The 192,756-nt window shown below is 56.2% G+C and carries 170 protein-coding genes, 6 tRNA genes and 2 other RNA genes (1 of these 178 cut by a window edge); 124 read left to right on the forward strand and 54 right to left on the reverse strand.

Annotated features, from left to right (window positions below; translation table 11 throughout):
* Positions 1-478: the 5' end (the start) of a xylose isomerase gene (gene xylA, locus AC1RKG_RS17435; protein ID WP_020824691.1), read on the reverse strand. It extends 842 nt beyond the left edge of the window; 478 of the gene's 1,320 nt are visible here — the first part of the coding sequence; its start codon is at positions 476-478; its stop codon lies off the left edge, out of view.
* A 366-nt stretch (positions 479-844) separates the two neighbouring features.
* On the opposite strand from xylA, the gene xylF reads away from it, so the two are divergent.
* The 6 genes from xylF to AC1RKG_RS17465 all read left to right on the forward strand — a co-directional run bounded on the left by xylF (position 845) and on the right by AC1RKG_RS17465 (position 7,150).
* Entirely contained in the window at positions 845-1,840 is a 996-nt protein-coding gene (xylF, locus tag AC1RKG_RS17440; protein WP_128864805.1) for a D-xylose ABC transporter substrate-binding protein, read from the forward strand.
* 29 nt (positions 1,841-1,869) lie between these two features.
* Positions 1,870-3,411 (forward strand): xylose ABC transporter ATP-binding protein, encoded by a 1,542-nt coding sequence (locus tag AC1RKG_RS17445; RefSeq protein WP_493183527.1) that lies wholly within the window; start codon positions 1,870-1,872, stop codon positions 3,409-3,411.
* A complete protein-coding gene (xylH, locus tag AC1RKG_RS17450) occupies positions 3,389-4,573 on the forward strand; it encodes a xylose ABC transporter permease XylH (RefSeq protein WP_493183528.1) in 1,185 nt (394 codons plus the stop codon). Before AC1RKG_RS17445 ends, xylH begins: the two co-directional genes overlap by 23 nt.
* Before the next feature lie 319 nt (positions 4,574-4,892).
* Entirely contained in the window at positions 4,893-6,071 is a 1,179-nt protein-coding gene (xylR, locus tag AC1RKG_RS17455; RefSeq protein ID WP_115057929.1) for a D-xylose utilization transcriptional activator XylR, read from the forward strand.
* Between the two features lie 67 nt (positions 6,072-6,138).
* Positions 6,139-6,759, forward strand: a complete 621-nt coding sequence (locus AC1RKG_RS17460; RefSeq protein WP_122080524.1) for a nucleotidyltransferase domain-containing protein — start codon at positions 6,139-6,141, stop codon at positions 6,757-6,759.
* A complete protein-coding gene (locus AC1RKG_RS17465) occupies positions 6,710-7,150 on the forward strand; it encodes a hypothetical protein (RefSeq protein ID WP_020824697.1) in 441 nt (146 codons plus the stop codon). The genes AC1RKG_RS17460 and AC1RKG_RS17465 overlap by 50 nt, the downstream gene beginning before the upstream one ends.
* A 5-nt stretch (positions 7,151-7,155) precedes the next feature.
* On the opposite strand, the gene AC1RKG_RS17470 is transcribed toward AC1RKG_RS17465, so the two are convergent.
* Positions 7,156-8,010, reverse strand: coding sequence for a LysR family transcriptional regulator (locus tag AC1RKG_RS17470; RefSeq protein WP_020824698.1), 855 nt, complete (start codon positions 8,008-8,010; stop codon positions 7,156-7,158).
* Between the two features lie 126 nt (positions 8,011-8,136).
* Between AC1RKG_RS17470 and AC1RKG_RS17475 the strand changes: the two genes are divergently transcribed.
* The 4 genes from AC1RKG_RS17475 to AC1RKG_RS17490 all read left to right on the forward strand — a co-directional run bounded on the left by AC1RKG_RS17475 (position 8,137) and on the right by AC1RKG_RS17490 (position 11,743).
* Entirely contained in the window at positions 8,137-9,336 is a 1,200-nt protein-coding gene (locus tag AC1RKG_RS17475; RefSeq protein ID WP_493183529.1) for a cyanate transporter, read from the forward strand.
* A 76-nt stretch (positions 9,337-9,412) separates the two neighbouring features.
* Positions 9,413-10,759 carry an esterase-like activity of phytase family protein gene (locus tag AC1RKG_RS17480; protein ID WP_128864807.1) on the forward strand — a complete coding sequence of 449 codons (1,347 nt, stop codon included), beginning with the start codon at positions 9,413-9,415 and terminating at the stop codon, positions 10,757-10,759.
* A 102-nt stretch (positions 10,760-10,861) separates the two neighbouring features.
* Positions 10,862-10,956 (forward strand) — tRNA-Sec (locus tag AC1RKG_RS17485).
* A gap of 31 nt (positions 10,957-10,987) precedes the next feature.
* Positions 10,988-11,743, forward strand: coding sequence for a nucleotidyltransferase domain-containing protein (locus AC1RKG_RS17490; RefSeq protein ID WP_115057931.1), 756 nt, complete (start codon positions 10,988-10,990; stop codon positions 11,741-11,743).
* A 34-nt stretch (positions 11,744-11,777) separates the two neighbouring features.
* On the opposite strand, the gene AC1RKG_RS17495 is transcribed toward AC1RKG_RS17490, so the two are convergent.
* Positions 11,778-11,951 carry a hypothetical protein gene (locus AC1RKG_RS17495; RefSeq protein ID WP_493183530.1) on the reverse strand — a complete coding sequence of 58 codons (174 nt, stop codon included), beginning with the start codon at positions 11,949-11,951 and terminating at the stop codon, positions 11,778-11,780.
* Between the two features lie 673 nt (positions 11,952-12,624).
* Between AC1RKG_RS17495 and AC1RKG_RS17500 the strand changes: the two genes are divergently transcribed.
* A complete protein-coding gene (locus AC1RKG_RS17500; RefSeq protein WP_046374784.1) occupies positions 12,625-13,374 on the forward strand; it encodes a LuxR family transcriptional regulator in 750 nt (249 codons plus the stop codon).
* On the opposite strand, the gene AC1RKG_RS17505 is transcribed toward AC1RKG_RS17500, so the two are convergent.
* Entirely contained in the window at positions 13,343-13,978 is a 636-nt protein-coding gene (locus AC1RKG_RS17505; RefSeq protein ID WP_046374783.1) for an acyl-homoserine-lactone synthase, read from the reverse strand. The genes AC1RKG_RS17500 and AC1RKG_RS17505 overlap by 32 nt on opposite strands.
* A 384-nt stretch (positions 13,979-14,362) precedes the next feature.
* Positions 14,363-14,950, reverse strand: a complete 588-nt coding sequence (locus tag AC1RKG_RS17510; protein WP_020824703.1) for a histidine phosphatase family protein — start codon at positions 14,948-14,950, stop codon at positions 14,363-14,365.
* 144 nt (positions 14,951-15,094) lie between these two features.
* On the opposite strand from AC1RKG_RS17510, the gene AC1RKG_RS17515 reads away from it, so the two are divergent.
* Positions 15,095-15,331 carry a DUF4282 domain-containing protein gene (locus tag AC1RKG_RS17515; protein WP_020824704.1) on the forward strand — a complete coding sequence of 79 codons (237 nt, stop codon included), beginning with the start codon at positions 15,095-15,097 and terminating at the stop codon, positions 15,329-15,331.
* A 36-nt stretch (positions 15,332-15,367) separates the two neighbouring features.
* Here AC1RKG_RS17515 and AC1RKG_RS17520 read toward each other — a convergent pair whose 3' ends face one another.
* The 5 genes from AC1RKG_RS17520 to AC1RKG_RS17540 all read right to left on the reverse strand — a co-directional run bounded on the left by AC1RKG_RS17520 (position 15,368) and on the right by AC1RKG_RS17540 (position 20,695).
* Positions 15,368-15,790: an HIT family protein gene (locus tag AC1RKG_RS17520; RefSeq protein ID WP_020824705.1), complete on the reverse strand. Its 423-nt coding sequence runs from the start codon at positions 15,788-15,790 to the stop codon at positions 15,368-15,370.
* Positions 15,791-15,894: 104 nt separating this feature from the next.
* Complete coding sequence (locus AC1RKG_RS17525; protein WP_020824706.1) at positions 15,895-16,932, reverse strand: LacI family DNA-binding transcriptional regulator; 1,038 nt, start codon at positions 16,930-16,932, stop codon at positions 15,895-15,897.
* A 68-nt stretch (positions 16,933-17,000) separates the two neighbouring features.
* Entirely contained in the window at positions 17,001-17,762 is a 762-nt protein-coding gene (locus tag AC1RKG_RS17530; RefSeq protein ID WP_020824707.1) for an SDR family NAD(P)-dependent oxidoreductase, read from the reverse strand.
* 24 nt (positions 17,763-17,786) lie between these two features.
* Positions 17,787-19,658 carry a TRAP transporter large permease gene (locus tag AC1RKG_RS17535; protein WP_493183531.1) on the reverse strand — a complete coding sequence of 624 codons (1,872 nt, stop codon included), beginning with the start codon at positions 19,656-19,658 and terminating at the stop codon, positions 17,787-17,789.
* Between the two features lie 23 nt (positions 19,659-19,681).
* Positions 19,682-20,695, reverse strand: coding sequence for a TRAP transporter substrate-binding protein (locus AC1RKG_RS17540; protein WP_493183532.1), 1,014 nt, complete (start codon positions 20,693-20,695; stop codon positions 19,682-19,684).
* Positions 20,696-21,016: 321 nt separating this feature from the next.
* Between AC1RKG_RS17540 and AC1RKG_RS17545 the strand changes: the two genes are divergently transcribed.
* Positions 21,017-22,465 (forward strand): alpha/beta hydrolase, encoded by a 1,449-nt coding sequence (locus AC1RKG_RS17545; RefSeq protein ID WP_020824711.1) that lies wholly within the window; start codon positions 21,017-21,019, stop codon positions 22,463-22,465.
* On the opposite strand, the gene AC1RKG_RS17550 is transcribed toward AC1RKG_RS17545, so the two are convergent.
* Both AC1RKG_RS17550 and AC1RKG_RS17555 read right to left on the reverse strand, forming a co-directional pair.
* Positions 22,462-23,211: an NAD-dependent epimerase/dehydratase family protein gene (locus AC1RKG_RS17550; RefSeq protein ID WP_122080534.1), complete on the reverse strand. Its 750-nt coding sequence runs from the start codon at positions 23,209-23,211 to the stop codon at positions 22,462-22,464. The two genes, AC1RKG_RS17545 and AC1RKG_RS17550, sit on opposite strands and share 4 nt — an antisense overlap.
* Before the next feature lie 91 nt (positions 23,212-23,302).
* Complete coding sequence (locus AC1RKG_RS17555; protein ID WP_493183533.1) at positions 23,303-24,166, reverse strand: LysR family transcriptional regulator; 864 nt, start codon at positions 24,164-24,166, stop codon at positions 23,303-23,305.
* A gap of 114 nt (positions 24,167-24,280) precedes the next feature.
* Between AC1RKG_RS17555 and AC1RKG_RS17560 the strand changes: the two genes are divergently transcribed.
* The 4 genes from AC1RKG_RS17560 to AC1RKG_RS17575 all read left to right on the forward strand — a co-directional run bounded on the left by AC1RKG_RS17560 (position 24,281) and on the right by AC1RKG_RS17575 (position 30,105).
* Complete coding sequence (locus AC1RKG_RS17560) at positions 24,281-25,039, forward strand: SDR family NAD(P)-dependent oxidoreductase (protein ID WP_046374774.1); 759 nt, start codon at positions 24,281-24,283, stop codon at positions 25,037-25,039.
* A gap of 262 nt (positions 25,040-25,301) precedes the next feature.
* Positions 25,302-27,164, forward strand: coding sequence for a PTS beta-glucoside transporter subunit IIABC (gene bglF, locus AC1RKG_RS17565; RefSeq protein WP_493183534.1), 1,863 nt, complete (start codon positions 25,302-25,304; stop codon positions 27,162-27,164).
* A gap of 14 nt (positions 27,165-27,178) precedes the next feature.
* Positions 27,179-28,582, forward strand: a complete 1,404-nt coding sequence (locus tag AC1RKG_RS17570; protein ID WP_115057938.1) for a glycoside hydrolase family 1 protein — start codon at positions 27,179-27,181, stop codon at positions 28,580-28,582.
* A 128-nt stretch (positions 28,583-28,710) separates the two neighbouring features.
* The gene (locus tag AC1RKG_RS17575; protein WP_198639905.1) at positions 28,711-30,105 is read left to right on the forward strand and encodes a carbohydrate porin; all 1,395 of its coding nucleotides are present in this window, start codon (positions 28,711-28,713) and stop codon (positions 30,103-30,105) included.
* 3 nt (positions 30,106-30,108) lie between these two features.
* On the opposite strand, the gene AC1RKG_RS17580 is transcribed toward AC1RKG_RS17575, so the two are convergent.
* Positions 30,109-30,708 carry an HD domain-containing protein gene (locus tag AC1RKG_RS17580; RefSeq protein ID WP_041415142.1) on the reverse strand — a complete coding sequence of 200 codons (600 nt, stop codon included), beginning with the start codon at positions 30,706-30,708 and terminating at the stop codon, positions 30,109-30,111.
* 112 nt (positions 30,709-30,820) lie between these two features.
* Here AC1RKG_RS17580 and AC1RKG_RS17585 point away from each other — a divergent pair, with 112 nt between their 5' ends.
* The 8 genes from AC1RKG_RS17585 to AC1RKG_RS17620 all read left to right on the forward strand — a co-directional run bounded on the left by AC1RKG_RS17585 (position 30,821) and on the right by AC1RKG_RS17620 (position 38,067).
* A complete protein-coding gene (locus AC1RKG_RS17585; RefSeq protein WP_020824719.1) occupies positions 30,821-31,285 on the forward strand; it encodes a MarR family winged helix-turn-helix transcriptional regulator in 465 nt (154 codons plus the stop codon).
* Between the two features lie 157 nt (positions 31,286-31,442).
* Positions 31,443-31,868, forward strand: a complete 426-nt coding sequence (locus AC1RKG_RS17590; RefSeq protein WP_004934114.1) for an organic hydroperoxide resistance protein — start codon at positions 31,443-31,445, stop codon at positions 31,866-31,868.
* Positions 31,869-32,091: 223 nt separating this feature from the next.
* On the forward strand, positions 32,092-33,786 hold the full coding sequence (gene eptB, locus AC1RKG_RS17595) for a kdo(2)-lipid A phosphoethanolamine 7''-transferase (protein WP_493183535.1): 1,695 nt from the start codon (positions 32,092-32,094) through the stop codon (positions 33,784-33,786).
* Between the two features lie 365 nt (positions 33,787-34,151).
* Positions 34,152-34,742 carry a response regulator transcription factor UhpA gene (gene uhpA / locus AC1RKG_RS17600; RefSeq protein ID WP_046374769.1) on the forward strand — a complete coding sequence of 197 codons (591 nt, stop codon included), beginning with the start codon at positions 34,152-34,154 and terminating at the stop codon, positions 34,740-34,742.
* The gene (gene uhpB / locus AC1RKG_RS17605; RefSeq protein WP_046374768.1) at positions 34,742-36,277 is read left to right on the forward strand and encodes a signal transduction histidine-protein kinase/phosphatase UhpB; all 1,536 of its coding nucleotides are present in this window, start codon (positions 34,742-34,744) and stop codon (positions 36,275-36,277) included. Before uhpA ends, uhpB begins: the two co-directional genes overlap by 1 nt.
* Before the next feature lie 100 nt (positions 36,278-36,377).
* Complete coding sequence (locus AC1RKG_RS17610) at positions 36,378-37,709, forward strand: MFS transporter (RefSeq protein WP_020824723.1); 1,332 nt, start codon at positions 36,378-36,380, stop codon at positions 37,707-37,709.
* 120 nt (positions 37,710-37,829) lie between these two features.
* Positions 37,830-37,906, forward strand: a tRNA-Pro gene (locus AC1RKG_RS17615).
* Positions 37,907-37,937: 31 nt separating this feature from the next.
* A non-coding RNA gene (locus AC1RKG_RS17620) (RtT sRNA) lies at positions 37,938-38,067 on the forward strand.
* A 53-nt stretch (positions 38,068-38,120) separates the two neighbouring features.
* Here AC1RKG_RS17620 and AC1RKG_RS17625 read toward each other — a convergent pair.
* Together AC1RKG_RS17625 and AC1RKG_RS17630 are read right to left on the reverse strand one after the other, a co-directional pair.
* The gene (locus AC1RKG_RS17625) at positions 38,121-38,468 is read right to left on the reverse strand and encodes an HVO_A0114 family putative DNA-binding protein (RefSeq protein WP_046374767.1); all 348 of its coding nucleotides are present in this window, start codon (positions 38,466-38,468) and stop codon (positions 38,121-38,123) included.
* Complete coding sequence (locus AC1RKG_RS17630; RefSeq protein WP_046375102.1) at positions 38,465-38,755, reverse strand: toxin-antitoxin system TumE family protein; 291 nt, start codon at positions 38,753-38,755, stop codon at positions 38,465-38,467. The genes AC1RKG_RS17625 and AC1RKG_RS17630 overlap by 4 nt, the downstream gene beginning before the upstream one ends.
* Positions 38,756-39,136: 381 nt before the next feature.
* Here AC1RKG_RS17630 and chiA point away from each other — a divergent pair, with 381 nt between their 5' ends.
* The 6 genes from chiA (at position 39,137) to dppF (ending at position 47,123) form a co-directional block, all read left to right on the forward strand.
* Positions 39,137-40,828, forward strand: coding sequence for a chitinase ChiA (chiA, locus tag AC1RKG_RS17635; protein ID WP_130016586.1), 1,692 nt, complete (start codon positions 39,137-39,139; stop codon positions 40,826-40,828).
* Positions 40,829-41,429: 601 nt separating this feature from the next.
* On the forward strand, positions 41,430-43,037 hold the full coding sequence (gene dppA, locus AC1RKG_RS17640; protein ID WP_122080540.1) for a dipeptide ABC transporter periplasmic-binding protein DppA: 1,608 nt from the start codon (positions 41,430-41,432) through the stop codon (positions 43,035-43,037).
* Positions 43,038-43,207: 170 nt separating this feature from the next.
* Positions 43,208-44,227 carry a dipeptide ABC transporter permease DppB gene (gene dppB / locus AC1RKG_RS17645; RefSeq protein WP_020824728.1) on the forward strand — a complete coding sequence of 340 codons (1,020 nt, stop codon included), beginning with the start codon at positions 43,208-43,210 and terminating at the stop codon, positions 44,225-44,227.
* 11 nt (positions 44,228-44,238) lie between these two features.
* Positions 44,239-45,141, forward strand: coding sequence for a dipeptide ABC transporter permease DppC (gene dppC / locus AC1RKG_RS17650; protein WP_041414095.1), 903 nt, complete (start codon positions 44,239-44,241; stop codon positions 45,139-45,141).
* A gap of 15 nt (positions 45,142-45,156) precedes the next feature.
* Positions 45,157-46,137, forward strand: coding sequence for a dipeptide ABC transporter ATP-binding protein (gene dppD / locus AC1RKG_RS17655; RefSeq protein ID WP_020824730.1), 981 nt, complete (start codon positions 45,157-45,159; stop codon positions 46,135-46,137).
* Entirely contained in the window at positions 46,134-47,123 is a 990-nt protein-coding gene (dppF, locus tag AC1RKG_RS17660; RefSeq protein ID WP_020824731.1) for a dipeptide ABC transporter ATP-binding subunit DppF, read from the forward strand. Before dppD ends, dppF begins: the two co-directional genes overlap by 4 nt.
* A 484-nt stretch (positions 47,124-47,607) precedes the next feature.
* Here dppF and bcsG read toward each other — a convergent pair whose 3' ends face one another.
* From bcsG to bcsE, 3 genes are read right to left on the reverse strand one after another with little or no spacing between them, the layout of a single operon-like run.
* On the reverse strand, positions 47,608-49,260 hold the full coding sequence (bcsG, locus tag AC1RKG_RS17665; protein ID WP_337048048.1) for a cellulose biosynthesis protein BcsG: 1,653 nt from the start codon (positions 49,258-49,260) through the stop codon (positions 47,608-47,610).
* Positions 49,257-49,460 carry a cellulose biosynthesis protein BcsF gene (gene bcsF / locus AC1RKG_RS17670; RefSeq protein WP_020824733.1) on the reverse strand — a complete coding sequence of 68 codons (204 nt, stop codon included), beginning with the start codon at positions 49,458-49,460 and terminating at the stop codon, positions 49,257-49,259. The genes bcsG and bcsF overlap by 4 nt, the downstream gene beginning before the upstream one ends.
* Positions 49,447-51,015, reverse strand: a complete 1,569-nt coding sequence (gene bcsE, locus AC1RKG_RS17675) for a cellulose biosynthesis protein BcsE (RefSeq protein ID WP_493183536.1) — start codon at positions 51,013-51,015, stop codon at positions 49,447-49,449. The genes bcsF and bcsE overlap by 14 nt, the downstream gene beginning before the upstream one ends.
* 201 nt (positions 51,016-51,216) lie before the next feature.
* Here bcsE and bcsR point away from each other — a divergent pair, with 201 nt between their 5' ends.
* The 9 genes from bcsR (at position 51,217) to AC1RKG_RS17720 (ending at position 67,294) form a co-directional block, all read left to right on the forward strand.
* A complete protein-coding gene (gene bcsR / locus AC1RKG_RS17680; RefSeq protein ID WP_046374762.1) occupies positions 51,217-51,408 on the forward strand; it encodes a cellulose biosynthesis protein BcsR in 192 nt (63 codons plus the stop codon).
* A 3-nt stretch (positions 51,409-51,411) separates the two neighbouring features.
* The gene (bcsQ, locus tag AC1RKG_RS17685) at positions 51,412-52,149 is read left to right on the forward strand and encodes a cellulose biosynthesis protein BcsQ (protein ID WP_493183537.1); all 738 of its coding nucleotides are present in this window, start codon (positions 51,412-51,414) and stop codon (positions 52,147-52,149) included.
* Positions 52,146-54,749 (forward strand): UDP-forming cellulose synthase catalytic subunit, encoded by a 2,604-nt coding sequence (gene bcsA, locus AC1RKG_RS17690; RefSeq protein WP_262034154.1) that lies wholly within the window; start codon positions 52,146-52,148, stop codon positions 54,747-54,749. Before bcsQ ends, bcsA begins: the two co-directional genes overlap by 4 nt.
* A gap of 55 nt (positions 54,750-54,804) precedes the next feature.
* Positions 54,805-57,108: a cellulose biosynthesis cyclic di-GMP-binding regulatory protein BcsB gene (gene bcsB, locus AC1RKG_RS17695; RefSeq protein ID WP_493183538.1), complete on the forward strand. Its 2,304-nt coding sequence runs from the start codon at positions 54,805-54,807 to the stop codon at positions 57,106-57,108.
* A gap of 5 nt (positions 57,109-57,113) precedes the next feature.
* Positions 57,114-58,226 carry a cellulose synthase complex periplasmic endoglucanase BcsZ gene (gene bcsZ / locus AC1RKG_RS17700; protein ID WP_048762510.1) on the forward strand — a complete coding sequence of 371 codons (1,113 nt, stop codon included), beginning with the start codon at positions 57,114-57,116 and terminating at the stop codon, positions 58,224-58,226.
* Positions 58,208-61,681 (forward strand): cellulose synthase complex outer membrane protein BcsC, encoded by a 3,474-nt coding sequence (gene bcsC / locus AC1RKG_RS17705; RefSeq protein WP_187962118.1) that lies wholly within the window; start codon positions 58,208-58,210, stop codon positions 61,679-61,681. The genes bcsZ and bcsC overlap by 19 nt, the downstream gene beginning before the upstream one ends.
* Before the next feature lie 247 nt (positions 61,682-61,928).
* Positions 61,929-63,935, forward strand: a complete 2,007-nt coding sequence (gene hmsP, locus AC1RKG_RS17710) for a biofilm formation regulator HmsP (RefSeq protein WP_142816129.1) — start codon at positions 61,929-61,931, stop codon at positions 63,933-63,935.
* Positions 63,936-64,231: 296 nt separating this feature from the next.
* Positions 64,232-65,521: a dicarboxylate/amino acid:cation symporter gene (locus AC1RKG_RS17715; RefSeq protein WP_046374756.1), complete on the forward strand. Its 1,290-nt coding sequence runs from the start codon at positions 64,232-64,234 to the stop codon at positions 65,519-65,521.
* Positions 65,522-65,800: 279 nt separating this feature from the next.
* A complete protein-coding gene (locus tag AC1RKG_RS17720) occupies positions 65,801-67,294 on the forward strand; it encodes a M16 family metallopeptidase (RefSeq protein WP_020824743.1) in 1,494 nt (497 codons plus the stop codon).
* A 27-nt stretch (positions 67,295-67,321) separates the two neighbouring features.
* Here the strand turns inward: AC1RKG_RS17720 and ppiC are convergent, their stop codons facing one another.
* Positions 67,322-67,603: a peptidylprolyl isomerase PpiC gene (gene ppiC / locus AC1RKG_RS17725; protein WP_493183539.1), complete on the reverse strand. Its 282-nt coding sequence runs from the start codon at positions 67,601-67,603 to the stop codon at positions 67,322-67,324.
* Positions 67,604-67,712: 109 nt separating this feature from the next.
* Here ppiC and rep point away from each other — a divergent pair, with 109 nt between their 5' ends.
* On the forward strand, positions 67,713-69,737 hold the full coding sequence (gene rep / locus AC1RKG_RS17730) for a DNA helicase Rep (RefSeq protein ID WP_046374755.1): 2,025 nt from the start codon (positions 67,713-67,715) through the stop codon (positions 69,735-69,737).
* 179 nt (positions 69,738-69,916) lie between these two features.
* On the opposite strand, the gene ppx is transcribed toward rep, so the two are convergent.
* Together ppx and rhlB are read right to left on the reverse strand one after the other, a co-directional pair.
* Positions 69,917-71,413 (reverse strand): exopolyphosphatase, encoded by a 1,497-nt coding sequence (gene ppx / locus AC1RKG_RS17735; RefSeq protein WP_020824746.1) that lies wholly within the window; start codon positions 71,411-71,413, stop codon positions 69,917-69,919.
* 6 nt (positions 71,414-71,419) lie between these two features.
* A complete protein-coding gene (gene rhlB / locus AC1RKG_RS17740) occupies positions 71,420-72,706 on the reverse strand; it encodes an ATP-dependent RNA helicase RhlB (RefSeq protein ID WP_020824747.1) in 1,287 nt (428 codons plus the stop codon).
* A gap of 117 nt (positions 72,707-72,823) precedes the next feature.
* Between rhlB and trxA the strand changes: the two genes are divergently transcribed.
* From trxA to AC1RKG_RS17840, 20 genes are all read left to right on the forward strand, one after another.
* On the forward strand, positions 72,824-73,150 hold the full coding sequence (gene trxA / locus AC1RKG_RS17745) for a thioredoxin TrxA (protein WP_020824748.1): 327 nt from the start codon (positions 72,824-72,826) through the stop codon (positions 73,148-73,150).
* Positions 73,151-73,727: 577 nt separating this feature from the next.
* On the forward strand, positions 73,728-74,987 hold the full coding sequence (gene rho / locus AC1RKG_RS17750) for a transcription termination factor Rho (protein WP_004950874.1): 1,260 nt from the start codon (positions 73,728-73,730) through the stop codon (positions 74,985-74,987).
* 315 nt (positions 74,988-75,302) lie between these two features.
* Positions 75,303-76,400, forward strand: coding sequence for a UDP-N-acetylglucosamine--undecaprenyl-phosphate N-acetylglucosaminephosphotransferase (gene wecA / locus AC1RKG_RS17755; protein WP_115057947.1), 1,098 nt, complete (start codon positions 75,303-75,305; stop codon positions 76,398-76,400).
* 20 nt (positions 76,401-76,420) lie between these two features.
* Positions 76,421-77,473 (forward strand): ECA polysaccharide chain length modulation protein, encoded by a 1,053-nt coding sequence (gene wzzE, locus AC1RKG_RS17760; protein ID WP_041414104.1) that lies wholly within the window; start codon positions 76,421-76,423, stop codon positions 77,471-77,473.
* Positions 77,474-77,557: 84 nt separating this feature from the next.
* Entirely contained in the window at positions 77,558-78,691 is a 1,134-nt protein-coding gene (gene wecB / locus AC1RKG_RS17765) for a non-hydrolyzing UDP-N-acetylglucosamine 2-epimerase (protein ID WP_122080551.1), read from the forward strand.
* Complete coding sequence (gene wecC / locus AC1RKG_RS17770; RefSeq protein WP_409325431.1) at positions 78,688-79,950, forward strand: UDP-N-acetyl-D-mannosamine dehydrogenase; 1,263 nt, start codon at positions 78,688-78,690, stop codon at positions 79,948-79,950. The genes wecB and wecC overlap by 4 nt, the downstream gene beginning before the upstream one ends.
* Positions 79,941-81,014 (forward strand): dTDP-glucose 4,6-dehydratase, encoded by a 1,074-nt coding sequence (gene rffG, locus AC1RKG_RS17775; protein WP_185959358.1) that lies wholly within the window; start codon positions 79,941-79,943, stop codon positions 81,012-81,014. Before wecC ends, rffG begins: the two co-directional genes overlap by 10 nt.
* 48 nt (positions 81,015-81,062) lie before the next feature.
* Positions 81,063-81,944 (forward strand): glucose-1-phosphate thymidylyltransferase RfbA, encoded by an 882-nt coding sequence (gene rfbA / locus AC1RKG_RS17780; protein WP_020824754.1) that lies wholly within the window; start codon positions 81,063-81,065, stop codon positions 81,942-81,944.
* On the forward strand, positions 81,922-82,653 hold the full coding sequence (gene rffC / locus AC1RKG_RS17785; RefSeq protein ID WP_493183540.1) for a dTDP-4-amino-4,6-dideoxy-D-galactose acyltransferase: 732 nt from the start codon (positions 81,922-81,924) through the stop codon (positions 82,651-82,653). Before rfbA ends, rffC begins: the two co-directional genes overlap by 23 nt.
* Positions 82,640-83,770 (forward strand): dTDP-4-amino-4,6-dideoxygalactose transaminase, encoded by a 1,131-nt coding sequence (gene rffA, locus AC1RKG_RS17790; RefSeq protein WP_122080554.1) that lies wholly within the window; start codon positions 82,640-82,642, stop codon positions 83,768-83,770. Before rffC ends, rffA begins: the two co-directional genes overlap by 14 nt.
* A gap of 1 nt (position 83,771) precedes the next feature.
* Positions 83,772-85,022 carry a lipid III flippase WzxE gene (gene wzxE / locus AC1RKG_RS17795; protein WP_130016597.1) on the forward strand — a complete coding sequence of 417 codons (1,251 nt, stop codon included), beginning with the start codon at positions 83,772-83,774 and terminating at the stop codon, positions 85,020-85,022.
* Positions 85,019-86,104 (forward strand): TDP-N-acetylfucosamine:lipid II N-acetylfucosaminyltransferase, encoded by a 1,086-nt coding sequence (locus tag AC1RKG_RS17800; RefSeq protein WP_493183541.1) that lies wholly within the window; start codon positions 85,019-85,021, stop codon positions 86,102-86,104. Before wzxE ends, AC1RKG_RS17800 begins: the two co-directional genes overlap by 4 nt.
* Positions 86,101-87,477 (forward strand): ECA oligosaccharide polymerase, encoded by a 1,377-nt coding sequence (wzyE, locus tag AC1RKG_RS17805; protein ID WP_020824759.1) that lies wholly within the window; start codon positions 86,101-86,103, stop codon positions 87,475-87,477. Before AC1RKG_RS17800 ends, wzyE begins: the two co-directional genes overlap by 4 nt.
* Positions 87,478-87,491: 14 nt before the next feature.
* Positions 87,492-88,232: a lipopolysaccharide N-acetylmannosaminouronosyltransferase gene (gene wecG, locus AC1RKG_RS17810; RefSeq protein WP_128864831.1), complete on the forward strand. Its 741-nt coding sequence runs from the start codon at positions 87,492-87,494 to the stop codon at positions 88,230-88,232.
* Between the two features lie 367 nt (positions 88,233-88,599).
* The gene (gene thrP, locus AC1RKG_RS17815) at positions 88,600-90,003 is read left to right on the forward strand and encodes a bifunctional threonine/serine APC transporter ThrP (protein ID WP_020824761.1); all 1,404 of its coding nucleotides are present in this window, start codon (positions 88,600-88,602) and stop codon (positions 90,001-90,003) included.
* Positions 90,004-90,138: 135 nt separating this feature from the next.
* Positions 90,139-90,215, forward strand: a tRNA-Arg gene (locus AC1RKG_RS17820).
* Between the two features lie 62 nt (positions 90,216-90,277).
* Positions 90,278-90,353: transfer RNA gene (locus AC1RKG_RS17825), tRNA-His, on the forward strand.
* Between the two features lie 43 nt (positions 90,354-90,396).
* Positions 90,397-90,483, forward strand: a tRNA-Leu gene (locus tag AC1RKG_RS17830).
* A 74-nt stretch (positions 90,484-90,557) separates the two neighbouring features.
* Positions 90,558-90,634, forward strand: a tRNA-Pro gene (locus AC1RKG_RS17835).
* Between the two features lie 31 nt (positions 90,635-90,665).
* Positions 90,666-90,794, forward strand: a non-coding RNA gene (locus AC1RKG_RS17840) — RtT sRNA.
* 812 nt (positions 90,795-91,606) lie between these two features.
* Here the strand turns inward: AC1RKG_RS17840 and hemY are convergent.
* Genes hemY through hemC form a run of 4 tightly spaced genes read right to left on the reverse strand, consistent with a single transcriptional unit; the run spans position 91,607 to position 95,630 of the window.
* Entirely contained in the window at positions 91,607-92,800 is a 1,194-nt protein-coding gene (hemY, locus tag AC1RKG_RS17845) for a protoheme IX biogenesis protein HemY (protein ID WP_116691461.1), read from the reverse strand.
* 3 nt (positions 92,801-92,803) lie between these two features.
* The gene (hemX, locus tag AC1RKG_RS17850; RefSeq protein ID WP_046374744.1) at positions 92,804-93,928 is read right to left on the reverse strand and encodes a uroporphyrinogen-III C-methyltransferase; all 1,125 of its coding nucleotides are present in this window, start codon (positions 93,926-93,928) and stop codon (positions 92,804-92,806) included.
* Positions 93,929-93,945: 17 nt separating this feature from the next.
* Positions 93,946-94,692 (reverse strand): uroporphyrinogen-III synthase, encoded by a 747-nt coding sequence (gene hemD / locus AC1RKG_RS17855; protein WP_115057956.1) that lies wholly within the window; start codon positions 94,690-94,692, stop codon positions 93,946-93,948.
* A complete protein-coding gene (gene hemC, locus AC1RKG_RS17860) occupies positions 94,689-95,630 on the reverse strand; it encodes a hydroxymethylbilane synthase (RefSeq protein WP_130016601.1) in 942 nt (313 codons plus the stop codon). The genes hemD and hemC overlap by 4 nt, the downstream gene beginning before the upstream one ends.
* Positions 95,631-95,946: 316 nt before the next feature.
* Here hemC and AC1RKG_RS17865 point away from each other — a divergent pair, with 316 nt between their 5' ends.
* Positions 95,947-98,499: a class I adenylate cyclase gene (locus AC1RKG_RS17865; RefSeq protein WP_493183542.1), complete on the forward strand. Its 2,553-nt coding sequence runs from the start codon at positions 95,947-95,949 to the stop codon at positions 98,497-98,499.
* Between the two features lie 49 nt (positions 98,500-98,548).
* On the opposite strand, the gene cyaY is transcribed toward AC1RKG_RS17865, so the two are convergent.
* Positions 98,549-98,869, reverse strand: coding sequence for an iron donor protein CyaY (cyaY, locus tag AC1RKG_RS17870; RefSeq protein ID WP_044554409.1), 321 nt, complete (start codon positions 98,867-98,869; stop codon positions 98,549-98,551).
* A gap of 78 nt (positions 98,870-98,947) precedes the next feature.
* Here cyaY and lptM point away from each other — a divergent pair, with 78 nt between their 5' ends.
* The 6 genes from lptM to uvrD all read left to right on the forward strand — a co-directional run bounded on the left by lptM (position 98,948) and on the right by uvrD (position 104,602).
* Positions 98,948-99,154, forward strand: coding sequence for an LPS translocon maturation chaperone LptM (gene lptM / locus AC1RKG_RS17875; RefSeq protein WP_020824768.1), 207 nt, complete (start codon positions 98,948-98,950; stop codon positions 99,152-99,154).
* A gap of 58 nt (positions 99,155-99,212) precedes the next feature.
* Positions 99,213-100,037: a diaminopimelate epimerase gene (dapF, locus tag AC1RKG_RS17880; protein WP_020824769.1), complete on the forward strand. Its 825-nt coding sequence runs from the start codon at positions 99,213-99,215 to the stop codon at positions 100,035-100,037.
* Positions 100,034-100,738 carry a DUF484 domain-containing protein gene (locus AC1RKG_RS17885; RefSeq protein ID WP_020824770.1) on the forward strand — a complete coding sequence of 235 codons (705 nt, stop codon included), beginning with the start codon at positions 100,034-100,036 and terminating at the stop codon, positions 100,736-100,738. The genes dapF and AC1RKG_RS17885 overlap by 4 nt, the downstream gene beginning before the upstream one ends.
* Positions 100,735-101,646 carry a tyrosine recombinase XerC gene (gene xerC, locus AC1RKG_RS17890; RefSeq protein ID WP_020824771.1) on the forward strand — a complete coding sequence of 304 codons (912 nt, stop codon included), beginning with the start codon at positions 100,735-100,737 and terminating at the stop codon, positions 101,644-101,646. The genes AC1RKG_RS17885 and xerC overlap by 4 nt, the downstream gene beginning before the upstream one ends.
* Entirely contained in the window at positions 101,646-102,362 is a 717-nt protein-coding gene (yigB, locus tag AC1RKG_RS17895; RefSeq protein ID WP_493183543.1) for a 5-amino-6-(5-phospho-D-ribitylamino)uracil phosphatase YigB, read from the forward strand. The genes xerC and yigB overlap by 1 nt, the downstream gene beginning before the upstream one ends.
* A gap of 77 nt (positions 102,363-102,439) precedes the next feature.
* The gene (gene uvrD / locus AC1RKG_RS17900) at positions 102,440-104,602 is read left to right on the forward strand and encodes a DNA helicase II (RefSeq protein ID WP_046375101.1); all 2,163 of its coding nucleotides are present in this window, start codon (positions 102,440-102,442) and stop codon (positions 104,600-104,602) included.
* A 56-nt stretch (positions 104,603-104,658) separates the two neighbouring features.
* Here the strand turns inward: uvrD and AC1RKG_RS17905 are convergent, their stop codons facing one another.
* Complete coding sequence (locus tag AC1RKG_RS17905; RefSeq protein ID WP_401661637.1) at positions 104,659-105,138, reverse strand: WbuC family cupin fold metalloprotein; 480 nt, start codon at positions 105,136-105,138, stop codon at positions 104,659-104,661.
* A gap of 445 nt (positions 105,139-105,583) precedes the next feature.
* Between AC1RKG_RS17905 and corA the strand changes: the two genes are divergently transcribed.
* On the forward strand, positions 105,584-106,534 hold the full coding sequence (gene corA / locus AC1RKG_RS17910; protein WP_020824775.1) for a magnesium/cobalt transporter CorA: 951 nt from the start codon (positions 105,584-105,586) through the stop codon (positions 106,532-106,534).
* A gap of 111 nt (positions 106,535-106,645) precedes the next feature.
* Positions 106,646-107,704, forward strand: coding sequence for an AbrB family transcriptional regulator (locus AC1RKG_RS17915; RefSeq protein ID WP_046374739.1), 1,059 nt, complete (start codon positions 106,646-106,648; stop codon positions 107,702-107,704).
* A 7-nt stretch (positions 107,705-107,711) separates the two neighbouring features.
* Here the strand turns inward: AC1RKG_RS17915 and rarD are convergent, their stop codons facing one another.
* Both rarD and AC1RKG_RS17925 read right to left on the reverse strand, forming a co-directional pair.
* On the reverse strand, positions 107,712-108,599 hold the full coding sequence (rarD, locus tag AC1RKG_RS17920) for an EamA family transporter RarD (protein WP_020824777.1): 888 nt from the start codon (positions 108,597-108,599) through the stop codon (positions 107,712-107,714).
* Between the two features lie 64 nt (positions 108,600-108,663).
* The gene (locus AC1RKG_RS17925) at positions 108,664-109,134 is read right to left on the reverse strand and encodes a thioesterase family protein (RefSeq protein WP_020824778.1); all 471 of its coding nucleotides are present in this window, start codon (positions 109,132-109,134) and stop codon (positions 108,664-108,666) included.
* Between the two features lie 201 nt (positions 109,135-109,335).
* Here AC1RKG_RS17925 and pldA point away from each other — a divergent pair, with 201 nt between their 5' ends.
* From pldA to rhtC, 3 genes are read left to right on the forward strand one after another with little or no spacing between them, the layout of a single operon-like run.
* On the forward strand, positions 109,336-110,214 hold the full coding sequence (gene pldA / locus AC1RKG_RS17930; protein ID WP_020824779.1) for a phospholipase A: 879 nt from the start codon (positions 109,336-109,338) through the stop codon (positions 110,212-110,214).
* Positions 110,215-110,262: 48 nt separating this feature from the next.
* Positions 110,263-112,095: an ATP-dependent DNA helicase RecQ gene (gene recQ, locus AC1RKG_RS17935; RefSeq protein WP_020824780.1), complete on the forward strand. Its 1,833-nt coding sequence runs from the start codon at positions 110,263-110,265 to the stop codon at positions 112,093-112,095.
* A gap of 12 nt (positions 112,096-112,107) precedes the next feature.
* On the forward strand, positions 112,108-112,734 hold the full coding sequence (gene rhtC / locus AC1RKG_RS17940) for a threonine export protein RhtC (protein WP_020824781.1): 627 nt from the start codon (positions 112,108-112,110) through the stop codon (positions 112,732-112,734).
* 51 nt (positions 112,735-112,785) lie between these two features.
* Here rhtC and rhtB read toward each other — a convergent pair whose 3' ends face one another.
* Positions 112,786-113,406 carry a homoserine/homoserine lactone efflux protein gene (rhtB, locus tag AC1RKG_RS17945; RefSeq protein ID WP_020824782.1) on the reverse strand — a complete coding sequence of 207 codons (621 nt, stop codon included), beginning with the start codon at positions 113,404-113,406 and terminating at the stop codon, positions 112,786-112,788.
* Positions 113,407-113,541: 135 nt separating this feature from the next.
* On the opposite strand from rhtB, the gene pldB reads away from it, so the two are divergent.
* Both pldB and yigL read left to right on the forward strand, forming a co-directional pair.
* Positions 113,542-114,579, forward strand: coding sequence for a lysophospholipase L2 (gene pldB / locus AC1RKG_RS17950; RefSeq protein ID WP_046374738.1), 1,038 nt, complete (start codon positions 113,542-113,544; stop codon positions 114,577-114,579).
* Between the two features lie 11 nt (positions 114,580-114,590).
* Positions 114,591-115,391, forward strand: coding sequence for a sugar/pyridoxal phosphate phosphatase YigL (gene yigL / locus AC1RKG_RS17955; RefSeq protein ID WP_020824784.1), 801 nt, complete (start codon positions 114,591-114,593; stop codon positions 115,389-115,391).
* Positions 115,392-115,426: 35 nt separating this feature from the next.
* On the opposite strand, the gene glpQ is transcribed toward yigL, so the two are convergent.
* Together glpQ and glpT are read right to left on the reverse strand one after the other, a co-directional pair.
* Complete coding sequence (gene glpQ / locus AC1RKG_RS17960) at positions 115,427-116,506, reverse strand: glycerophosphodiester phosphodiesterase (protein ID WP_020824785.1); 1,080 nt, start codon at positions 116,504-116,506, stop codon at positions 115,427-115,429.
* Positions 116,507-116,589: 83 nt separating this feature from the next.
* Complete coding sequence (gene glpT / locus AC1RKG_RS17965) at positions 116,590-117,945, reverse strand: glycerol-3-phosphate transporter (protein ID WP_020824786.1); 1,356 nt, start codon at positions 117,943-117,945, stop codon at positions 116,590-116,592.
* Between the two features lie 365 nt (positions 117,946-118,310).
* On the opposite strand from glpT, the gene glpA reads away from it, so the two are divergent.
* The 3 genes from glpA to glpC are packed head-to-tail and all read left to right on the forward strand — an operon-like array spanning position 118,311 to position 122,411.
* Entirely contained in the window at positions 118,311-119,954 is a 1,644-nt protein-coding gene (glpA, locus tag AC1RKG_RS17970) for an anaerobic glycerol-3-phosphate dehydrogenase subunit A (RefSeq protein WP_020824787.1), read from the forward strand.
* Entirely contained in the window at positions 119,944-121,215 is a 1,272-nt protein-coding gene (glpB, locus tag AC1RKG_RS17975; RefSeq protein WP_493183557.1) for a glycerol-3-phosphate dehydrogenase subunit GlpB, read from the forward strand. Before glpA ends, glpB begins: the two co-directional genes overlap by 11 nt.
* Positions 121,212-122,411 carry an anaerobic glycerol-3-phosphate dehydrogenase subunit GlpC gene (gene glpC / locus AC1RKG_RS17980; RefSeq protein WP_493183544.1) on the forward strand — a complete coding sequence of 400 codons (1,200 nt, stop codon included), beginning with the start codon at positions 121,212-121,214 and terminating at the stop codon, positions 122,409-122,411. The genes glpB and glpC overlap by 4 nt, the downstream gene beginning before the upstream one ends.
* Positions 122,412-122,457: 46 nt before the next feature.
* On the opposite strand, the gene AC1RKG_RS17985 is transcribed toward glpC, so the two are convergent.
* The 3 genes from AC1RKG_RS17985 to AC1RKG_RS17995 form a co-directional block, all read right to left on the reverse strand.
* Positions 122,458-123,021 carry a DcrB family lipoprotein gene (locus AC1RKG_RS17985; RefSeq protein ID WP_048762234.1) on the reverse strand — a complete coding sequence of 188 codons (564 nt, stop codon included), beginning with the start codon at positions 123,019-123,021 and terminating at the stop codon, positions 122,458-122,460.
* A gap of 80 nt (positions 123,022-123,101) precedes the next feature.
* Entirely contained in the window at positions 123,102-123,536 is a 435-nt protein-coding gene (locus AC1RKG_RS17990) for a GNAT family N-acetyltransferase (RefSeq protein ID WP_122076526.1), read from the reverse strand.
* A 40-nt stretch (positions 123,537-123,576) separates the two neighbouring features.
* On the reverse strand, positions 123,577-124,242 hold the full coding sequence (locus tag AC1RKG_RS17995; protein ID WP_020824792.1) for a 7-cyano-7-deazaguanine/7-aminomethyl-7-deazaguanine transporter: 666 nt from the start codon (positions 124,240-124,242) through the stop codon (positions 123,577-123,579).
* A 220-nt stretch (positions 124,243-124,462) separates the two neighbouring features.
* Between AC1RKG_RS17995 and tusA the strand changes: the two genes are divergently transcribed.
* Positions 124,463-124,714: a sulfurtransferase TusA gene (gene tusA / locus AC1RKG_RS18000; RefSeq protein WP_020824793.1), complete on the forward strand. Its 252-nt coding sequence runs from the start codon at positions 124,463-124,465 to the stop codon at positions 124,712-124,714.
* Positions 124,715-124,727: 13 nt separating this feature from the next.
* Here tusA and AC1RKG_RS18005 read toward each other — a convergent pair whose 3' ends face one another.
* The 4 genes from AC1RKG_RS18005 to AC1RKG_RS18020 form a co-directional block, all read right to left on the reverse strand.
* Positions 124,728-125,849 (reverse strand): DUF4056 domain-containing protein, encoded by a 1,122-nt coding sequence (locus AC1RKG_RS18005; protein WP_493183545.1) that lies wholly within the window; start codon positions 125,847-125,849, stop codon positions 124,728-124,730.
* Positions 125,849-126,985, reverse strand: coding sequence for a BamA/TamA family outer membrane protein (locus tag AC1RKG_RS18010; protein WP_493183546.1), 1,137 nt, complete (start codon positions 126,983-126,985; stop codon positions 125,849-125,851). The genes AC1RKG_RS18005 and AC1RKG_RS18010 overlap by 1 nt, the downstream gene beginning before the upstream one ends.
* The gene (locus AC1RKG_RS18015) at positions 126,985-128,049 is read right to left on the reverse strand and encodes a hypothetical protein (RefSeq protein WP_493183547.1); all 1,065 of its coding nucleotides are present in this window, start codon (positions 128,047-128,049) and stop codon (positions 126,985-126,987) included. The genes AC1RKG_RS18010 and AC1RKG_RS18015 overlap by 1 nt, the downstream gene beginning before the upstream one ends.
* A 174-nt stretch (positions 128,050-128,223) precedes the next feature.
* Positions 128,224-130,539 carry a zinc/cadmium/mercury/lead-transporting ATPase gene (locus AC1RKG_RS18020; protein WP_262034159.1) on the reverse strand — a complete coding sequence of 772 codons (2,316 nt, stop codon included), beginning with the start codon at positions 130,537-130,539 and terminating at the stop codon, positions 128,224-128,226.
* A 662-nt stretch (positions 130,540-131,201) separates the two neighbouring features.
* Here AC1RKG_RS18020 and AC1RKG_RS18025 point away from each other — a divergent pair.
* Positions 131,202-132,665, forward strand: coding sequence for a serralysin family metalloprotease (locus tag AC1RKG_RS18025; protein ID WP_020824798.1), 1,464 nt, complete (start codon positions 131,202-131,204; stop codon positions 132,663-132,665).
* Between the two features lie 55 nt (positions 132,666-132,720).
* Positions 132,721-133,098: an AprI/Inh family metalloprotease inhibitor gene (locus AC1RKG_RS18030; RefSeq protein ID WP_020824799.1), complete on the forward strand. Its 378-nt coding sequence runs from the start codon at positions 132,721-132,723 to the stop codon at positions 133,096-133,098.
* Positions 133,099-133,137: 39 nt separating this feature from the next.
* Here AC1RKG_RS18030 and AC1RKG_RS18035 read toward each other — a convergent pair whose 3' ends face one another.
* Positions 133,138-133,764 carry a lysoplasmalogenase gene (locus AC1RKG_RS18035; RefSeq protein WP_493183548.1) on the reverse strand — a complete coding sequence of 209 codons (627 nt, stop codon included), beginning with the start codon at positions 133,762-133,764 and terminating at the stop codon, positions 133,138-133,140.
* Between the two features lie 399 nt (positions 133,765-134,163).
* On the opposite strand from AC1RKG_RS18035, the gene AC1RKG_RS18040 reads away from it, so the two are divergent.
* Positions 134,164-134,721, forward strand: coding sequence for a tyrosine-type DNA invertase (locus tag AC1RKG_RS18040; protein WP_369982314.1), 558 nt, complete (start codon positions 134,164-134,166; stop codon positions 134,719-134,721).
* 94 nt (positions 134,722-134,815) lie between these two features.
* Here AC1RKG_RS18040 and AC1RKG_RS18045 read toward each other — a convergent pair whose 3' ends face one another.
* From AC1RKG_RS18045 to AC1RKG_RS18055, 3 genes are all read right to left on the reverse strand, one after another.
* On the reverse strand, positions 134,816-135,571 hold the full coding sequence (locus tag AC1RKG_RS18045) for a hypothetical protein (protein WP_493183549.1): 756 nt from the start codon (positions 135,569-135,571) through the stop codon (positions 134,816-134,818).
* A gap of 292 nt (positions 135,572-135,863) precedes the next feature.
* On the reverse strand, positions 135,864-136,244 hold the full coding sequence (locus AC1RKG_RS18050) for a CaiF/GrlA family transcriptional regulator (protein WP_122076538.1): 381 nt from the start codon (positions 136,242-136,244) through the stop codon (positions 135,864-135,866).
* 638 nt (positions 136,245-136,882) lie between these two features.
* The gene (locus tag AC1RKG_RS18055) at positions 136,883-137,440 is read right to left on the reverse strand and encodes a tyrosine-type DNA invertase (RefSeq protein WP_122076541.1); all 558 of its coding nucleotides are present in this window, start codon (positions 137,438-137,440) and stop codon (positions 136,883-136,885) included.
* A gap of 146 nt (positions 137,441-137,586) precedes the next feature.
* Here AC1RKG_RS18055 and AC1RKG_RS18060 point away from each other — a divergent pair, with 146 nt between their 5' ends.
* From AC1RKG_RS18060 to AC1RKG_RS18075, 4 genes are all read left to right on the forward strand, one after another.
* Positions 137,587-137,892, forward strand: a complete 306-nt coding sequence (locus tag AC1RKG_RS18060; RefSeq protein ID WP_122076544.1) for a hypothetical protein — start codon at positions 137,587-137,589, stop codon at positions 137,890-137,892.
* Positions 137,893-137,914: 22 nt separating this feature from the next.
* The gene (locus AC1RKG_RS18065) at positions 137,915-138,601 is read left to right on the forward strand and encodes a hypothetical protein (protein WP_122076547.1); all 687 of its coding nucleotides are present in this window, start codon (positions 137,915-137,917) and stop codon (positions 138,599-138,601) included.
* Positions 138,602-139,199: 598 nt separating this feature from the next.
* Positions 139,200-139,880, forward strand: a complete 681-nt coding sequence (locus AC1RKG_RS18070) for a helix-turn-helix transcriptional regulator (RefSeq protein ID WP_130016609.1) — start codon at positions 139,200-139,202, stop codon at positions 139,878-139,880.
* A gap of 127 nt (positions 139,881-140,007) precedes the next feature.
* The gene (locus AC1RKG_RS18075) at positions 140,008-140,364 is read left to right on the forward strand and encodes a DUF2500 domain-containing protein (protein ID WP_261110188.1); all 357 of its coding nucleotides are present in this window, start codon (positions 140,008-140,010) and stop codon (positions 140,362-140,364) included.
* Between the two features lie 27 nt (positions 140,365-140,391).
* On the opposite strand, the gene AC1RKG_RS18080 is transcribed toward AC1RKG_RS18075, so the two are convergent.
* Positions 140,392-140,664: a DUF1145 family protein gene (locus tag AC1RKG_RS18080; protein WP_006317223.1), complete on the reverse strand. Its 273-nt coding sequence runs from the start codon at positions 140,662-140,664 to the stop codon at positions 140,392-140,394.
* A complete protein-coding gene (rsmD, locus tag AC1RKG_RS18085; RefSeq protein WP_308529893.1) occupies positions 140,654-141,274 on the reverse strand; it encodes a 16S rRNA (guanine(966)-N(2))-methyltransferase in 621 nt (206 codons plus the stop codon). The genes AC1RKG_RS18080 and rsmD overlap by 11 nt, the downstream gene beginning before the upstream one ends.
* Positions 141,275-141,494: 220 nt before the next feature.
* Between rsmD and ftsY the strand changes: the two genes are divergently transcribed.
* The 4 genes from ftsY to rpoH all read left to right on the forward strand — a co-directional run bounded on the left by ftsY (position 141,495) and on the right by rpoH (position 145,928).
* Positions 141,495-143,135: a signal recognition particle-docking protein FtsY gene (gene ftsY / locus AC1RKG_RS18090; RefSeq protein WP_493183550.1), complete on the forward strand. Its 1,641-nt coding sequence runs from the start codon at positions 141,495-141,497 to the stop codon at positions 143,133-143,135.
* Between the two features lie 5 nt (positions 143,136-143,140).
* Positions 143,141-143,812: a cell division ATP-binding protein FtsE gene (gene ftsE, locus AC1RKG_RS18095; protein ID WP_020824813.1), complete on the forward strand. Its 672-nt coding sequence runs from the start codon at positions 143,141-143,143 to the stop codon at positions 143,810-143,812.
* The gene (gene ftsX, locus AC1RKG_RS18100) at positions 143,802-144,755 is read left to right on the forward strand and encodes a permease-like cell division protein FtsX (RefSeq protein WP_020824814.1); all 954 of its coding nucleotides are present in this window, start codon (positions 143,802-143,804) and stop codon (positions 144,753-144,755) included. The genes ftsE and ftsX overlap by 11 nt, the downstream gene beginning before the upstream one ends.
* 315 nt (positions 144,756-145,070) lie before the next feature.
* A complete protein-coding gene (gene rpoH / locus AC1RKG_RS18105; RefSeq protein WP_020824815.1) occupies positions 145,071-145,928 on the forward strand; it encodes an RNA polymerase sigma factor RpoH in 858 nt (285 codons plus the stop codon).
* A 59-nt stretch (positions 145,929-145,987) separates the two neighbouring features.
* On the opposite strand, the gene AC1RKG_RS18110 is transcribed toward rpoH, so the two are convergent.
* From AC1RKG_RS18110 to panM, 3 genes are all read right to left on the reverse strand, one after another.
* Positions 145,988-147,985 (reverse strand): hypothetical protein, encoded by a 1,998-nt coding sequence (locus tag AC1RKG_RS18110; protein WP_493183558.1) that lies wholly within the window; start codon positions 147,983-147,985, stop codon positions 145,988-145,990.
* A gap of 70 nt (positions 147,986-148,055) precedes the next feature.
* A complete protein-coding gene (locus AC1RKG_RS18115; RefSeq protein ID WP_142816112.1) occupies positions 148,056-149,273 on the reverse strand; it encodes a DUF3142 domain-containing protein in 1,218 nt (405 codons plus the stop codon).
* Entirely contained in the window at positions 149,270-149,662 is a 393-nt protein-coding gene (panM, locus tag AC1RKG_RS18120) for an aspartate 1-decarboxylase autocleavage activator PanM (RefSeq protein WP_048762262.1), read from the reverse strand. Before panM ends, AC1RKG_RS18115 begins: the two co-directional genes overlap by 4 nt.
* Before the next feature lie 406 nt (positions 149,663-150,068).
* Here panM and AC1RKG_RS18125 point away from each other — a divergent pair, with 406 nt between their 5' ends.
* The 12 genes from AC1RKG_RS18125 to AC1RKG_RS18180 all read left to right on the forward strand — a co-directional run bounded on the left by AC1RKG_RS18125 (position 150,069) and on the right by AC1RKG_RS18180 (position 162,859).
* Positions 150,069-151,184: a branched-chain amino acid ABC transporter substrate-binding protein gene (locus AC1RKG_RS18125; RefSeq protein ID WP_046374714.1), complete on the forward strand. Its 1,116-nt coding sequence runs from the start codon at positions 150,069-150,071 to the stop codon at positions 151,182-151,184.
* A 283-nt stretch (positions 151,185-151,467) separates the two neighbouring features.
* Positions 151,468-152,394, forward strand: coding sequence for a high-affinity branched-chain amino acid ABC transporter permease LivH (gene livH, locus AC1RKG_RS18130; RefSeq protein ID WP_020824820.1), 927 nt, complete (start codon positions 151,468-151,470; stop codon positions 152,392-152,394).
* Positions 152,391-153,674 (forward strand): high-affinity branched-chain amino acid ABC transporter permease LivM, encoded by a 1,284-nt coding sequence (locus tag AC1RKG_RS18135; RefSeq protein WP_020824821.1) that lies wholly within the window; start codon positions 152,391-152,393, stop codon positions 153,672-153,674. Before livH ends, AC1RKG_RS18135 begins: the two co-directional genes overlap by 4 nt.
* Positions 153,671-154,438, forward strand: coding sequence for a high-affinity branched-chain amino acid ABC transporter ATP-binding protein LivG (gene livG, locus AC1RKG_RS18140; RefSeq protein WP_493183551.1), 768 nt, complete (start codon positions 153,671-153,673; stop codon positions 154,436-154,438). Before AC1RKG_RS18135 ends, livG begins: the two co-directional genes overlap by 4 nt.
* Positions 154,439-154,441: 3 nt before the next feature.
* Positions 154,442-155,143, forward strand: coding sequence for a high-affinity branched-chain amino acid ABC transporter ATP-binding protein LivF (gene livF / locus AC1RKG_RS18145; protein ID WP_020824823.1), 702 nt, complete (start codon positions 154,442-154,444; stop codon positions 155,141-155,143).
* A gap of 105 nt (positions 155,144-155,248) precedes the next feature.
* Entirely contained in the window at positions 155,249-156,436 is a 1,188-nt protein-coding gene (locus AC1RKG_RS18150) for an aminotransferase-like domain-containing protein (RefSeq protein WP_493183552.1), read from the forward strand.
* A gap of 313 nt (positions 156,437-156,749) precedes the next feature.
* Complete coding sequence (ugpB, locus tag AC1RKG_RS18155) at positions 156,750-158,069, forward strand: sn-glycerol-3-phosphate ABC transporter substrate-binding protein UgpB (protein WP_020824825.1); 1,320 nt, start codon at positions 156,750-156,752, stop codon at positions 158,067-158,069.
* A gap of 162 nt (positions 158,070-158,231) precedes the next feature.
* The gene (gene ugpA, locus AC1RKG_RS18160; RefSeq protein ID WP_041415156.1) at positions 158,232-159,119 is read left to right on the forward strand and encodes a sn-glycerol-3-phosphate ABC transporter permease UgpA; all 888 of its coding nucleotides are present in this window, start codon (positions 158,232-158,234) and stop codon (positions 159,117-159,119) included.
* Positions 159,116-159,961 carry a sn-glycerol-3-phosphate ABC transporter permease UgpE gene (gene ugpE / locus AC1RKG_RS18165; protein ID WP_020824827.1) on the forward strand — a complete coding sequence of 282 codons (846 nt, stop codon included), beginning with the start codon at positions 159,116-159,118 and terminating at the stop codon, positions 159,959-159,961. Before ugpA ends, ugpE begins: the two co-directional genes overlap by 4 nt.
* A gap of 16 nt (positions 159,962-159,977) precedes the next feature.
* On the forward strand, positions 159,978-161,054 hold the full coding sequence (locus tag AC1RKG_RS18170) for a sn-glycerol-3-phosphate import ATP-binding protein UgpC (RefSeq protein ID WP_046374713.1): 1,077 nt from the start codon (positions 159,978-159,980) through the stop codon (positions 161,052-161,054).
* Positions 161,051-161,797, forward strand: a complete 747-nt coding sequence (gene ugpQ / locus AC1RKG_RS18175; protein WP_048762269.1) for a glycerophosphodiester phosphodiesterase — start codon at positions 161,051-161,053, stop codon at positions 161,795-161,797. The genes AC1RKG_RS18170 and ugpQ overlap by 4 nt, the downstream gene beginning before the upstream one ends.
* 105 nt (positions 161,798-161,902) lie before the next feature.
* Positions 161,903-162,859 (forward strand): AEC family transporter, encoded by a 957-nt coding sequence (locus AC1RKG_RS18180; RefSeq protein ID WP_020824829.1) that lies wholly within the window; start codon positions 161,903-161,905, stop codon positions 162,857-162,859.
* Here the strand turns inward: AC1RKG_RS18180 and AC1RKG_RS18185 are convergent.
* Entirely contained in the window at positions 162,840-163,169 is a 330-nt protein-coding gene (locus AC1RKG_RS18185; protein ID WP_122076576.1) for a hypothetical protein, read from the reverse strand. The genes AC1RKG_RS18180 and AC1RKG_RS18185 overlap by 20 nt on opposite strands.
* 150 nt (positions 163,170-163,319) lie before the next feature.
* On the opposite strand from AC1RKG_RS18185, the gene AC1RKG_RS18190 reads away from it, so the two are divergent.
* Positions 163,320-164,183: a carboxylate/amino acid/amine transporter gene (locus tag AC1RKG_RS18190; RefSeq protein WP_020824831.1), complete on the forward strand. Its 864-nt coding sequence runs from the start codon at positions 163,320-163,322 to the stop codon at positions 164,181-164,183.
* Positions 164,184-164,215: 32 nt separating this feature from the next.
* Here AC1RKG_RS18190 and metR read toward each other — a convergent pair whose 3' ends face one another.
* Positions 164,216-165,166 (reverse strand): HTH-type transcriptional regulator MetR, encoded by a 951-nt coding sequence (gene metR / locus AC1RKG_RS18195; RefSeq protein ID WP_020824832.1) that lies wholly within the window; start codon positions 165,164-165,166, stop codon positions 164,216-164,218.
* A 90-nt stretch (positions 165,167-165,256) separates the two neighbouring features.
* On the opposite strand from metR, the gene metE reads away from it, so the two are divergent.
* A complete protein-coding gene (gene metE / locus AC1RKG_RS18200) occupies positions 165,257-167,548 on the forward strand; it encodes a 5-methyltetrahydropteroyltriglutamate--homocysteine S-methyltransferase (RefSeq protein WP_493183553.1) in 2,292 nt (763 codons plus the stop codon).
* 92 nt (positions 167,549-167,640) lie between these two features.
* On the opposite strand, the gene AC1RKG_RS18205 is transcribed toward metE, so the two are convergent.
* Positions 167,641-168,477 carry a dienelactone hydrolase family protein gene (locus AC1RKG_RS18205; RefSeq protein WP_020824834.1) on the reverse strand — a complete coding sequence of 279 codons (837 nt, stop codon included), beginning with the start codon at positions 168,475-168,477 and terminating at the stop codon, positions 167,641-167,643.
* A gap of 512 nt (positions 168,478-168,989) precedes the next feature.
* On the opposite strand from AC1RKG_RS18205, the gene udp reads away from it, so the two are divergent.
* From udp to hemB, 12 genes are all read left to right on the forward strand, one after another.
* Complete coding sequence (udp, locus tag AC1RKG_RS18210) at positions 168,990-169,751, forward strand: uridine phosphorylase (protein WP_020824835.1); 762 nt, start codon at positions 168,990-168,992, stop codon at positions 169,749-169,751.
* 171 nt (positions 169,752-169,922) lie between these two features.
* Positions 169,923-170,705: a tyrosine-protein phosphatase gene (locus AC1RKG_RS18215; protein ID WP_409325416.1), complete on the forward strand. Its 783-nt coding sequence runs from the start codon at positions 169,923-169,925 to the stop codon at positions 170,703-170,705.
* A gap of 87 nt (positions 170,706-170,792) precedes the next feature.
* Positions 170,793-171,323, forward strand: a complete 531-nt coding sequence (locus AC1RKG_RS18220; RefSeq protein WP_020824837.1) for a DedA family protein — start codon at positions 170,793-170,795, stop codon at positions 171,321-171,323.
* 140 nt (positions 171,324-171,463) lie between these two features.
* A complete protein-coding gene (gene rmuC / locus AC1RKG_RS18225) occupies positions 171,464-173,011 on the forward strand; it encodes a DNA recombination protein RmuC (protein WP_197821531.1) in 1,548 nt (515 codons plus the stop codon).
* Positions 173,012-173,090: 79 nt separating this feature from the next.
* Complete coding sequence (gene ubiE / locus AC1RKG_RS18230; protein ID WP_020824839.1) at positions 173,091-173,846, forward strand: bifunctional demethylmenaquinone methyltransferase/2-methoxy-6-polyprenyl-1,4-benzoquinol methylase UbiE; 756 nt, start codon at positions 173,091-173,093, stop codon at positions 173,844-173,846.
* A gap of 13 nt (positions 173,847-173,859) precedes the next feature.
* Complete coding sequence (ubiJ, locus tag AC1RKG_RS18235; RefSeq protein WP_020824840.1) at positions 173,860-174,468, forward strand: ubiquinone biosynthesis protein UbiJ; 609 nt, start codon at positions 173,860-173,862, stop codon at positions 174,466-174,468.
* Positions 174,465-176,096 (forward strand): ubiquinone biosynthesis regulatory protein kinase UbiB, encoded by a 1,632-nt coding sequence (ubiB, locus tag AC1RKG_RS18240; RefSeq protein ID WP_201895833.1) that lies wholly within the window; start codon positions 174,465-174,467, stop codon positions 176,094-176,096. The genes ubiJ and ubiB overlap by 4 nt, the downstream gene beginning before the upstream one ends.
* Before the next feature lie 80 nt (positions 176,097-176,176).
* The gene (gene tatA, locus AC1RKG_RS18245) at positions 176,177-176,440 is read left to right on the forward strand and encodes a Sec-independent protein translocase subunit TatA (protein ID WP_020824842.1); all 264 of its coding nucleotides are present in this window, start codon (positions 176,177-176,179) and stop codon (positions 176,438-176,440) included.
* A 3-nt stretch (positions 176,441-176,443) separates the two neighbouring features.
* Positions 176,444-177,010 (forward strand): Sec-independent protein translocase protein TatB, encoded by a 567-nt coding sequence (gene tatB / locus AC1RKG_RS18250; RefSeq protein WP_493183554.1) that lies wholly within the window; start codon positions 176,444-176,446, stop codon positions 177,008-177,010.
* Between the two features lie 3 nt (positions 177,011-177,013).
* On the forward strand, positions 177,014-177,784 hold the full coding sequence (gene tatC / locus AC1RKG_RS18255; protein ID WP_128864858.1) for a Sec-independent protein translocase subunit TatC: 771 nt from the start codon (positions 177,014-177,016) through the stop codon (positions 177,782-177,784).
* A gap of 51 nt (positions 177,785-177,835) precedes the next feature.
* Positions 177,836-178,618 carry a 3'-5' ssDNA/RNA exonuclease TatD gene (tatD, locus tag AC1RKG_RS18260; RefSeq protein WP_493183555.1) on the forward strand — a complete coding sequence of 261 codons (783 nt, stop codon included), beginning with the start codon at positions 177,836-177,838 and terminating at the stop codon, positions 178,616-178,618.
* A 14-nt stretch (positions 178,619-178,632) separates the two neighbouring features.
* The gene (gene hemB, locus AC1RKG_RS18265; RefSeq protein WP_020824846.1) at positions 178,633-179,655 is read left to right on the forward strand and encodes a porphobilinogen synthase; all 1,023 of its coding nucleotides are present in this window, start codon (positions 178,633-178,635) and stop codon (positions 179,653-179,655) included.
* 45 nt (positions 179,656-179,700) lie between these two features.
* Here the strand turns inward: hemB and rfaH are convergent, their stop codons facing one another.
* Positions 179,701-180,189 (reverse strand): transcription/translation regulatory transformer protein RfaH, encoded by a 489-nt coding sequence (gene rfaH / locus AC1RKG_RS18270; protein ID WP_020824847.1) that lies wholly within the window; start codon positions 180,187-180,189, stop codon positions 179,701-179,703.
* A 244-nt stretch (positions 180,190-180,433) separates the two neighbouring features.
* Between rfaH and pepE the strand changes: the two genes are divergently transcribed.
* The 3 genes from pepE (at position 180,434) to fre (ending at position 183,619) form a co-directional block, all read left to right on the forward strand.
* Positions 180,434-181,159: a dipeptidase PepE gene (pepE, locus tag AC1RKG_RS18275; RefSeq protein WP_115057978.1), complete on the forward strand. Its 726-nt coding sequence runs from the start codon at positions 180,434-180,436 to the stop codon at positions 181,157-181,159.
* Positions 181,160-181,222: 63 nt separating this feature from the next.
* Positions 181,223-182,743 (forward strand): 4-hydroxy-3-polyprenylbenzoate decarboxylase, encoded by a 1,521-nt coding sequence (gene ubiD, locus AC1RKG_RS18280; RefSeq protein ID WP_020824849.1) that lies wholly within the window; start codon positions 181,223-181,225, stop codon positions 182,741-182,743.
* Between the two features lie 174 nt (positions 182,744-182,917).
* The gene (gene fre, locus AC1RKG_RS18285) at positions 182,918-183,619 is read left to right on the forward strand and encodes an NAD(P)H-flavin reductase (protein WP_020824850.1); all 702 of its coding nucleotides are present in this window, start codon (positions 182,918-182,920) and stop codon (positions 183,617-183,619) included.
* A gap of 168 nt (positions 183,620-183,787) precedes the next feature.
* Here the strand turns inward: fre and fadA are convergent, their stop codons facing one another.
* Both fadA and fadB read right to left on the reverse strand, forming a co-directional pair.
* Positions 183,788-184,951 (reverse strand): acetyl-CoA C-acyltransferase FadA, encoded by a 1,164-nt coding sequence (fadA, locus tag AC1RKG_RS18290; RefSeq protein WP_020824851.1) that lies wholly within the window; start codon positions 184,949-184,951, stop codon positions 183,788-183,790.
* A 10-nt stretch (positions 184,952-184,961) separates the two neighbouring features.
* Positions 184,962-187,151 carry a fatty acid oxidation complex subunit alpha FadB gene (gene fadB / locus AC1RKG_RS18295; RefSeq protein WP_122076595.1) on the reverse strand — a complete coding sequence of 730 codons (2,190 nt, stop codon included), beginning with the start codon at positions 187,149-187,151 and terminating at the stop codon, positions 184,962-184,964.
* Between the two features lie 233 nt (positions 187,152-187,384).
* Between fadB and AC1RKG_RS18300 the strand changes: the two genes are divergently transcribed.
* From AC1RKG_RS18300 to hemG, 5 genes are all read left to right on the forward strand, one after another.
* Entirely contained in the window at positions 187,385-188,581 is a 1,197-nt protein-coding gene (locus tag AC1RKG_RS18300) for an MFS transporter (RefSeq protein WP_493183556.1), read from the forward strand.
* A 117-nt stretch (positions 188,582-188,698) separates the two neighbouring features.
* Positions 188,699-190,030, forward strand: a complete 1,332-nt coding sequence (gene pepQ / locus AC1RKG_RS18305) for a Xaa-Pro dipeptidase (protein ID WP_020824854.1) — start codon at positions 188,699-188,701, stop codon at positions 190,028-190,030.
* Complete coding sequence (locus AC1RKG_RS18310; protein ID WP_142816103.1) at positions 190,030-190,644, forward strand: IMPACT family protein; 615 nt, start codon at positions 190,030-190,032, stop codon at positions 190,642-190,644. The genes pepQ and AC1RKG_RS18310 overlap by 1 nt, the downstream gene beginning before the upstream one ends.
* A gap of 35 nt (positions 190,645-190,679) precedes the next feature.
* Positions 190,680-192,131 carry a Trk system potassium transporter TrkH gene (gene trkH, locus AC1RKG_RS18315; RefSeq protein WP_020824856.1) on the forward strand — a complete coding sequence of 484 codons (1,452 nt, stop codon included), beginning with the start codon at positions 190,680-190,682 and terminating at the stop codon, positions 192,129-192,131.
* Between the two features lie 22 nt (positions 192,132-192,153).
* Positions 192,154-192,687, forward strand: coding sequence for a menaquinone-dependent protoporphyrinogen IX dehydrogenase (gene hemG / locus AC1RKG_RS18320; protein ID WP_020824857.1), 534 nt, complete (start codon positions 192,154-192,156; stop codon positions 192,685-192,687).
* Positions 192,688-192,756: the final 69 nt, after the last annotated feature.

Consider the following 192,756-nt stretch of genomic DNA (forward strand, 5'->3'; position numbering starts at 1 on the left):
GATCCGGGTTGGTGGCGGCCCCGGCGCCATAACGCGGATGGGTAAAACAGTTGGCGGTGCCCCACAGCAGTTTCACGCCGCTGCTGTGCTGCTTTTCTTCCAGCACGTCGGTCATTACCGCAAAGTTGTGCAGATACTCTTTCAGCGAGGCACCTTCCGGTGAGACGTCTACGTCATGGAAGCAGTAGTAAGGTACGTTCAGCTTGTGGAAGAACTCGAACGCCACGTCGGCTTTGCGTTTGGCCAGCGCCAGCGCGTCGCCCGGCTGCTGCCAGGGACGATCGAAGGCACCGACGCCGAACATGTCCGCGCCGTTCCAACAGAAGGTATGCCAGTAACAGGCGGCGAAACGCAGATGTTCCGCCATGCGCTTGCCAAGCACCAGTTCATCCGGATTGTAGTGATGAAAGGCCAGGGGGTTATTGCTGGCTGGGCCTTCGTAGCGCACTTGCTCAAGCTGATCAAAATAAGGTTGCATTATCGACTCCTGGGTAGCAATGCCCGAGTTACGGGATGGCTTTATCTTCGGAGTTTGCGGCAGACGGCTCAATTACGTTATTTCACACTTAAATTCACAGAATTATTAAATGTGCGGCAGATCCCATAATAAGGGTTTAACCGTGCTTTATTTAAGGCTTCTTTCATTTTTATTTGTCGATGAGCTGTTTTACAGCGTGAAAGCATGACCGCCATCATAAAAATAACATTAAACCAAAAATCGTAATTGGCCGGTAAAAATCAGTAATTGCCGAAGTATAAATAAGCGACAACAATCTGCTCGAAGCTGTGTAATCGGCCTATTTCAATTACCTTCCTTATGCTTTAAATAACAAAGGTATATAAGATGAAATTTAAACCTGTGTTCCTTTCTGTCTGCGCGCTGCTGGCGCTGGCCAGCCAACCGGCGCTCAGCAAAGAAGTCAAAATCGGCATGGCGATCGATGACCTGCGCCTGGAGCGCTGGCAAAAAGACCGCGATATCTTCGTCAGCAAAGCCAAGTCGCTGGGGGCAGACGTGTTTGTCCAATCCGCTAACGGCAATGAAGAAACCCAAATGGCGCAGATCGAAAATATGATCAACCGCGGCGTCGACGTGCTGGTGATTATTCCTTATAACGGCCAGGTGCTGAGCAACGTCATCAGCGAAGCCAAACGGGAAGGCATTAAGGTCCTGGCTTACGACCGCATGATCAATAACGCGGACATCGATTTCTACATCTCCTTTGATAATGAAAAGGTCGGCGAATTGCAGGCACAAAGCCTGGTGCAGCGGGTACCGCAGGGCAATTATTTCCTGATGGGCGGCTCGCCGGTGGATAACAACGCCAAGCTGTTCCGCCAGGGCCAGATGAAGGTGCTGCAACCGCTGATCGACGGCGGGAAAATCAAGGTTGTGGGCGATCAGTGGGTTGATGGATGGCTGCCGGAAAACGCATTGAAAATCATGGAAAATGCGCTGACCGCCAACAATAACAAGATTGACGCGGTGGTGGCTTCTAACGATGCCACCGCCGGCGGCGCAATTCAGGCGCTTGCCGCACAAGGCCTGGCGGGCAAAGTGGCCATTTCCGGCCAGGACGCCGATCTGGCGGCGGTGAAGCGTATCGTCGCCGGCACCCAGACCATGACGGTCTATAAGCCAATCAGCAAACTGGCCGATGAGGCTGCGGGCATTGCCGTGCAGCTGGGCAAGGGCGAACAGCCGAAAACCAACGCCAGCTTAAATAACGGCAGCAAAGAAGTGCCCTCCTGGTTATTAACGCCGATCCCGGTGGATAAAGCGAATATCGACAGCACCATTATTGCCGACGGTTTCCACAAAAAAGCCGACATTCAATAATTCCGAAAGCCGGTAATGTGGAGGGAATAATGCCCAACCTATTAGAAATGAAAAGTATCACCATGCAGTTCGGTGCGGTTAAGGCGGTGGATAATGTCAGTCTGAAACTGGAAGCTGGCCAGGTATTATCGCTGTGTGGTGAGAACGGTTCGGGAAAATCCACCCTGATGAAAGTGCTGTGCGGAATATATCCACACGGCAGTTATCAGGGAGATATTTATTTCTCTGACGATTTATTGACGGCGAAAAATATTCGCGACACCGAGCAGAAAGGTATTGCCATCATTCACCAGGAGCTGGCGCTGGTAAAGCAGATGACGGTGCTGGAAAACATGTTTCTCGGTAATGAATGGCGCCGCTACGGGGTGATGGATTATGACGCCATGTACCTGCGCTGCCGACGTATGCTGGCGCAGGTCAAACTGGAGGTGGATCCCAATACGCCGATTGGCGAACTCGGGTTGGGGCAGCAGCAACTGGTGGAGATCGCCAAGGCGCTGAACAAACAGGTTCGGCTACTGGTATTGGATGAACCTACGGCTTCGCTGACGGAAAGTGAAACCGCCACGCTGCTGGCGATCATCGGGGATCTGCGCGATCACGGTATTGCCTGTATCTACATTTCGCACAAGTTGAACGAGGTGAAGGCGATCTCGGATCTGATCTGCGTGATCCGCGATGGCAAGCACATCGGCACCGGTCCGGCGGCGGAAATGAGTGAGGACGACATTATCGCCATGATGGTGGGGCGAGAGCTGACCGAGCTGTATCCGCAACAACAGCATGAGATAGGCGAGGTGATCCTGCAGGTGGATAACCTGACCGCCTGGCATCCGGTTAACCGTCAGGTTCGCCGGGTAGACGATGTCTCTTTCAGCCTGCGGCGCGGCGAAATACTCGGCGTTGCCGGGCTGGTCGGTTCAGGGCGTACCGAAACCATGCAGTGCCTGTTCGGCGTCTACCCTGGTCGTTGGCAGGGCAGTATTACCCTCAATGGTCAGCCGGCCACCATCAACAACTGCCGTCAGGCGATGCGCTACGGCATAGCCATGGTACCGGAAGACCGCAAGCGTGATGGCATCGTCCCCGTGATGGGCGTCGGGGCCAATATGACGCTGGCGGCGCTGAGTGATTTCAGCGGCATGCTGACGGTGATCGACGACGCCCATGAACAGGCAACCATCCGCCAGTCGCTGGCGCAGCTGAGGGTGAAAACCTCCTCGCCAGAACTGGCTATCGCCCGCTTGAGCGGGGGCAATCAACAGAAGGCGATTCTGGCCAAGTGTCTGCTGTTGAAGCCGAAAATCCTGATTCTGGATGAGCCGACGCGCGGCATCGACATCGGTGCAAAACAAGAAATCTATAAATTAATCAATCAACTGGTACAGCAGGGGATTGCGGTGATCGTGGTTTCTTCCGAGTTGCCGGAAGTGCTGGGATTAAGCGATCGGGTGTTGGTGATGCACCAGGGGCGCATCAAGGCTTCGTTGATCAACCGCGGTTTGACTCAGGAACAGGTGATGGAAGCCGCTTTGAGGAGTGAAACAGATGTCGAAAAACACGCAGTCTGAAGCGTTGGTAGCGGCAAGGGTGGAGAAAAAAACGACGGTGAAGCTGAAATCCATCAATTTGCAGGTGTTTGTAATGTTGGCGGCGATAGTCGTCATTATGCTGTTCTTTACCTTTACCACCGAAGGGGCCTATCTCAGCGCGCGTAATATCTCCAACCTGCTGCGCCAGACGGCGATCACCGGCATTTTGGCAGTCGGAATGGTGTTCGTGATCGTTTCGGCGGAAATCGATCTGTCGGTCGGTTCGATGATGGGGCTGCTGGGCGGCGCGGCGGCGATTTTTGACGTCTGGTTCGGTTGGCCGTTGCCGCTGACCATCGTGGTGACGCTGGTGGCCGGTCTGCTGTTGGGGGCCTGGAACGGCTGGTGGGTTGCCTATCGCAAAGTCCCTTCGTTTATCGTCACTCTGGCGGGGATGTTGGCCTTTCGCGGCATCCTGATCGGTATCACCAATGGCACCACGGTGGCACCGACCAGCAGCGCCATGTCGCAAATCGGTCAGAGCTATTTACCGGGTGGGCTGGGTTTCGGTATCGGCGCGGTGGGGCTGATGCTGTTTGTGGCCTGGCAATGGCGGCGGCGCAGTCGACGCGTACAGCTGGGGTTGCCGGTAGCCACGCCGACCGGTGACGTAACCCGGCAGAGCATTTTGGCGCTGCTGGTACTCGGCGCAATCTATTTGCTCAACGACTATCGCGGGGTGCCTACGCCGGTGCTGATCCTGACCGCGCTGATGCTGGCGGGGATATTTTTGGCCACCCGCACCGCCTTTGGCCGTCGGATTTACGCCATCGGCGGCAATATTGACGCTGCGCGCCTGTCGGGCGTCAACGTCGAGCGCACCAAACTGGCGGTGTTTGCCATCAACGGTCTGATGGTGGCGATTGCCGGTCTGATCCTCAGTTCGCGGCTGGGCGCCGGTTCGCCTTCTGCGGGCAATATTGCCGAGCTGGACGCCATCGCTGCCTGCGTGATTGGCGGCACCAGCCTGGCCGGAGGCATAGGCAGCGTGGCCGGGGCGGTGATGGGGGCGTTTATCATGGCCTCGCTGGATAACGGCATGAGCATGTTGGACGTACCGACTTTCTGGCAGTACATCGTCAAGGGGGCCATTTTGCTGCTGGCGGTGTGGATGGATTCCGCCACCAAGCGCCGGGCATAAGAATATATCCTTCATACTTGAAGCTGCATCTGTGTTGGCTACACTCACTCACCCGGATCACTTACTTTAGTAAGCTCATCGGAATGAGTTCCTTTGCCGCCTTGATACGACTCCAATTATTTTGGATATAGCGCCCGCGGTCACAGTTATGAGGTGATGCTTGCTGCTCTCGCAGAGAATACCCTGTAGCTTTCAAGTTGCAGCCAGGCGACTCACTCGCCATCCCCAGACAGGGTAGGGGCGCTGCATGCTGCGCCCGCCTTAATCGGGGCGAATTTATTCGCCCCCTACCTTCACTGGGGGTTACTGGGGATACCGCATGTTCGAAAAGCGCTTTCGCATTACGTTGCTGTTCAACGCCAATAAAGTGTATGACCGCCAGGTGGTTGAGGGCGTTGGTGAGTATTTACAGGCTTCACAGTGCGATTGGGACATCTTTATTGAAGAAGATTTTCGCTGCCGTATCGACAACATCAAGGATTGGTTGGGCGATGGGGTGATTGCCGATTTCGACGACCGTGAAATCGAACATTTGCTGCATAACGTCAGGGTGCCGATCGTCGGTGTGGGCGGCTCTTATCATCGTGATGAGGATTACCCGCCGGTGCATTACATCGCCACGGATAATCAGGCGTTGGTTGAGGCGGCGTTCAGCCACCTCAAGGACAAGGGCATTAATCGCTTTGCCTTCTACGGCTTGCCGAGCGAAGGCGGTAAACGTTGGGCGCAAGAGCGTGAACATGCTTTCCGTCAGCGGGTGGCGCTGGAGCAGTATCAGGGCGTGGTCTATCAGGGCATGGCCACTGCGCCGGAGAATTGGCAATACGCCCAGAACCGGCTGGCGGACTGGGTACAGACGCTGCCGCAGCAGACCGGCATCATCGCCGTGACTGATGCCCGGGCACGCCATCTGCTGCAGGTTTGCGAACATCTGGATATTGCGGTGCCCGAAAAGCTGTGCGTCATCGGCATCGACAATGAAGAGCTGACGCGCTACCTGTCGCGGGTGGCGCTGTCTTCCGTGGCGCAGGGCACCCGCCAGATGGGCTACCGTGCCGCCAAGCTGCTGCATCAGTTGCTCGATCGTCGTGAGCTGCCGCTGCAACGTATTCTGGTGCCGCCGGTGAAGGTGATCGAGCGCCGTTCCACCGACTTTCGTTCGCTGCGTGATCCGGCGGTGATCCAGGCCATGCATTATATTCGCCATCACGCCTGTAAGGGTATCAAGGTCGAACAGGTGCTCGATGCGGTAGGGCTGTCGCGTTCCAATCTTGAAAAACGCTTCAGAGATGAAACCGGCGAAACCATCCACCATGTAATCCATCAGGAAAAGCTGGATCGGGCCTGTAACCTGTTAAAGGCAACTTCATTGACCATCAACGAGATTTCGCAGATGTGCGGCTACCCCTCACTGCAGTATTTTTACTCGGTATTCAAGAAGGGTTACGACATGACGCCGAAAGATTACCGCGAGCGTTACGGTGAGGTCGGGTATTAGTGCTTGCTTGTTTAATGTAGCTTTGTTGGCTACAATTGTAGCTAATAAGGCTACATAGAGAAGCACCATGTACGACTCTTTGCTCGATCTTTTATTCAGTGAATATCGACGAAAAGTGCTAAATCTGCTGCTAATGCAGCCGGAGCAGGCATTTCATGTGCGCGAAATTGCGCGTCGGACCGCAACTCAGGCCGGTACTCTACATAAAGAGTTGAGCAAGTTGGCGCTGGGCGGCATTCTGCTAAGACTGCCCCAAGGAAAGCAGATTTATTATCGCGCTAACCCCGACTGCCTGATTTTTGCAGAGTTGGTAGCGATTTTCCGCAAAACCTCTGGGGTGGCCGCACGTTTGCGGCAGGTATTATCCGAGCTTAATGCTGAGCTTGAGCTGGCGTTTATTTTTGGTTCGATCGCCAGTGGTAAAGCGACGGCAGACAGTGACATAGACGTCCTGATCGTCGGTCACTTGTCTTTTTCTGAGGTGATCAACGCGTTTTACCCGTTACAGCAGGAACTGGGTCGAGAAATTAACCCCAAGCTGTACTCGCCGGCAGAGTGGCAAATGGCTTTGGCGGAAAACTCAGCCTTTATTCAGGATATTATGAGTAAGCCCCAGCTAAGGATTTTGGGAGGCAAGGATGACGTTAGACAACCTGATAGGTCTTGGCCTGGAGGCGATACAACCTGACGCGGGCGCCATCAGAAAATTACTCTCCGCCGCTGCGCGTAACCAGCATGATGCCAGCATCACTTTGCTTAGCAATGAAACACGTTTTGATGCGGCCTATAAAGCGGTTATGCAAATTGCCAATGCTGCTCTGCAGGCGGAAGGTTTTCGGACTTCGACAAATAAACCTGGTCATCATCAGCTAATGATTCAATCGTTGCCGCTTACCCTGGGTATCTCGCGTGAAGCAATGATCTGTCTGGATGCTTTGCGAAAACAACGCAATATCGCTGATTACTCAGGTGATTTAGTGACGGATGCAGCAGTGTACACTTGCCTGGAACAAGCCGAGGCACTGTGGTTGGCGATTAATGATTGGTTGTCACTCAAACATCCGCATCTTTTGGAATAGCCTGTTCACACTAATCCGCAAAACGCCTTCAGCCGTTCGGCCAGTGCCGGGGTGGCGGCGGGGGCACCGTCGCGGTAATACAGCGCCAGTTCGATGCTGTCGATCGGCGGTAACCCTTCGGCGATGCCGAGCACCCGGTGGCTGGGCAAGCGACAGCTCGCTGGCAACAGCGTGACGCCCAACCCGGCGGCGGATGCGGCGGTGAGAGCCGCCAGACTGGCACTGCTGTAGCCGATGCGCCAGCGCTTGCCAAGGTTATCCAGCGCCTGGCACAGGTCATCGCGGTACAGGCCATTGAGCGGGAACACCGCCAGCGGTACCGGGGATTGTTCGATGGCCGGAAAGGCCAGGCTATCCAGCCACAGTAGCGGCTCCGGCCTGGCGGCGCGCGGAGGTTGACTACGACGCTGTTTCACCAGGATCAGGTCCAGTTCTTCACGGGCATAGGCGCTGTGCAGATCGGCGCTCAGGCCGCTGGTGACGTCCAGCCGCAGGTGCGGGTGCGCCCGGCTGAATTCCGCCAGCAGTTCAGTAGTCGGTGCCGCGAAATCCTCCGGCATCCCCAACCGCAGTACGCCGTCGCGCCAGATACCGGTCAGGGCGTCGTGTGCCTCTTCATTCAGCGCGATGATCCGCCGCGCATAGCTCAACAGTTTGACGCCTTCCTCGGTCAGCAACACCTGATGAGAGGAGCGCTCAAACAGCGGTTTACCGAGCATCTCTTCCAATCGGCGCACCTGCTGGCTGACCGTAGACTGCGATAAAAATACCCGGTCCGCGGCGCGGGTGAAGCTACCGCTGTCGCACACGGCGACAAAGCTGAGCAATAACTGCGGATTGAACATCGGGTAGCGATTCATTTTCCCACTGCTGGCTATTTTATTATTTAATTTCCCAATACTAGCGGCGTTGCCTAGAGTAATGCAACGCTGCGGCGTACAGGTTGTGACGTCGCACTCTTCACCCCGGAAGTTCAGGAATAGACCGTGTTAAATCATTTTATTGCTCCCCCTTTCTTACGCCGCTGGTTCAATCCCCTGCTGTGGGTACTGGTGCTGATTGGCTTGAATATGCGGCCGTTGCTGACGTCTATTGGCCCGCTGCTGCCGACGCTGCGCCAGGCTACCGGGCTGAGTTTTGGCGGCGCGGCCCTGCTGACCACCTTGCCGGTGTTGATGATGGGGCTGATGGCGTTAGCTGGCGGTACCATCAACCGTTTGTTCAGTGAACGCACCAGCGTTGTCCTGAGTTTGCTGGCCATTGGCCTGGGTGCTGCCTGGCGCGAGCTGGCACCGGGCAGCACGCAGTTGATGTTGAGTGCAGTGCTGGGCGGGCTGGGGATTGGCGTTATCCAGGCGGTGATGCCCGGTATTATCAAGCATCATTTTCTCAAGCAGATGGCGTTGGTGGCCGGGCTGTGGTCGGCGGCGCTGATGGGCGGCGGTGGGCTGGGGGCGGCGATTACCCCCTGGCTGATGAGTGTGGGCCATGACTGGCATAGCGCGCTGGCCTGGTGGGCAGCGCCGGCGCTGGTGGCGTTGATCGCCTGGTGGCCCGTCAGCCGAGGCTTGGCACGCCTGACGCCGTCCGGTACTGCTCGCGGACCGAGTTTATGGTTCAGCCGTCGCGCCTGGTTGCTCGGTGCCTATTTCGGTTTGATTAATGGCGGCTACACCAGCCTGATCGCCTGGCTCCCCCCTTATTACATGCAGCTCGGCTGGCAGCCGCAGGCCAGTGGATCGCTATTGGCGCTGATGACCTTCGGCCAGGTCGTGGGGGCGCTGCTGTTGCCCGCCTTGGCGCGCGCTACGGACCGCCGTCCGCTATTGTTGCTGGCGCTGATCATGCAGTTGGCAGGTTTCATCGGCCTTATCTACCTGCCGCAAACGCTGCCTTGGCTGTGGGTACTGCTTTCCGGCCTGGGGCTGGGCGGTGCATTCCCGCTGTGTCTGGTGCTGGCACTCGACCATATTCCGCACCCGGCGGCGGCGGGGCGACTGGTGGCGTTTATGCAGGGTATCGGCTTCCTGCTGGCGGGTACGACGCCGTACATTTCCGGCCTGTTGCGTGATTACAGCGGTGGCTTTGTGCTCGATTGGCAAATTCACGCACTGCTGGTGGTGGTGCTTATCGCCATCACCTGGTGCTTCCATCCGCACAGCTACCGGCGAGCGTTCGCCGAATAATATTTCTGTCATTGCGGCTCCCTATAGTGACGTTGCTTTTACTTCTGGGCGATAACAACAAAAAGGGAACCATGACATGCACATCACCAAAACTCGTCTGGCGCTGTTGGCTGGCTGTATGGCGCTGAGCGGTAACCTGTGGGCTGACGCCCAACCGGTGTCTGCGACGCTGGCCGGGCATGCGATACTGGCGGTAAAATCCAGTATTGCGGCGCCACAGGATGCTCCCACCGATTTGCAACAAAGCGGTAAGTACACCAGCGGCAAACGCGTGACGGAACTGGGCAGCGTGGCGGGAAAATCCGCCGATCGCATGACCGGTATCGGCCTGCCGATCGCGGGCCAACCCCTTCAGGGCCATTCCGGTATCAAGCACATGCCTGACGGCACCTACTGGGTGTTGACCGACAACGGCTTCGGCAGCAAAGCCAACTCACCGGATGCGATGCTGTACCTCAATCACTACAAAATCGACTTTGACAACGGCACGGTGACGCCGCTGAAAACGGTATTCCTGCACGATCCTGACCAGAAAGTGCCGTTCCATATCGTCAATGAGAGCACCGACCAGCGTTACCTGACCGGCAGTGACTTCGACCCGGAAAGCTTCCAGTTCGCCGACAATGCCCTGTGGATCGGCGATGAATTCGGCCCTTACCTGATCAAGGCCGATCTGGACGGTAAGGTTTTGGCGGTGTTCGACACCAAGGTGGACGGCAAGGTAGTCAAATCGCCGGATAACCCGACGCTGACCCTACCGGGTGCACCGGATGGCAAACAGAACTTCCAGGTGGCGCGTTCCAAGGGTTTTGAGGGCATGGCGGCATCGCCGGACGGCAGCAAGCTGTACCCGTTGCTTGAGGGCGCGCTGTGGGATGGCGAAAAGTTTGAAAACCGCGATGGAAAACGTTACCTGCGGGTGCTGGAATTTGACGTGAAACAGCAGGCCTGGACTGGCCGCAGCTGGCAGTACGTGCTGGAAGACAACCAGAACGCCATCGGCGATTTCAATATGATCGACGCTACCCATGGCCTGGTGATTGAGCGTGATAATGGCGAAGGTACGCCGGACAAAGCTTGTGCGGCGGGTGCGCCAACCGACAACTGCTTCAGCCAGGTGGCGAAGTTCAAGCGGGTATATAAAATCGCTTTTTCTGATGCCAACGTCGGCAAACCGGTCGATAAACTGGCTTATATCGACCTGTTGAACATTCAGGACCCGAACAAGTTGGCGCGCAAACCGCTGAACAACGGTGTGCTGACCTTCCCGTTCTTCACCATTGAAAACGTCGACGTGGTGGACGGCAGTCATATTATTGTCGGTAACGACAATAACTTCCCGTTCTCCTCCAGCCGCCAGCCGAACATGGCGGATGACAATGAATTTATCCTGCTGGACGTCAAAGATCTGTTGAAGCCGTAATTCTGCCGGCCTCCGGTATTTTTGCCGGGGGCCGCCGCTATTTCCCTCTTAGCGCTAAGGATAAACTGCGCTATAATCAGGCTCTTGCTTCTGACTCCCGAAGGAAGATCCTCGTCCCCGGTGGGGCGGCCGGACTTCAAATCCGGTTGGGGCCGCCAGCGGTCCTGGGCAGGTTCGACTCCTGTGATCTTCCGCCACTCTCCAGCGTAAACCCCTTCGGAGCAGCCAATGACCTTCTGCCGCGATGGCTTTATCCCCACGGTAACCGACTTCTCATTGCAGGATGCGTTCACGCCTGTGCTGACAGCGTTGGTCGCAGGCTTGCCGAGCCATTTCCCCGACTTGATCCACTGTATTTATCTCTATGGCAGTGTGGCACGCGGGCAAGCGACACCGGGGGAGTCCGATTTGGATATCACCTTGTTGCTGAGTCGGCGGGCTACTGACGCTGAATTGGCGCTTATTGAGCAATGGCGTGAGGATTTCCAGCAACATCAGACGATAGTCAGTAAGGTGGATTTTGATATTGGCACCCTCGATGAAGCGCTAAATCCCGCCAATCGCTATAGCTGGGGCTATTGGTTGAAACACCATTGCCGCTGTCTTTGGGGAAATGACGTAAGCAACGCATTGCCACTGTTCCGGCCAGATCGTCGCATTGCGCGGGCGGTAAATGCCGATCTGCGCACCGTGCTGGAAGATTATGGAGTGAAAATCTCGGGCGGGTCTCGGGTTGCTGAGCTGCAACGACTCAAACGCGAAGCGGCCAGAAAGCTGATCAGAGCAACTAATATGCTGCGTGATCCTGATAGCCTGTTTTGGCCGATAGCGCTTGATGATTATGCCGAGCAATTATTAGCGCGGCATCCTGATAAGGCTACAGAAATAGATTATCTGCTGGCACATGCTATCAATAATGCTAATGACGCTGAGTCTACCGAGCGAATGATGGACTTTCTTTGTTGGCTTGAACGTCAGCAATAAAGCCGCCCCGAAGTGGCGGCTTATAACTTAAGGCTTAGGCGTACTGGGTTAACTTCCAGGTAGCCGCCTTATTATTGTAGGGCGGCATGGTATTACCTTTCGCGATGGGGGCGGTGGTTGATGGTGTGCCCACGACCTTCCAAACGCCGCTTTCCGGGCATTTTTTCCCTGTTGAAGCAGTAGTACCAAGGGGGGATCTGGTCATCATGATCTTTCCTTAATCAGTGCGGCGCTACCCTAGCACCGCTAATAAAGATATTTACAGGTTCCTGTAGATATTCAATCCCATAAGTGAAATACAAGACATTAGTTTGATATTAGTGAATGCTGGAGTTGATTTTCTAAATTTAAAGATATTTAGCCATTGTTTGTTTCGATATATAAATAATTTATATCATTTCCATTGCACTATTTTATTTATATATATTTTGATGAGTAATCTTAATTGATTATTATTAAATGGTTGGGGTGTTTATAAAATAGTCCAATATATAATAAATTAAAATAGCGCAGTGGACTCGGCTCAAAGACGTTATCTCTGGCGAACACCATTCTTTGCACTGACGCTAGATCGTCTAGTCAAACAGGGGCTGGTCAACAGCGTCAGCGCAGATGAATTTGAAAGGATAAATTAGCAGTGTTAAAGTAAGGATCCCGGTCAGCAGTGATTTTTCGTATACCCTGTCTGACCGGAAATTTTTCCCTGGTGTTGGCTGTGTTGGCTACCTGACCGTACAGGTCAGGTTTTTTTTCCAGTGCCTAACGAGACTCATTATATGTTGCGGTTCCAAATCCGTAAGTTGTACTTAAGTCCCATCTATACCTAAACTTAAGTTCAGGTTCGATCACCAAAGGGAAAGTCTGACCGCCACGGAGCCTGTATGTTTTCTATCTTCAATGAAAATCAAACAATAACGGAAACGCTCCGGGATCATATCGACAGAAAGCTGTCTCCACTCGGTAGCCCGGAATACGCTTATACTGTTGTTAGAAAAAAAAATCCGTCAGATGTGCTTATTATTTCCAGTTATCCTGACGAATGGGTAGACCTCTACCGCACCAATAATTTCCAACTCACTGACCCGGTGATACTGACAGCATTCAAACGCACTTCGCCCTTTGCATGGGACGAAAATATCACTCTCATGTCAGATTTGAAGTTCACCAAAATTTTTTCCCTTTCCAAGCGGTACAACATCGTTAACGGATTTACCTTTGTGCTGCATGACCATATGAACAACCTGGCGTTGTTGTCTGTCATTATTGCCACCAACGGACAAGGGGAGCTGGAAAAAAGACTCTCATCTGATCGTGGGGCCATGCAGATGTTGCTGATCGACATTAATGAACAGATGTATCGTCTCGCCGGCTCCGCTTCATCTACTGGCCATAAGCATCAGGCAGACACGGATAAACCCATTTTTACTCCACGGGAAAATGAGGTGCTGTATTGGGCCAGTATGGGAAAAACATACGGAGAGATTGCCGCCATAGCGACTATTTCGGTTAGTACGGTGAAGTTTCATATGGGTAATATTGTGGTCAAGTTAGGTGTTAGTAACGCCCGGCAGGCTATCCGACTGGGCGTTGAGCTGGAACTTATAACTCCGGCAGCGACAGCGGCCAGGTAATAACGGTAACCGCTGGACAATTAAGCCCGGAGATAATTCCTGACGCCATTTGGTTCTGGTCCTCTGGCCCAGTTGGGAGTACCACCAGGTAAATACGCTCGTGTTCGCTGAGGAAGGCTTCTTTGAGTACACGGATTTGCCATCCGGAGCGCTTAAGGATCCTAAGCATCGCTCGGCTTACGATGGTATGAATAGCATTGTACTTATGGTGCAAAGCCCAATTAATCATGGCCAGAAACAGGGCTTGACTGACTGGGTACCGCTCGCCTAGCAACCGCCGAGCATGAGCTTTGTCGACAAAAAAACGGCTTGATTCGACCCCTTCTACAGGGAGCTTAACGCTGTCAAAACAGGCGCGGAATGTGTGGGTTATCATGTTGGGCTGGCTCAGTGCGGTGAAACGCACGCTGCAGACCAATTGTCCGTTGCACAAGCCGAGAATATAGCGCGTGCCGGAGTTATCAAACTCATCGAACTCCATATCAAGGTTACATGCTACGTCCCAACCTAGTCGGTCACTGAAGGTTTTTTTTCTCAGCCGGTAAAGCTCGCTCGAGTGTGTCGTTTTCAGCTCTTCGTAGCTGACATCAAATAATTCAAGCATTCCATGACCCTTTTATTATTGGCGTAAATATATTACGTATTTCAAACAGTCTGCGAGTATTCTACAAAAATTTTAAGCTAGCTGATGAAAACAAGGTCATATCGGGAGATAAAAAACAACTTTGGTGATGAAATTTTTGCCTTTCACAATGACGTTACTCCCAAGTAAATCATAAGGCACTGTTTATGGATTTGGCAGACATGGGGTAAATCTTGGAACATAGGGCACAGGCTAATAATTATTGAGCTATGCCAAATCAATAAATCACCCGTCCTTAAGTAGTTAAAAATGATCCTAAACGGGTAATAACTCATTATTTCCAAATGGGCATAATTATAATAAGCCTCGCGATCAAGCCTTCAAAGAGTCTGCTTGCCATCTTAGTTACCCCGCGAAAGGGCAGCTCTCCGCCAACTGAGTCAACCCCTCACGTTCTTGTCGGAACGAAACCTTGCCTTGATCCAGCGTGACCACAAAAATGCTGTCGAAGTCGCTGCCTGGCCATTCGGGCACCAAACTGGCGTCGCCGCCGCGCGCGGCAACGATGTTCTTCACTGCCTTATCGAGATTCTTGTGCTCCCAGGCGATGAAGATGCGCGAGTTTTGGTACTTATCGCTGAGCAGCTCCTGCTGCAGCCCGGCGATGTCATCGGCGTGGAATTGAATGCCGATCGGCAGTCCGACACGTACCGCGGTGGGCATAATGGTCGACAGCGCTCGCAGCGAACTGCCGGTCTTATTCTCTTTGGGCCCGGCGGCAAAGATAAAATCAGGTTTGCCATAGCGGTCCAGTAGCACGTCCGGCAGTGCCAGCGCGCGATTGAGCCCTTTGCAGGTTAACTGCCCGCTGTCGTTGGCGGGTTTCTCCCCGTGCCGCACGAAGATCAGCGTTTCCTGTGCCAGTGCGCTTTGGCTGAGCAGCAGCAACGCCGCTAAACCGCCCAGGATTTTGTTGCCGATTTTGTTAAACATCCTCAACCCTTATGTAATGGCCTGCTGATTTCTGAGCGCTTTTCGTCACGTTACTCGCTATCATAACTGGCGTGACAACAAGGCATGCCGCGCTGATGCGGTGCCTCTGGGATAATTAAATACTGACCTAAGGAAGGATTTACAATGAAAAACATTTTCTTTTTTGATGCGATGCTGACGCCGAAAATCATCACCGGCGTGTACTGGCTGTGCCTGCTGGGCATCATTGTTGGCGGGATTGGGTCGATGTTCTACGGTGAGTTCTTCCGCGGCCTGTTTGCGATCATTATCGGCGGCGTGTTCACCCGCGTTTGCTTCGAAATGATCATCATTGCGTTTAAAAATAATGAGTACCTGCGCAAGATTGCCGAAAAGCCTTAATTAAGTAGTAAACGCCGGGCCATGCCCGGCGTTTTGTTATTCCCCCAGCGTTATCGCCAGCCGTTCCCTCATTAATTCAATAAAATTCTCCGGCACGGTTCTCGCCGTTGGCGAGCGTAGCGCCTGGCTCCAGACCGGCTCCGGGAAATGTGAGTCGTCGAGGTAGCGCGGGATGATATGCCAATGCAAATGGGGCAGTGCGGTGCCCAGGCTGGCGATATTGATCTTCGCCGGCGTCAGCAATTGCCGTAGTTGCGCTTCAACCTGAGCGACCACGGTCATGATGCTGTTGCGCTGATCGTCACGCAAATCGCTCAGTTCGGCGATATGCTCATGCCAGACCACCCGACACCAGCCGGGGAAAGGGCTGTCGGCAATGAAAATGGCCCGGCACAGCGGGTTTTGCCACAGCAGGATTTCATTGGTTGGATGGCAGTAAACGCAGGATTCATTGTTCATTTTTATTCTCCCGCCGCGGTTTTGGGCGCAGCGAAGCTCCCGCCGCGCATTAGCGCAGCATGGATTCAGTATGGAAGAGAGCGGAGCCGTAGCCCCGCAGGAGGTTACGTGTTAATGACCGACTGGCGGCGCACCAGGCTAGGCGCGAATAAAAATTCCTCCACCGGCAATTCAGGGTTTTCCAGCCGACCAATCAGCCGATCGACGATTTTCACCGCCATCTCGCGCAGCGGCGGCGCCACTGAGCTAAGCGCCGGGTTAAACAGCTCGGACAGGAACATGTTATCGATGCCGACAACTGAAATATCCTCGGGCACCCGCACACCAAGCCGCTGGAAGGCAGAAATCATGCCGATGGCCAACATGTCGTTCAGCGCTACAATGCCGTCCGGCCGGGGGTCACTCTGGCAAATTTGTTCGGCCAGCGTCTTGCCCAACTCGGCCATTTCAGCATCGCCGTAGGCGAACTGCGCCTTGCCTTCGATCACCCAGGCCGGCAGCCCTGCGTTTTCCAGTGCCTGCCGGTAACCGGCAATTTTGTTGGCGCGGCTGCTGGTCATGCCGGAAGCGGTAGCGAAGGCGATACGGCGGCAGCCTTGGGCGATCAGATGCTGTGCCGCCATGCTGCCGGCGGCGCAATTATCCATCGACACGCTGTCGATCGGCAGCGCCGCCTCGCCAGTGGCGGCCAGGGTGCGCTCGTCGTAGTTAATCATCACCAGGCCGCGTTTCAGGGCATCGCGAAAATGGGGGCGATCGTAAAACGTGGAGGCCACCACCACGCCGCGAATGCCTAACGCCAGCAGATCGTCGAGAAAACGGATCTCTTCTTCCTGTTGGCGATGGGTATCGCCCAGCAACACCTGATAACCATAGTTTTGCTTGGCCGCCAGCTCAATTTCGCGCACCAGCGCAGCGAAGCTGGGGTTGACGATGGACGGTACCAGCAGGCCCAGCATTTTGACCTGCCCGGTTTTAAGCTGCTGCGCGGCGCGGTTTGGCTGGTATTGCAGCGCCGCCATCGCCTGTTCAATACGGGCCAGCGTATCCTTGCGCATCTGATCGACTCGGCCGTTCAGCACGTTGGATACCGTACTGACCGACACCCCGGCATGACGTGCCACATCACGTATATTCGCCATCACATTCCCGTTTTGCATTAACCCATTACCCCGACTTTATCACGCGGCCGAAAGTGAGTCACAGACCCTTAGGGCGCGAGTTGACCGCCGTTGACGTCGATAATTTGCCCGGTGATATATCCGCTACAGTTATGCGAGGCCAGGAACAGGTAGGTGGGCGCCACCTCTTCGCTGCGGCCAAAGCGGCCCATCGGAATGGAAGCGCGCATTTTACCCAGCACTTCGTCGCTCTTGCCGTGATGGAAGGCGGTGTCGATGCTGCCTGGCGACACGATATTGAAACGGATATTGTCCTGGGTGAACTCCTTCACCCAGTTGCGGTGGATATTGTGCAACCAGGCTTTGGCGCTGGCATACAGCCCGGCGCCGATCCCGCCGCCTTCGCGTGCAGCAATGGAGCCGGTGCTGATGACGCTGGCGGTCGTCCCGTTCTCGCGAGCCGAAGCGCGCAGGTGAGGGATAGCGAATTTGGTCACCATCAGCGCCGAGCGGCAGTTCAAATCCATCACTCGATCAAAAAACTCGTCGTCTATCGCTTCCAGCCCGTTGCGACCGCCCAATCCACCGGCGTTGTTGATCAAAATATCGATGCCGCCAAAGCGGGCGACAAAGGCTTCCACCAATGCCTCGCAGCCGGCGGATCGAGACAGATCGGCCGAGAAGAATGCGCATTCACCGGGGAAGGTGGCGATCTCTGCCGGTGGCTCACTGCGCAGGCCGTTAATGCCGACCTTGGCGCCGTGCCGGGCGAACAGGGCGGCGGTCGCCAGCCCGATACCGGCGGTGGAACCGGTGATCAATACGCGTTTGTCGGTTAAATCAGAGAACATGGTGTGACTCCTTGCTTGAGAAAATCAGTAGCCCAGCCGCGTCGGCAACCAGGTGGAGAGCGCCGGGAATAGCGCGATAACGATGATGCCAAACAGCACGATCAGCAGGTATTTGGCCATAGGTTTAATCACGTCCTGCATCGGGACGCCGCAGATGGCGCAGGTGGTGTACAACCCCAGGCCGATCGGCGGGGAAAACAGGCCGAAACCCATCGCCAGAATCATCACAATGGCGTAGTGCAACGGGTTGAAGCCGAGCTGGGTGGCGATGGGCACCAGGATCGGCGCAAAGATAATCAGCGCCGGAGCGCCCTCCAGCACTGCGCCGAAAATAATCAGGATGACAATCGACAGTAGCAGGAACAGCCACGGACCGTAGTCTGCGCCGATGGCGACCAGCAGCTGTGCGCACTGCTGCGGGATCATTTCGATGGTCAGAGCGAAGGACAAACTGGTGGCGCAGGCGACGATAAACAGCAGCATGCCGGACAGCGCGGCGGTGTCGACAAACAGCTTCAGGGTAGCTTTCAGCGTCAGCTCACCAAAGGCCAACCGCCCGACCACGATGGCGTAGACCACCGCGAAGGCGGAGATCTCCGTGGAGGTGGCGATGCCGGCCACCACCCCCTTGCCGATCATCAAAATCATGACCAGACCGACGGCGGCGCCGATCAACAGTTGGCGCGTCGGCATCCGTACCGGGTAGGCGTCATCGACGTTGATGCGTTTGCCGAATATCACGGCGGCAATCAGCAGCAATACCAGCAGGCACAGGGCGGGGATCAGCCCGGCGATAAACAGCGCGCCAATCGAAATGTTGGCGATAAAGCCCATTACGATCAGGTTTACACAGGGGGGAATGGTCTCCGCCATAATGGCTGAAGCGGCGAATACCCCGGCAGATTCTTCGGCAGGTTGGCGAGCCCGACGTACCGCCGGCATCAGTACGCCGCCGACCGTGGCGACGTCCGCCAGCTTGGAACCGGAAATGCCGGAGAAAAACGCCATCGACAAAATCGTCGTCATGTTCAGGCCGCCGCGATAGCGCCCCATGCCGCGCACGATCAGCTCAACCAGCCGTGACGACATGCCGTTGACTTCCATCACCGCGCCGGCCAACAGAAAGAACGGGATCGCCAGCAGCACGAAATGGTCGACGCCGGCGGTGACCTGTTGGGCAAAGAAGACGAACGGCAGCGACGGATCGCTGAGGAAAAACACCATCGCCGACATTCCGAGGGTAAAGGCGATCGGCACGCCGGAGATAATGCCAAGAATAAAGCAGGCCAGCATCAATGCGGCGGGCAGCGAGCTGAGCCCGGTGGCAGTATGCAAGCTAAGGTAGCCCGCGGCACCCAACAGCGCGACAACGGCGGCGCTGGTTAACACCACTTTCAGCGGCGCCTGGCAGGCCTGGTCGAGCGCGCTGACCAACATCACCGCGGCACCGATAAATACCGGCACCACGAAAATTGCCTGCGGCAGGCCGTGCTCGGTGGTCTGCGGCAGCGAAATGCCGACCAGGCTGAAGCTGGATACCGTCAGCCCCAATGCCACCAACACCAAAACCCAGCGGCTGGCATGCACCACATACGGCCGGGTGGCTTCCGGTAGCCAGCGCAGAAACAGATCGACACCAATGTGTCTGCCGCGCCCGGTGGAGGTGGCGACGCCGAAGAACACCAGCGTCACCATCAGCGCTCGCGCCACCTCTTCAGCCCATTCGATCGGGCTGTGCAGCGCGTAGCGCCAGACGACTGAAGCGAATACCACCACTACGTTCACCAGCAGTGCCAGTGCGCCGCCCCAGGCGGTAAAGCGGGTCAGGCCGCGGCTTAACTGCGTCAGAATAGCCACTTTTTTCACGCTCATTTCAAGGGTTACAGGAAGGGTCATAGCAAATCCTCCGCCGGGGCGCGTTACGGCTGCGCTGCGGCATGAATGGCGTCCAGCACCGCTTTGGCCTGTGGATACTTAGCGGTAAATGCCGCCTGCAGCGGCAGGGTTTGCTGGCGGAAATAGCCGCGGTCGGTTTCGCTGAAAATCACGCCGGCGGCTTTCAGTTTTTCCATGGCCTGAATTTCTTTTTCCGCCGCAATTTTGCGTTCATAAAGGGTGGCTTCGTTGGCCGCGGCCAGCACCTCGTCACGCAGGTCTTGCGGAATGCGCTGGAAAGCCGCCTGGCTGATGGTGGCTACTATCGGGTTATAGATATGACGGGTCAGCGTGGCGTTTTTGGCGATCTCGTAATACTTGCTGGTGTACACCGTGGCGGCATCGTGTTCTACGCCGTCGATCACTCCCATTTGCAGTGCGGAGTAAACCTCACCGCCGGGCATTGGGATTGCCGTAGCGCCCATGCTTTTCAGCGTGGCGATGAAATTGGGGGCCGGCAGCACCCGCACCTTCATCCGATTAAGATCCTGCGGCGACTGCAGCGGTTTTTTACTGTAAATGTTGCGCGCCCCCAGGCTGAAACCGTAACCCAGCACCTTGATATTGCTCTGTTTGGCCAACATGGCGCTCAGCAGTTGGCCTGCCTGGCCGTCGAGCGCCCGGCCCAGTTGTTGGTTGTCATTAAACAGATAACCCAGATCCAACACGCCGATCTCCGGCACCAGCGTGGCCCAGATGGAAGTCCCGGAGATCATCATGTCGATCGCGCCGATGCGCACCTGCTGCACCGCATCGGCTTCTTTTCCGAGCATGCCGTTCGGGAAATAGTTGAGGGCAATTTTACCCGGCAGACGCTGCTCCAAATTCTGTTTGAAACGGTTGAACCAGATAGCGTGTGCGGAGTAGCCATCGTCGGGTAACGATGAATAAACCCGCAGGTTGACTTCGGTGGCGTTGGCGCGCAACGGCAGGGTAAACAGCATAAATAACAACGTGATAAACAGGCGCAGCGTTAAGCGGCATGTCATTGATTTCATGAGCCTGGCTCCCGATCGCAGACAGCCTGCGATGCTGGTGGTGAAGATGATTCCCCTGCTGGGCAATGCGGTAGGGACAGGGGGAACGGGACGATACTTTGTGTCTTAATCTTTAACTGTAACGTTTTAGTGTATCGTTACAGAAAACCTACAAACATTCGGTTGGCAGATCAATTTTTATCCGTGAAAAAGGCCGGGAAATGCGCGTTCTGTGAGCAGGCTCTAAAAATAGGCGGGTAGAAGTTGGCGGTCAGTGAGCTGCCCCTGCGGGCGTTTAGCTTCTATAATCGCTGCTGGATAACCGTGAATTCAGGAGTGAGCATGCCTTCCAGGGCGATCATTAAATGGACCAAACGACTGACGATAGTGGGCGTCACCGTCTTGCTCACGCTGTTTGCGGTGCGGGTTTACGATACTCAGCGCGGCCCTGCGTTGGAGCCTTGGCATACTTTTGTGCCGCACGAGTTGTCGGCCGCCGAGCTGGATAAAACCAACTGGCAAGGTTATCTGGCCGCAGAGAGCCGGGTGTTTGACGAGGTGAAAGTTAACGTCACGGACAAACTCTCCGCCAGCGAACGCATTCCGCTCAACCGCTATTTTGACGGCAGCCCGGTCTACCCGGAACATTTTGCCCACGACTGGAACCGCTCCTACGAATTGCTGCCGCAGGGCGAACCCCGTGGTGCGGTGGTGCTGCTGCACGGCCTGACAGATTCGCCTTATAGCCTGCGGCATATCGCTGAGAACTACCGGCAGCAGGGGTATGTGGCGGTAGGTATTCGCCTGCCGGCGCACGGTACGGTGCCGGGGGCACTGACCGATATTGAATGGCGCGACTGGCTGGCGGCAACGCGTTTAGCCGTGCGCGAGGCGCGCAGCAAGGCCGGAGGCGACAAGCCGCTGCATATCGTGGGCTTTTCCAACGGTGGTGCGCTGGCGATGAAGTATGCGTTGGATGCGCTGGACGATCCGCAGTTGGCGGCGCCGCAGCGGTTGGTGTTGATCTCACCGATGATTGGCGTGACCAGTTTTGCCCGTTTCGCCGGTATTGCCGGCTGGCCGGCGGTGTTTCCGGCGTTTGCCAAAGCGGCCTGGCTCGGCGTCCTGCCGGAGTTTAACCCCTTCAAATACAATTCATTTCCGGTGAACGGCGCGCGTCAGTCTTATCTGCTCAGCAACGGTCTGCAACAGCAAATCGCTCGGGCAGCGCGTGACGGCAAGCTGGACAAGTTGGCGCCGGTGCTGACCTTCCAGTCGGTAATGGATTCGACCGTCAGTACGCGGGCGGTGATCCGCGCGTTATATAATGAATTGCCGGCTAACGGCAGCGAACTGGTGCTGTTTGACGTCAATCGTACGGTAAACTTTGGGCCCTTGCTGCGACCCAATGCGGCGGCGGCGGTCAGCCAGCTGTTGCCTGCGCCGCCGCGCCGTTATCAAACCACGGTGATTGCCAACGCCTCGCCCGAGAGTAGCGAAGCCATTGCCAGTGTGACAGCGGCCGGAGAAACGACGCAAAGCGTACAGCCACTGGGTATGACCTATCCGGCGGACATCTATTCGCTGTCGCACGTGGCGCTGCCATTCCCGGTGAGCGATTCGCTTTATGGCCGCTTCCCGGCTCAGCGCGGCGAGTTCGGTATCAGCCTGGGTACGCTGGCAGCGCGTGGCGAACGTTCGGTGCTGGTGGTCGATCTGGATTCGCTGATGCGCATTGCCTCTAACCCGTTTTTCCCTTACCTGCTGCAGCGCATCGATAGCAAGCTTTAGTCGAAACCGAGGATGCTGAAGGCATCGTCCTGCGGGTAGTAGCCGAGCAGGCGGGTGGTTTCCTCCAGCGACAGGCGCTTATAGCGGTTGTTGGAAACGCCGTGCACCACCGCATGGTGCACGCCTTCAATGCGCAGGCAGCGTTCGAGCAGATCGGCGGCGTCGCGATGGCTGAGGAAGGCGCTCATATCACGGGCGCTGAGTTGTTCACCGCGTTCCAACGTGGTGAAGTTGGCGATGCGTACCGACAGCGAAGACAGCCCCTCCTGATGGGCAAAGTAGGCGGCGATGCCCTCGCCAAACGCTTTGCTGACCCCGTACAGATTTTTCGGCTTGGGTGCGTCCTGCGGTCGAATTTGGTAATCCAACGGATAGCCCTCGACCGCCTGCGCGCTGCTGGCGAACACCACGCGTTTGCAACCGGCGTCCTTCGCCGCACGGAAGATATTGAAGGTGCCGAGGATATTGTTGTCCATCAGTGAATTGCAAAAATCGGCATCGGGGGAAGGATCGGCCGCCAGGTGCAGTACGGTATCGATATTGGCGCAGGCCGCCCGGCAAGCTTCGATATCGGCGATATCAAAACTGATGATCTCGTCGTCCGGCTGCAGATTGTGCAACAGGCTGACGTCTCTTTCCGCCAGCCGCAGCTGATAGCGATTGCCAACGGACTGACGGAATGCCGTAGCGACCCGGCCGCCCGCGCCGGTAATCAGAATTCGTCCAAACTCAGTACGCAAAGTCATGATCTCAGCTGTCCCTAAAGTGAATTACGCGGTGATCAGTAATAATCCCCTGCGTGACTTTTGTCCAGCATCAATTAGCCTTGCTGATGTTTTATGTCGCCAATGGGCATTTTTTTTCGATGGTATCCGCCAGAAAAGTCATCACTGCGCGTACGGCAACGGACCGCGCCAGATCGGGATAAGTGACCAGCCACAGCTCGCGAGTTGGCGCGGCGATGGGGGTGGGTAAAACCACCAGATCTGGGTCGCTATCGGCGACAAACGTCGGCAATACCACGGCACCTAGCCCAGAACGCGCGGCTTCTTGCAGCGAGAAAAGATCGCTGGCCTCAAAAACCACCGGGCGGCCCTGCAACAGCTGCTGCAGCCACTGCTGGTGGGGCTGGTGTTGGTAGTGGTGGTCATAGGCGATAAAGGCCCGTGCGGCTTCCGGCAGGGCTGCGTGCTGCGGCGTGGCGTACAGCGCGTAGCGCATCATGCCGATGCGCTGAACCAGCAGATCCGGTTGTTGCGGACGTACCATCCGCACCGCCACTTCGGCATCGCCACGGTCCAGTTCGGCGATGGCCGACTCGCCGGAGAGTATCAACGTAATATGCGGAAAAGCCTGATGAAATCTCGCAATCTCCGGTGCGATAACCCGTGCGGCTATCGACGGCGGTGCACTGATGCGCACCTGGGTTTGCGGTGTTTCGCCGGCGCTGCGCGCATGACGGACAATGGCATAGCTTTGGTTTTCAATCTCGGCAGCCAGCCCGGCAATCATTTTGCCATCCTGTGTCAGCGGTGTGCTGCGCGGCAGGCGGAGGATCAGCCGCAGACCGAGCGCTTTCTCCAGTGCCGCGACTCGGCGGCCCACGGTGGCGTGATCACAGCCCATTTCTCGCGCCGCTGCCGACAATGAACCGGTACGCGCCAGCACCACAAAGTGTTTTAAATCCTGCCAATCGAACATCAGTGAATTCCTGCACAGTATCGTTGCAAATTTATGAAATATTCACACAGAGCGGGGTGTGATTCAATGCCGTTATGTTTGAAACCAAATTGAATTATTCAATAAGGTAATCTTATGAATTTGCAACTGCAGGATCGCGTCGCGTTGGTGACCGGCGCCAGTGAAGGAATCGGTGCGGGTATGGTCAGGGTATTTGCAGCGCAGGGCGTTACCGTGGTGGCTACCGCCCGTCGTGAAGATCGCCTGCTGGCCCTGGCAGATGAGATCGCGAAAAGCGGTGGCATACGGCCTTACGTGATTGCGGCGGATATCACCGATGCAGGAGCACTCGACAGCCTGCTTGCTCAGGTGCAGCAACGCTTCGGCACGATAGACATTGTGATTAATGCCGTCGGCGGGGCTCGTCCAACCGCACTGAACGAAGGCGACGCGGGTTGGGAAGAGGCTTTTGCCCTGAATTTCACGCCGGCGCGTCGGGTCACCCACGCACTGCTGCCCGGCATGCAGGCGCAGGGATGGGGCCGGATCATCAACATCAGTGGCTCGATGGAGCCGCGTAGTTTAAACGCCGCCACTGCCGCTAAAGGCGCATTGCATCTGTGGGCCAAGGGGCTGGCGGGAGAGGTGGCGGCGCAGGGCATTACCGTCAATACGCTGCAGCCCGGGCGGATTAATAGCGAACAGGTGCGTGAAAAACTGCACCCGACCGACGCCGCGCGCCTGGCATTTATCGAACAGAATATCCCGATCGGCTATTTTGGCGAGCCGGAAGACATGGCTTATCTGGCCGCGTTTCTTTGTTCCCCGCTCGCGCGATATATCACCGGTGCGGTGATCCCGGTAGACGGCGGCATGCACTATTTCGCTCACTGACGCCGTTTTGTACGGCGGATCACAGTTCGGTAATTTGCCGCCGCAAGCTCTTGCCTCGACAAAAAGTCGGGTGGTAACGTCATAACTCAGCCGATTTAGGGTTGTCACTGCTCAGGCAGGCAAAACCTAAACCTCGTGCTTCTGTTCCCTTCGTGGGTGCAGAGGCCATGAGGTTTAGGTTTTTTTTTGCGCTGAATTCTGTGGCGGCGATTGGCCACCGCTGAGTGGGATTTGGCAGAACGCAGGATTGAAGGATATCGCGATGAAATATGAAGCATTAGCCAGTGAGATTTTGGCCGGCGTCGGTGGCCGCGACAACGTAAAAAGCCTGGTGCACTGCGCCACTCGCCTGCGCTTCAAGCTGCGCGACAGCCGCCGTGCCGACGCCGCCGCCCTGAAAAAAAATCCGGGTGTGATCATGGTGGTGGAAAGCGGCGGGCAGTTTCAGGTGGTGGTAGGCAACCATGTGGCCGACGTCTACAACGCGCTCAATCAGGTGGGCGGCCTGAGCGAGCGTGAGGCGGTGGCGGAAGATGGTGACAAAAAAGACAATCTGTTCAGCCGCTTTATCGACGTGGTCTCCGGCATTTTTACTCCGCTGTTGGGGGTGATGGCCGCTTCGGGGATCTTGAAAGGCTTCCTGGCATTGAGCCTGGCCTGCGGCTGGCTGCTGGAGAGCAGCGGCACCTTTAAAATGCTGTTTGCTGCCAGTGATGCGCTGTTTTACTTTTTGCCCATCATGCTCGGTTACACCGCTGGGAAAAAATTTGGCGGTAACCCCTTCATCAGCATGGCGATCGGCGGTGCTTTGACCCACCCCCTGATGATGGCGGCGTTTGAAGCCGCCCAGCAGCCCGATGCGGTGCGGGAGTATTTCTTCGGTATCCCACTGACCTTTATCAACTACAGCTCGTCGGTCATTCCGATCATATTTGCCGCCTGGATTTCGTGCCGCCTGGAGCCGCTGTTTAACCGGGTGATCAACAGCGCGGTCCGCAACTTTATTACGCCGCTGTTGTGCCTGGTGATCACCGTCCCGCTGACTTTCCTGCTGATCGGCCCGGCGGCCACCTGGCTCAGCCATCTGCTGGCCAATGGCTATCAGAGTATTTACGCCTTTAACCCGATTATTGCCGGGGCGTTTATGGGCGCGATGTGGCAAGTGTGCGTGATCTTTGGCCTGCACTGGGGACTGGTTCCCTTGATGATCAATAACCTGAGCGTGTTTGGTCGCGACACCATGGTGCCGCTGCTGCTGCCGGCCGTGATGGGGCAGGTGGGGGCTACGCTGGGCGTGATGTTACGTACCCGTGACGCCAAACTTCGGGCGCTGGCAGGTTCTGCTATCGGCGCAGGGATTTTTGGTATCACCGAGCCCGCCGTTTATGGCGTGACCCTGCCGAACAAGCGGCCGTTTATTTTCGGCTGTATCGGGGGGGCGCTGGGCGGAGCGGTGATCGGTTATTTCCACACTGCCACCTATTCCTTTGGTCTGGTGAACGTTTTCACCTTTGCGCAGATTATTCCCGCCGGTGGCTTTGACGCCACGGTGTGGGGTGCGATTGCCGGTACCTTGCTGTCGTTCTGCTTTGCGGCGGTGGCCAGCTATCTGTTCGGCGTGGTCCCCGTTGAAGCGGTCGCCGAGCAGGCGCCTGCAGCCCCGCTTAACCGCAAACAGTCCGTCGTCAGCCCGATTGCCGGTGACGTATTGCCGCTGGAGCAGGTGAACGACGCGACTTTCGCCAGCGGTTTATTGGGCAAGGGGGTAGCGATTGTCCCATTGCAGGGCCGGGTGGTGTCACCGGTCGCCGGGCACGTGGCCTCATTGTTTAAAACCCGGCATGCCATCGGCATTGAATCGGACGACGGTGCGGAGATCTTGATTCACGTCGGTATAGATACCGTCAAGCTCGACGGGCTGCATTTCAGCGCCTATGTGCGAGAGGGGGATCGGGTTAAGCCAGGCGATCTGCTGATTGAGTTTGACCAGGCAGCGATCCGCGCCGCCGGTTTTGACACCACTACGCCGATCATCATCAGCAACAGCGATGACTACGTCGAGGTGTTGGCCAGTGGCGAGAGCAGGGTGCGGGAGCAGGCGCCGCTGCTGACTTTATTACGTTAACCGAGGAGAAAACCATGAGCAGCAAATTTCCAGACCATTTTCTGTGGGGCGGTGCGGTAGCGGCCAATCAGGTGGAAGGAGCTTATCAGACCGACGGCAAAGGCCTATCGACCTCTGATTTGCAGCCGCAGGGCATTTTCGGCGCGATTGTCCCACGGGTTGACGGCGACAGCGGCATCAAGGACGTGGCGATCGATTTTTATCATCGTTACCCGCAGGACATCGCGTTGTTCGCTGAAATGGGCTTCAAGTGCCTGCGAACCTCCATCGCCTGGACGCGGATTTTCCCGCAGGGCGATGAGGACACCCCGAACGAGGCGGGGTTGGCGTTCTATGACCGGTTGTTCGACGAAATGGCGAAGTACGGCATTCAACCGCTGATCACGCTGTCGCACTACGAGATGCCGTATGGGCTGGTGAAACGCTACGGCGGCTGGGGCAGCCGCAAGACCATCGGCTTTTTTGAACGCTACGCACGCACGGTGTTCGAGCGCTATAAGCACAAGGTGAAGCACTGGCTGACCTTTAACGAGATCAATATGTCGCTGCATGCGCCCTTTACCGGCGTTGGCCTGGCAGAGGACAGCAGCAAGAGCGAGATTTACCAGGCCATTCATCATCAACTGGTGGCCAGCGCCAGGGCGGTCAAAGCCTGCCACGAAATCGTGCCGGACGGCAAAATCGGCAATATGCTGCTGGGCGGTATTGTTTACCCGCTGAGCTGCCGACCGGAGGACGTGCTGGAGACTCAGCGCCAGAATCGCGACTGGCTGTTCTTTGGTGACGTGCAGGCCCGCGGTGACTATCCGGCCTATATGCAGCGCTACTTCCGCGAAAACGGCATTCAGATTGAGATCACCGCCGAAGACCGGCTGGCGCTGCGCGAGACCATCGATTTTATCTCCTTCAGCTATTACATGAGCGGCTGCGTCACCACCGACGAACAGCAGAACAACGCCGCCCGCGCCAACATTCTCAATATGGTGCCTAACCCGCATTTGGCCAGTTCGGAGTGGGGCTGGCAGATCGACCCCGTTGGCCTGCGTTATTTGCTGAACGTCTTGTACGATCGCTATCAGAAGCCGTTGTTTATCGTCGAGAACGGGTTGGGGGCCAAGGACCGTATCGAAGCCGACGGCAGTATCAACGACGACTACCGCATCGATTATCTCAACGATCATCTGGTGCAGGTGGCGGAAGCGATCGACGACGGCGTGGAAGTGATGGGCTACACCAGTTGGGGGCCAATCGATCTGGTCAGCGCTTCTAAAGCCGAAATGTCCAAGCGCTACGGCTTTATTTATGTCGACCGCGACGATGCCGGTAACGGTAGCCTGGAGCGCCATCGCAAAAAGAGTTTTTACTGGTATCGCGACGTGATTCAAAGCAACGGTAACTCACTGAAAGAAAAAGCCTAGGTTTTACCCATTAACCCGGTGGCAATCACCGGGTCATGACCTTTATCTACTGCTGCCAATGTTTGGGGAATTCTCGCCCAGGGAATGCTGTTGCCCGCAGTCAGCGTAATATGCGGAGAAATATAATAATGAAATACCCATTACCTCACTCAATAACCTGCGCAGGATTACTGTGGGTCAGCGTTGGCGCACAGGCGGAAACTTTGCAAACCGCCAAAGACGTGGAGGCGCCAACGGCCCAGTGGCAAGGCGTCGCGCTCGGGTTCGAACCGCCACAACCTGGGTTGTTGGGCGACATGCTGGGGATCAGACCGATCCTGGAAGATCATGGCTTTCACTATAATCTGGGTTATCTCAGCCAGCTTTCCTATAACGCCGGCGGTGGATATAACCACGACAGGCAGGCGTCCTATATCGATCAGTTCTCGCTGACCTTCAGCCAGGACCTGCAGGCGCTGACCGGAATTCCGGATGCGGCGCTTGAAGGCAATATCGTTAACCGCAACCATGATAACAACCTGACGCGCGACCGCCTGCAGGATCCGCGCGTTAATCCGACCGATTTGTCCCAGGAAAGTTACGGCGGCCAGTCGATCACCCGGCTGGGCTGGCTGACCTTTAGCCGCAGTTTTCTGGAGCGTCGGCTGCAATGGCGTATCGGCATGATGAACAAGGTGCAGGATTTCGATCAGATCATTCCCTGTGACTTCCAGACGCTGACGCTGTGCGGCGGCAAGTCCGCCAACTCATTGACCTGGTATAACTGGAACGTCCACTACTGGGGTACCACGCTGCAATACAAACTGACCGACGGATTGACCTTCAAAACCGGCCTGATGGAGCAGAACCCAAGCGCCCCAAGCCGCAGCCACGCCTGGAGCTGGTCGACCAAAGGCAGTAAAGGCCTGTTGCTGCCGATGGAGCTGGAACTGAAAACCCATGCGGTCAATCAGTTGCCGGGGGTTTATAACCTGGGAGTGTTGTTCACCAATGCCCGGCAACAAGATTTGTATGAGGGGGTCTCCGGCGGCCCGGGAGCGAGCGATCCAAACGGCTATCGCAGCCATGACCGCACCTGGTTCCTGTACAGTGGTTTTAACCAACAGCTAACGCGTCATCCGGATGATGCCAATCGGGGTCTGAGCCTGTTCTACAGCCTGGGATTGGCCGATCCGCGTTCCAACTATATGCATTACTCCACCTCTACCGGTATTCGCTATCGCGGATTGTTTGACGCGCGGCCGGACGATTGGCTGGGCCTGGGCGTTTCAATGGTCAAGTTGAGCGACCATTACCGGGATAATCAGCGTTACCTGAATCAACTCAACAACGCCACCGCGTATAACGATCCCAATTTCCGCCCGGTGCCAGGACATTCCGTGACGGCAGAACTCTACTATCGCTTCAACGTCACCCCCTGGCTGCAGCTGCAGCCGGGCCTACAATACTGGCATCATCCGGGGGGCGTAAGTGAAACGCAGGATGCCTGGGTGACGGCGTTGAAAACCGTAGTGACCTTCTGAGGATTACGCCGCATCGCTTTCCCGGTAACGCTGGCGTGCATGTTCGAACCAGCTTGCCGGGACGTTATGCGGCGGCAACAGCAGCTTTTCCAGACCCTGCTCGACGATATGGTTGGCCTGGCGCCACAGCGTCGGGTCGCCTTCGGTCAGCACTTCCAGCAGACGCTGTTTTTCTATCAAATAAGTGCGCGCAAAATGGCTGTCGAATTCCAGCAGTGAACGGGTGTTGTCGATCAGATCGGCCAGTTTGATGGTTTTGGCCTGGGGTGAAGCGTTGGCGCTGTGCCGTCGATCGCGGTTTTTACGTTCGAAGCGGTTACCGCCGCCGGTGCCGCTGACGTTGGTCAGCATTGCCACCAGTTCTGCCACCTTTGGCCCAAAATGGCTCTCGATATCGCCGAGGGTGGTGGGCGTGTCTTCCACCGTGTCGTGCAGCCAGGCGGCAGCCAGCATTTCCTCGCTGTGCGGCACGCTGCTGACGATTTCCATTACCGCCTGCGGATGAACGATGTAGGGGTCATTGGTGTATTTGCGGCGCTGATCGATAGCCGCATGCGCCTTGGTGGCGTAGCGGCGTGCGCGTTCTACCAGTGTGGTTGTCATATCCTTTTCCTCCGGCACAGCACCCTGCTGTGGCATCCCCTGCATTAAAAAAGGTAGCATACCGATTAAAAAATAGCTTGCGATTACATCGTGCGCTATCTATATTCAAAACATGAAAAGTAAAAACCCCGAACACCCCGTAGCGAAAAACCTGCTGCTGCTCGATCAGCAGATGTGTTTTGCCCTGTACTCCGCCAATCTGGCGTTGCACAAGGTGTATCGCAAACTGCTGAGCCAGCTTGATCTCACCTATCCGCAATATTTGGTGATGCTGGTGCTATGGGAGCGTGACGAAATCACGGTTTCGGACATCGGCGAGCGGCTGTTTCTTGATTCCGCCACGCTGACGCCGCTGTTGAAGCGGCTCGAGACGGCAGGGCTGTTGTTGCGTTACCGCGCCACGACCGACGAGCGACAGGTGATTATCGCGTTAACCGACGCCGGGCGCGCGCTGCGTGAAAAAGCGCAGGCGGTGCCGGAAGCCGTGATGTGCGCTACCGATTGCAGCCTCGATGAAATCGTTAATATCAAGCAGCAGCTCGAAAAGCTGCGCGGCAAGCTGATAGATCAGATTTGAAGAACGGCTGCCAGACGCAGGATCGGCGATCCTGCGCTACACTGAAATAAGTGGGTAATTTAAGTAGTGCGCGATTTAATCGTGAAATATAGACCTGTGATCGGGTTCAGCCAACTGGATCCGATATGATGCCTCCAACCAAAAGAAGGAATGATTTATGTCGATTGAAAAAGTTGTTTACCGCGCTCATGCCACAGCAACCGGTGGCCGCGATGGCCGTGCGACCTCATCCGACGGCGTGTTGGATGTCAAACTGGGCGTGCCGAAAGAAATGGGTGGTGCGGGCGGTGAAGTCACTAACCCGGAGCAGCTGTTTGCTGCCGGTTACTCGGCCTGTTTCCTCGGCGCGCTGAAGTTTGTTGCGGCGAAAGAAAAGGTGAAAATTCCTGCCGAAGCCAAAATTGATGGCACCGTCGGCATCGGTGAAATCCCCAACGGTTTCGGTATCGAAGTGCAACTGGATATCAGCCTGCCGGGTATCGAGCGCAGCGTGGCGGAAGACCTGGTGAAAAAAGCCCACGTGGTCTGCCCTTATTCCAATGCTACCCGCGGCAATATTGATGTAACGCTTAACGTTAAGTAAGACTTTCGCCAACGTCACGGAAAAAGGGGAGGGTTATTATCCCTCCCTTTCTCGTTCTGCCCCGCCTGTACACTTCACACAAAAATAAAAAAAATATCCGTTTCTTGAGAATTCTCTTGATTATTACCCCCGAAATAGCGCTTATTGCCGATCGGCTGAACCTGAAGCCGCATTGAATGTCTGACTGATTCAGAACCGTTACCGTCCGGAGCCACCGCGTTACATGAACAAAGTTAAATCGCTTTCACAGCAGAATTTATCGTTATTGTTAGCGATTTATATCGGCATCTTTTTAAACCTTTCCGTTTTCTATCGTCGCTTTGATTCGTTTTCGCACGGCATCCAGGGGATTAAGGTTATTTCTGCGGTAACCGAGGTTATCGCTATCGTGCTGTTTACCTTCTTTATCATGCGGCTGGTCTCGCTTGGTGGCCGGCTGTTTTACCGTATCGTTGCTTCACTACTGGTGCTGATTTCCGTTGCCGCCAGCTATTACATGACGTTCTTCAACGTGGTGATTGGCTACGGCATTGTGGTTTCGGTCATGACCACGGATATCGACCTGTCAAAAGAAGTGGTCGGCTTGCACTTTGTATTGTGGATGCTGGTGCTCAGCGCCTTGCCGCTGTTGTGCATTTGGAAAAACAACCTGCGCTACACGCTGATCGAACAGCTGAAAACCCCAGGGCACCGGGTGAAACCGCTGGTGGTGTTGGTGGCGGTGGTGGCGCTGGTGTGGTTGCCGCTGCGTATGTTGGACAGCGAACAGAGCGCGCAGGAAAAAATCACCAATGTGGATTTGCCGAGCTACGGTGGCGTAGTGGCGCACTCCTATTTGCCATCCAACTGGCTGTCTGCGCTGGGGCTGTTTGCTTATACCCGGTATGACGAAAGCCAGGATCAGGCCAATTTGTTCGACCCGGCCAAGAACTTTACCTATGTGCCGCCGGCCGATATCGATGATACCTACGTGGTGTTTATTATCGGTGAAACCACGCGCTGGGATCACATGGGGATACTGGGTTACGACCGTGACACCACGCCACGCCTGTCCAAAGAGAAAAACCTGGTGGCGTTCCGCGGTGAATCCTGCGATACCTCGACCAAACTTTCTCTGCGCTGCATGTTCGTGCGCGAAGGCGGTACCTCGGACAACCCACAGCGTACGTTGAAAGAGCAGAACGTGTTTGCAGTGCTGAAGGATCTGGGCTTCACCTCGGAGCTGTTCGCCATGCAGAGCGAGGTCTGGTTCTATAACAATACCGAAGTGAACAACTATTCGTTCCGCGAAATGATCGCCTCCGAGAAACGCAATGACGGTAAATCGGTTGACGACATGCTGTTGGTGGACGAAATGAAAGAGTCGCTGGCCCGCTATCCGCAGGGCAAGCACATGGTGATCCTGCACACCAAAGGTTCGCATTACCTCTATTCACAGCGTTATCCGCGCAGCTACGCGCGCTATCAACCGGAGTGTACCGGCGTCGACAATTTCTGTTCTAAAGAGCAGCTGGTTAACGCCTTCGATAACTCTGTGTTGTATACCGACAGCTTTATCGCCAACGTGATTGATCAGGTGCGTGAGAAGAAGGCAATTGTGTTCTATTCGTCCGATCACGGCGAATCTATCGGCGAGAATTCGCACCTGCACGGTACGCCGCGTGAAATGGCACCGCCGGAGCAGTTCCGCGTACCGATGATGGTATGGGCATCCGATAAATTCCTGGAAGATCCTCAGCATCGCGGGGCGTTTGAACAACTTCAGGCCCAACAGCGCGTGGGTAAAACCCACCGTCATGTAGAGCTGTTCGATACCATTCTCGGCTGCCTCGGATATACCTCGCCGAACGGCGGCATCGTGGCGAAAAACAACTGGTGTAGTATTCCGCAGGAAAAATTGCCGGCGGCACAGTTGTAACCTCTGCAATACCGGGCGCACTGCGCCCGGTAAAATCCGTTAATACCTTCCCTTCATCAATTAATCCGGCTCAGGCTTGCGGTATATACCCGTCATCTTTCAACTTGCAGCGTTGTTACCTGCTTACAAGACCCGTCCGTGGGTCTTGCCCCTTCGGGGCTGCTGCAAGCAGCGTTCAAATCTGTTCCCGACAGATTTGTCGTTCACCCCAGTTACTGTAGGGGCGAATAGATTCGCCCCGATTAATGTGGGCGCAGCATGCGGCGCCCCTACAGTACCTGGAGATGAACGAGCTGGGCACCTAGCTGCAACTTGAAAGCTATAGGGTATACTTGGGCACTTTCCCCCTCGAACCGGAGATTTCCATGACCTTGCGCGTGGCGTTTATTGACGATCATGACATTGTGCGATCGGGCTTTGTGCAACTGCTGTCGCTTGAGGCGGATATTCAGGTGGTGGGGGAGTTCAGCAGTGCTGCTCAGGCGCGCGCTGGGTTACCAGGTCTGGAGGCGGAAATCTGCATCTGCGATATTTCGATGCCGGATGGCAGCGGGTTGGATTTGCTGGCGGACATTCCCTCGGGCATTCGGGTGGTGATGTTGTCGATGCATGACAACCCGGCGCTGGTGGAAATGGCGCTGGAGCGTGGCGCCTGTGGCTTCTTGTCCAAACGCTGCAAGCCGGAAGATTTGATCACCGCGGTGCGCACCGTCGCCAGCGGCGGCGTGTACCTGATGCCTGAAATCGCCCAACAGCTGGCACGGGTGAAGGTGGATCCCCTCACGCGTCGCGAACGCGAAATCGCGCTGTTACTCGCCCAGGGGCTGGAGGTACGGGAGATTGCCGTCGCCCTGGGGCTATCGCCGAAAACGGTCCACGTGCATCGCGCCAATCTGTTCGCCAAGCTGGGCATTAACAATAACGTCGAACTGGCGAAGCGGATGCTGAATCTGTGATGCAACGCCTGATCACCCAACTGGCGCTGTTTTTCATTTATGCCACCAGTGCGTTTTGCCTGTGGGGCATCGGCACCGCGCTGATCGACCCGCCCTGGCAGGCGCTGCTGCTGTTCCCGTTTGGCCTGCGCCTGGGCATTCTGCTGCAAAGCCCTTATCGCTTCTGGCCGGGGATCTTGCTGGCCGATCTGCTGCTGATGGTATTGCTGGCGGATCAGTTCGGTTACGGGCCGGCGCTGTGGGCTTCGGTGGTGGTGCTGGTGTTGACGGTGTTGCTTAGCCTGGTCGCGTCCCCGTGGCTGCTGCGCCATCAACAAAACGACAGCGAATGGCAATGGCCGCTGATGCAGGGCGCGGTGGTGGCGGTCGCCGCACTGCTGCAGGCGCTGGTGTGGCAGGTGGTGAACGGCGAGGGCGCACGGGCGCTGTTGCTTGGGCTGGCGGGTGGCTTCACCATCGCCCCGACCTGCCTGCTGCTATGGCACTATCTGGCGCGGCAAATCTGGGTACCGCTCGAACCGGGCCTGATCCATAAACCGGTGACGCTGCGGTTACGGCATCTGGCTACCTATCTGCTGCTGTTTGCGCTCAGTATCTGGCTGCAACAGCAGGTGAATGCCGCCGAGTTGCGCCGCTTTGCGCCGTTTTGTCTGGCCATCCCGATCGTCTTCATGTCGTACCGTTACGGTTGGCAGGGGGCGCTGTTGGCGACGCTGCTCAACGGCGTGGTATTGGTCGCCAACGAGCCACCGCAGCCCGAGTCGCATCGCGACCTGCTGCTGTCGCTGCTGGCCCAGAGCCTGACCGGGCTGCTGCTTGGGGCCGGCATTCAACGCCAGCGTGAGTTGAACCAGCAGCTACGGCTGCGATTGACGGAAAACCGCCAGCTGGCGCGCGCGCTGGTGACGGCCGAAGAGCAAACCCGGCGGGAGGTCGCGCGTGAGCTGCACGACGAAGTCGGCCAGACCATCACCGTTATCCGTACCCAGGCCAGTATTATCAAGCGTCTGGCACCACAGCCGCCGGTGATCGGCTGTGCAGAAGCGATAGATACGCTGGCGCTGCGGGTGTATGACGGCGTTCACGACGTGCTGACTCAGCTGTGGCCCGCCGCCCTGAATAACCTGCCGCTGTCGGCGGCGGTGGCGGCGATGTTGCGTGAGTCGCTACCGCAGGATACGTCGCTGGTGAGCACGATGCAGTGGCAGGTGCCGGATGAACTGCTGGATGAAACGCTGAAAATTACCCTGTACCGGGTCTGTCAGGAAGGGGTGACCAACGTCTGCCGCCACGCTGCTGCCAGCCGCATTGAGCTGGACGCGCGTCTTCGTCACCGTAAAGGGCGACCACCGCAAATCCTGCTGACCATTCGCGATAACGGCATCGGCATCGATTTGGCTGACCATGAGCCGGGTTACGGCCTGCGCGGCATGCAAGAGCGCATTAGCGCACTGGGGGGCCAACTGCGGCTGACGTCGGAGCATGGCACCTGTTTGAATGTGATCTTACCCACAGTTTCAACGGCAGAAGCGTAAAACTAGGAAATACTCCTAACTGCGTCGGGAATCCGGCGTAAGCCATTCGCGCGCGCGCGCAGCATGATAGCGGCACTTTTCCTATTCTCTGAGGTTTCACATGTGGTCTTTCCTTAAAAGCCGCCAGGATGTGCCGCCGGTTACCGATCAAAAACAGATCGATGCCAGCTATAAATACTGGCGTATCCAGCTGATGTGGACGATGTACATCGGCTATGCCGCGTTTTACTTTACGCGCAAAAGCTTCAACTTCATCATGCCGGCTATGCTGAGCGATCTTGGCCTGACGATGTCCGATGTCGGCATCCTGGGGACGCTGTTCTACATCACCTACGGCTGCTCGAAATTTATCTCAGGCATGATCAGCGATCGTTCCAATCCGCGCTATTTTATGGGCCTGGGTCTGATCATGACCGGCGTGCTCAATATCTTCTTCGGGCTTAGCTCTTCGTTGTTGATGCTGGGTACGCTGTGGATCCTCAACGCCTTCTTCCAGGGCTGGGGCTGGCCACCTTGTTCAAAAATCCTCACCAGTTGGTATTCCCGCTCCGAACGCGGCAGTTGGTGGGCTATCTGGAACACTTCGCACAACTTCGGTGGTGCGCTGATCCCGCTGCTGGTCGGCTTTATCTCGCTGCACTTCAGCTGGCGCTACGGCATGATCATTCCGGGCATTATCGGTGTGTTATTGGGCCTGCTGATGTGTTGGCGTCTGCGTGACAAGCCGTCATCCATGGGGTTGCCTAGCGTCGGTAAATGGCGCAACGACGCCATGGAACTGGTGCAGGAATCGGAAGGCCAGGGCCTGACCAATCGGGAAATCATCAAGCGTTACGTGCTGACCAACAAGTACATCTGGCTGCTGGCAGTGTCTTACGTGCTGGTATACATCGTACGTACGGCGATCAACGACTGGGGCAACCTGTACCTGACGCAGGAAAAAGGCTATTCGCTGATGACCGCCAACTCGGCGATTTCTCTGTTCGAAGTGGGTGGCTTTATCGGCTCGCTGGTGGCTGGTTGGGGCTCCGACAAGCTGTTCCGCGGTAACCGTGGGCCAATGAACCTGATCTTCGCCATCGGTATCTTCCTGTCGGTGGCGGCGCTGTGGCTCATGCCTGGCGTGACCTTCCTGCTGCAGGCTGCCTGCTTCTTTGCTATCGGCTTCTTTATCTTTGGCCCGCAGATGCTGATCGGCATGGCGGCGGCGGAATGTTCGCACAAGGATGCCGCCGGAGCGGCGACCGGTTTCGTCGGTCTGTTTGCCTATCTCGGGGCGGCACTGTCCGGCTACCCGATTGCCCGCATCATGGAAATCTGGCACTGGAACGGTTTCTTCGTGGTGATCTCTATCGCCGCCTGCCTGTCCGCGCTGTTCCTGCTGCCGTTCTTGCGTGCGCAATCACCGGCGCTGAAAACCGCCAAGGCATGATGCAAAAGCGCGGTACAGGGCATTGTACCGCGCTTTATGACGCTTTTATCGCCACTTGGCGGGCTGGGTTGAAAAAGTGATTGACGCGTATTATCCCCAGCAGTAAGATGCGCCCCGCATCGGCGAGTAGCGCAGCTTGGTAGCGCAACTGGTTTGGGACCAGTGGGTCGGAGGTTCGAATCCTCTCTCGCCGACCACATTCGAAAACCTGCTTTATAAGCAGGTTTTTTTTCGCCTGTTATATATAGGATGAGAACCTCCGAAGGAGGTTTGAGCCGAGCGCAGCGAGACCACGTTGCTTTAGCAACGGCCCGCAGGGCAAGCATCAAAGATGCGCGTAATCCTCTCTCGCCGACCACATTCGAAAAACCTGCTTTATAAGCAGGTTTTTTTTCGCCTGTTATTTGCCCTTCAGGCTGCTTTTCCGACCACGAAGTCAAAATGGATTTCGTCATAGGGAAAAATAATCCCCTGTTCGCTTTTATCAACAATGCCGCACCTCAGCAGTGCCTGAAGATCGGTATGCACCGCTTTCACATCCCTTTTGACGCGGCGTGCCACTTCCCGGATAGAAAGTTCACCACCGCCGGTCATGGTGTGCAGGATTTGCATTTTCTTGGGCGACAGGGTTTTCCACAGGCTCTCCCAATCTAAAAAAGTGATATAGCTTCCCTGTTGCTGTTTATTGCCCTGTAGGGCTTCTTCCATGTTGCATTGAAGCTCATCAAGAGAAGCAACACGGATGGTGACTCTGTTCATTCTCTTTCTCCTCTTAGTTGAGCAACTTCACTGAAGAAACTGCGTTTCAGCTCGATGAGATGGGTAAAAACAATAGGCTGCTCAGTGTTGCCAACATGTTTGTGATCGCCTTTACCTGCCTCGTTGTCATAACGCAAACGGCAAATACCCTCTTTCACATAGGCAAATCGGTACTTATAGTGATGAGTGCTGCCGTGAACCGGTGGCTCGACATGCCAAATAACCAATTGTATAAATTCAGTGTTTGTCAGTGGGATCCTGTCCTGATAGATCAGTTGAGAAGGCACTTCCATCTCCTTCATATTGTTTAAAATAACAGCATGTTTTAAGTGTTGTCAATGATGACAACACTGTGTGACATGACAAATATTGATCCTTGCCCAGAAATTAATTCACACTCCTTATTCCTATTGGCAGCAGTGATTCATTATTAAATAAATTCATCGCTGCTCAATAAAACCCGCTTGATAGCCATCTTGTTTTAATGATTATTTTATCTATAGTCTGAATACACGAAATGGGAATGATAGATTTCCGTTGCGTGGAAAGACGAATGCTTATTTATTGACTTTAATCGGCCAGGATTATTGCGGGATTATTTTGTTCCGACAATGGGTGGCCATGATTAATTATTTTATGTTTATCCTCTCGGAATAAAGGAATCAGTTATGCGCAAATTTAATAAACCGCTGTTGGCGTTGCTGATCGGCAGCACGCTGTGCTCTGCGGCGCAGGCCGCTGCACCGGGCAAACCTACGTTGGCCTGGGGCAATACCAAATTCGCCATTGTCGAAGTCGATCAAGCGGCGACGGCTTATAATAATCTGGTGAAAGTAAAAAGTGCCGCCGACGTTTCTGTTTCATGGAATTTATGGAATGGCGATACCGGTACCACGGCAAAAGTATTATTAAATGGCAAAGAAGTTTGGAGTGGTGCCTCAACCGGTAGTTCGGGAACCGCAAACTTTAAGGTGAATAAAGGCGGCCGTTATCAAATGCAGGTGGCGTTATGCAACGCCGACGGCTGTACCGCCAGCGATGCAACCGAAATTGTGGTGGCAGATACCGACGGTAGCCATTTGGCACCTTTAAAAGAACCTTTGTTGGAAAAGAATAAGCCTTATAAACAAGACTCCGGCAAAGTGGTTGGCTCTTATTTCGTTGAATGGGGCGTTTACGGCCGTAATTTCACCGTCGATAAACTTCCGGCTCAGAACCTGACGCACCTGCTGTACGGCTTTATTCCTATCTGTGGCGGTGACGGCATCAACGACAGCCTGAAAGAGATCGAAGGCAGCTTCCAGGCGTTACAGCGTTCCTGTCAGGGGCGTGAAGACTTTAAGGTATCGATCCACGATCCGTTCGCTGCGCTGCAGAAAGGTCAGAAGGGCGTGACCGCCTGGGACGACCCCTACAAAGGCAACTTCGGCCAACTGATGGCGTTGAAACAGGCGCGCCCGGACCTGAAAATCCTGCCGTCGATCGGTGGCTGGACGTTATCCGATCCGTTCTTCTTTATGGGCGATAAGGTGAAGCGCGATCGCTTCGTTGGCTCGGTGAAGGAGTTCCTGCAAACCTGGAAGTTCTTTGATGGCGTAGATATCGACTGGGAATTCCCGGGCGGGCAGGGTGCTAACCCGAAACTGGGCAGTACGCAGGATGGGGCAACCTATGTGCAGCTGATGAAAGAGCTGCGCGCCATGCTGGATCAGCTTTCGGCGGAAACGGGCCGTAAGTATGAACTGACCTCTGCGATCAGCGCCGGCAAGGATAAAATCGATAAGGTGGATTACAACACCGCACAAAACTCGATGGATCACATTTTCCTGATGAGTTACGACTTCTATGGGGCATTCGATCTGAAAAATCTGGGCCACCAGACTGCGCTGAAAGCGCCGGCCTGGAAACCGGATACGGCGTATACCACGGTGAATGGCGTTAATGCACTGCTCACGCAGGGCGTGAAGCCGGGCAAAATCGTGGTGGGCACCGCCATGTACGGTCGCGGTTGGACCGGGGTGAACGGTTACCAGAACAACATTCCGTTTACCGGCACCGCCACTGGCCCGGTGAAAGGCACCTGGGAAAATGGCATCGTGGATTACCGCCAGATCGCCAATGAGTTTATGAGCGGCGAATGGCAGTACAGCTACGATGCTACCGCTGAAGCACCCTATGTCTTCAAACCTTCCACTGGCGATCTGATCACCTTCGACGATGCGCGCTCGGTGCAGGCGAAGGGCAAATATGTGCTGGATAAGCAGCTGGGCGGGTTGTTCTCATGGGAAATTGACGCCGACAACGGCGATATTCTGAATAACATGAACAGCAGCCTGGGCAACAGCGTCGGTACGCCTTAAATCGGTTGTAGTACGTTGCCGGGGGATATCTTTTCGCCCCCGGCTTTTTACAGACGAAAGTTTTTTAACGGCGCATAGATTGTGGAGTCGTCTCGATCAAAAAGGGCTTCAGTGCCTCACTCTTTCGGGTAGGGGATCAGCATTTCATCCTGTATTTAACGCAGATCACAAAAATAACCGTTCAGATATTCATCATTCAGCAACAAACTTTTTTAGTTTTTTATCGGAGTTAAACACCAGTAACTTTCTTCAGTGCAGGCTAACGAACTAAAAATGACCGTGTAGCATAATTTTTAATGCTGCAACTGTTAAAGAAAGGTTTTTTTTATGTTTGTTTGCTGTTTCTCACAGTCTGTGTAAATCCCTACTGGTTATATTGACGACACCCCAAACAGTTGGCAATTTGGTAGCCTCAGGGGTAAGAGCGAGAGTTGTTTGAGTGAATTCCACGCGCTCAGACGCCCCCACCGGGACGCGTTCCACCCGGCTCTCTCGCGCAATTATCCCTCCCAGCCTTCGGGCACACTGCACAGGCCGCGCAATAAAAAATACAGGCTCTGGCGGTAAAACACACATCACATCACATAATGGAGCACTAGCGATGACAAGTTCCTTGGGAAAAACAGGGATTCTGAAATTCGGTATTGGGCTGATTGCGTTGACCGTTGCGGCCAGCGTGCAAGCCAAGACTCTGGTTTACTGTTCTGAAGGTTCCCCGGAAGGGTTCAACCCGCAGTTGTTTACCTCGGGTACCACTTATGACGCCAGCTCGGTGCCGATTTACAACCGTCTGGTCGAATTCAAAATCGGCACCACCGAACTGCAGCCGGGCCTGGCTGAAAAATGGGACGTTAGCGAAGACGGCAAAGTCTACACCTTCCACCTGCGTAAAGGCGTGAAGTGGCAGAGCAGCAAAGATTTCAAACCGACCCGTGACTTCAACGCCGACGACGTGGTGTTCTCCTTCGAACGCCAGCTGGACGCGAATAATGCCTATCACAAAGTCTCCGGCGGCAGCTATGAGTACTTTGAAGGCATGGACATGCCGAAACTGATCGCCAAAATCGAGAAGGTGGACGATTCCACAGTCCGTTTCGTGCTGAACCGTCCGGAAGCCCCGTTTGTGGCTGACCTGGGTATGGACTTCGCATCCATTCTGTCTGCCGAATACGCCGACGCGATGATGAAAGCCGGTACTCCGGAAAAAGTTGACCTGAACCCCATCGGTACCGGTCCGTTCCAACTGCTGCAATACCAGAAAGACTCCAAAATCCTTTATAAGGCATTCGACGGTTTCTGGGGCACCAAGCCGAAGATCGACCGTTTAGTGTTCTCTATCACGCCAGACGCTTCAGTGCGTTACGCCAAGCTGCAGAAAAACGAATGTCAGGTGATGCCGTTCCCGAACCCGGCTGACATCGCCCGCATGAAGCAGGACAAAACCATCAACCTGATGGAACAACCGGGGCTGAACGTTGGCTACCTGTCGTTCAACGTTGAGAAAAAACCGCTGGATAACCTGAAGGTGCGTCAGGCGTTGACCCTGGCGGTCAACAAGCAGGCGATCATCGACGCGGTGTACCAGGGCGCAGGCCAGGCGGCTAAAAACCTGATCCCGCCAACCATGTGGGGCTATAACGACGCGGTGAAGGATTACACCTACGATCCGGTCAAGGCCAAAGAGCTGCTGAAAGAAGCGGGCATGGCAGACGGCTTCGCCATCGATCTGTGGGCTATGCCGGTACAGCGTCCGTACAACCCGAACGCGCGCCGCATGGCGGAAATGATCCAGTCTGACTGGGCGAAAATCGGCGTGAAAGCCAAAATCGTGACCTATGAGTGGGGTGAGTACCTCAAGCGCGCCAAAGCGGGCGAGCATCAGACGGTGATGATGGGCTGGACCGGCGACAACGGGGATCCGGACAACTTCTTCGCCACGCTGTTTAGCTGTGCGGCGGCGAAAGATGGTTCCAACTACTCTCGTTGGTGCTACAAGCCGTTTGAAGATCTGATCCAACCGGCACGCGCTGAATCGAACCACGACAAACGCATCGAACTGTACAAACAGGCTCAGGTAGTGATGCACGATCAGGCTCCGGCACTGATTGTCGCCCACTCCACCGTTTACGAGCCAGTGCGTAAAGAAGTGAAGGGCTATGTTGTGGATCCGCTTGGTAAGCATCACTTTGAGAATGTCTCTCTAGATTAATTCTGGCCGTTAAGCCGGCGACACACGAATGGACTTGGCAGGGGCGCAACAGGTTGCGCTTCTGCTGACCAGTCTCCGGCGTATGGCATCAGGATTGTTCAAAGTGTGTGAGCTTTAATAAGCCTGGCGGACGATGAGCTGCCGGGCACTTTATACAGAGAGTTCGGGATATGTTGCAGTTCATACTCCGACGTTTGGGGTTAGTTATCCCAACGTTTATCGGCATAACTTTGCTGACTTTTGCATTCGTCCATATGATCCCCGGTGACCCGGTGACCATCATGGCCGGGGAACGCGGGATCTCCGCAGAACGCCATGCGCAGTTGATGGCGGAAATGGGGCTGGATAAACCGCTCTATCAACAATATTTCTCTTACGTATCCAACGTGTTGCAGGGTGATTTGGGTACGTCCCTCAAAAGCCGCATCTCCGTTTGGGATGAGTTTGTTCCACGCTTCAAGGCCACGCTGGAATTAGGGTTCTGCGCGATGATTTTTGCCGTGCTGGTGGGTATCCCGGTCGGGGTGCTGGCGGCAGTCAGGCGAGGCTCAATATTCGATCATACCGCGGTGGGCATCTCGCTGACCGGCTACTCGATGCCGATTTTCTGGTGGGGCATGATGCTGATCATGCTGGTCTCGGTGCAGCTAAACCTGACGCCGGTATCGGGGCGGGTCAGCGACACGGTGTTCCTCGACGATACCTTGCCGTTAACCGGTTTTATGCTGATTGATACCCTGATTTGGGGCGAACCGGGCGACTTCGCTGATGCCGTGATGCATATGATCCTGCCTGCTATCGTACTCGGCACCATTCCGCTGGCGGTGATCGTGCGTATGACGCGCTCCTCAATGCTGGAAGTGTTGGGCGAAGATTACATCCGTACCGCGCGCGCCAAAGGCGTGAGCCGCATGCGGGTGATCGTGGTGCATGCTTTGCGCAATGCCTTGCTGCCGGTGGTAACGGTGATTGGCCTGCAGGTCGGCACCATGCTGGCCGGTGCCATCCTGACCGAAACCATCTTCTCCTGGCCGGGCCTGGGGCGCTGGCTGATGGATGCGTTGCAGCGTCGCGACTATCCGGTTGTTCAGGGCGGCGTATTGCTGGTCGCCTGTATGATTATTCTGGTTAACCTGCTGGTAGACGTGCTCTACGGCGTGGTCAACCCGCGTATTCGCCACAAGAAATAAGGGGCGCTCTAATGTCTCAAGTCACTGAGTCTGTAGTTAAAGGTGCGCCGAAGCCCATGACCCCGTTTCAGGAGTTCTGGCACTATTTCAAGCGCAATAAAGGGGCCGTTGTCGGCCTGGTCTATATCATTGTGATGTTCGTTATCGCCATCGGTGCCGGGGTGCTGGCACCGCATGCGCCGGCGGATCAGTTCCGCGACGCGCTGCTCAAACCGCCGGTCTGGCAGGAAGGCGGCAGCTGGCAATATATCCTCGGTACTGACGATGTGGGCCGTGATGTACTGTCGCGCCTGATGTACGGCGCGCGGCTGTCGCTGTTGGTCGGCTGTCTGGTGGTGGTGCTTTCGCTGATCATGGGCGTGGTGCTGGGCCTGCTGGCCGGTTATTTCGGCGGCGTGGTAGATGCAATCATCATGCGTATCGTCGACATCATGTTGGCGTTGCCGAGCCTGCTGTTAGCATTGGTGCTGGTGGCTATCTTCGGCCCTTCCATCGTCAACGCTTCGCTGGCGTTAACCTTCGTCGCCTTGCCGCACTACGTGCGACTTACGCGCGCGGCGGTCTTGGTGGAAGTGAACCGCGACTACGTCACCGCTTCACGCGTGGCCGGTGCCGGTGCGCTGCGCCAAATGTTTATCAACATCTTGCCAAACTGCCTGGCGCCGCTGATCGTCCAGGCCTCTCTTGGCTTCTCGAACGCCATTCTGGATATGGCCGCTCTCGGCTTCCTGGGCATGGGTGCGCAACCGCCAACGCCGGAGTGGGGCACCATGCTCTCCGACGTACTGCAGTTCGCTCAAAGCGCCTGGTGGGTCGTGACCTTCCCCGGCGTGGCGATTCTGCTGACGGTGCTTGCATTTAACCTGATGGGGGACGGCTTGCGTGACGCTCTCGACCCCAAACTCAAGCAGTAACAGAGGACGAGAGAGATGGCGTTATTAAATGTAGACAAGCTTTCGGTGCACTTCGGTGACGAAGGCACTCCCTTCCGCGCGGTAGACCGCATCAGTTACAGCGTGGAGCAGGGCCAGGTGGTGGGCATTGTCGGCGAATCCGGCTCCGGCAAGTCCGTCAGCTCGCTGGCGATTATGGGGCTGATCGACTTCCCCGGTAAGGTGATGGCCGAAAAACTGGAGTTTAACGGCCAGGATCTGCGCAAAATTTCCGAAAAAGAGCGTCGCCAACTGGTGGGCTCGGAAGTGGCGATGATTTTCCAGGATCCGATGACCAGCCTTAACCCGTGCTACACCGTCGGCTTCCAGATCATGGAAGCGTTGAAGGTGCATCAGGGCGGCAACCGCCGCACTCGTCGGCAACGGGCTGTTGATTTGCTGACCCAGGTAGGTATCCCCGACCCGGCTTCGCGTCTCGACGTGTATCCGCACCAGCTTTCGGGTGGGATGAGCCAGCGCGTGATGATCGCCATGGCGATCGCCTGCCGACCAAAGCTGCTGATTGCCGATGAACCGACCACCGCGCTCGACGTGACCATTCAGGCGCAAATTATCGAACTGCTGCTGGAACTGCAGCAGCGTGAAAATATGGCCCTGTTGCTGATCACTCACGATCTGGCGCTGGTGTCCGAGGCGGCGCATCACATCATCGTGATGTATGCCGGGCAGGTGGTGGAGTCCGGTAAGGCATCGGAAATCTTCCGCGCACCGCGTCACCCTTATACTCAGGCGCTGCTGCGCGCGTTGCCGGAATTCGCCGCCGATAAAGCGCGCCTGGCTTCGCTGCCTGGCGTGGTACCGGGCAAATATGACCGCCCAAGCGGCTGTTTGCTCAATCCACGCTGCCCGTACGCCAATGAGCGTTGCCGTACTGAAGAGCCGGAACTGCGCAGCATTCCCGGCCGTCAGGTTAAATGTCACACACCGCTGGATGATGCGGGGAGGCCGACCGTATGAGCCAGAACCAACCCTTATTGCAGGCGATTGACCTGAAGAAACACTACCCGGTCAAGAAGGGGCTATTTGCCCCGGAGCGGCTGGTCAAAGCGCTGGATGGCGTTTCCTTTACGCTTGAGCGTGGCAAAACGCTGGCGGTGGTGGGCGAATCCGGCTGCGGTAAATCGACGCTGGGTCGCCTGCTGACGATGATTGAAGTTCCGACCGGCGGCGAGTTGTACTATCAGGGGCAGGATTTGCTGAAGCCGGATGTCACTGCCGAGAAGCTGCGACGCCAGAAGATCCAGATCGTGTTCCAGAATCCTTATGGATCGCTCAACCCACGCAAGAAGGTCGGGCAGATCCTTGAGGAGCCGTTGCAGATCAATACCGCGTTAAGCAGCGCAGAACGTCGTGAGAAAGCGCTGGAGATGATGGCCAAGGTCGGATTGAAAACCGAGCATTACGATCGTTATCCCCATATGTTCTCCGGCGGGCAGCGGCAACGTATCGCTATTGCACGCGGGTTGATGCTTAACCCGGACGTAGTGATTGCCGATGAGCCGGTTTCTGCGCTGGACGTGTCCGTGCGGGCGCAGGTGTTGAACCTGATGATGGATTTGCAGCAGGATTTGGGGCTGTCTTACGTGTTTATCTCCCATGATTTGTCGGTGGTGGAGCACATTGCCGACGAAGTGATGGTGATGTATCTCGGCCGCTGCGTGGAGAAGGGCAGTAAAGACGCCATCTTCAATAATCCGCGTCATCCGTATACCCAGGCATTGCTGTCCGCGACACCGCGCCTGAATCCGGATATGCGTCGCGAGCGCATCAAGCTGACCGGCGAACTGCCCAGCCCGATGAACCCACCGCCAGGTTGTGCATTCAATGCTCGCTGCCGCCGTGCTTTCGGGCCTTGTACCCAACTGCAACCCCAGTTAAAGCAATACGGCGAGCAGATGGTGGCCTGCTTTGCGGTCGATCAGGATGAAAATTCTGCGGCATAACTTTGTTATCCATGACAATTAACTAAAAATGCCGGTTTTTACGCCGGCATTTTTTTTGCTTTTAATTATGATCGTATTAATTAGTTTATTGAGTGGATTTTTTATTTGTATTAATGGCGCTTATTTTTCTTAGCAAAATCCTGACGAAATAATCTGAATTAGGAATCTTCGCAAACCACTGATAATTAATCTCTTGGCTTTTTCTATCCGGATTATTACGCCGATTGGAATGGAATGCCCAAAGCCAATGTTAAGGATTAAGGTTCCGCCGCAGCTTGATGGCTGCAAAAAAAAGCACGCCTGAAGGCGTGCCCAGATGGCTGATAAAGTCCTTTGCAATTAAAAGTTCTGATTTAGGGACTAATAAAAACAAAGGATTATGTTTTCTGATTTACCCCAAACATCCGAAAACCACATTTTTCGGGTGTTTGTCATCAGACTAAGCACGCCCGAAGGCGTGCCCCTGAGTCATCAGGTAATGCAATTACTGGGGATAAGGTACCCAATCGCCGCCGTTTAGCCGGATGTAAGGCTTGCCCTGGTATTGCATCACGATGGCGTTGTCATTCTCGGAAATGACCGCCGTCTGCGGCAGGTTCTGCGTCAGCGCCTGCCAGTCTACGCTCGGTGCGGTGAAGGCCTTGCCGTCTACCAAACGAGAAACCAGCTCGGAAAGCGCCAGGTAGCTGCTTGGCGTTTTGACCTGCAGCGGGCTGCCCTGATGCGGCGCTTTCATACCAATCAGTTTGATACCTACCGGCGTATGGGTAATGTTGGGGCTGGGAATATCGCGCAGGCCGGACATCTGCATTTTGTCTCCCACCAGTGCCGCGCCGTGTTCCGGTACGATCACCACCATCACCTTGCGGCCAGACTTCTCCAATTGATCCAGGAAAGTATTCAACTGGTCGAACAATTTCTGCGCCCGGGGTTGATAGTCCGCGCTCTTGTTCGAACCGACGAAACGGTTACCGTCATGCAGTGGAATGATATTGAAGAAGGTGGCGCTGCGGGTATCACCGGCTTTCTGCTGCTGATCCAGCCAGCGGGTGAGTAGCTCCAGAGCGTTATAAATAGGTTCGCCATCGAACGAGGTCAGCTCATTGCCGATCCCGGCCTGAGACATCAGCGGTGCCTGCATATCACCCTGTTCGCGCAGCTCTTTCAGGAAGTTGCCGAACACGCCGGAGTGATCCAGCATCAGCTGCTCTTTGAAGCCCAGCTTGGCAAGATTATCAAACAGATAGCATTGCTGATTGACCGGCTGATACAAATCGTGATGCGAAGGCTGACCACAGCTGGCGCGTAATAACCTGATTGCCGCCGGGCCGCTGTAGGCGGTGGCCGAATTGAAGTTGTCGAACATAATGTCCATCTTCGACCACAGCGGATGGTTTTCCAGTTTTACCGCGTCCATGTCGGCCCAGGCCAACGAACAGATGTTGATCACCAGCAGGTCAAACGGCTGAGCATCGGCAGGCAGGCTGGCCGGGAAGGCGGTTGCGCGGGTTTTTTCCTTGTCGTAGAACTGATTCAGATAGGCCGTCAGGTTGGCGCTGGTTGGTGGCGCACTGTCCGCCGGTGCGCTGTCGCCCCCGGCAGCCGGCGGCGTCGTTGCCGGGGTGCTACTGGTAGAAGCGTTAGTACTGGCCGGTAACAGGGAGACGGCCGGCCCGGCAATGTTGACCAGGTTCAACCACACCAGTGCGGCAACGGTGAATACGGTAACCCGTACCCATTGGGCCAGGAACAGGTAGGCAATCAGCATCACGAAGGCCGCGCCGATCATCTGCCAATTGATAAAGCGATTTATCAGCTCCAGCAGATACTGGGCGCTAAAGCCGGTCAATTGCGAGCCCTGGCTCATGATGCTGTTGATGCCGGGCAACCAGGTGTCGTGATAGAACAATGCAATCCCAATCGGGATCGCCACGTAATGACGCCAGCGGTGCAGACGCATCGCCGGTATCGGCATCAACAGAAATGCCATGAACACCAGGTTGGGCAAGGCGTGGAAGTTCAGGTAACCGAACCACAGCAGGGCAAATTTGGCCAGGAAGTAGTAGTTCCAGCCACCCAGCCCACGCCAGTAGCGCCACAGGGAGTTGTCGGATTGCGGGTTGTTTGTTGGCTTCATGGCTGTTTCTTACGCTTAATCTGAGATGAAGAACCTTCGCGCACCCATAATCCGATGGATTTTAAATAGCGCGGTGATAACAACAGGTTTTGCCAGTACTGACGCCAGTGCGGGAAACGCCGGTGAAAGGCGTAACCCAGCGGGATGAAAATAATGGCGCACAGAATAATCAGTTGCACAATGTCGTTAAGATTCAACATGCTTATTCTCCTGCGCACCGGTAGTCAGCGTGAAAGCCACCGGTTGACGGCGCTCCTGCGGGCGGTCTGCCTCGGCGGCGACCTGGCGCGGTGTGGCCTGTACGGTCGCTGCAGGCAACGGAATATTGGCGTTGTGCGCCAGCCGTTTAATTTCAGAAATAATATCTACGTCCTGGTGCCACACCACCCGGTTACTGAAGGCTTCATCTACCGGCAGACGAAAAATAAACTTCAGAGCGGTATCCAAATCGTTAATCCGGCAGGTGGAGAGAAACAGGACCAGTCGGCCTTGCACCACGGTCATTACGTCGCCGAAGCGCCGTAGAAAACACAGGGTCATCGCCTGTTCGGCGCGCAACCCGGGCACCGGGCGCAGCGCTACCATCACACCTTTACCGTCTTCCGGCAGCAGCGTGTTGCCCATCAGCGAAATCACCGCCTGACTAAAATCGTCCGGCCGCATATAACCTTTCAGTTGCAGCGGGCGCAGCCCGGCCAGCAGGGCATCAATATCTGCCGGAACGTGGCGCGAGAAGCGTTGCCCCTGGATACCCTCAAGCATGGTCAAAAAGCGCGATAACGGTGCTACGTGCGGCACAATCAGATTGGCGCCGCAGGCCAACAGCAAGCGTTCGTCACTGTAACGCAGGCTGGCGCTCATCTCGCGTACCACGATTTTCAGTCCGTTGCCGCGTTGACGGCGCAGGCTGTGGATTTGATGTGCCAGCGCATCAATTTCATCACTTTGGTACAAGGCGAAGATCAACGTAGCCGAAAGCGTCAACATGCCGTGCTGCGCCAGTTGCGCATTGGTTTGCAGCAGTTGCCAGTTGGCCGATAGCGGCGGCGCGCCTTCAAGAATGCTCTGCTGGGCCAGGTAGCGCCCTTCATCGCTGCGGATGGAGGTCGGAGAAGGTTTATTGCTGTCGTCGTCACCCTGCCAGCCGTGTTCACCGGCATACAGCGTCAGCAATTGGTTGGCGTTGATGCCGTTTTCGGTGCTCCACCAGTTAACCAGATACTGTGCACTGTCCTGCTGCCACTGCAGGCTGGCCAGCCCGTTAAGGATGCGGTGTTGAGTGCTGAGTTGCCCTTTGAGTTTATTTACGCCGCCGCCGTGGCTGAGGATCAGCAGCGTGCAGCCTTGTCGGCGCAGCCAGGCGCCGGTGGCGCGGGTCCAGTCACCCAACTCTTCGCGGGTGAAGGTCTGCCATAAGCTGGCATGGGCCAACAGAATCAATAGGCGATTTTGCGGTTTTAGGGCGCGCATCAGGTCGTCGCTAAAGTGCATCAGCGCCGCTTTTTTCTCGGGTAGCTGGTACAGCGGGATTTTTTTCAATGCGGGGGAGACAAGTTCCGCCAGCAACCCGTCAGGTTTTTCTCCGCTGCATATCAACGCGACCTGGCTGGTTGCAGCCTGGGCAGCCAAGGTTTGCTGGCAGAGCAGGTTGGCATCGGTTTGACGGTCGACATTCACCCAATACAGCCCCGGGGCTTGCATGACAGACAGTTCTTCCCAAATCTGCCGAACACCTAATGAGAAAGATTGCGCCATAGGATATTTTTCTACTTTCGTTGAAAGTGTCGTCGCGGCCAACTGAGTATAGCTATTCGGCCATCCTGTCATTGGGAACAATAATAAAAAGATTAAAACCAGCCATGTACTAATATTTGTTGAGAATCATCTTATTGGCCATGTCTTTTTTTTAGCGTTGCTATAGTAATTAACATTAGCCTATTTTTTTGAGGCGGCAGAATGAATGATCAATTAACGCGCTTTCACGCAGTGGTGCCATCGGAAACTCAGGACGATTTGCTGGCGCTTAGTCAGGCATTTTCGCTGCCAAAATTAAGCTATGTCGATATCGCACGTCAGGAGCGGTTAACGCAAATGATGGCCAACTGGCCGCTGCTGGCCGAATTAGCGCAGACCACGGGGAGCCGTTAGTTTATGCCAGTGATTGCTCTGCAGGGGTTGCGAGGCGGGATGGGGGCGACGTCGGTCACCGCGGCGCTCGCGTGGGCATTACAGCAACTGGGCGAGTCGGTATTGGCGATTGATTTTGCGTCGGATAACCTGCTGCGTCTGCATTTTAATATGCCATTCGAGCTGGCACGGGGTTGGGCCCGGGCCGAGCAGGACGGCGGCGATTGGCAACAGGGCGCGATGCGCTATTGTGAAAACCTCGACTTTCTCCCCTTTGGCCAGCTCACCCTGGCGGAACGGGTGAATGTACAACAATCTTGTCGGCAGCAGCCCGCCCGCTGGCAGGACAATCTGGCGCAGCTAAACGCCGCGGCGCAGTACAACTGGATCCTGTTGGATCTGCCGGCGGATGATGAAGCATTGGCTCAGCAGGCGCTGGCGGTGGCAGATTGCGTCTTTACCCTGATTGCTCCGGACGCAAACTGCCAGGTGCGGCTGCATCAGCAAGCGCTGCCGCAAGGCTGCCGTTTCCTGATTAACCACTATTTCGCCGCCAGCCGACTCCAGCAGGATTTACACCAGCTGTGGCTGCAAACGCTGGGGGGATTGTTGCCGGTGGTTATCCACCGCGATGAGGCGATGGCCGAAGCCCTGGCGGTGAAACAGCCTTTGGGGGAATATCGGCCGGAAAGCCTGGCTGCGGATGAAGTGCTGACGCTGGCTAACTGGTGTCTGATTAACCTGAAGGGGACGCCGACATGAGCCGGGTGATGAACCTGCTGCTGGTGCCGCCGGTCCATCAGGCGGTGCAGACGCGTTACCGTAACTACCGACGGCACGGTTCGTCGGCGTTTACCGCCTTTTTCACCACGCTGCTGGTGGCACTGGGCTGGATTTTCCTGCGTTTCGAATCCCCCGGCTGGCAACGGTTGCGGGCTGCGCGCAGCTATTGGTTCCCCCATCTATCCTCCAGCCGTCCGCGGCCGGCGGACGCGCTGCGCTATCTGGTGCAAGGGTTGTGGCTGCTGGTGTTCCGCACCGATCGTGCACCTGTGGCCCATCATCGTTTCGCCGGCTGGCGGCGGTTGCAATTGCGCTACGCCCAGTGGCTGCAAACCCTGCCACAGCGGCTGGAAAATGCCGGGCTGGAGCAGCGTTCGGTTGAGCGCCTTGGCCGGATGAGCCAGCGCATGCGTCGTCTGCTGTTTATTATTGTCGGCGTATTGGCGGCAATCCTCGCCATACTCTGTATTTCTCAACCGTTCGATCTGCCGGCGCAGTTTGTGTTTGTGGTGCTGTTGTGGGCCATTGCCATGGTGGTGCGCCGGGTACCGGGCCGTCTGCCGGGACTGATGCTGATCGTGCTGTCGCTGACCGTTTCCTGCCGCTACCTGTGGTGGCGCTATACCGCCACCTTGAACTGGGACGATCCGCTCAGCCTGACCTGCGGCCTGCTGCTGCTGATAGCGGAAACCTATGCCTGGGTGGTGCTGGTGTTGGGGTATTTCCAGACCGTCTGGCCGCTGAATCGCCAGCCGGTACCGATGCCTGCCGACAGCGCAACCTGGCCGACGATCGATTTGCTGGTGCCGACCTACAACGAAGATCTGGGGGTGGTGAAGCCGACCATCTACGCCGCGCTGGGCATCGACTGGCCGAAAGAGAAGGTCAGTATTTACATCCTCGATGACGGTAACCGGCCAGAATTCAAAGCGTTCGCCGAAGAGGTGGGGGTTAAGTATATCGCCCGGCCGACTCATGAGCATGCCAAGGCCGGTAACATCAACAACGCGCTGAAACAGGCCACCGGCGAGTTTGTCGCGATTTTTGACTGTGACCACGTACCCACGCGCTCGTTCTTGCAACTGACCATGGGTTGGTTCTTCAAAGACAAAAAGCTGGCGATGCTGCAGACCCCGCATCACTTCTTCTCGCCGGATCCTTTTGAGCGCAACCTGGGGCGTTTTCGTCAGACGCCGAACGAAGGAACGCTGTTCTATGGCCTGGTGCAGGACGGCAACGACATGTGGGACGCGACCTTCTTCTGCGGCTCCTGCGCCATTCTGCGTCGCAGTGCGCTGGATGAAATCGGCGGTATCGCGGTGGAAACCGTCACCGAAGATGCCCATACCTCCTTGCGTTTGCATCGCCGTGGACACACCTCGGCGTATATCCGTATCCCCCAGGCCGCCGGGCTGGCGACCGAGAGCCTGTCGGCGCACATTGGCCAGCGTATTCGCTGGGCACGCGGCATGGTGCAAATCTTCCGGCTGGATAACCCGCTGTTAGGCAAGGGGCTGAAGTTGGCGCAGCGGTTATGTTATGCCAACGCCATGCTGCACTTCTTGTCCGGTATTCCGCGGCTGATCTTCCTGACCGCGCCCTTGGCTTTCCTGTTGCTGCATGCCTACATCATTTTCGCCCCGGCGCTGGCGATCGCGCTGTATGTGTTGCCGCATATGATCCACGCCAGTCTGACCAACTCGCGTATTCAGGGGAAATACCGGCACTCTTTCTGGAGTGAGATCTACGAAACGGTATTGGCCTGGTATATCGCCCGGCCAACGACGGTGGCGCTGTTCAATCCGCACAAGGGCAAATTCAACGTCACCGCCAAAGGCGGGCTGGTGGAAGAAGAGCACGTCGACTGGGTGATCACCCGGCCCTATATGTTCCTGGTGATCCTGAATCTGGCCGGGCTGTTCTTCGGCGTTTGGCGGCTGGGTTACGGCCCGGCCGATGAAGTCATGACGGTGATCATCAGCCTGGTGTGGGTGCTGTACAACATGACCATTCTCGGTGGGGCGGTGGCGGTAGCGGTAGAGGCCAAACAGGTGCGTCAGGCGCACCGGGTAGAGATCGCGATGCCGGCCGCAATCGCTCGTGCCGACGGCCATCTGTTCCCTTGTACGCTGCGCGATTATTCCGATGGAGGGGTGGGTATTGAGATGCGCGTAGCGGATGCGCTGAAAGATGGCGACAAGGTGTCGCTGCTGCTCAAACGCGGGCAGCAGGAATACAGCTTTCCGTGTGTGGTGACCCGAGCCTTCGGCAGCAAGGTGGGGATCCGTATGGTTTCCATGACCACCCGCGAACACATTGATTTTATTCAGTGCACCTTTGCCCGCGCCGATACCTGGGCGTTGTGGCAGGACGGGTTCCCTGAAGATAAACCGATCGAAAGCCTGCGCGACGTTCTGGCGCTGGGCTTCCGGGGTTACGTACGTATGGCGGATTATGCACCGCCGATGGTGCGCCGCCTGCTGGTCGGGTTCACGACGCTGATTGCGTGGGGAGTGTCATTTATCCCACACGGCGTTGGCAGAGCCCCGGCCTTCAGCCAAAAAGAGACAGTGGTATAGGCAAACCGCCCGCTCACTCGCCTGGCCCCCAGGCTATAACATTGATGATGATACGATGACGAGAAAAATAACCTGGTTTACCGCCCTGGCCTTAGGCATCAGCACCTTGTCTCAGGCTGAAACCGCCACCGCGCCGACCGGACAGCCGCCGGTGACGATACCCGCCGATGCGTCGGTCACCACCCCTATGGGATCGGCCGCGCCGGTGGATCCGAATGCGCCGGTTCGTGATGTGCAGTTGCCGTTCGCCACTATTGCTCCGCCGCCGGGGACCTTTACCCTGCGTGGTACCCGGCCGGATGGCCAGGTTGAATTCGGCGTGCGCAGCGATGAGGTGGTGTCGCAGGCGATGCTTGATCTGGAGTTTACGCCGTCACCGTCGCTGATCCCGGTGGAATCGCACGTCAAGGTGTACCTTAATGATGAGCTGATGGGGGTGACGACCCTTGCCAAAGAGCAGCTCGGTAAACCAAATCGCATCCAAATGGCGATAGATCCTCGCTATATCACCGATTTTAACCGCGTACGGCTGGTGTTCGTCGGCCATTACCAAAACATTTGCGAAAACCCGGCCAGCACGACCTTGTGGTTGGAAGTCAGTAAATCCAGCTCGTTGAACCTGCGCTTCCAGACCTTGCCGTTGAAGAACGAACTGTCGCATTTCCCGGAGCCGTTTTTTGACAGCCGCGACAACCGCCCACTGATCTTGCCGATGGTGTTTGCCGGCCAGCCGGATATCACTCAGCAGCGCGCGGCAGGCATTTTGGCTTCGTGGTTCGGCAGCAAAGCACAGTGGCGCGGTCAGTCGTTCCCGACGCTGTACAACAAGCTGCCGGAACAGCACGCAATCGTCTTCGCCACCAACAAGCAGCGTCCGGATTTCCTGCGGGATTATCCGGCGGTCAACGGGCCGACGGTGGAGATGATTAGCCATCCGGATAACCCGTACATCAAACTGCTGCTGGTGCAGGGGCGCGATGACAACGATTTGATCACCGCGGTGAAAGGTATCGCGCAGGGCAATATTCTGTTCCGTGGCCAAAACGTCACGGTGGACAAGGTCGAACAGCTGGCTCCGCGTCAGCCCTATGATGCGCCTAACTGGGTGCGCACCGATCGGCCGATGACCTTCGCCGAGCTGCAGCAGTACGCTGAGCAATTGCAAACCAGCGGTATCGAGCCGGGCCCCATTTCGTTGACCATGAATTTGCCGCCGGACCTGTTCCTGATCCGCAGTACCGGCATCGATATGCACTTGAAATACCGCTATACCGCCCCGCGCATTCAGGACGGTTCGCGGCTGAGCGTCAGCCTGAACAACCAGTTCGTGCAGGCTTACTCGCTGGTGCCGGAGCATGAGCAGGGGGCCCAGTTGCTGCGCTTGCCACTGACCCAGGGGCTGATCGATTCGGACAAGAACGTCAATATTCCGGCGCTGCGTCTGGGGGCGACCAACCAACTGCGTTTCGACTTTGACTACACCACGCTGTTGGCCAGCGGCGCGGAAGGGCGTTGCGAAACCTATTCCTTTACCGCTAACCATGCAGTGATCGACGGCGCATCGACCATTGATTTCTCCGGTTACCGTCACTTTATGGCGATGCCGGACCTGCGGGCCTTTGCCAATGCCGGTTTCCCTTTCAGCCGCCTGGCCGATTTGTCGCAAACGCTGGTGCTGGTAAACAAGCAGCCGCAACCGGCGCAGGTCAGCGCTTTGCTGAACGCGATGGGCATCATTGGCGCGCAAACCGGTTACCCGGCGTTGGCGATGACGCTGAGTGACGACTGGTCGCAGGCCAAGGATCGGGATGCCGATATTTTGATGATCGGCACTATTCCCCCGGAGCTGAAGGACGATAAAAAGATCAGCCTGCTGGTGGACGCCACCCAGAGCTGGGTCAAACAACCGACCCGGCAGTTGCCGCTGCCGACCATGGACGTGCTGGCAGAAGACACCAAGCCGGACAGCAAAACCACCATCAGTTCTGAAGGGGCGATGGCCGCAATTATCGGCGTGCAGTCGCCGTTTAACGCTCAGCGCAGCATTGTGGCATTGCTGGCGGACAGCGCGCGGGGTTACGACCTGTTGAACACGGCGCAGCTGGACAGCGGCAAGCGTGCCGCAGTGTTTGGCTCGGTTGCGGTGATCCGTGAATCAGGCGTGAACAGTCTGCGAGTGGGCGACGTTTATTATGTTGGCCATCTGCCATGGTGGGAGCGTATCTGGCACGCGCTGTCGACCCATCCGGTGTGGCTGGCGGTGATCGCCGTGGTGGTCGTGGTGGTGCTGGCGCTGATGTTATGGCGTGGCCTGAAGGCCTTCAGCCGCCGTCGCCTGTCACCTGAAGACCGGGACTGATTGCCATGCCTGCGAGGTTGAAGCGTCTGACCATCGGCATGCTGCTGCTGTGCGCATTCAGCGCGGCTGCAGCCTGTGAATGGCCGGCCTGGCAACAGTACAAACAGTTTTATATCAGTGAGCAGGGGCGAGTGATCGATCCGAGCAGTCCTAACCGAATCACCACCTCGGAAGGCCAGAGTTACGGACTGTTCTTCGCGCTGGTGGCAAACGATCGGCCTGCTTTCGATCAATTGCTGACATGGACGGAAAACAATCTGGCCGCGGGCGACCTCAGTGCACATTTGCCCGCCTGGTTGTGGGGCGAAAACGAACAAAAACAGTGGACGGTGCTGGACAGCAATTCGGCATCCGATGCCGACCTGTGGATTGCCTACAATTTGCTGGAAGCCGGTCGGTTGTGGAAAAGCCGCCGTTATCAAACCCTTGGCACACTGTTGTTGCAACGTATCGCTCGTGAAGAAGTGGCGGATATCCCGGGTCTGGGGTTGATGCTGTTACCGGGCAAAGTCGGCTTCGTGGCGGAAGATCGCTGGCGCCTCAATCCGAGCTATTTACCCCCGCAACTGCTGGCACGTTTTGCCGTGCTGAATGGCCCATGGCGGAAGATGCAGCAAACCAACCAGCGGTTGTGGTTGGAGACCGCGCCGCACGGCTTTTCGCCGGACTGGGTGGTGTGGCAGGTCGGCAAAGGCTGGCAGCCGGATACCGTCAAACCGAATATCGGCAGTTATGACGCCATCCGGGTTTATTTGTGGGCCGGCATGCTGGCGGACGACGATGAACATAAGGCGGCGTTGCTCAAGCAACTGCAACCTATGGCGCAGCTAACGGCTCAGCAAGGCGTGCCGCCGGAGAAAACCGACACTGCCAGCGGTAAAACCCACGGCGATGGTCCGGTGGGTTTCTCGGCGTCGATGTTGCCGATGTTGGCGCACGAGCCAGAGGCCTTGCAGGTGCAGCGCCAACGTATCAAACAAAACCCGCCTGGCGATCGGGCCTATTTCAGCGCCTCGTTGGCGCTGTTTGGTCAGGGATGGGATCAACAACGTTATCGTTTTAATCGGCAGGGTGAACTTCAACCCTCCTGGGGCGGCCAATGCGTAACTTCCGAATAAACTGGCTGGGCCTGGTGCCTTTAAGCCTGGCGATGCTGCCACAGGCGCAGGGAGCAGAAACCGTTGCGCCGGAACAATGGCTGCTGGAGCAGGTGCGGGTTGGCGAGGCCGGCAACAAAGATGAGTTGGTTCGCCAGTCGCTCTACCGGCTTGAACTGATGGATCCGAATAACCCGGAGGTGATTTCCGCGCGTATGCGTTTGGCATTGCGACAGGGCAATTTGGCATTGGCACAGCAGCAGTTGGATAAGCTGAAACAGATTGCGCCGCAGTCAAGTAGCTATCGGCAGGCGGAAATGAACATGCTGCTTACCCAGCCGGAAACCCGCCAAAAGCTGCAGCAGGCGCGGCTGATGGCGACCGCCGGGCGTTTGCCGGAGGCGAAAACGCAGTATGACGAGCTGTTCCACGGCGATCCGCCGACGTTGGAGTTGGCGGTGGAATACTGGCGTTTGGTCGCGCGGTTGCCGGGGCAGGAAGCCGCGGCGCTGAAACAGTTGCAGACGCTGGATCAGCAATATTCCGGCAACGTGCCGCTGCGCATGTCGCTGGTGCGGATGCTATTTAGCCAGGACCGCGACGCGCAAGCCTATGATCTTTTGCAGAAAGTGGCTGCCGATCCCGCCGGACGCGGAGATGCCGCCGATCTGTGGCTGGAGAAAGTCAAAGCGATGCCGGTCAGTCCGCAGAGCGTTGCTGCCCTTAACCGTTTTCTTGGCGTTTTTGAAACCGGCGATCAGGCGGTCAGCGCCCGACAAGAACTGGCCCGGCAGCAGGCGCTGCTGTCGGATCCTGCCTACCAGGCGCGGGTGCGCGGGCTGGCGCAGGTGGACAAGGGCGGCAGTCGTGCCGCCATTCCAGAGTTGAAAAAAGCGTTGGCGGCTTCACCCAACGACGCCGACGTGCTGGGCGCGCTTGGGCAAGCCTATTCCCGCGTCGGTAATCGTCCACAGGCGCTGAGCCTGTTTCGTCAGGCCCTGCAGGCCGATAAAAGCGGCTACGGCAGCAGTAAATGGCAGAGCCTGATCAAGAGCAACAGTTACTGGCTGGCGGTGGATGAGGGTGACAAGGCGCTGAAAGCTGGTAATTTGGCGCTGGCACAGCAAAAATACCAACAGGCGCGACAGATAGACAACGGTGACAGCAGCGCGGTAATTGGCTTGGGCGACGTTGCGGTGGCGCGTAAAGATGATGCTGCCGCCGAACGTTTCTACCAGCAGGCGCTGCGGTTGGATCCCGGCAGCGGCAGTGCGGTACGCGGTCTGGTGAATATTTATCAGCGCCAGTCGCCGGAAAAGGCGCTGGCCTATCTCAACAGCCTGCCACGCGGCCAGCAAAACAAGCTGCGCAGCACGCTGGAGGGTTTGCAGCTCGATATGCTCAAGCAGCAGGCCGACCAGCTCGTACAGCAAAAGCAGTGGCATCAGGCGGCGGAGAAATACCGTCGTGCCCAGCAGATGGATCCTGATGACGTCTGGCTGACTTACCACTATGCGCAGACGCTGCGTCAGGCTGGGCAGCCGGAACAGGCAGATGCTCTGTTCAGTCGACTGGCGCAAAAACAGCGTGCGAATCCGCAGTTGGCATACGCCTATGCGCTGTATCTCTCCGGCAGCGACCGCGATACTCAGGCGTTGTCACAGCTGAATACCCTGCCCGCCGCGCAGTGGAATGACAATATGCGCGAACTGGCGCAGCGCTTGAAGATGCAGGCGACGCTGGAACATGCCGATCGGTTACGTACTGCGGGCGATGAGCCGGGGGCGGTGGCTTATCTGCGCCGCCAGCCGGCGGATACCCGCATTGATCTCCAGTTGGCCGACTGGGCGCTGGCGCGCGGTGAATATGACGCCGCACTGGCTGACTATCAGCGCGTACGGACGCGTGAGCCGAACAACCCAGATGCCAGGTTGGGTGAAATAGAAGCCTATGTAGCGCAGGGCAAGCTGAGTGAAGCACGCCAGCGGCTGCAAACCGCCGCGCCGGACCCGAGCGAATCAGACAACAGCGGGCGGCGGGTGGCTAACGCCTGGTATGCCGTTGGCGAGCCGCAAAAAGCGACCGAGATTTTTACCCGGCTGAAAACGACGGCGCAGCTAGCGCCACCCAGCCAGGCGAAGGCGCTGATTTACCGCGACGCGGCACGGCTCGAACGTGATCAACAGCAGCCGGTGCTGGCCCAGCAGGATTATAAACAGGCGATGGTCGCCAGCGGTATTGCCCCGAGTGTGCCGCAGGATAACGACAGTTACACCTACCTGACGCGCAACAATCCGACAGATGACTGGCTTAAACGGGGCATTCGTTCGGACGCGGCGGATCTGTATCGCCAGCAAGACGTGAATGTCACCCTCGACCATGATTATTGGAGCTCCAGCGGCACGGGTGGCATCTCCGATTACAAAGCGCATGACACCATGTTACAGGTCGATATGCCGTGGTATGACGGGCGGGCGTTTTTCCGTTCCGATACCGTACAGTTGGATGCCGGCAGCTTCTCCACCGACGGCAGCGGCAAATATTACGAAACCTTCGGTACCTGCAATACTCAGGGGTGCAGCGGCGATGAGCGTCAGAAAACCACCGGCACCAGCGTGGCCGTGGGGTGGAAAAACGATCGCTGGGCGGGGGATATCGGCACCACACCAATGGGCTTTGAGGTGGTTGACTGGGTCGGTGGACTGGCCTACAGCAATGACTGGAACCACATTGGTTGGACGTTGGCGGCCTCGCGACGTCCCATTTCCAGCTCATTGCTGGCGTTTGGCGGTACCAAAGACCCAAATACCGGTACCACCTGGGGCGGCGTGCGCGCGACTGGGGTCAGCCTTAGCGCCAGTTACGACCGCGGCGAAGCGCACGGTGTCTGGGCCGACCTCAGCGCACATCAGTTAACCGGCAAAAACGTTGAAGACAATCAGCGTGAGCGCTTTATGGCCGGCTATTACTATAAGTTGATCAACGAAGATAATCGCCGTGTCACCGTCGGGCTGAACACCATGCTGTGGCACTACCAGAAGGATTTGAGCGGTTATTCTCTCGGTCAGGGGGGCTATTACAGCCCGCAGCAATATATGTCGCTGGCGATACCGGTAAACTATCGCCAACGTACTGATAATTGGTCCTGGGAGCTGGGCGGTTCGGTGTCGTTGTCCCATTCGAAAACCAACAGCCAGCGGCGTTACCCGCTGCAGGGGCTGATCCCGGATTCGCTGCCGGACAAGTTTGCCGTCGAGGATGGCAGCTCTTCTTCCGGCGTCGGCTATACCCTGCGGGCGATTGTCGAACGGCGTCTCAGTTCGCACTGGACACTCGGTGCCGGCATCGACATCCAGCAGGCAAAAGACTATACCCCGAGCCACGCTTTGATTTACCTGCGCTATTCGCTGGCCGGTTGGCAGGGTGACCTGGATTTACCGCCGCAACCGCTGACGCCTTACGCCGACTTCAAGTAACCCCGCTGAGGGAGATTCGGAGTGTCGGCACAGAGGAGTTTTGCTACCCTGTGTACAGGCTGTGTCCCACAATTGGCTGTGGCGCGCAGCCTTTCATTAGGAAAAGACTGAAACCCTCGTTTTTCTTGGTTTTGCCCTGGGCATGAAGAGATAAAAACAGTCAACAATCGAGTATACTCAGACCGGTTCAAGGGATGGGTATTATTCATCCCTTTTTTATTTCAGCCCGAATTAGCGGAGAGCAGGTTTGCGGGTCAGGCGCTCATTAACGATTAAACAGATGGCAACGGTGTCCGGTGTGGCGCTGGTGACGATCTGTATCTTTATCGTGATCCAGTTATTCCATTTTGTGCAGCAGCGCAGGGATGACTATGCCCAGCAACTGGAAAATATCGCTCATTCGGTACGCCAGCCGCTGGCGGAAGCCGTGTTACGCATGGACGTGCCGGAAACGAAGAAGGTGCTGAATACGCTGTTGCCGGTGGGCATCCTGACGCGCGCGGATATCGTGCTGCCGAACGAATTTCAGGCACTGCACGCCAACTTCCCGCCGGAACGTCCGGTACCGACAATGATTGCCCGCCTGTTCGAGTTGCCGATCCAGATTTCCGTTCCCCTCTATTCGCTGGAACGCGTGCCGGCCAACCCACAGCCATTGGCTTATCTGGTGCTGCAGGCTGATTCGTTCCGCATGTATCAATTTATTCTCAGCATGCTGTCGACCATGTTGTCGACCTATTTGCTGCTGGCCTTGATTTTGTCGGTCGCCATTAGCTGGTGTATGAACCGGCTGATGGTGCATCCGCTACGCGCGATGGCCAAAGAGCTGGAAAACATTTCCCAGGAAGAAGCGCCTTATCATCAACTGATGTTGCCGGCGCTGCACCAGGACGATGAGCTGGGCTTGCTGGTGCGCAACTACAACCGCAATCAGCAGCGGCTGGCCAAAGCCTATGCCGAACTGAGCCGCATGAGCACTCGCCATCCGGTCACTGAGTTGCCAAATCAGGCGCTGTTCACCGCGCTGCTGGAACAACACATTGCTTCCAGCCTGCGGCCCGAGCGTTTCAATCTGCTGGTAATCGGCATTGAAACGTTGCACGAGGCCTCTGGCGTACTTAATCCGACGATGCGTGAAGCGCTGTTGTTGACGCTGGCGAAGAAATTACGTGAATGCATTGATGAAAACGGCGTGCTGGCGCAGTTAAGCAATACCGAATTCGCCATTCTGGCTAAAGGCGTTGAACGGCCGTTCCACGCCATGCAGTTGGCCCGTCGCATCATGGCGCAGATCAATGCGCCGCTGAGCCTGCAGGAAATGCCGCTGCGGCCCAGCGCCAGTATCGGTATCGCCCATTACCTGAACGCAGGGGAGAGCGCGGAGCAGCTGTTGCGTAGCGCCACCTCGGCGATGATGTCGGCTCATCGCGAAGGTAAAAATCAGGTGTTGTTCTTCGAACCGAGCCTGACGGAACGCACCCAAAAGCGTCTGACGCAGGAAAGTGAGATCTTGCATGCCATTGATCAGCGTCGTTTCACCCTGTTCCTGCAGCCGCAGATAGATATGCAGTCCAACGCGGTGATCGGCGCGGAAGCATTACTTCGTTGGCAGCAGTACGACGGCAGCTTTACCTTGCCGGCAGACGTCATTCCATTGGCTGAAGAGCTCGGGGTGATTGTGCCGCTGGGTAACTGGGTACTGGAAGAGGCTTGCCGCATCCTGGCGGATTGGCAGACTCGGGGGATCACCCTGCCGCTGGCGGTAAACGTGTCGCCAATCCAGATGCAGCATGAGAATTTTGTCCCGCATCTGAAAAACCTGCTGGCCCAGCATCGAATTGACCCGCGCAAGCTGCTGCTGGAAATTACCGAAACGGTGCGCATTGACGACCTCGATCGTGCGCTGGCGCTGCTGCGGGAACTGCACGATCTGGGGCTTTCCATCGCGTTGGACGATTTCGGCATGGGCTATTCCAGCCTCAATTACCTCAATCGATTGAAATGCCTGCCGATAGATTTGATTAAAATCGACAAGAGCTTTATTCAGGGGCTGCCGATGGACGACGCGATGGTGCGCATCGTCAGTTCGATTTCCGAGGTGCTGGCGCTGCCGGTGATGGCCGAAGGCGTCGAGAATGCCGAACAACGCGATTGGCTGCTGCAGCATGGTATTCATAGCGGTCAGGGGTTTTTGTTTGCCCGCCCGTTGCCGCGCAGCGAATTTGAAGCCGAGTTCTGCCCGCCGCCAGCCTGATTTCCATCTTGAGCCTTTTGCGGCGGGCGGCATCCACGTTGCCTGCTGGCCTTCTGGCTTGAAATACCCCCGCTTTATCTACCCCTTTTGCGTTAGTGCAAAGAAAGGGTTACATCCTTTACAGCCTTGCATTCGGGCTGGCGCGTTTCAGCTCTTAAATTCGTATCAACATGTATCTATTGGTGCAACAAATTATTTCCATGTTGTTAGGCGGGTGTTATTTTCCGCGCAAGCGATGAACAGGCGAGATAACCATAACACCGCCTGGTGCGTGTCTTCCCCCAAAGGATGTCCATATGAAACTCACTATCTTTAAAAGCCTCTATTTTCAGGTGCTGACGGCGATTACGCTGGGTGTCCTGCTTGGCCATTTCTATCCTGACATTGGCGCACAGATGAAACCTCTGGGCGACGGATTCGTTAAGCTGATTAAAATGATCATCGCTCCGGTGATCTTCTGTACCGTGGTGACCGGCATCGCGGGCATGGAAAGCATGAAGGCCGTTGGCCGTACCGGTGCGATCGCACTGCTTTATTTTGAAATCGTCAGTACCATTGCGCTGCTGATCGGTTTGCTGATTGTCAACCTGGTACAGCCGGGTGCCGGGATGAACATCGATCCGGGTACGCTGGATGCCAAAGCGGTGGCGGTCTACGCCGAGCAGGCTCAGCAGCAGGGCATCATTCCATTCTTGCTGGATATCATTCCGGGTAGCGTCATCGGCGCCTTCGCCAGCGGTAACATCTTGCAGGTGTTGCTGTTTGCCGTGCTGTTCGGCTTCGCCCTGCACCGCCTGGGTGAGAAAGGCCAGTTAATCTTCAACGTGATCGACAGTTTCTCCCGCGTGATTTTCGGCATTATCAATATGATTATGCGTCTGGCGCCGCTGGGGGCCTTCGGGGCGATGGCATTCACCATCGGTAAATATGGCGTGGGCACGCTGCTGCAGCTTGGCCAGTTGATCGCCTGCTTCTATATCACCTGCGTTCTGTTCGTGGTGGTGGTGCTGGGCTCCATTGCTCGTGCTAACGGCTTCAGCATTTTCAAATTCGTTCGCTATATAAAAGAAGAGCTGCTGATCGTGCTCGGGACCTCTTCTTCCGAGTCGGTGCTGCCGCGCATGCTCGACAAAATGGAGAAGCTGGGTTGTAAGAAATCGGTGGTGGGTCTGGTTATTCCTACCGGCTACTCTTTTAACCTGGACGGCACATCGATTTACCTGACCATGGCGGCGGTGTTTATCGCGCAGGCGACCAACACCCATATGGATATCGTGCATCAGGTGACGCTGCTGGTGGTGCTGTTGCTGTCCTCGAAAGGGGCTGCGGGCGTGACCGGCAGCGGCTTTATCGTGCTGGCGGCGACCATTTCTGCCGTGGGCCACCTGCCGCTGGCCGGTCTGGCGCTGATTCTGGGCATTGACCGCTTCATGTCTGAAGCCCGCGCCCTGACCAACCTGGTCGGTAACGGTGTGGCTACGGTGGTGGTGGCCAAATGGTGTAAACAGCTGGACGAAAAACAGCTGCAAGACACCCTGTCCAACAGGCCGGGTGCAGGTGCCGACAAAACGCTGCCTTCAGCCTGATTTAATCCTCAAATCACCGGTTGCAGCCGCAGCCGGTGACGTTTTATCCCCCCGCGTAATGATTTCTTGCATTTAAAAACCGGTTATCCATTATTTTTCACCCTAATGAGTGACATCCGCAAAGGCGCGCGGTCTAACTCGATGGTACACTTTCTGCTTTCCGCCCCACCGTGAAACTCAGGGCGTTTTTATAGGCTGTGCGTTATGGCCTAATATTCCGGCGAATGGAATATCCGCATTTGCATAAAGAAATTGGATAGTCATTAAGTAGGGGTTCACATGCAGGGCACCAGAATTCATCTCATCGTAGGTGGGCTGCTGTTGGCTGCAGCCAACAGCAGCGTGCAGGCCGAAGCACTGCAACCCGATCCTGCCTGGCAGCAGGGGGCACTGGCCAACGGGTTTTCATGGCAGATACTGGATACACCGCAGCGGCCGAGCGACCGTGTAGAGCTGCGGTTAATGGTTAATACCGGCTCGCTGGTCGAGTCCTCACAGCAGATCGGCTTTGCCCATCTGCTGCCGCGCCTGTCTTTAGCGCGCAGCGAAAGCTTTACGCCACCGCAGTTGCGTTCGCTGTGGCAGCAGAGCGTGGATCCTGAGCGGCCTTTGCCGCCGGCCATCAGTTCTTACGATTTCACCATGTATAATCTCAGCTTGCCGAATAACCGCCCAGACTTGCTGAAAGAAGCGCTGGCGTGGCTTTCCGACACCACCGGCAAACTGGCGATCGACGAGCATACCGTGCATGCGGTAATAAACTCCAATGTCGATCCGGTGGGCACTTTCCCGCCGAATCCGAAAGATGCCTGGTGGCGATACCGCCTGAAAGGCTCGACGCTGTTGGCGCACGATCCGGCCCAGCCACCGAAGCGACCGGTGAATGTCGATCAACTGAAAAAATTCTACCAGCAGTGGTATACCCCGGACGCCATGACGCTGTACGTGGTGGGCAAGGTAGACAGCCGCAGCCTGGGCGAACAAATCAACAAGGCCTTCTCGCCGTTGAAGGGCAAGCGTGAAACGCCGGCCACCATGCCGACGCTGACGCCGCTACCACCGCAGCCGGTCAGCCTGATCAGCGAGCAGGTCAAGCAGGATACGCTGTCGATCATGTGGGATGCGCCATGGCACCCGATCCGCGATTCGCAGAATTTGAGCCGCTACTGGCGTGGTGATATGGCCCGCGAGGCGCTGTTCTGGCATCTCCAGCAGGTGCTGGAAAAGAGTGACCAGAAAAACCTGCATCTGGGCTTTGATTGCCGCGTGCAATACCAGCGTGCCCAATGCGCAATTCATCTCGACACGCCGAATAACAACCTGAACAACAGCCTGGGCTTTATCGCTCGCGAATTGGCTAATGTGCGTAACAACGGGCTGTCGCAGGATGAGTTTAACGCCCTGCTGGCGCAGAAAACCGATCAGTTGAGCAAGTTGTTCGCAACCTATGCCCGCACCGATACGGACGTGCTGATGAGTCAACGCCTGCGTTCACAGCAGAGCGGCGTCGTAGATATCGCACCGGAGCAGTATCAGAAACTGCGCCAGGAGTTCTTGAGCGGATTGACGCTGGAAGCGCTGAATCAGGAGCTGAAACTTCAGCTTTCTCAGGATGCGACGCTGGTGTTGATGCAGCCGAAGGGCGAACCGGAAATGAGCATGAAGCAGTTACAGGAAACCTATAACGGCATTATGTCTCCGGCTCCGGCCGTGGTATCGGAGGAGGTCAAACCGGCCGATACCGCACCGGCCCCGGAAACCAGCGCACAATAACGGCTGAGGGGGCGTTTGCCCCCTCACTCAGTTGCGGTACAGCACCTTGATGATGTGGTAGCCAAACTGGGTTTTCACCGGGCCGTAGGGCTTCAGCAGCGGAATGCTGAACACCGCTTTATCGAAGGCCGCCACCATGGTGCCCTTGTTGAATTCGCCCAGCGAGCCGCCGTTGCGCTTTGACGGGCAAGTTGAGTATTTGCGCGCCAGCGTGTCAAAACTGACGCCGCGTTTAAGCTTGGTCAGCAGTTCTTCAGCCAGTTTTTCGTTATCTACCAGAATGTGCAGGGCGCACGCCGTCTTTGCCATGGTATTGCCTTTATCGATACAGAAATTGCGCTGATTATACCCGTTAAATCTCATCGGCGCTTTCTGCTACAATCCCCTTCCACGTTATAAAGTCGAGCAATAAAGCGCCATGCGATTAAACCCCAGCCAACAACAAGCCGTCGAATTCGTTACCGGGCCCTGCCTGGTGCTGGCCGGTGCAGGTTCCGGCAAGACGCGCGTCATCACCAACAAGATTGCTCACCTGATCCATAATTGTGGCTATCAGGCGCGGCACATCGCCGCCGTGACCTTTACCAATAAGGCCGCGCGTGAGATGAAAGAACGTGTGGCGCAAACCATGGGGCGCAAAGAGGCGCGCGGTTTGATGATTTCTACGTTCCACACCCTGGGGCTGGAAATCATCAAGCGGGAATATGCCGCGCTGGAGATGAAATCCAACTTCTCGCTGTTCGACGATCAGGACCAGTTGGCGCTGCTGAAAGAGCTGACCGAAAAATGGCTGGAGAATGACAAGACGCTGGTGGCGCAGCTGATTTCCACCATCTCCAATTGGAAGAATGATCTGGTCGATCCCAGGAAGGCGATGGAGCTGGCGCGCTCTGAACGCGACAAGCTGTTCGCGCATTGCTACGGTCTGTATCACGCGCATATGCGTGCCTGTAACGTATTGGATTTCGACGATTTAATTCTGTTACCGACCCTGCTGTTGCAGCGCAATGAAGAGGTGCGCGAGCGTTGGCAGAACCGAATCCGCTACCTGTTGGTGGACGAATATCAGGACACCAACACCAGCCAATACGAGCTGGTAAAACTGTTGGTGGGTAACCGTGCGCGTTTCACCGTGGTGGGGGATGACGATCAGTCAATCTACTCCTGGCGCGGTGCGCGCCCGCAAAACCTGGTGCTGTTGAAGGAAGACTTCCCGGCGCTGCAGGTGATCAAGCTGGAGCAGAACTACCGTTCGAGCGAGCGAATTCTGAAGGCGGCGAACATTCTGATCGCCAATAACCCGCACGTGTTTGAAAAACGGCTGTTTTCCGAACTGGGTTACGGCGAGGAACTGAAGGTGGTGACCGCCAATAATGAGGATCACGAGGCCGAGCGCGTAGTGGGTGAACTGATAGCTCACCATTTCGTGAAGAAAACAAACTACGGCGATTATGCGATCCTCTACCGTGGCAACCATCAGTCGCGGCTGTTTGAAAAAATGCTGATGCAGAACCGCATTCCCTACAAGATCTCCGGCGGCACCTCGTTTTTCTCGCGGCCGGAAATCAAGGATCTGCTGGCCTACTTGCGCGTCCTGACCAATCAGGATGATGACAGCGCCTTCCTGCGTATCGTCAATACGCCAAAACGCGAGATTGGCCCGGCGACGTTGCAAAAGCTGGGTGAATGGGCAAACCAACGCAATAAAAGCCTGTTCCGTGCCAGTTTTGATCTTGGATTGAGCCAGCACCTGACCGGACGCGGGCTTGAGTCTTTGCAACGCTTCACTCACTGGCTGGACGGCATCGCCCAACTGGCGGAGCGCGAGCCGGTGGCTGCGGTGCGTGACCTGATCCACGGTGTAGATTACGAGAGCTGGCTGTTCGAAACCTCTCCCAGCCCGAAAGCCGCCGAAATGCGCATGAAAAACGTCAATACGCTGTTCGGCTGGATGACGGAAATGCTGGAAGGCAGCGAGCTGGATGAGCCGATGACGCTGACCCAGGTGGTGACGCGCTTTACCCTGCGCGACATGATGGAACGCGGTGAAAGCGATGAAGAGCTGGATCAGGTGCAACTGATGACGCTGCATGCCTCCAAAGGATTGGAGTTCCCCTATGTGTTTCTGGTGGGGATGGAGGAAGGGTTATTGCCGCATCAAAGCAGCATTGACGAAGATAACGTTGATGAAGAGCGACGCCTGGCCTACGTAGGCATCACTCGCGCCCAAAAGGAGCTGATTTTCACTCTGTGCCGCGAGCGTCGTCAATATGGCGAGTTGGTTCGCCCGGAGCCGAGCCGTTTCTTGTTGGAACTGCCGCAGGATGACCTGGCGTGGGAAAGTGAGCGCAAAGTGGTCAGTCCGCAGGAAAGGATGCAAAAAGGGCAGAGCCATCTGGCCAATATTCGTGCTCAGTTGGCCAAGGCCAAGGGCGGCAACTAGAAGAAAGGGCGCGGTTAGCGCCCTCAGATGGCTGACAAAGTCCTTTGCAGTTAAACGTCCTGACCTTGGGCTAATAAAAACAAAGGATTATGTCTTCTGATTTACCCCCAAACATCCGAAAACCACGTTTTTCGGGTGTTTGTCATCAGACTAAGGGCGCGGTTAGCGCCCTTGTCATTTTAACGTTGCTCTTCCAGTATCAGCGGCCAGTGAACGTAACTTTGCCAATGGCTTTCCTGCTCCAGCGCTTCTGCCCGTAACGGGTGCTGCTCCAGCCAGCCAGGCGGCAGGATCACCGTCAGCTCGTCATCATGATTGGCGCGCAGACGCACCGCAGGCAGCGTGTCGTCGCGGCGACGGCTGGCAAAGATGATCGCCAGGCGTAAAATCCGGCATAAACGTTGTGCCGTACGTGGCGGCAGGGCGTTTTGCTGGCTCAGCAGTGGCAAGTCGAGGGTGTTGCTCTGGTTTTGTAGCAGGGTGGCTAACAGTTTTTTCTGTGCCGGAGTGAAACCGGGTAAATCCAGATGGCGGATCAGGTAGGCGGCGTGTTGCGGCGCCTGCTTGAAATCAACGCTGAGGCCGATTTCGTGGATCAGACAGGCGCTGTGCAATAACTCGCGACATCGAGCGTCCAACTGCCATTCATTGCTCACCTGCTGCGAGAAATTGGCGGCCAGTTGGCTGACGCGCTCGGCCTGCTCGGTATCCAACAGATAACGCCGTTGCAGGTTGCGAATGGTGCGGCTGCGGATATCCTGTTCGACCGGCAAATGCAGCATGCCGTAAACCAGACCTTCGCGTAGCGCACCGCCGGCCAACATCATGCTTTCAATGCCCAACTCCTGGAAGATCGCCAGCAGAATGGACAGCCCGCTTGGGAATACCAAGGCGCGCTCCAGCGTTAGCCCTTCAATTTCCAGCTCTTCCAGCTTGCCGCACTGAATGGCGCGCTGTTTCAATTGGCGCAGTTTGGACAGGGTGATGCGTTCATCCATGCCCTGCGCCACCATGATTTCCTGCAGCGCCTGGACGGTGCCGGAAGCGCCGACGCAGATTTGCCAGCCGTGCTGACGCAGCTGCGGTGCTATCGGGCGCACCATTTCACGCGCAGCCTGTTCGGCCCGCTCGAAGTTTTCCTGCCCCAGATTACGATCGGTGAAGAACCGCTCCAGCCAGGTGACACAGCCCATCGACAGGCTATACAACTGAGCGGCCTGCGCACCGGTCCCCGTGACCAGCTCTGTGCTGCCGCCGCCGATATCGACCACCAAACGTTGGTCCGGACCGCCGGTGGTATGGGCTACACCGTGGTAAATCAGGCGCGCTTCTTCCTCGCCGCTGATCACCTGGATCGGGCATCCGAGAATCTGCTCGGCGGTCTGCAGGAATTCATCGGCATTGGACGCCAGCCGCAGCGTGGCCGTGGCGACCACGCGAATTTGCTCGCGAGGGATGTCCTGCAGGCGTTCGGCGAACAGCTTCAGGCATTGCCATCCGCGTTGCATGGCCTCATGCGACAGAAGGTTGTTCTGATCCAGTCCGGCCGCCAGACGCACTTTGCGCTTGATGCGCGCCAGGGTCTGAATACTGCCGGCCACCTCGCGCACCACCAACATGTGGAAGCTGTTGGAGCCGAGATCGATAGCGGCATAAAGTGCGCTGGAACTGAGCATTGTCTATCAGCCTGAACGTTTACGGTTGTTGCGCGGCGCACCGCCACGACGTGGCGCTGAGTTACGACGTGGACCGTTGCCGCCGCGTGGGCGAGCCAGGCGTTTCGGCGCAGGCAGGTCAGTCAGTAACGCATCGCTGTTGTACTTGCTCACCGGAATGCTGTGGCCGGTATAGGTTTCGATCGCCGGCAGGTTGAGCGCGTACTCTTCGCAGGCCAGGCTGATGGAATGGCCACTTTCGCCAGCACGGCCGGTACGACCGATACGGTGGACGTAGTCTTCGCAGTCGTCAGGCAAGTCGTAGTTGAATACGTGCGTCACCAACGGGATGTGCAGACCGCGAGCGGCGACGTCGGTGGCGACCAGAATATCCAGGTTGCCCTTGGTGAAATCGTCGAGAATGCGCAGGCGTTTTTTCTGCGCCACATCGCCGGTCAGCAGGCCTACGCGGTGACCATCGGCGGCCAGGTGGCCCCAGACGTCTTCACAGCGGTGCTTGGTGTTGGCGAAGATGATGCAGCGGTCTGGCCACTCTTCTTCGATCAACGTCTGCAGCAGACGCATCTTTTCTTCGTTAGAAGGGTAGAACAGCTCTTCTTTAATGCGGTGGCCGGTTTTTTGTTCCGGTTCCACTTCGACATATTCAGCGTTGTTCATCTGCTCGAAAGCCAGTTCGCGTACGCGATAGGACAGGGTGGCAGAGAACAGCATGTTCAGGCGTTGATCGACCGCAGGCATGCGGCGGAACAACCAGCGAATGTCTTTGATAAAGCCCAGATCGTACATACGGTCGGCTTCATCCAGTACCACGACCTGAATTGCGCCCAGATCGATATAGTTCTGTTTGGCGTAATCGATCAAACGACCGGTAGTACCGACCAGGATATCCACGCCGCTTTCCAGCACTTTCAGCTGTTTGTCGTAGCCGTCGCCGCCATACGCCAGGCCAAGTTTCAGGCCGGTGGATTGGGACAGGGCTTCCGCGTCGGAGTGGATCTGTACCGCCAGTTCACGCGTTGGCGCCATGATCAAGGCGCGCGGCTGGTTGGTCTGGCGATCCTGTTTCGCCGGGTGAGAAAGCAAATAGTGAAAAGTAGACGCTAAAAATGCCAGCGTCTTTCCGGTACCGGTTTGCGCCTGACCTGCAACGTCACGCCCGGAGAGCGTGAGCGGCAATGCTAACGCCTGGATAGGCGTGCAATGTTGAAACCCTTTCTTTTCAAGGGCTTCAAGGACTAACGGGTGCAGGGCGAAGTCGGAAAACTTCTGTTCGGTCAAGTGTGTTTTGCTCATAGTGTGGTAGAATATCAGCTAACTATTGCTTTACGAAAGCGTATCCGGTGAAATAAAGTCACCTTAGGTTGGTTAATGCTACACCAACAAGGTAGACACAATCCTTTGGAGTAGAACATGAGCGATAAAATTATTCACCTGACTGACGGCAGCTTCGAAAACGACGTGCTGAAAGCTGAAGGGCCAATCCTGGTCGATTTCTGGGCTGAATGGTGTGGACCGTGCAAGATGATTGCTCCGATTCTGGATGAGATTGCCGAGGAGTTCGAAGGCAAGCTGACCATCACCAAGCTGAATATCGACCAAAACCCGGCAACCGCACCTAAGTACGGTATCCGTGGTATCCCTACGCTGTTGCTGTTCAAGAACGGTGAAGTGGCCGCGACCAAGGTTGGTGCGCTGTCCAAAGGCCAGCTCAAAGATTTCCTTAACGCGAATCTGTAATCGGGCGGGATGCCCTATGCCCAAGGGGTCTGACGTCGCGGTAAAAAAGCCGCGAAGTGAGAGACTGCGGGGATATACAGGCGTCTAGCGGGGATGTTCAATTCACCGCTAGACGCCTGCCAAGAAGCGTGTTAAGTTTAACCATACTGCATATAGAACTTGCCCGAAGTTTTAAATCTAAAGAGTCTAAATCTAAAGCTTTACTCTGTGTTGAACCGCTGGCGTTGAAAGAAAAAATGAACTCAGCCCGTGTTTTAACAATCAAACGGTTTTGCAAAATCAATTTTAAGGTACCTTCGATCTTAAACCGTCAATGCGCGCGTCCTCTGTAAGCCATTTCTTACCGTGACGGCTCAGCGCCCGGCGATCGAACGTCCAGTAAACAGGCACGAATATCCAAAGGATTTCAAGGTGTGGCCCGTCGGCAACCGAACGAATCTCTGCAGCTTAGTCCGCTAAGTGGCGGGGTAAGCAAGGAAGGCCAAGGCAACCACCAGAAAGACGAAAGATATATCCCGCTGCCATACCATTCACGATACAAGTTCGAGACATACCCCGAGTTTAAGAACCCACCACTATGAATCTTACCGAATTAAAGAATACGCCGGTTTCTGAGCTGATTACTCTCGGCGAAAATATGGGGCTGGAAAACCTTGCCCGCATGCGCAAGCAGGACATTATCTTCTCTATCCTTAAGCAGCATGCGAAAAGTGGAGAAGATATCTTCGGCGATGGCGTGTTGGAGATATTGCAGGATGGATTTGGTTTCCTCCGCTCTGGAGACAGCTCCTACCTTGCAGGCCCCGACGACATCTACGTATCCCCCAGCCAAATCCGCCGTTTTAACCTCCGTACAGGTGACTCCGTTTCCGGTAAGATTCGTCCGCCAAAAGAAGGCGAGCGCTACTTTGCCCTGTTGAAAGTTAACGAAGTTAACTACGACAAACCGGAAAACGCCCGCAGCAAGATCCTGTTCGAGAACTTAACCCCACTGCATGCCAACTCCCGTCTGCGGATGGAACGCGGTAACGGTTCAACCGAAGACCTGACGGCTCGCGTGCTGGATCTGGCCTCGCCGATTGGCCGTGGTCAGCGTGGTCTGATTGTTGCTCCGCCGAAAGCCGGTAAAACCATGCTGCTGCAGAACATTGCACAAAGCATCGCTTACAACCATCCAGACTGCGTGTTGATGGTTCTGCTGATTGACGAACGCCCGGAAGAAGTTACCGAGATGCAGCGTCTGGTGAAGGGCGAAGTTATCGCTTCTACCTTTGACGAGCCGGCTTCCCGCCACGTCCAGGTTGCAGAAATGGTGATCGAGAAGGCCAAGCGCCTGGTTGAGCACAAGAAAGACGTTATCATCCTGCTCGACTCCATCACTCGTCTGGCGCGTGCCTACAACACCGTGGTACCGGCTTCCGGTAAAGTGTTGACCGGTGGTGTGGATGCCAACGCCCTGCATCGTCCCAAGCGTTTCTTCGGTGCGGCACGTAACGTTGAGGAAGGCGGCAGCCTGACCATCATCGCTACCGCGCTGGTCGACACCGGGTCGAAAATGGACGAGGTTATCTACGAAGAGTTTAAAGGTACCGGCAACATGGAATTGCATCTGGCGCGTAAAATCGCCGAGAAGCGCGTATTCCCTGCGATTGACTACAACCGCTCCGGTACCCGTAAAGAAGAATTACTCACCACGTCTGAAGAACTGCAGAAAATGTGGATCCTGCGTAAAATTATTCACCCAATGGGCGAAATTGACGCAATGGAATTCCTCATTAACAAGTTGGCCATGACCAAAACCAACGATGAATTCTTCGATATGATGAAGCGCTCATAAATGACGATGCGCTCATAATTGAGTAAAAAATTCAGAGAACGCCACGCCTAGTCGTGGCGTTTTTTGCTTTTGGCAGATACGATAAGTAACAGAAATGGAAACGTAAGTTATTTTCATGGCTTACTGAGAATTCATCTTATTTGCGGTCGGCGTTTCGTCGTTCGCACATTGTTACTGTTTAAACGGCAGACAGAAGCGTTGGAATAAGAATGAATGGCTGTTGTCATAGGAAATGACTGAAAGGTAGCGGGACCTCATGGCGCGACCTGTCGCCCGTGTTAAGCTGCCTTATCTTCTACAGAGATCTTGTTAACTGTGAACTTACTCACTATGAGTACTGAAATTCTATTTGTTTTCCTGTTTTCCTTGGCTTTTCTCTTTGTTGCTCGCAAAGCAGCAAAACGTATTGGACTGGTTGATAAACCTAATTACCGCAAACGTCATCAGGGGTTGATCCCACTTGTCGGAGGTATTTCTGTTTACGCCGGGCTGTGCTTCGCTTTCTTGATCTCTGACCAAACGATTGCGCACGGAAAACTCTACCTCGCCTGTGCGGGGTTATTAGTGTTTGTTGGTGCTCTCGACGATCGTTTCGATATCAGCGTTAAAATTCGTGCGCTGGTCCAGGCATTGGTCGGCATTGCGATGATGGTGTTTGCCGGGCTCTACCTGCGCAGTTTTGGTCATGTGCTTGGCGACTGGGAAATGCAACTGGGGCCGTTCGGCTATCTGGTCACGCTGTTTGCCGTTTGGGCGGCTATCAACGCCTTTAACATGGTAGACGGCATTGATGGCCTGCTGGGCGGGCTTTCGTGCGTTTCTTTCGGTGCGCTGGGCGTGCTGTTGTACCTGAGCGGCCACTCCGATTTGGCCTTCTGGTGCTTCGCGATGATTGCCGCTATCGTTCCTTATATCCTGCTTAACCTCGGCATTCTTGGCCGACGTTACAAGGTGTTTATGGGGGATGCCGGCAGTACGCTGATCGGTTTCACCGCAATTTGGCTGCTGCTGCAAAGTTCACAGGGTAAAGCCCATTCCATCAATCCTGTTACCGCCCTGTGGATTATCGCTATTCCATTGATGGACATGATTGCGATCATGTATCGGCGCTTACGCAAAGGGATGAGCCCCTTCTCTCCAGACCGTCAACACATTCACCATCTGATTATGCGCGCTGGCTTTACGCCACGGCAGGCCTTCGTGCTGATTACCCTGGCGGCGGCGCTGTTGGCGGCCATCGGCGTGATCGGCGAACGTCTTACTTTTATCCCTGAATGGGTAATGTTGGCATTATTTTTGCTTGCCTTCTTCTTGTACGGTTACTGCATTAAGCGCGCCTGGCGTGTTGCACGTTACATTAAGCGTATCAAACGGCGCCTGCGCCGTTCGAACGACAATAAGCAAGAATCCTAACCAGAGGCTTTTGGGCAGTGATGAATCCAGAAACAACGTCTGACAAGACTATCCCGGCAGTGGATAACGAACTCGATATTCGCGGCCTGTGCTGTACCCTGTGGCGCGGTAAGTCATGGATTATCGGTATTGCGGTACTGTTCGCCGTAGTGGCGCTGGTGGTGTCCTACCTGGTGAAACAGGAGTGGAGCGCGGCGGCGATTACCGATCGGCCAACGGTGAATGCGTTGGGGGGGTATTATTCCCAGCAACAGTTCCTGCGTAATCTGGATGTGCGCACTCTGCCGGCGGCGGCTACCGAGCAACCGGGCATCGCTGACGAAGCCTATAATGAATTTATTATGCAGCTGGCGGCTTACGATACGCGCCGAGATTTCTGGCTGCAGAGCGATTATTACAAACAGCGCCAGGAAGGCGACGCGGGCGCCGATGCGGCCTTGCTCGACGAGCTGATTAACAATATCCAGTTTACGCCGCGTGACGACAAAAAAGTGCCGAACGACGGTGTGAAACTGACGGCGGAAACGGCGGTAGATGCCAATCGCCTGCTGCGTCAGTACGTAGCGTTTGCCAGCCACCGCGCGGCTCAGCATTTAAACGAAGAGATCCAGGGTGCCTGGGCGGCTCGTACCACGTCGATGAAGGCGCAGGTCAAGCGCCAGGAAGCGGTGGCAGAGGCCGTGTACAAGCGTGAGCTGAACACCATCCAACAGGCGTTAAAAATTGCCGAGACGCAGGGCATTAGCCGGACTCAGACCGATACCCCGGCAGAACAGCTGCCAGACTCCGATTTGTTCCTGCTGGGCAAGCCTATGCTGCAGGCGCGTCTGGAAGGATTACAGGCTTCGGGCCCAACCTTTGATTTGGACTACGACCAAAATCGCGCGATGCTGGCGACCCTGAACGTTGGCCCAACGCTGGACGAGAAATTTCAGACTTACCGCTATTTGCGGACCCCGGAAGAGCCGGTAAAACGTGACAGCCCACGTCGTGTATTCTGGTTGATCATGTGGGGCGCGATGGGCGCTTTGGTTGGCGCAGGTGTTGCCCTGGTGCGTCGGCCGCGTAAATAAAAATAATATAATAATTCGCTGATGGGCGTGAGAGCGCCCAATTCGCAGGTTCGCCTGCGGTTAACCGACCAAAAGAGATTCGCTGTGAAAGTGTTGACTGTTTTCGGCACCAGACCTGAAGCCATCAAAATGGCACCGCTGGTACATGCCCTGGCTCAGGATGAAGCCTTTGAATCAAGAGTCTGCGTGACGGCACAGCATCGTGAGATGTTGGATCAGGTATTGCGGTTATTTGAGATAGTGCCTGATTACGATCTGAACATCATGAAACCCGGCCAGGGATTAAGTGAGATCACCTGCCGCATCCTTGAAGGCCTGAAAGGCGTTCTTGAGGAATTCAAACCGGATGTGGTGTTGGTTCATGGCGATACCACCACCACGCTGGCCACCAGCCTGGCGGCATTTTATCAGCGTATCCCGGTAGGGCATGTAGAGGCGGGCCTGCGTACCGGCGACCTTTACTCCCCGTGGCCGGAAGAGGCTAACCGCAAGCTGACCGGCCATCTGGCGATGTACCATTTTGCCCCGACGGAAAACTCGCGACAGAACCTGTTGCGCGAACTGTTACCGGACGATCATATCTTCGTCACAGGCAACACGGTAATCGACGCGTTGTTCTGGGTACGCGATCGGGTGATGGGGGATGCGGCCTTGCATGACAGCCTGGCTCAACGCTACCCGTTCCTGGATGCCGACAACAAAAAGTTGATTCTGGTAACTGGGCATCGCCGAGAAAGCTTTGGCGGTGGGTTCGAGCGAATTTGCAGCGCGCTGGCAGAAATTGCCCGTACTCATCCTGAAGTGCAGGTGGTGTATCCGGTGCATCTCAACCCCAACGTCAGCGAGCCGGTCAACCGCATTCTGAAAGGGATTGATAATATCATCCTGATAGATCCCCAGGATTATTTGCCCTTTGTCTATCTGATGGCCAAGTCATATATGATCCTGACCGACTCTGGCGGCATTCAGGAGGAGGCACCATCATTAGGTAAGCCGGTGCTGGTGATGCGTGACACCACCGAGCGGCCGGAGGCGGTAGATTCTGGCACGGTGCGGCTGGTGGGTACCGACGTAGCAAAAATTGTTGATGCGGTTAACCGGCTGCTGACGGACGAAAACGAATATCACGCCATGAGCCGGGCGCATAACCCTTACGGTGACGGGCATGCCTGCCAGCGTATTCTGGAAGCTTTGAAGAATCATCAGGTGACACTATGAGTTTTAACACTATTTCGGTTATCGGCCTGGGTTATATCGGTCTGCCAACGGCGGCGGCGTTTGCCTCCCGCAAGAAAAAAGTGGTGGGCGTAGATGTTAACCAACATGCGGTGGATACCATTAACCGTGGTGCGATCCATATCGTTGAACCCGACCTGGATAGAGTGGTGAAAGACGCGGTCGACGGCGGCTATCTGCAGGCGGTGACCAAACCTCTGGCAGCGGATGCTTTCCTGATTGCGGTACCGACGCCGTTTAAAGGCGACCATGAGCCGGATCTGGCGTATGTCGAGGCCGCCGCCAAATCTTTGGCGCCGGTGCTGAAAAAAGGCGATCTGGTGATCCTGGAGTCCACCTCGCCGGTGGGCGCGACCGAACAGATGGCGCAGTGGCTGACAGAAGCGCGTAGCGATCTCAGTTTCCCGCAGCAGGCCGGTGAGGCCGCTGATGTGAACATTGCCTACTGTCCGGAGCGCGTGCTGCCGGGGCAGGTGATGGTTGAGCTGATTCAAAACGATCGGGTGATTGGCGGTATGACGCCAAAATGCTCGGAGCGCGCCAGCGAGCTGTACAAGATTTTCCTCGAGGGCGAGTGTGTGATTACCAATTCACGCACCGCTGAGATGTGCAAGCTGACCGAAAATAGCTTCCGCGATGTGAATATCGCCTTTGCCAATGAGCTGTCGTTGATTTGTGCCGATCAGGGCATCAATGTCTGGGAGCTTATCCGCCTGGCGAATCGCCATCCGCGGGTCAATATTTTGCAGCCTGGTCCCGGCGTCGGCGGCCACTGTATTGCGGTCGACCCTTGGTTTATTGTCTCGCAAAATCCGCAGCAGGCGCGTTTGATTCATACCGCGCGCCTGGTGAATGACGGAAAACCGCTGTGGGTGGTTGATCGTGTGAAAGCCGCAGTGGCTGATTGTCTGGCTGCCACCGATAAGCGTGCGTCGGAAGTGAAAATTGCCTGCTTCGGCCTGGCATTCAAGCCGAATATCGACGACCTGCGCGAAAGCCCGGCGGTGGAAGTGGCGCATTTAATTGCTGATTGGCACGTGGGTGAAACCCTGGTGGTGGAGCCGAACGTTGAGCAACTGCCGAAATCGCTGGCGGGCCATGTGACGCTGAAAGCGATGGCCGACGCGTTGCAGCAGGCGGACGTGATCGTGATGTTGGTCGATCATAAGCAATTCAAGGCAATCAGGCCGGAAGAGATCACGCAATCCTGGGTAGTAGATACCAAAGGGGTATGGCGTTGAAACGTATTTTAGTCACTGGGGGCGCCGGTTTTATCGGTTCCGCGGTCGTCAGGCATATTATTGAAGCCACGCGGGACAGCGTGGTGGTGGTGGATAAGCTGACTTACGCCGGCAACCTGGAATCGCTTGCGGTGATTGCTGATAGCGAACGCTATTCGTTCGAGCAGGTGGATATCTGCGATCGCGCGGCATTGGATCGGGTGTTTGCCCAATATCAGCCGGATGTGGTCATGCACCTGGCGGCGGAAAGCCATGTCGATCGTTCGATTGATGGCCCGGCGGCCTTTATCGAGACTAACGTGGTGGGGACCTATACCCTGCTGGAGGCGGCCCGTCATTATTGGCATCCGCTGGAGGCGGAGAAGAAGCAGAGCTTCCGTTTCCACCATATCTCCACCGACGAAGTGTATGGCGACTTGCACGGTACGGATGACTTGTTCACCGAAACCACGCCTTACTCGCCAAGCAGCCCGTATTCGGCCTCCAAGGCGTCCAGCGACCATCTGGTCCGCGCCTGGCTGCGGACCTATGGCTTGCCGACGTTGGTCACCAACTGTTCCAACAACTACGGCCCGTACCACTTCCCGGAAAAACTTATCCCGCTGGTGATCCTCAATGCCGTTGCCGGCAAACCGTTGCCGGTGTATGGCAACGGTGCGCAGGTGCGTGACTGGCTGTATGTCGAAGACCATGCGCGCGCGTTGTATCAGGTCGTTACCGAAGGTGTGGTAGGGGAAACCTACAATATCGGTGGTCACAACGAGCGCAAGAATATTGAAGTAGTGCATACCATTTGCGATCTGCTGGAAGAACTGGCGCCGAACAAACCGCAGGGCGTGGCGCAATACCGCGATCTGATCACTTACGTCAAGGATCGCCCGGGCCATGATATGCGCTATGCGATCGACGCCGGGAAAATTGACCGGGAGCTGGGCTGGCACCCGCAAGAAACCTTTGAAAGCGGCATTCGCAAAACGGTTTCCTGGTACCTGAACAATGAAACCTGGTGGCGTCGCGTTCAGGATGGTTCCTATGCGGGTGAGCGTTTAGGTTTATCCGACTAAGTTTACCCGGGCTGCCTGAGTGGTGGCCCAGTGGATTCTGGAGTGAGTATGAAAGGTATTATTCTGGCGGGTGGATCCGGTACACGTTTGCATCCAATTACTCGCGGCGTATCCAAGCAGTTGCTCCCGATCTACGACAAGCCGATGATTTACTATCCGCTGTCGGTGCTGATGTTAGCCGGGATCCGCGACATTCTGATTATTTCCACACCGGAAGACCTCCCTTCATTCAGACGTCTGTTGGGTAACGGCGAAGAGTTTGGCATTAATCTCAGCTATGCCGAACAACCCAGCCCCGATGGTCTGGCTCAGGCGTTTCTGATCGGTGAAGAGTTCCTGGCCGGCGAGCCGAGCTGTCTGGTGTTAGGTGACAATATCTATTTTGGTCAAGGGTTTAGCCCGAAACTAAAAACGGTCGCTGCACGTACCCAGGGCGCTACCGTGTTCGGCTACCAGGTGATGGATCCCGAACGTTTTGGGGTGGTGGAGTTTGACGATAACTTCCGCGCTTTATCGATCGAAGAAAAGCCTGCCGAGCCCAAGTCCAACTGGGCGGTGACCGGCCTGTACTTCTACGACAGTCAGGTGGTGGAGTTTGCCAAACAGGTCAAGCCTTCCTCCCGTGGCGAGCTGGAAATTACCAGCATTAACCAGATGTATCTGGAGCGTGGCGAACTGACCGTTGAACTGCTGGGCCGCGGTTTCGCCTGGCTGGATACCGGTACTCATGACAGCCTGCTGGAAGCCAGCAGCTTCGTGCAGACGGTGGAAAAACGCCAGGGCTTTAAAATTGCCTGCCTGGAAGAGATCGCCTGGCGCAACGGTTGGCTGGATGATGACGGTGTGAAGCGTGCCGCACAGGCGCTGGTCAAAACCGGCTACGGCAAGTATCTGCTGGATTTATTGCATGCGCGTCCACGCCAATATTGAGCCCTTAGCCTGGGAAAGCGAATTTTTCGCTCTTGGCAGCGCCAGGCTCAACTTTTCCACCACGGCCCCGGCGTTGACCGAGGCCGGTCTGGCAGCCTACGCCTTGGTGCAAGCTAAAATCCCGGCGCACCAAACCGCCTGGGCGGACGCATTGTCGGGTCTGGGTTTCCAACTGGTTGAGGCTGAGGTCGATCTGTTGCTGAATATCGGCACGGAATGTGCATCGTCGCAGAGTGCGCTACCGCCAGCGATTCGCCTGGCAGTGCCGGAGGATATTCCGGTATTGCGTGCGGCAGCGGCCAATGTGTTCACCGCCAGCCGTTTTCGGGCCCCTTGGTACGACGTTCAGGATAGCGGGCGTTTCTATGCCGCCTGGATCGAAAAAGCGATACTGGGAACCTTCGATCACCAATGCCTGTTGGCACTGGACGAAGCCGGTCAGCCGGAGGGCTTTGTCAGCCTGCGTGATATCGGCGGCCAAGAGGTTAGAATCGGCCTGCTGGCAGCTTTCCCCGGCGCGTCAGGTAAAGGTATTGGTGCGCGATTAATGGCGGCGGCCATTGCAGAGTGTCGGAAAGACTCGCGGATGCGTCTGCGGGTGGCGACACAGCTCGGCAATATCGCCGCACTACGGCTCTATCAACGACAGGGTGCTGTTATTGAAAGCACCTCGTATTGGTTATACAGAGGAAAACATGATCCCATTTAACGCTCCGCCGGTTGTTGGCACTGAACTTGACTATATGCAGGCTGCGATGGACAGCGGCAAGCTGTGCGGAGATGGTGGTTTTACTCGCCGTTGCCAACAGTGGATGGAACAGCGTTTTGGCAGCCCGAAGGTGCTGTTGACGCCGTCCTGTACCGCGTCGCTGGAGATGGCGGCTATCCTGCTGGATATTCAGCCGGGTGATGAAGTGATCATGCCGAGCTTCACCTTTGTTTCAACCGCCAATGCCTTCGTGCTGCGCGGGGCCACCGTGGTGTTTGTCGATCTGCGTCCGGATACCATGAACATCGATGAGACTAAAATCGAAGCGGCTATCACCGATAAGACACGCGCTATCGTGCCGGTGCATTACGCCGGGGTGGCCTGCGAGATGGACACCATCATGGCGCTGGCGAAAAAATATAACCTGCGGGTGGTAGAAGACGCCGCGCAGGGTGTGATGTCCACTTACAAGGGCAAAGCGCTCGGTACCATTGGTCATATTGGCTGTTTTAGCTTCCACGAAACCAAAAACTACACTGCCGGCGGTGAGGGCGGCGCAACGCTGATCAACGATCCGGCGCTGATCGACCGGGCAGAAGTCATTCGTGAGAAAGGCACCAACCGCAGCCAGTTCTTCCGTGGGCAGGTGGACAAGTATACCTGGCGCGATATCGGTTCCAGCTATCTGATGTCAGATTTGCAGGCTGCCTATCTCTGGGGCCAGCTCGAAGCGGCTGACCGCATCAACCAGCGTCGTCTGGCACTGTGGCAGACCTATTATGACAGCCTGCTGCCGTTGGCAAACGCCGGCCGTATTGTGCTGCCGACCATCCCGGCGGACTGCGTGCATAATGCGCACATGTTCTATATCAAACTGCGTGATATTGAAGATCGCACGGCCTTTATCGATTATCTGAAAGAAGCGGAAATCATGGCGGTGTTCCATTACATCGCGCTGCACGACTGCCCGGCGGGCGATCGTTTTGGCCGTTTTTCCGGCGAAGACCGCTTCACCAGCCAGGAAAGTGCGCGTCTGGTGCGTCTGCCGTTGTTCTACAATATGTCTGATGTCACTCAACGTACGGTGATCAATACCATTCTTAGCTTCTGCGCCTGATATGTCGTTGGCAAAAGCATCAATTTGGACCGCGGGCTCCACGCTGATCAAGATTGGCGTGGGGCTGTTGGTGGTGAAACTGCTGGCGGTGGCCTTTGGCCCCAGCGGGGTTGGGCAGGCGGGCAACTTCCGTCAGCTGATTACCGTGCTGGGCGTGCTGTCCGGTGCCGGGATTTTTAACGGCATCACCAAGTACGTAGCTGAATATCATCAGGATCCGCAGCGGTTACGGCTGGCTGTTGGAACGGCGTCAAGCATCGTGCTGGGCTTTTCCACGCTGTTGGCGCTGGTTTTTCTGTTTGCGGCGGAGCCTATCAGTATCGGGTTGTTCGGCCATGCTGACTATGTCGGCGTGGTGCGGGCGGTAGCCTTTATTCAGATGGGTATCGCCTATGCCAACCTGTTTATGGCGGTGCTGAAAGGCTACCGCGATGCGATGGGCAACGCGCTGGCGGTGATTGGCGGTAGCCTGATTGGCGTGGTGGCTTACTACCTGTGCTTTAAGCTGGGCGGCTACGAAGGCGCGCTGGCGGGGTTGGCACTGGTGCCGGCCTTGGTGGTGTTGCCCGCAGGTTTTATCCTTTGGCGGCGCAAAACCTTGCCGCTGCGCTATTTGGCATTGGCATGGGACAAGGCGTTAGCCAGCCATCTTGGCAAGTTCACCATCATGGCATTGATCACATCAGTGACGCTGCCGGTGGCCTATGTGATGATGCGTAACCTGCTGGCCAGCCATTACAGTTGGGATGAGGTCGGGATTTGGCAGGGCGTCAGCAGTATTTCCGACGCTTACCTGCAGTTTATCACCGCCTCGTTTACCGTTTATCTGCTGCCAACGCTGTCGCGGCTGAAGGAAAAAAGCGCCATCTCTCAAGAGATTGTGCGCTCATTAAAATTTGTACTGCCTGCAGTAGCGGCGGCGAGTTTCACGGTCTGGTTACTGCGCGACTTCGCCATCTGGTTGCTGTTCACGGACAAATTCGTCGCGATGCGCGATCTGTTTGCCTGGCAACTGGTAGGGGACGTACTGAAAGTGGGCGCCTATGTGTTCGGCTATCTGGTGATTGCCAAGGCGTCGCTGCGTTTTTATATCCTGACCGAAGTCAGTCAGTTCCTGCTGTTAACGCTGTTCTCGCATTGGTTGATACCGCTGCATGGTGCGCTGGGAGCGGCACAGGCCTACATGGCAACCTACATCGTGTACTTCACGCTCTGTAGCTGCGTATTTATTCTTTACCGTAGACGAGTATGACGACACTGATTCACGTATTGGGATCTGACATCCCGCATCACAATCAGACGGTGCTGCGTTTCTTCAACGATGTGTTGGCGAAACGCCTGCCGTCCGAACAGACGCGTCATTTTATGGTGGCTGCCAAAGATGCCGCTGCGTTAGGGGGGTTCCCCGAGCTGAGCATTGAATGCCATCCGAACAAGAAAAGTCTGGCGATGGCGGTCATTGCCCGCGCGCAGGCCGATCGCAATCAACGTTTCTTCCTGCACGGCCAGTTTAACCCTACGCTGTGGTTGGCGTTGCTGAGCGGTAAAATCAAGGCCGATCAGGTGAGTTGGCATATCTGGGGCGCTGATTTGTATGAAAACGCCACCAGTTGGAAATTCCGTCTGTTCTATTTGCTGCGCCGTATTGCGCAGGGCAGAGTGAGACACGTGTTCGCGACCCGCGGTGATATTATTCATTACCAGCAGCGCCATGCCCGCGTACCGGCCTCTCTGTTGTATTTCCCGACGCGGATGGATCCGGCGTTAACCGGCATTGAGGTAGAGAAAAACCTGGCCGGGCCGATGACCATTCTGGTGGGGAACTCTGGCGATCGTACCAACCGTCATATTGAGGCGTTGAAAGCGATTCATCAGCAGTTTGGCGCCGAGGTGCGGGTGATCCTGCCGATGGGCTACCCGGCCAATAACGACGCCTATATTGAACAGGTGCGCAGCGCCGGGCTAAAGCTGTTCAGCGCCAGGAACCTGCAGGTGCTGACGCAGCAGGTGGCGTTCGACGATTATCTGAATATCCTGCGCGAGTGCGATCTCGGTTACTTTATTTTTAACCGCCAGCAGGGCATAGGCACGCTGTGTCTTCTGATCCAGTTTGGCGTGCCCTTTGTGCTGAGCCGGCAGAACCCGTTCTGGCAGGATCTGGCGGAGCAACATCTGCCGGTGCTGTTCTATGGCGATTCGCTGGATGAGGCGGTAGTGCGTGAAGCGCAACGCCAACTGGCATCCGTCGATAAACAGGCCATCGCTTTCTTCAACCCTAATTACGTTGATGGCTGGCAGCAGGCATTAACCCTGGCGGCAGGGGACAACGTATGACGCTGGCGCAATTTGGCGGGTTGTTTATCGTTTATCTGGTGAGCGTGCTGTTTATTCTGACGCTGGCTTACCAGGAGTTTAGGCGCGTCCGTTTCAATTTTAACGTCTTCTTTACGCTACTGTATTTGCTGACGTTTTACTTCGGTTTCCCGCTGACCTGTCTGCTGGTGTTTCAGTTTGACGTCGAGGTGGTACCGGTAGAGTTTTTACTCTATGCGATCCTCTCCGCTACTGCGTTTTATGCGATTTATTACGTCAGCTATAAAACCCGGCTGCGAAAGCGCAGCGTGCAACCGCGTAAGCCGGTGTTCACCATGAACCGGGTGGAAACCCATCTGACCTGGATGCTGCTGGCGCTGGTGGCGATGGCGACCGTCGGCATTTTCTTCATGCAAAACGGTTTCCTGCTGTTCAAGCTCAACTCTTACAGCCAAATTTTCTCCAGCGATGTCTCCGGGGTGGCGCTCAAGCGGTTCTTCTATTTCTTCATCCCGGCGATGCTGGTGGTGTATTTCCTGAAGCAAGATCTGCGCGCCTGGTTCTTTTTCCTGGCGGCGACGGTGGCCTTTGGCATCCTGACTTACGTGATAGTTGGCGGTACCCGCGCCAATATCATTATTGCCTTCTCGCTGTTTCTGTTTATCGGCATCGTGCGCGGCTGGATCTCGTTGTGGATGCTGGTGGCCGCCGGCGTGTTTGGTATCGTCGGCATGTTCTGGCTGGCGTTAAAGCGCTACAGCCTGGACGTCAGCGGTCCCGAAGCGTTCTATACCTTCCTTTACCTGACGCGCGATACCTTCTCGCCATGGGAAAACCTGGCGCTGTTGCTGCAAAACTACGACAAGATTGACTTCCAGGGCCTGGCACCGATAGTGCGCGATTTCTACGTGTTCATTCCGGCCTGGCTGTGGCCGGGGCGACCGGACACGGTGCTCAATAGCGCCAACTATTTCACCTGGGAAGTGTTGAATAACCATTCCGGCCTGGCGATATCACCCACGCTTATCGGCTCACTGGTGGTGATGGGCGGTGCGGTGTTTATTCCCGTTGGCGCGGTACTGGTCGGGATGATCATCAAGTGGTTCGACTGGCTGTATGAGATGGGCAAAAGCGAACCTAACCGGTATAAGGCCGCGATATTGCAAAGTTTCTGCTTCGGTGCGGTTTTCAACATCATCGTGTTGGCGCGCGAAGGGGTAGATTCCTTTGTCTCGCGAGTGGTGTTCTTCTGCCTTATTTTTGGCGCCTGCCTGCTGATGGCTAAGTTGTTGTACTGGCTGTTTGACACTGCCGGGTTGATTAAGGCACGGGTGCGGCGTACGCGTACGCTGGCATCGACGCCATCATCCGTTCGGGTCGACGGCCTTCTGTAAGGGTAATAATAACGATGGAAGCAAAGATTTCGGTTCCCCAATATGAGCTGCGCGGTTTCAGCCTGTGGGGATTTCGCGATATGGCGCAATGCCTGGATTTTCTGTTTGACGGCGGCCGGGTAAAGCAGGGCACGCTGGTCGCGATGAATGCCGAAAAGATCCTCAAGGCGGAAGAAGATACTGCGCTGCACGCCTTGCTGGATGAAGCCGAATACAAGTATGCGGACGGGATCAGCATGGTACGTTCGATCCGCCGTAAATACCCGCGGGCAGAGGTATCGCGCGTCGCGGGAGCCGACCTGTGGGAAGCGTTGATGCAGCGCGCCGGACGCGAGGGTACGCCGGTCTTCCTGATTGGCGGCAAACCCTCGGTGCTGGCGGAAACCGAACAGAAGCTGCGTAGCCAGTGGAATGTAAACCTGGTGGGCAGCCAGGACGGTTATTTCAAGCCTGAACAGCGAGATGCGCTGTTCGAACGCATTCGCGGCAGCGGTGCCGCCATTGTGACGGTGGCCATGGGATCGCCGAAACAGGAAATCCTGATGCGTGACTGCCGTAAAGTGCATCCGCAGGCGCTCTATATGGGCGTAGGCGGTACTTACGACGTGTTCACCGGGCACGTGAAGCGTGCGCCAAAGATTTGGCAGAACCTCGGTCTGGAGTGGTTGTATCGGCTGCTAAGCCAACCGAGCCGCCTGGGGCGCCAACTTAAACTGCTGAAGTTTGTCGGCTACTATTACCGCGGTAAGATGTGATCTCTGCGTTGGGGCGGAGGATCCCGCCCCGATGCAACCAATTGTTCAAATAACCTGCTTTATGGCGTATTCGTCAGCACCCCTATAACCTCAGCCCATAAACTCACCTGTATTTATTCCATAAAGTTTTAAATTGCGGTTTGCTTATAGCGGCAAAATGCGAAACGATACCGCCCGGAAATTATCCCTGAGCGTTGGCGCAAAACGTGATAGCGCTTAACGACGTTTTTCTCACCGTAAGATCGTCCCATCACAAGCTGGTGTCCGCCAACGCGGCGGGAGAGGTTTTACGCTATTTTCATTAAAACAATAACGACCGGTAACGGCCGGCATGCAAACACAATCAAAAAAATAATATTGAGGATTTATGGCACACAAAGAAAAACCGCAAGGCCTACACCGGGGGCTGGAAGCCCGGCATATCGAGCTGATTGCTCTGGGAGGCACCATCGGGGTGGGCCTGTTTATGGGCTCGGCCAGTACGCTGAAATGGGCGGGGCCTTCGGTGTTGCTGGCTTATATTATTGCCGGCCTGTTCGTGTTCTTCATTATGCGTTCGATGGGCGAGATGCTGTTCCTTGAACCGGTCGCGGGCTCCTTTGCCGTTTATGCCCATAAATACATGAATCCCTATTTTGGCTACCTGACCGCCTGGGGCTATTGGTTTATGTGGATTGCCGTAGGCATCTCGGAAATCACCGCCGTTGGGGTCTACGTGCAGTTTTGGTTCCCGGAAATCCCGCAGTGGATACCGGCGTTGATCGCCGTGGCGATGGTAGCGCTGGCCAACCTGGCCGCCGTGCGTCTCTACGGCGAGCTGGAGTTCTGGTTTGCCATGATCAAGGTTACCACCATCATTGTGATGATTTTGGTGGGGTTGGGGGTGATCTTCTTTGGCTTCGGGAATGGCGGGCAGCCGATTGGCTTTGCCAACCTGACCGAGCACGGCGGTTTCTTTGCCGGCGGCTGGAAGGGCTTCCTGTTCGCGCTTTGTATTGTTGTGGCGTCCTATCAGGGCGTTGAACTGGTGGGGATCACCGCCGGTGAAGCCAAAAACCCGCAGGTGACTCTGAAGCGTGCGATTAACAATATCCTGTGGCGTATCCTGATCTTCTACGTCGGTGCCATTTTTGTCATCGTCACCATTTTCCCCTGGAACGGCATTGGCACCGCAGGTAGCCCCTTCGTGCTGACCTTTGCCAAGATCGGTATTGTCGCTGCCGCCGGTATCATTAACTTTGTGGTGCTCACGGCTGCGCTTTCAGGCTGTAACAGCGGGATGTATAGCGGTGGCCGTATGCTGTACGCACTGGCTAAAAACCGGCAGTTGCCGGCGTCGTTGACCAAGCTGTCCGCCAACGGCGTGCCGGTTAACTGTATCGCCGTGACCATTGCCTGTCTGTTAGTCGGTTCCGGATTGAATTACCTCATTCCCAATCCGCAGGCGGTGTTTGTCTATGTCTACAGCGCCAGCGTGTTGCCGGGCATGGTGCCGTGGTTCGTGGTGCTGATTAGCCAACTGTATTTCCGCCGTGCCCATAAGGAAGCGATTAAAACCCACAGCTTTAAGTCGATTATGTTCCCCTATGTGAACTATCTGACCATCGCTTTCTTGGTCTGCGTGCTGATCGGCATGGGAATTAACCCGGATACGCGAATTTCTTTGCTGGTCGGGGCGATTTTCTTAGCGGCAGTCAGCCTGTGCTACTTTGCTTTCGGCATGCACAAGAAACATCATCCGGCTGAAAAACGGACAGAAACACAGCAATAACCGGTGAAAAGGGGCTACGGATAGCGCTTTCCTGCGCGGGAGTGAGCAAAGCGTAATCAAACACAACATTTCTGCGAAAAAGCACTAGACAGGATTGGGTTAAATCCGTAGTATCCCCTCCCGCAACGGCGCTATGCGCCCGTAGCTCAGCTGGATAGAGCGCTGCCCTCCGGAGGCAGAGGTCTCAGGTTCGAATCCTGTCGGGCGCACCATTAAGTTTGTGTGCAAGAGCTGCGGTGGTAGTATTACCGCGTGAAGTAGTTAAGAAGTAATGGTGGCTATAGCTCAGTTGGTAGAGCCCTGGATTGTGATTCCAGTTGTCGTGGGTTCGAGTCCCATTAGCCACCCCACTTCCTAAGAGAAGTGAAGAATTTTAAGCTGTTTTGTGACTGTGCGAAGGTGGCGGAATTGGTAGACGCGCTAGCTTCAGGTGTTAGTGTTCTTACGGACGTGAGGGTTCAAGTCCCTCTCTTCGCACCACACAAAATGTCTAATAAATTTAATATTTACATAGACATAAGCGATAAAATTTAGTAGTATCTGCAACAAGAAATCGGCGAGTAGCGCAGCTTGGTAGCGCAACTGGTTTGGGACCAGTGGGTCGGAGGTTCGAATCCTCTCTCGCCGACCACATTCAAGAAAGCCCGCTTTTAGCGGGTTTTTTTACATCTGTAGTTTATAGGATGAGCACCTCCGAAGGAGGTTTGAGCCGAGCGCAGCGAGACAACGTTGCTTTAGCAACGGCACGTAGGGCGGCATCGCAGATGCAAGTCATCCTCTCTCGCCGACCACATTCAGAAAAGCTCGTTCAGCAATGAACGGGCTTTTTGCTTTCTGACATTCCGCTTTACGCCCTCCTGCTCTGGTTTTGCCTCTGCCCGCTAGCTATCGTATCCCGCCAGGACGCTTTTGGCTTGGTGTTGGCTTCCGGCGACATCGGCATGCCGCATTGTCGTCAGCTTGAGACATTTAATATATTGATTTTATTTAATAAAAATGACTTTGGCTTAAGTCGTCGTTTTAAGGCGACATATCTGTAGACGTCAGGTGATAGCAGCAGAAAGGGCAATGAGCGGAATGAAACGAAGTGCTGAGATTAAATCTGTTTTAATTCAGCTTATTAGGCTATTCACCTGAAGGATCGATGCATTTTCCCCAAAGTTGGCACGCCAAGTGCAATATCCACTATGTAGATGCTCATTCCACCTCTTATGTTCGCCTTAGGCTTCATAAACCCTGGGAATGACGCAGAGCCGATTTAGGGTGCCTATTGCCCACCAGAACGATGACGGCGTTGCTTGCAATGGCTGACATCACACTCCGGGCAAAACGTTGAGTGAGGCACCGCCCCTGTTGTCCTAGACCTGATTGCTTTTTTATACACTTGCCACCGCGGCAAGTGTTTTTTTTTGCCTAATACCCATCATATTTGAAGCCACAGCTGCGTTGACTGCGCGCTCTCACCCCAGTCACTTGGTTGACCAAGCTCCTGGGGATTCGTGAGCTTGCCGCCTTGCTGTGACTCCAACTATCTTGGGTATAAACAACGTTAGATAAAAAAGGCGCGACCTGTGGGCGCGCCTTGAAGACAGTGCATTGTGCGTTATTCGCCGTTCTGCTTCAACGTTAGCATCAGGCCTTCACGACGCATCTGTGCGGCTTCATCCGAGCGGTGCAGCTTCTCCAGCACGTCAGCCAACCAAGCGTAATCGTAGGCGTCAGGGCGCTGTTTCAGCGCTTCCCGGAATGCATCGGCCGCCGCCTGCCATTCGCCGTGCTTCATCAGCAACTGGCCCAGGGTGCTGTTTAGCAGTGGTGTGGCACCATGCTGCTTCACCTGCTGACGCAACGCTTTCTCCAGCTGTTGCGGGTTGCCGGACTTCAGACGCGGGATCAGCAACACCAGGCGTTCGTCATACTGGCGCTTGAGGCTGTCGAGTACGATCTCTTGCGCCAGTTCATGGTCATTGCATTCGATCAGGTGCTCCACCATCGCGATTTGCAACGGCACCTCATGCCGGATTTTGCGGCTCTGATCTTTCCACCAGCGTTTCAGGCCATCGCTGCCCTCATCCGCCATCGCCTGATTCATCAGGCCAATGTAGGCCTGTTGTTGCAGTGCCTGCAGCTCGGCCTCGCTGTGCAGATTGATCTTGCTCATCGACGGCAGGATCTCCAGCAATGAGGCAAAAGCCCCGGTGCGCAGATAAGCCATTTCCGCCAGTCGCAATACTTCGGGATGACGCGGAGCCTGGTTAAGCAGGCGATCGACACCGTGGCGTGCCGCATGGTTTTCGCCCTGAGCCAGTTGAATGCGCACGCGGGTGATGTCTACCGGCAACTGGTCGGTGTCGGCGGCTTCGGCGGCGCGTTCCAGGTACTGATTGGTACGGAAATCGTCACCCCGTTGCTGTGCGGCCTCAGCGGCCAGCAGGTAGTTCACCACCGGTTGTTCGGCGTGATCGGCATTGCGCGTCAGCAGTTTTTCAACCTGCTTGTAATCACCTTCGGCCAGTTTGATCAGTGCGGCCTTGGTCTGCTTACGCGCACGGCTGCGTTTGCGGCCCAGGAACCAGCCGCGAGTGCGGGCGCTGGTGCTGAAGATGCGGCGCAGGATCCACTCGATCACCAGCAGCACCACAAACAGCAAGATACCCATGATCACCAGGCCGGTGACGCTGGTTTCGATATTGTAGTTATCGGTCTGAATCAGCACATAGCCCTGATGGCCGGCCAACATCGGCCCAACCACCACGCTGGCGATCAGCACCAGGAACAGAAATAGCACGCGTAACATGGCTTATCCCTCCTGATGAGCGGCAGGGGACTGGGCCATCAGATTACGCACCCGGGTCTGCATCAGTTTTTCCAGCAGCGGCTGGCTTTTCAGCTGATCCGGCACGTCCATGGTGATCGACTGCTGGCTCAGGGTATCCAACTCTTCCAGGAACGCTTTCGTGGCCGGGTCGGTGGTATCGAAGTAGGCGCGAACCCAAGTGGAAATGGTCTCCAGCGACTGCTTATACACTTCGTTCTGATGGCGTGGGATGGCCTGTGCGGCAACCAGCAGGCGCGAACGGATATTTTCGCGCAGGTAAATGTCCTGGTTCGGGGCCAGCAGCGGCTCGGCATTGCTATCGCGGCGGCGGACGGTAATAAAGTCGGCCATAAAGTTGTGCCAGCTTTTGGCCAGGTTTTGCCGCCATTCGCCGATCGAGCTCGACAGCTCGCTGCTGTCTTGATCCATCGGCGCTTCGTCGCTGTCGTTATCCGCCAGGCGCAGATTATCCACCTGATTGGACAACTGATTGGTCTTGAGAATGATGCCGTCGAAATCCACCTGAGTCAGCGTGGACAGCGTGCTGACGTCTTCGGTGATGGCGCGACGAACCTCGAGCAGGCTCGGGTCATTCATGTCAGCCAGGCTGGCATCGGCGCTTTTTAACAGCGCGGCGGCGGTGGTGACGTCCTGATCGCTCCACAGCTTACGACCGGCCATTTTCACCAGAAAATCGGCCTGCGCCAGCAACCAGGTTTTGGCGTCGCTGCCAGAAATAATAGCGACTTTCTCTTGCAGTTCATTGAGCTGTCGCGCCAGGGTTGCCTGTTCGCGATCGGCGGCGTCCAGCGTTTTGCCCTGTTGCTGCAGCAGGCCTTCCAGCGCGCTTCTTTCTTGCTGTTGGCTTTGTTTCAGCGTTTCCAGCTGTTGCTGCAGCGTTTGATTGGCGGCGATGAGCTGCTGCGCCTGTCGATGTGTATGGTAATAGCCGCCGGCAGCCAGAGCGATAACCAGCACGATCGCGATCGCGCCCAACACCGGGCCGGTATTTTTACCTTTACGCTTTTCAGCGTCTGGCTGCTGGGGGCTCTCAACCGCAGAGGTTGGTTCTTCAACCGGGGCGGATGGGGTATTTTGTTCCGTCATAGTGGCACATCCCATAGTCAGGTTTGTTGTAGCGCGCGGATCAGCGCGTCATTATCGGCGGTATCAGCTACCCGAATTGTGCTCCAGCCCAGTTCCTGGGCGAGGGTAGCCAGGCGTTCACTCACTACGACCAGGCGGCAACGTAACAGCCACGAAGAACGGTAGTAATCAGGAACTAAAGTATAGAGCTGTTGTAACATTTCACCGCTGGTGACTACCAGCGTATCAACACCGGCACGCTGCCAGTGGGCGCTTTGCTCGCTGCCATCATAGTGCACCGGGCTGCGTTGATAACATTCATAATAGCTGACCGCAGCGCCGCGCTCGCTCAGTGTGTTGCCGAGCAGCTCACGGCCGCCGTTACCGCGCAAGATCAGCGCCTGTTTACCTTCCAGCTTCTGCAGCGCCGGCAGCAGCAGCAATGTTTCGCTGATCTCCTGCTCACGCGGGTATTCTATCGGCAGGCTGCTGATGCGGTGCATTGCCAGCGCCGTGGTACGACCGATAGCGTAATAGGCAAGCCTGGCAGGCCATGACAGCCCGACGCGGCCCATCACAGAATGGGCGTAGCTCACCGAGTGCTGCGACAGGATGAACACCAGATCGCCATCATTAAGCTGCTGTAACGCCTGCGGCAATTTTGGCAAATCGCCGCCGGGGGCGAAGTCGATCAACGGAGCATGATAGGCAACCCGACCGAGCGCACGCAGTCGGCTGACCAGTTCTTCTCCGGAAGGCGAGGGGCGGGTTACCAGAATCGTCATGCAGGGGGATTCCCCTGATAAACGTCCTGCAGAATTTCACGAGCGCCTTGCGCCAGCAGTTCTTCCGCCAGTTCAATGCCCATCTGCTCTGCTTGAGCTGCCGGACCGCGGCGTTCGCCGCGCACCATTTGGCTACCGTCTGGAGAGCCCACCAGGGCTCGCAGCCACAGGCTGTCGCCCTCCAGTTCGGCATAGCTGCCGATCGGTACCTGGCAACCGCCTTCCAGTCGGGTATTCATCGCACGTTCGGCACGTACGCGGGTTTCTGTGGCAACGTGATTGAGCGGTGCCAACAGCGCGCGGGTGGTTTCGTCGTCGAGGCGGCATTCGATACCCACTGCGCCCTGGCCAACGGCCGGCAGGCACTCTTCCGGGCTCAATGGACTGCGGATACGCTGTTCCAACCCCAGGCGCTTAAGCCCGGCGACCGCCAGAATAATGGCGTCGTAATCGCCGTTATCCAATTTTGCCAGCCGGGTACCGACGTTGCCGCGCAGATCGCGCACGATCAGATCCGGACGGCGCTCACGCAGTTGGCACTGACGACGCAGGCTGGAGGTACCGACCACGCTGCCCTGCGGCAGTTGATCGAGCGATGCGAAACGATTGGAAACAAATGCGTCGCGAGGATCGTCACGCTCGCAAATAGTCACTAAACCCAAGCCTTCGGGGAAATCGACCGGGACGTCTTTCATTGAGTGAACGGCGATATCCGCACGGCCGTCCAATAACGCCAGTTCAAGTTCCTTAACAAACAGCCCTTTACCGCCGACTTTCGCCAGCGGCGTATCCAAAATAATGTCGCCTCGCGTGACCATCGGTACCAGTTCGACCTGCAGGCCGGGGTGGCTGGCCATCAGGCGCTGCTGCACATAATGTGCTTGCCAAAGCGCGAGTGGGCTTTGTCGGGTGGCAATTCGAATAATTTTGTCTAACATGCTTGTTACCGTTTTTATAATTCGCCGTTCATCCTACCACTGAGTGTGAAAACTGTCAGTGCAAGAAGCCACAGGCGAAGAAAGGACAACGGAATCAACGGGACGTGTGATGTGTTTTGGGGCAGTTAACACTGCGGGTAAATCGTTTGGAGTGGCGCTACAATAATAGTGAAGCGTTACTTCCTTTACGGTCAATCAGCAAGGTGTTAAATTGATCACGTTTCCAACAATAAGTTGCCAAATATTCTTCCAACACTAACGGCACTTATGGAATACGGGTTTTTTTCTAAACACCGGGATAATCAGGCGAGACGTCTTGTACCTCTACATCGAGACACTGAAGCAGAGACTGGATGCGATCAATCAATTACGAATCGATCGCGCCCTAGCGGCCATGAAGCCCGCGTTTCAACGGGTATACAGTCTGCTGCCTACCTTATTGCACCACCACCACCCACTGATGCCAGGTTACCTGAACGGTAACGTTCCCCATGGCGTTTGCCTCTACACGCCTGATGAAACCCAACAAGATTACCTCAATGATTTAGAAGACAAATGGGGCAGCCCGTTTGACAAAATGGCCAGCGGTGAACTGCCGATTACCGGGGTTTACTCGATGGGCAGCACCTCGTCGATCGGCCAGAGTTGCAGCTCGGATCTCGACATCTGGGTGTGCCACCAATCCTGGCTGGACAACGAAGAGCGTAACCGCCTGCAGCAAAAATGCAGCCTGCTGGAAAAATGGTCGGCGTCGATGGGGGTGGAAGTCAGCTTCTTCCTGATCGATGAAAACCGCTTCCGTCATAACGAAAGCGGCAGCCTGGGGGGCGAAGACTGCGGCTCCACCCAACATATCCTGCTGCTGGACGAATTTTACCGCACCGCGGTGCGCCTGGCCGGCAAACGTATTTTGTGGAACATGGTGCCGGGCGAAGAAGAAGCACATTACGATGAGTATGTGCTGTCGCTGTACTCGCAAGGCGCGTTAACGCCGAACGAATGGCTGGATCTCGGCGGTCTGAGCACGCTGTCGGCGGAAGAATATTTCGGTGCCAGCCTGTGGCAACTGTACAAAAGCATCGACTCGCCTTACAAGGCGGTGCTGAAAACCCTGCTGCTGGAAGCCTATTCCTGGGAATACCCGAATACGCAACTGCTGGCGATGGACATCAAACAGCGCCTGCATCAGGGCGAGATTGTCTGCTTTGGTCTCGACGCCTACTGTATGATGCTCGAACGCGTTACGCATTATCTGAATCAAATCAACGACACTACCCGCCTCGACCTGGTCCGCCGCTGTTTCTACCTGAAAGTCTGTGAAAAACTGTCCCGCGCCAATGCGTGCGTCGGCTGGCGTCGTGAAATTCTCAGCCAATTGGTCAGCGAATGGGGCTGGGACGAAGAGCGTCTGGCGATCCTGGATAATCGCGCCAACTGGAAAATCGAACGGGTACGTGAAGCTCACAACGAACTGTTGGATGCGATGATGCAAAGCTATCGCAACCTGATCCGCTTCGCTCGCCGCAACAACCTTAGCGTCAGCGCCAGCCCGCAGGATATCGGCGTGTTGACACGCAAGCTGTACGCCGCGTTTGAAGCGCTGCCCGGCAAGGTGACGCTGGTGAACCCACAGATTTCGCCGGACCTGTCAGAAGACGACTTGACCTTTATTCACGTGCCGATTGGCCGCGCCAACCGCACCGGCTGGTATCTTTATAACCAGGCACCGGCCATGGACTCGATCGTCAGCCATCAGCCGCTGGAATATAACCGCTACCTCAACAAGCTGGTGGCCTGGGCCTATTTCAACGGGCTGCTGACGCCGAAAACCCGTCTGCACATCAAGAGCGGCAACCTGTGCGATACCGCAAAACTGCAGGAACTGGTGGCCGATGTGTCGCACCACTTCCCGCTGCGCCTGGCGGCCCCCACGCCAAAAGCGCTGTACAGCCCGTGCGAAATTCGTCACCTGGCGATAATCGTCAATCTGGAAAACGATCCGACCGCCGCCTTCCGCAATCAGGTGGTGCATTTCGATTTCCGCAAGCTCGATGTATTCAGCTTTGGTCAGCAACAGCAGTGCCTGGTGGGCAGTATCGATCTGCTGTATCGCAACTCCTGGAACGAAGTGCGTACTTTGCATTTCAGCGGCGAGCAATCGGTGCTTGAAGCGTTGAAGACCATTCTCGGCAAAATGCACCAGGATGCCGCGCCGCCGGAATCGGTCGAGGTGTTCTGCTACAGTCAGCACCTGCGCGGCCTGATCCGTACCCGTATACAGCAGCTGGTGTCGGAGTGTATTGAGCTACGCCTGTCCAGCACCCGACTGGAGCCGGGCCGTTTTAAAGCGGTACGTGTTGCCGGCCAGACCTGGGGCTTGTTCTTCGAACGGCTGAGCGTGTCGGTGCAGAAGCTGGAAAACGCGGTGGAGTTCTACGGCGCCATTTCCAACAACAAATTGCACGGCCTGTCGATCAAAGTGGAAACCGATCAGGTGCATCTGCCGCCGGTGGTGGACGGTTTCGCCAGCGAAGGGATTATTCAGTTCTTCTTCGAAGACACCACGGACGATAAAGGTTTTAACATCTATATTCTGGATGAGTCTAACCGGGTTGAGGTTTATCACCATTGCGAAGGCAGTAAAGAGGAACTGGTGCGTGACGTTAGCCGTTTCTACTCGTCCTCGCACGATCGCTTCACCTACGGCTCCAGCTTCATCAACTTCAACCTACCGCAGTTCTATCAGATAGTGCATCTTGATGGCCGAACTCAGGTGATCCCGTTCCGCAGCAGTGTGCTGTCGAGCCTGTGCGTTCCCCTGACCGACAGCGCCGTCCAACCGCTGAAGCAGCAGTTCCAGCTGCATTGATATCGTCAAGGTTCAGCAGGCTGAGCCTTGACGACGGATGCGGCCATTCTCAGGAAAACTTCACCTCTTCGCCGGCCTGTGCGCTGGCCGCTTCGCTCAGTAAGGGGTAGAAGGCGCGGTCGCTGCGATCGCACAGCCACACGCCGTCACGGTAGTTAAAGTGGTAGCCGCCGGTTTTGGTCGCCAGCCAAATCTGATGCAATGGCTCCTGGCGATTGATCACAATTTTGGTGCCATTTTCGAAGCTTAACGTCATTACGCCGCCGTTAGTTTCGTAATCGATGTCCGCATCGCCGTCAAAATCGTCCAGGGTCTCTTCAATATTCAGCATCAGTTGGTCAGCCAACTGGTGAAACTCACTGTCGTTCATATTCAATTCCTATTGCTTTTCATGATCCACCTGCGATTATAGAGACCTTGGACGCATGAATTACAGGCATTAATGCAAATGAAAAAACAACTACGCTATGCGCTGATGGCAGTTCTGCTTGCCGGGCTCTCCGGCTGCGGCCTGAAGGGCCCGCTGTACTTCCCGCCAGCCGATCCGGCCAGCACTAAGAAACCGGCTACCCAGGTTCAGACCGGCGATCAGGTACAGAAAAATCAGCAGGAACTTTCTGGCTCTCAGCAAAAACCGTCGATGAGCGACCAGTAACACCTTGTTTGCGGCGGCGTGAGTCACCGCAAACCCAAGACGGATAGCGGAGTATGATATGCAGTTCTCCAAAATGCACGGTCTGGGCAACGACTTTATGGTGGTCGATGCCGTTACACAGAATGTCTATTTCTCACCCGAGTTGATCCGCCGTCTGGCCGATCGGCACTTGGGCGTTGGCTTTGACCAGCTGCTGGTGGTAGAACCGCCTTACGATCCGGAACTGGATTTCCATTACCGCATTTTTAACGCCGACGGCAGTGAAGTGGCGCAGTGCGGTAACGGCGCTCGCTGCTTTGCCCGCTTTGTACGGCTGAAAGGCTTGACCAACAAGCGCGATATTCGCGTCAGTACCCAGACCGGGCGCATGGTGTTGAGCGTGACCGACGATGATCTGGTGTGCGTGAATATGGGTGAGCCGAACTTCGATCCCCAGGCAGTGCCGTTTCGCGCAACCAAAGAAGAAAAGACCTACATCATGCGCGCAGCGGAGCATACGGTGCTGTGCGGCGTGGTGTCGATGGGCAATCCGCATTGTGTTTTACAGGTGGATGATGTAAAAACCGCCAAGGTGGAGCTGCTCGGGCCGGTGCTGGAAGGGCATGAGCGCTTCCCGGAACGGGCCAACATCGGTTTTATGCAAATTGTCAGTCGTGAGCACATTAAACTGCGTGTCTATGAGCGCGGTGCTGGCGAAACGCAGGCCTGCGGTAGCGGAGCCTGTGCGGCTGTGGCAGTAGGGATTCAACAGGAATTGCTGTCAGAAGAGGTACATGTAGAACTGCCGGGCGGCAGCCTGCATATTCGCTGGAAAGGGCCGGGCAGCCCGCTGTTTATGACCGGTCCGGCAACCCATGTATATGACGGATTTATTCATCTATGAAGAGCGTTGAGGACCAGGCTGTCGCAGGCATTGAGCTTGATGACGACGCCGTGATGCAGTTTCTGCTGCAAAACCCGGATTTCTTTATGCGCAACGCGCGGTTGGTGGAGCAGATGCGCGTTCCCCATCCCGTTCGTGGCACCGTATCGTTGGTCGAGTGGCATCTGGCTCGCCAGCGCAATCACATCCATCGGCTGGAAGAAGAAATCACGCTGCTGATGGAGCAGGCCAGCGCCAACGAAACGCTGTTTGCCAGCCTGCTGCATTTGCAGGCCAACCTGGCCACCGCCGACAGCCTGCAGGATATGCTTAACCGCCTGCAGCGTTGGGCGCGCGGTTTCGGTTTGGCCGGCGCCAATATCCGCCTGTTTTCCGAAAGCTGGAAAATCGGCGCACCTTCCGATTTCACTCACCTTGCCCTGACGCGTTCTTCGTTTGAACCGTTGCGTATTCAGCGTCTGGGTGACCAACAGCACTTTCTTGGCAGCCTTAATGGCCCCGAGTTGCTGTTGTTGCTGCCGCAGGCCAAACTGGTCGGCTCGGTAGCGCTGTCGATGCTGGGTGATGAGGGCGAGCTGGGTATGGTGATTTTCAGCAGCCGCGATACGCAACATTATCAGCAGGGCATGGGCACGGTGATGCTTAATCAACTGGCGCGCATGCTGCCGGAACTGCTGGAACGCTGGATCGAACGCGCATGACCCCGCTGGCGGCCAGCCTGCAACAGCCGGTCGATGCCTTTCTGCGCTATCTGAAGGTGGAACGCCAGCTCAGCCCCTTGACGCAGTTAAGCTATTCACGCCAATTGCAGGCGCTGATGGCGCTGGCTCAGGATATGGGCATCACTGAGTGGCCGGCGTTGGACGCCGCCAAAGTCCGGATGCTGGCGGCGCGCAGTAAACGCGCCGGCCTGCAGTCTTCCAGCCTCGCGTTACGCTTGTCGGCATTACGCAGTTTTCTCGACTGGCAGGTCAGCCAGGGCATGCTGATAGCCAACCCCGCCAAAGGGATCCGCACGCCACGCAGTGGCCGTCATCTGCCGAAAAACATCGACGTCGATGAAATGAATCAGCTGCTGGATATCGATCTCAACGATCCGCTGGCGGTACGCGATCGCGCTATGCTTGAGGTGATGTACGGGGCAGGGCTGCGTCTTTCTGAACTGGTGGGGCTGGACTGTCGCCACGTCGATCTGGCCGCCGGTGAAATTTGGGTTTTGGGCAAGGGCAGCAAGGAACGCAAGCTGCCGGTCGGCCGCACCGCAGTGACCTGGCTGGAACACTGGCTGGCGATGCGCGACCTGTTCGGGCCGTCAGACGATGCGATGTTCCTGTCCAATCAGGGAAAACGCATCTCGACCCGTAACGTGCAAAAGCGTTTTGCCGAATGGGGCGTCAAGCAGGGCGTTAACAGCCATATCCATCCGCACAAGCTGCGCCACTCCTTTGCTACCCATATGCTGGAGTCCAGCGGCGATCTGCGTGCGGTGCAGGAACTGCTTGGCCATGCCAATCTGACCACCACCCAAATCTATACCCACCTCGACTTTCAACATCTGGCGAACGTGTACGATGCCGCGCATCCACGCGCCAAACGGGGGAAATCCTGATGCACTTTTATCGTCCGCTACGCCCGCTGGCGGCATTGACCTTCGATCTGGACGACACGCTGTACGACAACCGTCCGGTGATCAAACAGACCGAATTGCAGTCGGTGGCTTTCCTGCAGAATTATCATCCCGGGCTGAACCACTTCCAGTCGGCGGATTTTCACCGCCTGCGCCAAGAGTTACGTGAACAGGATCCAGAGATTTACCACGACGTCACCCTGTGGCGTTGGCGTGCCATCCACCTGGCGCTGAGCCGTCAGGGGCTGCGTGATGCCCAGGCCGCTGAAGGGGCTGACGCGGCGATGCAGAATTTTGCGCTGTGGCGCAGCCGCATCGAAGTGCCTGAAGCTACCCACGCTACGTTGAAAGCATTGGGCGAACGTTTCCCACTGGTGGCGATCACCAACGGCAATGCCGATCCTGCAATGTGCGGGCTGGACGGTTACTTTCAGTTTGTGCTGCGCTCCGGGCCGGATGGCCGCGCCAAACCTTATCAGGACATGTATCAACTGGCCGCAGAGCGTTTAGGCATCGCCCCTGAGCATATTCTCCACGTCGGCGATGATTTAACCACCGACGTCGCCGGCGCGTTGCGCTCAGGCCTGCAGGCCTGTTGGATCAACGACCGTCAGCGCAGCCTGATGCAGGCTGCCGATAGCCGGCTGCTGCCACATATTGAGATTTCGCAGTTGGCATCGCTGACAGCATTGTTATAATCCCTGCCAGAACTCTGTATAAATTCCCAGTGGAATCGCGTCGCTGACGCACTTTCCCTTACCAATTAATGGTGCCTATGGACGTTTCCGATCTGCTCGACAGCCTGAATGAAAAACAACGCGAAGCCGTGGCGGCGCCACGTGGCAACCTGTTGGTACTGGCCGGCGCGGGCAGCGGTAAAACCCGGGTGCTGGTGCACCGCATCGCCTGGCTGCTGTCGGTAGAGAACTGTTCGCCGTATTCGATCATGGCGGTGACGTTCACCAACAAAGCCGCGGCGGAAATGCGCCACCGTATCGAACATCTGATTGGCACCAGTCAGGGTGGCATGTGGATCGGCACCTTCCACGGGCTGGCTCACCGGTTGCTGCGCGCACATCACATGGATGCCAATCTGCCGCAGGATTTCCAGATCCTCGACAGCGACGACCAGTTCCGCCTGCTCAAACGCATCGTCAAGGCGTTGAATATCGACGAGAAACAATGGCCCCCGCGTCAGGCGATGTGGTACATCAACGGCAAAAAAGATGAGGGCCTGCGCCCGCAACACGTCGAGACCTATAATAATCCGGTGGAGGCAACCTGGTTGCGTATCTACCAGGCCTATCAGGAAGCCTGCGATCGCGCCGGGCTGGTAGATTTTGCCGAGCTGTTGCTGCGCGCCCATGAGCTGTGGCTGAACAAACCGCATATCCTCAACCATTACCGCGAACGTTTTACCAATGTACTGGTAGATGAGTTTCAGGATACCAACAGCATTCAATATGCCTGGATCCGCCTGCTGGCCGGCAATAACAGCAACGTGATGATCGTGGGTGACGATGACCAGTCGATTTATGGCTGGCGCGGCGCTCAGGTGGAAAATATTCAACGTTTCCTGAAGGACTTCCCCGGTGCGCAGAGCGTCCTTCTGGAACAAAATTACCGTTCGACCAGCAATATTCTAAAGGCAGCCAACACCCTGATCGCCAACAACGGCGGGCGCATGGGTAAAAACCTGTGGACAGAGGGCGGGGATGGCGAACCTATTTCTATCTACTGTGCGTTCAACGAACTCGACGAGTCGCGCTTTGTCGTCGGCCGCATCAAAACCTGGCAGGAAAATGGCGGCGCACTGAATGACTGCGCCATCCTTTATCGCAGCAACGCCCAGTCGCGCGTGCTGGAAGAGGCGCTGCTGCAAACCGCCATGCCTTACCGCATTTACGGCGGGCAACGCTTCTTCGAACGTCAGGAAATCAAGGATGCGCTGGCCTATCTGCGGCTGATAGCCAACCGTAATGACGACGCTGCGTTCGAGCGCGTAGTAAATACCCCGACCCGTGGCATTGGCGACCGGACGTTGGACGAAGTGCGTCGAACGGCGCGCGATCGTCAATTGACCCTGTGGCAGGCCACCCGCGCCCTGCTGCAAGACAAGGTGCTGGCCGGCCGTGCGGCCTCTGCGCTGCAGCGCTTTACCGAACTGGTAGATTCCCTGGCGCATGAAACCGCCGATATGCCCTTGCACGTACAGACCGACCGGGTGATCCGCGATTCGGGGCTGTTCATTATGTATGAGCAGGAAAAGGGCGAGAAAGGCCAGGCGCGTATCGAAAACCTTGAGGAGCTGGTGACGGCAACCCGTCAATACAGCTATCAGGATGAAGATCAGGATCTGATGCCGCTGCAGGCATTTTTGTCGCATGCTGCGCTGGAGGCGGGCGAAGGCCAGGCCGATGCCTATCAGGATGCGGTGCAGTTGATGACCCTGCACTCGGCCAAGGGGCTGGAGTTCCCGCTGGTGTTTATCGTCGGTATGGAAGAGGGGATGTTCCCGAGCCAGATGTCGCTGGATGAAGGCGGGCGGCTGGAAGAAGAACGTCGTCTGGCCTACGTTGGCCTGACGCGTGCCATGCAGAAACTGACGCTGACCTATGCCGAAACGCGTCGTCTGTACGGCAAGGAAGTTTACCATCGGCCTTCGCGTTTTATCGGTGAACTGCCGGAGGAGTGCGTGGAAGAAGTGCGGTTGCGTGCCAGCGTATCGCGACCGGTGAGCCATCGTCGTATGGGCACGCCGATCGGTGAAAACGATACCGGCTACAAGCTGGGGCAGCGAGTGCGTCACCCTAAATTTGGCGAAGGCACCATCGTCAATCTGGAAGGCAGCGGCGAACACAGTCGACTGCAAATTGCGTTCCCAGGGGAAGGCATCAAGTGGCTGGTGGCCGCCTATGCCAGACTGGAAACGGTGTAGCGGGGCAGTAGCCGCCGAACCCAAAGGGGCGAATCTCTTCGCCCCAGCACTCAGGCTTAAAGCGTACGGGTAAAGCGATCGCCAACTTGCGCGGTGGCATACCAGCGCATAACAGCTTCGATGCCTTCACCACCTTCCGGAGGAGCCCAGTGCATGCAGTCCTCTTCCGACAGCGCCTGATAAGGCCCCTGTTTTACTTCGAACACCACGCCGCCGGGATCAACCGACAGCACGGCATGCCAGGTAAACGCCGGCATCTCCAGTACTTTGGTTTCTTCACCCAGCAGCGTGCGTTGGGTGACGACACCTTCCTCATTAAACTGCAATACCACAAAGCGGCCGCGCAGCGGTGTCAACAGTTCCCAGGTTTGTGGATGGCGGTGCGGTCGAATATAGGTGCCAGGTTCCATGGCAATCGCCAGTCGCTGCACCGGCTCGCTCAACTCGTCGTGTAACGTACGGTGCGCGCGCAGGCGAGCCACTTTAGCGGCCTGCTCACTCATGGCGGTCAGGTCGTGGGCGGTAATCTGTTTCATCGTTAAAGTCCGCAAGCTTATCGTGGCTTCATATTAGCAATATTCACGGACGCGGTCAGAGATCCCCGCGACTTTTTCGTTACCCTTTATCACGGATTAAACCGATTTTGTCCCATTGGTTATGGCGATGAATTGTTGCGCAATTATCGGGCCTAACCGGTTGACAGACTTTTTCTTCTCGGCGTAACATGCGCGCACTATTATCAATGAGGACATACGCCTTGGACACACCCAGTAGATACTGGCTCACTGACCTGGACAACAACAGGTACAACTTCTAAGGCTATCCCATCGAGCTGATAGCCTTCGTGGTTGTCGGCGACCTCTTCAGTGTCGCTACGAGTCAGATCCTTCATGGTCTGAAACAAGCTGGTGATGCAACATCCCTCTGTTTCTGTGCTTCCACGCGTTGTTTACCCCTGTCACCCTAAGGGAGTTTTAGCAGATGCTGAGCGCGTTTAAATTAGATAAAAGCCGCCTGTCCCGTCTGGAGTTGGATGACTCCGATGATCTCACCACCTCGCTGTGGGTTGATCTGGTTGAGCCGGAAGAAGGCGAGCGTGAACGCGTGCAAAACGAGCTGGGCCAAAGCCTGGCGACACGTCCGGAGCTGGATGATATCGAAGCTTCCGCGCGTTTCTTCGAAGACGAAGACGGCCTGCATATTCACTCCTTCTTCTACTTTGAAGATGCGGAAGACCATGCCGGTAACTCCACCGTAGCTTTCACCATCCGTGATGGCCGTCTGTATACCTTGCGTGAGCGTGAGCTGCCGGCGTTTCGCCTGTACCGCATGCGCGCACGTAACCTGACGATGGTGGACGGTAACGCTTACGAGCTGTTGCTGGATCTGTTCGAAACCAAAATTGAGCAGTTGGCGGACGAAATTGAAAACGTCTACAGCGATTTGGAAAAGCTCAGCCGGGTAATCATGGAAGGCCATCAGGGCGATGAATACGACGAAGCACTGTCGACGCTGGCCGAACTGGAAGATATCGGCTGGAAAGTGCGACTGTGTTTGATGGATACCCAGCGTGCGCTGAATTTCCTGGTGCGTAAGGCGCGTTTGCCGACCGGTCAGTTGGAGCAGGCGCGTGAAGTGCTGCGCGACATCGAATCTTTGCTGCCACACAACGAATCGTTGTTCCAGAAGGTGAACTTCCTGATGCAGGCGGCGATGGGCTTTATCAATATCGAACAGAACCGCATCATCAAGATCTTCTCGGTGGTGTCGGTGGTGTTCCTGCCACCGACGCTGGTGGCCTCAAGCTACGGGATGAACTTCGAGTTTATGCCGGAGCTGAAGTGGTCGTTCGGCTATCCGGGCGCCATCAGCCTGATGATCCTGGCGGGGCTGGCCCCGTATCTGTACTTCAAACGCAAGAACTGGCTGTAAGCTGACGGGCGAACCTGTTCGCCCGATATTTCTGCTGTCGACCAACGCTTAGCCTGCTAAATAGGGGTAGAATGCCCCTTTGGCTTATCTGTCCGTAAGGCATGCGTTTTGATGGAGAGGTTTCCCCGCTTGATCCAATGGTCGATCCTGCTGCTGGCTTCGCTGGTGCTGGGGTTTGGCCTGCAAAGATTCCATATTCCCGCTGCACTGTTGCTGGGGCCGATGATTGTCGGCGTGGCCATGGGGCTGCTGGGCGCCACTGTTCGCATTCCAGGTTACCTGTTCATCGCCGCACAGGCGGTGCTGGGCTGCATGATCGCGCAAAGTCTCTCTCCTGCTATTCTCACACCGTTACTGGATGACTGGCCGTTGGTGCTGCTGGTGTTGATCGCTACGCTGCTGGCCAGCGGAGTTTCAGGCTGGTGTCTGGTGCGTTATAGCAGTCTGCCAGGGCCAACCGGTGCCTGGGGTTCATCGCCCGGCGGGGCATCGGCGATGGTGGCGATGGCCGGGGATTTCGGTGCCGACGTGCGGCTGGTGGCGTTTATGCAATACCTGCGGGTGCTGTTTGTCGCAACCGCGGCGGCGATGGTGGCGCGCATTGGGTTGGGTGATGAAGCGGGGCATGGCGGCGCGATGCTGGAGTGGTTCCCTTCACTGGATTGGCGTTTCCCGGCGACGCTGGGCATTGCCGTGGTCGGCGCCTGGCTTGGCCCCCGGTTGCGTATTCCCTCCGGCGCGTTGTTGCTGCCGATGATCATCGGCGCGACGCTGCATTCCAGCGGTACCATGGCGTTACAGGTGCCGGAATGGCTGTTGGCCCTGGCTTATACCCTGATTGGCTGGAGCGTCGGGCTGCGCTTCACCCGGCCGATTTTTTTGTTGGCGCTGCGTACCTTGCCGCAGATGGTGGTGTCGATCGTCGCGCTGATGCTGTTTTGCGGTCTGCTGGCATGGATGCTGACGCGTTTCCTGCCGGTGGATTTGATGACCGCCTATCTGGCGACCAGCCCGGGCGGGCTGGATACCGTGGCGATCATCGCCGCCGGCAGTCGGGTCGACATGTCTTTCGTGATGGCGATGCAGACGCTGCGCTTGTTCACCATCTTGCTGACTGGCCCGGCGATGGCACGATTCATTTCTAACCGCGCCACCCCGGCTTCAACTTAGCGCTGCTTCAACGCAGTTTGCGCTGGGTATAGAGCGCGTCGAGGATAAACAACAGCAGTGCGGCCCAGATAAAGCCAAAGGTCACCAGCTTGTCCTGGCCGACAGTTTCGCCATAGAAGGTGACGGCCAGCAGGAACATCAGCGTGGGGCCGAGATACTGGAAGAAGCCGAGTGTCGACAGGCGCAGGCGGGTGGCTGCGGCGGTAAAGAACAGCAGCGGTACGGTGGTGACGATGCCGGCTGCTACCAGCAGCAGGTTCAGCGACCAAGGGTTGGCGCTCAGGTGACTGGTTGGGCTGTCGGCGAACAGGAAAAGATACGCCGCCGCGACCGGCAGCAGCCACAGGGTTTCAATCAGCATGCCGGTTTGCGCGTCGATGGCGATCTTCTTGCGCAGCAGACCGTAGAACGCAAAGCTAAATGCCAGCCCCAGCCCGATAATCGGTAGCGAACCGAATTGCCACAGCTGAATCAACACGCCGGCAAATGCCAGTACCACCGCTATCCACTGCATGCGGCGGAAACGTTCACCCAGGAACAGCATCCCCAGCAGCACGTTCACCAGCGGGTTAATGAAATACCCCAGGCTGGCTTCCAGCATATGGTGGTTATTCACCGCCCAGATAAACAGCAGCCAGTTGCCGCCGATCAACACCGCGGTCACCGCCAACAAGAACAGCCGTTTGCGATTGTGGCAGGCGGCGCGCACCTGCGACCAGTTACGCCCGAGCGTGATCAGCGCCAGCATAAAGAAGAATGACCAAATGACCCTGTGGGTGAGGATCTCATCCGCAGGTACCTGTTGGATCAGTTTGAAATAGGCTGGAGCTATGCCCCAAATAAAATAGGCGGCCAGAGCAAAGAAGATGCCCTGCCGCGTTTGCTGTGCGTCCATGACGTTACTCAGATGGGAAAAACGGAGATGCGGTGAGTGTACTGAAGAGCCTCACCGCATACAATCACCCGACCAGATAGGTCGCGGTAGCGCTGGCGATGTGCAGGCCATCGTGGTTATGCAGTTCAACGCGGGCGACCGCGACTTTGTTGCCGCTGCGCAATACGCTGGCCGCCGCGATAAAGTGCTCGCCACGGCCCGGGCGCAGATAATCAACGCGCAAATCTATGGTGCCCATGCGCGACAGACGGCTAGCGACTTCTTCTTCGATCAGTGGATCCAGGCGCATCAGCACGCTACCGGCGCAGGCTAACCCGGCGGCGACGTCGAGCACCGAGGCGATCACCCCACCGTGCAGGATCTTCTGGGCCGCATTGCCAACCAGCTTGGGCTGATTGGTGAAACTCAGCTCCACGTAGTCGTCGTCAAAGCGGCGCAGCTCGAGACCCAGCTCGCGGTTAAACGGCATGTGATAAACAAAGATTTCGCCAATTTTTTGGCGTGCGGCTTCTAGTGTGAGTGGTGTGGTAGACATAAATACCCATTCTTGTTCTGTGTCGTAGGGAAGTAAACTGGTCAGTCCAGGTTAACCGTTTGTTGATATTATGCCTATATTTTGTTGCTTTCCAGACTAATCCAATAAATACACGCCGTGCTGCTGTAAAATCTCCTTTGTGTGTAAAATGGCCTGTTTTTATTTCAGAGTTTGTCATTTTTTGTTGGGGTGAGGAACGTTATGCGCATTTTGTCAGGGATCGTTTTGGCCACGCTGGCCGCGCCGCTGCTGGTACAGGCGGAAGAAGCCAAAGAGCAGCAAATTCATGATAAACCGGCGGTACGCGGCAGCATTATTGCCAACATGCTGCAGGATCACGACAACCCATTTACGCTGTATCCGTATGAAACCAACTATGTGTTGTATACCGATACCAGCAATATCAATAAAGAAGCCATCCAGTCCTATAACTGGTCCGATAACGCCCGCAAGGACGAGGTGAAGTTCCAGCTTAGTCTGGCATTCCCACTGTGGCGCGGCATTGCCGGCGACAACTCGGTGCTGGGTGCATCTTATACTCAGCGCTCCTGGTGGCAGCTTTCCAACCACGGTGAATCATCGCCGTTTCGCGAAACCAACTACGAACCGCAGGTGTTCCTCGGCTGGGCGACCGATTACCGCTTCGCCGGCTGGACATTGCGCGATGTGGAAGTGGGCCTCAATCACCAGTCCAACGGCCGTTCTGATCCCACCTCACGCAGTTGGAACCGCGGTTACGCGCGCTTTATGGCGCAAAACGGCAACTGGCAGGTGGATCTGAAGCCCTGGTTCCGTTTCTCGGAAAGCAGCAGCAGCGACGATAACCCGGATATCACCAAATACATGGGCTACTACCGCCTGAAAGTCGGTTATGCCTGGGGTGACAGCATCTTCAGCGTCGACAGCCACTATAACTGGAACAGCGGCTACGGCGGCGCGGAAATGGGCTGGAGCTACCCGATCAGCAAGCACGTGCGTTTCTACACGCAAGTCTTCAGCGGTTACGGCGAATCCTTGATTGATTACAACTTCCGGCAGACACGGGTTGGCGTTGGTGTCATGCTTAACGATATTATGTAATCCGGCCGTCATACAGGCGTCGCTACGCAGCAAAAAATGGGGAAGTGTGTGTCAACCGCAGCAGTGATAAACAAAGAGTTGCTGGCAGAGCAGGTATTACGCGATACCTTCGGCTATCAGCAATTCCGACCGGGTCAACAAACGATTATCAACACGGCGATCGGCGGGCAGGATTGCCTGGTTGTTATGCCGACCGGCGGCGGTAAATCGTTGTGCTATCAAATCCCGGCGCTGGTGATGGATGGCCTGACGTTAGTGGTTTCCCCGTTGATTTCGCTGATGAAAGATCAGGTCGATCAGCTGTTGGCCTATGGTGTCTCAGCCGCCTGCTACAACTCGACGCAAACGCGTGAGCAGCAGCTCGAAGTGATGGCGGGGTGCCGCAGCGGCCAGATCAAAATGCTGTACATCGCTCCCGAGCGGCTGATGATGGACAGCTTTCTCGATCTGCTCGACCACTGTCCGCCGGCGTTGCTGGCAGTAGACGAAGCACACTGTATCTCGCAGTGGGGCCACGACTTCCGCCCAGAATACCGTGCCTTGGGGCAGTTGAAGCAACGCTTCCCCGCCATGCCGGTAATTGCCCTGACGGCGACAGCCGATGAATCTACCCGTGGCGACATCGTGCGCCTGCTGGCACTGCAGGACCCTCTGGTACAGGTCAGCAGCTTTGACCGGCCGAACATCCGCTATACGCTGGTGGAGAAGTTTAAACCTCTCGATCAACTGTGGCGTTTTGTACAGGACCAACGCGGCAAAAGCGGCATTATTTACTGCAACAGCCGGGCCAAGGTGGAAGACACCACCGCGCGCTTGCAAAGCCGTGGGCTGAGCGTGGGTGCCTATCACGCCGGGCTGGATAACGATCGCCGCGCCCAGGTGCAGGAAGCGTTCCAGCGTGACGATTTACAGGTGGTGGTGGCCACCGTCGCCTTTGGCATGGGCATCAATAAACCGAACGTGCGCTTTGTGGTGCACTTTGATATTCCGCGCAATATCGAATCTTATTATCAGGAAACCGGCCGTGCCGGGCGCGATGGCCTGCCCGCCGAAGCTATCTTGCTGTATGACCCGGCCGATATGGCCTGGCTGCGCCGCTGCCTGGAAGAAAAGCCTGCCGGACAACAGTTGGACATCGAGCGCCACAAGCTGAACGCCATGGGCGCATTTGCCGAAGCGCAAACCTGCCGCCGCCTGGTGCTGCTTAACTATTTTGGCGAGGGCAAACATCAGAACTGCGGCAACTGCGATATCTGCCTGGATCCGCCCAAGCGTTACGACGGGCTGGAAGATGCGCGCAAAGCACTGTCTTGTGTCTATCGCGTCGGGCAGCGTTTCGGTTTGGGCTACATTGTCGAGGTGTTACGCGGCTCCAATAATCAGCGTATCCGCGAATACGGCCATGAAAAGCTGCCGGTGTACGGCATTGGCCGCGACCAAACCACCGAACACTGGACCAGCGTGCTGCGTCAGTTGATCCACCTGGGGTTTATTACTCAGAACATTGCCATGCATTCGGCATTGCAGCTGACCGAGGCCGCACGCCCGGTGTTGCGCGGCGAGCTGGAGCTGCAACTGGCGGTGCCACGCATTCAAAGCCTGAAATCGCGTGGCAGTGCCAACCAGAAATCCTACGGCGGCAACTACGATCGCAAACTGTTTGCCAAACTGCGCAAGCTGCGTAAATCGATTGCCGATGAAGAAAATATTCCGCCTTACGTGGTGTTTAACGATGCTACGCTGCTGGAAATGGCGGAACAGATGCCAATCAAGGCCGGCGATCTGTTGAGCGTTAACGGCGTTGGCCAGCGTAAGCTGGAGCGTTTTGGCGCCCCGTTTATGGCGATGATCCGCGATCATCTCGATAATGACGAAGACTAAGGGCAGTAAATCATGCTGATGTTATTTCTGACCGTGGCGCTGGTGCACCTGATTGCGCTGATGAGCCCGGGGCCGGACTTCTTTTTTGTTTCGCAAACCGCCGCCAGCCGTTCACGCCGTGAGGCGATGATGGGGGTGGTGGGCATCTCGCTGGGCATCGTTGTCTGGGCGGGCGTGGCGCTGATGGGCCTGCACCTGATCCTGCAAAAAATGGCCTGGCTGCATCAGGTTATTATGGTGGGCGGGGGGATTTACCTGTGCTGGATGGGCTGGCAGCTGCTGCGCTCCGCACGCTCTCAGAATGCGCAATCAACGCCAGCACCGGAAGTGAAAGTGGCCTTGCCTAAGCCGGGACGCAGCTTTATTCGCGGTTTTCTGACCAACCTGTCAAACCCAAAGGCCGTTATCTATTTCGGCAGCGTGTTCTCACTGTTTGTCGGTGACGACGTGGGCGCCGGTGCGCGCTGGGGGCTGTTCCTGTTGATCATCGCCGAGACTTTTGTCTGGTTCAGCCTAGTGGCGGTGGTGTTTGCGCTACCGGCAATGCGCCGGGGCTATCAACGCTTGGCGAAATGGATCGACGGACTGGCGGGGGTGTTGTTCACCGGTTTCGGCTTGCACCTGATCTTTACCCGTTAATTTTGGGGCAGTGAACCAGAGGGCCGAACAGCGATGTTCGGCCCTTTTGCATCAGGCTTTTCGGGCCGTTGCCAGCAGCCCTGCGACCAGGATGAACAGCGAGCCAAAGATGCGGTTCAGCAGTTGCATTTGGCGTGGGGTCTTCAGCCAACCGGCAATACGGGTCGCCAAAGTGGCATAGCCAATCATCACGATGATATCGACCACCACGGTAGTGACGCCGAGTACCAGGTACTGCTCGGCTTGGGGCTGATTGGGCAAAATAAACTGTGGAAACAGCGCCGCCAGAAAAACGATGCTTTTCGGGTTGGTCAGATTCACCAGCACGGCGCGGCGGAACAGACGGCGGCGCGGCATGGTGCCCGCCAGCGTATGCAAGTCCAGCGAACCGGCGGCGCGCCACTGCTGAATACCGAGCCACACCAGATAAGCGGCACCCAGCCATTTCAGCAATTCAAAAGCCATCAGCGACTGCGAGATCAGCGCCCCCAGGCCAATGCCCACCAGCAGGATATGCAGGCTCAGCCCGACCTGCAGCCCGGCGATCGAGGCTGCTGCCCCACGATAACCGTGGCTGATGCCGGTGCTCATGGTGTTGATCGCTCCAGAGCCGGGTGACAGGCTGAGGATAAGGGTTGTCAGCAGGTAGGTTAGCCACCAGTCCAAAGTCATTGCAGTGCTCCCTGAAAGCGCCAATTTGTGCCAAAATGATTCGGTTTTTGTAGGAATTGAATCACAATACGCTAGTATTATTTCTTGTGCCAGCGGTCACATTTTTACCGCTGGCGGCTCAGGGAAAAGCATTTGATGACGTCGTTTACTCTCAGCACCGATGACTGGTTAACGCGTGAAACGCAGTTTGCTGCTTTCGCCACCGGCCCGCTGCTGGACTTTTGGCGGCTGCGTGAGGAGGGCGAGTTCATCGGCGTTGGCGGCGTACCCATCCGCTTCGTACGATTCTGTTCTGCGCGTCATCAGCGGGTGGTGGTGGTAAGCCCCGGCCGCATCGAAAGTTACGTTAAATATCCTGAGGTTGCCTACGATCTGTTCCAGTGTGGCTATGATGTGATGATTTTAGATCACCGTGGGCAAGGCCGTTCCGGCCGTTTGCTGGCGGATACGCACCGTGGTCATGTGATAAACTTCAGCGATTACGTCGACGATTTCACCCAGTTCTATCAGCAGGAAGTGAAGCCGCGCGGTTACCGGCAACGCTTTGCGCTGGCGCACTCAATGGGGGGCGCGATCCTGGCGCAATTCCTGGCTCGTCAGCCGCAGGCCTTTGACGCCGCCGCGTTTTGTGCGCCAATGTTCGGCATTTATTTACCGATGCCGGGTTGGATGGCCAATCGCATTCTTGACTGGGCGGAGAAGCACCCGAAGGTGCGTGAGTACTATGCGATAGGCACCGGCCAGTGGCGGCCACTGCCGTACGTGGTCAACGTGTTGACCCACAGCCGTGAACGTTATCGGCGCTGCTTGCGCTATTACGCCGACTATCCCGAGCTGCAGGTGGGGGGGCCCACTTACCATTGGGTGCGAGAAAGTCTCCAGGCCGGTCGGGATATCATCGCTCAGGCGGCTAACATCACTACGCCGCTATTGTTATTGCAGGCCGGGGAGGATCGGGTGGTCGACAACCGCTCTCACCAGGCTTTTTGTCAGGCATTGTCAGAAGCGGGGCACCCTTGCGAAGGGGAAAAACCGCAGGTTATCGAAGGCGCACGGCATGAGATCCTGTTTGAGCGGGACGCGATGCGCGCCGAAGCACTGAACGCAATCCTGCGTTTCTTTGCTCAACACTTAGGTGGTACCCCTACCGCCGACCACTCCATCAGAGGTTAGAACATACCGCTATGTATCACGTCGTCGCTTCCGATTTAGATGGCACGCTGCTGTCACCTGACCACACCTTGTCCCCGTACGCCAAAGAGACCTTGAAGCTGCTGACCCAGCGTGGGGTACATTTCGTCTTCGCTACCGGGCGTCACCATATCGACGTTGCGCAGATCCGCGATAACCTCGACATCAGCGCCTTTATGATCACGTCCAACGGCGCTCGCGTGCACAACACCGACGGTGAGCTGATTTTCAGCCATAACCTGGCCGAAGACATTGCCCGCGACCTTTACGGCATGCTGCATAACGATGCCGATATCACCACCAACGTCTACCGCAACGACGACTGGTACATCAACCGCGAAAGCCCTGAACAGAAAGAGTTTTTCCAGGAATCCATTTTCCAGTATCAGTTGTTCGAACCGGGCCTGTTGGAAACCGACGGCGTGTGCAAGGTGTACTTCACCTGCGACGATCACGAAAAGCTGCTGCCGCTGGAAGATGCCATCAATGCACGCTGGGGCGATCGGGTTAACGTCAGCTTCTCGTTCCCAACCTGTCTGGAAGTGATGGCGGGTGGCGTGTCAAAAGGGCATGCGCTGGAAGAAGTGGCCAAGATCATCGGTTATACGTTGAAAGAGTGCATCGCCTTCGGCGACGGCATGAACGATCTGGAAATGCTGTCGATGGCCGGTAAAGGCTGCATCATGCGCGACGCGCATCAGCGTTTGAAAGATAAACTGCCTGAGCTGGAAGTCATTGGCTCAAACGTCGACGACGCGGTGCCACATTACCTGCGGAAAATGTTCCTGGGTTGATATGAACAGGGCGCCTTGCGGCGCCCTGATTGGTATTACTTGTGCTGGCCCTGCTTTTGCAGGAATTGCACGCCCTTGTCAGGGAAGTCGGTGAACACGCCGTCCACGCCCGCCTGGTTGTAAATCACGTCATACAGCTGATTCACGTCGGTCACGTAGTCTGGCAGCGCATCGGCGCGGATGGTGAATGGGTGCACCGCCAACTTGTTGGCATGCGCTTCTTTCACCATGTCGGTCAGCACCACCTTGCCCGGCTTGGATTTTTCCGCCACCACCAACATGTGGTAGTCCGGTCCGATGCCGTCGGCATACTGGGCGATTTGCTTCATCGCGCCCGGTTTGAACATCCAGTCATAGTCGTATTCCACCCATTTGCCGTCGGCTTTCTGCTCGTAGGTTTCCTGCCACTTGTTATAGGCGATCAATTGGATCAGCTTCAGATCCATGCCCATTTTCGGTTCCAGCTCGGTTTTAATCCGCTTCAGCTCGTTGGCATCGAAGCATTGCAGATAAACGTTATCGCCCTTGCCGGTGTAGCCGTACTGTTTCAGAACCGCCAGCACCTTGCTGGAAATGTCTTTCCCTTCCTGCTTATGGAACCACGGCGCTTTGATTTCCGGGTAAATACCGATGTTTTTGCCGGTTGAATGATTCAAACCCTGCACAAATTCGATCTCTTCCTGGAAGGTATGGACGCGGAAGTCGGATTTACCCATCGGGAAACGACCCGGGTAACCCTGTACCTTCTTGCCATTTTCGATCTCAAAACCTTCGGTGAACTTCAGCGACTTGATTTCAGGCAGCGTAAAGTCGATGGCGTAATAACGGCCGTCTTTGCGCGCGCGGTCCGGGAAACGCTCTGCTACGTCGGTGACGCGATCGAGGTAGTGGTCATGCAACACCACCAGCTCGTTGTCCTTGGTCATCACCAGATCTTGTTCGAGGAAATCCGCGCCCTGCGCGTAGGCCATGGCCTTCGCCGGCAGCGTGTGTTCCGGCAGATAACCGCTGGCGCCACGGTGGGCGATTACCACCTTGTCGGCGGCTTGTGCGGCGCTGACCATTGAGGTGGCCAGGATAATCCCTGCCAGCAGGGCTTTGACTTGAGTCCGCATATTGTTGTTCTCCATGTTGTAGGTGCAGGGGTATTAAAAAGGCCGCAAGGCGGCCTTTAAATAATGCGAAAGTTGTATGACGCTTAACCGCGTTTGTTGGCAGCGATTTCCGCGTGGTGTTTTTTCTCGCTCATCATGGTCAGCAACAGCAGCACTACCGCGCCGATGCTACCGCCAATCATCACCATAAAGCCGCCGTCCCAACCGAAGTAGTCAACGGTGTAGCCGACGATGGCGCTGGCTGCAACAGAGCCGCCCAGGTAACCGAACAGACCGGTGAAGCCTGCGGCGGTGCCGGCGGCTTTCTTCGGTGCCAGTTCCAGTGCGTGCAGGCCGATCAGCATGACCGGGCCGTAAATCAGGAAGCCGATGGTGATCATACAGGCCATATCGATGCCAGGATTACCGACCGGGTTCAGCCAGTAAACAACGGTGGCAATGGTCACCAGCGTCATGAAGAACACGCCGGTAGCGCCGCGGTTACCCTTGAACACCTTGTCCGACATCCAGCCGCACAGCAGGGTGCCCGGAATACCGGCATACTCGTACAGGAAGTAAGCCCAGGAAGACTTGTCCAGCGCGAAGTGTTTCACTTCTTTCAGGTAGGTCGGTGACCAGTCCAGAATGCCGTAACGCAGCAGATAAACGAACACGTTGGCTACGGCGATGTACCACAGCAGTTTGTTCGGCAGGATGTACTGCATGAAGATCTGCTTGGCCGTCAGCTCTTCTTCCGCTTTGTCGGTGTAGTCGTCCGGATAATCGTTTTTGTATTCTTCAATCGGCGGCAGGCCGCAGGATTGCGGGGTGTCGCGCATCAGGGCAAAGGCGATCAGGGCTACCAGAATGGCACCGAAGGCCGGCATGTACAGCGCCGCGTGCCAGTCGTTGAACCAGGCCATACCCAGCAAGAACAGCAGCGGTGGCAGGCCGCCACCCACGTTATGGGCGCAGTTCCAGACCGAAACGATACCGCCACGCTCTTTCTGCGACCACCAGTGCACCATGGTACGGCCACAAGGCGGCCAGCCCATGCCCTGGAACCAACCGCACAGGAACAGCAGCACGAACATGACCGCGATGCTCGATGTCGCCCATGGAACGAAGCCCATGAACAGCATGACCGCAGCAGCCAAAATCAGGCCTGCGGGCAGGAACACGCGAGGGTTGGAGCGGTCAGAAACCGACCCCATGATAAATTTGGAGAAACCGTAGGCGATGGAAATACCGGACAGCGCGAAACCGAGGTCACCGCGGCTGAAGCCCTGGTCAATCAGGTAAGGCATGGCCAGGGTGAAGTTCTTGCGCACCAGGTAGTAGGCGGCATAACCGAAGAAAATCCCCATAAATATTTGCCAGCGCAATTTACGGTACAGCGGGTCGACTTTGTCGACCGGCACACGTGAAATGTGTGCTGCCGGCTTAAAAATACTCAACATGAGCGCCTCCGATGGCTTTATCTAGTTATCACATCAATATGATCTTTTACGTTCATTTGATGATTGAGCGGATATCGAATGTGGTGTTTTTTTGTTCCATAACGAGCGTCATCCTAGTCAAAACCGCCTGGTGTCGCTGTGATGAATGGCGCAAATGTTACACTTTTATGAAACACCGGCGGATTTTGAGCGATTCGTTAACGTTATGAAATAGAAAAACGCCTAAAAATCGTGATTGTGATCACATTCGTGGTTTTTTGTGGACATTTTACTTTCGTTTTAAGTTCGTTATTGTTCCTTATCAAACAAAGACCCCAATGACTGTGGCCCAATAGGGCAATAACCACGGATCCAGAGGGAGCGTCATGAGCAGCCATTCAGCAGAAAACGAAACGGATGTGATCATCATTGGCGGCGGCGCGACCGGCGCGGGCATTGCTCGTGACTGCGCACGCCGCGGACTGCGTTGCATACTGCTGGAGCGTCATGATATCGCCACCGGCGCGACCGGGCGCAACCACGGTCTGCTGCACAGCGGTGCGCGTTATGCGGTAACCGACGGCGAATCGGCGCGCGAATGCATAGAAGAGAACCGTATCCTCAAACGCATTGCGCATCACTGTATCGAGCGAACCGACGGGCTGTTTATCACCCTGCCGCAGGATTCGCTGGCTTACCAACAGCAGTTTATTGTCTCCTGCCACAGCGCCGGTATCAACGCTGAAGCTATTGATCCGCAGTTGGCGTTGCGGCTGGAGCCGGCGGCTAATCCGGCGCTCATCGGTGCCGTGCGCGTGCCGGACGGCACTGTCGATCCTTTCCGTTTGACCGCCGCCAATATGCTCGATGCCCGTGAGCATGGCGCGCAGATCCTCACTTATCACCAGGTGGTCGGTTTATTACGCACGGGCGATCGCGTTACCGGAGTGCGGGTTTTCGACCATCAATCGTCGCGCCGTTATGATATTCACGCCGAAGTGGTGGTCAACGCCGCCGGTATCTGGGGTCAGCAGATTGCAGAATATGCCGATCTGCGAATTCGCATGTTCCCGGCCAAGGGCGCTCTGCTGATCCTGGGTCATCGCATCAACAACATGGTGATCAACCGCTGCCGCAAGCCGGCGGACGCCGACATTCTGGTGCCTGGCGACACCATCTCGCTGATTGGTACCACCTCCACCCACATTGACTATGACCAGATCGACAACATGCTGGTGACCCCGCAGGAAGTGGACATTTTAATCCGCGAGGGCGCGCTGCTGGCACCTGAATTGGCGCAAACCCGAATTCTGCGTGCTTATGCCGGCGTTCGGCCTTTGGTAGCCAGTGACGACGACCCTAGCGGTCGCAACGTCAGCCGTGGCATCGTGCTGCTCGATCATGCCAGCCGCGACGGCCTGGAAGGCTTTATCACCATCACCGGCGGCAAGCTGATGACCTACCGGCTGATGGCGCAGTGGGCGACCGATAAAGTGTGTGAAAAGCTTCGGGTAGACAGCCCCTGCACTACCGCACAGGAGGCGTTGCCGGGTTCTCGTCAGTCGGCGGAAGAAACGGTGCGTAGCGTGGTGTCTTTGCCTGCCAGTATTCGTGGCTCGGCGGTTTATCGCCACGGCGACCGTGCAAACCGCGTACCGGCGGGGGATCGGTTGGACAACAGCCTGGTGTGCGAATGCGAAGCGGTGACCGCCGGCGAGGTGCGTTATGCGGTTAACTCTCTCACTGTCAATAACCTGGTCGATTTGCGTCGCCGTACCCGCGTTGGCATGGGCACCTGCCAGGGGGAGCTTTGCGCCTGCCGTGCCGCGGGGCTGCTGACACGCTTTAACGTCACCACCCCGCAGCAGTCGATCGACCAGCTATCGCATTTCCTCAACGAGCGTTGGAAAGGCGTCCGGCCTATCGCGTGGGGCGATGCGCTGCGCGAAAGTGAATTTACCAGTTGGGTTTACCAGGGATTGTGCGGGCTCGATGCCCGGGGGGAACAGGAGGCCGATGATGCGATTTGACGTAGTGGTGATTGGCGGTGGCCTGGCGGGTATGACCTGCGCCATCCACCTGGCGGAACAGGACAAGCGCTGTGCGGTGGTCAGTTCTGGCCAGAGTGCACTCTATTTTTCATCCGGCTCGCTTGATCTGCTGGCGCAACTGCCCGACGGCACCCCGGTGACAGAGCCATTGGCGGCGCTGTCCGCACTGGCAACACAGGCACCCCGGCATCCCTATGCGTTGATCGGTGCCGAGCGGGTGGCGGCGCTGTCGGGTGAAGCCGCTTCACTATTGCAGCGCTGTGGGCTTGCTCTGCAGGGTGACAGCGAACGCAATCATCTGCGCATCACGCCGCTGGGCACGCGCCGGGCGACCTGGCTCAGCCCGCAGGCTATCCCCGTTACGCCGTTAGGCGGTGAACTGCCGTGGCGGCACATTGCGGTGATCGGCATTGAAGGCTTTTTGGATTTTCAGCCACAGTTGGCCGCCAGTTCCCTGACGCAGGCCCTGGGCGTTCGGGCTGAGGTGGCAGATATGCACTTGCCGGCGCTGGACCGGCTGCGCAATAACCCCAGTGAGTTCCGAGCGGTAAATATCGCCAGGGTACTGGATCTGCCGGAAAACCTGACGCCAATGGCGGACGAGCTTCGGCGGTTGGCTGCGGACGCCGAGGCGATATTCTTGCCGGCCTGTCTGGGGCTGGAGGATGACGCGCCATTGGCGGCGCTGCAGGCGGCGGTCGGCAAACCGATTCGCCTGCTGCCGACGCTGCCGCCTTCGGTACTGGGGATGCGGTTGCACCAGGCGCTGCGCTCGCGATTACAGCAATTGGGCGGCGTTTTTATGCCGGGGGACAGCGTGCTGCGGGCGGATATTGAAGCCGGGCGAGTCACCGGTGTTTATACCCGCAACCACACCGACATTCCGTTGGTGGCGCAGCAGGTGGTGCTGGCCAGCGGCAGTTTTTTCAGTAATGGGCTGGTGGCGGACTTCGACGGCATACGTGAACCGGTATTTGGACTGGATGTCGACAGTAAGGCGGAGCGTGCAGGCTGGAGTTGTCGCGAGCTGTTTGCTCCGCAACCCTATTTGCAGTTTGGGGTACGCACCGATAACCAACTGCGTGCCCTAAGGCAGGGAGAGCCTTTGAGTAACCTGTATGCCATAGGGGCGGTGACCGGCGGCTACGATCCGCTGCAGCAGGGCTGCGGTGCAGGTGTTTCGTTGGTGGGAGCATTGCATGTCGCGCAACAGATTGCGGCACAGGAGGAGCAACCATGAGCCTGCACAAAGACAACAGTTTTGAGAGCTGCATCAAGTGCACCGTCTGCACCACCTATTGCCCGGTGGCCAAGGTCAATCCGCTTTATCCCGGGCCTAAGCAGGCTGGGCCGGACGGCGAACGCCTACGGTTAAAAGATCCGGCGCTGTACGACGAAGCGCTGAAGTATTGCACCAACTGCAAACGCTGTGAGGTGGCCTGCCCATCCGACGTCAAAATTGGCGATATCATTCAGCGGGCGCGTGCCGACTTTGCCCAGAGCAAGCCGACGCTGCGCGATGCCATCCTCAGTCATACCGATATCATGGGCTCACTGTCGACGCCGTTTGCGCCGATCGTCAACGCTGCCACCGGGTTAAAGCCGGTGCGCGTTCTGCTGGACAAGGCGTTGAAAATTGATCACCGTCGCGAACTGCCCAAATACTCGTTCGGCACCTTCCGCCGCTGGTACCGCCAGCAAGCGCAGGCCCAACAGCGTTACGCCGAGCAGGTGGCTTTTTTCCACGGCTGCTTCGTCAATTACAACCACCCGCAGCTGGGTAAGGATCTGATCAAAGTCTTCAATGCGATGGATATCGGCGTGCAGCTGCTTAAGCGCGAAAAATGCTGCGGTGTGCCGCTGATTGCCAACGGCTTTATCGCCCAGGCCAAGAAACAGGCCAAGGTGAATGCCGAATCGCTGCATGAGGCGGTGTTGGAGCGCGGCATCCCTGTTGTGGCCACATCATCGAGCTGTACTTTTACGCTGCGTGACGAATACCCGCATTTGCTGGAGGTGGATACCTCGGCGGTGCGTGAACGGGTGGAGCTGGCGACGCGCTATCTGTACCGCCTGCTCAATCAGGGGCGCAGCCTGCCGCTAAAGCGCACGCCGTTGCGGGTGGCCTACCATACGCCGTGTCACATGGAGAAAATGGGCTGGACGGCCTATACGCTGGAATTATTGCGGCAGATACCGGGGCTGGAGCTGGTGGTATTGGATTCGCAGTGTTGCGGCATTGCCGGCACCTACGGATTTAAATCCGAGAACTATGCGACTTCGCAAGGGATTGGCGCATCGCTGTTTAGCCAGATTGAGGAGAGTGGGGTCGATTTGGTGGTGACGGACTGCGAAACCTGTAAATGGCAAATCGAGATGTCGACCAGCAAGCGCTGCGAACACCCGATTACCCTGTTGGCACAGGCCCTGGCGTAGGGCGCAGCAGTGTGAACTGCGCCCTATAGGCTGAGTCAGTAAAAGTTTACTTGTTCAGTTTCAGCGTTTTGATGATGCCTTCGGCTTCACTTTGCGCCTGCTGCTGGTTATCCGCTGGCAGCGTCACCTGAATGGTCAGCATGTTGTTATCCAGCGTGCCAATCAGGATGGAGGAGTAGGCCTTCTCGCCGCCGCTGGTAATGATGCTGTCCAACTGACGCAGCGGCACGCCGTTTACGTCGATGGCTTTGTTGGTGACCACCTGCAGGTTCGCATCACGCGCGCGCTGGGTATCTTCCAGACGCTTGCTCAGGGTTTCCAGACTGTCGGCGGTTTTGTCGCCGAGGATCACGATCACTGCGCGTTGGCCGGTACTGTCGGCGTAAACGTGCATGTTGTTCGCCTGATTACCCAGCTTGCCGCTTTGGTCCGCCATACCGACCGGCAGGGTGAACGCCAGCTTACCCTCCAGCAAGCTTACCTGTTGCCCGGCCGGTGCGCTGGCTGCGGCATCGCCCGCCGGCGCTTTGGTGTCTTTGGTTTCGCCGTCGCAGGCCGCGAGGCCAAGCACTAACAGGCTGATACCCATCAATTTTGCTACTTTACGCATTGGGCTTCCTTCTTCCTTTCAGGTAGGGTTTCACTGCCGTATCGCAACCTATTCCAGGGTGAAATGCAAGGCAGATGTTGTCACAAGGTTTTCTCAAGTAATAGCCGATAATCAGCCACTTCGCCTTTCTTTTCCAGTTGAACAATCTGATAGTGATTGTTGATAAGCATCATCAGCATCGCACGGAACTGATTACGGGTTTTCACCCTCAACTGATGATAACCCTGCGCCCGTGCCCAGTTTTCCTGCTCGGCCAATAGCGCCATTGCCACACCATGACGGCGATAAGCCGGCAATACGGCACCCAACCAGCTGTAAAACACCCTGTCTTGTTGCTGATAACCGAGCTTGAAACCGGCAGCCTGGCCGTCGACTTCGGCGATCAGTGCGGCCATCGGGAGTGAGCCGATGCGCTGTTGCAGATCGTTGAGGTTGTGCAGATTGCCGAATTCGGGGATTTGCTGATACAGACGATGAATTTCTTCGAGGGTGGCGTGGCGGGTGGTGACGGTCATGGCGGCCTCCGGATGGGTAGGCCGCCAATGATAACACGGGTCAGCTCGGTTGCAGGCTGCTGTCGCCCTGGCGAGCGGCAATGCGTTTGAGCAGCATATTCAGCAGCACGCCATACATTGGCAGGAAGAACAGCATGCAGATCAGCACTTTGAAGCTGTAATCGACCAGTGCAATCTCGACCCAGTTGTTGGCCATAAAGGCGTCGCTGCTCTTGTAGAATGCAATAAAGAAGAACGACAGCGTGTCGCTGATATTGCCGAGGAACATGGCCGCGGCAGGGGCCACCCACCAGGCGCTGCGCTGGCGTAACCGGTTGAAAACGTGTACGTCGAGGATCTGACCGAGCACGTAAGCCATAAAGCTGGCGACGGCGATACGTGCGACAAACAGGTTAAAGCTACCCAGTGCGGCAAACCCCTGCCATTCCCCCTGATAGGTGACGGTGGAGATGACGTACGAGATAAACAGGGCCGGCACCATCACCGAAAGAATGATGCGTCTCGCCAGCGGGGCGCCAAAAATACGCACCGTCAGGTCGGTTGCCAGAAAGATAAATGGGAAGGTAAACGCACCCCAGGTGGTATGGAAACCGAAAATGGACATCGGCAACTGCACCAGGTAGTTACTGGAGGTAATGATGACAATATGGAACAGCGATAGCCAGACCAACGCGGTAAGGCGCTGTCGAGCGGTAAACGAATACATGTTGTAGCCTTTTTAGCAGTGGGGTGAGGGAACCCAGAATGTCTTGTCTGTGCAGCGAAATAAGCTGCGCGGCCGCATGATACGCGTTTGCGCAACCAATGCAATGGTTAAATTTAACGCAAACGTTAACGCATCTTGCACAGAAAAACTACCGGCGTAAACTAGGCGCTAATGAGATGCGGCGAGCGTACGCCGATCGCTTTTGACCGAGAAAAATTGCATGACTGACTTGTTTGCCCAGGCCGACCAGACGCTTGATGCGCTGGGGCTGCGCTGTCCGGAACCGGTAATGATGGTGCGTAAAACCGTGCGCCATATGGATAACGGTGAAACCCTGCTGATTATTGCTGACGATCCGGCCACCACCCGCGATATTCCGGGTTTTTGCCGTTTTATGGAGCACACGCTGGTGGCGCAGGAAACTGAAAAAACGCCTTACCGCTATTTATTGCGTAAAGGTGTTGAGCGCTAATCGCCGATTTTGCCTAGCGTTTTTGCAGTATTTGCTGTGCGTCCGATGCGCGAGCGTGCATTGCCAGCCCCCTGAAATCCTGCGGGCGGTAATAGTGGGGCGGCACCGGCAGAGAATGCATCGCATCCGTCGGCCAGAGTTGCAGTTCACCCAGCTTTGCCAGCCAGAACCCCTGAACCTGCAGCGGTAACATCAGGCGTTGTGGGGCGGTGTTTTCGAACGGCGGCAGAGCCGGCAGGCGATTGCTGCCGGTCGTGTAATCCCGTTTTAAGACCAGAAACTTCTCCGGTACCCGGCGCTGGCTGTCCCACCAGTCGCCGTCAATCCCGTCAAACTGCCGCTGAGTTGCCCTGATGGAGACGGCGCCAAGCTGGTGCAGGGCCTGGGGGAGCAAATTCTCCATGGCCTGGTTGTAGGCCGTTAGGGAAACCGCCTGCCCCTGCAAGATAGCATCGATCGCCAGCCGTGATCCCAGCAGGTTGGAATACAAATCTTCCGGTGAAAAAGCCGAAACCTCCTCAGAAAACCCCGGTACCGACTGGTAGCCATACCACTGTGCCACTTCATGCCACGCCGCCATTTGAAAGGCGAGTTCTCCTGCCAAATACGCCGCGAGCGTATAGCGCTGCGCAGCATCCTGAGGTGGGGTAAAGGCGTTCAGCTGGATACGGCGTATTGCCAACTCGGGGCTAAGATCGATATTCCATTGCTGGCCCAATCGGGGTAGCAGTTGGCTGAACAGGAAAAGGGTATTGTCGGCGGTGTCGCGTACGTGAGCGATATCGATAAATCCCCCGCGGCGGGTGTACATCACCCCCAATTGCTCGCTGCCAAGTCCCATCAAGTTGCTAACGGCATTGAAAGCGCTGTCGTTATAGTGGTGACGGCCAAGCCGGTCGGCATCCACCAGGTTACCCAACTGATAAAAGGGGACTGGGATACCCCAAACTTGCGCTTTGAGGTTGTAGCCAAAGGCACAGCAGGGGCGCAAACCATCCGGCGGGGACAGCGGCGCAGCCACCGGCCAGGCGATACGGCTTTCGTTGATGGGTTGCGAGGTCACCAACGTTTCCACGGGTTTGGCAGATAGCGCGGAAGTAAACGACAACAAAATCAGCAGTACAACAGAGCGCATTAAAAAGCTTCCCCAACCTGAAAGTAAAATCCACTGCTGCCACGTCCGATGCCAAAATCGAGCCGCACGTTCATTTTCGGTTTGAATTCAAAACGGTAACCCGCTCCCAGCGTGGGTAACCAGGGCCCCTGGCCCAAATCGCCGGCCTTGCTACTTAGCGTTCCCGCACCGGCCCAAAGAACGTAACCGTGGCGCCAGTTCAGCTTGCGACGATACTCGATCTGGCTGCTGAACACATTTCTGTCGCGATAGCGGCCTTGATAATAGCCGCGCATGCGTTTGTCGTCACCCAGGCCGGACAGCCTGTCCCAGGGCACCTCGCCCGTCGTCAGGCGGCTGTAAGCGTCTAACGCCAGCACGCTTTTCGCACTCAAGCTGTGGTAGGCATTGTACTGGCCTTCTACAGTATTGAAACGGCTGTCGCCGCCCAATTCTGGCGCAAAATAGGTGTCGCTCAGGCGAAGATACTGGCCACGGCTGGCATTAGAAACGAAGTCGCGCGTATCGTAACTCAGCGAACCGCTGACTCCTGAACTTAGTGATGAAACGCCGGCTATTTGGGCCCTTAACAGGCTGCTGTTATCCTCATCAGTTTTGCTGGCGTGCGTCGAGGAAAAATCCCAGCCAACCCCCGCGTAGGTGGCATTGGCAATGCGATACAGCAGCTGTGGGGCTATCTGGAATGCCTGCTGCGTGTACTTTTCTTTGTTGCCGTTGTTATGCCCAGCCTGGTAACCGGTGCCCCAGAAATAGGTGGGCATATTATTCAGCGAGCCGTCGGCAAAAAAACGCCATTGGTCGTCAGCGAAAAAACTGTGGTTTTGGAAACCGACGCCGAAGGCACCGGTGGTGCTGAAAAAGCCCTTTAACGCCAGCGTCGAGTTTTGGCTGACTTTATCCTGGCTGTCCGGGCGATATATCCCCACGACGGCGGTACCGATGCCAAGACCGAGTTCTGGCGTATAGAACGGGCCGGGCAAGACTCCCCAATCGATGGCTTTGCTGCTGTCGAATTGGTTGTTAGACCCCAAAGGGGCCAACATTTTATCTATTTGCTGGCGTGACAACAAAGTGGCGTGAGCTCCGGGTAGCAGAACCAACAATACCAGCGGCAAACTGCGGATCGATATTGCCATCAGAAGCGATATTCACCGGAGACCATAAAGCTGTTACGTTCGCTAAAGCCAAATTCGGTCAACAGGTTAAAGTGTCTGGTGATCTCGTATTGCGTGCCAATCAGTACGTTCCACGGCGATTGCAGGTGCTGTTTCACGTCAAAACGGCCTTCACCTTGCTGATTGGCCATCATCATCAGGCTCTGAAGTTCGGTTGGCATTTTTAAATCACTCAGGCTGCCTTTGAACCTCTGCTGGACGTCCTGATACATGGTGCCGACCCACAGGTTGAGATGGGTTTGGCCACTGATACCGGGCAGCAGGAAGCGGTAACCTACCCGAGGCGACACCGTCAGTGCGGAAATCTGGCCATCAAGGATATCGAAATTGGTGCGGGTGTAGTTGGTATCGACCGAGGTGAACCAGTTCTCATATCCCCCAACCAGCGTGAAACCGGCGCCGTAAGTAGTACCTTTAAAATCGAGCTTAAAATCCAGATCGCGCAGTTGCCCGCTTTTGTTCATGCCGTGTACGATTCTGGCGATGACTTTATCCATCCCTTTTTGTTGACTGGGATCGGCGTCTACGGAGACCTGGGACAGCGAGCTGCCTTTGGTATGGCCGATGATGCCGTAAACATTGAGGAATGGCAGTACCCAGGTGTCCAGACGCATGGTTTCCGTTTTGCTTTTCTCGCGAGTTTTGCCCACGTCGATGTTGAACAAATTGGATGGCAAGGGAGTTTTGCCCAGGCTGAGGCCGGAAAATTGGATACTGTCGACATCGATATTTTGCCGCATGTTCATGTAGTTGATGCCGATCCCGAAGGGTTCCGGCAGATCATAACCACGGGCGCGTGCTTCATCCCCCCAAATCGGCAACAGGCGATGCTCAGGCTGGGGTTTTGCCTTGGGCGCATCGTTATGCTGGGCTGCGGGTAAGGCGTTAGGGGTGGTGAAAAGGGGGCGATCGGCGCTATCAATGAGTTGCTCTGTGGCGGCAGAATCAGGCTGCTGCGCCAGAGCCAGTGTAGGGATAAAAGGGACGACGATCAGGTTCAGGATTTTAAAATATAGCGGTTTCATTCATTCGGCCATGACTCTGATAAGTTAGGTAGGCTTATCGGGTTTCAGGAATAGGTGGCGGAAGAATATAGAAAGGCATGCTGGTTTTATGGTTATTACGTGCGACTTGCCGGTGTTATTTTTCAGCTAAGTGAATCAGGATGCCATTGCTGGCATCCTGATATGTGGTTCTTATTACTGACGTTTCTTCAGCAAGCGTAGGGCGTTGGCGGTGACCAGCGCGGTAGCGCCAGAGTCCGCCAGCACTGCCAGCCACAGCCCGGTCAGGCCCATCAGGGTGGTGATCAGGAATATCCCTTTCAGCCCCAACGCAATGGTGATGTTCTGGCGGATATTGGCGTGTGTAGCGCGCGAGATGCGGATCATCTCCGCCACGCCCAGCAGCCGATTGTGCGTCAGCGCCGCGTCGGCGGTTTCCAGCGCCACGTCGGTGCCACTGCCCATGGCAATACCGATGCTGGAGGCTTTCATTGCCGGCGCATCGTTGATGCCGTCGCCGATCATCGCCGTTGGCCGCAGCTCGCTCAGCTCTGTTACCGCCCTCACTTTATCTTCCGGCAGCAAACCGGCACGGTAGTCCAGCCCCAGCTCGGCGGCAATCGCTGCGGCCGCTCGAGGGTTGTCGCCGGTTAACATTACGCCGTTGATCCCCAACGCATTCAGTTCGGCAATCGCCTGCTTGGCATCGCTGCGCAGCGTATCGCGCAGGGCCAGCAGGCCGATCGGCACGCCATCTTCCAGTACCACTACTGCCGTTTTACCGGCATTTTCCAACCGTTCCACCTGGTTAGCACCTTGCTGATTGAGCAAGCCTGCAGCCAGTTTGGCCGGTGTACTGATCAGCACGGTTTTACCGTCGACAATGCCTTCCACACCGACGCCGGCCAACGCACGACGGTTCTGTGCCGGCGGCAAAGGAGCACCATATTGTTCGGCGCGATTGATAATGGCCTGCGCCAACGGGTGATGGGAGCCGGCTTCTACCGCCGCGGCAAGGATCAACAGTGACTGTTCGCTGATGCCGTTGAGCGGCAGCACATCCGTCACCGTCGGTTTGCCTTCCGTCAGGGTACCGGTTTTATCGAAGGCGATGGTTTGCACCTGGCCGAGCTGTTCCAGCGCCGCGCCACCTTTAATCAACGCGCCGCGACGGGTTGCCGCCGCCAGTCCGGAGGTAATGGCTGCCGGAGTGGAAATCACCAGTGCACAAGGACAGCCGATCAGCAACAGGGTCAGGCCGCGATAAATCCAGACATCCCAGGGTTGAGCATACATCAACGGTGGCACCAGAATTACCGCGATGGCCAGCAGCATAATGGCCGGGGTGTAGTAACGGCTGAAACGGTCAAGGAAACGCTCGATCGGCGCACGGCGTTCTTCGGCTTCCTCAATCAGCTGCAGTATACGGTCGATGGCGTTTTTACCCGGCTCGGAAATCACCTTCATCTGCGCGGCCTGATCGACCGACAAACTGCCCGCCGCCACTTTCTGACCTTGCTGACGTTCGACCGGGACCGACTCGCCGGTCAGGGCGCTTTCGTCGAAGCTGGCGAACGGGTTGAGCAGTTCGGCATCGGCCGGAAGGCGACCGCCAGGGGCAATTTCAATCACATCGCCGGGACGCAAGCTGGAGACCGGCACGCGTCTACGCTCGGTACCCTGCAGCAGCAGGGCATCTTCAGGAACCAGCTCCATCAACGCTTTCACGCCACGACGGGCGCGGTTGGCGGCGTAGGATTCGAGCATTTCGCCGACCATAAACAGCAACAGCACCATGGCCGCTTCGGCGGTAGCGCCGATAAACAGCGCGCCGATGGCTGCCACGCTCATCAGCGTTTCGATGGCAAACGGCGTGCCGGAGCGGATCAGACGTATCGCCTTGGTGGCGACCGGTGCCAACCCCACCAGCGTGGTGGCGATAAAGGCGATGCGGCTCAGCTCTGGATTGACCATGCTGAGTGCCCAACTGACGATCATCAGCGCGGTGAGCAGCAGCAACGGGCCGAATTCCCCCAGGCGTGAAGGTTTAGGCGGCTCGGCTTGGTTTGCCTGGGTGCCGAGCAGGGTAAACCCGGCTTGTTGCACTGCGTCCTGGATGCGCAGGCTAAGGTTCGACTGGCCGTCTACCACCAGCTTTTCGGTGGCGAATAACACCCGTGCATTTACGACACCCGGGATGGCAGTAACGGCATTTTCAATCTTTTTAGCGCAGCTGGGGCAGTCCATACCCGTGACTTTCCAACTGTAGCGCTCGCTACCGGAGAGAGGGGCGGCAGCGAGCCTGTCACTTTCCTCGTCCGGATCGCCATGATCGTCAGCGCTGCAACAGCTGGCGCCATGATCGTGAGCATGAGTGTGTTCGCCAGGGTTGACAGCGTTTTGTTTTTCACTGCTGCAACCGTGCTGGGTTTTGCTGTGGCTGTGATTGCACCCGCAGCCACCTTCGGCATGGTTATGTTCCTGATGATTGTGATTTTCATGGTTATGCATAACGTCCCCCCTCAGGGCAGTTAATGAGCTTCTTGAAACCAACTCTACACCCTGGAGTCCACTCCAGAGTCAAGCGACGGATGAGAATTATTGCTAATGGCGCACCGGAGGGAGAATTGGGGTATTTCTTTTTTCCCATGTCGTTTATCAGGGGGCGACGAGCGCGAAAGACCCGAGGTGATTAGTCAAAAAAAGAAAATGTTATTCCTGCGAGAACTAAAAAGTACCGGCGGCTAATAATAAAGAGTTATTAATCTATAACGCTTTAGCAAAATTTAACTTTTAGCCGTCTAAATCCCAGCACGATTCGCTTGGCTCTGCAGGCCGCATTTTTGTTGGAGTTTGTTACCAACTCATGGCATTTAAGTTTCATTAATATTGTAAAGAACGTAAAAAACCAGCATAAATCGCCTTCGAAACGATAATAAATGGCTGATTATTTTATGTGCAGTTTTATACCGCTGCCTATAATTGGAATCGATTACCATTTATGGTGGTAATCTTATTTGCTGATATATATGCATTAATTCTCTCTAACACACTGCCGGCAACGGCGCATAAACTCCTTCCCGTAAGCGTACGGTTCGTTCTCCGTGGCTTCCTGGCAGGTTATGTCTATCTGTCTGATTGAAAACAATCAGCTAATGAGTGGAATCGAACCAATGCAATCTACTAAAAAGGCAATTGAAATTACTGAATCCAGCCTTGCGGCTGCGAGCTCCGCTTACAATGCAGTAGATGATTTGCTGCATTATCATGAGCGAGGCAACGGGATTCAGGTTAATGGCAAGGACTCATTTTCTACCGAACAAGCCGGGCTGTTTATTACCCGCGAGAACCAAACCTGGAACGGTTATAAAGTTTTTGGCCAACCGGTTAAATTAACGTTCTCTTTCCCGGATTATAAATTCTCTTCCACCAACGTCGCCGGCGATACCGGACTGAGCAAATTCAGCGCGGAACAGCAGCAGCAGGCTAAGTTGTCGCTGCAGTCCTGGTCTGACGTGGCCAATATCACCTTTACCGAAGTTGGTGCCGGCCAGAAGGCCAATATCACCTTCGGTAACTACAGCCAGGATCGTCCCGGCCATTATGACTACGATACCCAGGCTTACGCCTTCCTGCCGAACACCATTTATCAGGGCCAAAACCTGGGCGGGCAGACTTGGTACAACGTCAACCAGTCCAACGTGAAACATCCGGCCAGCGAAGACTACGGCCGCCAGACCTTTACCCACGAAATTGGCCATGCGTTGGGCTTGAGCCATCCGGGCGATTACAACGCCGGTGAAGGCAACCCGACCTACAGAGACGCCAGCTACGCCGAAGATACTCGTGAGTTCAGCCTGATGAGTTACTGGAGCGAAACCAACACCGGTGGCGACAACGGCGGGCACTACGCTGCGGCGCCACTGCTGGATGACATTTCCGCTATTCAGCATCTGTATGGTGCCAACCAGACCACCCGTACCGGCGATACCGTGTATGGCTTCAACTCAAATACCGGCCGTGACTTCCTCAGTACCACCAGCAATTCGCAAAAAGTGATTTTTGCGGCCTGGGATGCGGGCGGCAATGACACCTTCGATTTCTCCGGTTACACCGCTAACCAGCGTATTAATCTGAACGAGAAATCTTTCTCCGACGTGGGTGGGCTGAAAGGCAACGTGTCCATTGCCGCAGGTGTGACCATCGAGAACGCGATTGGCGGTTCAGGCAATGACGTGATCGTCGGCAATGCGGCCAACAACGTGCTGAAAGGTGGCGCGGGCAACGACGTGCTATTCGGCGGTGGTGGGGCTGATGAGCTGTGGGGCGGTGCGGGCAAAGACACCTTTGTCTTCTCTGCGGTCAGCGATTCTGCGCCGGGTGCCTCCGACTGGATCAAGGATTTCCAGAAAGGCATCGATAAAATCGACCTGTCATTCTTCAATCAGGGCGCGCAGGGTGGCGATCAGATCCACTTCGTCGATCATTTCAGTGGCGCAGCGGGCGAAGCCTTACTGTCTTACAATGCGTCGAATAACGTCAGCGATCTGGCCCTGAATATCGGCGGCCATCAGGCCCCGGACTTCCTGGTGAAGATCGTCGGCCAGGTTGACGTCGCCACTGACTTTATCGTTTAACAGTGCAGGTGCTAACGCCCGGCGCCGGTTGGCCGGGCGTTATACAGGAGACGATATGAAGGGCAGCTTAGCGCACGCCGCCTTAGTGGCAGGCGGTATGATGGTAACGGGAGCAGTTATGGCCAGCAGTTTGGTTCTTCCCAGCGCGCAATCATTGGCGGGGCAATGGCAGGTCGCCAATGCCGAACAACAATGTCAGATTGAGTTTTTGGCCGGTGAACAGAGTGAAATCAACGGCTACTCATTGGTTGATCGGCAGCACTGTTTGGAAAAGGTGTTAACCGCCGAGGTGGTCGGTTGGCGCCCGGCACCGGACGGCATAGCTTTGCTGCGGGCGGATGGCAGTACGCTGGCGTTCTTCTCGCGCGATGGCGATATTTACCGCAACCAGCTTGGCGCGGATGACGGACTGACGCTGAAAGCGCTGGTATAACAACAGCGGGTTCGGCAGTCGAACCCGCCCTGAGCAGCCTTACAGATACAGCGAACGTACGATCAGGAAATGGCCGGAGAAATAGCAGAAGGCCACCAGCGCATCCGCAGCGCGGAAGGTCCAGCGATAGCGGTTAACCAGCCACACCACGTTGGCCAGCAGCAGCAGTGAAGTGCCCGCCAGCAGCGAGAAACCAAAATCGGTGCTGCGCATAAAGTACTGCTCACCCGCCAGCCATACCATCAGCAGCGTCATCGCTACATAAGTGGCGATCGGCCAACGCATTTCTTCCAGTCGCGTCCAAATTGTTGCCAGTAACAGCACGCCGATAATCAGCAGCGCCAACGGCAGCGGCCAAAACAGGCTGAAGGTCATCTGACTGGCGAAGCTCAGGGTATACAGCAAGTGCGACAGGAAAAAGGCACCGATGGCGTAAAGCACGCGTTCGCGCGGCAGCAGCAGCAGGGTGTCGGCGATTAAGGTTGCCAGCAGGCCGAGGACGATCAGATAGCCGGCAGGGCCCAGTATCGGGGCTTGCCAGGCGAGCAATAACAACAGCAGCAGGGTGATGGGCTTAAACACCCAGCGCTGCCAGCGAGGCCCACGGTAGGAGGCATCGACGAACAGCCAACCGGAAAAGAATACGGCAAGGAACGGCCAACTCATTATGTCTTCCTTATTCATTATGGGAACCGTAGCTTCCGGCTCCAAATTGTCACCAGCGTCACTTCTGTTTGCAGTGTAGGCAGCGCCTCTGCGATCGACAATGCTTTCTTGCTGATGAACTGTAACTTATTTGCAGAGTAAGAAAGGGAGCCGTGGTTTTTCTCGGGAAAATTTACTGACAATGGCTGCTCGACCGCCGTGAATCATTTTCTAAGAACAATAACTGCCCGATGCGAATGCTAATTAATTAGTAATTAATGCTGCGCGTGACAATAATAGCTAAGGATTAATCTTAGAGTCTCATTACTATTTAGCACGTTTGGTAACTGTATTTGCATTTTTGGCTGTTTTTTAAACCCGCCATCGGTCCTGCTTGATACATGATGTTTCTGGGGAGTTATGCAATTGGAAATAAGAAAATATCTGAATGAATCAGAAATAAAAAAAATGATAAAAAATATAAAGGGAGGACTAAACTCGGTCAGGGACAGCTGTATGATCACCATGTGCTTTGTTCACGGTTTGCGGGCCAGCGAGTTAAGCCGTATGACGCTGGACAATATAGAACTCGCCGAGCGGCGGGTTTTTATTTCGCGACTGAAAAATGGTCTGTCGGTTCAGCACCCATTACAACCGGATGAGACCCTGATGCTTAAACGCTGGCTGGATGACCGTAAAGACAGCCCGCATGCCGGCCAGCCCTGGTTGTTTTTGTCGCGCAAGGGCGGCCGGCTATCGCGCCAGCAAATCTACCGACTGATCCGCGATTACGGTAAAGCGGCCTGTCTCGAATTACCTGCCCATCCCCACATGTTGCGTCACGCCTGCGGTTATAGCCTGGCAAATAAAGGTATGGATACCCGGTTGATACAAGACTATCTCGGCCACCGGAATATTCAGCATACGGTACTCTATACCGCCAGCAATGCCCAACGATTCAAAAGAATTGAATTTTAACTTTCGGCCAGGGCTTAATTCGCGCGAAATGGTCACAGCGTGATAATTAAGCGATGGCTTTTTTCCTATTGGCCATTGATTTAATGTTTAAGGCCTATTCAGAGTGGACGAGGCAGTTTTTTTGGGGCCCGGCATGGTAGTGCTCGGCGGCGGCAAACAGTGCCACCTCATGGGGCACATTAAGCCGGCGCATAAGATTGTGTTTTTGGCCACTCACCGTTTTGACGCTTTTCCCCAGCAACTGCGCGGTCGCCGTGACGCTGCCGTTGCGCAGCAGGGCGGCCAACACTTGCTGTTCCGCTGCCGGTAAGGCAATCTGCGCGGTTGCATGCTGTGGGCCGTAAAGCAGCGCCCCCAGCGCATAGAGTTCGCCGTTATGTTGCAAACCGGCTTTGTCCATGGCCCGTTTTTTATGGCTGGAAATGGTGCGGATATCTCGGTTCATGCGGGCAGCCAGCTGCCAGGGGTGCATGCCGCCAAGCAATGTCAGCAACACCCGACTCTCTGTTAGCGTCAAAAGTGGCAGGCTCTGTGGCTGTTTGGTGGCCAGACCGGGAGAGATGTTCAGCACGCCTAACAGACGGTGCCAGGCGGGGGTGGAAAACGGTGCTTGCAGACTCAGTTTCAGGTCATGCCGGCAAGACTTCAGCACCACCAGTTGCCACAGCAGCGGTAGCCAGTTGACACCACCGGTATGGGGCAGGGGCTCTAGCCGCACGGCGCTTTCGGCGGCGGGCTGCAGTTTGAGAACAATGCTGGGCAGACTGTCCGCCGTGGCAATATTACGAAGCAGGTCCAGCTCCTTGGGAGCGGGGAAATAGCCGGTACGATTGTTAACGGTCAAACGCATATCATCTCTCCTGCAATCAAATGAAAAAATTGTGCCGGGGTTAAAAAAACCAGTAGAGCAGCAGCGCAAAAAGACACCAGAGCAGTGCACTGAGGGTAAGCATCAGGTTCCAGACAAGCCGCTCCAGGTGATACAAGGTTCTTTTGGTCAAGACAGGGTCATTCCCCCTTGGTTTGAAAAAGTCGGGGCCGGTTAGACGCAACGCTGTTCATGTCATTACGGCTTGGCCCCGGTGGGAAAAAGTTGTCTATAGGCAACCTCTCCAATGAGGGGGAGCGAAAAGGGCCGGTTATTACAGATGCAGTTCGCTCCACGGCCGCTGAAGCAGTTGTGCCCAGACGCTTTGCCTGTCTTCATTGCGAACCCTGGTACTCTTTGTTCGTAATGGCACAGGTTGGCTTACCGTGCGGATCCAGACCCGCAGTTCCTGGCGGTGCGATCGCGGATGGGTATAAACGTGTTGATCGCAGGTGATGCAAGGGCTGTGTACGATATAGCGCAGAATGTAACCCGCTTTACGGCGCGGTACGTTAAAGGCCTGCATGATGCGTTGGCGATTCAGATAGTGGTTTTGCAGCAACCCCCAGGTGGCCACAATGCGACATAACGGCTGTTCGGCCAGGTGCGCTACCGTATCCGGCAGGGTGATATTCTCGTCATGCTGAAGCTTCATAAAACCCCCTGTCTCCTTGTACAATCAATAGTTGTTGGTGTGGCTTTGCCATGGATAAATTGTCTTGTGCCCGGTGCTTTCGATTAATGCTGAAACCCGTGTTGGGTGACTTGAAAAAAACAAGAGTGAATCTGTCGCCACTATTGCGTATTTTCTTCACGAGCATGTATCCACCAGTATTTCTACCTTTGCTGTTTTAAAGGGGACCGGTGCAAAGATGCAGAATTTCATTTTGGTATATCAATTAAAGTTGTTTTTTTATTTTCTCCTTTTATTTCAGTGTGATGTATTTGTTTTTTATCGTGCTGAAAATGCGACATTTTGGACCAAATTGTGACATTCAGATAATTAATCTGTTTTTAGGTATCCCCGCGGGCTAATGTTTTAGTTTTCGTGGAGTGCTGACGGATTTGTCAGTGTATGTATCTGAAAACAAAATGACGTTGCTTCGCTGTTTAATTGCGTTAATTTATTTAACAAAGGTTCGCTTCGGTGAGCCTTTTTTATTTTGTTTAGTGGGTTGTTGATATTGAAGGAAATAAAATTGTTGCGTGAAAGTGGGGGGTATTCTTATTGACTTGAAATCGTACAAAACTAAGATATGTAACACTTTGGTCCAAAATGACCTATTTTTCACCTCACTTTTTTTGCCATAATCCAATAAAGCGATTGGGATTACTGGCGGTATATATCACCGTATGTCGAATATTCCGGTGACCCAGATAATCCTGAATCAAACGGGTGTCGACGCCCGAATCCGCCAGCGCATAGCCACAGGCATGTCGCAGCATATGTGGGTGCGATGCCACCGTAATATTGGCGGCCTCGCCGTAGCGTTTAATCAAGTAATGCACGTGTTTACGCGTCAGTTGGCCGCCTTTTTGCGACAGGAATAACCACTCGCTGTCAGCATCGCGCCACTTGTTACGCAAATTCAGCCAGCACAACAAGTGCGGCAGTTCATCTGGCGCCAGGGGATGCACGGTCGAAAAACCGTTCTTCAGGCGGCGGATATAAATCACGTTATCGCGCAGATCGATATCAGATATTTTTAACTGACAGGCTTCGCTGGCGCGCAGCCCGTGGATAAAACACATCTGTATTAAACAACGGTCACGCTCCGGATGTTTTCCAATGTGCGTGGCAAGCAGGATGTCATTTATTTCACCGAGAGTGAGGTGTTTTCGAGTTTTCATTATTTTGGCTCCATATAGCCTCTCCGGCCCGATGCCGTATGAGGATCTTACTGGAGAGAAAATAGCCTGTTTCCATTTTTTTACGCATCTATTTTCTTTGCAAATAAATGGCGGCAGGTGATCTGACAGGAGGAGTAAAAACCACCATGCAGCAGGAAATAACCGCGATGGCCGCACCCACGATACTCACCCGCAAGGCCGCCCGTGCCGTTGCCATCAAAGCCGCCAGTTTGGAGCGGCGCATCATGCAACTTCGCGGTATAGCTTACGGCGTAGAAGACTGGTTGTGCGCTTTGCGCAAGGCCGCCGAGTTGTGGCGTTGCGTCAGTGAGACCCCTTGGTTGGCTGAAAATGAACGGCGCTATGCCCAGTTACGCCAGCGGCATTGTTCGCACCCGGCCACCCAATTGCTGGTACGTCAACGCTATCAGGCCGATAGCCAGCAACCCTGAATCCACTGCAGAGGACTAACTTATGTCTGCAACCTCCCTTCCACCGCGTTTGCGCGTGGTCGTGATGATGGCACCGGGGTTGATGCGCGAAGGCACCCTGCGGGTACTCGAACTGGCCCGCCAGGCAATCGCATCGTTAACCGTGGTCGACGATCTTTTGACTCTGCGACAGACGTTGTCGCAAGGCGGAGCGGATGTCATCCTCACCGGCCTCTCCGGGCATCGCGACAGGCTACGCGACTTTTTCCTGTTCTATTCCCACTATCTGCGCTTCAACATCGATACAACCTGGCTGCTGTACAGCGAACCCCTTACGCCGTTGCTAACCACCCTCAGCCCGTTGGCTCCCCATGAAGGGCCGCTGTGCCTGCCGCATGATCTGCAGCCACATCTGCTGCATGATTTGCTGCAGAAACGCCAGGCAATGAGCCACCTTGCCTTTATGAACAGCGACTCGTTTCCCCGGATGCCGGCAAATATTGTGCTCAGCTGGCCCGAGCTGCAGGTTCTCAGTCATTTTGTCTGTGGTGCACTGGAACATCTCACTACGCCGACGGGCGGATTCACGACGAAGACCCTGAGCGCCCATAAGCGCAGCGCGATGCGCAAACTGGGTGTGTGCTGCGATCAACAACTCCATGCGTTGCTGCATGGATCTCGGCTATGCCCAGCCAGGAGGAGCCCGGATGTGGTCGTCAGCCAGGGATAAACGTATCCGTCGCTACACCTGGCTGGCGATGTTGCTGGTTTGTGGCATTTTTTGGTGGGGGGTCATTTGGTGCGCGTTGAAATTTGCCGGTCTTTAATGGCCGGTGGGCGATGGCCTGGCCGACTGTTGAAACAATTTATCAACGGGTGCTTACCCCCTCAGGGCTATACGCTCGCCGTTGGGATGGCGGCGGCGTTGTTGGGAGGCGTATTGTTTTCCTCTCCGGCTGAGGCGAGCACGTGGGTGGGCCGCTCGCCGACTTCTTTTATTGGCAACTGCCGGAAGAACGCATTGCCGCAGATAGTGGCGCAGTGTCGCCATGATGCGAGCGCGCTCGATACATCGCCCGCGCGTCACTCCGGACGTTATCTCCACGCGCTGAATGACCGGTTTGCTCAATGGGGGATCGGCCCAGCCACAGATGCCAGTGCTTCGTTGAACCGCCGCCAGCGTTGCGAGCTGTATCACTTCTGTAGTCTGTTGCATCAGCAGGTTGGCAGGTACCTGTTGGACCAGCTGTTTTTGCCACAGGGTGGAATGGCTGAAGTGGATTATCGTACGGTGGCCACTAAGGCTCCCTGTTTAAGGAGAAACAATAATGCGTCTAAAAGTGATGGTTATGGAGCCGGATCCCTGGTTTCGGCTCGGGGTGTTGTCGGTGCTTGCCTCGCTTCCGGCTCAGTTTGAAGTTTGCGGGGTCACTGACCGGCTGTCGGATTTGCAGGGTCTGGTGCAGAAACAGCCATTTGACCTGTTGCTGTCAGACACTCACGGTCAGGGTGAAAGCCTGGATAACTACTTTGTCTTTCGCAGGGAGTTTTGCAAGAGGCTCTCTCATGTGACCTGGCTGATGTGGAGCGACGGTTATGGCCCTTTCTTATCGGGCCTGTCTTCCAGGCTGAAACCGCCGGTTTGCCTGCAAAAAAAGCTGGGGCCGGCCGAGTTGAATTCGCTGCTGGTGCTGCGCCATCGGCTTGGGCATCAGCATTTTTTGGCCGAATATCGGCGGACTCAGATGTGCGTCTGCTGTCACCTGACGCAAAAAGAGCTTTTGGTTATCAGTGCACTGGCGCATGGCGAACCGCAAAAGCAGCTGGCGCGGCGCTTGGGCCGCAGTGAAAAAACCATCAGCTCACACAAGGTCCAGGCCTTGCACAAGCTGGGTGCCAGTAGCGATCGGCGACTGTTTCATCATCAGGGGGAAAACCGCCTGCTGGACATTCTGCGCTATGCGGGCATCAACATTCCCCACGCCCCCTTGGGGGGGTACTCGGCGTAACTCAATCTAATGCCGATGATAAGCTGCGTAGTGAGGAGTGAACGCCGGTAGGCGGGGCAACTGCGATGCCATTTCAGGAGGTGTGCTATGTTTACGCTGATTTCACCGCGTGGAGATGGGAAGTAAGATGAGTAAGCCACCGCTGTTTTTTATCGCTGTGATCGCGTTGATCGCCGTATTGGCGACGCACCGCTATTTCAATCAGCGCCGTATTGAAGCGGATAACGACCGTGCGCCGGTACGCAGTTTGCAGGTCACGGTGAGTGATAAACGTGAGTTTCCGGTCGCCAAGACCCGGGCACCGCAGCGTGAGCCGCTGGTCAATGAGCCGATGCATTATGAGGTGGTGTTTAGCCCGCAGCGCGGTGGCGAGGAGATCCGGCTGCGGTTGAAGCCGTGGCAGTATAATCCGATTGAAAAAGGCGCACAGGGCACGTTGAGCATGCAGGGCACGCGCTTCGTCTCATTTATTGCCCAGCCGTAGGGCACCGGACCCGGTGCCCATGTGGGGTTATTTTCTTTTGATTGGCGGCTGTTTTTTCTGCCAGGCCAGCAGTTCGAAGACGCCAAAGATGAAGATCTTGGCTTCTTGCCAGTAGCTTATCGGCTGATCTTTCGGTTGCGTGGACTTCAAAAGAACCAGCTGCAGCCCGTGCATCACCACCATAAAGAACAGCGCCACGTCGATGAAATATTTCAGCGGCTTGGGAAAGGGGTGAAACAGGTTGGAGAGCAGAAAGCCCCACACGCACAGCATCAGCAGGCGACCCAGATTAATCAGCATTTTCGGTTTTCTCTTGCGAACGGATATAAAGACGATAAGCCACCTGACCGGCGACTTTTTCACGGTGTAATTGCCAGTTGGCCGGGACATCAGCGGCGGCGCTTTCGGCTTCGGCCTCTACATAGATCCAGGCCTCATCGGCCAGCCAGCCCTGCTGCTCCAGCAGCGTGACGGTTTCAGCCAGCAAGCCTTTGCGAAAAGGCGGATCGAGAAACACCACGTCAAACGGCTGAGCGGGGGTCGCCAGCCAGCTTAGCGCATTGGTATTGACCACCTTGCCATTGCCCTGCAGCAGGGCCAGATTTTTTTCCAGTTGCTGCGCCACTGGGCGTTCGAATTCCAACAGCGTGACGCTGCTGGCATAGCGCGACAACGCCTCCAGACCGAGTGCGCCGCTACCGGCGAAACAGTCCAGGCAGCGTGCCCCCTGGATCACCGGCGCCAGCCAGTTGAACAGGGTTTCCCGAACGCGATCGGTGGTCGGACGCAGCCCGGGGCTGTTGGGTACCGGCAGTTTTCGCCCGCGCCATTGGCCACCGATAATGCGGATCTGCCCGGCCGCAGCCTGAGGCGGTTTTTTTGCCGATGCCCGTGGCGATAGTCTTGTCATAGGTTTGCTTTGATTGTTTTCTGGCGGTGAGGCCGAATGAGTTGGCGATAAGTTGCCTCTATTCTACCGGTGAGAGGCGCTGGGGGAAACGGTAAAACTTTGTTGCCTGATTTCACAGTGGAAAGCATGCCGGATGCGTGTTGCTGAACGAGGGAAAGTGATAGACTCGGCGAATTATTGTCAGCATAAGCAAGCCTTCGGTACGGAGTAGAGTCATAACATGGCAAAAGATAAGAAACGCGGGTTTTTCTCCTGGCTGGGCTTCGGCCAGAAGGAAGAAGAGCAACAGCAACCTGAGACGCCGGTAGAAGCGGCGGAAAATCAGGCCGTGGAGACCCCGGCTGAACCGGTCGCTCCCAAGCTGGATGACCAGCTCCCCGCGCAGGAATCTGAACCTGCCGCTTCCGTAGAGACGCCTGGGGAGTGGGACGGCAGTCTGACCGGCGAGCATATTGCAGAAAGCGTGCCGGCCATCGTCGAACACACTGCCCCGGCAGAAAAGCTGGCGGAAGAGATGGTCACCCTTACTGAACAGGTGGCGGCAGAACAGCAACAGCCGGCAGCGGAAGAGATTGCCGTGCCTGTGGCCGTGGTTCAGCCTGAACCCGAACTTGTCATCGAGCCTAAGCCAGAAACGACCGCGGTATCAGAACCCGAAGTGGTTACGCCAGAGCCGATTATTGCGCCAGAACCGGAAGTGGTTGAACCGGAACCGGTGATGGTGCCCGAACTGGAAGTAATTGAGCCTGAACCTACTATCGTGCCAGAGCCAGAGCCAGAGCCAGAGCCAGAGCCAGAGCCAGAGCCAGAGCCAGAGCCAGTGTCTGCCAGCGTGGCGCTGGAACCGATTATTGTCGCGCCGGCCATTATCGAAGAAGAAGAAGAAAAAGAATCCGAGCTGCTGGCCCCTGCGGTCACTCAGGAGCAGGAACGTCCGACCAAAGAAGGCTTCTTTGCCCGGCTGAAACGTAGCCTGGTGAAAACCAAGCAAAATTTGGGCTCCGGTTTTGTCGGCTTGTTCCGCGGCAAGAAAATTGACGACGAACTGTTTGAAGAGCTGGAAGAACAGCTGCTGATTGCCGACGTCGGCGTGGAAACCACGCGTAAAATCATTACCTCTCTGACTCAGCATGCCAGCCGCAAGCAGTTGAAAGACGCCGATGCGTTATACGGCAAGCTGAAGGAGGAAATGTCCGAAATTCTGGCTAAAGTTGATCAGCCGCTGGATGTTGGCGGTAAAAACCCGTATGTCATTCTGATGGTTGGGGTGAACGGCGTGGGTAAAACCACCACCATCGGTAAGCTGGCTCGCCAGTTCCAGGCGGAAGGCAAATCGGTGATGCTGGCGGCGGGGGACACCTTCCGTGCCGCGGCGGTAGAGCAACTGCAGGTGTGGGGCGAACGCAACCGTATTCCGGTGGTGGCGCAGCATACCGGCGCGGATTCCGCCTCGGTGATTTACGATGCGGTCCAGGCCGCCAAGGCCCGCGGCATCGACGTGCTGCTGGCCGATACGGCAGGGCGTTTGCAGAACAAAGCGCACCTGATGGAAGAGCTGAAGAAGATCGTCCGCGTCATGAAAAAACTGGACGACCAGGCCCCCCATGAGGTTATGCTGACTCTTGATGCCAGCACCGGACAGAATGCTGTCAGCCAGGCGAAATTATTTAATGAAGCCGTGGGCTTAACCGGTATCACACTGACTAAACTGGACGGTACCGCCAAGGGCGGGGTGATCTTCGCCATTGCCGATCAGTTCGGTATCCCGATTCGCTATATCGGCGTTGGGGAAGGCATCGAAGATTTGCGGCCGTTTAAGGCTGACGATTTTATTGAGGCACTTTTTGCCCGAGAGGATTAATACGGATGATTCGCTTTGAACAGGTCAGTAAAGCTTATCTGGGCGGACGGCAGGCCCTGCAGGGGGTGGATTTCCATCTGCGCCCGGCAGAGATGGCGTTTCTGACCGGCCATTCCGGCGCGGGGAAGAGTACCCTGCTGAAACTGATTTGTGGTATCGAACGGCCAAGCGCCGGCCATATTTGGTTTGGCGGCCATGACATCAGCCGGTTGAAAAACCGCGAGGTGCCGTTCCTGCGTCGTCAGATCGGCATGATTTTCCAGGATCACCATCTGCTGCTGGATCGCACGGTGTATGACAACGTGGCAATGCCACTGATTATCGCCGGCGCCAGCACCGAAGACATCCGTCGCCGCGTTTCCGCTGCGTTGGACAAGGTCGGGCTGCTGGATAAGGCGAAGAACTTCCCGATTCAGCTTTCCGGCGGTGAGCAGCAGCGTGTGGGTATCGCCCGCGCGGTGGTGAACAAGCCGGCGGTACTGCTGGCGGATGAGCCTACCGGTAACCTGGACGATGCGTTGTCGGAAGGCATTCTGCGCTTGTTCGAAGAGTTTAACCGCGTGGGTGTCACCGTGTTGATGGCCACCCACGATACCGGGCTGATCGCCCGTCGCAATTACCGCATTCTGCGCCTGAGCCAGGGCCGCATGGCTGGAGGAGCGCATCATGGCGAATAATGCAAAAACCGCCAAGAGTAAAGCGCTGCGTGGCGGCTGGCGGGAACAATGGCGCTACGCCTGGATGAACGCCGTCAAGGATATGCTGCGCCAGCCACTGGCGACGCTGCTGACGGTGATGGTCATCGCCATCTCCCTGACGCTGCCAAGCGTGTGTTATATCGTTTGGAAAAACGTCAGCACCGCGGCGACGCAATGGTACCCTACGCCGCAGTTAACGGTGTACCTGGATAAATCCCTGGATGACGACGCGGCGGTGAAAGTGCTCGACGCCATCAAAGCAGAAGCCGGCGTTGAGAAAGTGAATTACCTGTCGCGTGAAGAGGCCCGGGGCGAATTCCGCAACTGGTCCGGCTTTGGCGGCGCGCTGGATATGTTGGAAGAGAACCCGTTACCGGCGGTCGCTATCATCACGCCGAAAATGAGCTTCCAAAGTTCCGACACCCTCAATACCCTGCGCGATCGCGTCGCGGCGGTGCAGGGGGTGGATGAAGTGCGGATGGACGACAGCTGGTTTGCTCGTCTGGCTGCACTGACCGGGCTGGTGGGGCAAGTGGCTGCAATGATCGGCGTGCTGATGGTGGTGGCGGTGTTCCTGGTGATCGGCAACAGCGTACGTCTGAGCATCTTCAGCCGTCGCGATACCATCAACGTGATGAAGCTGATTGGCGCCACCGACGGTTTCATCCTGCGGCCGTTCCTGAACGGCGGTGCGATGCTGGGCTTCTTTGGCGCATTGCTGTCGTTGGTGTTGTCCGGGGCGATGGTGTGGAGACTGGAGTCGGTGGTCACCGGCGTGGCCAAGGTGTTCGGCACCACCTTTACCCTGCACGGCCTGGGTTGGGATGAGGCGTTACTGCTGCTGATTGTTTCCGCGATGATCGGCTGGATCGCCGCCTGGCTGGCGACGGTTCAACATTTACGCCGATTTACACCACAATAAAGATTTTTTGGTATACTCTTCTCCTGCTGCTCCGAGCGTGTTGCGGGAGAAGAGCTACCGGCACTAACTTAAGCACCATCCAGTCTCTTCTTAGCGCACAAATTCCCTATCGGCCTGAATATTCGTCACGTATTGTCATGGGCAATGCGATCGAAAAACTGTGAACTAATAGGGCGGAACGCGGTCAAAATCTGCAGCAAAATGTTATGGTGCCCGGCGTGTGGACCGCTTTTGCAATAGCAACTGCCGTAGAATCAATCATTTCCCCGCCGTGACAATCACCTGCATGACCTGTTTTTTCAAGAGAGGGTTTGAATGACCAAAGAAATGCAAACTTTAGCTTTAGTGCCCCAGGGCAGTTTGGAAGCCTATATCCGGGCCGCCAACACCTATCCGATGCTGACGGCAGAGGAAGAGCGGGAGCTGGCTGAACGGCTGCATTATCAGGGCGATCTGGAAGCCGCTAAGCAGCTCATCCTGTCTCACCTGCGCTTTGTCGCTCATATTGCCCGTAATTACTCCGGTTACGGCCTGCCTCAGGCAGACCTGATCCAGGAAGGTAATATTGGCCTGATGAAAGCTGTTCGCCGCTTCAACCCAGAGGTTGGTGTGCGTCTGGTTTCCTTTGCGGTGCATTGGATCAAGGCAGAAATTCACGAGTACGTACTGCGCAACTGGCGTATCGTCAAAGTGGCTACCACCAAAGCACAGCGCAAGCTGTTCTTTAACCTGCGTAAAACCAAGCAGCGTCTGGGCTGGTTCAATCAGGATGAGGTGGAATTGGTTGCTCGCGAGTTGGGTGTGACCAGCAAGGATGTCCGCGAGATGGAATCCCGCATGGCGGCGCAGGACATGACGTTCGATCCTACGCCGGACGACGAAGCCCGTGATGGCCAGTCTATGGCGCCGGTGCTGTACCTGCAGGATAAAAGCTCGGACTTCGCCGAAGGCATCGAGGAAGATAACTGGGAAAGCAACGCCGCAGACAAACTGGCCTATGCGCTGGAAGGTCTGGACGAGCGTAGCCAGCATATCATTCGCGCCCGTTGGTTGGATGACGACAATAAATCCACGTTGCAAGAGCTGGCCGATCAGTACGGTGTTTCCGCTGAGCGTGTGCGCCAGCTAGAAAAGAACGCCATGAAGAAACTGAAAATGGCGATCGAAGCCTAATTCCGCATAAGCGTTAAAAAGCCCGGCTAGCCGGGCTTTTTTGTGCCTGAAATTCGGCGTTACGGCGCGATCGCCGCAAAATCGGGTGCCGGACAGTCATAACCAAACTTGTTGGCCCAGGCATAGCGCGTCCCGTTATTGATATAGCGCTGATACAGCGCCCGGCCGGTTTTCGCGTCACGTTTAATCACCCAGCCGGCGGCATTACACAACACGGCGGCATAGGCCTGGCTTTTTGGCGGCAGTAAGTCGGCGGCCTGCTGCGCCAGATCAACCGCCTGCCAGCGGTAGTGCAGGAAGCGATTATCCTGTGGCGGTAACGCCGCTTTGGCCCGTGCTGCCTCGGCACTGCTGATCCAGCTCTTATGCTTGAGCTCGCGCGTATCAAAGGCATCCCCCAGATAGGAATAACCGGCGTCATAAATTGCATAGTCCGGCGTCATCTCATAACCCGTGAACACCAATCCCTGGCTGCGCAGCAGCGTGGCCGCCTGATAGTAGGCTTTGGCCCGCGCCAGCTTGTCTGCGGATTTATCCTGCGCCGTTTTCAGCGTATCGGCGTACTGTTGGGCAACCTGACGATAGTTCGGGATATCAAAGTAGGCCATTGCTTCTTGAGGGCGTCCGGCGCGCATCAGCCGCCGCGCCAGCAGCTCGCGCAGTTGCACCTCCGGCGTAAGCGGCTGGCCGTTGTAGTCGTCGGGATTGACCGGTTTCAATGGCGTAGCTGGGGCTGGCACATGCTTATCAACAAAGCCTTTCAGTTCATCGATGGTCAGCACGCGTTCGGCCACGTCGGCGACGTCCGCCCAGTAAATATCTTTGCCGCGATAGAGGAAGTCCATTGCCTGCAGATAGTCGCCGCGATCCAGGGCCAGAATAGCCTGCTCCCCAGCCACCCGGCATTCGGGCACGATGGTTTCTGGCGTAAAGTCCGCATTACGCTGTTCGCCCCAGCTTTCATTGGAGGGGAATGCGGCCGCCGCTTTGGCGTAGTCTGCGGTGGCGGCTTTAACATCCCCGTCGCGCAGCGCCATTTTGGCGCGTAACCACCAGGCCAGGCCACTGTCGCCAGCGTGTTTCAGCAGGCTGGCCGCCATCGGGTATTGTCCTGCTCGGTAGGCCAGCGCCGCCAGCCGGTCGCTGCCGCTGAAACCGCTTTTCACCGAGGCGTCCAGCAGCGTCAGGATTTGGCTGATGATTTGTGCAGAGCGAGTGCCGGTGCCGTCCGTATCGGTCATTTGCAGATTACTGCTGCGGGCAAACAGCTCAATGGTGACCAGTTGTTGGATCAGCGGATCGGCGATTGTCTGCTTCAGAACATCGAAGTGATCCGGATTGACCAGGTAACTGGAGACGTACTGCAGCGACAGTGCCCCATTTTGGTCACCCTGTGCCGCCTGTTGAGCATATAACTTCGCTGCCTGGGTGACGTTGCCGAGCCAGAAATGAATGCGGGCCTGCTGCCCAAGGCTGCTTAGTGCCAGTTGATCTGGATCGGCCGTACCGCCTTTCACTTTATCAATCACCTGCTGGAAGGCCGCTAGCGCCTGCTCGAGCTGGGGCTTCGCGGGATGTTCGACTGCGATGCTCGAGCCGTCACCTTCGTTTTCCGGCGTGCCGTGATCGCCCATCAACAACCGGCCGAGTGAATACTGCGCCCTTAGCCCCCAGTCACCTTGATCTGCGGCAGGTAGCGCCAGAACCTGCTGGAAGTACTCGCTGGCGCGCGGATCTTTACCGGCGAAGGCCACAGCACCCAGTTGGTAAAGGCGGGCCGCGTCAGACAGCCCCTGGCTATTGACCGCATCGGCCTCTTCAACGGTTTTTGCCGCACGCATTTTCCCGATGATGATAGTTTCCGGCGACAGCGGCATCGGTTTCGGTGGCATCGCCGGTGGCGGTGCTTTCCACAACGGCAGCTGTTTATCCACTGCGACCAGACGCCCGGCTTCAAAGGCAAAGTTGCCTTCCGGCATATACAGCAGCGTGCCGTTGCGATCGACCAGTAAACGGTTAGGGAAATCCGGCCCGCAGGCGTAGCCATTAAGTGGCATCGCCAGCGCCGAGCCGATCAGGGCAGCCAGTGGAAGAGTTCGGCCGCGCAGAGTCCGTGTAGCGCGTGCATTACGGTGTGACAAGGGTGCCTCCTGGCGTCAGTTGTTGGCAGCGGATCCAGCCCAACGGCCGGGACTGCCCGGCGCGCAGCTGGTCACTGCGGGTAAGCACAAAGCGTAGTCGTTGAGGCTCGCTTTCCAGCCGGTAGTTGCCTGCCGCGTCCGCCGCCAGGCACTCGCTGGCGGTGATGACGATTTCATGCGGCAGCGGTGCATCCACCGGCCCGTTATTTTGAATTATCAGATCATTCAGCCCATTTTGCAGCGCCTGAGGGCTAAATTTTACCTGCCAGCTGACGTCGAGCGGTTGCTTTTCTATTACCGCCCTCAGCGTAGCCAGTGACCAGGCGCGGCGATCGTCCGCCAGTGGCAAACGGAACCAGATCAGGCCCAGCAGGTGTGGTGTGGTCCGTGTGTTCAACTGGCGCAGAAAATCGGCCACCTGCTGCGGCGCGACCGTCAGCTCGCGCGAGGTACCCGCCACGCGCACGGAGGCTTCGCTTTCCACCTGCGCGCCTTGCGTATCGAACCCCACCAAACCCATGCCATAGGCAGGCAGCGCCACCCGGAAAGGTCTTGGCGTGATTTGTGCGTACTGTTTTACCCACCGCAGTGCCAGCGGGGCAGCAAACAGGCCTTGTTCGGGCGACAGTACGGCATGCACCTGCAGCACGGAGCTGTCTGCCTGTTGCAAGACACCGGGCAGCGCAGCTGAGCCGATCCAGGCCGGCAATGCGGTAATGCCCAGTTGCAGTGAGGAGGGCAATTGCTGACGCAACTGCTGCAGGAAATGCTGATAGGCAGGCAGGCGTGCGGTAGCTGCGTCATGATCGATTTCAACGCCGATCACCTGCAGCCCGGCGGCTTGCCAGCGTTGCACCTGTTTTAGCAAACGTTGGCGAATCGCGACTTCATCCAGTTGCGTCAACTGCCCATCCAGACGGGCCACCAGCCACAGCGGGCGGCCATCTTGTTTCAGTAAGGGGAGATTGACCGGGATTTCCCGCCAGCCCTCACGCGGGTGCACTTGTAAACCCAGCACCCGCAGCGTAGGGAACAGATCGCGGCTTTGCGCCAGTGCAGCAACATGCTGCGGCGTCCAAACGCGTTGCCAGACGTAGACCTGATTATCCCAGGTCGGCTGTATCCGCAGCGCTAGCTGGCGGCCGCCGAACCAGGCGATTAACGCCAGCACCAGCACCAACAGTGCGAGGAACCTGCGCTTCATCGTTGCCAGAGTTCGCCTTGCTGAGTGAAACCGCAGGCGCGCATAAAGTTATCCACCTCGCCCCGCTCGCGTGGGGTCAGACCGGCGGTCGAAAGCTGCCAATGCGTTATCTGCGGTAACTGACGCTGCACGTCCTGCACCAGATACAGCCCGACGCCGCGACGGCGCGTGACTTCACGCACCAGCAAATCCTGCAGTTGGGCACGTTCACCGTCCAGTTCGAGTTTCACCGCCCCCAACAGCCGCTCATTGAAGCGTGCGGCGAACAGCGCTTTATTGCCGTTCAACCCGCTTTGCCACTGTTCCGGCTGCTGATGCGGCCAGATTTTGCCAAGGTCGATAAGGTCTTGCTGGGACAGCGTGGTTAATCGCTCAATAGTCAGTTTCATGCAGGATTTCCGAACGGCTAATCGATGCCGACAGTGTAATAGATCTTGCACAGAGCGTTGTGTAAGTTTTTCTGTACGATTACTGCGCAAAATGTTTTTTGCAGGACGCATTTTCCGAGTAAATATGTAGTTAATCGATCGAGAACCAGCATAACGCGCTGTGCCTGATGCAAAACAGCGCAGATTTAATCCGGATTTTATGCTGTTTACACCGCTTGTTTCTGATTGTGTAAGTTGATTTGCAGCAGAAAATTCCTGTTTAATGGCATGAAAAATAAAGTCTTATTAGAAAATATTGCCACAAAAACACCTAAATCATTATTACTTATGAATAAAAGCAGTAAATAAGGGTCGGGTGTCGGCAAACACAACAGGTACGTTCACAACGACAGATGGGGATTTGCGGATGAAATTAACAAAAGGTAAGGCGCTGTTGGCGGGTTGTATCGCGATGGCTATCGGGCATGCGGCAATGGCGAAAGACATCAAGGTGGCGATCGTCGGGGCGATGTCCGGCCCGGTGGCGCAGTATGGCGATATGGAATTCACCGGCGCTCGTCAGGCGATTGCCGATATCAACGCCAAGGGCGGTATCAAGGGCGACAAACTGGTCGGCGTGGAATATGACGACGCCTGCGATCCAAAACAGGCGGTAGCCGTTGCCAACAAGGTAATCAATGACGGTATCCGCTATGTGATCGGCCACCTGTGCTCATCCTCGACGCAGCCGGCTTCCGACATCTATGAAGATGAAGGCGTAATCATGATCACCCCGGCGGCCACTAACGCCGATCTGACCACCCGTGGTTACAAAATGATCATGCGTACCACCGGCCTGGATTCCGATCAGGGGCCGACGGCGGCGAAATACATCCTCAGCGAGATCAAACCCAAGCGCATTGCCGTGGTTCACGACAAGCAGCAGTATGGCGAAGGCCTGGCGCGCTCGGTGCGCGACAGCCTGAAAAAGCAGGGCACCGACGTGGTGATGTTTGAAGGTATCACCGCCGGCGATAAAGATTTCTCCACCCTGGTGGCGCGCCTGAAGAAAGAAAACGTCGATTTCGTTTACTTTGGCGGTTACTACCCGGAAATGGGCCAGATCCTGCGTCAGGCTAAACAGGCCGGTTTGACCACCCGCTTTATGGGGCCGGAAGGCGTGGGCAACTCCTCACTGTCCAATATCGCCGGTGCCGCCTCTGAAGGCATGCTGGTGACCCTGCCTAAACGTTACGATCAGGTCCCTGCCAACAAACCTGTTGTAGATGCGCTTAAAGCCAAAAAGCTGGATCCAACCGGACCGTTCGTCTGGACCACTTACGCGGCGCTGCAATCTCTGACTGCCGGGATGGAGCGCAGCGGCAGCCAGGAACCGGCCGACATCGTCAAGGACCTGAAAACCGGCAAGCCGGTGGACACCGTGATGGGGCCGTTGAGCTGGGATGACAAAGGCGATCTTAAAGGCTTCGAGTTCGGCGTGTTCGAATGGCATGCTGACGGCACTTCAACGCCGATTAAATAATATACCCGTCGTCTTTCACGTTGCAGCGTTGTTGGCTTCACGGGTGCACCCCAGTCACTTAGTTTACTAAGCTCCTGGGGATTTACCCGCTTGCCGCCTAGCTGCAACGCGAAATCCATTGGGTATAAGCGTTTTTAATGATTGTCATTTCAGGTTTGCTTTACCCAAAATAAATTGAAGTTGCATCAAGGCGGCAAGGGAACGATTCGGGTGAATGAGTGCAGCCAACACAAATGCAGCTTCAAGTGTGATGGGTATAGAAAGCACAGCCAAGGGTTAGAGTATGTCTGAGCAGGTTCTCTATTTTCTGCAGCAAATGTTCAACGGCGTCACGTTGGGCAGCACCTATGCATTGATCGCCATCGGTTACACCATGGTCTACGGCATCATCGGCATGATCAACTTCGCCCACGGCGAGGTGTATATGATCGGCAGCTATGTCTCCTTTATTGTTATCGCCGCCCTGATGATGATCGGCATCGACGTCGGTTGGCTGCTGATTGGCGCGGCTTTCCTGGTATCGATCGTGATCGCCAGCGCTTACGGCTGGAGCATCGAGCGGGTGGCCTACAAGCCGGTACGCAACTCCAAACGCCTGATCGCGCTGATTTCCGCCATAGGAATGTCGATATTCCTGCAAAACTACGTCAGCCTGACCCAGGGCTCGCGCGACCTGGCGTTGCCAAGCCTGGTCACCGGGCAATGGGTGCTGGGGGAAAGCAACGGCTTTGCTGCCACTATCAGCACCATGCAGCTGATTATCTGGGTAGTCACTTTCCTGGCGATGCTGGCGTTGACGATGTTTATTCGTTATTCACGTATGGGCCGCGCCTGCCGCGCCTGTGCGGAGGATTTGAAGATGGCCAGCCTGCTGGGCATCAATACCGACCGGGTTATCTCGCTGACCTTTGTGATCGGTGCGGTGATGGCGGCGGTCGCCGGCGTACTGCTCGGGCAATTCTACGGAGTGATTAACCCCTATATCGGCTTTATGGCCGGTATGAAGGCCTTCACCGCGGCAGTGTTGGGCGGCATCGGCAGCATCCCCGGCGCGATGATTGGCGGCCTGGTATTGGGGGTGGCAGAGGCGCTGACTTCGGCTTACCTGAGTACCGAATATAAAGACGTGGTGTCGTTCGCGCTGCTGATTGTGGTGCTGCTGATCATGCCTACCGGCATCCTTGGGCGTCCGGAGGTTGAGAAGGTATGAAACTCAATTTGCTCAACGCGTTGATCGCCACCCTGGTGCTGTTTGTGATGGCTTCATTCCTGATGGGCATGCAGCTGAGCCTGGACGGTACCAAACTGGTGGTGCACGGCGCGGCGGAAGTGCGCTGGATGTGGATCGGCATCGGCTGCGTCATCGTGTTTTTCTTCCAACTGCTGCGCCCGCTGATGCAGCACGGGCTGAAAAAAATCTCAGGCCCGGCCTGGGTATTACCGAGCTTCGATGGCACGACCGCCCGGCAGAAGCTGTTGGCCGCAGCGATCATTATCGCCGCGGTTGCCTGGCCATTTCTGGTCTCACGCGGCTCGGTAGATATCGCCACGCTGACGTTGATCTACGTGATGTTGGGCCTGGGCCTGAACGTGGTGGTGGGGCTGTCCGGTTTGCTGGTATTGGGCTACGGCGGTTTCTATGCGATTGGCGCTTACACTTACGCACTGCTGAACCATTATTACGGCCTGGGTTTCTGGGAGAGCCTGCCGCTGGCGGGTATGGTCACCGCACTCTTTGGTTTTCTGCTCGGGTTCCCGGTGCTGCGCCTGCGCGGCGATTATCTGGCGATTGTCACGCTGGGGTTCGGTGAGATCGTGCGCATCCTGTTGTTGAACAATACCGAAATCACCGGCGGCCCGAACGGCATCAGCCAGATCCCGAAACCGACCTTTTTCGGCCTGGAGTTCAACCGCAGCGCGCGTGACGGCGGCTGGGATACCTTCCATAACTTCTTTGGCCTGAAATATGATCCGAGCGATCGCATTGTCTTTTTGTACCTGGTGGCGTTGTTGCTGGTGGTGCTGACGCTGTTTGTGATCAACCGCCTGCTGCGCATGCCGCTGGGCCGTGCCTGGGAAGCCTTGCGCGAAGATGAAATCGCCTGCCGTTCGCTGGGGCTTAATCCGACCAGAATCAAACTGACCGCTTTTACCATCAGCGCCGCCTTCGCCGGTTTTGCCGGCACGCTGTTCGCTGCGCGCCAGGGCTTCGTCAGCCCGGAATCCTTCACCTTTGTCGAGTCGGCCTTCGTGTTGGCGATCGTGGTCTTGGGCGGCATGGGATCGCAGTTCGCGGTGATCCTGGCGGCGATCCTGCTGGTGGTGTCGCGCGAACTGATGCGTGACCTGAACGAATACAGCATGCTGTTGCTGGGTGCCTTAATGGTATTGATGATGATTTGGCGGCCGCAGGGGCTGCTGCCGATGAAGCGGCCACAGCTAAAACTGAAGGCGGCGGATATGCAAGCAGGCAAGGGGGAGCAAGTATGAGCATGCAACCTTTGCTGAAGGTCGAAGGGCTGTCGATGCGTTTCGGCGGCCTGCTGGCGGTCAATAACGTGGCGCTGACGCTGAAAGAGGGCGAGATTGTCTCGCTGATCGGCCCGAACGGTGCCGGAAAAACCACGGTGTTTAACTGCCTGACCGGCTTTTACCGTCCGACCAGCGGCACCATCAAACTGCGCGAGCGCCATCTGGAAGGGTTGCCCGGCCAGGCCATCGCCCGGATGGGCGTGGTGCGGACTTTCCAGCACGTACGGCTGTTTCGCGAGATGACGGTGATCGAAAACCTGTTGGTCGCACAGCATCAGCATCTGAAAAGCGGCGTGTTCGCCGGGCTGCTGAAAACGCCGGCCTTCCGCCGTGCCGAAGCCGATGCGCTGGAGCGTGCCTCGGTTTGGCTGCAACGGGTGGGCCTGTTGGAGATGGCGAACCGTTCGGCGGGTAATCTGGCTTACGGCCAGCAACGGCGGCTGGAGATTGCGCGCTGCATGGTCACCCGGCCGGAATTACTGATGCTGGACGAGCCGGCGGCGGGCCTGAACCCAAAGGAAACCGACGAGCTGGATCACCTGATCGTCGAATTGCGCAATCAGCATAAGGTGTCGGTGCTGCTGATCGAGCACGACATGAAACTGGTGATGGGCATCTCCGATCGTATCTACGTGGTGAACCAGGGCACGCCGTTGGCGCAGGGCACCCCGGCAGAAATCCGTAACAACCCGGACGTGATCCGGGCCTATCTGGGCGAATAATTTATGTTGTCATTTAATCAGGTATCCGCCCATTACGGCAAAATCCAGGCGCTGCATCAGGTTAGCCTGAACATAAAGCAGGGCGAGATTGTCACTCTGATCGGCGCTAACGGCGCCGGCAAAACCACGCTGCTCGGCACGCTGTGCGGTGAACCCCGCGCCAGCGAAGGCAGCATCACCTTTCTCGATCAGGACATTACCCAGTGGCAGACGTCGCGCATCATGCGCGAAGCGGTGGCGATCGTGCCGGAAGGCCGGCGGGTATTCTCGCGCATGACGGTGGAGGAGAACCTGGCGATGGGCGGTTTCTTTGCCGACCGTCACCAATATCAACAGCGCATCGAAAGGGTGTTTGGCCTGTTTCCGCGCCTGCTGGAACGCCGTACACAGCGCTCGGGCACCATGTCCGGCGGTGAGCAACAGATGTTGGCGATAGGCCGTGCACTGATGAGCCAGCCGAAGCTGCTGCTGCTCGACGAGCCCTCTCTGGGGCTGGCGCCGATCATCATTCAGCAGATTTTTGACATCATTCAGCAGCTGCGTGAAGAGGGCATGACCATCTTCCTGGTCGAACAAAACGCCAATCAGGCGCTGAAACTGGCAGATCGCGGTTATGTACTGGAAAACGGGCGCGTGGTGTTGGAAGATACGGGGGCCGAATTGTTAGCAAACGAAGCAGTTAGGTCGGCGTATCTGGGCGGTTGAAATACCCGTCGAAGCGGTAGGGGGCGAATATCTTCGCCCCGAGCGACTCGGGCGCAGCGTATCGGACCCCTACAACATTTTTAACGATTACGAGAAGAATAAGAAATGAACACAGAAGGGTTACTCGCGCAGCGCATCGTAAAAGTAAAAAGCTCGGCAATCCGTGAATTGCTCAAGCACAGTAAGATGGAAAACGTCATTTCGCTGGCGGGCGGCATCCCCTCTGATGCCCTGTTTGATTTCGAAGGGCTGAGCATCGCCACTCATCAGGCGATCACCGAACAGGCGAAAAGCGCTTTTCAGTACGGTCTGACCGAAGGCAGCCCGGTGCTGCGTGAACGCATCTGCGAGCTGTGTGCCGAACGCGGCGTCACCGCCACCGCCGATGAAGTGATGGTCACGGCCGGCTCCCAACAGGCGCTGGATCTGGTGATGCGCGCCATTGTGAACCCGGGCGACGTGTTCGTGGTGGAACGTCCGACCTACCTGGCGGCGTTGCAGACGCTGGAACTGGCGGAAGCCAACATCATGTCGGTATCGTCCGACAGCGATGGCATGGTGGTCGAAGAACTGGCCGAGCTGTTGAAAACGCAGCGCATCAAGGGCGTGTATGTGGTGCCGAACTTCGGCAACCCAAGCGGCATTACCCTGAGCGCCCCGCGTCGCGAACTGTTGGTCAAGCTGGCGGCCGAGCACAATTTCCTGATCATCGAGGATGATCCGTACGGCGAACTGCGTTTTACCGACGAGCGTAACGCGACGCTGCACCAGGTTTCGCAGCAGGTGCTGGGCCATACCGATAACATTATCTATACCTCGACCTTCTCCAAGATCCTGGCTCCGGGGTTGCGTCTGGGCTGGGCTATCCTGCCGCCGTTTTTGCTGCATAAAGTGGCAATCATCAAGCAGGCGGCGGATCTGCATGCCAGCGCATTGTCGCAGAGCATCGTAGAGTGTTACCTGGGGCTGGATCGCCTGCCGGCGCAGATCGAAAAGATCCGCGCGGCTTACAAACAAAAGGGTGAGATCCTGGCCGGGCTGGTGGAAAAAGAGCTGGGTGACCATATCAGCTTCGATATGCCGAAAGGCGGCATGTTCCTGTGGGCGCGTTTCCGTCAGCCGTTCAACGCCACCGAATGGCTGAAAACCACCCTGCAGCAGGGCGTGGTGTTTGTGCCGGGAGAATACTTCTTCTCAGACAATCCGGACCGTTCTACCTTCCGCCTGTCGTTCGCCACCGCCACTGAACAGCAAATGCAGGAAGCGGTTGCCCGCCTGCGCCGTTCACTGTGATCTTCACGGCGGCGGGGATCTTTCCCCGTCGCCGACATCAAACCGCAATCTGCACTTCACTCTTCCGTCATATGGCTGTCATCTAACGGTTATTTTTCTGTCATCCGAGCATGGCATGTTAGCTTCCGAACAAAAAACTGATTCTTTTCGCTCACGCGCTTATTGCCCCAATAGATTTCACGTAGCAGCAAGGCGGTGACCGCCAGAATCCTCAGGAGTTTACATAGGTAAATGACTGAGGTGATAGAGGGAAACCAACACGGCTGCGGCGTGAAAGATGCAGGGGATACACCAGCTTTTTCAGGAGTTAGGCATGCTCACCTACGCTATTCGCAAAACCACGCTGTGCGTCGCGTTGACCCTGGCGGTCAGCACTCAGGCACTGGCGGCGACCGAGATCCCGTTCTGGCATTCGATGGAGGGTGAACTGGGTAAAGAAGTGGATTCCCTGGCGGACCGCTTTAACCAGTCGCACACCGACGTCAAAATTGTTCCGGTTTATAAAGGCAACTACGAACAAAGTCTGGCGGCGGGCATCGCGGCCTATCGCTCCGGTAAAGCGCCGGCGATCCTGCAGGTGTATGAAGTGGGTACGGCCACCATGATGGCCAGCAAGGCGATCAAGCCGGTGTACGAAGTGTTTAAAGACGCGGGCATCAGCTTTGACGAATCGGTATTCGTGCCTACGGTGTCCGGTTACTACACCGACAACAAAAGTGGACACCTGCTGTCGCAGCCGTTCAACAGCTCCACCCCGGTGCTGTATTACAACAAAGATGCCTTCAAGAAAGCCGGTTTGAACCCAGACCAGCCGCCAAAAACCTGGCAGGAGCTGGCGGCGGACACCGCCAAACTGCGTGAAGCTGGCATGAAATGCGGCTATGCCAGCGGCTGGCAGGGCTGGATCCAACTGGAGAACTTCAGTGCCTGGCACGGCGTGCCATTCGCCACGGAGAACAATGGCTTTGGTGGCGCGAGCGCCAAGCTGGAGTTCAACAAGCCGTTGCAGGTCAAGCATATCCAACTGCTGGAAGAGATGAACAAAAAAGGTGACTTCACCTATTTCGGCCGTAAAGACGAATCCACCGAGAAGTTCTACAGCGGTGACTGTGCGATTACCACCGCTTCATCCGGCTCGCTGGCGGACATCAAGCATTACGCCAAATTCAACTATGGCGTGGGCATGATGCCGTATGACGCCGATGCCAAAAATGCACCGCAGAACGCCATTATCGGGGGCGCCAGCCTGTGGGTGATGAACGGTAAAGATGCCGCCACCTATAAAGGTGTAGCCGAGTTCCTGCAGTATCTGGCACAGCCGGAAATCGCCGCCGAGTGGCACCAGAAGACCGGTTATCTGCCGATCACCACCGCAGCGTACGACCTGACCAAACAACAGGGGTTCTATGACAAGAACCCAGGGGCGGACGTGGCGACGCGTCAAATGCTGAACAAGCCGCCATTGCCGTTCACCAAGGGGCTGCGTTTGGGCAATATGCCGCAGATTCGCACCGTCGTGGATGAAGAGCTGGAGGGCGTGTGGACCGGTAAGAAAACGCCACAGCAGGCATTGGATGCCGCCGTACAGCGCGGTGATGTGTTGCTGCGTCGCTTCGAGTCTCAGACTAAGTAATAGCAGCTACTGCGCTTTGCCATTCTGGGATTGGGCAGTGCTCGCTCTCCTCATGGACTTTATGTCCACTCCGGGAGCTGTGCGCTGTCCGCACCCAGACTGGCTTTGCTCGCGACGCCCTGCTTCGAGTCACCCGTTTTTTGTCTTCATGAGTCCCTAATGATGAGTTCACATCGTCCCGGTTTCGGCTGCAGTTGGCTGCCCTATGTTTTAGTGCTGCCACAGTTGCTGATTACCGCAATATTCTTTCTGTGGCCCGCCGGTGAGGCGCTGTGGTATTCGGTGCAAAGCCTCGACCCGTTTGGCCTGTCCAGCCAGTTTGTCGGGCTGGACAACTTTACCCAACTGTTCCACGACCCTTACTATCTGGACTCGTTTTACACCACGCTGATTTTCAGTTTCCTGGTGGCGGGTATCGGGCTGGTCGTGTCGCTGTTCTTCGCCGCGTTAGTGGATTACGTGCTGCGCGGCAGCCGGATCTACCAGACGCTGATGATCCTGCCTTACGCCGTGGCGCCCGCAGTGGCGGCAGTGCTGTGGATTTTCCTGTTCAACCCCGGCCTGGGGCTGATTACCCACTTCCTCAACGGACTGGGTTACAGCTGGAACCACGCGCAAAACAGCGGGCAGGCGATGTTCCTGGTGGTGCTGGCCTCGGTATGGCAGCAAATCAGCTATAACTTCCTGTTTTTCCTGGCCGCGTTGCAGTCAATTCCACGCTCTCTGGTTGAGGCGGCGGCCATTGACGGTGCCGGCCCGGTACGGCGTTTCTTCAATCTGGTGCTGCCGTTAATCACGCCGGTGAGCTTCTTTCTGCTGGTGGTGAATCTGGTGTACGCCTTCTTCGATACCTTCCCGGTGATCGATGCCGCGACCGGCGGCGGACCGGTACAGTCCACCACCACGCTGATCTACAAGATTTACCGTGAAGGCTTTGCCGGTCTGGATCTGTCCAGCTCCGCGGCACAGTCGGTGATCCTGATGTTGCTGGTGATTGGCCTGACGGTGATCCAGTTCCGTTTTGTCGAACGTAAGGTGCGTTACCAATGATTGAGAACCGACGCGGGCTGGACATTTTCAGCCACGTAATGCTGATTATCGGCGTGCTGGTGGTGCTGTTCCCGCTGTACGTGGCCTTTGTGGCGGCTACGCTGGACGACAAACAGGTGTTTCAGGTGCCGATGACCCTGATCCCCGGCGGTCACCTGTGGGAAAACATCAGCAATATTTGGCAGGGTGGCGTGGGCAACCTTAAGGTGCCGTTTTCGCTGCTGCTGTTGAACAGCGTGGTGATGGCGCTGGCCATCACCTTCGGCAAGATTGTGGTGTCGGTGTTGTCCGCCTATGCCATCGTTTATTTCCGTTTCCCGCTGCGCAGCCTGTTCTTCTGGCTGATATTCCTCACCCTGATGTTGCCGGTTGAGGTGCGTATTTTCCCGACGGTGGAGGTTATCTCCAACCTCAACCTGCTGGATAGCTACACCGGCCTGACGTTGCCGCTGATGGCGTCGGCGACCGCCACCTTCCTGCTGCGCCAGTTCTTTATGACGTTACCGGACGAACTGCTGGAAGCGGCGCGGATTGACGGCGCCGGCCCGATGCGTTTTTTCTGGGATATCGTGCTGCCGCTGTCGAAGACCAATCTGGCGGCGCTGTTTGTCATCACCTTTATCTACGGCTGGAACCAGTATTTGTGGCCGATTCTGATCACCAGCGATGCCTCGATGGGCACCGCAGTGGCGGGCATCAAGAGCATGATCTCCACCTCCGGCGCGCCGACCCAGTGGAATCAGGTGATGGCGGCGATGATTCTGACTTTAATTCCACCGCTGACGGTGGTTCTTCTGATGCAGCGCTGGTTTGTACGCGGCCTGGTTGATAGCGAAAAGTAACGAGAGAAATTTTCACATGGCAGGTTTAAAACTACAGGCAGTCACCAAGTCTTACGACGGTAAAACGCCGGTGATCAAGCAAATTGACCTCGACGTGGCGGACGGCGAATTTATCGTGATGGTCGGCCCGTCCGGCTGCGGTAAATCGACGCTGTTGCGCATGGTGGCCGGGCTGGAACGCACCACCAGCGGCGATATTTATATCGACAGTCAACGCGTAACGGATATGGAGCCGAAAGATCGCGGTATCGCGATGGTGTTCCAGAACTATGCGCTGTATCCGCACATGAGCGTATACGACAACATGGCCTATGGCCTGAAAATTCGCGGCTTTGGCAAACAGCATATTCAACAGCGGGTGGAGGAAGCCGCGCGTATTTTAGAGCTGGAGCCGTTGTTGCAACGCAAGCCGCGCGAGCTTTCCGGCGGCCAACGTCAACGGGTGGCGATGGGACGCGCTATCGTGCGCGAGCCGGCGGTATTCCTGTTTGATGAACCGCTGTCGAATCTGGATGCCAAGCTGCGCGTCCAAATGCGCCTGGAACTGCAACAACTGCATCGCCGGCTGAAAACCACCAGCCTGTACGTGACCCACGATCAGGTGGAGGCGATGACGTTGGCACAGCGGGTGATCGTCATGAACAAAGGCGTGGCAGAGCAAATTGGCACCCCCAGTGAGGTCTATCAGCGCCCGGCGTCGCTGTTCGTCGCCAGCTTTATCGGTTCGCCGGCGATGAACCTGTTGCCCGGCACGTTGAGCGCCGACGGCAGTCAACTGCAACTGGCGGAGGGGATGACGCTGAATTTACCGCAACCCAAGGCGCAGTGGGGCGGTCGCCGGTTGACGCTTGGCATCCGCCCGGAACATCTTCAACTGACCACCTCCGAGCAAGGGGGCGTGCCCCTGGCGCTGCAAACGCTGGAGTTATTGGGCGCAGATAACCTGGCGCATGGGCAGTGGGGCGGTCACGGCGTGATTGCGCGTTTGTCGCATGAAACTATGCCGACGGCGGGCAGCACGCTATATTTGCAGTTGCCTGCACAGGCGCTGCACTTTTTTGATACCGATAGCGGATTACGGATGGAATCATGACCACAGCCTGGCCTTACCCCCACATTGTCGCCCACCGCGGCGGCGGTTCTCTGGCACCGGAAAATACCCTGGCGGCGATCGATGTCGGCGCACGGCACGGTCATAAAATGATTGAGTTCGACGCCAAGCTGGCGCAGGACGGGCAAATATTTCTGTTGCACGACGATACCCTGGATCGCACCAGCAACGGCTGGGGCGTGGCGGGTGAGCTGCCGTGGGACAAGCTGGTACAGCTGGATGCCGGCAACTGGTATAACTCCGCTTACAAGGGCGAACGTTTACCGCTGTTGGCCGAAGTGGCGGAGCGTTGCCAGCAGCACGGCATGATGGCGAACATTGAAATCAAGCCTACCACCGGCAGCGATGATGAAACCGGTCGTGTCGTGGCGCTAGCCGCACGTTTGCTGTGGCAGGGACAGACCGATCCGCTGCTCTCTTCTTTCTCGATTGAGGCGCTTGAGGCGGCGCAGCGTACGGTGCCGGAACTCCCGCGCGGCCTGTTGCTGGATCAGTGGGACGACAACTGGCAGGCGCTGACCGAACGATTGGGCTGCGTTTCGTTGCACATCAACCATAAAGAACTGACGGCCGAACGGGTGTCGGCGCTGAAAGCCGCAGGGCTGCGCATCCTGGTTTATACCGTTAACCAGCCGGCGCGTGCGCGCTTGTTGTTGAACTGGGGCGTTGACTGCATTTGCACTGACCGGATAGATTTGATCGGCCCGGACTTTCCCAACGCGTGATCCCGTTGCCACGGACGCAGTTTGCTGCGTCCGTGAGAAAGCCGTCGGTGCCTGTTGAATTTTGCGACGTCAGTCCTTTGCCGCCGCGCTAACGGAAGGGATGTGATGTCTGTTTTTATGGGTTCGTTATGGCATCAAATAGCGCTGTCTTTGCCGCTATTTGTGCTGATCGTGTTGGGATATGGGCTTATCCGCTGGGGTAAATGGCCAGCGACCATCACCGACGGTTTAACGCGTTTTGTCTTCTCTTTGGCTCTCCCCGCCATGTTGTTCCGCATGATGTGCGACTTTTCGCAGCGTCCAGCGGTAGATGCCCGCCTGTTGATCGCCTTTTTCGGCAGTTGCCTGATTGTGTTCGTGATCGGTCGCATCACCGCGCGTCGGGTGTTTAAACTGGATGGAGTGGCGGGATCGGTTTTCGCGTTGGGTGGAATTTTCTCCAATAACGTGATGCTGGGCCTGCCCATCGCCAGCGTCATGCTCGGCGAGGCGGCAATTCCATCGGTGGCCTTGGTGTTGGTGTTTAACGGCCTGATCCTCTGGACGCTGGTGACTATCTCCATCGAATGGGCGCGCAATGGTTCGCCGACGCTGCAGGGCTTTATCAAAACGGCGCGTAGCGTGCTGACCAATCCGCTGATTATCGGCATTCTTTCCGGCACGCTGTTCAGCCTGACCGGCTTGCCGCTGCCGACGTTTGTCGACCAGCCGGTCAGCATGCTTGGTCAGGTTGCCGCACCGCTGTCGCTGGTGGTGCTGGGTATGGGGCTGGCGGAGTATCGCATCAGCGAAGGCTGGCGCCTCAGCAGCGGCATCTGTTTCCTCAAGCTGATTGTTCAACCGCTGATCATCTGGCTACTGGCCTGGATGATGGACCTGCCGCCGATGGAAACCCGGGTGGTGGTGTTGCTGGGTTCGATGGCGGTCGGGGTCAATGTTTACCTGATGTCACGCCAGTTCAACGTATTGACCGGGCCTGCCGCCACCAGCCTGGTGATGTCTACCGTGCTGGCAGCAGTGACTACGCCATTGATCCTGACCATCATGGGCGTGCGGGGCTAGCCGGCAGCGGTGCCTGGGGGACTGCAGGTGCTGTGCGGTTAAATGGGCTGCGCGGCTGGTTGCCGTTGGGTAACAACTTCCCACCGTTTGGCGCCGTTTGCTGCAGTTGCTGCTGGTTATTATCGAACTGCCGCTGTTGTTGCAGGCGGCGCTGATCCAGCTGCTGATTATTCAACATACGCTGTTGTTGCGTCTGCTGAGTGCGTTGGTTGAGAAACTGCTGTTGCGAGCTGAGCTCGGTGACGCCGTTGGCCGCGGTGGCCAATCCGGACAGCAGCAACAGGCCATAGAGCAGATGATAACTTTTCATGATGTTCTCCTCGTCTTTTATTAAGCCTAACCCAGCGATGCAAATTTGCTGAAAGTTTGTATTTTGCTCAGATGTAAACCTTCTTTTCACTACACCCCTTTCTGCCTTCCGTTACAATCGCCCTTTCTGAATCTTTAGGGTGAACCCATCGTGCTGCTTCTGGTGATTACTACCATCCTGTGGGCATTTTCTTTCAGCCTGATTGGCGAATACCTGGCGGGCCAGGTCGACAGCTGGTTCTCGGTGCTGATGCGCATCGGCCTGGCGGCGGCGGTGTTCCTGCCTTTCCTGCGCTGGCGCAACATCAAGCCAAAAGTGATCCTGTTGTACATGCTGGTGGGTGCTTGCCAGCTTGGCATCATGTATCTGTTCAGCTTCCGCGCGTACATGTACCTGACGGTGCCGGAATTCCTGCTGTTTACCGTGCTGACGCCGCTGTACGTTACGCTGATTTATGACTTGATCAGTGGACAGCGCCTGCGCTGGGGTTATGTGTTCAGTGCGCTATTGGCGGTGCTGGGCGCTGCGATTATTCGATATCATCAATTGAGCGAGCATTTTTGGTGGGGGCTGTTGCTGGTGCAGGCGGCGAACATCAGCTTTGCCATCGGCATGGTCGGTTACAAACGGTTGATGGAAGTGCACCCGCTGCCGCAACACACCGCATTTTCCTGGTTCTATCTGGGGGCCTTGGTCGTGGCGGTGGTCGCCTGGTGCCTGTGGGGCAATCCGCAGCAGCTGCCAACCACTAACCTGCAGTGGGGCATTCTGGTCTGGCTGGGCGTAGTGGCTTCCGGGCTGGGTTATTTCATGTGGAACTACGGCGCAACGCAGGTGGATGCCGGTACTTTGGGCATCATGAATAACATGCATGTGCCGGCAGGACTGTTGGTTAATCTGGCCATCTGGCAGCAACAGCCGCATTGGCCAAGTTTCATTATCGGCGGGGCGGTGATTGTCGCTTCGCTGTGGGTGCATCGCCGTTGGGTGGCGCCTAAAATCGTCAGCAAATAAACGGGCAGCCCAAGCGCGAACTGCCCTGATATTCAGGGTTGCGAAGCCAGCGGTTTGACGCTGGCGACACCGGCGCTTGGGCGTGCAGCATCACGCACGAATGGCAGATGGTTGCAGGCATGTTGCCGAGCCGAGCGGATAAAGGCTTCGGTGACGGCCTGGCGCTGTTCACCGTCGCGTACCGCCGCGTACAGGCGGCTCCAAAGCCCATCCCCCAGGGTTTTGGTCACCACTAACCCCTGGCGTTCAAAACTTTCCACCACCCAGTGCGGCAACGCCGCGATCCCCATGCGGGCCGATACCATCTGGATCAGCAGCAGGGTGTTATCCACGTTTTTCAGCGCCGGGCTGATGCCTGCGGGCTGCAGGAAATGGCGCCAGATATCCAGTCTCTGACGCTGTACCGGGTAAATCATCAGCGTTTCGTCAATCAAATCTTCAGGCTCAATGTGCAGCTTGCTGGCCAATGGATGATCCGGCGCCAGCACCAGTCGTACTTCGAAATCAAACATCGGTGAATAGTGCAGCCCACTGCGCGGCAGAATGTCGGAGGTCAGCACCAGATCCAGTTCACCCTGTTGCAGCGCCGGCTGCGGATCAAAGGTCACGCCGGATTTGAAGTCCATGATCACCTGCGGCCAACTCTGACGGAAGTTGTCCAGCGCGGGCGTCAGCCATTGAATGCAGCTGTGGCATTCAATGGCGATGCGCAACGTGGCCTGATGAGGTTCGTGACACGCCTGCAGCGCGTGCTGGATTTGCGGCAGTACCTGTTCTGCCAACTGCAACAGGATCTCTCCCTGCGCGGTAAAGCGCAGCGGCTGGCTTTTGCGAACGAACAGCTTGAAGCCCAGACGCTGCTCCAGATCGCTGAACTGATGCGACAGAGCAGACTGCGTCTGATGGAGTTGGGCCGCCGCGGCCGCCAGCGAGCCGGTATTGCGCAGCGCCTGCAGCGTCCGTAAGTGTTTCAGTTCGATCATGAGAGTCCTTCACAGTGACAGTGAATAAATTGCGCTTGTGGTTAATACAGTACCTGCGGATTATGGATGTGTAAACATCTGGACGGCTAAATGGGGAATATGACGATGGCAATTTTAAATCACACACTGGGTTTTCCTCGCGTTGGGCTAAGACGTGAACTGAAAAAAGCTCAGGAAAGCTACTGGGCTGGTAACTCAACGCAGGAAGAACTGCTGGCGGTTGGCCGCGAGCTGCGCGCTCGCCATTGGCAACAACAACAGCAGGCCGGAGTGGATTTGGTGCCGGTCGGCGATTTCGCTTGGTACGACCATGTATTGACCACCAGCCTGCTGCTGGGCAACGTGCCGGCACGTCATCAGAATGCGGATGGCTCAATCGATCTGGACACGCTATTTCGCATCGGCCGTGGTCGCGCACCAACCGGAAAACCGGCAGCGGCGGCAGAAATGACCAAATGGTTTAACACCAACTACCACTACATGGTGCCTGAATTCCACAAAGGCCAGCAGTTCAAACTGGGGTGGACCCAACTGCTGGAAGAAGTGGACGAAGCGCTGGCTCTGGGCCACAAAATCAAGCCGGTGTTGCTGGGGCCGGTGACCTATCTGTGGCTGGGTAAAGTGAAAGGCGAAGCGTTTGACCGTTTGTCGCTGCTGAAAGACATCCTGCCGGTTTACCAGCAGGTGCTGGCTGAATTGGCGCAACGCGGCGTGGAGTGGGTACAAATTGACGAGCCAGCACTGGTGCTGGAATTGCCGCAGGAATGGCTGAACGCCTTCAAGCCGGCTTACGAAGCGCTGCAAGGTCAGGTAAAACTGCTGCTGACCACCTACTTCGACAGCGTGGGCCATAATCTCGACACCGTCCGCGAGCTACCGGTTCAGGGGCTGCACGTTGATCTGGTTGCCGGTCATGACGATATCGACGCATTGAACAAGGCGCTGCCAGCAGAGTGGCTGCTGTCTCTGGGCGTCATCAATGGTCGCAATGTCTGGCGTGCGGATCTGAGCAGTTGGTTTGAACGCCTGCAGCCGTTGGTCGGCAGCCGCCCACTGTGGATCGGCACTTCCTGTTCACTGCTGCACAGCCCTATCGATCTGAGCGTGGAAACTCGCCTGGACGAAGAGGTGAAAAGCTGGTTCGCCTTTGCTTTGCAAAAATGCACTGAATTGGCCCTGTTGAGCGCGGCGCTGAACGCACCGGGTGCAGAAAAGCAGGCCGAACTGGACGCCTATAGCGCACCAATCCGCGCTCGTCGCCAGTCCAGCCGCGTGCATAATGCGCAGGTAAGCCAACGCCTGGCGGCGATTACCGCGCAGGACAGCGAACGTCAGCGCCCTTACGCCGAGCGTGCTCAGGCACAGCGTGCGCGCTTTAACCTGCCGGCCTGGCCGACCACCACGATAGGGTCTTTCCCGCAAACCACGGAAATTCGCGGCCTGCGTCTGGACTTCAAGCAGGGGCGTTTGGACGGCAATAACTACCGCACCAGTATTAGCGAACACATCAAACAGGCGATTGTTGAACAAGAACGCCTGGGGCTGGACGTGTTGGTGCACGGCGAAGCCGAGCGTAACGACATGGTGGAATATTTCGGTGAAAACCTCGACGGCTTCGTGTTCACTCAAAACGGCTGGGTACAGAGCTACGGTTCCCGCTGCGTAAAACCGCCGGTGATCATTGGCGATATCAGTCGCCCTGAAGCCATTACCGTCGAGTGGGCGAAGTATGCTCAGTCGCTGACCGACAAGCCGGTAAAAGGCATGCTGACCGGTCCGGTCACCATTCTCTGCTGGTCGTTCCCGCGTGAAGACGTGACCCGCGAAGTGATCGCCAAACAGATTGCCCTGGCGCTGCGCGACGAAGTGGAAGATCTGGAAAAAGCCGGTATCGGCATTATCCAGATTGATGAGCCTGCACTGCGCGAAGGTTTGCCGCTGCGTCGATCCGACTGGGCTGCCTATCTGAACTGGGCGGTGGAGGCTTTCAAACTGAACGCCGCTGTCGCGCAAGACGACACGCAGATCCACACTCACATGTGTTATTGCGAGTTCAACGACATCATGGACTCCATCGCGGCGCTGGATGCTGACGTGATCACCATCGAAACCTCGCGTTCCGATATGGATCTGCTGGAGGCCTTCAAAGAGTTTGAGTACCCGAATGAGATTGGACCGGGCGTGTATGACATCCACTCGCCGAACGTGCCAAGCGTGGAATGGATCGAAGCGCTGCTGCGCAAAGCTGCGCAGAACATCCCGGCTGAGCGTCTGTGGGTGAACCCGGACTGCGGCCTGAAAACCCGTGGCTGGCCGGAAACCCGTCAGTCGCTGACCAACATGGTGCTGGCCGCACAGCGCCTGCGTGAACAGCAAGTCTGATAGCGACTTTTGGGTGTAGATTATTCTGGGCGCTTCGGCGCCCTTTTTCATATCGCAAATGACTGCCGATCGGGCAGCCTTAAGACGAGAGGCTATTTAACGCCTGGCACTCCGTGCTGCGCGAACCAAGCCAGCATACGTTGCCAGCCATCCTCTGCCGCTTCGGCGTTGTAGCTGGGCCGGTAGTCGGCATTGAAGGCATGGCCGGCCTCGGGATACACCACGATCTCGGCATTGGCGTTGGCCGCGCGGATCGCCTGACGCATGCTTTCCACCGTCTCCAGCGGGATGCTGCTGTCCTGGCCGCCGTAAAGTCCCAGCACCGGTGCCGTCAGCTGTGTCGCAACGTCGACCGGGTGTTTTGGCGAATTCAGCGTTTTTTCACCCACCAACCTACCGTACCAGGCCACCGCAGCCTTTAACTGCGGGTTGTGCGCGGCATAGAGCCAGCTAATACGCCCGCCCCAGCAGAAACCGGTAATCGCCAGCTTGCCGGCATCGCCGCCGTGGCGCGTTGCCCAATGGGCAGCATGATCCAGATCCGCCAGCACCTGACGATCCGGCACCTTGCTCACCAGATTCTGGAACAGTTCACTGATATCGGTGTATTCCCGGGCATCCCCTTGACGGAAGTACAGTTCCGGCGCTATCGCCAGATAACCCTGCTTCGCCAGACGACGGCACACATCCTGAATATGTTCATGTACGCCAAATATCTCCTGTACCACCAGAACGACCGGGAAGGGGCCGCTGTGGTCCGCCGGTTTGGCGATATAGGCAGGCAGGTTGTCACCCTGGGAAGGAATGGTGGTTTCCCCGGTATGAATGCCCTGCTCGTCGGTGAGGATGGTAGAAGCCGCCAGGGGGGTTACGGCCGGGGTGAATCCCCCCTGGGCCTGTTTTAATGTCATCACATGATCGGTTTTCATTGCGGTCTCCGTGCAATCAATAGAGAAAAGCGCTGCGATTAACTATAGGAAAGATTACCCGTTATTGGCATCGAGTGGAGCATTTTCAGTCAAGTCTGTAAAAAACGATTAAATATCCGGCTTTACCGCGTTTTTATTGTCTTTTTATCATGCTATTACGCAAGTTGACCTGCATTAGTACCATAAGGTGCGTTAGTTCCGCTTATTCGGGCTAAGTCCCCGACAAACCAAGGCTATTTTTCTGTGACTGCATAGGGGATTTATTGGCAAATCGCCTTGATAAACTCCAAGTAGCAGGGGAAACCGGCGGGGCGATTTGTCGACTAGACTGGTGGCTATTGGGGCCAACAGGCGGGCCTTCTTGCTAATTTTTGTGACTTTAGTCACAAGAGTTATGTAGATTGCATTCTGTTTCTTTGTCTGTAGTGATTGCCGTCACGAAATTGCGTGGCGATTTTCAGTAGAGTACTTTTTTGTTCCTCCCAATAAACATGATCTATGAGGAGTCTCGTATGTCTCAATCTGACGTTTTCCATCTCGGCCTGACCAAAAACGATTTACAAGGGGCCCAGCTTGCCATCGTTCCTGGCGATCCGCAGCGCGTAGAGAAAATTGCCAAGCTGATGGAAAATCCGGTGCACCTGGCTTCCCATCGTGAATTCACCTCCTGGCGTGCAGAGCTGGACGGCAAGGCAGTGATCGTCTGTTCCACCGGTATCGGCGGTCCTTCGACGTCTATCGCGGTTGAAGAGCTGGCACAGCTGGGTATTCGTACCTTCCTGCGAATCGGCACCACCGGTGCGATCCAGTCAGACATCAATGTAGGTGACGTGCTGGTCACCACCGCGGCGGTTCGTCTGGACGGTGCCAGCCTGCACTTCGCGCCGATGGAGTTCCCGGCGGTGGCCGACTTCGCCTGTACTACCGCACTGGTCGAAGCTGCCAAGGCAGCAGGCGCGACCACGCACATCGGCGTAACTGCGTCTTCTGACACCTTCTATCCAGGCCAGGAACGTTACGATACCTTCTCCGGGCGCGTCGTTAGCCGTTTCAAAGGCTCGATGGAAGAATGGCAATCGATGGGCGTGATGAACTATGAAATGGAATCCGCCACGCTGCTGACCATGTGTGCCAGCCAGGGCCTGCGTGCCGGTATGGTTGCCGGTGTGATCGTTAACCGTACCCAGCAGGAAATTCCCAACGCGGAAACCATGAAAAACACCGAGAGCAAAGCGGTGCAGATCGTGGTTGATGCGGCGCGTCGCCTGCTGTAATCCCTCCGCAATTCAACGGGCCGCCACGCGGTCCGTTTTTCCATTCAGCCGTAATCTGTTACGGTTATTATCATCAGCGCCATCTTACTGGCCACCTCTTTGACCCGTTGAGCCCGGTTTTACCTTGGCTCTCAGGTTGCGTTTTATCAGACAATAAACACGAGGACGTCTATGACCGCCCAGATCCTGCTTCATCCTTCATTGGCACCGCTTGATGGCGGCATTAACTTTCGCGATCTCGGTGGTAACAGCGTTGCTAATGGCCGTCGCATCAAGCGAGGATTACTGTTCCGTTCCGGGTCGCTGGAGCGCCTGACGGAAAACGACTGCGCTTTCCTGGCCGGCGTACCGGTGCGTTCAGTCCTGGATTACCGCGATCCCGATGAAGTGCAGGCCAAGCCCGATATCCTGTGGCAGGGCGCGGATTACCATCATTTTCCTGCCAACCCGTTGAGCAATGAGGTTAATGCCAACCTGGAAAAACTGACCAGCGAAACGCTGGCCGGTTTTGATGCGCGGGCGTTTATGCTGGAGTTATATCGCCGACTGCCGTTCGGCAATCCGGCCTACCAACAGTTGACTCAGTTGCTGAGCCATACCGATAACGGTGCTATCGTCCAGCACTGTGCAGTCGGTAAGGACCGCACGGGGGTCGGATCGGCGTTGGTATTGTTCGCACTGGGTGCCGATGAGGCGACGGTGGTGGAAGATTACCTGCTGACAGAAACCACGTTGGCGACCTTCCGTGAACAAATGTTGGATCAACTGTCGATTCGTTTAAGTGACTCGGCATTGGGGCAGTTTGCCTATGTGCTTAGCGCCCGAGAAGAGTTCCTGATGACTGCCCTGGGTTGCATCCGTGACCAATACGGTTCCACCGACCGTTGGCTGGAGGCGGAATACGGGCTGGGGCAAAGCCAGCGAGCAGCGCTACAGGCGTTCTACCTCGAGTAAACCGCGTGGATGTTTAGCCGGGGTTTAACCGACGCCGGCTGGCATTGCGTATCCTTGGGGCAGTAAATCCCGCATCAGGAGCCCGTATTGAGCCTCAATGACATTATCCACTGGATCAGCGAGACCGTGCGTCAGCACGAAGGCTGGGCCATCCCGATTATCTTCTTCCTGGCGTTTGGCGAATCGCTGGCGTTCCTGTCGCTGCTGTTGCCGGCCACGGTGATCTTGCTGGCGCTGGGTGCGCTGATTGGCGAAAGCGGCATTGCCTTTTGGCCTATCTGGGCCGCCGCCGCTGCGGGCGCTTTCTTTGGTGACTGGCTTTCTTACTGGATTGGCTACCACTATCAAGATCGCGTGGCGCACATGTGGCCGCTATCGCGTAATCCGCAGTTGCTGACGCGCGGCCATGCATTTTTTGAGCGCTGGGGCGTGCTGGGCATTTTCATTGGCCGTTTCTTTGGTCCGTTGCGGGCCGTGGTCCCGCTGGTTGGTGGCATTTGCGGTATGCCCCAGCGTTATTTTCAGGTGGCGAATATTACTTCGGCGATGATCTGGGCGTTCGGCATTCTCGCGCCGGGGGCGTTTGGCATCAAGTGGTTAAGCCAGTGGTTTGGCTAATCTTTGCCTGACTTGCGCAGCGGTTCGCAATAATGCGCCGTCGGGACGAAATCAGGCTGGACATCCATACAGCATCCCCTTAACGTGACGGGCAGCGGGCGGATAAAACGCCGGAACGGTCAGGTGTAACAGGAGGCAGGGTGGATACCAGTTTGGTTTACGGTATAGGCGGGGTGACGGTAGGCCTGCTGTTGGGCTGGTTAATCGCCAGCCTGAGGGTGCAGCAGTCCCATGCGCAGCATGAAACCGAGCTGCGGCTGCTGGAACAATCGCTGCAACAGGCGCAGCAGGAAACGGCAGCCCGGCAAGAGATGCTCCTGCGCAATGAACAGCAAATGCGGCAGAACGATTTGGAGCTGCGCAATTTGCACAGCCAACTGGCTGCCGGGCACGAAAAGCTTCAGCAGCTTAATCACTGGCGCAACGAGTGCGAATTGTTGAACCAGGAACTGCGTGCCCAGCGTGAAGTGAACAGCGCCCAGGAAGCCGAGCTGCGTGAGGTGACCATCCGTCTGGAGGAAACCCGTATGGCGGCGGAAGAGAAGCAGCGCCTGTTGATCAACAGCGAGCAGCGTCTCACCACCCAGTTTGAAAATTTGGCCAACCGCATTTTTGAACACAGCGGTCGCAAGGTGGATGAGCAAAATAAGCAAAGTCTGGATCGCCTGCTGTTGCCGTTGCGTGAGCAACTGGACGGTTTTCGCCGCCAGGTGCAGGACAGTTTTGGCCAGGAAGCTCGCGAACGTCATACGCTGACCCACGAAATACGCAACCTGCAGCAGCTTAATGCGCAAATGGCGCGTGAGGCTATTAACCTGACCAAGGCCCTGAAAGGGGATAATAAAACCCAGGGCAATTGGGGCGAGGTGGTATTAAGTCGGGTGCTGGAGGCCTCTGGCCTGCGGGAAGGGCACGAATACGAAACGCAGGTCAACGTGCGGCTGGACCATCAGAGTCGGATGCAGCCCGACGTTATCGTGCGCCTGCCGCAGGGTAAGGACGTGGTGATCGATGCAAAAATGTCGCTGGTGGCCTATGAGCGTTACTTCAACAGCGAAGATGAAGTGGAGCGTGAGGCGGCGCTGAGTGAGCATATTGCCTCGCTACGTGGCCATATTCGTCTGCTGGGTCGTAAGGATTATCAGCAGTTGCCCGGCCTGCGTTCACTGGACTACGTGTTGATGTTTATACCGGTGGAGCCGGCTTTCCTTTTGGCCATAGACCGTGAGCCGGAATTGATTAGCGAAGCGCTCAAGCACAACATTATGCTGGTGAGCCCAACCACCTTGCTGGTCGCCCTGCGCACCATCACCAACCTGTGGCGCTATGAACATCAGAGCCAGAATGCTCAACGCATTGCCGACCGGGCTGCGCGGCTGTATGACAAAATGCGGTTGTTCGTTGACGACATGTCGGCGCTTGGGCAGAGCCTGGACAAGGCTCAGGGGAGTTATCGCCAGGCGATGAACAAACTGAGTGAAGGCCGTGGTAATCTTATCGGCCAGACCGAGGGGTTCCGCGCGCTGGGGGTTGAGGTGAAAAGACCTATCAACCCGCTGCTGGCCCAGCAGGCCAGCGCACAGCATGACGAAGAATTCGAGGCAGCGGGCGAAGATGATATTGACGCGCTGCCGGGGGCGGAGGATGACGACGCCGCAGAGCAACCACGCTCCGCATCGCAGGCATGACAGCCGCGGCGAGGTGGGGTATTTCGTGGGGTTCTGGTACACTCAACCACACTAAATTGACTGAATAGCAGGCAGGACAATGGCAGATCAACCGCAGGAAACCACCGATTTCGGTTTTCGCACCGTAGCTCGAGACGAAAAGCAGGCCATGGTGGCAGACGTTTTTCATTCGGTAGCGGCAAAGTATGACGTGATGAACGACCTGATGTCGTTTGGTATCCACCGTATCTGGAAGCGTTTTACCATTGACTGCAGCGGCGTGCGCCGTGGGCAGCGTGTGTTGGATCTGGCCGGTGGTACTGGTGATCTGGCCGCCAAGTTCTCCCGCATGGTCGGTGAGCAGGGGCAGGTGGTGCTGGCGGACATCAACGATTCCATGCTGAAAATGGGGCGCGAGAAGCTGCGGGACCGCGGCATTGTCGGCAACGTCAGCTATGTGCAGGCCAACGCCGAAGCGCTGCCGTTCCCGGACAACTATTTTGACTGCATCACTATCTCCTTCGGTCTGCGCAACGTCACCGACAAAGACAAGGCACTGCGCTCCATGTTCCGCGTGTTGAAACCGGGTGGCCGTTTGTTGGTGCTGGAGTTCTCCAAACCCTTGCTAGCCCCGCTGAGCAAGGCTTACGACGCTTATTCTTTCCACGTGTTGCCGAAAATCGGCGAACTGGTGGTGAAGGATCCAGAAAGCTACCGTTACCTCGCTGAGTCGATCCGCATGCATCCCGATCAGGAAACGCTGAAGGGCATGATGGGCGCAGCCGGGTTTGACAACGTGACCTATTTTAACCTGACCGGCGGTATTGTTGCCCTGCATCGCGGCTTCAAATTCTGATATGGACATGCCGATGCTGCTAACCCCTTTGTTGACCGGCGTGCTGGAAACATCGCTCAATAGCCTGCTGTTCCGCGATCGCAGCATGAAGGCAGCCCGTCTTCGCCTGGCTGGCAAGGTGCTGCGCATAGAGTTGCAGGAGCTTGCTTCGCCGTTGGTACTGATCTTCAGTGAGCAGCGAGTCGATGTGCTTGGTCAGTCTGACGATACCGCCGACTGCACGGTGCGCAGCCGCATATCGGTACTGTTGAAACTGCGGGACCGCCAACAGCTTTCGCCCTTGATGCGCAGTGGCGAGCTGATTGTTGAAGGTGATATTCAGGTGGTACAGCAGTTGGTTGGCCTGCTTGATCTGGCTGAGTGGGATCCGGCGGAATGGCTGGCGCCTTATATCGGCGATATTGCCGCACAAGGCGTCACTCAGGCGTTCGGCAAGGGCGCGAATTTGCTGAAGAAAGGCTTGCAGCGTCAACAGCATTACGTGGCCGAAACCCTGACGGAAGAGTGGCGTGTGGCTCCTGGCCCGCTGGAAGTGGTGTGGTTTAACGAAGAAGTTGACGCCACCGTTCGCAGTGCCGAAGCGCTGATTGCTCGCATGGACAAGTTGGAGGGTAAACGATGACCCCTGGCGAACTACGCCGCCTGTATTTGATCGTCCGCGTTTTCCTCAGTTATGGCCTGGATGAACTGATCCCCAAGATGCGTTTGACGCTGCCGTTGCGCTTTGGCCGACGTCTGCTGTTTTGGATGCCAAACCGCCACGCGGATAAACCGCTGGGGGAGCGTCTGCGGCTGGCCTTGCAGGAACTGGGGCCGGTATGGATTAAGTTTGGTCAGATGATGTCTACCCGTCGTGACCTGTTCCCGCCACAGATTGCCGATCAACTGACGTTGCTGCAGGACAGGGTTGCCCCCTTCGACGGCGCCCTGGCGCGCAAGCATATCGAATTGGCGATGGGCGGCCCACTGGAAACCTGGTTCGATGATTTTGACCAACAGGCGCTTGCTTCGGCATCCATAGCTCAGGTCCATACCGCACGGCTGAAAACCACCGGGCAGGAAGTGGTGCTGAAGGTGATCCGGCCGGATATCGGGCCGATCATCAAGGCCGACGTTCGCCTGATGTATCGCCTGGCGGCCTGGGTGCCAAAACTGATGCCGGACGGTCGCCGTTTGCGCCCGCGTGAAGTGGTGCGCGAATATGAAAAGACCTTGCTGGATGAACTGAACCTGTTGCGCGAAGCGGCCAACGCCATTCAACTGCGCCGTAATTTCGACGGCAGCCCGATGCTGTATGTGCCCGAGGTTTATTCCGATTACTGCCGCGAAAGCGTGCTGGTGATGGAGCGGATCTACGGCATTCCGGTTTCGGATATTCCGACACTGGAGAAGCAGGGCACCAACATGAAATTGTTGGCCGAACGCGGGGTACAGGTGTTCTTTACCCAGGTCTTCCGCGACAGCTTCTTCCATGCGGACATGCATCCCGGCAATATCTTTGTCAGCTATGAGCATCCTGAAGATCCCTGCTATATCGGCATTGACTGCGGTATTGTCGGTTCGCTGAACAAAGATGATAAGCGCTATCTGGCGGAAAACTTTATCGCCTTCTTCAATCGCGACTACCGTAAGGTGGCAGAGTTGCATGTTGATTCAGGCTGGGTGCCACGCGACACCAACGTGGAGGATTTCGAGTTCGCTATCCGCACCGTGTGCGAGCCTATTTTCGAAAAACCCCTGTCGGAAATTTCGTTCGGCAACGTCTTGTTAAACCTGTTCAACACCGCGCGCCGTTTCAATATGGAAGTACAACCCCAACTGGTGTTATTGCAGAAGACCTTGCTGTATGTTGAAGGTCTGGGACGCCAGCTCTATCCGCAGTTGGATCTGTGGACTACCGCCAAGCCTTTCCTGGAAAGTTGGATGCGCGATCAGGTCGGTATTCCGGCGGTGATCCGCGCACTGAAAGAAAAAGCGCCGTTTTGGGCGGAGAAACTGCCCGAACTGCCTGAATTATTTTACGATAGCCTGCAGCAACATAAGCTGTTGCAACAAAGCGTTGATAAGCTCACCAACCAGATGCAGGCTCAGCGCGTTCGCCAAGGGCAATCACGTTATTTGTTCGGCGTTGGCGCTACACTGTTAGTAAGCGGTACGATTTTGCTGTTGGGGGACGTCAAAGTGTTTCCCGCATGGCTGATGGCAGCCGGCATCGTATCCTGGGTGATTGGCTGGAAGCGAACCACCTGAATTGATTCGAAACTCTGGTAAAATCTGCCGTATAATGCGACGGATTTTGAAAAAACCCTGTAAAAATAGAGGTAATTGCAATGGGCGGTATTAGTATTACGCAATTGTTGATCATCGCAGTGATCGTGGTGCTGCTGTTTGGTACCAAAAAACTCCGTACTCTGGGGTCTGATCTCGGTGCATCAATCAAGGGCTTCAAAAAGGCGATCGGCGATGACAACACGCCGCCGACCAACACGGCTGAGAAAAGCAGCCTGGATGACGCTGACTTCACGGCCAAGCCTATTACCGATAAGCAGCCGGAAGTGAAAGCGGAAGAGTCGAAGAACAAAGAGCAGGTATAAACCGTGTTTGACATTGGGTTTAGTGAACTGCTGCTGGTTCTGGTGATTGGCCTGGTGGTACTTGGGCCAGAACGGTTGCCGGTAGCGGTAAGAACAGTTTCGGGCTGGATCCGCGCGCTGCGTTCGCTTGCGGCTTCGGTGCAGAACGAACTTTCTCAGGAACTGAAGCTGCAGGAACTGCAGGACAGCCTGAAAAAGGTAGAGAAGGCCGGCATGCAGAATTTGTCGCCGGAGCTGAAGGCGTCAATGGATGAGCTGAAAGACGCTGCGGAATCGCTGAAACGCTCTTATCAGGGCGACAGTGGCACCAAAACCGAACCTACGCACACCATCCATAACCCTCTGGTCACAGACCCGGAAGCCATTCATGACGGCGTGACGCCGGCGGAAGCCGCGGCCGTAGCATCCTCTCCGGCTGCAGTGCCGGAGCCGGTTGTAACGGCAACGCCGCAGGCTGCGCAGCCGGTCATTGCACCGGTGAAACAACCGGTCGAGCCGGCTGTTCAGGCAACCCCAGAACCTGTTGTGGATAAAACCCCAGCGTCTCACCAACCTAGTGGCGATCGTTAAAACATGGCTGTTGAAGATACCCAACCCCTTATCAGTCATCTGATAGAACTGCGTAAGCGGTTGTTAAACTCGATTATCAGCATACTGGCGATTTTCCTGGTGCTGGTTTTTTTCGCCAATGATATTTATCAACTGGTGTCCGCGCCGCTGATCAAGCAGTTGCCTGCCGGGGCGAGCATGATCGCCACAGACGTGGCCTCACCGTTCTTTACCCCGATCAAATTGACGATGATCGTCTCGGTGTTCGTGTCCGCACCGGTTATCTTGTACCAGGTCTGGTCCTTCATTGCGCCGGCGTTGTATAAGCATGAACGCCGTCTGATGATGCCTTTACTGGTCTCCAGCAGCCTGCTGTTTTATCTCGGCATGGCCTTTGCCTACTTTATCGTCTTCCCGCTGGCGTTCGGCTTTTTTGCCAAAACCGCGCCGGCCGGGGTGATGATTGCCACCGACATCAATAACTATCTCGACTTCGTCATGGCGCTGTTTATGGCGTTTGGCGTGGCGTTTGAGGTGCCGGTTGCCATTATTTTGCTGTGCTGGAGTGGCGTCACGTCACCGGAAGATCTGAAAAAGAAACGTCCTTACGTTCTGGTCGGGGCTTTCGTGGTCGGCATGCTTCTGACCCCGCCGGATGTGTTCTCGCAAACCCTGCTGGCCATTCCGATGTATCTGTTGTTTGAAGTGGGCGTGTTCTTTGCTCGTTTCTACACCGGTAAACGTCGTCCGCAGCCGGAAGAAGAAGACGAGGGTGACGAACCCCCGACACCTTAAATTTGTTTGCTCCTGAGCCGCCCGATGGGCGGCTTTTGCATTGGGAAAACCATGTTTGATATTGGCGTAAACCTCACCAGTTCACAGTTTGCCAAAGACGGCCCAGCGGTGCTGGATCGCGCACGAACCGCAGGCGTGACAGGGCTATTGATTACCGGTACTGATTTGCAGGAAAGCCAGGTTGCCTGTGAACTGGCGCAGCAGCATCCTGGTTATTGCTGGTCCACCGCCGGTGTGCATCCCCATCAGGCCAGCAGTTGGAATGAGCAGACCGCGGAGCGGATCCGCGAGTTGGCCTCGCAGCCGCAGGTCGTAGCGATAGGTGAATGCGGGCTGGACTTTAACCGTAACTTTTCTACCCCAGAGCAGCAGGAGAGGGCATTCAGCACCCAACTGGCGCTGGCGGCGGAGCTGGAGATGCCGGTTTTTCTTCACTGCCGTGATGCGCACGCACGTTTTGCCGCACTGTTGACGCCGTGGTTGGATAAACTGCCCGCGGCGGTAGTGCACTGTTTTACCGGCACCGCCGAAGAATTAGAAAGTTGCTTGTCGCTGGGCCTGTCGATCGGGATTACCGGTTGGGTCTGTGATGAGCGACGTGGCCTGGAGTTGCGTGCATTGCTGCCGCAGATCCCGGCCGAACGTCTGTTGTTGGAAACCGACGCACCCTATCTGTTGCCCCGGGATTTACATCCGAAACCTGCATCTCGCCGCAACGAACCCTGTTTTTTGCCTCATATCGTCCGGCAGGTGGCTACCTGGCGACAAGAAGATCCCGAATGGCTGGGGCAGAAAACCGATGAGAACGCCCGCCGGCTATTCCGGCTGGAATGAGTTAGGAGAAAACTATGAGCTATGCATTTCCGGGTACCTTCCCGGGTCGCCGTATGCGCCGTGTGCGCCGTCACGATTTCAGCCGCCGCCTGGTGGCCGAGAACCAACTGACGGTTAACGACCTGATTTATCCGGTATTTGTCATGGAAGGCAGTAACCGTCAGGAAGCGGTGGCATCGATGCCCGGCGTATCGCGCATGAGCATCGATCTGCTGATCAAAGAAGCGGAAGCCATCGCCAAGCTTGGCGTGCCGGTGATCTCCCTGTTCCCGGTGATTGAACCTGGCCTGAAGTCACTGCATGCGGAAGAAGCTTATAACCCGGAAGGTCTGGTACAGCGTACGGTGCGTGCACTGAAAGACGCGGTGCCTGAGCTGGGTATTCTGACGGATGTGGCGCTCGATCCCTACACCACTCACGGTCAGGACGGCGTTATTGACGAACAAGGTTATGTCATTAACGACATCACCAAAGAGATCCTGGTTCGTCAGGCGCTGTCTCACGCGGAAGCCGGGGCAGAGATCGTGGCACCGAGTGACATGATGGACGGCCGTATCGGCGCGATCCGCGATCGCCTGGAACATCAGGGTCTGGTGAATACTCAAATCATGGCTTACTCCGCCAAATATGCGTCTTGCTACTATGGCCCGTTCCGCGATGCGCTCGGTTCCAGCGGTAATCTGAAAGGCGGCAACAAGAAAACCTATCAGATGGACCCGGCCAACAGCGACGAAGCGCTGCAGGAGATCGCACAGGATCTGCAGGAAGGCGCGGATATGGTGATGGTGAAGCCTGGTATGCCGTATCTCGATGTAGTGCGTCGGGTGAAGGATACCTTTGGCGTGCCGACTTTCGCCTATCAGGTTTCCGGTGAGTATGCGATGCACATGGCGGCGATTCAAAACGGTTGGTTGCAGGAGCAACCGGCGGTGATGGAATCGCTGATGTGCTTTAAGCGTGCCGGCGCCGATGGCGTACTGACCTACTTCGCCAAGCGAGTCGCTCAGTGGATGCATGACGAAGCGATGCAGCGCTAAGGCGTAAGTCATCTATGTAAAAGGCGCCCTGGGCGCCTTTTTGCATTACAGTTTTTGGAATTGCCGGTTATCCACGCTTTGGCTGACCTGCTTGTTGATCAGGTTCAGCAGCAGCATCGAACGGGCTTCGCCGTCCGGCTCGGTGTAAATCGCCTTCAGCCCTTCGAACACGCCATCGACGATTAACACGCTATCACCCGGCTGTGGCGTTTCCGGATCGACGTAGGTTTCACCGGTATGCGTCTGCAGCTCTTCGATGACTTTCTGCGGGATAGTGGTCGGCGTTGAACCAAAGCGTACAAAGTGGCTGACACCACGAGTTGCACTGATGGTGGTGGTGTGGATGCGCTCCGGATCGAACTTCACAAACAGGTAGTTCGGAAACAGGGGTTCGCTGACCGCAATGCGTTTACCGCGTACGATCTTTTCCAGCGTTATGATCGGACTCAGGCAGTTCACTTCCTGCCGTTCCAAATGGTCCTGCGCCCGTAAAAGTTGGCCGCGCTTGCAATACAGTAGGTACCAAGATTCCATAATTTCACATGCCTTTCTGTCAGCCGGTAAGCATATCAAAAGCCATTACGGATACATAGTGATGCAAGTTTCAGCTTGTAACGGCCGCTATCTGCATGAATCGTTGGCAATTAGCGAGGGGTCACACACTTATTCGCACGGCTTGGGTATAACAGAGGGCTAAAAATTTGTTACCGTCGGAGTATGCCTTGTGCTGCTTTCGTCGGGTGTGACGTTATTCATCGTTTTCGATTGAGGGGGAAAAATGGAGTTATTTTTGTTGAGCAACGGCAAGCTGTCCGGTGAGGATGAGCTGCTGGGTTATGCCAAGAGCCACTTGCTGGCGATGATCGCGCGCCGTGGCATTACGTCCGCCGTATTTATCCCCTATGCCATGATCCGCAGCGATTACGATCAGCGTGCACAGGAACTGGCGAAAATTCTCGGCATCAAGGTTACCAGTATTCACCACGCCGACTCTCCCGCGGCGGCGATTGAACAGGCAGAATGCATTTTGGTCAGCGGCGGCAATACCTGGATGCTGAACCAGATGCTGCATGAAAACGGGCTAATCGTCCCGATTCAACGGGCGGTTCGTGAACGTAGCGTGCCCTACGTGGGGTGGAGCGCCGGGTGTAACGTTGCCACACCAAGTATTCGCACCACCAATGATATGCCGGTGCGTAACAGCGTCGTACTGCCGGCACTGAGCCTGTTCCCGGTGCAGATTAACCCGCATTACATCGACGCCCATATTAGCGGCCACATGGGGGAAACCCGTGATGAACGCCTGGCCGAGTTCTGCGCGGTTAATCCGAGCGAATCCGTGGTGGCGCTGCGCGAGGGCAGCCTGTTGCACGTTGAGGGTAATGATCTGCGTTACTTTAGCGCCAGAGATCAAGGTTTCAAGGTGTTCCGCCACGGTGTGGAAACTCAGGAATATCGCGATACCCGGGCATTGCGTCCGCTGGTGCCCTTTACCTGCCACTAACGCCGACGATGTCTTTACCGGTGTTTAACAAAAGTGCAGCAACAACTGTGAAGAGGGCTTATAATGCCCTCCTCACTGGCCGTTATAATGATCAGCATGAAATACCGTGACTTACGCGATTTCCTCTCGTTGCTGGAAAAGAGAGGGGAACTAAAACGCATCAGCCAGCCGATTGATCCCTATCTGGAAATGACAGAAATTGCCGATCGTACTTTACGTGCGGGCGGCCCTGCACTGCTGTTCGAAAACCCTAAAGGGTACGATATGCCGGTGTTGTGCAATCTGTTCGGTACCGCCAACCGCGTTGCGATGGGCATGGGCCAGGAAGATGTCAGCTCGTTGCGCGAGGTCGGCAAATTGCTGGCGTTCCTCAAAGAGCCAGAGCCGCCGAAGGGCTTTCGCGATCTGTTCGACAAACTGCCGAAGTTCAAACAAGTGTTGAACATGCCGACCAAGGTGTTGGGTTCAGCCCCTTGTCAGGAACAAGTATGGCAGGGCGATGACGTTGATCTCAGCCGTATCCCGGTGATGCACTGCTGGCCGGAAGACGCTGCTCCGCTGATCACCTGGGGGCTGACGGTAACCCGCGGGCCGCAAAAAGAGCGCCAGAATCTGGGCATCTATCGCCAGCAGGTGCTGAGCAAAAATAAAGTGATCATGCGTTGGCTGTCCCACCGTGGCGGCGCGTTGGATTATCAGGAATGGTGTCAGGCGCACCCTGGTGAGCGTTTCCCGGTTGCGGTGGCATTAGGGGCAGATCCCGCCACTATCCTCGGCGCGGTGACGCCGGTACCGGATACCCTGTCTGAATATGCTTTTGCCGGGCTGCTGCGCGGCAACAAAACCGAAGTGGTCAAGTGCCTCTCCTGCGATTTGGAAGTGCCGGCCAGCGCGGAAATCGTGTTGGAAGGCTACATTGAACCGGGTGAAATGGCGCCGGAAGGCCCGTATGGCGATCACACCGGTTACTACAACGAGATCGACCACTTCCCGGTATTTACCATCACTCACATCACCCAGCGTCGCGATGCCATTTACCACTCGACCTACACCGGCCGTCCGCCGGATGAGCCTGCGGTGCTGGGCGTGGCGCTGAACGAAGTCTTCGTTCCCATTCTGCAAAAGCAGTTCCCGGAAATTGTCGATTTCTATCTGCCGCCCGAAGGCTGTTCTTATCGTTTGGCGGTGGTGACCATCAAGAAACAGTATGCTGGTCATGCTAAACGCGTAATGATGGGCGTCTGGTCGTTCCTGCGTCAATTTATGTACACCAAGTTTGTTATCGTCTGCGACGATGACGTCAATGCGCGTGACTGGAATGATGTGATTTGGGCGATTACCACCAGAATGGATCCGGCAAGGGATACCGTGATGGTGGAGAATACGCCGATCGATTATCTGGACTTCGCCTCACCGGTTTCCGGTTTGGGTTCGAAGATGGGGCTGGATGCCACCAATAAATGGCCGGGTGAAACCGAGCGCGAATGGGGCCGTCCGATTGAGATGGATGAAAAGGTGCGTGCGCGCATCGATGACATCTGGGATGAGCTCGCAATTTTCAGTGACAGAGAACCGACATTATAATGTACCCAAAATAATTGGAGTTGCATTGCGGCGGCAACGCAGCGCACCCCAAGAGCTTACTTGAGTAAGTGACTGGGGTAAGCGAGAAAAGCCAACAAAGATGCAGCTTCAAATATGAAGGGTATGTCAGGCTCTGTTCTCAGTTTTGCATTGATGACCCGACAGAGGGAACGCATGACAATATTGAGCTGTAAAGTGACCTCCGTAGAGGCCATTACCGATACGGTTTACCGGGTACGTTTGGTGCCAGAGGCGCCGTTTTCTTTCAAGGCAGGGCAGTATCTGATGGTGGTGATGGATGAGCGCGACAAGCGTCCGTTCTCGCTGGCATCGACCCCGACAGAGCAGGATTATATTGAACTGCATATCGGTGCTTCGGAACTGAATCTGTACGCCATGGCAGTGATGGATCGCATTCTGAAAGAGCAGGCGATTACCGTTGATATTCCGCACGGTGACGCCTGGCTGCGTGAAGAGGGCAGCCGTCCACTGGTGTTGATCGCCGGCGGCACCGGCTTCTCATATGCGCGCTCGATTCTGTTGGCCGCACTCGAGCAGCAGCCTGACCGCGATATCTCTATCTATTGGGGCGGGCGCGAGCTCAAGCACCTGTATGATTTGAGCGAGCTGGAAGCGCTGTCAGTGCAGCATCCGAACCTGAAAGTCATTCCGGTGGTTGAACAACCGGAAGAAGAGTGGCGTGGCCGCAGCGGCACGGTGCTCAGTGCGGTATTGCAGGATTTCGGTACGCTGGCGGAGCACGACATTTATATTGCCGGTCGTTTCGAGATGGCGAAAATCGCTCGTGAACGCTTCTGTGCCGAACGTGGCGCGCTGGAAGCGCACATGTTTGGCGACGCCTTCTCGTTTATCTAAGCGGCGAAGCGGGAAAAAATGGGGTGGCCAATGGCTGCCCTTTTTTATTGGCCGTCTGCGGATTTCAGGCATAAAAAAACCCGCCCCTGACAGGCGGGAAGTACGGCAACTAAACTTGTTGGCGTGCTGCGGTTTAAAGTGTGACGCAGTCAGGTCAAATAGACACAGCTAAACGCGTTCAAAGACGGTGGCAATCCCCTGGCCCAGGCCAATACACATGGTCGCCAGACCGAACTGCACATCGCGGCGTTCCATGTTGTTCAGCAGGGTGGTAGAGATGCGGGAACCTGAGCAACCCAGCGGGTGACCCAGCGCAATGGCGCCGCCGTTCAGGTTGATCTTGTCATCGATGCTGTCCAATAGGCCCAGATCCTTGATGCATGGCAATGACTGTGCAGCAAAGGCTTCGTTCAGTTCGAACAGGTCGATGTCCTGCACGGTCAGGCCGGCGCGCTTCAACGCCAGCTTGCTGGCAGGCACCGGGCCGTAGCCCATAATGGACGGATCGCAGCCGACGACCGCCATTGAGCGAATGCGTGCACGGGCTTTCAGACCGAGCGCTTTGGCACGAGATTCACTCATCAGCAGCATGGCGGATGCCCCGTCGGACAAGGCCGAAGAGGTGCCGGCGGTCACAGTGCCGTTGACCGGATCGAATGCCGGGCGCAGTGCCGCAAGGCTTTCAACGGTGGTTTCCGGGCGGATCACTTCGTCGAAGTCATAACGTGTCAGCACACCGTCGGCGTCGTGGCCGGTGGTGGGAATAATTTCATTCTTGAAGTAGCCGGCCAGGGTGGCGGCATGCGCACGTTGGTGTGAACGCGCGGCGAACTCGTCCTGCATCTGACGGCTGATATTGTGTATCTTGGCCAGCATCTCGGCAGTAAGGCCCATCATGCCGGCGGCTTTTGCCACGCTGCGGCTGAGCCCCGGGTGGAAATCCACGCCGTGGTTCATCGGCACGTGGCCCATATGTTCGACGCCGCCAATCAGGCTGACGTGCGCGTCGCCGACCATAATGGCGCGCGCTGCATCGTGCAGCGCCTGCATGGAGGAGCCGCATAACCGGTTAACGGTTACGGCCGGTACGCTGTGTGGGATCTCAGCCAGCAGCGAAGCGTTACGGGCGATGTTAAAGCCCTGCTCCAGCGTCTGTTGCACACAACCCCAGTAAATGTCGTCAATTTCGGCTGCGTCCAACGCCGAATTACGGCTCAGTACGGCACGCATCAGGTGAGCGGAAAGATCTTCGGCTCGTACCTGGCGGAAGGCTCCGCCCTTGGAGCGGCCCATCGGCGTGCGTACGGCATCAACAATAACTACGTTTTCCATCTTTATGACCTCATGCCGGTTGGCCAGTGGAGACATCGGACAGCGGCGCTGCCACCGGGTAGTAGCTTTCATTACGTTCGGCTTTGGCGCGTAGGCCGGCAGGCACCTGATACAGAGCGCCAAGATGCGCGTAACGCTGAGCCATTTCGACGTAATGGGTGGTGCCAAGCGTATCCAGGTAGCGGAATACCCCTCCGTGGAACGGCGGGAAACCGATGCCGTAGACCAGTGCCATATCGGCCTCGGCCGGGCTGGCGATGATGTTTTCTTCCAGACAACGCACCACTTCATTGATCATCGGGATCATCATGCGGGCAATGATTTCTTCGTCACTGACGGTTTGACGTGGCTGGCTGACGGTCGCCAACAGGGCATCGGTTTGCTCATCGTTGTCTTTACGCGGCTTGCCTTTGCTGTCCTGGCTGTAGCGATAGAAGCCCAACTGATTTTTCTGACCGAAACGCTGGTTATCGAACATCACGTCGATAGCGTCACGGTAATCTTTGCCCATACGCTCAGGGAAACCGGAAGCCATCACTGCCTGGGCATGGTGCGCGGTATCAATCCCTACCACGTCGAGCAGGTAAGCCGGGCCCATTGGCCAGCCAAACTGTTTTTCCATCACTTTGTCGATCTGACGGAAATCCGCGCCGTCGCGCAGCAGCAGGCTAAAACCGGCGAAATACGGGAACAGTACGCGGTTGACGAAGAACCCCGGGCAGTCATTCACCACAATCGGCGTTTTACCCATGCGACTGGCGTAGGCCACCACCGCAGCGATAGTGCTGTCGCTGGTCTGCTCGCCGCGGATGATTTCTACCAGCGGCATACGGTGTACCGGGTTAAAGAAATGCATGCCGCAGAAATTCTGCGGACGTTTCAGCGATTTCGCCAGGTGATTAATCGGAATGGTCGACGTATTGGAGGCCAGGACGGTATCCTCGCCAATCAGGCCTTCCACTTCGGACAGCACTGCCGCCTTGATCTTAGGATTCTCGACCACGGCTTCGACGATGACCTGTGCGCGCTCGATACCGGCATAGTCCAGCGTTGGCTGAATGGTCGACAGCACCTGGGCCATCTTCATGCCATCCAACTTGCCGCGCTCCAGCTGCTTGTTCAGCAGCTTGGCGGCTTCATTCATGCCGAGCGTCAGGGATTTGTCGCTGATGTCTTTCATGATCACCGGCACGCCTTTCAGCGCGGACTGGTAGGCGATGCCGCCCCCCATGATACCGGCCCCCAACACAGCAGCTTGCTTCGGTGCTTCAGCATTCAACGCCCGCTTCTTCGCCTGGCTTTTCACAAACTGATCGTTGAGGAAAATGCCGACCAGGGCGCGCGCCTCTTTGGAGCGGGCCAATGGCACAAAGCTGGCGGTTTCCAATTTCAACGCTTCATCGCGACCCAGCTTGGCAGCGGCCTCAATGGTTTTGACCGCGGTCATCGGTGCCGGGTAATGTTTGCCCGCGGTTTGCATCACCATGCCTTTGGCGGTGGTGAAACTCATGGCGGCTTCGATTGGGCTAAGCTTCAATGGCTCGAGCTTTGGCTGACGATAAGCGCGCCAATCCAGTTTGTCGTCGATCGCCTGTTGCAGCATTTTCAGCGCGGCATCGACCAATTTTTCCGGGGCAACCACTGCATCTACCAGGCCAACCTTCAGTGCGTCTTTGGCGCTGACGTCTTTACCGGCGGCGATGATCTCCAATGCGCTGTCGTTACCCAACAGGCGTGGTAGACGTACGGAACCGCCGAAACCGGGCATGATGCCCAGTTTGGTTTCCGGCAGGCCAATGCGTGCATCCGGTGAAGCGACGCGGAAGTCGGTAGCCAAAATGCATTCGCAACCGCCGCCGAGCGCATAGCCGTTAATGGCCGAAATGGTCGGTACCGGCAGATCTTCCAACCGGTTAAAGATGCTATTGGCAAAGACCAGCCATTCCTGCAGTTTTTCTGCTGGAGCCGCAAATAAAGAAAGGAACTCGGTGATATCGGCGCCGACAATAAAGGCGGCTTTCGTGGAACGCAACAGCAAGCCTTTCAGCTCGGTCTGCTTTTCCAAAACCGTGAGCGCTTCGCCCAGGCTGGCAACGGTGCGGGTATCCAGCTTGTTTACAGAACCTGGGGCATTGAACACCAGCTCGGCGATGCCGTTGTCGAGCCAGTGCAGTTGTAATGTTTCGCCTTGGTAGAGCATGTCTATCTCCTGAATCAGCGTTTGATCTGGTATGACCAGATGATGAGGAGTGTGGTTTTTATGTTAACAATATGCAAATAAGAGATTGCATTTTTGCAGGGCGGATCACATGGCTCTGGGTTAATATTTTGATTTAAAACGAAGTTATATTTTATGCCTTATGGTGATTTGCTGGTGTGGGAAACCCCTCATACACTTGCCGGAGCGAAGCGCTAAACACCCAGAGGTGCGAAATGAGTAAAGCGGTATGTGCAAAACAGAGTGGGTTTTGGAGTCTTCCCGCCAGAACCATGACGCTGGCCTGCTTGCTGGTCTTCATGGCGCAGATGGCAACAACGGTGTATCTGCCTTCGTTGCCGACGGTGATGCAGGAATTGTCGATGACGCGCCGCGCCACCGAGCTATCGATATCAATATTCGTCATTGGCGCCGCGCTACCGGTGCTGTTCTGGGGCGCGGCGGCCGATCGCTTTGGGCGGCGTCTGCCGCTGACGTTGTCGTTGGCGTTGTTTATCAGTTGCAGCGCGCTGGTGGCGTTTTGCAGCAATGGCACCCAATTACTGGTGCTGAGGGCACTGCAGGGCATTGCCGCCGGGGGCGCCGCGATCATCGCACGCATTATTGTTCGCGATAACTGGAGCGGCGACGAGCTGGCACGACGCCTTTCGGTATTGTCGATTGCCTTTATCGCCGCGTTGGGCGGTGGGCAGTTTATCGGTGGGTTGCTGAGTCAATATTCGCACTGGCAAATGGGCTTTGTACTGATGGGGCTCACCGGGCTGGCGATCCTGCTGCTTATGCAGACGCTGCCGTTGGAAGCTGGCAGGGGGGCGGGGCCTCGTCCGCCGATGGCCACGGCCTATTGGCGCATTTTGCGTCGGCCGGGATTTTTCTGGCCGGCATGCGTCGGTGGATTAGGGTTCGCTACTACGGTAACCCTGCAAGAGGTGAGCCCGTTTATTATGCAGCAGGGGTTTGGTCTGAACGTGACGGCCTTTGGGGCGCTGGGATTGGTGATCGGCGTAGCTTACTTTACCGGGGCGATGGCGGTGAATCGGGCGGTGGCGCGTTTCGGCGGCAAACGGCTAATGCAGGTAGGAGCGAGTATTGTCGCTATGACGACCGTCGCGATCATGCTGCTGTGGTGGAGCGGTGTGCTGGTGGGGCTTTCCGGCATGGCGTTATTCATTGTGCTGTACTGCCTGACGATTTTTGGCCAGGCGGTATTGTTCCCTAACAGTATGGCGATGGCCGTCAGCGATGCCAAAGAGCAGGGTGCCTATGCCATGGCGTTGTGTGGGTTTCTGCAGCAGTGCCTGGCGGGTATCGCTGCGGCCGGTGCCGTTTTGCTTGAGCATCACGGTCTGTGGACCGCCGCGATCGCCTCGTCAGGTTTTATCGCCTGGTTAATTGTTAAGCTGCGGATGTAACGACATTTACAGTGATTTGCGAAGCGCCCCGCATGCCAGAGGCGATGAGGTTGGTACGCAGGAACGGTGTGCTAAGATGAGGCATTCCGTTCTAATGGTATGTAAAAGGGTATTGTGATGGAAACACTGGCTTCTTTGTATAACGACCACCTGGCAGAACTGCAAAAACGCGCGCGTGAAGTGTTAACGCGCAACAAACTGGACGCGTTGCTGATTCACTCAGGGGAACTGCAGCGGATATTCCAGGACGACCGCAGTTATCCGTTCAAAGTGAATGCGCATTTTAAAGCCTGGGTACCGGTGACTTCGGTTCCAAACTGCTGGCTTTGGGTGGACGGCGTTAACAAACCGAAGCTGTGGTTCTATTCGCCGGTCGATTACTGGCATAGCGTTGAGCCGCTGCCGGACAGTTTCTGGACCAAATCTGTTGAACTGATACCGCTGGCCAATGCTGACGATATCGCTCAGCAGCTGCCAGCCCAGCGTGAGCGCGTGGGCTATATCGGTTATGCGCAACAGCGCGCTCGCGATCTCGGTATTTCGGCAGAAAACGTTAACCCTAAAGCGGTGCTGAACTACTTCGACTTCCATCGCTCAATCAAAACCGGCTACGAGCTGGCCTGCATGCGTGAAGCGCAGAAGACGGCGGTTATGGGGCATCGTGCTGCCCACGAAGCTTTCCTGTCAGGCATGAGTGAGTTTGATATCAACCTGGCTTATCTCACGGCGACAGGCCATCGCGATACCGATGTGCCTTACGACAATATCGTTGCGCTGAATGAGCATGCGTCGGTACTGCATTACACCACGCTGGACCACCAACCGCCGGCTGAAATGCTGAGCTTCTTGATCGATGCTGGTGCGGAATATAACGGCTATGCGGCCGATCTGACTCGTACTTATGCTGGCCAGAGCGGCAGCGATTTCGCCCAGTTGGTTAAAGATCTTAATAACGAGCAGTTGGCGCTGATGGAAACCATCAAAGCCGGTGTGCGTTACACCGATTACCATGTGCAGATGCACCAGCGCATCGCCAAATTGCTTAAAAGCCACAAACTGGTGAGCGGTATCAGCGAAGAAGCCATGGTGGAACAAGGTCTTACCACGCCATTCCTGCCGCACGGTTTGGGCCATCCTCTGGGCCTGCAGGTACATGACTCAGCCGGTTTTATGCAGGATGAACAAGGTACCCACCTGGCGGCGCCATCGAAATATCCATACCTGCGCTGCACCCGCGTATTGCAACCTGGCATGGTGTTGACCATCGAACCTGGCCTCTACTTTATTGAATCCCTGCTGGCACCGTGGCGCAGCGGCGAATTCAGCCAACACTTTGCCTGGGATCGCATTGATGCGCTGAAACCTTATGGTGGTATCCGTATTGAAGACAATATCGTGATCCATGAAAAGCGCATTGAGAACATGACGCGCGATCTGAATCTGGCCTGATGCAGCCTTATCCGATCCCCGCAGGCCCCATTAGCGTCAGCGAGGAAATCAAGAAGAGCCGTTTTATCACCCTGCTGGCGCCGACCCGCGGGGTTGATGCGGCCAAGGCGTTTATCCAGCAGGTACGTGATGAGCACCCGGCAGCGCGGCACCATTGCTGGGCATTTGTCGCCGGGCCGCCGACCGATTCTCAGCAATTAGGCTTCTCAGATGACGGAGAGCCCTCCGGCACGGCGGGTAAACCTATCCTTGCGCAGCTTATGGGCAGCGGCATAGGCGAAATCACCGCCGTAGTGGTACGTTACTACGGCGGTATCAAGTTGGGCACCGGCGGTTTGGTAAGAGCCTACGGTAGCGGGGTGCAGCAGGCATTAAAACAGTTGGCCGTGAGCTACAAGATCCCGCAGGCCGAATATACTTTGCAATGCGACTATGCTCAGTTGGCGCTGGTAGAAAATCTGTTGCAGCAAACAGAAGGGCGGATTGTACAGGGGGAATATGGTGCCTCCGTCGTGCTGCATCTGGCTTTACCGGTCACCGGCGTTGAGGCGTTCGGGAATAAATTACGTGATCTCAGTCGCGGTAATTTGCAATTAACCCCCATTTCGCAATAATTCCCCCCAACTGAATTGCTAAGGATCGTGCTGAAATGCATTTTCGCGCTATTACCCGTATCGTGGGTTTGTTGGTCATCCTGTTCTCCGGGACGATGTTTATTCCTGGTCTGGTGGCATTGATATACCGCGATGGGGCAGGGCGGGCGTTCAGCCAGACCTTCTTTGTGGCGGTGACCATTGGCCTGATGCTGTGGTGGCCTAACCGTAAACAAAAGCACGAGTTGAAGCCGCGGGAAGGCTTTTTGATCGTGGTGCTGTTCTGGACGGTGCTGGGCAGCGTCGGGGCATTGCCGTTTTTATTTTCGGAGCGGCCTAACCTGTCGCTGACCGATGCCTTCTTCGAGTCGTTTTCCGGTTTGACCACCACGGGGGCGACAACCTTGGTGGGGTTGGACTCGTTACCCAAAGCCATCTTGTTCTATCGGCAGATGCTGCAATGGATGGGCGGGATGGGGATCATCGTGTTGGCCGTAGCAATACTGCCGATCCTCGGTGTCGGGGGGATGCAGTTGTACCGGGCTGAAATGCCGGGTCCACTGAAAGATAACAAAATGCGCCCGCGCATTGCCGAAACGGCTAAAACCCTGTGGCTGATTTATGTTCTGCTGACCATTGCCTGCGCGTTGGCGCTCTGGGGGGCCGGCATGTCGATGTTCGACGCCATAGGCCATAGCTTCTCGACCATCGCCATTGGCGGCTTCTCTACCCACGATGCCAGCATCGGTTACTACGCCAGTCCCACCATCAACACCATTATTGCTATTTTCCTGCTGATCTCCGGTTGTAATTACGGCCTGCACTTTGCCTTGTTGAGCGGACGCAGCCTGAAAGTGTACTGGCGTGATCCTGAGTTTCGCATGTTTATCGCCGTCCAGTTGACGCTGGTGGTGGTCTGCACCGGCGTACTCTGGGGGCATGGCGTTTACAAAACCGGTATGGAAACGCTCAATCAGGCATTCTTCCAGGTGGTGTCGATGGCGACGACGGCGGGTTTTACTACCGACAGCATTTCCAAATGGCCGTTATTCTTGCCGATGTTGCTGCTTTGCTCTGCCTTTATCGGTGGCTGTGCCGGCTCGACGGGGGGCGGTCTGAAAGTGATCCGTATTCTGTTGCTCTATTTGCAGGGCTCGCGTGAGCTAAAAAGGCTGGTGCACCCTAACGCGGTTTACACGATAAAATTGGGTAACCGCGCACTGCCGGAACGGATCCTGGAGGCGGTATGGGGATTCTTCTCGGCTTATGCGTTGGTCTTTATCGTCAGCATGCTGGCCATTATCGCAACCGGCGTGGATGATTTCTCTGCCTTCGCTGCTGTGACGGCGACGCTGAACAACCTGGGGCCGGGGTTGGGGGTGGTGGCGGATAACTTTACTACCATGCCTGCACCGGCAAAGTGGATCCTGGTTCTGACGATGCTGTTTGGTCGCCTTGAGGTCTTTACACTGCTGGTTCTGTTTACGCCGACGTTCTGGCGCGAATGACCTTGATAAAAGGAGTAACGCCGTGAAGGCACTGATTCTTTATTCTAGCCGTGATGGGCAAACACGTTCTATCGCATCTTATATAGCAAACAAACTGCAGGATACGCTGCGCTGCGATGTGATCGATTTGCTGCAGGCGGATAATATTGACCTCACGCAGTATCAGCAGGTATTGATTGGCGCATCGGTGCGTTATGGTCATTTCCATCCGACATTGGGAAAGTTCGTCAAACGCCATGCTGAACAATTGAACCGGATGCCGAGCGCATTCTTTAGCGTCAACCTGACCGCCCGTAAAGCGGACAAACGTTCCCCGCAGACCAATGCTTATACCCGCAAGTTCCTGCTTGCGTCGCCTTGGCAGCCAAAACAGTGCGCCGTGTTTGCCGGCGCACTGCGTTATCCACGTTATCGCTGGCTCGATCGCGTAATGATTCAACTTATTATGCGTATGACCGGGGGTGAAACAGACAGCAGTAAAGAAGTGGAATACACCGATTGGCAGCAAGTGGAACGTTTTGCCCAGGAGTTTGGCCATATTCAGTATGAAAAGTGACGAAAACGCTGGCTTGTGCAGCGTTTTGTCGAAAAATACCGCGCTTGAAAAGTTTTTTGCATTTAGGGG

The sequence above is a fragment of the Serratia sp. GW822-FHT06D09 genome (assembly GCF_058799515.1).

Excerpts from the sequence above, each read along its gene's own strand:
- udp (WP_020824835.1), top strand. The coding sequence starts at position 168,990 with ATGTCTCAATCTGACGTTTTCCATCTCGGCCTGACCAAAAACGATTTA.
- ftsX (WP_020824814.1), top strand. The coding sequence starts at position 143,802 with ATGGCGAATAATGCAAAAACCGCCAAGAGTAAAGCGCTGCGTGGCGGC.
- ftsE (WP_020824813.1), top strand. The coding sequence starts at position 143,141 with ATGATTCGCTTTGAACAGGTCAGTAAAGCTTATCTGGGCGGACGGCAG.
- ugpE (WP_020824827.1), top strand. The coding sequence starts at position 159,116 with ATGATTGAGAACCGACGCGGGCTGGACATTTTCAGCCACGTAATGCTG.
- wecC (WP_409325431.1), top strand. The coding sequence starts at position 78,688 with ATGAGTTTTAACACTATTTCGGTTATCGGCCTGGGTTATATCGGTCTG.
- AC1RKG_RS17490 (WP_115057931.1), top strand. The coding sequence starts at position 10,988 with ATGACCTTCTGCCGCGATGGCTTTATCCCCACGGTAACCGACTTCTCA.
- dppB (WP_020824728.1), top strand. The coding sequence starts at position 43,208 with ATGTTGCAGTTCATACTCCGACGTTTGGGGTTAGTTATCCCAACGTTT.
- AC1RKG_RS17550 (WP_122080534.1), bottom strand. The coding sequence starts at position 23,211 with ATGACTTTGCGTACTGAGTTTGGACGAATTCTGATTACCGGCGCGGGC.
- ppiC (WP_493183539.1), bottom strand. The coding sequence starts at position 67,603 with ATGGCAAAGACGGCGTGCGCCCTGCACATTCTGGTAGATAACGAAAAA.
- AC1RKG_RS17715 (WP_046374756.1), top strand. The coding sequence starts at position 64,232 with ATGAAACTCACTATCTTTAAAAGCCTCTATTTTCAGGTGCTGACGGCG.
- AC1RKG_RS17580 (WP_041415142.1), bottom strand. The coding sequence starts at position 30,708 with ATGACAACCACACTGGTAGAACGCGCACGCCGCTACGCCACCAAGGCG.
- ppx (WP_020824746.1), bottom strand. The coding sequence starts at position 71,413 with ATGCTCAGTTCCAGCGCACTTTATGCCGCTATCGATCTCGGCTCCAAC.
- AC1RKG_RS18170 (WP_046374713.1), top strand. The coding sequence starts at position 159,978 with ATGGCAGGTTTAAAACTACAGGCAGTCACCAAGTCTTACGACGGTAAA.
- tatD (WP_493183555.1), top strand. The coding sequence starts at position 177,836 with ATGTTTGATATTGGCGTAAACCTCACCAGTTCACAGTTTGCCAAAGAC.
- bglF (WP_493183534.1), top strand. The coding sequence starts at position 25,302 with ATGAAATATGAAGCATTAGCCAGTGAGATTTTGGCCGGCGTCGGTGGC.
- livG (WP_493183551.1), top strand. The coding sequence starts at position 153,671 with ATGAGCATGCAACCTTTGCTGAAGGTCGAAGGGCTGTCGATGCGTTTC.
- AC1RKG_RS17585 (WP_020824719.1), top strand. The coding sequence starts at position 30,821 with ATGAAAAGTAAAAACCCCGAACACCCCGTAGCGAAAAACCTGCTGCTG.
- xylH (WP_493183528.1), top strand. The coding sequence starts at position 3,389 with ATGTCGAAAAACACGCAGTCTGAAGCGTTGGTAGCGGCAAGGGTGGAG.
- AC1RKG_RS18205 (WP_020824834.1), bottom strand. The coding sequence starts at position 168,477 with ATGAAAACCGATCATGTGATGACATTAAAACAGGCCCAGGGGGGATTC.
- trkH (WP_020824856.1), top strand. The coding sequence starts at position 190,680 with ATGCATTTTCGCGCTATTACCCGTATCGTGGGTTTGTTGGTCATCCTG.
- AC1RKG_RS17460 (WP_122080524.1), top strand. The coding sequence starts at position 6,139 with ATGTACGACTCTTTGCTCGATCTTTTATTCAGTGAATATCGACGAAAA.
- AC1RKG_RS18010 (WP_493183546.1), bottom strand. The coding sequence starts at position 126,985 with ATGGCAATATCGATCCGCAGTTTGCCGCTGGTATTGTTGGTTCTGCTA.
- dapF (WP_020824769.1), top strand. The coding sequence starts at position 99,213 with ATGCAGTTCTCCAAAATGCACGGTCTGGGCAACGACTTTATGGTGGTC.
- AC1RKG_RS17555 (WP_493183533.1), bottom strand. The coding sequence starts at position 24,166 with ATGTTCGATTGGCAGGATTTAAAACACTTTGTGGTGCTGGCGCGTACC.
- wzzE (WP_041414104.1), top strand. The coding sequence starts at position 76,421 with ATGAATCCAGAAACAACGTCTGACAAGACTATCCCGGCAGTGGATAAC.
- AC1RKG_RS18300 (WP_493183556.1), top strand. The coding sequence starts at position 187,385 with ATGAGTAAAGCGGTATGTGCAAAACAGAGTGGGTTTTGGAGTCTTCCC.
- AC1RKG_RS18020 (WP_262034159.1), bottom strand. The coding sequence starts at position 130,539 with ATGCATAACCATGAAAATCACAATCATCAGGAACATAACCATGCCGAA.
- rhtB (WP_020824782.1), bottom strand. The coding sequence starts at position 113,406 with ATGACTTTGGACTGGTGGCTAACCTACCTGCTGACAACCCTTATCCTC.
- tatA (WP_020824842.1), top strand. The coding sequence starts at position 176,177 with ATGGGCGGTATTAGTATTACGCAATTGTTGATCATCGCAGTGATCGTG.
- AC1RKG_RS17560 (WP_046374774.1), top strand. The coding sequence starts at position 24,281 with ATGAATTTGCAACTGCAGGATCGCGTCGCGTTGGTGACCGGCGCCAGT.
- AC1RKG_RS17995 (WP_020824792.1), bottom strand. The coding sequence starts at position 124,242 with ATGTATTCGTTTACCGCTCGACAGCGCCTTACCGCGTTGGTCTGGCTA.
- AC1RKG_RS17515 (WP_020824704.1), top strand. The coding sequence starts at position 15,095 with ATGAAAAACATTTTCTTTTTTGATGCGATGCTGACGCCGAAAATCATC.
- rpoH (WP_020824815.1), top strand. The coding sequence starts at position 145,071 with ATGACCAAAGAAATGCAAACTTTAGCTTTAGTGCCCCAGGGCAGTTTG.
- AC1RKG_RS17905 (WP_401661637.1), bottom strand. The coding sequence starts at position 105,138 with ATGAAACAGATTACCGCCCACGACCTGACCGCCATGAGTGAGCAGGCC.
- AC1RKG_RS17470 (WP_020824698.1), bottom strand. The coding sequence starts at position 8,010 with ATGAATCGCTACCCGATGTTCAATCCGCAGTTATTGCTCAGCTTTGTC.
- rsmD (WP_308529893.1), bottom strand. The coding sequence starts at position 141,274 with ATGACAAGACTATCGCCACGGGCATCGGCAAAAAAACCGCCTCAGGCT.
- bcsA (WP_262034154.1), top strand. The coding sequence starts at position 52,146 with ATGAGCCGGGTGATGAACCTGCTGCTGGTGCCGCCGGTCCATCAGGCG.
- hemX (WP_046374744.1), bottom strand. The coding sequence starts at position 93,928 with ATGACGGAACAAAATACCCCATCCGCCCCGGTTGAAGAACCAACCTCT.
- AC1RKG_RS17925 (WP_020824778.1), bottom strand. The coding sequence starts at position 109,134 with ATGTCTACCACACCACTCACACTAGAAGCCGCACGCCAAAAAATTGGC.
- rhtC (WP_020824781.1), top strand. The coding sequence starts at position 112,108 with ATGCTGATGTTATTTCTGACCGTGGCGCTGGTGCACCTGATTGCGCTG.
- AC1RKG_RS18025 (WP_020824798.1), top strand. The coding sequence starts at position 131,202 with ATGCAATCTACTAAAAAGGCAATTGAAATTACTGAATCCAGCCTTGCG.
- xerC (WP_020824771.1), top strand. The coding sequence starts at position 100,735 with ATGACCCCGCTGGCGGCCAGCCTGCAACAGCCGGTCGATGCCTTTCTG.
- AC1RKG_RS18005 (WP_493183545.1), bottom strand. The coding sequence starts at position 125,849 with ATGCGCTCTGTTGTACTGCTGATTTTGTTGTCGTTTACTTCCGCGCTA.
- fadA (WP_020824851.1), bottom strand. The coding sequence starts at position 184,951 with ATGGAAAACGTAGTTATTGTTGATGCCGTACGCACGCCGATGGGCCGC.
- hemY (WP_116691461.1), bottom strand. The coding sequence starts at position 92,800 with ATGTTACGCGTGCTATTTCTGTTCCTGGTGCTGATCGCCAGCGTGGTG.
- AC1RKG_RS17570 (WP_115057938.1), top strand. The coding sequence starts at position 27,179 with ATGAGCAGCAAATTTCCAGACCATTTTCTGTGGGGCGGTGCGGTAGCG.
- AC1RKG_RS18050 (WP_122076538.1), bottom strand. The coding sequence starts at position 136,244 with ATGAAGCTTCAGCATGACGAGAATATCACCCTGCCGGATACGGTAGCG.
- AC1RKG_RS17545 (WP_020824711.1), top strand. The coding sequence starts at position 21,017 with ATGCCTTCCAGGGCGATCATTAAATGGACCAAACGACTGACGATAGTG.
- glpC (WP_493183544.1), top strand. The coding sequence starts at position 121,212 with ATGAGCCTGCACAAAGACAACAGTTTTGAGAGCTGCATCAAGTGCACC.
- AC1RKG_RS17480 (WP_128864807.1), top strand. The coding sequence starts at position 9,413 with ATGCACATCACCAAAACTCGTCTGGCGCTGTTGGCTGGCTGTATGGCG.
- AC1RKG_RS18075 (WP_261110188.1), top strand. The coding sequence starts at position 140,008 with ATGAGTAAGCCACCGCTGTTTTTTATCGCTGTGATCGCGTTGATCGCC.
- ubiE (WP_020824839.1), top strand. The coding sequence starts at position 173,091 with ATGGCAGATCAACCGCAGGAAACCACCGATTTCGGTTTTCGCACCGTA.
- cyaY (WP_044554409.1), bottom strand. The coding sequence starts at position 98,869 with ATGAACGACAGTGAGTTTCACCAGTTGGCTGACCAACTGATGCTGAAT.
- AC1RKG_RS17510 (WP_020824703.1), bottom strand. The coding sequence starts at position 14,950 with ATGTTTAACAAAATCGGCAACAAAATCCTGGGCGGTTTAGCGGCGTTG.
- glpB (WP_493183557.1), top strand. The coding sequence starts at position 119,944 with ATGCGATTTGACGTAGTGGTGATTGGCGGTGGCCTGGCGGGTATGACC.
- pldA (WP_020824779.1), top strand. The coding sequence starts at position 109,336 with ATGCGCATTTTGTCAGGGATCGTTTTGGCCACGCTGGCCGCGCCGCTG.
- wzxE (WP_130016597.1), top strand. The coding sequence starts at position 83,772 with ATGTCGTTGGCAAAAGCATCAATTTGGACCGCGGGCTCCACGCTGATC.
- AC1RKG_RS17985 (WP_048762234.1), bottom strand. The coding sequence starts at position 123,021 with ATGCGTAAAGTAGCAAAATTGATGGGTATCAGCCTGTTAGTGCTTGGC.
- ubiD (WP_020824849.1), top strand. The coding sequence starts at position 181,223 with ATGCCCTCCTCACTGGCCGTTATAATGATCAGCATGAAATACCGTGAC.
- chiA (WP_130016586.1), top strand. The coding sequence starts at position 39,137 with ATGCGCAAATTTAATAAACCGCTGTTGGCGTTGCTGATCGGCAGCACG.
- AC1RKG_RS18035 (WP_493183548.1), bottom strand. The coding sequence starts at position 133,764 with ATGAGTTGGCCGTTCCTTGCCGTATTCTTTTCCGGTTGGCTGTTCGTC.
- AC1RKG_RS18030 (WP_020824799.1), top strand. The coding sequence starts at position 132,721 with ATGAAGGGCAGCTTAGCGCACGCCGCCTTAGTGGCAGGCGGTATGATG.
- AC1RKG_RS18185 (WP_122076576.1), bottom strand. The coding sequence starts at position 163,169 with ATGAAAAGTTATCATCTGCTCTATGGCCTGTTGCTGCTGTCCGGATTG.
- wzyE (WP_020824759.1), top strand. The coding sequence starts at position 86,101 with ATGACGCTGGCGCAATTTGGCGGGTTGTTTATCGTTTATCTGGTGAGC.
- AC1RKG_RS17535 (WP_493183531.1), bottom strand. The coding sequence starts at position 19,658 with ATGACCCTTCCTGTAACCCTTGAAATGAGCGTGAAAAAAGTGGCTATT.
- bcsB (WP_493183538.1), top strand. The coding sequence starts at position 54,805 with ATGACGAGAAAAATAACCTGGTTTACCGCCCTGGCCTTAGGCATCAGC.
- ugpA (WP_041415156.1), top strand. The coding sequence starts at position 158,232 with ATGAGTTCACATCGTCCCGGTTTCGGCTGCAGTTGGCTGCCCTATGTT.
- tatC (WP_128864858.1), top strand. The coding sequence starts at position 177,014 with ATGGCTGTTGAAGATACCCAACCCCTTATCAGTCATCTGATAGAACTG.
- AC1RKG_RS17590 (WP_004934114.1), top strand. The coding sequence starts at position 31,443 with ATGTCGATTGAAAAAGTTGTTTACCGCGCTCATGCCACAGCAACCGGT.
- bcsF (WP_020824733.1), bottom strand. The coding sequence starts at position 49,460 with ATGTTGAATCTTAACGACATTGTGCAACTGATTATTCTGTGCGCCATT.
- AC1RKG_RS17445 (WP_493183527.1), top strand. The coding sequence starts at position 1,870 with ATGCCCAACCTATTAGAAATGAAAAGTATCACCATGCAGTTCGGTGCG.
- wecG (WP_128864831.1), top strand. The coding sequence starts at position 87,492 with ATGGAAGCAAAGATTTCGGTTCCCCAATATGAGCTGCGCGGTTTCAGC.
- AC1RKG_RS17800 (WP_493183541.1), top strand. The coding sequence starts at position 85,019 with ATGACGACACTGATTCACGTATTGGGATCTGACATCCCGCATCACAAT.
- AC1RKG_RS17520 (WP_020824705.1), bottom strand. The coding sequence starts at position 15,790 with ATGAACAATGAATCCTGCGTTTACTGCCATCCAACCAATGAAATCCTG.
- AC1RKG_RS18045 (WP_493183549.1), bottom strand. The coding sequence starts at position 135,571 with ATGCGTTTGACCGTTAACAATCGTACCGGCTATTTCCCCGCTCCCAAG.
- uvrD (WP_046375101.1), top strand. The coding sequence starts at position 102,440 with ATGGACGTTTCCGATCTGCTCGACAGCCTGAATGAAAAACAACGCGAA.
- AC1RKG_RS18110 (WP_493183558.1), bottom strand. The coding sequence starts at position 147,985 with ATGCCACTTAATGGCTACGCCTGCGGGCCGGATTTCCCTAACCGTTTA.
- AC1RKG_RS17540 (WP_493183532.1), bottom strand. The coding sequence starts at position 20,695 with ATGAAATCAATGACATGCCGCTTAACGCTGCGCCTGTTTATCACGTTG.
- AC1RKG_RS18115 (WP_142816112.1), bottom strand. The coding sequence starts at position 149,273 with ATGAAGCGCAGGTTCCTCGCACTGTTGGTGCTGGTGCTGGCGTTAATC.
- uhpA (WP_046374769.1), top strand. The coding sequence starts at position 34,152 with ATGACCTTGCGCGTGGCGTTTATTGACGATCATGACATTGTGCGATCG.
- glpQ (WP_020824785.1), bottom strand. The coding sequence starts at position 116,506 with ATGCGGACTCAAGTCAAAGCCCTGCTGGCAGGGATTATCCTGGCCACC.
- hemD (WP_115057956.1), bottom strand. The coding sequence starts at position 94,692 with ATGACGATTCTGGTAACCCGCCCCTCGCCTTCCGGAGAAGAACTGGTC.
- ftsY (WP_493183550.1), top strand. The coding sequence starts at position 141,495 with ATGGCAAAAGATAAGAAACGCGGGTTTTTCTCCTGGCTGGGCTTCGGC.
- rho (WP_004950874.1), top strand. The coding sequence starts at position 73,728 with ATGAATCTTACCGAATTAAAGAATACGCCGGTTTCTGAGCTGATTACT.
- rffC (WP_493183540.1), top strand. The coding sequence starts at position 81,922 with ATGCGCGTCCACGCCAATATTGAGCCCTTAGCCTGGGAAAGCGAATTT.
- AC1RKG_RS17575 (WP_198639905.1), top strand. The coding sequence starts at position 28,711 with ATGAAATACCCATTACCTCACTCAATAACCTGCGCAGGATTACTGTGG.
- trxA (WP_020824748.1), top strand. The coding sequence starts at position 72,824 with ATGAGCGATAAAATTATTCACCTGACTGACGGCAGCTTCGAAAACGAC.
- bcsE (WP_493183536.1), bottom strand. The coding sequence starts at position 51,015 with ATGGCGCAATCTTTCTCATTAGGTGTTCGGCAGATTTGGGAAGAACTG.
- AC1RKG_RS17915 (WP_046374739.1), top strand. The coding sequence starts at position 106,646 with ATGGAGAGGTTTCCCCGCTTGATCCAATGGTCGATCCTGCTGCTGGCT.
- AC1RKG_RS17525 (WP_020824706.1), bottom strand. The coding sequence starts at position 16,932 with ATGGCGAATATACGTGATGTGGCACGTCATGCCGGGGTGTCGGTCAGT.
- bcsZ (WP_048762510.1), top strand. The coding sequence starts at position 57,114 with ATGCCTGCGAGGTTGAAGCGTCTGACCATCGGCATGCTGCTGCTGTGC.
- pepQ (WP_020824854.1), top strand. The coding sequence starts at position 188,699 with ATGGAAACACTGGCTTCTTTGTATAACGACCACCTGGCAGAACTGCAA.
- AC1RKG_RS18040 (WP_369982314.1), top strand. The coding sequence starts at position 134,164 with ATGCAATTGGAAATAAGAAAATATCTGAATGAATCAGAAATAAAAAAA.
- pepE (WP_115057978.1), top strand. The coding sequence starts at position 180,434 with ATGGAGTTATTTTTGTTGAGCAACGGCAAGCTGTCCGGTGAGGATGAG.
- glpA (WP_020824787.1), top strand. The coding sequence starts at position 118,311 with ATGAGCAGCCATTCAGCAGAAAACGAAACGGATGTGATCATCATTGGC.
- AC1RKG_RS17465 (WP_020824697.1), top strand. The coding sequence starts at position 6,710 with ATGACGTTAGACAACCTGATAGGTCTTGGCCTGGAGGCGATACAACCT.
- rfbA (WP_020824754.1), top strand. The coding sequence starts at position 81,063 with ATGAAAGGTATTATTCTGGCGGGTGGATCCGGTACACGTTTGCATCCA.
- rep (WP_046374755.1), top strand. The coding sequence starts at position 67,713 with ATGCGATTAAACCCCAGCCAACAACAAGCCGTCGAATTCGTTACCGGG.
- xylF (WP_128864805.1), top strand. The coding sequence starts at position 845 with ATGAAATTTAAACCTGTGTTCCTTTCTGTCTGCGCGCTGCTGGCGCTG.
- yigB (WP_493183543.1), top strand. The coding sequence starts at position 101,646 with ATGCACTTTTATCGTCCGCTACGCCCGCTGGCGGCATTGACCTTCGAT.
- bcsG (WP_337048048.1), bottom strand. The coding sequence starts at position 49,260 with ATGAAGCCAACAAACAACCCGCAATCCGACAACTCCCTGTGGCGCTAC.
- thrP (WP_020824761.1), top strand. The coding sequence starts at position 88,600 with ATGGCACACAAAGAAAAACCGCAAGGCCTACACCGGGGGCTGGAAGCC.
- rhlB (WP_020824747.1), bottom strand. The coding sequence starts at position 72,706 with ATGAGCAAAACACACTTGACCGAACAGAAGTTTTCCGACTTCGCCCTG.
- corA (WP_020824775.1), top strand. The coding sequence starts at position 105,584 with ATGCTGAGCGCGTTTAAATTAGATAAAAGCCGCCTGTCCCGTCTGGAG.
- AC1RKG_RS18310 (WP_142816103.1), top strand. The coding sequence starts at position 190,030 with ATGCAGCCTTATCCGATCCCCGCAGGCCCCATTAGCGTCAGCGAGGAA.
- uhpB (WP_046374768.1), top strand. The coding sequence starts at position 34,742 with ATGCAACGCCTGATCACCCAACTGGCGCTGTTTTTCATTTATGCCACC.
- dppA (WP_122080540.1), top strand. The coding sequence starts at position 41,430 with ATGACAAGTTCCTTGGGAAAAACAGGGATTCTGAAATTCGGTATTGGG.
- AC1RKG_RS17610 (WP_020824723.1), top strand. The coding sequence starts at position 36,378 with ATGTGGTCTTTCCTTAAAAGCCGCCAGGATGTGCCGCCGGTTACCGAT.
- pldB (WP_046374738.1), top strand. The coding sequence starts at position 113,542 with ATGACGTCGTTTACTCTCAGCACCGATGACTGGTTAACGCGTGAAACG.
- dppF (WP_020824731.1), top strand. The coding sequence starts at position 46,134 with ATGAGCCAGAACCAACCCTTATTGCAGGCGATTGACCTGAAGAAACAC.
- AC1RKG_RS18070 (WP_130016609.1), top strand. The coding sequence starts at position 139,200 with ATGCGTCTAAAAGTGATGGTTATGGAGCCGGATCCCTGGTTTCGGCTC.
- lptM (WP_020824768.1), top strand. The coding sequence starts at position 98,948 with ATGAAAAAACAACTACGCTATGCGCTGATGGCAGTTCTGCTTGCCGGG.
- bcsR (WP_046374762.1), top strand. The coding sequence starts at position 51,217 with ATGAATGATCAATTAACGCGCTTTCACGCAGTGGTGCCATCGGAAACT.
- AC1RKG_RS17625 (WP_046374767.1), bottom strand. The coding sequence starts at position 38,468 with ATGAACAGAGTCACCATCCGTGTTGCTTCTCTTGATGAGCTTCAATGC.
- bcsQ (WP_493183537.1), top strand. The coding sequence starts at position 51,412 with ATGCCAGTGATTGCTCTGCAGGGGTTGCGAGGCGGGATGGGGGCGACG.
- fre (WP_020824850.1), top strand. The coding sequence starts at position 182,918 with ATGACAATATTGAGCTGTAAAGTGACCTCCGTAGAGGCCATTACCGAT.
- livF (WP_020824823.1), top strand. The coding sequence starts at position 154,442 with ATGTTGTCATTTAATCAGGTATCCGCCCATTACGGCAAAATCCAGGCG.
- metE (WP_493183553.1), top strand. The coding sequence starts at position 165,257 with ATGGGGAATATGACGATGGCAATTTTAAATCACACACTGGGTTTTCCT.
- AC1RKG_RS17505 (WP_046374783.1), bottom strand. The coding sequence starts at position 13,978 with ATGCTTGAATTATTTGATGTCAGCTACGAAGAGCTGAAAACGACACAC.
- hemC (WP_130016601.1), bottom strand. The coding sequence starts at position 95,630 with ATGTTAGACAAAATTATTCGAATTGCCACCCGACAAAGCCCACTCGCG.
- ugpB (WP_020824825.1), top strand. The coding sequence starts at position 156,750 with ATGCTCACCTACGCTATTCGCAAAACCACGCTGTGCGTCGCGTTGACC.
- AC1RKG_RS18150 (WP_493183552.1), top strand. The coding sequence starts at position 155,249 with ATGAACACAGAAGGGTTACTCGCGCAGCGCATCGTAAAAGTAAAAAGC.
- rffA (WP_122080554.1), top strand. The coding sequence starts at position 82,640 with ATGATCCCATTTAACGCTCCGCCGGTTGTTGGCACTGAACTTGACTAT.
- tusA (WP_020824793.1), top strand. The coding sequence starts at position 124,463 with ATGACTGACTTGTTTGCCCAGGCCGACCAGACGCTTGATGCGCTGGGG.
- AC1RKG_RS18215 (WP_409325416.1), top strand. The coding sequence starts at position 169,923 with ATGACCGCCCAGATCCTGCTTCATCCTTCATTGGCACCGCTTGATGGC.
- AC1RKG_RS18065 (WP_122076547.1), top strand. The coding sequence starts at position 137,915 with ATGTCTGCAACCTCCCTTCCACCGCGTTTGCGCGTGGTCGTGATGATG.
- fadB (WP_122076595.1), bottom strand. The coding sequence starts at position 187,151 with ATGCTCTACCAAGGCGAAACATTACAACTGCACTGGCTCGACAACGGC.
- rarD (WP_020824777.1), bottom strand. The coding sequence starts at position 108,599 with ATGGACGCACAGCAAACGCGGCAGGGCATCTTCTTTGCTCTGGCCGCC.
- glpT (WP_020824786.1), bottom strand. The coding sequence starts at position 117,945 with ATGTTGAGTATTTTTAAGCCGGCAGCACACATTTCACGTGTGCCGGTC.
- AC1RKG_RS17500 (WP_046374784.1), top strand. The coding sequence starts at position 12,625 with ATGTTTTCTATCTTCAATGAAAATCAAACAATAACGGAAACGCTCCGG.
- ugpQ (WP_048762269.1), top strand. The coding sequence starts at position 161,051 with ATGACCACAGCCTGGCCTTACCCCCACATTGTCGCCCACCGCGGCGGC.
- livH (WP_020824820.1), top strand. The coding sequence starts at position 151,468 with ATGTCTGAGCAGGTTCTCTATTTTCTGCAGCAAATGTTCAACGGCGTC.
- AC1RKG_RS18055 (WP_122076541.1), bottom strand. The coding sequence starts at position 137,440 with ATGAAAACTCGAAAACACCTCACTCTCGGTGAAATAAATGACATCCTG.
- AC1RKG_RS17990 (WP_122076526.1), bottom strand. The coding sequence starts at position 123,536 with ATGACCGTCACCACCCGCCACGCCACCCTCGAAGAAATTCATCGTCTG.
- ubiJ (WP_020824840.1), top strand. The coding sequence starts at position 173,860 with ATGCTGCTAACCCCTTTGTTGACCGGCGTGCTGGAAACATCGCTCAAT.
- ubiB (WP_201895833.1), top strand. The coding sequence starts at position 174,465 with ATGACCCCTGGCGAACTACGCCGCCTGTATTTGATCGTCCGCGTTTTC.
- AC1RKG_RS18135 (WP_020824821.1), top strand. The coding sequence starts at position 152,391 with ATGAAACTCAATTTGCTCAACGCGTTGATCGCCACCCTGGTGCTGTTT.
- AC1RKG_RS18180 (WP_020824829.1), top strand. The coding sequence starts at position 161,903 with ATGTCTGTTTTTATGGGTTCGTTATGGCATCAAATAGCGCTGTCTTTG.
- AC1RKG_RS17530 (WP_020824707.1), bottom strand. The coding sequence starts at position 17,762 with ATGTTCTCTGATTTAACCGACAAACGCGTATTGATCACCGGTTCCACC.
- xylR (WP_115057929.1), top strand. The coding sequence starts at position 4,893 with ATGTTCGAAAAGCGCTTTCGCATTACGTTGCTGTTCAACGCCAATAAA.
- AC1RKG_RS18080 (WP_006317223.1), bottom strand. The coding sequence starts at position 140,664 with ATGCTGATTAATCTGGGTCGCCTGCTGATGCTGTGCGTGTGGGGCTTT.
- AC1RKG_RS18015 (WP_493183547.1), bottom strand. The coding sequence starts at position 128,049 with ATGAAACCGCTATATTTTAAAATCCTGAACCTGATCGTCGTCCCTTTT.
- eptB (WP_493183535.1), top strand. The coding sequence starts at position 32,092 with ATGAACAAAGTTAAATCGCTTTCACAGCAGAATTTATCGTTATTGTTA.
- AC1RKG_RS17885 (WP_020824770.1), top strand. The coding sequence starts at position 100,034 with ATGAAGAGCGTTGAGGACCAGGCTGTCGCAGGCATTGAGCTTGATGAC.
- dppC (WP_041414095.1), top strand. The coding sequence starts at position 44,239 with ATGTCTCAAGTCACTGAGTCTGTAGTTAAAGGTGCGCCGAAGCCCATG.
- AC1RKG_RS18060 (WP_122076544.1), top strand. The coding sequence starts at position 137,587 with ATGCAGCAGGAAATAACCGCGATGGCCGCACCCACGATACTCACCCGC.
- hemB (WP_020824846.1), top strand. The coding sequence starts at position 178,633 with ATGAGCTATGCATTTCCGGGTACCTTCCCGGGTCGCCGTATGCGCCGT.
- AC1RKG_RS18125 (WP_046374714.1), top strand. The coding sequence starts at position 150,069 with ATGAAATTAACAAAAGGTAAGGCGCTGTTGGCGGGTTGTATCGCGATG.
- rffG (WP_185959358.1), top strand. The coding sequence starts at position 79,941 with ATGGCGTTGAAACGTATTTTAGTCACTGGGGGCGCCGGTTTTATCGGT.
- AC1RKG_RS17495 (WP_493183530.1), bottom strand. The coding sequence starts at position 11,951 with ATGATGACCAGATCCCCCCTTGGTACTACTGCTTCAACAGGGAAAAAA.
- rfaH (WP_020824847.1), bottom strand. The coding sequence starts at position 180,189 with ATGGAATCTTGGTACCTACTGTATTGCAAGCGCGGCCAACTTTTACGG.
- metR (WP_020824832.1), bottom strand. The coding sequence starts at position 165,166 with ATGATCGAACTGAAACACTTACGGACGCTGCAGGCGCTGCGCAATACC.
- AC1RKG_RS17720 (WP_020824743.1), top strand. The coding sequence starts at position 65,801 with ATGCAGGGCACCAGAATTCATCTCATCGTAGGTGGGCTGCTGTTGGCT.
- yigL (WP_020824784.1), top strand. The coding sequence starts at position 114,591 with ATGTATCACGTCGTCGCTTCCGATTTAGATGGCACGCTGCTGTCACCT.
- panM (WP_048762262.1), bottom strand. The coding sequence starts at position 149,662 with ATGAAACTGACTATTGAGCGATTAACCACGCTGTCCCAGCAAGACCTT.
- dppD (WP_020824730.1), top strand. The coding sequence starts at position 45,157 with ATGGCGTTATTAAATGTAGACAAGCTTTCGGTGCACTTCGGTGACGAA.
- bcsC (WP_187962118.1), top strand. The coding sequence starts at position 58,208 with ATGCGTAACTTCCGAATAAACTGGCTGGGCCTGGTGCCTTTAAGCCTG.